Annotated in this window: 191 protein-coding genes, 5 tRNA genes, 1 other RNA gene and 5 pseudogenes (1 of these 202 cut by a window edge); 116 read left to right on the top strand and 86 right to left on the bottom strand. The window is 54.7% G+C overall.

Annotated features, from left to right (window positions below; translation table 11 throughout):
• From larE to nifS, 3 genes are all read left to right on the top strand, one after another.
• A protein-coding gene (gene larE / locus KRAC_RS17395; protein WP_007909268.1) for an ATP-dependent sacrificial sulfur transferase LarE crosses the window boundary here: on the top strand, positions 1-334 show its final stretch. Its footprint begins 548 nt before the window's first position; 334 of the gene's 882 nt are visible here — the last part of the coding sequence; the start codon falls outside the window, past its left edge; it ends in the stop codon at positions 332-334.
• Between the two features lie 420 nt (positions 335-754).
• Entirely contained in the window at positions 755-1597 is an 843-nt protein-coding gene (locus tag KRAC_RS17390) for an alpha/beta hydrolase (protein ID WP_007909258.1), read from the top strand.
• A 132-nt stretch (positions 1598-1729) separates the two neighbouring features.
• A complete protein-coding gene (nifS, locus tag KRAC_RS17385; RefSeq protein ID WP_007909257.1) occupies positions 1730-2905 on the top strand; it encodes a cysteine desulfurase NifS in 1176 nt (391 codons plus the stop codon).
• A gap of 241 nt (positions 2906-3146) precedes the next feature.
• Here the strand turns inward: nifS and KRAC_RS17380 are convergent, their stop codons facing one another.
• The 3 genes from KRAC_RS17380 to KRAC_RS17370 form a co-directional block, all read right to left on the bottom strand.
• The gene (locus tag KRAC_RS17380) at positions 3147-4568 is read right to left on the bottom strand and encodes an ABC transporter substrate-binding protein (protein WP_007909255.1); all 1422 of its coding nucleotides are present in this window, start codon (positions 4566-4568) and stop codon (positions 3147-3149) included.
• 206 nt (positions 4569-4774) lie between these two features.
• Positions 4775-5632, bottom strand: coding sequence for a carbohydrate ABC transporter permease (locus KRAC_RS17375; protein WP_007909253.1), 858 nt, complete (start codon positions 5630-5632; stop codon positions 4775-4777).
• Entirely contained in the window at positions 5629-6639 is a 1011-nt protein-coding gene (locus KRAC_RS17370; RefSeq protein WP_007909251.1) for a carbohydrate ABC transporter permease, read from the bottom strand. The genes KRAC_RS17375 and KRAC_RS17370 overlap by 4 nt, the downstream gene beginning before the upstream one ends.
• A gap of 210 nt (positions 6640-6849) precedes the next feature.
• On the opposite strand from KRAC_RS17370, the pseudogene KRAC_RS79495 reads away from it, so the two are divergent.
• Together KRAC_RS79495 and KRAC_RS17350 are read left to right on the top strand one after the other, a co-directional pair.
• Positions 6850-8063: pseudogene (locus KRAC_RS79495) on the top strand (ISAzo13 family transposase).
• A gap of 461 nt (positions 8064-8524) precedes the next feature.
• Positions 8525-9700: an aminotransferase class I/II-fold pyridoxal phosphate-dependent enzyme gene (locus KRAC_RS17350; protein WP_007909248.1), complete on the top strand. Its 1176-nt coding sequence runs from the start codon at positions 8525-8527 to the stop codon at positions 9698-9700.
• Positions 9701-9810: 110 nt separating this feature from the next.
• On the opposite strand, the gene KRAC_RS61820 is transcribed toward KRAC_RS17350, so the two are convergent.
• The 3 genes from KRAC_RS61820 to KRAC_RS74550 all read right to left on the bottom strand — a co-directional run bounded on the left by KRAC_RS61820 (position 9811) and on the right by KRAC_RS74550 (position 15123).
• Positions 9811-10449, bottom strand: coding sequence for a DsbA family oxidoreductase (locus tag KRAC_RS61820; RefSeq protein ID WP_007909247.1), 639 nt, complete (start codon positions 10447-10449; stop codon positions 9811-9813).
• Positions 10450-10560: 111 nt separating this feature from the next.
• The gene (locus KRAC_RS17340; protein ID WP_007909246.1) at positions 10561-11151 is read right to left on the bottom strand and encodes a universal stress protein; all 591 of its coding nucleotides are present in this window, start codon (positions 11149-11151) and stop codon (positions 10561-10563) included.
• A 294-nt stretch (positions 11152-11445) separates the two neighbouring features.
• The gene (locus tag KRAC_RS74550) at positions 11446-15123 is read right to left on the bottom strand and encodes an LAGLIDADG family homing endonuclease (protein ID WP_007909245.1); all 3678 of its coding nucleotides are present in this window, start codon (positions 15121-15123) and stop codon (positions 11446-11448) included.
• A gap of 439 nt (positions 15124-15562) precedes the next feature.
• On the opposite strand from KRAC_RS74550, the gene KRAC_RS17330 reads away from it, so the two are divergent.
• The 3 genes from KRAC_RS17330 (at position 15563) to KRAC_RS69120 (ending at position 19525) form a co-directional block, all read left to right on the top strand.
• Positions 15563-16798 carry a competence/damage-inducible protein A gene (locus KRAC_RS17330; protein WP_007909244.1) on the top strand — a complete coding sequence of 412 codons (1236 nt, stop codon included), beginning with the start codon at positions 15563-15565 and terminating at the stop codon, positions 16796-16798.
• A gap of 145 nt (positions 16799-16943) precedes the next feature.
• Positions 16944-18275 carry an Nramp family divalent metal transporter gene (locus KRAC_RS17325; protein WP_007909243.1) on the top strand — a complete coding sequence of 444 codons (1332 nt, stop codon included), beginning with the start codon at positions 16944-16946 and terminating at the stop codon, positions 18273-18275.
• A gap of 89 nt (positions 18276-18364) precedes the next feature.
• Positions 18365-19525 (top strand): site-2 protease family protein, encoded by a 1161-nt coding sequence (locus tag KRAC_RS69120; RefSeq protein WP_007909241.1) that lies wholly within the window; start codon positions 18365-18367, stop codon positions 19523-19525.
• Positions 19526-19587: 62 nt separating this feature from the next.
• Here the strand turns inward: KRAC_RS69120 and KRAC_RS17315 are convergent, their stop codons facing one another.
• The 6 genes from KRAC_RS17315 to KRAC_RS17290 form a co-directional block, all read right to left on the bottom strand.
• The gene (locus KRAC_RS17315; protein WP_007909239.1) at positions 19588-20493 is read right to left on the bottom strand and encodes an NAD(P)-dependent oxidoreductase; all 906 of its coding nucleotides are present in this window, start codon (positions 20491-20493) and stop codon (positions 19588-19590) included.
• Positions 20494-20515: 22 nt separating this feature from the next.
• Entirely contained in the window at positions 20516-22540 is a 2025-nt protein-coding gene (locus KRAC_RS17310; protein WP_007909234.1) for an acetyl/propionyl/methylcrotonyl-CoA carboxylase subunit alpha, read from the bottom strand.
• Positions 22541-22581: 41 nt separating this feature from the next.
• On the bottom strand, positions 22582-23382 hold the full coding sequence (locus KRAC_RS17305; RefSeq protein WP_007909232.1) for an enoyl-CoA hydratase-related protein: 801 nt from the start codon (positions 23380-23382) through the stop codon (positions 22582-22584).
• A 13-nt stretch (positions 23383-23395) separates the two neighbouring features.
• A complete protein-coding gene (corA, locus tag KRAC_RS17300; protein WP_007909230.1) occupies positions 23396-24379 on the bottom strand; it encodes a magnesium/cobalt transporter CorA in 984 nt (327 codons plus the stop codon).
• 182 nt (positions 24380-24561) lie between these two features.
• Positions 24562-26169, bottom strand: coding sequence for a carboxyl transferase domain-containing protein (locus KRAC_RS17295; RefSeq protein ID WP_007909229.1), 1608 nt, complete (start codon positions 26167-26169; stop codon positions 24562-24564).
• Between the two features lie 239 nt (positions 26170-26408).
• Positions 26409-26888, bottom strand: a complete 480-nt coding sequence (locus KRAC_RS17290; RefSeq protein WP_007909227.1) for a hypothetical protein — start codon at positions 26886-26888, stop codon at positions 26409-26411.
• Positions 26889-27130: 242 nt separating this feature from the next.
• Here KRAC_RS17290 and KRAC_RS17285 point away from each other — a divergent pair, with 242 nt between their 5' ends.
• The 5 genes from KRAC_RS17285 to KRAC_RS17265 all read left to right on the top strand — a co-directional run bounded on the left by KRAC_RS17285 (position 27131) and on the right by KRAC_RS17265 (position 31589).
• Complete coding sequence (locus tag KRAC_RS17285) at positions 27131-27322, top strand: helix-turn-helix domain-containing protein (RefSeq protein ID WP_007909225.1); 192 nt, start codon at positions 27131-27133, stop codon at positions 27320-27322.
• Between the two features lie 112 nt (positions 27323-27434).
• Positions 27435-27508, top strand: a tRNA-Gln gene (locus tag KRAC_RS17280).
• A gap of 192 nt (positions 27509-27700) precedes the next feature.
• Positions 27701-29131, top strand: coding sequence for a bifunctional UDP-N-acetylglucosamine diphosphorylase/glucosamine-1-phosphate N-acetyltransferase GlmU (gene glmU / locus KRAC_RS17275; RefSeq protein ID WP_007909223.1), 1431 nt, complete (start codon positions 27701-27703; stop codon positions 29129-29131).
• Between the two features lie 83 nt (positions 29132-29214).
• Positions 29215-30675, top strand: a complete 1461-nt coding sequence (locus KRAC_RS17270; protein ID WP_007909221.1) for a hemolysin family protein — start codon at positions 29215-29217, stop codon at positions 30673-30675.
• Positions 30672-31589: a hydroxymethylglutaryl-CoA lyase gene (locus tag KRAC_RS17265; protein ID WP_007909219.1), complete on the top strand. Its 918-nt coding sequence runs from the start codon at positions 30672-30674 to the stop codon at positions 31587-31589. Before KRAC_RS17270 ends, KRAC_RS17265 begins: the two co-directional genes overlap by 4 nt.
• 130 nt (positions 31590-31719) lie before the next feature.
• Here KRAC_RS17265 and KRAC_RS17260 read toward each other — a convergent pair whose 3' ends face one another.
• The 3 genes from KRAC_RS17260 to KRAC_RS17250 all read right to left on the bottom strand — a co-directional run bounded on the left by KRAC_RS17260 (position 31720) and on the right by KRAC_RS17250 (position 34882).
• Positions 31720-33174 carry a S41 family peptidase gene (locus tag KRAC_RS17260; RefSeq protein WP_007909218.1) on the bottom strand — a complete coding sequence of 485 codons (1455 nt, stop codon included), beginning with the start codon at positions 33172-33174 and terminating at the stop codon, positions 31720-31722.
• Between the two features lie 312 nt (positions 33175-33486).
• Positions 33487-34137 carry a translation initiation factor IF-3 gene (gene infC / locus KRAC_RS17255; RefSeq protein ID WP_007909217.1) on the bottom strand — a complete coding sequence of 217 codons (651 nt, stop codon included), beginning with the start codon at positions 34135-34137 and terminating at the stop codon, positions 33487-33489.
• A 301-nt stretch (positions 34138-34438) separates the two neighbouring features.
• Positions 34439-34882 carry an Hsp20/alpha crystallin family protein gene (locus tag KRAC_RS17250; protein WP_007909216.1) on the bottom strand — a complete coding sequence of 148 codons (444 nt, stop codon included), beginning with the start codon at positions 34880-34882 and terminating at the stop codon, positions 34439-34441.
• Between the two features lie 325 nt (positions 34883-35207).
• Between KRAC_RS17250 and tyrS the strand changes: the two genes are divergently transcribed.
• Both tyrS and mtnP read left to right on the top strand, forming a co-directional pair.
• Positions 35208-36422: a tyrosine--tRNA ligase gene (gene tyrS, locus KRAC_RS17245; RefSeq protein ID WP_007909215.1), complete on the top strand. Its 1215-nt coding sequence runs from the start codon at positions 35208-35210 to the stop codon at positions 36420-36422.
• Positions 36423-36542: 120 nt separating this feature from the next.
• Entirely contained in the window at positions 36543-37418 is an 876-nt protein-coding gene (gene mtnP, locus KRAC_RS17240) for an S-methyl-5'-thioadenosine phosphorylase (RefSeq protein WP_007909214.1), read from the top strand.
• 181 nt (positions 37419-37599) lie between these two features.
• Here mtnP and KRAC_RS78280 read toward each other — a convergent pair whose 3' ends face one another.
• Both KRAC_RS78280 and KRAC_RS78275 read right to left on the bottom strand, forming a co-directional pair.
• Positions 37600-38145 (bottom strand): ISAs1 family transposase, encoded by a 546-nt coding sequence (locus KRAC_RS78280; RefSeq protein WP_052568076.1) that lies wholly within the window; start codon positions 38143-38145, stop codon positions 37600-37602.
• Positions 38084-38800 (bottom strand): ISAs1 family transposase, encoded by a 717-nt coding sequence (locus KRAC_RS78275; RefSeq protein ID WP_040443781.1) that lies wholly within the window; start codon positions 38798-38800, stop codon positions 38084-38086. The genes KRAC_RS78280 and KRAC_RS78275 overlap by 62 nt, the downstream gene beginning before the upstream one ends.
• Before the next feature lie 218 nt (positions 38801-39018).
• Here KRAC_RS78275 and ffs point away from each other — a divergent pair.
• Positions 39019-39118: signal recognition particle sRNA small type (gene ffs, locus KRAC_RS66040), an RNA gene on the top strand.
• Here the strand turns inward: ffs and KRAC_RS71275 are convergent.
• A complete protein-coding gene (locus KRAC_RS71275) occupies positions 39106-39327 on the bottom strand; it encodes a hypothetical protein (protein WP_169460905.1) in 222 nt (73 codons plus the stop codon). The genes ffs and KRAC_RS71275 overlap by 13 nt on opposite strands.
• On the opposite strand from KRAC_RS71275, the gene dnaX reads away from it, so the two are divergent.
• From dnaX to recA, 4 genes are all read left to right on the top strand, one after another.
• The gene (gene dnaX / locus KRAC_RS61800; protein WP_007909209.1) at positions 39318-41606 is read left to right on the top strand and encodes a DNA polymerase III subunit gamma/tau; all 2289 of its coding nucleotides are present in this window, start codon (positions 39318-39320) and stop codon (positions 41604-41606) included. The genes KRAC_RS71275 and dnaX overlap by 10 nt on opposite strands.
• 15 nt (positions 41607-41621) lie before the next feature.
• On the top strand, positions 41622-41918 hold the full coding sequence (locus KRAC_RS17215) for a YbaB/EbfC family nucleoid-associated protein (RefSeq protein WP_007909208.1): 297 nt from the start codon (positions 41622-41624) through the stop codon (positions 41916-41918).
• Positions 41919-41941: 23 nt separating this feature from the next.
• Positions 41942-42553, top strand: a complete 612-nt coding sequence (gene recR, locus KRAC_RS17210; protein WP_007909207.1) for a recombination mediator RecR — start codon at positions 41942-41944, stop codon at positions 42551-42553.
• 462 nt (positions 42554-43015) lie between these two features.
• A complete protein-coding gene (gene recA, locus KRAC_RS17205; protein ID WP_007909203.1) occupies positions 43016-44134 on the top strand; it encodes a recombinase RecA in 1119 nt (372 codons plus the stop codon).
• A gap of 88 nt (positions 44135-44222) precedes the next feature.
• Here recA and KRAC_RS17200 read toward each other — a convergent pair whose 3' ends face one another.
• The 5 genes from KRAC_RS17200 to KRAC_RS17180 form a co-directional block, all read right to left on the bottom strand.
• A complete protein-coding gene (locus KRAC_RS17200; protein WP_040443786.1) occupies positions 44223-45494 on the bottom strand; it encodes a DUF4032 domain-containing protein in 1272 nt (423 codons plus the stop codon).
• A 382-nt stretch (positions 45495-45876) separates the two neighbouring features.
• Complete coding sequence (locus KRAC_RS61795; RefSeq protein WP_007909199.1) at positions 45877-47472, bottom strand: sensor histidine kinase; 1596 nt, start codon at positions 47470-47472, stop codon at positions 45877-45879.
• A 30-nt stretch (positions 47473-47502) separates the two neighbouring features.
• On the bottom strand, positions 47503-48207 hold the full coding sequence (locus KRAC_RS17190; RefSeq protein ID WP_007909198.1) for a response regulator transcription factor: 705 nt from the start codon (positions 48205-48207) through the stop codon (positions 47503-47505).
• Positions 48208-48414: 207 nt separating this feature from the next.
• On the bottom strand, positions 48415-48600 hold the full coding sequence (locus KRAC_RS17185; RefSeq protein WP_007909197.1) for a hypothetical protein: 186 nt from the start codon (positions 48598-48600) through the stop codon (positions 48415-48417).
• 154 nt (positions 48601-48754) lie between these two features.
• Positions 48755-49786, bottom strand: a complete 1032-nt coding sequence (locus tag KRAC_RS17180) for a zinc-binding dehydrogenase (RefSeq protein ID WP_007909196.1) — start codon at positions 49784-49786, stop codon at positions 48755-48757.
• A 196-nt stretch (positions 49787-49982) separates the two neighbouring features.
• On the opposite strand from KRAC_RS17180, the gene KRAC_RS17175 reads away from it, so the two are divergent.
• A complete protein-coding gene (locus tag KRAC_RS17175; protein WP_007909195.1) occupies positions 49983-50252 on the top strand; it encodes a hypothetical protein in 270 nt (89 codons plus the stop codon).
• Positions 50253-50525: 273 nt separating this feature from the next.
• Positions 50526-50756: a hypothetical protein gene (locus tag KRAC_RS17170; RefSeq protein WP_007909194.1), complete on the top strand. Its 231-nt coding sequence runs from the start codon at positions 50526-50528 to the stop codon at positions 50754-50756.
• A gap of 304 nt (positions 50757-51060) precedes the next feature.
• Here KRAC_RS17170 and KRAC_RS17165 read toward each other — a convergent pair whose 3' ends face one another.
• Positions 51061-51906, bottom strand: a complete 846-nt coding sequence (locus KRAC_RS17165) for a 2-oxoacid:ferredoxin oxidoreductase subunit beta (RefSeq protein WP_007909192.1) — start codon at positions 51904-51906, stop codon at positions 51061-51063.
• A 4-nt stretch (positions 51907-51910) separates the two neighbouring features.
• Positions 51911-53668 carry a 2-oxoacid:acceptor oxidoreductase subunit alpha gene (locus KRAC_RS17160; protein WP_007909191.1) on the bottom strand — a complete coding sequence of 586 codons (1758 nt, stop codon included), beginning with the start codon at positions 53666-53668 and terminating at the stop codon, positions 51911-51913.
• A gap of 678 nt (positions 53669-54346) precedes the next feature.
• On the opposite strand from KRAC_RS17160, the gene KRAC_RS17155 reads away from it, so the two are divergent.
• Positions 54347-54419, top strand: a tRNA-Ile gene (locus KRAC_RS17155).
• A gap of 1 nt (position 54420) precedes the next feature.
• On the opposite strand, the gene KRAC_RS17150 is transcribed toward KRAC_RS17155, so the two are convergent.
• Positions 54421-54849, bottom strand: coding sequence for a group I intron-associated PD-(D/E)XK endonuclease (locus tag KRAC_RS17150; RefSeq protein ID WP_040443785.1), 429 nt, complete (start codon positions 54847-54849; stop codon positions 54421-54423).
• Between the two features lie 385 nt (positions 54850-55234).
• Here KRAC_RS17150 and KRAC_RS66035 point away from each other — a divergent pair, with 385 nt between their 5' ends.
• The gene (locus tag KRAC_RS66035; RefSeq protein WP_157506751.1) at positions 55235-55435 is read left to right on the top strand and encodes a helix-turn-helix domain-containing protein; all 201 of its coding nucleotides are present in this window, start codon (positions 55235-55237) and stop codon (positions 55433-55435) included.
• A gap of 134 nt (positions 55436-55569) precedes the next feature.
• Here KRAC_RS66035 and KRAC_RS17145 read toward each other — a convergent pair whose 3' ends face one another.
• Entirely contained in the window at positions 55570-55866 is a 297-nt protein-coding gene (locus KRAC_RS17145) for a GlsB/YeaQ/YmgE family stress response membrane protein (protein ID WP_007909188.1), read from the bottom strand.
• A gap of 252 nt (positions 55867-56118) precedes the next feature.
• Here KRAC_RS17145 and KRAC_RS17140 point away from each other — a divergent pair, with 252 nt between their 5' ends.
• Both KRAC_RS17140 and KRAC_RS17135 read left to right on the top strand, forming a co-directional pair.
• Positions 56119-57618: a M6 family metallopeptidase gene (locus KRAC_RS17140; protein ID WP_211221294.1), complete on the top strand. Its 1500-nt coding sequence runs from the start codon at positions 56119-56121 to the stop codon at positions 57616-57618.
• Between the two features lie 383 nt (positions 57619-58001).
• Positions 58002-59084: a peptidoglycan recognition protein family protein gene (locus tag KRAC_RS17135; RefSeq protein ID WP_040444352.1), complete on the top strand. Its 1083-nt coding sequence runs from the start codon at positions 58002-58004 to the stop codon at positions 59082-59084.
• Positions 59085-59161: 77 nt separating this feature from the next.
• On the opposite strand, the gene KRAC_RS17130 is transcribed toward KRAC_RS17135, so the two are convergent.
• On the bottom strand, positions 59162-59758 hold the full coding sequence (locus KRAC_RS17130) for a TetR/AcrR family transcriptional regulator (protein ID WP_007909180.1): 597 nt from the start codon (positions 59756-59758) through the stop codon (positions 59162-59164).
• Positions 59759-60643: 885 nt separating this feature from the next.
• On the opposite strand from KRAC_RS17130, the gene KRAC_RS73740 reads away from it, so the two are divergent.
• Both KRAC_RS73740 and KRAC_RS73735 read left to right on the top strand, forming a co-directional pair.
• The gene (locus KRAC_RS73740; protein WP_040443784.1) at positions 60644-61180 is read left to right on the top strand and encodes a helix-turn-helix domain-containing protein; all 537 of its coding nucleotides are present in this window, start codon (positions 60644-60646) and stop codon (positions 61178-61180) included.
• 68 nt (positions 61181-61248) lie between these two features.
• Positions 61249-61776, top strand: coding sequence for a transposase (locus KRAC_RS73735; RefSeq protein WP_040443783.1), 528 nt, complete (start codon positions 61249-61251; stop codon positions 61774-61776).
• 353 nt (positions 61777-62129) lie between these two features.
• Here KRAC_RS73735 and KRAC_RS17110 read toward each other — a convergent pair whose 3' ends face one another.
• Positions 62130-63104, bottom strand: a complete 975-nt coding sequence (locus KRAC_RS17110) for an LLM class flavin-dependent oxidoreductase (RefSeq protein WP_007909161.1) — start codon at positions 63102-63104, stop codon at positions 62130-62132.
• A 365-nt stretch (positions 63105-63469) separates the two neighbouring features.
• Here KRAC_RS17110 and KRAC_RS17105 point away from each other — a divergent pair, with 365 nt between their 5' ends.
• The 8 genes from KRAC_RS17105 to KRAC_RS17070 all read left to right on the top strand — a co-directional run bounded on the left by KRAC_RS17105 (position 63470) and on the right by KRAC_RS17070 (position 70968).
• Positions 63470-64561, top strand: a complete 1092-nt coding sequence (locus KRAC_RS17105; protein ID WP_007909159.1) for a sigma-70 family RNA polymerase sigma factor — start codon at positions 63470-63472, stop codon at positions 64559-64561.
• A 375-nt stretch (positions 64562-64936) separates the two neighbouring features.
• Positions 64937-66187: an RNA-guided endonuclease InsQ/TnpB family protein gene (locus KRAC_RS17100; RefSeq protein WP_157506749.1), complete on the top strand. Its 1251-nt coding sequence runs from the start codon at positions 64937-64939 to the stop codon at positions 66185-66187.
• 39 nt (positions 66188-66226) lie between these two features.
• Complete coding sequence (locus tag KRAC_RS17095; protein WP_007909157.1) at positions 66227-67189, top strand: TIGR03560 family F420-dependent LLM class oxidoreductase; 963 nt, start codon at positions 66227-66229, stop codon at positions 67187-67189.
• 38 nt (positions 67190-67227) lie between these two features.
• Complete coding sequence (locus tag KRAC_RS17090; protein WP_007909155.1) at positions 67228-67632, top strand: group III truncated hemoglobin; 405 nt, start codon at positions 67228-67230, stop codon at positions 67630-67632.
• Positions 67633-67819: 187 nt separating this feature from the next.
• Complete coding sequence (locus KRAC_RS17085) at positions 67820-68176, top strand: response regulator (RefSeq protein WP_007909153.1); 357 nt, start codon at positions 67820-67822, stop codon at positions 68174-68176.
• 79 nt (positions 68177-68255) lie between these two features.
• Positions 68256-69101, top strand: coding sequence for a YwqG family protein (locus KRAC_RS17080; protein WP_007909152.1), 846 nt, complete (start codon positions 68256-68258; stop codon positions 69099-69101).
• Positions 69102-69158: 57 nt separating this feature from the next.
• The gene (locus KRAC_RS61790) at positions 69159-69761 is read left to right on the top strand and encodes a hypothetical protein (RefSeq protein ID WP_007909151.1); all 603 of its coding nucleotides are present in this window, start codon (positions 69159-69161) and stop codon (positions 69759-69761) included.
• Between the two features lie 178 nt (positions 69762-69939).
• Positions 69940-70968: an alpha/beta hydrolase gene (locus tag KRAC_RS17070; protein ID WP_007909150.1), complete on the top strand. Its 1029-nt coding sequence runs from the start codon at positions 69940-69942 to the stop codon at positions 70966-70968.
• A gap of 116 nt (positions 70969-71084) precedes the next feature.
• Here KRAC_RS17070 and KRAC_RS17065 read toward each other — a convergent pair whose 3' ends face one another.
• Positions 71085-71648: a GNAT family N-acetyltransferase gene (locus KRAC_RS17065; RefSeq protein ID WP_007909149.1), complete on the bottom strand. Its 564-nt coding sequence runs from the start codon at positions 71646-71648 to the stop codon at positions 71085-71087.
• Between the two features lie 37 nt (positions 71649-71685).
• On the bottom strand, positions 71686-72909 hold the full coding sequence (locus KRAC_RS17060) for an ROK family transcriptional regulator (RefSeq protein ID WP_007909148.1): 1224 nt from the start codon (positions 72907-72909) through the stop codon (positions 71686-71688).
• 267 nt (positions 72910-73176) lie between these two features.
• On the opposite strand from KRAC_RS17060, the gene KRAC_RS17055 reads away from it, so the two are divergent.
• Together KRAC_RS17055 and KRAC_RS17050 are read left to right on the top strand one after the other, a co-directional pair.
• Positions 73177-74649 carry an APC family permease gene (locus tag KRAC_RS17055; protein ID WP_007909142.1) on the top strand — a complete coding sequence of 491 codons (1473 nt, stop codon included), beginning with the start codon at positions 73177-73179 and terminating at the stop codon, positions 74647-74649.
• Between the two features lie 34 nt (positions 74650-74683).
• Positions 74684-75640 (top strand): ROK family protein, encoded by a 957-nt coding sequence (locus tag KRAC_RS17050; RefSeq protein ID WP_007909141.1) that lies wholly within the window; start codon positions 74684-74686, stop codon positions 75638-75640.
• Positions 75641-75731: 91 nt separating this feature from the next.
• Here the strand turns inward: KRAC_RS17050 and KRAC_RS17045 are convergent, their stop codons facing one another.
• From KRAC_RS17045 to KRAC_RS61785, 3 genes are all read right to left on the bottom strand, one after another.
• Complete coding sequence (locus KRAC_RS17045; RefSeq protein WP_007909140.1) at positions 75732-77105, bottom strand: MFS transporter; 1374 nt, start codon at positions 77103-77105, stop codon at positions 75732-75734.
• Positions 77106-77282: 177 nt separating this feature from the next.
• A complete protein-coding gene (locus KRAC_RS17040) occupies positions 77283-77729 on the bottom strand; it encodes a MaoC/PaaZ C-terminal domain-containing protein (RefSeq protein WP_007909139.1) in 447 nt (148 codons plus the stop codon).
• The gene (locus tag KRAC_RS61785) at positions 77726-78211 is read right to left on the bottom strand and encodes an FAS1-like dehydratase domain-containing protein (protein ID WP_007909138.1); all 486 of its coding nucleotides are present in this window, start codon (positions 78209-78211) and stop codon (positions 77726-77728) included. Before KRAC_RS61785 ends, KRAC_RS17040 begins: the two co-directional genes overlap by 4 nt.
• Before the next feature lie 247 nt (positions 78212-78458).
• Between KRAC_RS61785 and KRAC_RS17030 the strand changes: the two genes are divergently transcribed.
• Positions 78459-79673, top strand: coding sequence for an IS110 family RNA-guided transposase (locus KRAC_RS17030; RefSeq protein ID WP_007909137.1), 1215 nt, complete (start codon positions 78459-78461; stop codon positions 79671-79673).
• 390 nt (positions 79674-80063) lie between these two features.
• On the opposite strand, the gene KRAC_RS17025 is transcribed toward KRAC_RS17030, so the two are convergent.
• The 10 genes and pseudogenes from KRAC_RS17025 to KRAC_RS16980 all read right to left on the bottom strand — a co-directional run bounded on the left by KRAC_RS17025 (position 80064) and on the right by KRAC_RS16980 (position 90232).
• Positions 80064-80822, bottom strand: coding sequence for an SDR family oxidoreductase (locus KRAC_RS17025; RefSeq protein ID WP_007909134.1), 759 nt, complete (start codon positions 80820-80822; stop codon positions 80064-80066).
• Between the two features lie 75 nt (positions 80823-80897).
• On the bottom strand, positions 80898-83042 hold the full coding sequence (locus KRAC_RS17020) for an acetate--CoA ligase family protein (RefSeq protein ID WP_007909132.1): 2145 nt from the start codon (positions 83040-83042) through the stop codon (positions 80898-80900).
• A 119-nt stretch (positions 83043-83161) separates the two neighbouring features.
• Entirely contained in the window at positions 83162-83566 is a 405-nt protein-coding gene (locus KRAC_RS17015) for a Zn-ribbon domain-containing OB-fold protein (protein WP_007909130.1), read from the bottom strand.
• Between the two features lie 5 nt (positions 83567-83571).
• On the bottom strand, positions 83572-84720 hold the full coding sequence (locus KRAC_RS17010) for an acetyl-CoA acetyltransferase (protein WP_007909128.1): 1149 nt from the start codon (positions 84718-84720) through the stop codon (positions 83572-83574).
• Positions 84717-85883 carry an acyl-CoA dehydrogenase family protein gene (locus KRAC_RS17005; RefSeq protein WP_007909126.1) on the bottom strand — a complete coding sequence of 389 codons (1167 nt, stop codon included), beginning with the start codon at positions 85881-85883 and terminating at the stop codon, positions 84717-84719. The genes KRAC_RS17010 and KRAC_RS17005 overlap by 4 nt, the downstream gene beginning before the upstream one ends.
• Positions 85884-85973: 90 nt before the next feature.
• Complete coding sequence (locus KRAC_RS61780) at positions 85974-86585, bottom strand: TetR/AcrR family transcriptional regulator (RefSeq protein WP_007909124.1); 612 nt, start codon at positions 86583-86585, stop codon at positions 85974-85976.
• Positions 86586-86777: 192 nt separating this feature from the next.
• A complete protein-coding gene (locus tag KRAC_RS78270; protein WP_052568076.1) occupies positions 86778-87323 on the bottom strand; it encodes an ISAs1 family transposase in 546 nt (181 codons plus the stop codon).
• Positions 87262-87978 (bottom strand): ISAs1 family transposase, encoded by a 717-nt coding sequence (locus KRAC_RS78265; protein ID WP_040443781.1) that lies wholly within the window; start codon positions 87976-87978, stop codon positions 87262-87264. Before KRAC_RS78265 ends, KRAC_RS78270 begins: the two co-directional genes overlap by 62 nt.
• Before the next feature lie 339 nt (positions 87979-88317).
• Positions 88318-89626, bottom strand: a pseudogene (locus tag KRAC_RS16985) (RNA-guided endonuclease InsQ/TnpB family protein).
• Between the two features lie 186 nt (positions 89627-89812).
• Positions 89813-90232 (bottom strand): VOC family protein, encoded by a 420-nt coding sequence (locus tag KRAC_RS16980; protein ID WP_007909119.1) that lies wholly within the window; start codon positions 90230-90232, stop codon positions 89813-89815.
• Between the two features lie 331 nt (positions 90233-90563).
• Between KRAC_RS16980 and KRAC_RS16975 the strand changes: the two genes are divergently transcribed.
• The 4 genes from KRAC_RS16975 (at position 90564) to KRAC_RS16960 (ending at position 93485) form a co-directional block, all read left to right on the top strand.
• On the top strand, positions 90564-91202 hold the full coding sequence (locus tag KRAC_RS16975; protein ID WP_007909117.1) for a TetR/AcrR family transcriptional regulator: 639 nt from the start codon (positions 90564-90566) through the stop codon (positions 91200-91202).
• A gap of 177 nt (positions 91203-91379) precedes the next feature.
• On the top strand, positions 91380-91598 hold the full coding sequence (locus tag KRAC_RS16970) for a hypothetical protein (protein ID WP_007909114.1): 219 nt from the start codon (positions 91380-91382) through the stop codon (positions 91596-91598).
• Positions 91599-91812: 214 nt separating this feature from the next.
• Positions 91813-92178, top strand: coding sequence for a HypC/HybG/HupF family hydrogenase formation chaperone (locus KRAC_RS16965; protein WP_007909113.1), 366 nt, complete (start codon positions 91813-91815; stop codon positions 92176-92178).
• A gap of 761 nt (positions 92179-92939) precedes the next feature.
• The gene (locus KRAC_RS16960; RefSeq protein WP_007909111.1) at positions 92940-93485 is read left to right on the top strand and encodes an NADPH-dependent FMN reductase; all 546 of its coding nucleotides are present in this window, start codon (positions 92940-92942) and stop codon (positions 93483-93485) included.
• A 110-nt stretch (positions 93486-93595) separates the two neighbouring features.
• Here the strand turns inward: KRAC_RS16960 and KRAC_RS16955 are convergent, their stop codons facing one another.
• Positions 93596-94018 carry an alpha/beta fold hydrolase gene (locus KRAC_RS16955; protein ID WP_157506746.1) on the bottom strand — a complete coding sequence of 141 codons (423 nt, stop codon included), beginning with the start codon at positions 94016-94018 and terminating at the stop codon, positions 93596-93598.
• Positions 94019-94035: 17 nt separating this feature from the next.
• Here KRAC_RS16955 and KRAC_RS16950 point away from each other — a divergent pair, with 17 nt between their 5' ends.
• From KRAC_RS16950 to KRAC_RS16915, 8 genes and pseudogenes are all read left to right on the top strand, one after another.
• Positions 94036-95172 (top strand): aminotransferase-like domain-containing protein, encoded by a 1137-nt coding sequence (locus tag KRAC_RS16950; RefSeq protein ID WP_007909110.1) that lies wholly within the window; start codon positions 94036-94038, stop codon positions 95170-95172.
• Between the two features lie 249 nt (positions 95173-95421).
• Positions 95422-96974: pseudogene (locus KRAC_RS66020) on the top strand (zinc ribbon domain-containing protein).
• Positions 96975-97908: 934 nt separating this feature from the next.
• Positions 97909-98037 (top strand): hypothetical protein, encoded by a 129-nt coding sequence (locus tag KRAC_RS78260; RefSeq protein WP_007909106.1) that lies wholly within the window; start codon positions 97909-97911, stop codon positions 98035-98037.
• Positions 98038-98726: 689 nt separating this feature from the next.
• Complete coding sequence (locus tag KRAC_RS16935; RefSeq protein WP_007909104.1) at positions 98727-100052, top strand: NAD(P)/FAD-dependent oxidoreductase; 1326 nt, start codon at positions 98727-98729, stop codon at positions 100050-100052.
• A gap of 107 nt (positions 100053-100159) precedes the next feature.
• Entirely contained in the window at positions 100160-101713 is a 1554-nt protein-coding gene (locus KRAC_RS61760; protein WP_169460904.1) for a serine/threonine protein kinase, read from the top strand.
• Positions 101714-101805: 92 nt separating this feature from the next.
• A complete protein-coding gene (locus tag KRAC_RS16925; protein WP_007909100.1) occupies positions 101806-102417 on the top strand; it encodes a Dps family protein in 612 nt (203 codons plus the stop codon).
• A 191-nt stretch (positions 102418-102608) separates the two neighbouring features.
• Positions 102609-103916 carry a GTPase ObgE gene (gene obgE, locus KRAC_RS16920; RefSeq protein WP_007909098.1) on the top strand — a complete coding sequence of 436 codons (1308 nt, stop codon included), beginning with the start codon at positions 102609-102611 and terminating at the stop codon, positions 103914-103916.
• A gap of 234 nt (positions 103917-104150) precedes the next feature.
• Positions 104151-108047: a tetratricopeptide repeat protein gene (locus KRAC_RS16915; protein ID WP_007909096.1), complete on the top strand. Its 3897-nt coding sequence runs from the start codon at positions 104151-104153 to the stop codon at positions 108045-108047.
• A 70-nt stretch (positions 108048-108117) separates the two neighbouring features.
• Here KRAC_RS16915 and KRAC_RS16910 read toward each other — a convergent pair whose 3' ends face one another.
• The 4 genes from KRAC_RS16910 to KRAC_RS16895 form a co-directional block, all read right to left on the bottom strand.
• Positions 108118-110136 (bottom strand): MraY family glycosyltransferase, encoded by a 2019-nt coding sequence (locus KRAC_RS16910; protein ID WP_007909092.1) that lies wholly within the window; start codon positions 110134-110136, stop codon positions 108118-108120.
• A gap of 111 nt (positions 110137-110247) precedes the next feature.
• Positions 110248-111771, bottom strand: coding sequence for a UDP-N-acetylmuramoyl-L-alanyl-D-glutamate--2,6-diaminopimelate ligase (locus KRAC_RS16905; protein WP_007909090.1), 1524 nt, complete (start codon positions 111769-111771; stop codon positions 110248-110250).
• Between the two features lie 48 nt (positions 111772-111819).
• Entirely contained in the window at positions 111820-112863 is a 1044-nt protein-coding gene (locus KRAC_RS16900; protein WP_007909088.1) for a queuosine 5'-phosphate N-glycosylase/hydrolase, read from the bottom strand.
• A 300-nt stretch (positions 112864-113163) separates the two neighbouring features.
• Complete coding sequence (locus KRAC_RS16895) at positions 113164-113829, bottom strand: sigma-70 family RNA polymerase sigma factor (protein WP_007909087.1); 666 nt, start codon at positions 113827-113829, stop codon at positions 113164-113166.
• Positions 113830-114017: 188 nt separating this feature from the next.
• Here KRAC_RS16895 and KRAC_RS16890 point away from each other — a divergent pair, with 188 nt between their 5' ends.
• Positions 114018-114320 (top strand): zf-HC2 domain-containing protein, encoded by a 303-nt coding sequence (locus KRAC_RS16890; protein WP_007909086.1) that lies wholly within the window; start codon positions 114018-114020, stop codon positions 114318-114320.
• A 49-nt stretch (positions 114321-114369) separates the two neighbouring features.
• Here KRAC_RS16890 and KRAC_RS61755 read toward each other — a convergent pair whose 3' ends face one another.
• The 6 genes from KRAC_RS61755 to KRAC_RS16860 all read right to left on the bottom strand — a co-directional run bounded on the left by KRAC_RS61755 (position 114370) and on the right by KRAC_RS16860 (position 121348).
• Positions 114370-115200 (bottom strand): DUF2085 domain-containing protein, encoded by an 831-nt coding sequence (locus KRAC_RS61755; protein ID WP_007909085.1) that lies wholly within the window; start codon positions 115198-115200, stop codon positions 114370-114372.
• Between the two features lie 98 nt (positions 115201-115298).
• The gene (locus tag KRAC_RS16880; RefSeq protein WP_007909084.1) at positions 115299-116015 is read right to left on the bottom strand and encodes a cytochrome c biogenesis CcdA family protein; all 717 of its coding nucleotides are present in this window, start codon (positions 116013-116015) and stop codon (positions 115299-115301) included.
• Between the two features lie 106 nt (positions 116016-116121).
• Positions 116122-117864: a HEAT repeat domain-containing protein gene (locus tag KRAC_RS16875; protein WP_007909083.1), complete on the bottom strand. Its 1743-nt coding sequence runs from the start codon at positions 117862-117864 to the stop codon at positions 116122-116124.
• 331 nt (positions 117865-118195) lie between these two features.
• Positions 118196-118780: a hypothetical protein gene (locus KRAC_RS66005; protein WP_007909082.1), complete on the bottom strand. Its 585-nt coding sequence runs from the start codon at positions 118778-118780 to the stop codon at positions 118196-118198.
• 218 nt (positions 118781-118998) lie between these two features.
• Positions 118999-120156 (bottom strand): serine/threonine-protein kinase, encoded by a 1158-nt coding sequence (locus tag KRAC_RS16865; RefSeq protein WP_007909081.1) that lies wholly within the window; start codon positions 120154-120156, stop codon positions 118999-119001.
• Positions 120157-120424: 268 nt separating this feature from the next.
• The gene (locus KRAC_RS16860) at positions 120425-121348 is read right to left on the bottom strand and encodes a sigma-70 family RNA polymerase sigma factor (protein WP_157506736.1); all 924 of its coding nucleotides are present in this window, start codon (positions 121346-121348) and stop codon (positions 120425-120427) included.
• Positions 121349-121651: 303 nt separating this feature from the next.
• Between KRAC_RS16860 and KRAC_RS16855 the strand changes: the two genes are divergently transcribed.
• The 7 genes from KRAC_RS16855 to KRAC_RS16830 all read left to right on the top strand — a co-directional run bounded on the left by KRAC_RS16855 (position 121652) and on the right by KRAC_RS16830 (position 131062).
• Positions 121652-123301 carry a protein kinase domain-containing protein gene (locus KRAC_RS16855; protein WP_007909079.1) on the top strand — a complete coding sequence of 550 codons (1650 nt, stop codon included), beginning with the start codon at positions 121652-121654 and terminating at the stop codon, positions 123299-123301.
• Between the two features lie 272 nt (positions 123302-123573).
• The gene (locus KRAC_RS16850) at positions 123574-124629 is read left to right on the top strand and encodes an RNA-guided endonuclease InsQ/TnpB family protein (RefSeq protein ID WP_007909078.1); all 1056 of its coding nucleotides are present in this window, start codon (positions 123574-123576) and stop codon (positions 124627-124629) included.
• Positions 124630-124877: 248 nt separating this feature from the next.
• Positions 124878-126167, top strand: a complete 1290-nt coding sequence (gene iscB, locus KRAC_RS16845) for an RNA-guided endonuclease IscB (protein ID WP_007909072.1) — start codon at positions 124878-124880, stop codon at positions 126165-126167.
• A gap of 16 nt (positions 126168-126183) precedes the next feature.
• The gene (locus tag KRAC_RS75980; RefSeq protein ID WP_244422167.1) at positions 126184-126321 is read left to right on the top strand and encodes a hypothetical protein; all 138 of its coding nucleotides are present in this window, start codon (positions 126184-126186) and stop codon (positions 126319-126321) included.
• A complete protein-coding gene (locus KRAC_RS75975; protein ID WP_338010120.1) occupies positions 126270-126659 on the top strand; it encodes a zinc ribbon domain-containing protein in 390 nt (129 codons plus the stop codon). Before KRAC_RS75980 ends, KRAC_RS75975 begins: the two co-directional genes overlap by 52 nt.
• A gap of 28 nt (positions 126660-126687) precedes the next feature.
• Positions 126688-129009, top strand: coding sequence for a Tex family protein (locus KRAC_RS16835; protein ID WP_007909069.1), 2322 nt, complete (start codon positions 126688-126690; stop codon positions 129007-129009).
• A gap of 208 nt (positions 129010-129217) precedes the next feature.
• Entirely contained in the window at positions 129218-131062 is a 1845-nt protein-coding gene (locus KRAC_RS16830) for a S9 family peptidase (protein WP_007909068.1), read from the top strand.
• 173 nt (positions 131063-131235) lie between these two features.
• Here the strand turns inward: KRAC_RS16830 and KRAC_RS61750 are convergent, their stop codons facing one another.
• Positions 131236-132042, bottom strand: a complete 807-nt coding sequence (locus KRAC_RS61750; protein ID WP_007909067.1) for a DUF4397 domain-containing protein — start codon at positions 132040-132042, stop codon at positions 131236-131238.
• Between the two features lie 704 nt (positions 132043-132746).
• On the opposite strand from KRAC_RS61750, the gene KRAC_RS16820 reads away from it, so the two are divergent.
• Together KRAC_RS16820 and ftsH are read left to right on the top strand one after the other, a co-directional pair.
• Entirely contained in the window at positions 132747-133559 is an 813-nt protein-coding gene (locus tag KRAC_RS16820) for a DUF554 domain-containing protein (protein WP_007909065.1), read from the top strand.
• A 523-nt stretch (positions 133560-134082) separates the two neighbouring features.
• On the top strand, positions 134083-136395 hold the full coding sequence (gene ftsH, locus KRAC_RS78255; RefSeq protein WP_007909063.1) for an ATP-dependent zinc metalloprotease FtsH: 2313 nt from the start codon (positions 134083-134085) through the stop codon (positions 136393-136395).
• Positions 136396-136464: 69 nt separating this feature from the next.
• On the opposite strand, the gene KRAC_RS16810 is transcribed toward ftsH, so the two are convergent.
• From KRAC_RS16810 to KRAC_RS16785, 6 genes are all read right to left on the bottom strand, one after another.
• Entirely contained in the window at positions 136465-137190 is a 726-nt protein-coding gene (locus KRAC_RS16810) for a CAP domain-containing protein (protein WP_007909062.1), read from the bottom strand.
• Between the two features lie 293 nt (positions 137191-137483).
• Positions 137484-138416 (bottom strand): PP2C family protein-serine/threonine phosphatase, encoded by a 933-nt coding sequence (locus KRAC_RS16805; protein ID WP_274532123.1) that lies wholly within the window; start codon positions 138414-138416, stop codon positions 137484-137486.
• 325 nt (positions 138417-138741) lie between these two features.
• The gene (locus tag KRAC_RS16800) at positions 138742-139449 is read right to left on the bottom strand and encodes a type 1 glutamine amidotransferase (RefSeq protein WP_007909048.1); all 708 of its coding nucleotides are present in this window, start codon (positions 139447-139449) and stop codon (positions 138742-138744) included.
• A 364-nt stretch (positions 139450-139813) separates the two neighbouring features.
• Positions 139814-142069 (bottom strand): alpha-amylase/4-alpha-glucanotransferase domain-containing protein, encoded by a 2256-nt coding sequence (locus KRAC_RS16795; protein WP_007909046.1) that lies wholly within the window; start codon positions 142067-142069, stop codon positions 139814-139816.
• Between the two features lie 126 nt (positions 142070-142195).
• Entirely contained in the window at positions 142196-142792 is a 597-nt protein-coding gene (locus KRAC_RS16790) for a zinc ribbon domain-containing protein (protein WP_007909043.1), read from the bottom strand.
• A gap of 269 nt (positions 142793-143061) precedes the next feature.
• Entirely contained in the window at positions 143062-143499 is a 438-nt protein-coding gene (locus KRAC_RS16785; protein ID WP_007909042.1) for a hypothetical protein, read from the bottom strand.
• Between the two features lie 438 nt (positions 143500-143937).
• Between KRAC_RS16785 and KRAC_RS16780 the strand changes: the two genes are divergently transcribed.
• From KRAC_RS16780 to KRAC_RS16760, 5 genes are all read left to right on the top strand, one after another.
• Positions 143938-144786 carry an SGNH/GDSL hydrolase family protein gene (locus tag KRAC_RS16780; protein WP_007909041.1) on the top strand — a complete coding sequence of 283 codons (849 nt, stop codon included), beginning with the start codon at positions 143938-143940 and terminating at the stop codon, positions 144784-144786.
• 211 nt (positions 144787-144997) lie between these two features.
• Positions 144998-145759 carry a response regulator transcription factor gene (locus KRAC_RS16775; protein ID WP_007909040.1) on the top strand — a complete coding sequence of 254 codons (762 nt, stop codon included), beginning with the start codon at positions 144998-145000 and terminating at the stop codon, positions 145757-145759.
• Positions 145760-145795: 36 nt separating this feature from the next.
• Positions 145796-148195: a sensor histidine kinase gene (locus KRAC_RS16770; RefSeq protein ID WP_007909039.1), complete on the top strand. Its 2400-nt coding sequence runs from the start codon at positions 145796-145798 to the stop codon at positions 148193-148195.
• A 319-nt stretch (positions 148196-148514) separates the two neighbouring features.
• A complete protein-coding gene (locus tag KRAC_RS16765) occupies positions 148515-149414 on the top strand; it encodes a complex I NDUFA9 subunit family protein (RefSeq protein ID WP_007909038.1) in 900 nt (299 codons plus the stop codon).
• A 287-nt stretch (positions 149415-149701) separates the two neighbouring features.
• Positions 149702-151603, top strand: coding sequence for an adenylate/guanylate cyclase domain-containing protein (locus KRAC_RS16760; protein WP_169460903.1), 1902 nt, complete (start codon positions 149702-149704; stop codon positions 151601-151603).
• Positions 151604-151730: 127 nt separating this feature from the next.
• Here KRAC_RS16760 and KRAC_RS61740 read toward each other — a convergent pair whose 3' ends face one another.
• From KRAC_RS61740 to KRAC_RS16720, 8 genes are all read right to left on the bottom strand, one after another.
• Positions 151731-152615 (bottom strand): GNAT family N-acetyltransferase, encoded by an 885-nt coding sequence (locus tag KRAC_RS61740; RefSeq protein ID WP_007909036.1) that lies wholly within the window; start codon positions 152613-152615, stop codon positions 151731-151733.
• Positions 152616-152621: 6 nt separating this feature from the next.
• The gene (locus KRAC_RS16750) at positions 152622-153782 is read right to left on the bottom strand and encodes a histone deacetylase family protein (protein ID WP_007909035.1); all 1161 of its coding nucleotides are present in this window, start codon (positions 153780-153782) and stop codon (positions 152622-152624) included.
• Between the two features lie 566 nt (positions 153783-154348).
• Positions 154349-155215, bottom strand: coding sequence for a succinate--CoA ligase subunit alpha (sucD, locus tag KRAC_RS16745; protein ID WP_007909034.1), 867 nt, complete (start codon positions 155213-155215; stop codon positions 154349-154351).
• A gap of 15 nt (positions 155216-155230) precedes the next feature.
• The gene (gene sucC / locus KRAC_RS16740; protein WP_007909033.1) at positions 155231-156373 is read right to left on the bottom strand and encodes an ADP-forming succinate--CoA ligase subunit beta; all 1143 of its coding nucleotides are present in this window, start codon (positions 156371-156373) and stop codon (positions 155231-155233) included.
• A 254-nt stretch (positions 156374-156627) separates the two neighbouring features.
• Positions 156628-157986, bottom strand: a complete 1359-nt coding sequence (locus KRAC_RS16735) for a phosphohexomutase domain-containing protein (protein ID WP_007909030.1) — start codon at positions 157984-157986, stop codon at positions 156628-156630.
• Positions 157987-158071: 85 nt separating this feature from the next.
• Entirely contained in the window at positions 158072-158683 is a 612-nt protein-coding gene (locus KRAC_RS61735; protein WP_007909028.1) for a GNAT family N-acetyltransferase, read from the bottom strand.
• A gap of 89 nt (positions 158684-158772) precedes the next feature.
• Positions 158773-159954, bottom strand: a complete 1182-nt coding sequence (locus KRAC_RS16725; protein ID WP_007909026.1) for a phosphopentomutase — start codon at positions 159952-159954, stop codon at positions 158773-158775.
• On the bottom strand, positions 159951-161153 hold the full coding sequence (locus KRAC_RS16720; RefSeq protein ID WP_007909015.1) for a 6-phosphofructokinase: 1203 nt from the start codon (positions 161151-161153) through the stop codon (positions 159951-159953). Before KRAC_RS16720 ends, KRAC_RS16725 begins: the two co-directional genes overlap by 4 nt.
• Before the next feature lie 284 nt (positions 161154-161437).
• On the opposite strand from KRAC_RS16720, the gene KRAC_RS16715 reads away from it, so the two are divergent.
• Complete coding sequence (locus KRAC_RS16715; RefSeq protein WP_007909013.1) at positions 161438-162370, top strand: nucleoside hydrolase; 933 nt, start codon at positions 161438-161440, stop codon at positions 162368-162370.
• Positions 162371-162565: 195 nt separating this feature from the next.
• Positions 162566-163798 (top strand): RNA-guided endonuclease InsQ/TnpB family protein, encoded by a 1233-nt coding sequence (locus KRAC_RS16710; protein WP_007909011.1) that lies wholly within the window; start codon positions 162566-162568, stop codon positions 163796-163798.
• A 94-nt stretch (positions 163799-163892) separates the two neighbouring features.
• Here KRAC_RS16710 and epsC read toward each other — a convergent pair whose 3' ends face one another.
• On the bottom strand, positions 163893-164624 hold the full coding sequence (gene epsC, locus KRAC_RS16705) for a serine O-acetyltransferase EpsC (RefSeq protein WP_007909010.1): 732 nt from the start codon (positions 164622-164624) through the stop codon (positions 163893-163895).
• 275 nt (positions 164625-164899) lie between these two features.
• Between epsC and KRAC_RS16700 the strand changes: the two genes are divergently transcribed.
• Both KRAC_RS16700 and KRAC_RS69110 read left to right on the top strand, forming a co-directional pair.
• Positions 164900-164977 (top strand) — tRNA-His (locus KRAC_RS16700).
• A gap of 277 nt (positions 164978-165254) precedes the next feature.
• Complete coding sequence (locus tag KRAC_RS69110; RefSeq protein WP_007909009.1) at positions 165255-165923, top strand: DUF4870 domain-containing protein; 669 nt, start codon at positions 165255-165257, stop codon at positions 165921-165923.
• Positions 165924-166001: 78 nt separating this feature from the next.
• Here KRAC_RS69110 and KRAC_RS16690 read toward each other — a convergent pair whose 3' ends face one another.
• On the bottom strand, positions 166002-166799 hold the full coding sequence (locus KRAC_RS16690) for an LLM class F420-dependent oxidoreductase (RefSeq protein ID WP_007909008.1): 798 nt from the start codon (positions 166797-166799) through the stop codon (positions 166002-166004).
• A 237-nt stretch (positions 166800-167036) separates the two neighbouring features.
• On the opposite strand from KRAC_RS16690, the gene KRAC_RS16685 reads away from it, so the two are divergent.
• The 3 genes from KRAC_RS16685 (at position 167037) to KRAC_RS16675 (ending at position 169317) form a co-directional block, all read left to right on the top strand.
• Positions 167037-167810, top strand: a complete 774-nt coding sequence (locus tag KRAC_RS16685; RefSeq protein WP_007909007.1) for a metal ABC transporter ATP-binding protein — start codon at positions 167037-167039, stop codon at positions 167808-167810.
• 28 nt (positions 167811-167838) lie between these two features.
• Complete coding sequence (locus KRAC_RS16680; protein WP_007909005.1) at positions 167839-168852, top strand: Gfo/Idh/MocA family protein; 1014 nt, start codon at positions 167839-167841, stop codon at positions 168850-168852.
• A 252-nt stretch (positions 168853-169104) separates the two neighbouring features.
• Entirely contained in the window at positions 169105-169317 is a 213-nt protein-coding gene (locus tag KRAC_RS16675) for a hypothetical protein (protein ID WP_007909003.1), read from the top strand.
• 76 nt (positions 169318-169393) lie between these two features.
• Here KRAC_RS16675 and KRAC_RS16670 read toward each other — a convergent pair whose 3' ends face one another.
• The 3 genes from KRAC_RS16670 to KRAC_RS16660 form a co-directional block, all read right to left on the bottom strand.
• Complete coding sequence (locus KRAC_RS16670) at positions 169394-170248, bottom strand: hypothetical protein (RefSeq protein WP_007909001.1); 855 nt, start codon at positions 170246-170248, stop codon at positions 169394-169396.
• 27 nt (positions 170249-170275) lie between these two features.
• Positions 170276-170788 carry a nucleoside deaminase gene (locus tag KRAC_RS16665; protein WP_007908999.1) on the bottom strand — a complete coding sequence of 171 codons (513 nt, stop codon included), beginning with the start codon at positions 170786-170788 and terminating at the stop codon, positions 170276-170278.
• A 72-nt stretch (positions 170789-170860) separates the two neighbouring features.
• Positions 170861-171385 carry a CoA-binding protein gene (locus KRAC_RS16660; RefSeq protein ID WP_007908997.1) on the bottom strand — a complete coding sequence of 175 codons (525 nt, stop codon included), beginning with the start codon at positions 171383-171385 and terminating at the stop codon, positions 170861-170863.
• 495 nt (positions 171386-171880) lie between these two features.
• On the opposite strand from KRAC_RS16660, the gene KRAC_RS16655 reads away from it, so the two are divergent.
• From KRAC_RS16655 to KRAC_RS16605, 11 genes and pseudogenes are all read left to right on the top strand, one after another.
• On the top strand, positions 171881-173176 hold the full coding sequence (locus KRAC_RS16655; RefSeq protein WP_007908994.1) for an O-acetylhomoserine aminocarboxypropyltransferase/cysteine synthase family protein: 1296 nt from the start codon (positions 171881-171883) through the stop codon (positions 173174-173176).
• Positions 173177-173395: 219 nt separating this feature from the next.
• Entirely contained in the window at positions 173396-175729 is a 2334-nt protein-coding gene (locus KRAC_RS16650; RefSeq protein ID WP_007908987.1) for a xanthine dehydrogenase family protein molybdopterin-binding subunit, read from the top strand.
• A gap of 219 nt (positions 175730-175948) precedes the next feature.
• Positions 175949-177004: a HEAT repeat domain-containing protein gene (locus tag KRAC_RS16645; RefSeq protein ID WP_007908986.1), complete on the top strand. Its 1056-nt coding sequence runs from the start codon at positions 175949-175951 to the stop codon at positions 177002-177004.
• Between the two features lie 258 nt (positions 177005-177262).
• Complete coding sequence (gene moeB, locus KRAC_RS16640; RefSeq protein WP_007908984.1) at positions 177263-178444, top strand: molybdopterin-synthase adenylyltransferase MoeB; 1182 nt, start codon at positions 177263-177265, stop codon at positions 178442-178444.
• A gap of 91 nt (positions 178445-178535) precedes the next feature.
• On the top strand, positions 178536-178808 hold the full coding sequence (locus KRAC_RS16635) for a MoaD/ThiS family protein (RefSeq protein ID WP_007908982.1): 273 nt from the start codon (positions 178536-178538) through the stop codon (positions 178806-178808).
• Between the two features lie 25 nt (positions 178809-178833).
• Complete coding sequence (locus KRAC_RS16630; RefSeq protein WP_007908980.1) at positions 178834-179769, top strand: PLP-dependent cysteine synthase family protein; 936 nt, start codon at positions 178834-178836, stop codon at positions 179767-179769.
• Entirely contained in the window at positions 179763-180212 is a 450-nt protein-coding gene (locus tag KRAC_RS16625) for a M67 family metallopeptidase (RefSeq protein WP_007908979.1), read from the top strand. Before KRAC_RS16630 ends, KRAC_RS16625 begins: the two co-directional genes overlap by 7 nt.
• A 270-nt stretch (positions 180213-180482) precedes the next feature.
• The gene (locus tag KRAC_RS16620; RefSeq protein WP_007908977.1) at positions 180483-182336 is read left to right on the top strand and encodes a hypothetical protein; all 1854 of its coding nucleotides are present in this window, start codon (positions 180483-180485) and stop codon (positions 182334-182336) included.
• Positions 182337-182563: 227 nt separating this feature from the next.
• The gene (locus KRAC_RS61730; RefSeq protein WP_007908975.1) at positions 182564-183052 is read left to right on the top strand and encodes a MarR family transcriptional regulator; all 489 of its coding nucleotides are present in this window, start codon (positions 182564-182566) and stop codon (positions 183050-183052) included.
• A gap of 251 nt (positions 183053-183303) precedes the next feature.
• Positions 183304-184537, top strand: a pseudogene (locus KRAC_RS16610) (RNA-guided endonuclease InsQ/TnpB family protein).
• Between the two features lie 233 nt (positions 184538-184770).
• On the top strand, positions 184771-186258 hold the full coding sequence (locus tag KRAC_RS16605; protein ID WP_007908973.1) for an MFS transporter: 1488 nt from the start codon (positions 184771-184773) through the stop codon (positions 186256-186258).
• Positions 186259-186356: 98 nt separating this feature from the next.
• On the opposite strand, the gene KRAC_RS16600 is transcribed toward KRAC_RS16605, so the two are convergent.
• Entirely contained in the window at positions 186357-186818 is a 462-nt protein-coding gene (locus tag KRAC_RS16600; protein ID WP_007908971.1) for an NUDIX domain-containing protein, read from the bottom strand.
• A 290-nt stretch (positions 186819-187108) separates the two neighbouring features.
• Here KRAC_RS16600 and KRAC_RS16595 point away from each other — a divergent pair, with 290 nt between their 5' ends.
• The 4 genes from KRAC_RS16595 to KRAC_RS16580 all read left to right on the top strand — a co-directional run bounded on the left by KRAC_RS16595 (position 187109) and on the right by KRAC_RS16580 (position 192168).
• The gene (locus KRAC_RS16595) at positions 187109-187810 is read left to right on the top strand and encodes a metal-dependent transcriptional regulator (protein WP_040443774.1); all 702 of its coding nucleotides are present in this window, start codon (positions 187109-187111) and stop codon (positions 187808-187810) included.
• Positions 187811-188212: 402 nt separating this feature from the next.
• Entirely contained in the window at positions 188213-189448 is a 1236-nt protein-coding gene (locus KRAC_RS16590) for an NAD(P)/FAD-dependent oxidoreductase (RefSeq protein WP_007908967.1), read from the top strand.
• Between the two features lie 359 nt (positions 189449-189807).
• On the top strand, positions 189808-191526 hold the full coding sequence (locus KRAC_RS16585; RefSeq protein ID WP_007908965.1) for a zinc ribbon domain-containing protein: 1719 nt from the start codon (positions 189808-189810) through the stop codon (positions 191524-191526).
• 291 nt (positions 191527-191817) lie between these two features.
• Entirely contained in the window at positions 191818-192168 is a 351-nt protein-coding gene (locus KRAC_RS16580) for a hypothetical protein (protein WP_040443772.1), read from the top strand.
• A gap of 82 nt (positions 192169-192250) precedes the next feature.
• Here the strand turns inward: KRAC_RS16580 and KRAC_RS16575 are convergent, their stop codons facing one another.
• Together KRAC_RS16575 and KRAC_RS16570 are read right to left on the bottom strand one after the other, a co-directional pair.
• Entirely contained in the window at positions 192251-192901 is a 651-nt protein-coding gene (locus tag KRAC_RS16575) for a response regulator (protein ID WP_007908943.1), read from the bottom strand.
• A 69-nt stretch (positions 192902-192970) separates the two neighbouring features.
• On the bottom strand, positions 192971-194044 hold the full coding sequence (locus KRAC_RS16570) for a sensor histidine kinase (protein WP_007908942.1): 1074 nt from the start codon (positions 194042-194044) through the stop codon (positions 192971-192973).
• A 770-nt stretch (positions 194045-194814) separates the two neighbouring features.
• On the opposite strand from KRAC_RS16570, the gene extP reads away from it, so the two are divergent.
• The 12 genes from extP (at position 194815) to KRAC_RS61715 (ending at position 208474) form a co-directional block, all read left to right on the top strand.
• The gene (gene extP / locus KRAC_RS16565) at positions 194815-195591 is read left to right on the top strand and encodes a selenite/tellurite reduction operon b-type cytochrome ExtP (protein ID WP_052568334.1); all 777 of its coding nucleotides are present in this window, start codon (positions 194815-194817) and stop codon (positions 195589-195591) included.
• A gap of 50 nt (positions 195592-195641) precedes the next feature.
• Positions 195642-196184, top strand: a complete 543-nt coding sequence (locus KRAC_RS16560; RefSeq protein WP_007908939.1) for a cytochrome b family protein — start codon at positions 195642-195644, stop codon at positions 196182-196184.
• 136 nt (positions 196185-196320) lie between these two features.
• The gene (locus tag KRAC_RS61725; RefSeq protein ID WP_007908937.1) at positions 196321-197028 is read left to right on the top strand and encodes a Rieske (2Fe-2S) protein; all 708 of its coding nucleotides are present in this window, start codon (positions 196321-196323) and stop codon (positions 197026-197028) included.
• Between the two features lie 201 nt (positions 197029-197229).
• Positions 197230-198234 carry a cupredoxin domain-containing protein gene (locus KRAC_RS61720; RefSeq protein WP_007908935.1) on the top strand — a complete coding sequence of 335 codons (1005 nt, stop codon included), beginning with the start codon at positions 197230-197232 and terminating at the stop codon, positions 198232-198234.
• A 130-nt stretch (positions 198235-198364) separates the two neighbouring features.
• Positions 198365-199858, top strand: coding sequence for a hypothetical protein (locus tag KRAC_RS16545; RefSeq protein ID WP_007908933.1), 1494 nt, complete (start codon positions 198365-198367; stop codon positions 199856-199858).
• Between the two features lie 155 nt (positions 199859-200013).
• Positions 200014-200871, top strand: coding sequence for a Cof-type HAD-IIB family hydrolase (locus KRAC_RS16540; RefSeq protein WP_007908931.1), 858 nt, complete (start codon positions 200014-200016; stop codon positions 200869-200871).
• Between the two features lie 361 nt (positions 200872-201232).
• Positions 201233-202711, top strand: a complete 1479-nt coding sequence (glgA, locus tag KRAC_RS16535) for a glycogen synthase GlgA (RefSeq protein WP_007908929.1) — start codon at positions 201233-201235, stop codon at positions 202709-202711.
• A 288-nt stretch (positions 202712-202999) separates the two neighbouring features.
• Complete coding sequence (locus KRAC_RS16530) at positions 203000-204628, top strand: choice-of-anchor D domain-containing protein (RefSeq protein ID WP_007908928.1); 1629 nt, start codon at positions 203000-203002, stop codon at positions 204626-204628.
• A 270-nt stretch (positions 204629-204898) separates the two neighbouring features.
• Complete coding sequence (locus KRAC_RS16525) at positions 204899-205735, top strand: RNA polymerase sigma factor (RefSeq protein ID WP_007908927.1); 837 nt, start codon at positions 204899-204901, stop codon at positions 205733-205735.
• A complete protein-coding gene (locus KRAC_RS16520; protein WP_007908925.1) occupies positions 205725-206360 on the top strand; it encodes a hypothetical protein in 636 nt (211 codons plus the stop codon). Before KRAC_RS16525 ends, KRAC_RS16520 begins: the two co-directional genes overlap by 11 nt.
• Before the next feature lie 129 nt (positions 206361-206489).
• Complete coding sequence (gene larC2, locus KRAC_RS16515; protein ID WP_007908923.1) at positions 206490-207740, top strand: nickel pincer cofactor biosynthesis protein LarC2; 1251 nt, start codon at positions 206490-206492, stop codon at positions 207738-207740.
• A 176-nt stretch (positions 207741-207916) separates the two neighbouring features.
• Positions 207917-208474 carry a DnaJ family domain-containing protein gene (locus KRAC_RS61715; protein WP_007908922.1) on the top strand — a complete coding sequence of 186 codons (558 nt, stop codon included), beginning with the start codon at positions 207917-207919 and terminating at the stop codon, positions 208472-208474.
• Positions 208475-208581: 107 nt separating this feature from the next.
• On the opposite strand, the gene KRAC_RS16505 is transcribed toward KRAC_RS61715, so the two are convergent.
• Positions 208582-208854 carry a hypothetical protein gene (locus KRAC_RS16505; RefSeq protein ID WP_169460902.1) on the bottom strand — a complete coding sequence of 91 codons (273 nt, stop codon included), beginning with the start codon at positions 208852-208854 and terminating at the stop codon, positions 208582-208584.
• Positions 208855-209061: 207 nt separating this feature from the next.
• Between KRAC_RS16505 and KRAC_RS71265 the strand changes: the two genes are divergently transcribed.
• On the top strand, positions 209062-209202 hold the full coding sequence (locus KRAC_RS71265; RefSeq protein WP_157506733.1) for a hypothetical protein: 141 nt from the start codon (positions 209062-209064) through the stop codon (positions 209200-209202).
• 64 nt (positions 209203-209266) lie between these two features.
• Here KRAC_RS71265 and KRAC_RS16500 read toward each other — a convergent pair whose 3' ends face one another.
• The 4 genes from KRAC_RS16500 to KRAC_RS16485 form a co-directional block, all read right to left on the bottom strand.
• A complete protein-coding gene (locus KRAC_RS16500; protein WP_007908920.1) occupies positions 209267-209872 on the bottom strand; it encodes a dihydrofolate reductase family protein in 606 nt (201 codons plus the stop codon).
• Positions 209873-209907: 35 nt separating this feature from the next.
• Entirely contained in the window at positions 209908-210408 is a 501-nt protein-coding gene (locus KRAC_RS16495) for an SRPBCC domain-containing protein (protein ID WP_007908916.1), read from the bottom strand.
• Positions 210401-210751 (bottom strand): ArsR/SmtB family transcription factor, encoded by a 351-nt coding sequence (locus KRAC_RS16490; protein WP_007908915.1) that lies wholly within the window; start codon positions 210749-210751, stop codon positions 210401-210403. Before KRAC_RS16490 ends, KRAC_RS16495 begins: the two co-directional genes overlap by 8 nt.
• Positions 210752-210948: 197 nt before the next feature.
• Positions 210949-211230, bottom strand: coding sequence for a hypothetical protein (locus KRAC_RS16485; protein ID WP_007908914.1), 282 nt, complete (start codon positions 211228-211230; stop codon positions 210949-210951).
• A 288-nt stretch (positions 211231-211518) separates the two neighbouring features.
• Here KRAC_RS16485 and KRAC_RS16480 point away from each other — a divergent pair.
• From KRAC_RS16480 to KRAC_RS16470, 4 genes and pseudogenes are all read left to right on the top strand, one after another.
• A pseudogene (locus tag KRAC_RS16480) lies at positions 211519-212308 on the top strand (RNA-guided endonuclease InsQ/TnpB family protein); the annotation flags it as partial.
• Between the two features lie 1256 nt (positions 212309-213564).
• Positions 213565-213702 (top strand): hypothetical protein, encoded by a 138-nt coding sequence (locus KRAC_RS71260; protein ID WP_157506730.1) that lies wholly within the window; start codon positions 213565-213567, stop codon positions 213700-213702.
• A gap of 501 nt (positions 213703-214203) precedes the next feature.
• Positions 214204-214479, top strand: coding sequence for a hypothetical protein (locus tag KRAC_RS16475; RefSeq protein ID WP_007908911.1), 276 nt, complete (start codon positions 214204-214206; stop codon positions 214477-214479).
• Positions 214480-214727: 248 nt separating this feature from the next.
• The gene (locus KRAC_RS16470) at positions 214728-215291 is read left to right on the top strand and encodes a Uma2 family endonuclease (RefSeq protein WP_007908906.1); all 564 of its coding nucleotides are present in this window, start codon (positions 214728-214730) and stop codon (positions 215289-215291) included.
• A 231-nt stretch (positions 215292-215522) separates the two neighbouring features.
• On the opposite strand, the gene KRAC_RS65990 is transcribed toward KRAC_RS16470, so the two are convergent.
• Positions 215523-215942, bottom strand: a complete 420-nt coding sequence (locus KRAC_RS65990) for a peptidoglycan-binding domain-containing protein (RefSeq protein WP_007908904.1) — start codon at positions 215940-215942, stop codon at positions 215523-215525.
• A gap of 215 nt (positions 215943-216157) precedes the next feature.
• Here KRAC_RS65990 and KRAC_RS16465 point away from each other — a divergent pair, with 215 nt between their 5' ends.
• The 4 genes from KRAC_RS16465 to KRAC_RS16460 all read left to right on the top strand — a co-directional run bounded on the left by KRAC_RS16465 (position 216158) and on the right by KRAC_RS16460 (position 218660).
• The gene (locus tag KRAC_RS16465) at positions 216158-216826 is read left to right on the top strand and encodes a hypothetical protein (RefSeq protein ID WP_007908902.1); all 669 of its coding nucleotides are present in this window, start codon (positions 216158-216160) and stop codon (positions 216824-216826) included.
• A gap of 126 nt (positions 216827-216952) precedes the next feature.
• Positions 216953-217111: a hypothetical protein gene (locus tag KRAC_RS65985; RefSeq protein ID WP_007908900.1), complete on the top strand. Its 159-nt coding sequence runs from the start codon at positions 216953-216955 to the stop codon at positions 217109-217111.
• A gap of 31 nt (positions 217112-217142) precedes the next feature.
• Entirely contained in the window at positions 217143-217352 is a 210-nt protein-coding gene (locus tag KRAC_RS65980) for a hypothetical protein (RefSeq protein WP_157506724.1), read from the top strand.
• Between the two features lie 192 nt (positions 217353-217544).
• On the top strand, positions 217545-218660 hold the full coding sequence (locus KRAC_RS16460; RefSeq protein ID WP_052568330.1) for a tyrosine-type recombinase/integrase: 1116 nt from the start codon (positions 217545-217547) through the stop codon (positions 218658-218660).
• A 129-nt stretch (positions 218661-218789) separates the two neighbouring features.
• Here the strand turns inward: KRAC_RS16460 and KRAC_RS16455 are convergent.
• Positions 218790-218862, bottom strand: a tRNA-Thr gene (locus KRAC_RS16455).
• 385 nt (positions 218863-219247) lie between these two features.
• Here KRAC_RS16455 and KRAC_RS16450 point away from each other — a divergent pair.
• The 6 genes from KRAC_RS16450 (at position 219248) to KRAC_RS16425 (ending at position 229603) form a co-directional block, all read left to right on the top strand.
• Positions 219248-220576, top strand: coding sequence for an AAA family ATPase (locus tag KRAC_RS16450; protein WP_007908892.1), 1329 nt, complete (start codon positions 219248-219250; stop codon positions 220574-220576).
• Between the two features lie 152 nt (positions 220577-220728).
• On the top strand, positions 220729-221328 hold the full coding sequence (locus KRAC_RS16445; RefSeq protein WP_007908890.1) for an XTP/dITP diphosphatase: 600 nt from the start codon (positions 220729-220731) through the stop codon (positions 221326-221328).
• A gap of 132 nt (positions 221329-221460) precedes the next feature.
• The gene (locus tag KRAC_RS16440) at positions 221461-224490 is read left to right on the top strand and encodes an exonuclease domain-containing protein (protein ID WP_007908888.1); all 3030 of its coding nucleotides are present in this window, start codon (positions 221461-221463) and stop codon (positions 224488-224490) included.
• Positions 224491-224695: 205 nt separating this feature from the next.
• Entirely contained in the window at positions 224696-226822 is a 2127-nt protein-coding gene (locus tag KRAC_RS16435; protein WP_007908886.1) for a molybdopterin-containing oxidoreductase family protein, read from the top strand.
• A gap of 326 nt (positions 226823-227148) precedes the next feature.
• Entirely contained in the window at positions 227149-229113 is a 1965-nt protein-coding gene (locus KRAC_RS16430) for a GAF domain-containing sensor histidine kinase (RefSeq protein WP_169460901.1), read from the top strand.
• Between the two features lie 139 nt (positions 229114-229252).
• Entirely contained in the window at positions 229253-229603 is a 351-nt protein-coding gene (locus KRAC_RS16425; protein ID WP_007908877.1) for a hypothetical protein, read from the top strand.
• Positions 229604-229612: 9 nt separating this feature from the next.
• Here KRAC_RS16425 and KRAC_RS16420 read toward each other — a convergent pair whose 3' ends face one another.
• Positions 229613-230371: a PspA/IM30 family protein gene (locus KRAC_RS16420; RefSeq protein WP_007908875.1), complete on the bottom strand. Its 759-nt coding sequence runs from the start codon at positions 230369-230371 to the stop codon at positions 229613-229615.
• A 197-nt stretch (positions 230372-230568) separates the two neighbouring features.
• Between KRAC_RS16420 and KRAC_RS16415 the strand changes: the two genes are divergently transcribed.
• Positions 230569-230640 (top strand) — tRNA-Gly (locus KRAC_RS16415).
• Positions 230641-230686 lie beyond the last annotated feature (46 nt).

The following is a 230686-nucleotide window of genomic DNA, read 5'->3' as shown; positions in this document are numbered from 1 at the left end:
CTGGGATAAGCCTGCAATGGCCTGTTTCTCCTCGCGTATCCCCTATGGGAGCCGCGTGGATGTGGCCTCTTTGCAGATGGTCTATAAAGCGGAGAAGTTTTTGCGCGAGCAGGGGTTTCGCCAGTTGCGTGTGCGCCACCATGATAAAATCGCCCGTATCGAGGTGGAACGCTCAGAGATCCCGCGCCTGGTAGAAGAAGAGATGAGCCGCAAGGTGACCGATGCCCTGCGTAAGATTGGCTATGCCTATGTAACAGTCGATTTGTTAGGGTACCGCACGGGCAGCATGAATGAGTCTTTCTTCAAGAAGAAGAATGCCATAGCCGCTGAGTAGGTCGTATGCATGCATTGCGAATGTAGAGAACTGGCCTCGTGGTGGTAACTTGGCATGTGCCTGGATACTGTCACGAGGCTAGTCTTGCTAAACGTATAGATGTGTTTTGTGGCAGCGAAAGCAAGCACGTAGGTTTTTTGTCGAGAAAAAGGGTGAAATTCTGCGTTGTGTCAACGTAGATATGTATGTGTATATCTGTTTTGGTATCTATTTCTTGCCTGCGGGAGTGATATATTTTTAGACAAACGAACGTTAGATAGGATAGGAACGTATAGATTTTTAAGAGGAGGAGTGTGGCATAAGGGGAGAGAGGTGTGTATAGTGTAGTGCTAACATCCTGTGTAAGGAACTCTTAAGGGGCATGGAGCCTCTTTCCTCCCTTATGCCTACAGGCAGGGGTATCCAGAGGCGGAGGATCTGATGAAACTACAACGAAACGCGGTCTCCTTTTCCCTGGGGCCACAGAATACGGATAGGGCCTGTGTACTGGTGCATAATGTTGGCGGGAGTCCATTAGAGATGAGGGGTCTGGGCGAGTACCTGGCGCAACAGGGAATTCGTGTGCGTGGTATCTCGCTCACAGGTCACGATGGCGATTTGGAGAACCTGGCCCAGGTTGAACGAGGGGCGTGGTTAGAGATGATTGCTCAGGAGGTGGAGGCGTTAGAAGCCTACCCGTATGTTTTTTTGGGCGGTTTCTCTATAGGATCAGTCCTGGCGATACTGTCGGCCCTGGATTTTGGTCAGCAGATTGCGGGTGTCATTGCTATGTCAACGCCTATGCGCCTGTTTCAGGAGTCGAGCTTTCCCTTTGGCGACTACTTTGCGAAGCACCGGCAGCCCCTGGCTGAATACGCGCTGAAGGATTCCTGTGTACGCCATGATATTCTCACGAGTATACGTCTCCTCGACCCCAAAGGAGTTGAGGAACTGAGTGAAGACGAGATACTGGAGATTGCACTTAAGGAAGCGCGTTACCCCAGCGCGCTCTGGCGCCAGATGACCGCCCTGGTGCGGGAGCTGCGCGCGCGTTTGCGGGAGCTTGTAACACCATTGCTCATTATTCAAGGAAAGCAGGATGCGCTCAATCCCCATGAGAGCGCTTCCGAGTTGTATCGCAAGGCCGTGTATGCCCCTAAATCGCTGCACTGGCTGGAGCGGAGCGGCCATTTTGTGATGGATGATCTTGAGCATGAGCAACTCTGTTTTCTCTGCGCTTCGTTTATCCAGGATATTGTGCGGCATAATCGGCTGAGTGGCTAGCGTTATCTATGGTAGATGTATCCCTATTTTTTTGCTGCTATCCTGGCTATGATATAATCTGGATAGCTAAGTGTTCTTTGCACACCAAGTAAGAAGCGATAGGGTTTTGCCATAAGCAGGAAATAGTAAATTATGCCAGAGCATGTTTCACAGTCAGAGGCGCAGCGCCTTATCTATATGGATCACGCGGCCACGACCGCGCTTGACCCACGTGTTCTTGAGAGTATGATGCCGCACCTGACCGAGCAGTACGGCAACGCCAGCAGTATCTATGCGCTAGGTCGGCAGGCGATGCAGACCATCTCACATGCGCGTGAAGATGTGGCTGAACTGCTCAATTGCCAGCCCGCCGAAATCGCCTTTGTAGGTTGTGGTTCTGAAAGCGATAACCTGGCGATCAAGGGCATGGCTTTTGCCTCGCAAAAGAAGGGCAACCACCTGATTACCAGTTCGATCGAGCATCACGCGGTTCTGCACACCTGTAACTACCTGGAGCGTTTTGGTTTTGAGACCACCTATCTCCCGGTCGACGAGAATGCGTTGATCGATCCAGACGCGGTTGGGCGGGCCATTACCGATAAAACCGTGCTGGTCTCGATCATGTTCGCTAATAATGAGGTCGGAACCATCGAGCCTATAGCTGAGATTGGGAAGATCTGTCGTGCTCGCAAGGTTCCCTTCCATGTGGACGCGGTGCAGGCAGGTGGCGCACTCCCCATCAATGTGGCCGCATTAAACGTGGACCTGCTCTCGCTCTCGGCGCATAAATTTTATGGGCCAAAGGGGATGGGTATTCTCTATGTCAAGCAGGGCAAGCGAATCCTGCCGCAGTTGCAGGGGGGATCGCAGGAGCGTGGTAGGCGCGCCGGTACCGAGAATGTCGCGGGCATCGTCGGGACGGCTGAGGCCTTCCGGCTGGCCCAGGAAGAGCTAGAGACCGTGACGCCACGTATTCGTCAACTGCGCGATCGTTTGATTGAGGGCATCCTGACCATTCCCAGGAGCCGCCTGACGGGTCACCCTGTGCAGCGCCTGCCCAATAACGCGAGCTTCTGTTTTGAAGGCGTGGAGGGTGAATCGATCCTGATTCACCTGGATATGCTGGGGATCGCGGCCTCGACCGGTTCGGCCTGTACCTCGGGTTCGATTGATCCCTCACATGTATTAGAGGCCATGGGCTATCCACCGGAGTGGTCGCATGGGAGCTTGCGCCTGACGCTCGGTAAGGAGAATACCGAGGAAGAGGTTGAGCGGGTCATCACGCTCCTACCCGCAGTGGTAGAGAAAGTGCGGACCCTGGGTCTATAGCCGAAAAGTATAGGATTGAAGAGAGGAATATGTCCAAGCATGCCCTCTCTTCTTTGCTTAGAGTGGTCTCGGCATATGGTGAAGTATCGTATCAAAAGATTGAACTATGGCACTGCATGCAGAGAGGTCTGGGGAGATTGCCCGAGACCTCTCACTGTTTTTGGTATGTATCTCAACGCCAATGCATAACGATGGGGTCCTGAAAATGGACCCCATCGTTATGCGCTGTACTGGCTTTTACTTACTTGTTTGCATCGTTGTACTCGGCTAGCGAGTCATTCGACTTCTGGACGGCACTATCCAATGCAGTTTTAGCGCTGCTGGTTTGACCGGTGAGGTAGGTATCCATCGCCGTCTGAACGTTGTTACGCATAGTAAGCATATTGCCGGTAGCCGCGCCAGCATTGTAGTAGTTGGTCTGGCTGGAGCGAATCTGGTCAATGCCTACCTGAAACTGGGGATACTTTGTCAAGGTATCCTTCATCGCTTGCTGATTATAGGCGGAGAGACGGGTAGGGATATAGCCAGTATTGGAGGACCAGAACGCCTGAGTGTCTGGCTGAGACAGGAACTTGGTGAAGCCCCAGGCCCCCTCTTGCTGTTCTTTCGTCCCCTTGTTTGTGATCCAGAGCGAAGCGCCACCGATGGCGGTGCGGCCCTGGGCAGGAAGGGTCTGGCGAGGGATATAAGCAACACCGATATCCAGCTTATTACCGTTTTTCGCCGCCGTATTGACGAAGTTGCGCATCGAAGCGACAGACTCAAAGGTCATCGCGGACTGGCCTTTGAGGAAGGCTGACGAGGAAGAGCTTGAGCCGCTCGCGCCATAGTATTTTGCTGACCCGTCAGCAATCAACTGCTTCTCGAACTCCAGCCACTTGACGCCTGCGTCGTTGTTGAAGCTGTACTGCGTCGCGCGCCCTGTACGGCCATTGTTGGGGGTAGCAAGGAACTGATTGCTCGAGGCCAACGCCTGTTCAAAGAACCAGCTATAGTCATAGAAGCTAATGCCCGCACGAGTGACCTTGCCGCTAGAGTCCTTCTGAGTGAGCTTCTTCGCCGCGGCAATCACCTGGTCATATGTCCAAAGTTTCTTGCTGGGGTCCAGACCTACCTCTTTGAAGGCGTTCTTATCGTAGTACATCACCATCGTCGAGGAGTTGAAAGGCATGGAATAGAGCGTTCCATTAACCGTGTAGTAGTTGCGGATCGCGGGCTCCAGGTCATCAACGACACTCTGCAGATGATCACGATTGATCAGATCCTGCACCGGAATAATTTGCTTGGTGTCGATCATGCGCTGGGTGCCGATGTCATAGATCTGCACGACATTGGGAAGCTGGTTTCCGCTCAACGAGGCGTTGAACTTGCTGAGCGTGTCATCATAGGATGACTGGAAGATGCCATCAATATAGTATTTATTCTGGCTCTCATTATATTTGTTGATCAGTGTGCGCAGAACATCACCGTTCACGCCACTCAGACCATACCAGAAGGAAATTTTGAGCGTCCCTGGTTTCTGTGGATCGAGTTTGACCGCCGGGGTCGCCGCAGGCGCGGCGGGTGTGGACGCGGTATTAGTAGTGCTTGTATTACCCCCACCACAACCAACCAGCAGGATGGTTGCGAGGAGCACCAAGACGATTTGTTTTGCGTAACGCATGGGAAATATGATCCTCCAATAGAATAGTAAAATTATTAGTTTCTACACAGGACTTCTCGCCACGACGTGGCTTGTCGGGGTAGAGGATGTGGCGTGGCAATGCCGCAACATTGCCACGCCACATCCTCTACCCCCTGCGAAGCATCGCAGACGCCGAGAACACCTCGTGCAGAGGGAAGTAGAGTAGCGACGATTGTTGACGATTGTTATTTAATAATGCCCGCCGTTAACCCGCGTACGAGTTGACGATGACCAAATATCAAAGGGAGAAGCGTTGGAATCACAATGATGAGCGTAGCGGCCATCTGGGTATTGAGAAAATTAACTTCACTAGAGTGAAAGATCGCAATACCAATCTGCGTCGTACGCCACGTCGACTCATTGGTGACTAGAAGGGGCCAGTAAAACTGGTTCCAGGTCGTAATAAAGGTATAGAGGCCCAACGTCGCCAGGGCCGGGCGTGCCAGCGGGATCAGGAAGCTCCAAAGGAAGCGGAAGTGACCGCATCCATCTAACTTCGCCGCCTCTTGCAATTCGGGCGGAATGGTCATGAAGTACTGACGTAGCAGGAAAATGCCGAAGCCTCCCGCAAGGAACGGCAGAACCAGTCCCTGGTAGCTATCTGTCCAGTTCAGATGCAAGATCAAAAGGAAGTTTGGAACCAGCGTCGCTTCAAAGGGGATCATCATTGTTCCCATGACAATAGCAAAGAAGATCGGCTTCCCCCAGAAATTGAGGAACGCAAATGCGTAAGCCGCCAGAGACGATGTCACCAACACACCAGCGGTGACCAGGAACGAGACAACAAAAGAGTTGAGAATCCAGCGCGGTAAATCTGGTTGCTGGACCAGAACCCGCACAAAGACGCCCCAGTCAAGTTGAGCCAGATTGGGAAGTAGTTGTGGCGTCAGGGTCTGCCCCTGCAACGCGATAGAGAATGCGAACAGCAAGGGGAAGAGAATAATCAGCGAGACTAGCAACAACAAAATATAGGTGACGACTGTCCCCAGGCGTTTCCCAATACTGATCTTTCCCTGGGGCATTGTATTGACAACGGCACTCATCGGTAATGTACCCTCCTGCCCAGGAAGAGAAATTGCATCGCACTAAGAATGAGCAGAATGATGAACAGGATTATCGACATTGCCGACGCGAAGCCATAGCGATGGTCAGCCCAGAACGATTGATAGATCGCATAGACAAAGACATTGGTCGAACTATCCGGCCCTGGCCCATTCACCAATACATTGAACTGCGTAAATGCCTGGAAGCACGAAAGGGTATTAATAATCAGCAGAAAGAGCAAGATAGGTGTTAACATTGGCAACGTGATGTGGAGGAAACGCTTCCAGCGACCCGCGCCGTCCAGAGAGGCACTCTCATAGAGGTCCTCTGGTATGGCCTGCATACCAGCGAGCGTGATAACAAAATTGAAACCCAGGCCCGACCAGACCGACATCACGGCTATGGAGATGAGCGCAGTCGAGGCATTATTGAGTAATCCCGGCTGTGGCAAGTTCAGTAAGTTGACCAACCAGGTAGTGATGTTCGTAGTTGGATCGAAGATCAGCGCCCAGATAACACTTGAGCTTGCTAGCGAAATAGCGATACTTACGGTAAAGATCAAACGGAAGACGCCGATACCGCGTACCTTTGCCATCGCTAGCGAGGCGAGGCCCAGCCCACAGACGATTTGTAGCGAGACGACAAGCAATGCGTACTCGAAGCTTATCAACAGGCTGCTCAGATAATCATTTGCCGAGTTGCTGAAATCCAGAATTTGTTGATAGTAGCGTAAGCCGACAAACTTTACCGGATCACCCAGTTCATTAGTAATATTGAGGCTGAGCCAGATAGCACGGAAGAAGGGGAAATACGTAAAAACAGCGAATACCACAAGTACAGGCGCCAGGAAGAGCACCCCCAGGCCAAATTCGCGTACTCGCCTGCCCAGGTGTCCACGCTCCTGAACTTGTGCCTTGTGCACCCCTGTTTGCTCAGACTTCGTACGTGGCTTCTCTGCTTGTAACGATACGTCCACGTCCTGGTGATGTATAGAGGATTGTTTCAACTTACCACAGATGCTCCTTCTCTATGAGAATATCAACTTCCCTACTTGGCAGACTTACTTAGAATAAGCGGCCTACGTTAATTCAGTATTAAGGACATTTAAAGCTAATGATAAAATTCAATTAAGGGAAACTAAAAAAATAAATCACCCCAGAAACGCCCTTGCCAGAGATGATAGACTAGAAGCAAAAAAGCTCTGGAAGGATGGAAGATGGAACTGGCAGAGGAAGTGAAAGAGTTACTGATCAAGGCAGCAAAGGAATTAAAAGGCAGCGCTCGTCGTCTTTTTATGGCACGGACGGTACGAGCATTGGGAGAAGGAGGGCAACGTCGAGCCGAAGAGGAGTTGGGCTGGAATCGTGCAACGATCAGGAAAGGCGAGCATGAACTGAAAAGCGGACAGGTGTGTGTGGATGCCTTCCAGCTTCGAGGCAGAAAACGCAGCGAAGAGCATCTGCCGAACTTGCTGAAGGATATCACCGCCATTGTGGATGGGCAAAGCCAAGCCGATCCGCAGTTTCGTAGTACCCGGCTCTACACGCGTTTGACCGCCACAGAAGTCCGTCGCCAGTTGATCACAACGTTCCATTACACCGATGCTGAATTACCAACGGCAGTCACGATCACGACCAGGCTCAATGCGCTGGGATATTCCCTCAAAAAGGTGGCCAAGACGCAACCCCAAAAAAACTCCCGGAAACGGATGCCATCTTCGAGCATCTAAAGCAGGTCAATGCTCAGGCAGATGCGCAGGACTCGACCTTACGCCTTTCGATGGATGCCAAGGCAACGGTCAAAGTCGGTCCCTTTGCACGAGGAGGAAAGAGCCGTGTGCTGACCAAAGCGGCTGACCATGATTTTGAGGCAAAAGCCACGGTGACGCCGGTGGGCATTTTCCTGCCCGCTTCCGATGAGTTCTTTCTGTACGGGGTCGTCTCCAAAGTGACCAGCGACTGTCTGGTGGATCGCCTGGTGCAGTGGTGGGAGAGCGTGAAAGAGCGCTTTTCCCACATCAAGACACTTGTCATCAATGTGGATAATGGACCAGAGAATCACAGTCGTCGGACCCAGTTCATGCAGCGTTTGCTCGCATTTGTGCAGCAGTATCAGATCACCGTCCGTCTGGCATATTATCCACCCTATCATAGCAAATACAATCCGGTTGAGCGCTGTTGGGGCATTTTAGAACAGCACTGGAATGGGACCTTGCTCGATTCGGTGGATGCTGCCATCCAGTTTGCCAAAACGATGACATGGAAAGGGAACCATCCGATGGTTGATTTGGTGACGACCACGTATCAAACTGGTGTGAAGCTGACGAAGGAAGCCATGCAAGTGGTGGAAACCCACCTCCAGCGATGGCCTTCCCTGGAGAAATGGTTTGTGGATATCACCTATTCTCTGTCTGTTGGCAGGGATAATTAATTATTTGAGAGTCCCTAAGTTAAAAGGAGGGCTATTATGGTAGAGGGCAGCATCTCGTTTGAGGACAACATGTTGTCGCTGTTTGGAGGCTTGTACCTCTTCTTTTGTTTCCTGGCTATCGCTGGACCGATTTCCCTTGCGAAAGGAACACCGCGAACGCTCTGGCTGCTGCGGCTCATGGTGCGCGGTCAGAAGGTAATGGGAGAGGTCGTGAAGGTCCATACCAGTCGTGTAACTTCCAATGGATGGCTTTTGTGCAGCCATACTATGGGCAATTGGCTTATTGTAAGGATGAATGTTTTTATGTTACATTGAACGTACCGGGGGGGTGTTGGCGGTGCTGCCACTATATGTCCTTGCAAGTTGTACGCAGGAGCGTAGCGACTATTGTAGCGCCAGGTCGTTGTAGAGCGTTCTCAACGAAGCCTCCAGATATCGGATGAAAGGAATGGTTTTAGGGGATGGATACGTTAAAACGCGAAACGTTGTCGCAGCGGGTGCGGCAGGTGAGGCCCTCTGGCATTCGTAAGTTCTTTGATATTATTAATACCATGCCAGAGGTTATTTCATTGGGAGTGGGAGAGCCCGACTTCGTCACGCCAGAACATATTCGGCGCGCTGGTATTCGCTCAATTGAAGAAGGACATACGCAGTACACCTCTAACTATGGCATGATTGAGCTACGCCAGGAGATCGCCAAGAAATTGCAGGCGCTCTATGGCCTGGAGTATGATCCCGCTAAGCAGATCCTGGTCACGGTCGGGGTAAGCGAAGGTGTCGACCTGGCCATGCGTACCATCATTGATCCAGGAGACGAAGTGATCGCCCCCGACCCGGGATATGTGGCCTATGAGGCCGACATCATTTTCGCCGGAGGCGTAGCGGTGCCGGTGCCAACATACGCGCAGTATGACTTTGCTGTACGCGCGGAGGAGATAGCCGCCGCGATTACCCCGCGCACCAAGATGATTCTGCTGGGCAATCCCAATAATCCCACAGGTGCGGTGATTCCCCGTGTGGAGCTTGAGAAGATCGCTGCCCTGGCCGTCGAGCATGATTTGATTGTGCTCTCCGACGAGGTATATAGCCGTCTGACCTATGGTGTTGATCACTTTAGCATCGCCTCGCTACCCGGGATGAAGGAGCGCACCATTTTGATGGATGGCTTCTCCAAGTCGTATGCCATGACCGGCTGGCGCGTGGGCTACGTGGCGGCCTCCACCGAGATCCTTGAGGCCATGCTCAAGATCCACCAGTATACCATTATGTGCGCCGGGACCGCGCCCCAGGAGGCCGCTTTACAGGCGTTGCGCTACGGCGATGACGACGTCAAGCGGATGCACGATGAGTATGAGCGCCGGGGCCAGATGTTTGTCGCGGGCCTCAATAAACTGGGCCTGGCCTGTTGCGAGCCACGAGGCGCCTTTTACGCCTTCCCCTTTATTGGCAATACGGGGATGAACGACGAGGAGTTCGCGGAGAAATTGCTCTTTGAAGAGAAGGTCGCCGTCGTTCCTGGTAGCTCGTTTGGTGAGGCGGGACGCAATTATGTGCGCTGCGCCTACTGCACATCCTATGAGAAATTGGAAGAGGCCCTGGTGCGCATCGAGCGCTTCTTGCAGAAGCACGCCAGATAGAGCGTCATCTGTTTGACTCCTCGCCTCTGCGGCGCTCGCTTTGATCAATGATGGAGTGCACCGCGACAGCCGCAGGCTGTCGCGGTGCACTCCATCATTGATCAATTGTATTATTTGGCGGAAACGGGTTCCCAGGGTGGAGCCTGGACGCGGTCGCGTTTTAGCTCAAAGACATTGGGCTGGGTCAGGAAGTAGGAGGTATGATCCCAGAGGGTCGCAGCCTCTTCGCCCTCGGGTACACTATGGATGACCGGGCCATAGAAGCCTACGGTCGAGCCCTCAAAGGCGATGGTGGGTACGCCAAAGGCCGCGTAGCGATCAACGGCCTCTTTATGGTCGTTGAGTACATCCTGGACCGTCGACTCATCGGAGAGGGCCTGGGCGACAATGTCGCTGCCGAGTCCCGCTTCCTGTGCAGCTGCCTCGACGACTGAGCGCTCGCTGATATTCTCTTTGCGTCCGTGGGCGGCATTTCCCAGCGCAACGTAGAGTTTCTCCAGGGCCTCATTCCCTTTCTGGCGGCGAGCGAGGGCCAGGGTGCGAAGCGCGGTCCAGCCGCGACCGTTCACATAGTCGGGCTGTACACCCTCCTGGCGGTTAACCACTTCGAGGCTAAAGAGTTTCCAGGTAATATCCACTGGACGCTCCTGGCGTACATTGCGCATCCAGAGGGCGGTGCGCCACGCCAGGGGGCAGAGTGGATCAACGTGCATGTTTACTTTCTTGGGTTGCGTAGCTTCCAAGCTCATGAAAATCACTCCCCAACTGTGAAGTATAGTCACACTTTACTTTCTGAAGTGTGCAATTATAGAATATTCTCTCGCAAAGATGAATGTCAAATGGAGAGTGGCTGAAAGCGCCTAGAAATTGCTTCTGAGAAATGACTGGTTCCCATTTTTTATATCCAAAAGACGATGTGAGCCGAGAAGCATGGATTCGGGATTGGCATGTTGCGGACCAAGAAATCGTAGGGCAGGTGCTTTCGCTGTCCCCTGATATTTTTGCAGGAGTGGTTGGAGGAACTGTGGTAGCGCAATGCTGCCATGACGCCGAGCCAGCAGGAGCAGATAGTAGCGGCTGCGCTCATCCTCTACCACACTGCGAATAGTTGAGAGGTCAAGCAGGATGCCGCGTTCGTGGCGCGTGAAGAGCAGGATGGGCGCATTATCCATCTCCTGCGAGAGACGTAAGATACCCTCCTCAAGGTTGGGGATATAAAGTTCCATACGCTGTAGCTTTATGCCTGCCTGCCTGGCTCGGTAGTACATATATTCCAGAAAGTCTTTGGCCTGTTGAATACGTTCCAGGCGAATTCCTTTGTGTTTGTCGGGCGAGCAAGGAATGAAGGCCACACATACCAGGCAGGCAGAGAAGTTCTCTGCCATGACCAGAGCCTGATCGATTGCTTCTCTATCGATACCGTGCGTAAAAGGCAGGAGTAAATACTGCATAAGCGTTTCCATTCTTATTGATGAGTGGCTGGTGTTACTGAGCAAATAGCAGGTGTCTGTGTTATTAGTATAGAGGGAAAGGAATAAAGTTTGGCTCAAAATGTGAAGGGCGGATCTAAAGATATGCTCAGGATCTGGTGACTTTGCTATTCTGGTGAGGAATGCGAAAATAGGAGCAGGCGTTAGTATATTGTGTGCAAGTTATTTCTGGTAGGTAATAGAGTGAGCCCTGGCAACTGTAAGTTGCCAGGGCTCACTCTATTACCTACCGAGGCGAGCGCTGTAGGCACAAGGTTAACATTCGCTATAGCCGCAGTTATAGCATTTGCGGCAGCCTTCCTCGTAGACCATGGTGTTGCAGTCGCACTGGGGGCAGAGGTTGCCCGTCAGGTTGAGTGTGCTAAGATCGCCATGCTCATGATAGGTGCCATTCGTTCCATTGTGCTTCTGCTCAACAGGGGGATCGTCCTGTTCAGAGGCGGCGTCCTCCTTTTCTTTCTCGCTCGCGAGCTGTGACTCGATATGCAGTTCCAGTGCGCGGGCCACGCCATCGGGCAGCGAGCGCACTTGCTGGACACCGAAACCAACCGAGCGGCTGCCGCCGATGCCGCGTAGCTGTTCGGTGATGACCTTGGCGCGATCCATCTGCGAGAGCGGACTGAGCAGTTGCAGGTTGAGCGAGATCAAGCGCCCCAGGGCCTCGGAGAGGGCCGCGATATCGCTACCGGCCTTACCCAGAGTCACAAAGACCTCCAGGGGACCCTGCTCGTCACTATTGATGGTGATGTTGATCTTGCCCTCGGGGGCGCGCACCTGGCGTGTATAGCCATGTACGACAGGGGGGCGCTCTTTGATACCCTGGCGGATCGAGGTCACAGGCTCCATCATCAGGCCCTGGGTCTCGTTCGCATCGCCTGTGGCCTGTTTCTGCTTCTTCTCATCCTCGATACGGGTCAGGACCGCGTCACGTGAGCCATCGCGGTAGTAGGTCACGCCCTTACAGCCCATCTCATAGGCCAGGCGATAGAGGGTCTCGACCTGGTCGACGGTATGGTTGTTGGGTGCGTTCACCGTCTTACTGATGCTGGCATCGGTGTAGCGCTGGACAGTTGCCTGTACACGTATATGCTCCTCTGGCGAGAGATCCTTTGAGGAGACAAAGTAGTGAGGTGTTGATGCGTTGGGATGCGCGTCGCGCCAGGCCTGGAGCAGGGGATGATAGAGAATATGCTCGCCGGTGCGGTCCCGTCGGATCATGGCGAAGTCAAAGACCGGCTCAATCCCCGAACTGACCCCCGAGAGCAGGCTGGTCGTGCCAGTGGGCGCCTGGGTAAGCAGGACTGCGTTGCGTGTGCCGTGCTTCTTGATCTTCTCCTGCAACGATTTTGGCAGGCGTTTGATAAATTTGCCCTGGAGGTATTTGTCGCGTTCGAAGCGTGGGAAGGGCCCCTTCTCGGCGGCGATCTCCGTCGAGGCCTCATAGGCCGAATCGCGGATCGTCGAGTAGATGCGCTCAATCACCGGGATCGAGGCCTCGCTGCCATAGGCGATCTTCATCTTGATCAAGGCATCGGCCAGGCCCATTGTGCCCAGACCCGTGCGGCGCGTGCCGAGCTGCGCCTCGCGATTCTCATCAAAGAAGTAGTCGGTCGCATCAATGACGTTATCTAGGAAGCGCATGGAGACCTTGCTTATCTCTGCCAATCGCTGCCAATCCATGGCCCCATCCGAGACAAAGGCTGCGACATTAAGTGCGCCCAGATTACATACGTTCCAGGGCCCGAGGCCCTGTTCGCCACATGGATTTACGCAACGTATCGTTTCATAATACCACGTATTGGATTCTTTGTTATAGCGGTCCATGAAGACGACGCCGGGCTCGGCGGACTCCCAGGCGGAGGTGCAGATCAGGTCCCAGAGGTGGCGGGCCTTGAGCGTCTTTTTGACCTCGCCCTGCCAGACCAGATTCCAGTCGGCATCGTCCTTGACGGCCTGCATAAAGGCATCGGAGACGCAGACCGAGAGGTTGGCGTGCTCGATCATGCCCGCCTTTTTCTTGACCGTAATAAACTCTTCAATGTCTGGATGATTGTCATCCAGCATGAGCATTAACGCACCTCTACGGCTATTAGACACATATAATCCATTTCCTGACAACATGTGAATATCACGTACCTCAAAGTCGTAGACATCTGATGGACCGATTGGTATGATAGAGGTAATTACGTCTGGTAATACTCCTAACAAGGCGTCGAGCCGCTCTATCATAGCAACCCCTCCCACCGCAAGAACACGCTCACGAACTCTTAATAGTGCATAATGTGATACGCGCTCTTTTGTAGAATCGAAGATTCCTTGGTAGTAGCGACCAGGAATCTCTAGCCTCCTCCAAGCTTCCATTGGGTAGTTGATGCGATGACTACGATAGCCTACCTGCTTTTTATCTTTGTATCCGACTACAAATTTGCTAAAACGCTCTTTAAATTGAGCACCTGTCACAATAAGGCGGTAGATGTTCCGCCAGCCTTGAGCGCCTCGGTCTTGTACAACGATATGCGAAACGATGCCGTTGACAAGCAATAACTGTTGAATACCTTCCAACATTTCGCGGCTTACACTATCAAATCCATAACCACCTTTTTGTGTTCTATCACATCCATCAGCTTCAAAGTAGCCACCGATGAATGCTGCTACAACCTTTGTGGGTGATCTAAAGATAGCTTCAGGGACACGTATTGCCTCAGACTTCTGTTTGAGGATGTCATTCTTTTGTAACCACTGTGCTAATGTGCGTGAGTTAACTTCAATAACTGTACATGCGCCATCACCTGCGAGTATTAGTGGGTTTATTCCAAACAGGTCATGGATTATTGATACCAAAGCATCCTGAACCTCTTTTTGATTATTTGCTACTGCCAGTCTAAAACCTTTTTCAGTGTGTTCGATTAGTTTCTTGTCTTGTAACACATGTCCATCACCATAAAAATAGCCTAGCAAATAGGCTAAATCTGGAGTAAGGTATGCAGGGAGTTTAATAGGCTTCTCTTGATATAATCTTCCAAAACGAACACTGGAAATTGGTTTAAGGGCAACTAACTCTGTATCATCATTTGCATCCTCTCCAAGAAGAAGTAATACCTCATCCCCCTCCTCAAGTTCGCGTAACGGAACTGTTGTAATCTTACCGTCACGTAGTATGCCCATTTTATGGTCGAGTGTGACACGAACGTGATAGCCTCGACTAGTAGCCACTTCGTAGAGATCTTTGATGCCGTTACGAAAGACCGCTGTGAAGGGACGTAGACCTTTGTGGGTTTGAGCTTGAATAACCTCCCCACTGTCTAAGCGATCTGCTAGCTCTTTTGCAGGTATCAGACCTTTGTGAGTGGCTATACGTTCATTGGGACCAAAACAGCCACCTTGTTGGATGACATCGCCGGTTGCGACCGAGTAGAGTTGTGCCCAGGAGCAGGGGCCAGAGGCCGTGCCATTGACGGTCTTGATATAGGAGCCACGCGGACGGAGCGTAGAGAGGTTAATACCAACGCCGCCACCACGTGCCATGATCTCGGTCATGACCTTCAGGTTCTCCAGGATGCCCTGGCGGCTGTCTTCCGGGCTTGGCACCACAAAACAGTTATAAAATGTAACCTGGTGGCCGGTTCCGGCGCCCGCGAGGATGCGTCCACCGGGGACAAACTGGAAGTTGGAGAGGGCGTCGTAGAAGCGCTCCTCCCAGAAGGCCTGCTTCTCCTCGCCTTGCTCGACAGCGGCGATGCCACGGGCGACGCGTTTCCACATGTCTTCAGGGTAGAACTCCAGAGGCTGCCCGGTGGCATCCTTGAGCGAGTATCTATCCATGAACACCTTCTGGCGAATGCCCTCTAACTGGGTGGGCGAGGCTATGTCGGAGGTAGGTGCAGGCTGTATCGTGGAGTCAGACTGTCGTGGTGGTTTCTGTTGTTCTACCATAAAGGCTTGCTCCTTTTCCTTGTACTCTGGGCGTCAAATCAAGTATGAGCTAGATACCGTTTTGCGGCCATCCAGGTCGCCTTATGTGCAATACAAAAGAATATGGATGTGAGAAGACAGCGCTGAAAACGATAGAGGCATGGACCATGTCAATTGTGTGGGTGCTGTATGGATACATGAGATACATCGGGCTGAGAGCCCTTTGGGTGTATCCTCATGTTTCGCTATCGAAAATGTATTCTACGCTATCCAGTATACTCGCAATGGCGACCAAAAACAACCCCTCTGGCACAACATATTGTGTTGATTAATAAATTTTAACACAATATGTTGTGTTAGCTGCTTTTGTGATATGATGAGGAAACGCGTAAAAGCACCTGGTAGGTACGCGCAGAAAGGCAAGTGTAAGGCCACCTGAGGCCATATGCAGGGAGGATTTATGAGGGCAGAAATTATTTCGTGTGGAACCGAGCTATTGTTAGGACATATCTCAGATACCAACGCCACGTTCCTGGCGCAGAGCCTGGCGAGCCTGGGCGTTGATTTATATCATGTCTCGCAGGTGGGTGATAATCAGGAGCGCGTCGTGGAGACACTGCGCCGTGCTCTGGAGCGGTCGGACCTCGTCGTGATGACGGGTGGTGTTGGCCCAACCGAAGACGACCTGACGCGCGAATCAATCAGCGCGCTGGTGGGCGAGGAGATGCGTGTTGATCCGGTCCTGGAGCAGGAGCTACGTGCGCGTTTCGCGGGTCGAGACATGCCCGAGCGCAATCTCAAACAGGCGACCTTGATTCCTTCGGCGCAGACCCTGCCCAATCCGCGTGGGTCCGCGCCTGGCTGGTTTGTGCAGAAGGATCAGAAGATTATCGTGGCCATGCCAGGTGTCCCTCGTGAGATGTACCGCATGTGGGAAGAGGAGGCGGTCCCGCGCCTGGCTCCCTACCTGGGCGGAACCATTTTTACGCGTATCCTGCGGGTGTATGGCATGGGTGAATCGACCGTCGAGGAGCGCCTGGGTGAATTGATTCATAGCAGCAATCCAACTGTGGCAACCTATGCTAAACCAGATGCCGTCGATGTGCGTATCAGCGCCAAGTCTGCCACGAGCGAAGAGGCTGAGAAACTGGTCTCGGAGGCAGAAGTGCAGGCACGTGAGATCCTGGGTGCGCTGATTTTTGGCACCAATAAGGATACGCTCGCCAGCGTTACCGGAAGCCTGCTCCAGGCGCGTCATCAGACGCTTTCCGTCATGGAGTCGCTTACGGGCGGCCTGCTTGCTAGCACCATCACGGATTTCAAGACCAGTTCCAGCCACTTCATCGGCGGTATTGTTTCCTATAGCACAGACCTTAAAGCGCAGTTTGGCGTGCCACGTGAGACGATTGAGCGCTATGGCGTGGTAAGCGAGGAGACAGCTATCGCGATGGCGAAGGCGGTGCGTATGGAGATAGGGACCGATTTTGGTATTAGTGTGACGGGGGTGGCGGGTCCAGATGAACTTGACGGGAAGCCCGCGGGAACAATGCATATCGCGGTAGCAGGCCCCAATGGGGTGGTCACGGGGATGGGACCCGGATGGAGATCCAGTCGCAGTGACAACAAACGCCATGCCGTCAATACAGCATTAAATCTACTCAGGCTCTATCTAGAGGGACGTGTAGAGCCCAAATAGATTATTACCATTGGGCTGCTGACATGCAGCATCTGTCTCTTGTAAGAGCATATCCTGCATGTTATGATCAGAGCCATGAAAGAATAAGGATCGGGAAAGGTCAGGGGGAGCAAGTGTCCATCTTGCTCCCTCTGGGTATGGGCCTATGGATACAAAGCGCCAAAAGACAAAAATAGCCGCGCGGGAGCGCGGTGAGCCGAAGCGACGTTCACGGTTTCGTATCAGCCGCGCATCGCCGCTCCTAAAGCTTTTTACCGTCCTGGGGCCAGGACTCATCGCCGCGAACGCAGGAAACGATGCCGGTGGTATCGCGACCTTCTCGACTGCGGGCGCCGACTTTGGCTATGGACTACTCTGGGCACTCGTCATCGCAGGCTTTTGCCTGGCGATTGTGCAGGAAATGTGTGCGCGTATGGGGGCTGTCACGGGCAAGGGTTTGGCGGACCTGATACGTGAGCAGTTTGGAGTTAGGTGGGCTGCCCTGGCCATGCTGGCTCTGCTGGTGGCGAATACGGGCGTCACCATCTCCGAATTTATGGGTATCGCGATGAGCGTCCAGGTATTCACGGGTGATGTGCATACCCCCCTGGTGTATATCATTGTGCCGTTAACCGCCCTGGTGCTCTGGTGGTTGGTGATCAAGGGGTCCTATCGCCGCGTTGAAATTATCTTTTTGTTTATGTCCCTCGGATTCCTGGCCTACATCCCGGCTGCGTTCGCTGCCCATCCAAATTGGAGCGAGGTTGGAAGGCAGATTGTCTTTCCTACAATCAGCAGTAATCAGAAATACCTCCTGGCCGCAGTGGCCCTGGTAGGTACCACGATCAGCCCCTATATGCAGTTCTTTGTCCAGGCCTCGGTCGCGGATAAAGGGATACATGCGGGCGAGTACTTCTATGAGCAACTGGATGTCTATAGTGGTACTATTTTCGCGGTCCTCATCGCGATCTTTGTGGTTGTCGTGACCGGCGCGACCCTCTATCCGCACCATCAATCAGTTGAGACAGCGCTGGATGCGGCCCTGGCCCTGAAGGCTTTTGCCGGCCCCTACGCGACGCTCCTCTTCGGCATTGGTCTCTTTGGTGCCTCCCTGCTTGCCGCCGCGGTCCTACCGCTCTCGACCGCCTACGGTATCTGTGAAGCCTTTGGTTTTGAGCGAGGCGTCTCGCGGAGCTTTAACGAAGCACCAGTCTTCCAGAGCATTTTTACAGGTCTGATCATTCTAGGGGTACTGGTAACGCTGATCCCGGGCCTCCCCATCATCCAGGTATTGGTCTTCTTGCAGGGATTGAACGCGGCCATGCTACCGATCCTCCTGGTGTTTATTATCCTGTTAGTCAACAAGCGACGATTGATGGGGCGACGTGTCAATGGAGTGGTGTTTAATATCATCTCCTGGGCGACCGTTATTCTGATCTCGCTTCTAGTCATACTCTGGCTGATCACAAATTATATCCTTCCGGCTTTTTCCGGTTAACCAGTCCATGCCAGCATGGGCCCTACAGGTTTCACTGTCTGGAATAGCATTAAAAGATTGAATGTTATTATCTGTAGTATGAGATGTGTATGCGCGAAGCAGCGCAGAATCGAGGCCATTGCGTGAACGAAGACAGAAATAATCCCTTTGAATATACTTACAGGGAGTTTGGCGGGCAGGAGAACGAGGAGGAGCAGGAACCGAAACAGTATATGCAGCCTGGTTTTTATGCGCCACCTCCCAGGGAAGAGGCCGACAAGATCTATCCCGAGCAGGCTGCTAGCGCCTCCACATCGTCTTATAGCCCTTACCAGGTTTATAACCCCTATGCCGCGAGGGAACAGCAAACTGTTTCTGTCCAGCCTGAAGTCACAGGTGCGTACCGGGGGCCACAAAGCCTGGAGGGATACACCACCGATGTGGGCGTAGAGCAGCAAGAGGCGGCCAGGCGTGGAAGTGCCGAGGGTGGAAAAAAGAAGCGAGGTGGCCTGGCTGGCATCGGCACAGGTATTGTGGCGCTGTTTTCCTGGTTACTCAAGTTCAAGGGTCTGGCGATATTGCTCAAGTTTGGTTGGGCAGGCTTCTCGGCCCTCATCACCATTGGCCTGTACTCCATCATCTTTGGCTGGCAGTTTGCCGTTGGCATTGTGGCACTCTTGTTTATTCATGAGCTTGGGCATGTCTTGATTCTTAAGCTCAAAGGCATGCCAGTTGGCGGAATTGTCTTTATACCGTTCGTTGCTGCATTGACGCTTCTACAGCAGGCTCCAACCAATGCCAAAGATGATGCGGAGATTGGTATTGGTGGACCTATCGCAGGTGCGATCTCGGCAGGGGTCTGCCTGGCTATTGCTGAAGTACAGCCCGATCCACGCAACATCTGGATGGCTCTGGCCTACTTTGGCTTCTTTATCAACCTGTTTAATTTGATCCCGGTTATGCCCTTTGATGGAGGGCGCGTTCTGGGCGCGGTCGACCGCCGCATCTGGATTGCGGGCTTTATTCTCTTGTTAGGCTTCGAGGTCTGGGAGTGGATGCACGGAAACTTCTCGCTCTGGCTAGTCTTGATCCTGATAATAGCGGTCTCTCAGCTCTTTTCTGCGCGCTTCCGCTCAAATAGCCCACAGATGAAGGCGTTCTATACGGTCCCGATATCGACGCGTATCCTCATCTCTGTGCTCTACTTTGGCCTGGCGGCGGTGCTCTTCCTGGGTATGTCAATTGCGCAGGGGATGCTTGTCATCAATTAATGCACAGCACAAAAAAGCAGGGCAGCCCTGATCAGGGCTGCCCTGCTTTTTTGTGCTGTGCATTAATGTTTACTACGAACCTCGACGCCGGCCATCTCTTCCAGGACCTGCATGAGCGCGGTATAGTCATCGCGCCCATGTCCCGAGGCGCGGGTCATTTCGAAGAGCTGGCGCGCCATCGCCGTCATGGCCATGGGCGTTTGATTCTCAGAGGCCAGGTCGAGCGCTAGGCCCAGGTCTTTATGCAGCAGGTCGGTCATAAAGCCGGGCTGGAAGCTGCCGTTGAAGGCGCGCAGGGGGAACTGGTTTGCGAGCTGCCAGCTCGCGCCAGTGCTGACGCCAACGACCTTTGCCATCGCGTCGACATCCGCGCCAGCTTTGACACCCAGGACAAAGGCCTCGGCGATGGAGGCGGCAATGGTGCCACAGAGGATATTGTTGACGATCTTCACGATCTCGCCCGCGCCACTGGGGCCGACGTAGAAAATATTCTCCTTCTTGCCCATGGCCTCAAGGACCGGGCGCGCTTTCTCAAAGATCTCCTCTTCGCCGCCAACCATGATCGAGAGCGTGCCATTGATCGCGCCCTGGGAGCCGCCGCTAACCGGCGCGTCGAGGAAGTGAACTCCTCGCTCGCCAGCCTGGGCGTGCAGTTTGCGTGTCATGCTGGGCGAGATGGTGCTCATATCGACCACTATCAGCCCTTTGCGCGCCCCCTCGAGCACTCCCTGGGGGCCGGCGACCACCTCCTCGACATCGGGGGAGTTAGTGACCATCGTAATTACTATCTCTGAGGCCATAGCCAGGGCACGCGGTGAGGGAGCCTGTTTGGCCCCCGCCTGCAAGACCTCCTGAACGCCTGCTCTCTTGGGATGGCGCGCGAAGATGGTGACCTCGTGCCCGTTTTTGAGAAGATTGAGGACCATGCCGCGCCCCATGACACCGATACCAATAAAGCCGACTTGCATAGTGTCTATTCCTTCCTGCACTTTACTCAATTTCAATAATGACAGCTCCTCCTGGCACCACCGCACCCTCCTGGTAATTGACGCGCTGTACGCGACCGGCGTAGGGGGCGATAATCGAGTGTTCCATTTTCATCGCACTCAAGACAGCCAGTACCTGGTGCGCCTCTACTTGCTCGCCTGAATGCACCTGGATTTTGACCAAGGTTCCCGCCATGGGAGCTTTCAACGTCTTTTGCGCGTTTCCCTGTCCACCCTCACGGGCCGTGGTCGCAACATCAGGGGCGCGCCGTCCTTCAAGCCTATAGCTCTCTCCGCGATACGCGATCAGCGTCTCCTCCCCTTTGCGCAGGGATGAGAGTTTACTTTGTTGGCCCGCGCGCGTGAGTAGATAGCTATGGGCCGAGAGTGCCAGGCAACTGATGTGTTCCTGTGGGCCGTCATCGATACTTACCCGCCAGTTCTGCGACTGGGGGAAAGTATGCCTGCCCTCTATTGTATCCCAAAGCGGGGTCAGTGTGATGGTATGACGCTGCTCTGCGTAGAGATAGGTCCGTGTGTACGCGCCACCTGGCATACGCCAGGGACCCAGGCTCTGCCAGGGAGACGCACCTGTAAAGGCAGATGTTGAGGAGAGCGCGGGTGTAAGATCGGCAAGCGCGGCGACGATCAGGACCTCAGTTGGGAGTGGCTCCGGGGCCGTGGAGGTAAGCATATCTTGCTCATCGAGGAAGCTGGTATGCGTCTGCCCCTCGCGAAAGGCGGTATTGGTGCTGATCTTTTGCAACAGCGATAGATTGGTGGTAACACCCAGGAGGGCTGTCTGCTCAAGGGCGCTGCTCAGGCGCTCCAGGGCGGCGAGGCGATGTTCTCCATAGACGATGAGCTTGGCCAGCATGGGGTCGTAGTACTGGGTAACGTCATCGCCAGACTCCACTCCGCTATCAACACGGATACCTGGTCCCTGTGGGGACGCAAAGAGCTCCACGGTGCCGGTTGAAGGCAGGAATTGTTGCTGTGGGTCTTCCGCGTAGAGGCGGACCTCGATGGCATGTCCACGAGTGGTAATCTGCTCTTGCGTAAAGGCGAGTGGCTCGCCAGAGGCAATCAAGAGCTGGTGGCGCACCAGGTCCAGCCCCGTTACCAGTTCAGTAACCGGGTGCTCAACTTGCAGGCGCGTATTCATCTCCAGGAAGTAGAAGTTGCCATCGTCGTCGAGCATAAATTCCAGCGTGCCCGCGTTGACATAGCCCGCGGCCGAGGCGATGCGCACGGCGGCCTCCCCCATCTCGGCACGTAGCCTGGGGGTAAGTGCTACTGACGGGCTCTCCTCGACAATCTTCTGGTGGCGGCGCTGAATAGAGCATTCACGCTCACCCAGGTAGACCAGGGTGCCGTATTTATCGCCCATGACCTGGATCTCAACGTGGCGTGGGCGCAGTATCAGGCGTTCCAGGAAGACGGTGTCATCGCCGAAGGCTGCCCCAGCCTCACGTTGGGCACCCGCCAGTTGTTCTGGCAGCTCCTGGAGGGAGTTTACCACGCGCATGCCTTTGCCACCACCGCCCGCCGATGCCTTGATGAGCAGCGGAAAGCCGATATGCTCGGCCTCCGCCAGGAGGGTATCTGCATCCTGGCGCTCCCCGTTATAGCCTGGAACTATAGGCGCTCCAACCCGCTCAGCGATCTGTTTGGCTGCGATTTTTGAACCCATCAGGCGCATAGCGGAGGCTGGCGGACCAATAAAGACAATCCCAGCTTGCTCGCATGCTTCGGCGAAATCGGCATTCTCTGAAAGGAAGCCGTACCCGGGATGGATGGCCTCGGCGCCACATTGGCGCGCGATCTCCAGGATGATATCTCCGCGCAGATAGCTCTCGCTTGCGGGGGCGGGACCCAGACGATAGGCCTCATCAGCCTCACGGACATGGCGAGCCTGGCGGTCGACATCAGAGTAGATAGCAACGGTCCGGATACCCATCACGCGACAGGTAGCCTGGATGCGAACGGCGATCTCGCCACGGTTGGCGATGAGAATCTTCTTAAACATATGCTTTTCCCACGTCATTGTAGTGCATGTATGACAAGGTTTTAGTTGATGGAAGTAATCCAGTTGGGTCGACGTTTCTCCAGGAAGGAGCGCAAGCCCTCCTGGCCCTCGGGGCTGACGCGTAGCTTCGCGATAGTTGCCGCCGTCAAGCGGCGCGCCTCATCATGTGGCATTGTACCTACGCTCAGCGCCAGCATTTTGCAGACGCGCGCCGCCTGAGGGGCGCTGGTTAAGAGCTCAGCGAGGGTTTTCTCCAGCGCCTCGTCTAACTCCTCGGCGGGCGCTATGGCATGTACCAGGCCGATACGTTGCGCACGCTCGGCATCAAAGCGCTCACCAGTCATGAAGAGGGCGCGGGCCTGGCTCTCGCCGATTTTGCGCATGACATAGGGCGAGATGGCTGCGGGCGCGATGCCCAGCTTGACCTCGCTTAGGCCAAAGCGGGCGGTCTGCGTGGCGATAACAATATCGCAGACCGCGATGAGGCCCACTCCACCTCCCATCGCGGCGCCATTGACGCGTCCGATGACGGTGCAGGTACATGTATTGATAGTATGTAAGAGGTCTGAGAGAAAGAGTGCCTCCTCCAGATTTTGCTCCTCGGTATAATGAATGCTCTGCTGCATCATACTGACATCCGCGCCAGCGCAGAAGACGCTGCCCGAGCCTGTAAGCACGATAGCATGCAGGCGATCATCCATCCCCAGGGTCTGGAAGGCCTGCACCAGCTCTTGCATCGTCTGTGTATTGAAGGCATTACGAACCTCTGGCCGATTGAGCGTCACCCGAGCTACGCGATCCTGATGAGTATAGGTAATCGTCAGATGTTGATAGTCTAGCATAGTCTCTCCTGCGTTAGAACCACCTGAGTCGGCGGAAGACAACGACCAGTCCAATAGTGAGTCCAAGCATAAGAAAAAGGACGGCAAAGTAGCCATACTCCCATTTTAACTCAGGCATGTTCTCAAAGTTCATGCCGTAAATGCCAGGGACCAGGGCATCTACCATCAAAATGATCGAGGCTGCCGTCATAGTGCGCATGACTTTATTGAGCTCATTTGAGGCGAGGGTCAGATTGGCATCCATCGTGCTGCTTAACTGATCACGATACAGATCAACCGTATCGGCCAGGCGCGCGATATGATCGTAGATGTCGCGAAAATAGACGTTGATGCGCTCATCAAAAATCGGGCTATCGTGATCCGTCAAAACATTCAGGATATCTCTCTGTGGCGTGACCACGCGGCGTAGCGCCAGAAATCTCTTGCGCAGCGTCAAGAGCTTGAGGGCGGTATCGCGTTCGCGTAACTGGCCCCGCCGGATATAAAACTGGTTCTCAATATCCTCTGTCTGATCAACAAGGGCATCGACAACCGGGAAATAGCCATCAACCAGGGTATCGAGAAAAGAGTAGAGGAGAATACCCGTTCCCCAGTGTAATTGTTGCGCGTTGCGTGTCCAGCGCAATTGAATCTCTTTGAGATCTTCAATAGGTTTTTCGTGTACCGTAAGCAGGTAATGTTTGCTCAGAAAGATATCAATCTCGCGCAAGTCAAGCTCGCCTGTCTCTGCCTCAAGATGGGCCGCGTAAAAGACGACGAAGTAGAAGTTATCGTATTCCTCAATTTTTGGCCGCTGGTGCTCATGGGTGGCATCCTCAAGCGCGAGCGGGTGGAGTTGGAACTCCACGCCCAGTTTAGCCAATTCCTCCTTTGTGGGGTCCTGCAAGTCAACCCAGAGGAAGATGTCATCGTTGTCTTTGCATTGACTCAGCTCATTGAGGTCAGTAATGGAATGGAAGGTCTGCTGTTTTTTATCGCAATATGTGCCTCGGATCATGGATAATCCTTTCCTGTTTGGGTGTTGGCCTGCCTTGAGAGGCGCGAAAGCGCTACTAAAATGATACGCATAAGAACGCCAGGTCGTCGAGGGAGCCTTCCTTTTGTTCTATATGTCATCTCTCAGGGACAGGCACTACCCGCCAGATCAGGGGCGCTAGCTCTCTACACGTTGACACCTGGCTACATGCGGAAGACGCCGAAGGGTGTCTCGGGTAGTGGCGCATTGAGCGAGGCTGCGATTCCAAGCGCCAGCACCTTGCGCGTATCGCGGGGGTCGATGATGCCATCATCCCAGAGGCGCGCCGTACTGTAGTAGGGATTGCCCTCTTCCTCGTATTTATCGAGAATGGGCTGCATAAAGGCCGCCTCTTCCTCGGGCGTCATACTCTTGCCGCGTGCCGCGAGACCCTCTTTGCGTACCGTTGCCAGCACAGTTGCTGCCTGCAAACCACCCATAACCGAAATGCGTGCATTAGGCCACATCCAGAGCTGGCGAGGGGAATAGGCACGCCCACTCATCCCATAGTTGCCGGCACCAAACGAGCCACCAATAATCACCGTAAAGCGTGGGACGGGTGCGTTGGCGACCGCCATAACCATCTTGGCGCCATCTTTAGCGATGCCGCCATTCTCATACTGACGTCCAACCATAAAGCCAGTAATGTTTTGCAGGAAGATTAGCGGCGTCTGGCGCTGCGCGCATAGCTCAATAAAGTGCGTGGCCTTAAGCGCACTCTCGGAGAAGAGGATGCCGTTATTGGCGATGATGCCCACCGGATAGCCCATCAGGCGCGCGAAGCCACACACCAGCGTCGTACCGTAGAGCTCTTTAAACTCGTGAAAATCGCTATCATCGACCAGGCGGGCAATGACCTCGCGTACATCATAGCTCTTGCGTGGATCACGTGGTACCAGCCCCAGGAGCTCATTGGCGTCATAGCGTGGGGGGCGTGGCGGGCGAACCTCCCAGGGGAGATACTTGCGCTGATTGAGGTGCGAGACGATGCTGCGACAGATGGCCAGGGCGTGCTCATCGTTCATGGCGTAGTGATCGGTCACACCCGAGGTGCGACAATGGACATCCGCACCGCCCAGGTCTTCCGCGCTGACCTCTTCGCCGGTCGCCGCTTTGACCAGGGGAGGGCCTCCTAGAAAGATCGTCCCATTGCCACGCACAATGATGGTCTCATCGCTCATAGCCGGGACGTAGGCTCCGCCAGCGGTACAGGAACCCATGACCACCGCGATCTGTGGGATGCGCTGGCTCGACATGCGTGCCTGGTTATAGAAGATGCGCCCGAAGTGGTCGCGGTCGGGAAAGACCTCGGCCTGCAAGGGGAGATAGGCCCCACCCGAGTCGACCAGGTAGATACAGGGCAGGTGATTCTGTTCGGCGATCTCCTGGGCGCGCAGGTGTTTCTTCACCGTCATGGGAAAATAGGTGCCCCCCTTGACCGTGGCGTCATTGGCGACGATGACGCATTCCTGTCCTTCAACCACGCCAATGCCTGTGACGATACCCGCAGATGGGGCCTCGTTCTCATACATGTCCCAGGCCGCCAGGGAACTAAACTCAAGAAAAGGGGTATCGGGATCACAGAGGAGTTCAATGCGCTCGCGAGGGAGGAGTTTATTGCGCTTGCGGTGCTTGGCCACCGCGTCCTCGCCGCCGCCCTGCTGTACGGTCTGAACTGATTGTTGTAGCTGCTCAAGCAGTTGTTGGAAGGCCTGCGTATTCTCCTGATACTCGGAGCTGGTCGTATCTATACGTGAGTCAAGAATGGCCATAGTAGTGTTGTTCCTCTCAGCAGTGATGTGGGAACCTGAAGCTAGCCTCATTGCTACCTTCTTTCAAAACAGAGGCGCGAGAAGCGCGATTTCGAGAACACGCCCCCAAATGCAGAATAGCACCGCATAGAAACAGCGTCAAGGAAAATGAAGTAGAAGTCAGCGTGTGCGATAAGGGTGCATGCACTCTTATCACACACGCTGACTTCTACTTCTGGTGCTTGGGAGTTCAACAATTTCTATTTGACATCACCATTATTATCGAATTGCATGTTGTAGGCCTCTTCCTCTTCTGGGCTGATTGTTAGAAGAGCGTTAAGTTCCTCAATCTCCCCGACGATCTCCGGGCTGCCTTGCTTTTTATTGCGCATGTTAAAGTGCCGAATAGCATGACAGTTGGCGCATAGGACAATACACTTCTCAATTTCTTGCTTGACTCTATCCAGACTGATCCCGTAACGAATAGCTTCACCAATGGTAAACATCTTGTCCTCTGGATTTCGATGGTGAAAATGTAATGTCGCGGGATGCCGCTCACCACAATCTGTACAGCATAGTTGACTCTTGATATCCTGAATGTACTTTGCGATAGCTGCCTTTCTCTCGCATGCCTTGGCGAGCCGCTTCGCCTTGTTGCGTTGGTGCCAATCACGTTGATAGTTTCGCTGATATTCTTTCCACTCCTCAGACTGATATCGGTTTTTATCTTTGAAGGGCATTAGCTTCCTCCGGCTAGGATTTTAAAATTTCCAGGTGACTAAGTGCAAATCCAATTGCGTTGTCATATATCTTTTCTCTGACTTGCCACTATTAGTTAAGGCATGTAAAGTGTATTTTACACAAGTTTTTGCAAGTTTTTATACGTCTGGATTAGTATACATAGCTTTAATTCTTTCCGTCAAGGCTCATTGACGTAGATTTGCGTTTTGGCTTATAATTACCAGAAAAATGGGGTCCTATTGTGAGTGATAAAGATTTTCTTTCAGTCGAAGAGATCGCGAAGCGTCTGGGCTTAAAAGAAGAAACTATACGCACTTATATTCGTGAGGGATCATTGAGTGCATACCGCTTTGGGAATATTCTTCGTGTCCGTGTTGATGATTTTGAGAAGTTTGTAGAAGCGCGAAAAATCAGGAGAGATGAGGGAAAGTAATTTTTTGAGAAAATACAGTGTCTCTAACTCGAGAAAAATGTTGACAAATGGCTTGAGATCGTGTACTATACAGGCGTGTGAGGTGATTCCTCACCAGGCAGTCTAACTGCGTTCGGGTGTGGCCAAGTGGTAAGGCAGCGGTCTTTGGATCCGCGATCCCAAGTTCGAATCTTGGCACCCGAGCCACTTTTACAACAATGGATAACACCATTCCTCTCAGACATTAGCATGCTAATGTCTGATTTGCTAATTACGGCTTCGGCCAGCGTTAGTAACGGGAAAGCTGCACACTTGCCACTTTTCGCCATCGCGAGAACCTGAAAGGAGACGCGGCGTTGCCTACTACGCCTGACAGGGGTCTCACGCCGCAAAACATACATGCATACTTATGCGACCGTGGTGCTTGCCGCCGGCAAGGGAACACGGATGCGTTCACGTCTACACAAGGTATTACACCGGCTTGCCGGGTCACCTCTTCTTGACCATGTGCTCAAGGCCGTTGAAGCCATTCCTTCTACGTCAGTCTTCGCCCCATTTCATGACACCGTCTCCACTCACCGTCCCGTCGTCGTGCTTGGACATGATGCCGAGGAGGTTGAGGCCGCCTTTGGCGAGCGTTGCCACTATGCCTTGCAGGAAGAACAGCTTGGCACAGGGCATGCCGTGCTGGCGGCGAAAGAGGCCGTTGACGCCCTCTCTCCCCTGCCTGACCTGGTGCTGGTCTGCTATGGCGACACTCCCCTGGTGCGTGCCGAGATATTGGCGCAGATCGTTACCGAGCATATTACGAAGCAGGCAACTATTACCTTCCTGACCGCGTGCAGCGAAGGCCCCTCTGACTTTGGGCGCATTGTGCGCGACGTCTCTGGGCGCGTACAGAGCATCGTCGAGGTCAAGCGGGCCACGCCGGAGCAGTTGCGCATTGACGAGATCAACTCGGGCGTGTACTGCTTTGAGCGCTCCTGGCTCTGGCCCACGTTAGAGGCCCTGCCACGCAACCCGGGCGGCGAGTACTATTTGACAGATTTAGTTGAGATTGCCAGTCAGCAGGGACGTGAGATCGCGACGGTACAGGGGACGCTGGATGACACCGTGGGCATCAATAACCGGGTGCAGCTTGCCCAGGCTGAGCAGTTGTTACGGAGGCGTATTCTTGAGCGTCACATGTATGCCGGGGTAACGATTCTCGACCCGGCGACGACGTATGTTGATGACGAGGTTGAAATCGGGCCTGATACCGTGCTGCTGCCAAATACTATGCTCATGGGCAGAACGGTCATCGGCGCTGAATGTACCATCGGTCCTGGCTCGACGATTGAGCATTCCATGGTTGGCGAGCGCTGTATCATTCGCCAGTCTGTGTTGGAGGAAGCGACGCTTGAGGACGAGGTACGTGTAGGACCCTTCAGCCACTGCCGCCCTGGCGCCCACCTGGCGCGTGGTGTGTACCTGGGGAACTATGCCGAGGTGAAAAATTCCTATCTTGGTCCCCTGACCCAGATGCATCACTTTAGCTACATGGGCGATGCGACCATTGGTAGCGGCACCAATATTGCCGCCGGTTCCATTACATCAAATTTTGATGGTAAAGAAAAACATCGTACAATTATAGGAGAGGGTGCTTTTATTGGTTGTGATACCACGCTGGTGGCTCCTGTCACGATTGGAAATCGTGCGTATACGGGTGCCGGCGCGGTCGTAACCAGAGATGTTCCCGACGATACACTTGTGGCTGGCGTCCCTGCTCGTTTTCTGCGTTCTTTGAAGCAGGAAGAGGATGTAAGCGCGCCCGCAGGTGAAAAGCAATAAAGTGTCTTCGTGTAACCGAACTTTATAAACTTCGTATAAAGTGTATCAGGCACGAACACATTTTGAAAGGCAGTTACAAAACTATGGACGGCCCTGAACTAGGTAGTTTAGCAGCCGCAATCGATTTTCACATACCAAGTCTGGATGGGCAGGCGTGGTTGCAGATTACTATTCTGCTGCTCATGCTCATCTTCTGTGGTGTGGCCTCCGCTGCTGAGACAGCGTTAACTTCTGTCAGTCGTATCAAGCTCAAAAATCTCGTTGAAGAGGGCGATAAGCCCGCCATCGAGATTGAGCGTCTCCTCGCAGAGCCAAATACCTTTCTCTCGACTATTCTCATCGTCAACAGTGTGGCCGTCATTGTGGCCTCCAGCCTGGCGACGGTTCTGGCGCTGCGTTTCTCCTCATCATGGGGTGAGCTGCTTTCTTCGGTGATTACCTCCGCTGTGGTGCTTATCTTTTGTGAGATTACTCCCAAGACCGCGGCAGTGCAGAATCCTATGCGCTGGGCGCGCACCCTGGTTGGCCCCGTCCTGGCGGCGGCCTGGATTCTGCGTCCGCTGGTCACCCTCCTGAGCGTCGTGACTACGGCCCTGGTCCGCCTGCTGGGCGGGCATGTGAAGCGCAAAGGCCCCTTCGTCACGGAGGAGGAACTGCGTATGCTGGTAACCGTGGGCGAAGAAGAGGGAATCCTTGAAGAGGCAGAGACCGAGATGATCCACAGCATCTTCGAGTTCGGCGATACCACGGCCCGCGAGGTGATGGTCCCGCGCATCGATATGATCACCCTTGCCAGTGACGCGACTGTTACCGAGGCGGTGGATGTCGCCATGCAGGGCGGCTTCTCGCGTATCCCAGTCTATGATGCTGAGAAAGGGATTGATGATATTATTGGCGTCCTCTATACCAAAGATATGCTCAAAGAGTTGCGCGAGGGACATGATCACTTGCTGATTCGTGACCTGGCGCGCCCCGCCTACTTTGTCCCTGAAACCAAGAAGCTTGATGGCCTCCTGCGTGAGATCCGCCAGAAACGCGTCCACATGGTCATTGTTGTCGATGAATATGGCTCTGTGACGGGCCTGGCTACCATCGAAGACTTAATGGAAGAGATTGTGGGCGACATCAAAGACGAGTATGACCGCGAAGAGAACCTGTATGAGAAGGTGAGCGATGACGAATACGTCTTTAACGCCAAGGTTGGTATCTATGAGTTTAACGAGATCATGGATATGAAGCTTGAGGACGAAGACTATGGCACGCTGGGCGGCTTTGTGTATGCGCAACTGGATAAGATCCCCTCGGTTGGCGATACCGTGCGCTATCAGGGGTTAACCTTTACTGTGCTGGGTACCAAGGGCCGCCGTATTCTGACGATTCGCGTCGAGCGCAAGCCGAAGGAGAAGTCTCAGCCCGAGCAGGGAGAGGTACTGGTCCTTCCCTCACAGCAGGAGCGTGAGAAAAAGGGTGAGGCCGAACAGATCTATACTCCCACGCCAGAGGCGGCCTTTAGCTACCATGAGCAATCTGGAGGTGTCGCATGAGCGTCTCCTGGCCTGAGCGTGTGCGTGTGGTCGAGGTTGGGCCACGTGATGGCTTGCAGAACGAGAAGGCACAGGTTCCAACTGCGGAGAAGATTCGCTTCATCGACCTTCTGAGCGAGGCGGGGCTGCCAGTTGTCGAGGCCACCTCTTTTGTCAGCCCACGCGCCATTCCACAACTGAGTGATGCCAGCGAGGTAATGCAAAGCATCAAGCTCCTGGAGAGCGTGGAATACCCTGTCCTGGTCCCCAACAGCAAGGGTATGGAGCGCGCCCTGGCGGCAGGCGTGCGTGCTATCGCCGTATTTACCGCGGCCAGCGAGGAGTTTACCCGCCATAATATTAACGCGACCATTGCACAGAGCCTGGAGAACTTTCGCCCGGTTATAGAGCTAGCGCGCCAGGAAGGCGTCTCAGTGCGCGGCTATATCTCAACAGTATTTGGCTGTCCCTATGAGGGCCAGGTCGCCCCCGAAAAAGTGGCGGATGTGGCGCTGGCCTTGCTTGAACTGGGGGTAAGCGAACTCTCCCTGGGGGACACGATTGGAGTTGCGACGCCAAAGCAGGTGATTGAAGTACTGGATCTTCTGCTCTCCCACCACAGTATCCCAGCTAGCCAGTTAGCGGTTCATTTTCATGACACGCGTGGCACGGCGCTGGCCAATGTCCTGGCAGCCTTACAGGTGGGGATTACGACTGTGGATTCCTCAGCGGGCGGCCTGGGTGGGTGTCCCTATGCGCCTGGCGCGGCTGGAAACCTGGCGACCGAGGACCTGGTGTATATGCTCAATGGCATGGGGATTGAGACAGGTGTGGACCTGGAGAAGCTCGTCGCGGCAACGCGTACCATCGCCCCCTTTCTTGGTCATACCCCCACAAGCAAGTATTACCAGGCTGCCATGTCTGCCTCTAATTAACGCTATCTTCTTGATGTATACGAGATGCCCTTGCACCTGTGGTGGCTCGCCCTGGTAGACATGTAATACGCCCTGACAGCTGAAGGCTGTCAGGGCGTATTACATGTCTACCAGGACGAGAATGCTAGTCTTAGTGGTTTTGCAGGTACTTGAGGGCTGCGATCAACTGGGTGTCGCTGCTGCCCAAGATCTTTTGGAGTGAGTAGTTGCCGCTGTTCTCATCGGCGGGAGTAAGTGGCGCACCACTGCCTGGCAATTTGACGACCTGGTTAGGTTCAACACCGTTGTCGCGGATGAACTTTCCTTTCGGTGTAAGCCATTCCTGGACGCCAAGCAGGATTGCCGAGCCATCCGAGAGGGAGTACTGCTGCAGAACCGTTCCGGTTCCAAAGGTATGTGGATCACCGATGACGAAGGCGCGGTTATTGTCTTTGAGGGCCGCGGTAACGATCTCCGCTGCGCTGGCCGAGTTAGCATTGACCAGGACAACGAGCGTACTCTGGGTATCAATCGTATTGCCAGTAACGGGTACCGGCGTTTCCTGTCCGGTGCTATTTTTCTCAATCAGCACGTTGCCGCTCTTGACGAACATGCTGGCGATCTGTGTAGCCTCGTTGAGATAGCCGCCTGGATTATCGCGCAGGTCGAGGATATATTTCTTCGCGCCTTTATCTTTGGCCTGTTGGAGGGCGGTACGCAACTGGTCGGAGACGCCATTGGTAAACTGCACAATCTGAATGTGTGCGACATGCTCTTCAGGGATATAGTGCATAATTACGCTGGGGACATTGATTTCCTTGCGTTCGATCTTAAAGGTGAGCGGCTGGTTTTGTCCCGGGCGTTGGACCTTGATGGTGACGCTTGTGCCGGCGTCTCCCTTGATCAACTGGCTGACCGTTGTGGTATCCTTGCCACGCACATCCTGCCCGTTGACCGAGAGCAGGATATCGCCGCGCTTCAGTCCCGCACCCTCAGCAGGGGCGCCGGGGATGGTACTCGCAATGGAGAGGTCCTTGGTTTTGGGATCCTGGTGCAGGTAGATACCGATTCCGATGAATTTGCCGCTCAATTGCTGATTCTCGGACTGGACCTCTTGAGGCGTCATAAAACGCGTATGTCCTCGATCCTTCAGGGAATCAACCATGCTGCGGATCGCGGAGTAGGACATGTCCTTGTAATTGACGGCCTTGCGATCAACATAATGCTGGTCGATAACGTTCCAGGCTTGCTGAATGAGGTTAGAATAAGCTCGCGAATCAGTGCTGCTGGGAGTGGAAAATGAATTGCCGAAAAGCTGGTGCGCGAACCAGCCGCCAAAGAAGGCAAGCACGACGAGTGCGACCAGGGTCAGAGCCTGGGCGAAGATGCGGCCAAGATTGCGCCGTTTGGGGCGCTGATGCCCGGCTTGCGGTACTCCAGGCTGTTGCTGGTAGGGGTTATAGGGAGCGTAAGGGAAGCCGGGCATCCCCCCAGGCTGTGCGGGGGGAGGGGGCAACTGGTTCAGATCATCATATGCTGGAGGTTGAGGGGGCATGGAATTGCCATGCTGCTCTTCGTACCAGCGGGGGTCATCATATCTACTCACCAACAAACCTCCGTGTGGCATTATGTTGTGTATACGGGAAACGATAGAATTCTCCAAAGTAGTGTATATTGTTGCTTATGTATCTACTATGAAATGTGATTCTATCTTAGTTGCGTTATGCGCAAAAGTCAATTCTTGAAAAGGGAAAGTACCTGGAGGCCATAAAAAAAGAGAGCATAGCTTACAACCTATGCTCTCTTTTTTTGTGGCCTGATAGTGACTTCTTCTGCCATGCTGTTTTCCTTTAGCTCTACGGAACGATCGTAAAGAGGACAGACAGACAGAAAAGAGCGACCGGGCGCAGAGTAGCGCTTATGGTGTCGCGTCCTTTGCATCGCTGCTTTGAGGCGTTTCTTCAGCGGGAGTATCGCTAGCTGTTTGCTTGTCAGAGGGAGGGGGAGTTTGTTTCTTGGGCGGTTCCCAGCCGGGAGCACGAGAAAGGATCATTGACATCATACGCCCTTCCATTGAAGGAGTACGCTCAATGGTCACGGTCCCTTTCAAGACTTCGGCGATGTCGTCGAGCAAGCGGCGGCCAATTTCAGGGTGGCGCATCTCTGCCCCACGAAACTGGACGCTGACCTTGACTCTGTCGCCTTCAGCAAGGAACTGTTGGATTTTGCGTGTCTTGACCTCGATATCATGGTCATCGGTACGAGGGCGCAGGCGAATCTCTTTGACGGTAACAATCTTCTGCCTTTTGCGGGCCTCGTTCTCTTTTTTGTTCTGATCGTATTTGAAGCGACCGTAGTCCATCAGTTTACATACGGGTGGAACTACATTAGGAGATACCTCGACCAGGTCAAGGTCACGTTCGCGTGCGATATCAAGAGCACGCATCGGGGGCATCACTCCCAACATCTCGCCATTTTCATCGATAACGCGCACCTCACGAGCACGGACGCGTTCGTTGGTACGTGTCTCACGTGGTCTGTTGTCGTTGCCACGAAAGTCCCTGTTAATAGGCCGAACCTCCTCTTCGGTGATGAGTGAATATTGAATGACATTCCGTTATACATCACGTTTGCTCGTTAACCTGAGCGGTAATATCCCTGCTCATGGTTTCAAGCACATGACATACTGATCCGCTATCGTCCAGCAGCGAATGGTACTAGTATACTACGGGAGAAGCTGGTTTGCAAGAGCGCAATATGGGCTAAAGGATAAGGAAGAGCTGGGGGATATGAGCCTCCCAACTCTTCCTTATCCTCATCGTATCAGGCTACCTTCGTTGTCGAAAGCCCCTTTGTTGAGGTTGTCCCGCTTAGCTGTTGGCAGCGTTGACCTTGATGGTGCGAGCGCGAGCATGCTCCGCTTTGGGTAGGCGCAGGGTCAGGATACCATCCTTGTAGGTCGCCTCGGCGCGCTCGGAGTTGATGGGCGAAGGAACAGTAAAGCTCTGCTGGTACGCCCTCTTCTGGATGCCATGATAACGCACGGTTGCATTCTCAGGAATCTCCACTTCCGTCTGCCACTTCAGGCTCACGACATCCTGCTGGACGTTGATCTCGACGTTCTCAGGATTGGCACCAGGCATAGGCACCTGGAGGGTGAAGTCCTCAGCCGTCTCATACAGGTTGACGGGCTGGACGCGATTGAAGGAAGTGGTAGCGCGTGGCGTAATCACGCTATCCTCAAAGAGGCGATCCATCGCTTCGCGCAGAGAAACGAACTCATTGAAAGGTTTGTAGCGAGTAATGTTGGCCATTGTATAGTTCTCCTTATTACTACAGAAAGCGTAGTGTATTGTATATGCGCGGACGAGGTCTTTAGGCCCTCGCCCGTCTGTTTGTATATCTCTCGTTCACTGTCGATAGTATACTTCACGAAGTGTTAGAGGAACGTAAAAGGTATATAAGAGGAGTGTTAGAAAACTTGATAGTAAGACTATCAAGTTGCCCTACTCGACGAGAGTGAGCTATTTTGCTACAATGCTCTTAATAAATTTTTCGCAGAATGCGTAAAAAAGAGCTATAGCATGCGCAAATTTGTACGCTGAGAGGTTTGTTGAGGTGTCTGTACAAGAGAAACCAATGACGCAACTAATTGACTATGTGCTGACACGCGGTGTCGCGCAGGTGGAAAAAGAGGCAGACCTGCGTCGTCTGCTGCTGGAAGGCAATAACGGAGAGCCGCTACGCATCAAACTGGGTGTTGATCCCACGCACTACGACCTCACGATTGGCCATGCCGTCGTGTTCCGCAAGCTGCGCCAGTTCCAGCAACTGGGGCATAAGCCGGTCGTGGTTATCGGCGACTGGACGGCGCGCCTGGGTGATCCCAGCGGGCGTGTAGAGGCGCGTAAACCCCTGACCGAAGAGCAGGTAAACGCCAATGCCGCCACCTATCTCGACCAGTTCTTCCGCATCGTGGATCGCGAGAAGACCGAGGTACGGCGCCAGAGTGAGTGGTTCGATTCCTTCTCCCTGGGAGATGCGATCAAGCTGCTCGGGTATAAGACGGTAGCCCAGATGCTCGAGCGCGATGACTTCTCCAAGCGCTATAAGAGCGGGATTGAGATCTACCTGGCCGAGTTTATGTATCCGCTGCTCCAGGGCTATGACTCCGTGGCGCTGCGGGCCGATGTCGAGTTGGGCGGTACCGATCAGACCTTTAACCTCCTGGTGGGTCGCGAATTGCAGCCAACCTTTGGTCAGAAGTCGCAGCAGATCCTGACCGTCAACCTGATCGTAGGCCTGGATGGCGTTAAGAAGATGGGCAAGTCGCTGGATAATTATATTGCCATCACCGCGCCCGCCAATGATATGTATGGCAAGCTCATGTCGCTGCCCGACCATGCCATGCGCACCTACTTCGAGGCTCTGACCGATGTCTCGACCGAGGAGCTAAATGAGTTTGAGCGCAAGATTCAGGAGGGCACGCTCAATCCTCGCGACGTGAAGCGACGTATGGCCCGCGAGATTGTGACCGAGTTCCACACGCTGTCCGAAGCCCAGGAGGCGGAAGAGGCCTTTATTCGCCAGTTCTCCGAGCGCAAGTTGCCAACGGATATTCCTTCATATACCGTGAGCGAGCCTACCAATATCGTGGCTCTGATGGTTACCGCAGGGCTGGCAGCCAGTAATAACAAGGCGCGCGAGTTGATCAAGCAGGGTGGCGTCTCGATTTTCTTGCAGGGCGAGAGCGGCGAGGCCACGCGCATCACCGATGGCGAGTTTATCGTCCCGGTGGCACCTGGCGCGATCCTCAAAGTGGGTAAGCGTCAGTACCTGCGCCTGACGGCCTAAGTAAACATAAGAAGGAAGAGTGCTCGCGTGCCCTTCCTTCTTTTTTCGTGAATTGCATTGATGCTAGTCAACATATGGCGCACACTTGCGTGCTCTATGTGATGAGGAGAATAGTGAGATATGCCAGAGGCGGTAATTGGCGTAATTGGCGGCAGTGGGCTCTACCAAATGGAGGGAATGAGCGAGGTTGAGGAGATCCAGGTTGAGACACCTTTTGGCGCACCCAGCGATGTGATTACAGTCGGTAAGGTTGAGGGTGTGCCCATGGCCTTCTTGCCCCGCCATGGGCGCGGGCATCGCCTGAGTCCGAGCGAGGTGCCCGTGCGTGCGAATATCTGGGCCTTGAAGAGCCTGGGTGTCCAGTACGTAGTCTCTGTGAGCGCCGTAGGCAGCCTGCGCGAGGACTATGCCCCACGTGACCTGGTGATTCCTGATCAGCTCTTTGATCGCACGAAGAGTCGCGTGAATAGCTTTTTTGAAGGTGGAATTGTCGTTCACTGTCCCTTCGCCGACCCTTTCTGTCCCGACCTGAGCACCTTACTGCTCCAGAGCGCGCAAGAACTGGGCGATGTGACCGTGCATGAGGGTGGCACCTATGTCTGCATGGAAGGCCCGCTCTTCTCAACGAAGGCCGAATCTAATACCAATCGTAAGCTTGGCTTCGACCTGATCGGCATGACCGCCTTGCCCGAGGCAAAATTGGCCCGCGAAGCCGAGCTATGCTATGGCATGATCGCCTGCGTGACCGACTATGATTGCTGGCATGATACCCATGACGCGGTCACAGTCGAGATGGTTGTCGCCAATCTAAGTGCCAACGTCGCCAACGCCCAGCGTATCCTGCGTGCCGTGGCGCAAAAGGTCGCGTTCGGGCGCGAAGATGCCGCCTGCCAGTGTGGGACCGCCCTGGCCAGCGCCATCATGACTGATCCCTCACGCATCCCGACCGACGTGAAAGAAAAGTACAGCCTGCTTGTAGAGAAGTATCTCTCCTAGCACTCTTGCTGTGGTCAGTGTCCCTTCGTGCCTGCGGCGCTCAGGAGATAAGATGAGTGTGCATGGGAAATGGCCATGGCCATTTCCCATGCACACTCATCTTATCTAAAGGCTCGCGCAGCGAGCCGAGGCAGCCTACTAAATGAGAATGAAAGGCCCAGGTTTTTGCCCCCAGGGTTTCTCAAAAGTCCTGAAGCAACCAAGCAAGAGCCTCCTCTGGATGAGAGGCAAAACGACGAAGCTGGCGAGCGACGGTGGAAACCCGGTGCAGGTGCATGAGAGAAAGAACCACGTTATTGAGCACGGCCAGCATTTCCATCACCGGAATGAAGCGGACTCGGCAACGGTCCTCCCCAAGGGTGGCATCTCGATGCCAGTGGAGATGATTCTCCACCTTCCAGTGTGCTCGAAGGTAGTGCAGAAGACGTTCTGGAGGACAATGCCTCAGAGAAAGCGTTGTTAACCCGTAGCGAACCTCGCAACTGTGCTTCCCTTTGATCGTTCGTTCGCGCTGTAAGCGAAAGACCTGTCCAATCTCGCCCCAATCCTTGAAGAACAAGCCATTGAGATCGGGACTGCTCATAATCGAGCGACGTTCCAGACGACCATGGCCCTTGTCAAGCTGAGTATACGATTGCCAGGTGCTCTGATCTGCTTGCGGGTCTTCAAAAAACAGTTCGAGGTCCGCGCGAGCAACAGGTGTATTGTCCTTGATGATGAGAATCACCTCCCCTCCAGCTCGTGCGCACCAGCCGAGTCATCTCGTGATAGCTTTGCGCCGCATCAACGGTGATCACTCGCCCTTTACATGTCACCTCGGTCAGAAACGGTTTGAGCGCGCCAACCTCATTCGTCTTAGAGCCAATGGGGATCTGCTGGAGGACCACACCCGTTTCTGCTTCATAAATATGCAGAAGATGTTGTTGGGGATGCTCTCCTCCATATGCCTGCTCCCCAGTGCTTTTGAGCGCTTTGCCATCAATGGCCAGATGGACGTGCTGGTCGTCTGGCTCTCCTTCTCGCTGGTGGCTCATCTGGCGCACAAACCACGCGGCCAGATGAGCATTGACCTGTTGACTGTCTAAGCGTGCCAGGACGTAGCTGTAGGTATTGGCACAAGGCATCCGTTTCCAGGAAAGGTTCACATTCGCGCGGATGACCTTTTCCTGATCCTTTGCCCATTCACTTGCTGCTAGCAGGCTGCTCATCCCCGCCAATTTTGCCAGGACGACCACCAGCAGCACCCCCGCGAGGTCATATTGCCTTCCTCGTGCTTTTCTTCCGTCTCTCAGATGGTGACAAACCTGATACAGGGATTGCATCTGTCTCGACGAGCAGACGGGCTCCCCCTTGTTTTCTTCCAGCAATGTTGTATAGTCCATGCTGAGTCACTCCTTGAATGCTGTGTTTTTTGATGTCATGCATTCTACTGGATTGACTCTTCTTTTTCACCCCTCACCAGACTTTTGAGAAACCCTGTTTTGCCCCTGGAAGTGCTTGACAAATAGGGGGGAGAAGAGTACAATAGGCAACGTCCCGTTAAGGAAAGAACATGATCGATGGGACAGGCCGATTTTCTTCGGGTCCTGTCGGTCGGCGTAATTGGGGCCTGCGCGGCAGATGTCTATGAATCTCGTCAGGTCCGTGAGGAAGCAGCGATAAGTGGACCTCTCTGGGTGACGCAGGGTTACCCGATTGCGCTGACCGGCAGGACCGGGCGAAAGTCGGTTTTTTCTATCTGTTGCAACATTTTCTGCTCTCGAATGGCTGGCTGGCCGCCTCGATACGACGGAAGGCTATCGTATAGCGTATCTCGCGGCTTCGTGGAGATACGGTCAATCTGGAAACAGGGGGTCGGTTCGTGGCCCGTCATGAAGCAGTCCAGGCGGGAGTTTTTTGATGGCCTCACAGTCTCTCTACCGTAAATGGCGTTCGCAGACCTTCTCTGAAGTTGTTGGTCAGGAAGCCGTTATACAAACCCTTCGAAATGCGCTGAAGAGCGGGACTCTCGCTCATGCGTATCTCTTTACTGGTCCTCGTGGCACCGGCAAAACTACCACCGCACGTCTCCTCGCGAAGACTATCAACTGTCTGAATCCACACAATGGCGAACCCTGTAATGAGTGTCAGCAGTGTCGTGAAATCACGGCTGGTAACTCGTTCAATGTGATCGAGATCGATGCCGCCTCCAACCGTGGTATCGACAGTATCCGCGAGCTGCGCGAGAAGGTAATGGTCCCCCCAACGGGTGGGAAGTATAAGGTGTACATCCTCGACGAGGCCCATATGCTCACAGTGGAAGCCTTCAACGCACTCTTGAAGACGTTGGAGGAGCCGCCACCACATGCTATTTTTGTCATGGCAACCACTGATGTGCATAAGATGCTGCCAACCGTGCTCTCACGCTGCCAGCGCTATGATTTTAAACGCTTCACCATGCGCCAGCTCATTACGCATTTGAGTCGCGTGGCCCAGCAGGAGCAGGTGCAGCTTGAGGGTGGTGCCGCGGAATTGATCGCGCGCGCTGCCGCCGGTGGTATGCGCGACGCCTTGAGTCTGCTTGACCAGGCAATTGCCTATGCGGGGAATACGATCTCGCTTACCCAGGTGCAGACGATGCTAGGTGTGGCCGATCCTCGCGCCATTCAGAAGATTATCTCCGCTATTGCCAACCTCGACAGCCCGGCGGGCCTGCACCTGATCGCGGAACTGATGGAGTCGGGCGCGGATCTGCGCCAGTTGAACTCGCAGGTCGCCGAGTTCTGGCGGGCGATGATGCTGGCTCGTGCGGGTGCGAACATCGCGGAGATCACGGACAGCACCGACGAAGAGATCAATGAAATCAGGGAGGCGGCCAGGCTCTTCCGCCTCGAAGAGCTGATTGAGTGCGCGCGTATTTTTGCGCAAAATGAGCTGGTACAGAAGAGCCAGGGCACCCCCCAGCTGGGCCTGGAGCTGGCATTCTTAAGTTGTGTTGAGCTGCATCGCCGGGCGCAGGGAGGCGAGTCAGTGCTCTCCACAGAGCTGCCCGCTCCGGCGCCAGCGTCCCAGTCACGCCCTGCCACGTCTCAGCAACGCTCTGCCACACCTCCTACGGCCTCTATTCAGTCGCCTATGGGTGGATCAATCAGCCTGCCACAGCCGCGACCCGCGATCCCCCAGCCGCAGCCTGAATATAAATTCACGCCCGCACCGCCTGTTGTCGCACGGGAGCCTGAGATGCAGCGCCCCGAGTTCGCGACTGTTCAGCCAGAGCCGCCAGAGATCGCTGAGGGGCTGTCCCAGCCAGAGGTCTCTGCTCCGTTCTTGCAGCAGGATCGCGCCGACGAAACGCCCGCGGGATCGCAGGAAATCACGACTGCGACGCCCATCACGCCGCAGGAGATTACAGATGGTGCCCCCTCTGAGGAGTCTTCGCTCTCCATCAACGATGTGCGCGAGAAGTGGGAGTATATTAAGAAGCGCGTGAAGACGCGGAAGAATGGCGCGCGTATCGCGGCGTTCCTCAATGGCTATGCCCTGGTTGATGTGCAGCAGGCGCATGGCGTACCCATTGTCGTCATTCAGGCCAATTATGATGTACATTATAAAGCGTTGCAGTCACAGGAGCCGCAGAGCGCGATTGAATGGGCGCTTAAGGTAGAGCTGGGCGTGGAATGCCGCCTGCGGACACTCGCGCCTGGGGCCAGTATTCCGGGCCAGGCTGGAGGTGCGGGTCTGCCTCCCCTGGGTGGCCAGTCTGGCAATGGTCGTAATGGTGGGGGAGACATGAGTAGCACTCTCAATACGCTGATGGCGGGCTTGCAATCGGCCTCGGCTCATGTAGAGCGCTCTCCGCTGACGACGCGACCACCCTTACAAGCCATGCCCCCTGTTCAGCAAGTGCCAGTGGTTCCACCACGGCCAGAGCCTGTGCGCCAGGTGGCTCCCATGGCTGATACCTCACCAGCCGCGCCAGTGGTCTCTACGACCGTGACGAGACCATCCGTCTCTCAGGTCGCTGCGGTACCCCTTGCCAGAATGCAAACGGTGCGAGAGAATATACCAGAGAAACCTTCTGTGGATGTGCTGGCAAGCTCAAGCGTTTCGCGCCTGGACGTGGTCAAGGACAAGGCTTCGAGCGATCCAGTGGTGCGGGAGGTCATGCGGATGTTTAAAGCCGAAGTAAAAGACATACATTTGAAATAAGGAGCAAAAATAGCCATGAATATGCGCGAACTTCAGAAGATGCAGCAGCGTCTCGTGAAAATGCAGGAAGACCTGGAGAAGAACCAGTTTACTGGAACTGCTGGCGGTGGCGCAGTCACGATTGAGATGAGCGGCAAGTATGAAGTAACGGGTGTCAAGATCGATCCCGAGGCTTTTAATGCTGAGGACATCGAGGAACTTGAGGTGATGGTGAGGGCCGCCGCGAAGGATGCCTTTGATAAGGTGACCGATGCTCAGCAGAAACTCGTCAACAATGCCACGGGAGGTATGCGCATCCCCGGGCTGTTCTAGTGCTATTGTAAGCAAAGGGAACTATGAGCGATATTGCCCCGCCAGTTGCAGCACTGGTCGAAGAATTCGCGAAGCTGCCAGGGATAGGCGTCAAAACGGCGCAGCGTCTCACGTTCTTTATTCTACGTAGCCCTAACGACCATGCCCGGCGCCTGGCCGAGGCCATCATACGGGTCAAAGAGAGCATTATCTATTGCTCGCGCTGTTTCAATATTACGGAGACCGATCCGTGTCCGATTTGCGGTAATCCAAGTCGGGAGCAGGATGTGGTCTGCGTCGTCGAGGAGCCGCTGGATGTGCTGGCACTCGAAAAGACCGGCGCGTACAAGGGACTCTACCATGTTCTGCATGGAGCGCTCTCGCCGATGAATGGTATTGGTCGTAAAGAGCTAAGGATCGATGAATTGCTCAAACGCCTGGACCATGAGCATATTCGTGAAGTCATTTTCGCCACCAATCCAGGCTTTGAGGGAGATTATACCGCCGGCTCTATTAAGCTCTATATCAAAAATGAGCTGAACCTGCCCGAATTGCATATGACCTCCCTTGCTCGCGGTCTCCCAATAGGCGGCGACCTGGAGTATGCCGATCAAGATACACTTGGACGAGCCATTGAGGGACGGCGCGAATTGTAATCATCGTCAGAATACAGCATCCGCTGTATTCTGGCATTTTTCTTTTCTTCAAGCTATTAATGCGTGTAAATCGTGTTTGTTGTGCGGCGAAGCGATACTGCTTGACAGGTAATTGGGATTATGGTACTCTTGTTCTAATTTCTGGCGACCACTATTGGGAGCGCACACGTACATGGTGCGTATAGGGAGAAATCTATTTCCGGTTTTTGGCCCCCACCAGAGAATAGAATAAGTGTCACCCAAGTAAATCATCGCTGTCCTGTGTCGGGAGAGGCAGGAGCAAGCGAGGAGGCATGTGGTGATCACCAACCTCTGCGCGCTGATGTCCCAGGAGCGTTGCGGGGCGGTTCAACGACTTTGACAGGCTTTTGAGAGGATTGAAAAAAGGAGGAGCACACGGGGTGAGGGAATGATGGACTTATCTGTCTCTACTCTAGCATCCTGTGTGTGAAGAAATCGCTGATGAGTACGAAGAAAGAAAAATCCACAGTAGACCGCAATAGCACCAGCAGCTCCGGCGCTACCACCGAGAGAGAAAAGGCCATTGAGCAAGCTTTGCAGCAGATCGAGCGCCGCTTTGGCAAGGGCGCGATCATGAAGCTTGGCGATACGGCGAAGGTCCAGATTGAGGCCATATCCACCGGCTCTGTTGCCCTGGACCTGGCGCTGGGTATTGGTGGCCTGCCCCGTGGGCGTATTACAGAGATCTATGGCCCTGAATCGTCTGGTAAAACGACGCTCTGTCAGCACGTTATCGCCAATGTGCAGAAGATGGGCGGATACGCGGCCTTCATCGATGCTGAGCATGCCTTTGACCGTGTCTATGCCTCACGCTGCGGTATTGACACCAATAGCCTGCTGATCTCTCAGCCAGATACCGGTGAGCAGGCGCTGGAGATCGTCGACTCCCTTGTGCGCAGTAATGCCGTTGACGTGGTCGTGGTCGACTCGGTTGCGGCCCTGGTGCCACGCGCCGAGATCGAGGGCGAGATGGGCGATTCGCACGTAGGCTTGCAGGCGCGTCTGATGAGCCAGGCCCTGCGTAAACTGACGGGCGCGATCAGCAGCTCGAACTGCTCGGTTATCTTTACCAACCAGTTGCGTGAAAAGATCGGCGTCATGTTCGGCAATCCAGAGACCACGGCCGGTGGTAAGGCGCTGAAGTTTTACGCCTCGGTGCGCCTGGATATCCGCCGTACTGACTCAATCAAGTTGGGCCAGGACGTGGTTGGTAACCGCACTCGCGTACGCGTCGTCAAAAACAAGGTCGCGCCTCCCTTCAAGTCCGCTGAGTTCGATATCATGTACAGCGAGGGTATTTCTCGCGAGGGTGGCCTGCTGGATATTGGTCTGGAGATGGGCCTGGTGAAGAAGAGCGGTGCCTGGTTCACGGTTGGTGATATTCGCCTGGGCCAGGGTCGTGAGAACGCCAAAGAGTTCCTGCGTCAGAACACCGACGTGGCTCAGGCTATCGACGACCAGATCCGCAACAATATGAACACCTTCCGTGGTGGCGAGATCGAAGGGGTCGAAGAAGAGGAGACCGAGGAAGAGATCGCTACGACCGAGGGCGAGGAGTAGCTCCTCCCCTTGCGTAAAGCCAGATTCATTGGTAAGAGGTATGGTGCGCCCCTGGCAGCCGCAGGCTGCCAGGGGCGCACCATACCTCTTACTTTTGTTCCAGGTCAGAGGTGGTAATCTTCCTGGGCCTCTGGCTATCCTCCAGGATATTGGGCAGTTTCTGCTCAAGCTCTGGCTGTTGTAGGCGAACGAGGGGGCGCTCGGCGGTCGCCAGCAGTGGCTCAAGCTCTTCGCTTTCAATAGAAGGCGGAGCCAGGGCCTCTGGGACTGGAGCGCGCTCACGCCACCAGGTCGCCATCTTTGCCGGGTCGACCGCGCCCAACTCGCCGGTATTGGCCTCCTCCATATGCCAGTCGGTGATTGCATCCTCAAGCGGAATTTCGTGTCCCGCCTTCAGGCTGAGATTCCACTTGTGATCCATGATGGCAAAGTAGGCCTGCATCGGGTCCTGTTCTTGCGTGAGGGTTTGGCGCAGCAAGAGAATCGTGGGCAGGTGGTAGCGGCGGTACCAGTCGCGGGCCGCGACCTCTAATTTGACGGGGCGATGGACCTGTTCGCTGAGAATGGCCTGGTGTCCCAGGATCAGGTTATAGAAGCGACGTGCGTAGGGCCGGGGGATGGAGATATGAATGAGTTCATAGATGCGGCGCTGATACCAGCCAGGCCGCACCGTCGTAAACTGCTGTACTGCACGCCCAGTCATATCCAGCAGAGAGAAGCCCCAGCGATTGAGCGAGTGCAGGAATTTCTGCGCTTGAAAGAGCGTATCGAAGTGCTGCTCATCCGCCAGGCGCGCGTGTTCGCGCCTGAGCCAGCGATAGCGACGCTCAAAATAGCGAAAATCGCTATCATCAAGGACCTGTTCTTCTTCAGGCAGTCCCCGCGCCTGGCGTAAATCTTCGGCCTGCCAGGCCAGCGACTCGCCAAAGTGGGCCAGGTCCTGCTGGCGCAGCCCCTCACTGACGGCTTGCGGAAAGATCTCAACCGTCTCCGCATCGGCCATGATACCCAGCACGCGCTTCCCATCAATGCGAATCAATGCATTGGCGAGGGAGGGATCACCCCAGTAGATACCATGCTCGTGCAGCTCAACCATTAAGACCGCCACCGCCGAGAGCAGGCTGTGCTTGGAGCGTTTCTTCAATGGGAGGCGATAGAGCAGGACATGAGGAATAACGCGTGGAGCGAGGCGCGTGATGGTATAGCCACGGTCGTTATTGATATATTGCCGCATGCCGGGGATGCCGGGTACCTCTATCGGAATGGGAGGGGCCGACACGTGCGCGGTGCCGATGGGACTGAGGGCGGGAATACCGCGCCGCTCGATCTCGCGCAAGTTGCGAATCTCGCGCTCGGCCATGTGTGGCGTCGTCTCCTTGATCGCGTAGCGCGCGCCCTCGCTCTCAACGAAGACCACCGGATGGCGCGACGCACCGCGACGAATGACCAGGAGAGGGACGCCCAGTTGCTCCCATTCTTCGAGCTGAGTGTGCCAGGGAAGCTTCTCAAGCTGCTTCTTATCTGCTCGCGGAACGTGCAGTTGAATTTTTACATTGTCGTCTGAAGGTAGCGTAAATGTACCGATACTCTCACCTCCCTGTGTGTGTTATGACATTGGCATTTTGCCATTAGGAAACGTGCTGCTTTAAATGTGATGATAGCATGCTTTCGGAGATCTACGCAAATTCAGGTGCGAGCTGGAGATACATCCAGTAAGTTGTAGAGTCCAAGCTGGCTTGGACTTAAGCTTGTTCACCTGGAGCAATTGGTACTGAGGGAAAGCAGAGCGTAAAGTTGCTGCCGGCGCCTGGCGTGCTCTCGACCTGGATGTTGCCTCGATGGTTCTCAACGATACGTTTCACAATTGCGAGTCCCAGACCGCTACCACCACGATCACGCGAGCGGGCTGGATCTGCTCGGTAGAAGCGCTCAAAGATGTGCGAAAGATCCTCAGCTGGAATGCCTATGCCGGTATCGCTAATGACGATGCAGGCTTGCCTGTGTTCATGGCTGCGCAGTGAGAGCGTGATGGTGCCGTTCGGGGGTGTGTATTTGAAGGCGTTATCCACCAGGGCCACCAGGACCTGCTTGAGCTGGTCGGCATCCCCATAGATTTGAACTGGCTCCGTATGCTGAAGAAGCAGGCGTGGATATATGGACGCCTGCTCGCTTCGATGGCGGAACAGGCGGAAGGTATCCAGCAGGAGACTATCCAGGTCGATACGTGTATGATAAAGCGCGTGGGGAGCTTCACGCAGCAGTTGCTGCGTGCTATCGGCGCGTGCCAGGGTCAACAGGTCATTAACCAGGCGTCCGAGCCGTTCGGCCTCAGCCTGGGTGTCGGTGAGGGCTGCGCTTATCTCTTCGCCTGGAAGATCGGGTGCCTTGTTTAGCAGATCGAGATTGCAGCGGATCGAGGTGATGGGCGCGCGTAACTCATGTGAGGCGTCGGCCACAAAGCGCTGCTGGCGCAGGTACGCCTCTTCAAGGTTTGTGAGCATCTGGTTGAATGTCTCGCTGAGTATGCTCAGTTCGTCACGTGCGCGCCAGAAGCTGTTGGGAAGGTAGACACGCTTGCTAAAGTCGCTTGAGGTGCTAATGGTTTGCGCTGCCAGGGTCAGGCGATGAACGGCGCTTAAAACCCCGCGCGCGATTAGCCAGCCTCCTAGAAGCGCGAGCAGTAAGGCCAGAAGCGAGACCTCGAGAATGAGTTGACGTAGGTGAGCCAGTGATTGCTCTACGTCATCGGTGCTCCGCGCGGTCTGGATGATATGAGGCGTGGGGTAGGGGTTATCATTGCGCAGGGTATAGATGCGAACGGTTTGCCCATTGTAAGCAATGGTGCTAAAGAGACACGCGCTGGCGACGGCGCTCTCATGACACCCGTGTCCGCGAAGCGCGGCCTGTGCGGCCTTCTCATCCCAGGGAGCGGGTGGCGCAGACTGGTGCCCGATGGTTGTGCCGCCGTCCAGGGCGCCCGTCGTGGTGGCTAGCAGTTGAAGTTTTGTGCTGAGGATCTCAATGGAGATACCACCAATACCTATGCCATTGTCGCCGGGCAAGAGCAGGGGATATTTCGTGCCCTCGCTACTCATATATGAGGGCGAGAGGTCCTTGCCAAGCTGGATACTGGCCGCACGCGTACTGAGGGCATTGTCCAACTCTTGATAGGCTTGCTGGCGAGCTTGCTGATACACATAGATGCCAAAGAAGGCAAAGATTCCAATAAGGAGAAGTGTATAAAAGCAGGCGAGCCGTAGATGCAGAGGGATATACAGTCCAGGCCGGGTTCGGCTATGTTCTCTGGGTGCAATAGCTCGCTGAGAGAGTGTGGACATAGGCATTTTTCTCCAGATGTGCTGAAAATATTAGTCAGGTAAGCGCAGGACATAGCCAGTGCCGCGTATGGTTTGGAGCAGGCGTTGTTCGCCCTCGCGCTCCAGTTTGTTGCGCAAGTGTCCGATGTAGACCTCCAGCACATTGGGGCTGCCCTCAAAGTCGTTGCCCCAGATACGCTCCATGAGCAGGCCGCGTGTGAGGACTACGCGTGGATTGCGCAAAAAGAGCGTCAGTAATTCGTATTCTGTTGTGCTCAGGTCAATCATGCGTTGACCACGATGTGCCTGGCGTGTCGCGGTATCAAGCTCTAGATCTGCGAAGCAGAGAAGCTCTCCATGGACCTCTGTAGGCTGTTTGCGGCGTAGGAGGGCCTTAACGCGGGCAAGCAGTTCTTCCAGGGCAAAGGGTTTGACCAGGTAATCGTCGGCCCCCATCTCCAGTCCTGTGACGCGATCTGCGACTGTGTCACGGGCAGTCAGCATGAGAATCGCGGGTGTTGCCTGAGTTTGATGGAGACAACGGCAGACCTCTAGCCCATTCATGCCCGGCAGCATGATATCGAGAATAACCACGTCTGGTCGCCTGGTGCGTGCTAGCTCAAGGGCGATTTCCCCATTGCTGGCGCTCGATACCTGGTAGCCTTCATAGGCCAGGCTGCGCCGTAGGGCGCTGGTCACACGCGTCTCATCGTCGACGATCAAAATGTGCGCATTTGTGAATGTTGGCGGTTGCATCACTTTGCTGCTCGCTTCTATCAGGTTGAATATTCTCTCTCATTATATAATTACCTGATCTTGCTGAAATGGGGCTGAAAAGAAGAGAGGCTGATAAGCAAGAGAGAATGGCTGATTCAGTGTATGCCTGAACCAGCCATTCTCTTGCTTTGAAAGGCACCTGAGCGAGGCCTCTCAAAAATAGGTTAGCGCGTCTCCCCTTTGAGGTTATTCCTCGTCAGCGGAGAGGCGGCGCCACACGAAAAAGGTCGTTGTACCGATTGCAGCGAGGATACCTGTAACGATCAGGCTGATCGTCCATCCTTTGCGACTTGATGACTGCTCGGGAACATCAATAACCTCAACCTTGTGATGGTTGGAAGATGGGCGCGACTCTTTCACAACTGTTGCCATGAAACTGTCATCCTTTCGTTTACTGGTGTCTTCTTCTACGAAAACCTGAGTGCGAAGCACTAGCCACGGTAGTGGCGTTGGTTTTCGGAATAAGATCTGCGATAGTCATAAACGAAATACCGCCCGGTACCTGAACGATACCTCGACAGTTTCATTATACAGATGGGGTCACAATCAATTTGCCAAAGCTCTCGCGGCGCTCCAGGCGCTGCTGTGCCTCGCCAATGCGTTCAAGCGGATAGGTGCTATCCACCACTGGCAGGAACTTGAGCTGCGCGACCAGCTTGAGGACATCTGCCAGGTCCTGGCGCGTGCCTCCATACGAACCAAGCAGCGTTTGTTCTTTGGCGAAGAGGTTCCAGATATTGACTTTGCTCTCGTTACCAGTTGTGGCGCCACAGGTGACCAGGCGACCCCCACGCGCGAGGCACGCGACGCTCTTCTCCCAGGTTTCTGGTCCAATATGCTCAAAGGCGACATCTACGCCTCGCTTATTGGTCAGGCGACGAACCTCTTGAAAGAAGTCGTGTTCGCGGTAATTAATGACCTCGTCGGCGCCAAGCTCAAGCGCCTTCGCCCGTTTCTCCTCGTTTCCGACCGTCGTAATCACACGTGCCCCGGCCAGCTTGGCGATCTGGATGGCCGCGCTACCGACTCCACTGCCACCAGCTTGAATCAGGATATCCTGGCCCGGTTGGAGGGGCGCTTTCTTCGTCAGCATATGCCAGGCCGTAATTGCCGCCAGGCCAACAGCCGCGGCGGACACAGCGTCGACGCCTTCGGGAAGAGGTACAATGCTGGAAGCTGGCGCGAGCATATACTCGGCGTAGCCACCCTGGCTGCCCAGGCCAACAATATCCCCTTTGAGGCAGATGGCCTCCTCACCTGAACGGCAAAATTCACACTGGCCGCAGAAAAGATAGGGGGCTACCGCGACAGCCTGCCCGACAGTCAGGCCACGTACCGTATCACCCACTGCGACGATCTCGCCTGCGACCTCAGAGCCAGAGATATGAGGCATAGGCGCGATTTTTGTGCGGCCAGTGCGTGAATAAATATCCAGGCGATTGATGCCACAGGCATGAACTTTGAGGACGACCTCGGTAGGGCCTGGCGTTGGCTGGGGCAGGTCCTCAACGCGCAATACCTGTGTGTCACCATGCTCGTGAAAAACGGCTGCTTTCATATGGTGCATCTCCCTTGATGTTTTGTTCGAGATTACTCTACATTATACAGGTTCTTCTGGGGTCTTCCTCTTCATTGTATGGAATAGGCAGAAAAGATGCAATCTCTTGACGGTGAGGGCTGTAAACGCTATCATCGGTATACAAAGTAAAGAATCAAAGCAAACAATATTTTCTCTAAAGGTGTATTGCACAACTATGATGAACAAACTTCGCGGGCGTAACCTGAAGCACCCGGGCTGCTTGATTGGCGTTACCACAGGCTTAATCGTAGGCATTATTCTGGCGGGTGTTATGGCCGCTGTCTTCAACATAAATTTAAGTGTTATCCTCTGGAGCTGGCTCATTTTTATCGTGGTGCTAGGCGTGATTGGATGGGTTATCGGCGACCGCATGTCGAGCCGCTTCCCGGCACTTGAAGAAGAGACGGCACCTTCGCAGGCCGATGCTCCACCTCCCCAAGAATGAATATGACGAAACTTTGCCCAAAGGCTAGTACTTTGGAGAAAAGTATGGTATAGTTGGTTTACTAGGTAACACCATATACCCCTGCGTTATCTACCATTTGACCTGAAGCCGGAGCAGCGTGGCTCTAAAGCGATGATGCGCGAACTCGTGGATGCAGTATCGTCGTGGCTGCTCATAGAGCTACTAACCACTAGATACAGATTCCCCCAGTGTGCTGGAACCCTCTAAAACGATGTAAATTACCTGATCAGCACAGGATAGGAGGATACCCTCATGACGAGCAATGAGTTTCGCCGACCAGTTTCTGTTGACTTTGCCCCCCGTGGCAGCGCCTGTGAGTGGTGTGGAAAGCCCGCAGAGCGCCAGTTGACCGCAATTGGAGGAGCCTATCACAATGAAGGTGGCCTCTTCTGCCGCGCTTGTGGTGAAAAGTTTTCCCAGGCCGTGGTGAATTCGATTAATGTTGCCGCTATGACAAATGTTTCTGGTTACGAGCTGTTCTAACTCCTCTTCCACTCTCAATTTTTACTATGCAAACGTTCGCGCTTCGTGTTACCGACCTGTACCTATCCGAGCGGGCTTGCTACCCATCATACTCGTATAATCGTCCAGGGGACAACCGGCTTCAAGCTGGAACGCAGACAAGAGAGATCAACGCGAAAGAGGGTATGCCCAACTCCTGGGCATACCCTCTTTCGCTAACGCCATAGGCAAGGTGTTTCAGGTTATGAATGTGATGGACCCTGGCAGCCTGTGGCTGCCAGGGTCCATCACATTCATAACCCAGGCCTTAGCTAGCAATGAGTACTTAGGCGTAGCGCTGAATATACTGTTCGATATCAAAGGGCTTGGCGCGTTCGGCCAGCTTGTGCGCGGCCTGGTCCATCGTCTCACGCTCTTCGCGGAAGAAGACACCCGTAAACTGCTTCTCCGTATTGAGCGCCAGAGTCATGGCCTGGCCACGGTCAGCGATGTCATGCTCAGGCGAGATGGGCGTGACCGAGGCATCCCAGGCGTCAAATGTGTGATAGAAGGTTGGGCAGGGGCTTAGCGCGTGAATAAAGGAGAAGCCTTTATGCTGGATTCCCTGCTCGATAAGTGCCGCCAGGTCCTTCGGCTTGGCCGAATAGCCACGGGCAACGAAGCTGACGTTGAGCGAGAGCGCGGTCGCAATTGGATTGAACTGGGAGGCCATCAAGCCATAGGGCGTGGACTTGGTCACATGCCCATGAGGCGAGGTGGGCGAGGTCTGGCCCTTAGTCAGGCCGTAGATCTCGTTATCCATCACAACGACCGTGATATCGATATTGCGCAGAGCGGCATGGACCAGGTGGCCTGCCCCAATGCTGAAGAAGTCACCGTCGCCGCCCACGGCCACAACGTTGAGATCCGGGCGTGACATCTTGAGTCCCTGGGCGACAGGAAGGGCTCGACCATGCACACTATGGAAGCCAAAGGTCTTCATAAAGTGCGGGAAGCGGCTTGAACAGCCAATACCCGAGACCACGACCGTCTGATCGGGCGCGAGCTTCATCCCAGAGAGACCGCGCAAGGTTGCGTTGAGTACACCAAAGTCACCGCAACCAGGGCACCAGGTAGGCTTTACTTCGCTTTTATAGTCTTTAGGGGTTGGATTGATGATTGTCTGCGTCATCGGATTAACTGACCTCCTCAATAGCCCGGAGAATCTCGCCCGCTGTGAACGGAATGCCGCCATACTTATTCACACGGATCGCTTGCAACCCATATTTCGCGCCCAGCAGGTTAGCTAACTGACCCGAGTAGTTGCACTCAGGGACGATAACCTTTTGCACCGAATGGATAAACTCTTGAATCTTGCGATCAGGCAATGGTGAGAGAATCTTCAAGTGGAGTGCGGCTACCTTGTATCCCTTTTCGCGGGCGCGGTCAATCGCCTCTTGAATGGTTCCCTCGGTCGATCCCCAGCCGATAAGCCCGATGGTGGCCTCGGCATCGCCATAGCGCTGAGGCTGTGGAAGCTCCTCGGCAGCCGTATACAGCTTGCGGAAGCGCTTTTCCATCATCGCGATATGATCTTCTGGCTCGTAGTCGGGATGCCCGTACTCATTATGCTCAAGACCTGTCGCCACATAGGGAGTTGCACCGGCTCCCGGGCTGGTCATGGGCGAGATGCCGCTAGCGGTATACGCAAAGCGTGCATAGTCGTGTGCCGCTGTTGCACCGGCGCCAACTGCCTCTTTCTCATCGCTGGCTACTGGCTCAGGTTGCAGGCGTGCCTGGACCTCGCCCTGCTTAAAGATGTGGCGATCAACGCTCTCCACACGCGCGGTGAGTGATTGATCGGTCAGGAAGAGGACTGGCATCTGATAGCGCTCGGCCATATTGAAAGCGAGTTGTATCAGCTCATAACAATCGGCCACATTGGCTGGCGCCACGATCATACGCGGCGTATCGCCGTGTCCGGCGTAGAGCGCGAAGCTCAGATCGGACTGCTCCATTTTGGTAGGCATACCCGTGCTGGGGCCAGCACGCTGGGCATCGATAATGACCGCGGGCAATTCAGCCATAGATGAAAGGCCAATCAGCTCCGTCATCAGCGAGAAGCCAGGGCCAGAAGTCGCCGTCATCGCCCGCTTGCCACCGAATGAAGCGCCCAGGACCGCGGCCAGGGCCGCCATCTCATCTTCAGCCTGGAGGAACGTGCCACCGACGTTGGGGAGTTCCTTGGCCAGACCTTCCATGATGTCGCTCGCAGGCGTAATGGGATAGCCAGCGAAGAAGCGGCATTGCGCGGCCAGGGCACCTGCTACGACTGCCTGGTTGCCATTGAGCACAACGCGATCTGCCTTCTCCACGGGACCGAGAACATAGGGATCATGTTTGGCTAATTTTTCAACAACATAATTGCGGGCGACCTCAAGGGCCAGCATATTCTTCTCCATCAGCGTGGCGTTAGCCTTACGCGACTTGGAGAGCTTGGACTGCACAACCTGGGTAATGGCCTCTATGGGCGGGCCGAAGAGTCCAGAGATGGCGCCAAGCATGACCATGTTTTTGGTCTGGAAGAGCTGTACCTCTTTACGCGCGATCTCGTTAAAGGGAATCGCATACGTGATAAAGTCGCCGGTTTCAGGAGTAAAGTCGGACGGATCATAAATCAGGACGCCGCCATGTCGTAGATCGCTGACGTTGCGATCGAACGCCTCCTTATTTAGGCAGATGAGTACGTCCGCGTAGTCCCCCATGGATTTTACGGGTTGGTCGCTAATGCGAACCTGGAACATACACGGGCCGCCGAGAATCTCGGCGGGGAAGGTCCGAAATGTGTAGACGTGATATCCCCAGCGGGCAGCTGCCAACGCGAGAATATCACCTCCAGAAATGGTACCCTCGCCCGACTCGCCGCCTATTCGGATGGTAACTTCGTTCTTCACTGATTTCTCCTCAGCAAAACGTGGAACCGCACCCGGAATGTAGGTAGCGCGGCAATAATTGGGTGTATTGTCATAGTGCTTTAGATACAGTAAATACGGGAAAGTGGAGGCTGTCGCCTGATGGGGGAGAGTGGCCACAAGAGGCGTTTGCGCTATTTATATAGACATACATACTGAGCAAAAAGGGTACTGTTGCTTCCATCAACTCTCAAGCAGCAGTGAAGCGAAGCAGCCCGCAAACTTTCAATATGTGTTTCCTGTCTGCTCTTGTGCATCATCGACAATTCACAAGCATACGCTAGTCGTAGAGTGATTGTACAAAACACACTTACGACTGATGCTATTATAGCACACTTTAGGTCCTTTGCCATCCAGAAAGGATGAGTTTGTATGGAGACATGCAGAGGCCATCCTTGCTTATAAATCGGCTTCCCAGGCTTATCCCCTGGGGGAGCGGCAGGCCGATATAAAGCGCGGCCATATGTTACATCTCACGCCTGTACGCCTCCTGTCCAGGAGCGCCGCGGAGTCCAAATCCAACCCAATGTTGAGGTATTAACAAAATTGCAGAGTTTGTTTGCGTGCCAGTGCAACTTGAAAAGGGGGGGAAAAGCCAATTAGACGGTTTTCCCCCCCTTTTCAAGAGGCGTGAGATATGTTATACTACGTTTTGCAACCGGGCCCATAGCTCAGCGGTTAGAGCAGTCCGCTCATAACGGATTTGTCGCTGGTTCGATCCCAGCTGGGCCCATTTATAATTCGTAGTCCTTCGCCCACCGTACATTCTTCTCCTGGTTGTTTTTCGATGGCTCAATCCTCAGATGAGCGCGAGTTTTCCCCACTTGATCTACTGGAACGAGGTAGACTTGACCGAGGTCGGCACAATAGACAGCGAAATAGTCACACTCTCCTTGATAGTGACGCCAATCTCTTTTTTTACCTGTAACGTTGTGGTTAGCTGTATCGAAATACACTGCTCCATGCTCAATCCACCCTGTTTTGCATTGAATCCGCCAGAACTGGCCTTCGGCATTTTCGATAACTAGATCATATCGCTGGCTACCGCCATAAGGAGTCAGCACCACATATCCACATTGCAGGAATCTTGTCATGATTGCTGACTCACTGATCTGGCCCTTTCGAGTTGTTGAAATGTGCCATCCTTTGCCAAGTAGACCCATACATTTTCTTCTTTCTGCTTACACTGGCAGATGCCAGTGTCACAATGAGTCAAGGGAACATAAGCGACATTGTTAACGGTTGACGGTGTTATCATCTACTAGACTACTGCCTCACTTACGATGAACTAGTTTGCTAGCACCTCTCTTTTGTTTCGACCGCCACGATCTGCATAGCTACCAGAGCGGTTAAAAAATCATATATAGCGACATAAATCGTCATTCAGTATTGATTAGCGACTACCAGCGACAAAAACAGCATAACACATGCTTTTAAGTGCGTCAATATGCGACATAAAGCGTCAAAAATCTATTGTGCTTGACATTTGGCGTCACAATCCCTATAGTAGTCTCAATCCACTATTGTTCTGAGGTATAACTAATGAGTATGCAAGAAGATGAAGATTTTCTGACATCCGAAGAAGCCCGTAAGCGTTTAAATGTTTCCTCTCGTACACTTGAACGCTATGTTAGAGATGGTCTTTTGAAAAAATATCGGCGCAGAGTTGGGCGTGAAGTCTATTATAAGCAGTCGGAAGTCGAAGATTTATTGCGGATTCACCCTGTGGAAGATATAGAAGACCGGTAAATATATTTTATGGTCGCTGGTTCGATCCTAGCTGGACCCATATATTTGACATTGAAACAGCACAAGGCCGATGCCTTCGAAGGTATCGGCCTTGTGCTGTTTGTTTGTTTGCTTGCTTATTGCTGCCCGTCCTCTTAGAGGGCGCGGCGTCCGCCCGTGACCGCGCGCAGGATGGCGATCAGGATACAGGCACCGATGAAGGAAACAACGATGCTGCCCCAGAAACCGAAGTTGGCGTCAGGAACCAGCAGGTTGGTGACCAGGCCGCCCAGGAAGGCGCCGATGATACCCACGACGATGTCACCAACGATACCGTAGCCACCACCACTCATAACACGACCGGCCAGGAAACCCGCGATCAAGCCAACAACCAGCCAGGCAATAATGCCACCGGGGTTCAGTGAAGCTGCGAGAACTGTTGCGACTACCATGATTTATTTCCTCCTCATAACTTCAATATCAATGTATGTGGATTTACAATTCCTGGTTAGAACACGTACGGACTCCAGGTGACGGTTTCGCTCAAAAGGTTTTTAAAAGGCCTTTCAGCAAATTTTTATCTCCCCTTTAAGCTTTCTTAACAGAATTGGCCGATATTGCATGTTATATTCTATGAGAGGCGTCTCTCTCCTCAGCGTTGGTTAAGAATAAGAATATGAGTAAAGGAATGAGCCATGGCAAGGATGCGTTTTGTTTTTCGTTTTGCCTGTGTGTTGCTATTTGTGGTGAGTAGCCTGATCGCTGTTTTCTATCTCCACTCGCAATCAGCGCGCGCCCAGACCACGTATAATGTCCTCTTTGATAATGCCCACGCCGAGACGGCAGGGAATGCCGATTGGGTTATCAGCACCAGCCAGCCTGATCCCCTGGCGCAGAATGCAAATCCCCAGGTGGAGAGCGACTGGACGGGCGGCATTAGCGCCTGGGGCGTGACCTTGCAGAAAACAGGTCGCTATAGCTTGAAGACGAATACTAGTGCCTTGACCTATGGTAACAGTGGCAATGCCCTGGACCTTAGCCACTTTCAGGTCCTGGTGCTGCCTGAGCCTAACACGCTCTTCACCAGTAGCGAGAAGACGGCCATCTTGAACTTTGTCCATAATGGTGGTGGCTTGTTTATGATCGCCGATCACACTGGTAGCGACCGCAACAATGATGGTCATGACTCTCTACAAATCTTTAATGACCTGATGAATAACAATGGTGTTGGCAACGATGTCTTTGGCATTCAGTTCGATGCGGTAAATATCGCCAATGAGAACCCCAGCAATGACACTCCCAATGGGGACCCTGTCCTCAGCGGGCCATTCGGGACGGCTCATGGCAGCATCATTCGTAATGGTACCACTGAGACCATCTCACGTACCGATAACCCAAATGCGCATGGAATTATCTATCGGAATAGTGCCTCTAATACGGGCACAACGGGTGTCTTCGTGGCTGGTAGTGCCTATGGCTCCGGGCGTGTGCTCGCCCAGGGTGATAGCTCGGCCATTGATGATGGTACCTGCGCTTCTGGAAATACCTGTTACGATGGGTGGGATGATAGCGCCGCCCAGGACGCAATCCTGTTCCCGAACGGGACGGAATGGTTAGCTGGTGGGTCAACGGGGAATCCAACACCCACTCCAACAAATACTTCAACACCGACTCCAACGCCAACACAGACGAGCACGCCAACTCCCACACCCACAAATACACCGACCCCGACTCCTACACCAACGACGGGCAATCTGATTGTGAATGGGGGTTTTGAGCAGGGAAGCTCGCCCTGGGTGGAGAGTTCCAGTGGTGGATATGAAATCGTGGACTCGTCTAATCCCCACATGGGAAGCTCTGAAGCCTACCTCTGTGGGTACAATAACTGCCAGGATAGTATCTACCAGAGCGTGACTATTCCCTCGACAAGTACCATGGCAACCTTGAGCTATTACTGGTATGTGACGACCACTGAGACGACGCATTCCTACGATTTCCTTAAGGTGCAGATTCGTAGTAGTAGTGGAAGCGTGCTGACAACACTGCAAACCATAAGCGATGGTAGCACTGCTCAGCACTGGGTAAGCGCATCCTACAACGTCAGCGCCTACAAGGGGCAGACCATTCAGGTCGCCTTTGTCGCGACCAATGGGTCAAAGAACCCAACCAGCTTCTACGTTGATGATGTGGCTCTGAATAGCTAACAGCAGCTTTCGCGCCTCCGGCGCTCAGAAGTAACGAGGAGTGGCGTGGTGTGCGGCCCGGAACCCGCACACCACGCCACTCCTCGTTATCTCAAGGCGGACTTGCGAGTCAACTATGAATTAGAAAAATACACCATGATACACAAAGCATGACTATACCTGTTCTTATCCCTGTTGTTATACCAATATTCCTATTTCTTGTCCTTGCTTATGCTTGGAGCCTTGCTTCTCTGGTTAGAATTAGGTATGCTCTGCCATAAGTAGGACGGAAGGGACTCCACTCATGATCCCGCGCAAAAATGCGAATTTGTTCGTTGCATTGATGTATGTGAATGATGGAGTATGCCATGTGTGATCACCAGAACCCCCCTCAGAAGAAGCCTTTGCCGTCTAAGGAGTCCCATAACCGCCGGACAGTCTTGAAGTTGGGAGCGGGAGCTATGGCTCTTGCCGGGTTGGGCGGATTTGAAGTTGTCCTGACGTCTTCTACTGCTCATGCAGCTCCCTCTATTATCGGAGACGCAACCTGGGGAGCCAGGGCAGCCACTGATACGATTACGGTATTTAATCGCAAGCCAACCGCGATTCTTATTCATCACACTGCTAGTCCCAATACGACTGACTATTCTTTAAACCAGGCCTATCAATTGGCGCGTTCGATTCAGACGTCGCACTTGAATAACGGCTGGATCGATACTGGTCAACATTTCACGGTGACGCGTGGAGGATATGTTCTGGAGGGACGGCATCGCAGCCTGGCAACGCTACAGGGAGGGACCTCCTTTGTCCAGGGGACGCATTGCCCCGTGATGAATGACTCGGCAATCGGTATTGAGGATGAGGGGACGTACACCTCTGTCCTGCCACCAGATGCCCTCTGGAACTCGCTTGTAGATCTATGTACTTATATCTGTCAACAATACGGCCTGAATGCCAATAATATCTTCGGACATCGGGACTTCTATGATACAGAATGTCCAGGCACACAGTTTTATGGGCGCCTGCCCGCGCTGCGACACGCGGTCGCCTCGCGCCTTAATAAGCCTTTGCCTGCCTACACCTGGCCAACGCTCAAGAGCCGCACCAGTGGAAATAACGTCAGAACTATTCAGCGTTTGTTGCAGGTGCGCGGCTATAGCGTCGCGGTTGATGGAACCTTTGGTCCGAGCACTGTGAGTAGTATTCAAAGTTTTCAATCTACTAAGGGCTTGAGTGTTAATGGAATTGTGGCCCAGCAGACCTGGGAGGCGCTGATTACTACGGTGACTCCTGGTAGCTCAAGCGCTGCTGTAAGCGCGGTGCAGAATCTCTTGAGCGCGCGTGGCTATAGCGTGAGTGTGACTGGCTATTATGGCAGCGCGACGGCCAGCGCCGTTAAGAGCTACCAGAGCAGTCGTGGGCTGACCGCTGATGGCACAGTCGAGAAGGGAACCTGGTGTGCCCTGGTGGGAGGTGTCCTGGGTTAGCTTCTCTCCTCAAGCCAAATTAGGGTTGGTGTATCAGGCCTGATACTTTAGCGCACGTAAAATACGTGGCCTGGGTATCAGGCCTGATTGTTGCGCTTACCAAGGCCGCAGAGGATAAGGTGCCAGATGCGCTCAAAAGCAGCATCAATGTCCGGGTCGGACCATTCGGAGGCGTGGGTCGGATTATGGAGGCGCGTGGTCGCGTCAATGACGGCCTGCCCCGCGCTGATAGGATCATCGGTTTCGAACTCGCCGCGCCTGACCCCATCACTGATGATATATGTGGCCTGTTCGGCGAGGAGTTCAACATGAGCCTTGACGACGGTTCTGGCTTCCTTTACCAACTCCATATATGTGGCGAAGAGTTCTGGATCGTCAAACGCCCGGCGGTGTTTTGTGCTAATCAGGAGCTTGAGCCAGCGTCGTAGTCGTTCAGGAGCAGGCGTATCCTCCGTTACGACAGCTTGCAGAGGTGCTGAGACCTCGACGAGCCAGCGCTCGGTGACCGCGTCACGTAGCGCTGCCTTACTGGGAAAGTGGCGGTAGACGCTGCCATGGCTGACATTGAGCGCGCGGGCAACATCAATGACGGTTGTCTTCGCTGGACCATAGCGGCGCAACACCTCTTCAGCCACATTGAGAATACGCTCACGGGTTAAAATCTCATCGCTCATCGCACACCAGCCTGGAGATAGTGATGGCTTAAGCCAGGCTCTATCTCCAGGCCTGGGTGCTGCCCCTCCGAACTGTCTATTATTCTGCCTTGGGCGCTCAGGCATGGGAAGCTTCCAAGCATTTTTTAGTCCTCCTCTGACATGCAAATGAGCGAGTTATATTTTGAGTTATGAACAAGTATATGCGTCTGGTTAGCAGTGGTCAATACTTGTTATTCTGTTTCTCTAGAACACCATCCCATGCAGGAGCAGCCGCGTTGGATACTCTTCGCCAGTGCTTGAGAGGCGGTTAAAGCGAAACTCAAGAAATTCGTTATAGGCGCTTGTGAACACTTCTAGCTGTCCTATCGCCGATTGTAAACTCTGGTCAAGGATGTGCGCGTTAGCTGGAGTGAGACCGATACTGATATCTGAGGCAAGGTGCAATGTGATCTGTGTCTTGCAAGGTTGGCTTTCACCTTGATCTATTGTGGCGTTGGCTAATTGTGTACATAACGTTGAGGGCATAACTGTTGCTAGAGAACTTGGAGAGGCTTGAACGGCGAAGGTTGCTTCGTGGGACGCAAGTGGCTGAGAGAAAGAAGAAAAAGTCATAATGTAGCCTCACTTTTTAGAAACTATACCAACTATAGAGAGAGAAAGAGGCAAAACGGCGGCGCGGCCCTGCGCCGCCATTTCTTGTTGGAACAATAGGGCACGCTGATGGAAATCCTCTGTGGATATGATGTTCGCATATGTGCGCGTTGATGAAAGTATAAACCATCAGATGACAGATGTCAATATTTGTCATTTTTAATTTAAAAGCAAGGTGAGAACTAGGGGCTGTGTTCCTTAAGTGGGAGTAAGATAAAGAAAGGAGAGGAGACAGGAGGAAGGAGAAAGAAGATGCCAAAGATCTTACGGGCTCGTCCACCGCAAGAGGAGCAAGAAGAGCGCCGGGTCCACAAACTCGCAACCAGTCGACATGGTCCTGCTGATTGGATCCTGCATGCTCGCATGGTGATGAGCAGTTGGGAAGGGCACCAGGTTAACGAGATCGCTCGCGACCTGCACTGTAGTGAACAAACCGTTCGCCGACGTCTGCATCGTTTCAATGTCCAGGGTTTTGAGGGATTGGGCGACCAAAAGAGAGCAGGACGCCCCCGACGTCTCAGCGTGGAGGATGACAGCCGGATCCTTGCCCTGGTGCGTCAATCTCCCCCTGGAAAACTGGAGAGGCTCTCCGATGGGAGCTTGGATGTCCGCGATGAGCAAGGGTCGGCTCAATGGAGCCTCAATGCGCTCGAGCAAGCCGCCCAAGAAGCAGGGATCACCGTGAAACGGAGTCAGATTCGCCGTATCTGTTTACGCGAAGGCGTCCGCTGGCGCCGCACCCATAGTTGGAGCAAGAGCGATGAGAAGGAGTTTGCCCCAAAAGGGTAGCGGTCGTCAGCCATTACACCACACCCCCTGAGGGCTCGACGACCATCTGTGCCGATGAATTAGGGCCCATCCTGCCCCGGAGCTTTCCCCCAGCGCCAGGATGGTCAGCGGATGGGCACCGGATAAAAGCCCCTCTGGAGTACAGTCGAGGGCTTGAGAAGACCTGGATCTATGGAGCCTTACGCGTGCGCGATGGCAAGGAACTGACACGGTGTGCCGCTTCGCGCAATTCCAAAGGCTACATTGCTCTTCTGAACGATATCGAGGTTGACAATCCGAAAGGGGATCTGTTCGTGATCACGGATAACCTGACCAGTCACCTGAGCGCCGAAACCAATGCCTGGCTCGCAGAACATCCCCGCATCCACCAGATCTTCATTCCCAAAGGAGCATGCTGGCTCAATCTGCAAGAGGGCTGGTGGAGGCTCTTTCGCCGCGATGCGCTGGCTGGACAGAGTTTTGCCAATCCGACCGAGATCGACCAGGCCAGGAGCGTGGCTACGGCGCAACTGAATGCTCGTGCCAAGCCCTGGGTCTGGGGACGGCCACCCAAGTCGCCTCGACATCGTCGCCATCTCTTTTGTTACAGGATTTAAGGAACTGAGCACTAGTACTACTTTGGTAGTTTCTAATGGATGAGCTACGTGGGGAGCACAAAACCTCACGCTCATGCTCAGCCTTAATTCTTTGCTCCAAGCTCACATCTACAAAACTACCAAAGTAGTACTAGAGTGCCGGTCAAGAAATCTAGCAGCGTCCTGGTGATTCTCCTGATGTCAAAGGGCGGGCGAGAAAACGTCTTCTCGCCCGCTTTGCAAAAAGGGACAGGGGGAGGTATCAGAGTTTCCTCAGGGGCCGGGTGATATGCTCGGATCGGCAAATTCCTGTGGAATAGCTACCATCAGCGTTTGTTTCCTTTCTGGATGGGCACCACTACACAAGGGCAGGCTCAATTGTTCTGCACTTCGCTGATGACTTCGGCAGCCAAGCGTTCCATCTGCTCGGCCTCGTCGAAGAGCGGGTGGAGCTGGATGAGTTCGGCTCCCGCGTCCGCGACCTCGCGCAGACCTTTGATGCAGGCTGAGGGCGGCCCGTAGACGGCAACTGCGGTCATGCCAGAAGATCCGTAGATCTGCTTGAGCCCGGCGTCAACCCGCTCGTGTGCTCGGGTGACATTGTCATCGACGGCAATATAGACGCGTTTGGCGATCTGAAATGAAGGATCCTGTTTTGATTCTGCCAGCGCCTCGCGAAGCACGTGGATCTGCTGAGCGAACTGCGCTGTGGTAGAGCTGCCGGCACCAAAGAAGCCATTGCCGTAGCGGAGCGCACGACGCACCGCTGCCGGGTGATTGGCACCGATCCAGAGCGGCGGGTAAGGCTTCTGGAAAGGTTTGGGCTCCATAGACGCGCCATCGAGCTGCCAGAAGCGGCCGCTGAAGTTAATGCGCGGCTCGGTCCAGCAGGCCTTCATCAGCCGCAGCCCCTCAGTGAAGCGAGCAATCAGACTGGCAGGATCAACCTCGAATGCGGAGAACATTCTCCCTCCTCCGCCACTGCCAACGCCGACCTCGATGCGCCCACGGCTGAGCTGATCCAGCGTGCTGATACTTTTGGCGAGGTGGATAGGATTGTGCAAGGGGCTGACGAAGACGGCGCATCCCAGACGCAGTCGCGTTGTGCAAGCTGCGGCGAAGGTCATGAGTTCGAGCGGAGCCAGGGTCGGGACGGAGCCAAATTCTATTTTTTGTGTTCCACTCCTGAGTTCGAGTGGAGCCAGGGCCGGTGCGGAGCCAAGCACCACTTCTTGCGTCCAGGCACTATGAAAGCCGAGAGACTCAGCTCTGGTTAGGTAGTCGCGCAGCTTGGCTGGGTCGAATGTGCCGTCAGGAACGCGTTGAGGTATGGAAATAGCGAAGTGCATAGTAGCCTCCTGAGAGTGAATTGAATACGCTTTTGAACTGAATACTCATAGCACGTTTCTTGTGTGCCATCTTTTTACCCGGATATTCCCGAGTATGCTTCTCCTGGACATGCCTCTCTGTCGAAGCGTGCCCAGTTGGAGAGACACTCATTAAACTGTCGGGAAGAGCAAAACTGTGCGATCTGATGAGGGCGATTTTCTCGGCAATGTGAGAGGTGGTACGAACGGTTCCCAACGCTCGGATCAGTGGCAAAAAGCCTGCATCGTGCAGTAGAATGAGAGTGTTTGGAACAAAAGGATCGCGATTTGCGGCGCGGTCGCAACGTGTGATGAGCCAGGACAAGGCGGCGAGAAGAAAGGCGCGTATGATGCCATTTGAACGAAGGAAGACAGACAACCTATCGAGCAAGAAAGATCGTGTTGAGGAGGCACGGGTCACGACGCGGCTGATTCAAGGCTCATCTGATATCAGTTCCTTGATTGAACCCTATCGCAGAGAGTTGCTTCTGCACTGTTACCGCCTGTTGGGGTCATTGCACGATGCCGAGGACGCGGTGCAGGAAGCCATGCTGCGTGCCTGGCGGCATTTTGACACGTTCACCCAGAAGGGGCCAGGATCGCTGCGCACCTGGCTGTACACGATTGCGACCAATACCAGCCTTGACGCACTCAAGAAACGCTCGCCGCGCACGCTGCCGACCGCAGCCTCTCCTGCGTGGAACCCGCAAAGGCCGGTTGAGCCCAGGGGAGCTGAGGCGTTCTGGCTTGAGCCTTTCCCTGACAGCTGGTTGGTGGAGGCGACGGAGAACCCAGAAGCGCGCTATACCAGGCACGAGAGCGTTTCCTTGGCCTTCCTCACTGCCCTCCAGTTACTCCCATCTCGCCAGCGGGCCATCTTGCTCCTCTCGGATGTGCTGGACTGGCGTGCCGTCGAGATCGCACAGTTACTTGAGATCTCGGTAGGAGCGGTGAACAGCGCCTTGCACCGCGCTCGGGTGACATTGGAGAAAAACTATCCGAGCTCGCAGCGAGAAATGGCGCAGGTTCACCGTGCTGATGCAGGCACGAACACGTTGCTTGCCCGCTATCTCCAGGCATGGGAAACAGACGATGTGGATGGGCTCGTGGCGCTTCTGACAGAAGACGCGACGCTCTCCATGCCACCGGTCCCTTCGTGGTATCAGGGACGAGAAGCGATTCGCACGATTCTCCTGGCTGTCTTATTCCCATCTGGTGTGCAGAATCGGTGGCGTCTATCTCCGACGCGCGCCAATGGCCAGCCTGCATTTGTGGTGTATCGAGCTGATGAAGCAACACGATCCTATCGAGCGTTCGCGATACAAGTCGTCACCCTCGATGCTTCGCGGCGCGATCTGCGACAGGTCGCCGAGGTGACGGCATTCCTTGGTCCGGAACTCGTCACTTCCTTTGGATTCCCGCTTCAACTCCCTCAATAAAGGCACCATCTCGCGCTTGCCCCTCTTTGGTTTTTCGAGCACAGCACTGTCAATCCTTCTCTCAATTACTTGACCGGTGCTCTTAAGAGCTGAGATGATCTTTGAAATATTTGGGAATAGCAGCATGCTGGAGAGGGTTTTTATATGAGATGCAAGATTTATAGAAGGAGCGTAAGAACAGCAATCGAAAATGTGCGCGACTCTGCTTAAAGGTGTGCTTGTTATCCACATTTGGAGGCGTTGACAGAGTGACGATATCATGGTATGCTACACGCACCAGGTAAGAAAAAAAGTTCTAAGTCATTGTATCTGACGTTTCTCGCGAAAGAGGCGAAGTCCACCTCTCAGTGTGGTGTTGAAAGGGAAGGGGTCTTTATGCTCCTCTGTAAAAAGATCAAACTTGACCTCAGCGAGCAAGACACGGCTACCCTTGAGTTCATGCAAGGAAAATGCAGAGGCCTCTACAATTGGTGGGTCATGCGACTCAGAGACGGTGAGAAGTGGCGCTTCAACGCATGCAAGAAAACATTGGCCGAAAGTCGTGCCTATGATCCTGAACTCAATCAGGTCTATGGCAAGTTGCTTGCGGAAGTGTACTATCGCCTGGATGGGGCCATGCGAGCCTTCTTTCGTCGCCTCGCCAATGGAGAAACGCCAGGCTTTCCCCGCGTGCGCCCTCGCCATTGCTTCTTCACCCTCTGTTATCCTGCGATGTATCTCACGCTTGAGGAAAACACGCTCATGTTGCCCACAGGAGGCAAGGGCAAGCACAAACGCTTTCCTGTCATCCGTGCCGCACTCACGGAACTGCCTCCAGAAGGCTTTCGAGAGGTGGCGATCAGTCGCGATGGCAGAGGCAACTACTACGCCTCCTTCAGCTACCGACAGCCCGAGGAAGCCAAACGCGATGGCAACACCGTGGCTTTCGATCTGGGCATCAAGGCGCTGGCAACTGGCGTCACGGAAGAGGGCCGAGTCTATCACATCGGTGGATTTAAAGGCTCGCGTTGGTACAACAAACAGTTGGATCGGCTTCGCTCGAAACGCAGCAAGTGCAAGAAGAAGTCGCGTCGTTATCTTCATTTGAGCAAGGTCTATAAGCGCGTTTCGCAGAAGAAGCGCAACAAACAGCGCGATAGCCTGCACAAGGCATCGCATCTCATCGCACGGCGATTGGTTGAGAGAACTGTCGTCGTGGGCGATCTTTCCCAACGGCAGATGGTCATGAAAGAGCATCAGGAGCGCAATAGGGCGCTCAATCGGGCAGTCTACAACGACTGGGGCCTGTATGCCTTTGTCCAGATGCTCAAATATAAATGCCAGTTGTATGGGAAAGAGCTTGAGTTTCTAGATGAGCGCAACACGTCCAAGCAGTGTAGTGGCTGTGGCAATCTGCAAGACATGCCACTGCGCAAGAGGACGTATCAGTGCGCGGAATGTGGACTCGTCATGGATCGAGATGAGAACAGTGCTCACAATATCTTGACGAGGTTCCTTGCCCGGCGAGGGCCACACGCTCGGCTTGCCGAGTGCGGTGTGCTGCATGTGACCCAAAGCGGCGTAGAAGTCATGGGGACTTCCTGTGAGGGCCAGGTGCAGCAATTGAATCTATTCGAGTGTAGATAAGCACATTTGAGTGGATTTAGAAAGGCAGTACATGCAGTTATGGTTGCTCTCTCCATTATGCTTGAGGGCCAGAATGGCCTCAATTGGAAGCACTGGAAATACCTGGTACAAGAAGTAGAAGATCTGGGTTTCGCGGGCCTGTTTCGCTCAGATCACTTTACAAATCCCGCTCCTCCTGACATTGATTCCCTGGAGATGATAGTCTCGCAGACCTATCTTGCTGATCACACGCAGCGAATCCATTTTGGACCCCTTGTTGCTCCCCTCTCATTTCGAGACCCTCTACTCCTGGCGCGCCAGGCGGCTGCGATTGATGATTTGAGTGGTGGGCGTATGCTCCTGGGAATTGGTGCTGGCTGGCAAGAACGTGAGCATGAGCTCTTTGGGTATCCGCTGGGAGATGTCACCACGCGTATGGCACGTTTTGAAGAGGGACTTGAGGTCATCACGCGACTGCTCAAAAGTGATGAACCGGTACATTTTGCGGGGCGTTTTTATCAACTGCGTGGCGCGACGCTTCTGCCTCGTCCACAGCGCCCAGGTGGTCCGCGTATTTTGATTGGCGGAAATGGGAAAAAGCGCACATTGCCTCTTGTGGCCCGCTATGCGCACATCTGGAATGCGGTTGCTATTTCGTCTGAGGAATTTCGCGAACGCTCGGTTCTGCTGGACACACTCCTCCAACAAGAGGGCCGTCGGCCAGGAGACGTCAAGCGCACATTAATGTTGAACTTGACCTATGGACGTACTCTGGACGAGATCGCGCAACGCCTCAAGCCGCACCTGGCACGCCCAGAACTGGCGGGCCGTTCTCTCCAAGAAGCCATTGAGGTACTTAACGCCTCGGGCAAGACGCTGGTGGGAACTCCTGAGCATATTCTACGCCAGATTGATGCGTATGCCCAGGCTGGTGTGGAAGAGCTTATGTTGCAGTGGCTGGACCTGGATGATCATGCAGGGCTGCATCATCTGGCCGAGCATGTGCTGGCAAAGCTCAAATAGCCTCTGCATACCAATAGATATTGAGAAGAGACAAATAGATGAAACAAAAACGCGATATTGAAAATAGAGACGATATTGTCTACATGGTCAGTACGTTTTACCGGAAAGCTACGCAAGACCCGCTCATTGGCTTTTTCTTTACAGATGTGGCGGCCATTGACCTGGAGGAACATCTGCCGGTGATGTATAACTTCTGGGAGAACTTGCTCTTTCAGACGGGCAACTATCATGGTGGCATGATGTATAAGCATATCCTACTGCATCAGCAAGAGCCGCTACGCTCTCAGCACTTTGCGCGCTGGTTTGAGTTGTTCTCCCAAACGATTGATGCCTCATTTGCGGGACCAAGGGCCGAAGAGGCCAAGCGGCGCGCCAGGACGGTGATACAGACTATGCCTCTCAAGTTACAAGGAGCATCTCTGCCCCTGACATGGCCGCGTTAAAGTCTCCTCTTTGCACAACAAGATGAAGAGCGTGTTTCCCCTGTCTGCAAACGCTTTGGGCGCGACATACGTATTACATATAACCCTTTGATCTGCGACCGGGACAGGTCTCCTGAACCTGTTTCTTGTATCCTGTCCGGAACGTGATACAGAGTAATCGAGATACAAGGATAGGAGAGTGGAAAATATGCCAAAGCGTGTGTTGGTTGTTGAAGATGAAGCAGATATCCAGACGGCTGTGCGAACGCTGTTAGAAAACTCAGACTATGAGGTGACGAGCGCGGAAAATGGGCTGGTGGCTCTTGAATTACTTGAGCAGGGGCTTCAGCCCGATATCTTGTTGCTCGACTTGATGACGCCCAGCATGAGTGGCTATAGCCTGCTATATGAGTTGCACCGGCGAGGGATAAGCAATACATTCTCTACCATTGTGATGAGTGGTGATGTCTTAACGAAACAGCAGATCGACCTCTTTGGTATTAAAGGCTTCATCAGCAAGCCCTTTGATATTGATGAGCTTCAAGCCATGATAGCGTCTGTGTAGTATATCTATGTGGGGCAGATGTTGGCCTTGTGCATAATGAGAATATGCTTCTAACAGGACTATGGAAAAGAGGTCGTTAATGGATACAAGTGATGTACAGAAGCTGTTTGTCTCGGCCGGGTTGAGGCGTCTTACGAAGGACCTTGATGCCCTGGTCAAGCCCTCGATTCGCCTGGTGGTCACACCTGCTGACGAAGCTACGCTTCAGCCGGAAGTCTCCAAATTTGGTGGTCTGCCTGATTTACCTGCGGATGTCTCCTGGCCTACCTGGCAGGGTCTGCCGCAATCATTTATCGCGCAGATTCGCCTGCAAGATGTTCATCCTTATGATGCCGCTGGTGTGCTACCTGCCCAGGGAATACTCTGGTTTTTTTATGATGCGCAGCAGGAGACATATGGCGATGATCCCACGAACCGGGGAGGCTGGAGCGTTATCTATCGGAAGGATGCTCAGGGGCTGAAGCACGCGGCTGTGCCTGCGAAACTCCCTAAATCAAGCCTTTTTAAGGCAGGTTCCGTTCAATTCACACGTGAACTGACACTATCCCAGGTACCCAACCTGGAGATCGCCAAATACGATTGGAGTGATGACGAACAGCAGAAGTACGATGATCTCCTTGCCAATTTGCTGCCCCAGGAGAAACGAGCCTTTCGTCATCGCCTGCTTGGGAATCCTGATCTTATTCAGGACGATCTGCGTGAGCAGAGCCAGCTTATCTCGCATGGAGTCACCGATGATAATGATTCGCGCCAGAAGCAGTTGGAGGCGGGGGTGAAGGCGTGGCAGCTCCTTTTCCAGGTTGATACGGACGAGCGCTTGGGTATGCGCTGGTCGAGCGCGGGTATGCTCTATTACACGATCACGGCTGAGGATTTACGCGCGCAGCATTTTGAGAATACCTGGTTGATCTTGCAGGCGGACTAAATTATACTAAAATCCTCTTCACGAAGAAAAACTCGCAGGAAGAAGGGGAAAATAACTGTGATAACCTATCGTGGTCGTAGGGCCTGGCTCTGGCTGGCCCTGCTGTTTGTGGTAAGTGGATGTGGCACCGTCGTAACGACTCCACCAGGCACAAGCCCAACAATACCAACAGTGACGGCAGCCCCTGCCTCGGCTGATCCTCAATGGGGCGTGCGAACCAAAACCAGTGGTTGCCAGGCCAGTAATAGTTTGCAAGATAAGGCCTGTACGCCGGGGGCAATATTCTCCGATGCCACCAAAACAAAAATTTGTGTGCCTGGCTATGCCAGCTCGGTGCGCAATGTACCAGTGAGCCTGAAAAACAAGGTCTATGCCGCCTATGGCATTAAGACCCGCCGCCCGGGGCAGTATGAGGTGGATCACCTGGTTAGTTTGCAACTGGGCGGATCGAACGATATCGCCAATCTCTGGCCTGAGCTGGCTGAGCCGAAACCGGGCTTTCACGAGAAGGACCGTGTTGAGAACTGGCTGCATGACCAGATATGTGATGGCAAGATGTCGCTACGGGACGCACAGATCAAAATCGCCACTGATTGGCGCGCCGTCTACAACAGCCTTCCTAGCCAGTTTAATGGCTCAGACAGCGACGATAGTGATTAATAGCGGGCCAGCGTAAGAAGCGAGATGAGAGCCTTTTTGTTAGGAGCTCGAGGGGAAAGCGCCCCTCGGGCTCTTTACTATTTGCTCATAGTGGCAGGCGCGGAAAGGTTCTTGCTCAGGATCGCGTATAATAACGAGAAGTGTTGTTTAGGAATAGTTCTATTCGGAGGTTTACCGTATGCAACCCTGGTCTGTACAGTTAAGTGGGCGTTTTGAAGAACATGTGTTTCAGAGCGAGGTGCTCAAGAGCAATCCGTTGGGCGATCCCTCCGCTCGCCCGCTGTGGGTATATCTCCCGCCAGGTTATGACGCTGAGTCGGAGCGACGCTATCCAACGGTATACCAGATCCAGGGTATGACGGGCCAGTTGGATATGTGGCGCAATCGCATGGCTTTTCGCAAGAATTTTCCTGAGCTGGTGGATGAATTATTTGCGCAGAAGGAGGCGCCACCCTGTATCGTGGTGTGGGTAGATTGCTGGACCTCGTATGGTGGCAGCCAGTTTCTCGACTCCCCAGGGACAGGAGCGTACCACACCTATCTCTGTGATGAAGTCGTTCCCTGGATCGATGCGCATTACCGAACCCTTCCACGGCGTGAGCATCGTGGTATTGCGGGTAAGTCGAGTGGTGGCTATGGTGCTATGATTACCCCCATGCTACGCCCGGATCTCTGGGGTGGCCTGGCCACGCATGCGGGTGACGCGCTATTTGAGACGTGCTATCTGCTAGAATTTCCGGCCTCGGTGCGTGCATTGCGCGATCAATATGATGGTTCATTTGACAGGTTCTGGGAATCCTTTCGCAGCCGTCCGGCCCTGACCAGGGAGAGTGATATGGTCTTGCTCAATGACTGGTGCATGGCAGCTTGCTATTCCGCAGACGAGGATGGAACGGTTCACCTGCCGTACGATCTGCGGACGGGCGAGCTGAGACCTGATATCTGGGAGCGCTGGCTGCGCTGGGACCCCGTGCGAATGGTGGCGCGCCATGCCGAGGCACTGCGCTCGCTTAAGGCCATCTACATTGACGCAGGGAGGCGAGATCAGTTTTACCTCGACCTGGGCGCGGAAGCCTTTAGAAGAGAGCTAGAGAAGATTGGTGTTACCGAGATCTTCTTCGAACTCTTCGATGGTACTCACTCAGCCATCGAATATCGCTATCCGCTCAGCTTGAAATACCTGGCGGAGCGCCTCAGCCCAAGATAAAAACCTCTACTCGTTGTTCTTATAGCTTGGCTGATCTGATGCATGGCAGCTCACCAATCGTATGGATGAGACAACCATGCATAGCCTGAAGTCGATTGAATGGGGCTAGAAACAATCTAGCCCCGCCATTCATCCTTGAGCAGGCTGAAATAGTGCTCATCCTCGAACTGGCCATTGAAGTAGAAGCGCTGGCGTAGCACCCCTTCATAAGTGAAGCCGAGCTTGAGCAGCAGATTCTTTGATCCTTCATTGGCGATATCGATGATGGCTTCTATGCGGTGAAAGGCGAGTTCGTGAAAGCCGTAGGACAGGACGGCTGACATGGCTTCGGTCATAATGCCCCGCCCCCAGTAGGCGCGATTGAGATCATAGCCCGTTTCTGTGTAATGGTAGCTCGGGCCAAAGTGGTGAAAGCTGCACGTGCCTATGATGCTCTCCTCACCTTTGAGCGCTATGCCCCAGCGGATGGCCTCACGCCGGGTGTAGCGCTCCTGGAGTTGCTGAAACCATGTCTGCGTCTCAGCAATCGACTGATGTGGAAGTTTGCCATAATAGCGCATAACCTCTTCATCTGAGAAGGTGGAGAAGAGCGCTTCGATATCACTGGGCTGAATCTCTTGGAGTTGCAAACGCTCTGTGGTAAGCGTGGGGAAATGTGTAAAGGCTACATCAATACCCATATATATATATATAACTCCTTTGAAGCAAACTGAATGGTTAGCCATTGAAATAGCGTTGGAAGACAAGATTGTGCGCAAGCTCTAACGCAGTGGCTACCGCGCCGAGAAGGACGCTCTCATTACCCAGCCTGGTAGCGACAATACGCGGTCGCGTTGGCAGAAGCCGACGCAGTGTCTGTTCTAAGGGCTGAAGGAGTAAGTCAGTACGTTGTCCTATGCCCCCACCCAGAACGATAAGTTCAGGGTCCAGTATCGCAACGATGGCCGAGATCGCAAGAGCCAGGCGTTGCCCCTCTTGTTCAATGACGGCAAGCGCCTTAGCCTCTCCCTGGAGCGCAGCGGCAAAAATTTGTTTGGCTGATAAAGGCTCGGACAAGCCCTGCGCCTGCGCCATGTGTACGATGCCCTGGGCAGAGGTGGCCTCTTCAAACATTCCCAGATAGCCCTCATTTGGCTCTACTGCACGTTCCAGGTCCAGGGGCTGTGTTGCCCCGAAGGGCAGAAAACCAATCTCTCCCGCCGCACCATTTGCCCCTCGGTAGAGTGTACCATTGAGCACGATACCCATGCCGACGCCAGTTCCGATCAGGATATATACAAATGTCTGAGTCTCGTTCCCCCAACCAAATCTGCGCTCACCCAGTGCCGCCAGGTTGGCGTCGTTTTCGAGTGAGATACTTAGCCCCAATGTCTCCTGTAACTCTGTCAGCAAGCCGTGGCGGCCCCATTCAGGGAGGTTGGACGCGAAACGGACGCGTTTACTTTCTTCATCGAAGACGCCCGGCGTGCCAATAACGGTGTGGACCACCTGTTTCCAGGATAGCTTCGCCTCGACAACAAGCTCACGCGCCAGTTGATTAATTAATGCAACCAGGGACGCGGCACTCTGCGTCGTGTTTGGCACATCCCGCCGCGCTACAATGTGTCCCGCCAGGTCAGAAACGGCGGCCCGTACCCAGCCTCGGCCAACATCGACACCAATGACGTAGCCGGCCTCTGGATTAGGCTCGTACAGCGTCGCGATTCGCCCTCCTTTATTGGAGACAGATTGTCCAACGGCCCGCACAAGTTGGGCTTGCTCAAGGCTGGCGAGCGCCTGTGACACCGTAGGCTTAGATAGACCAACCACGCGCGCGAGCTGCGCACGTGATGTGGGACCATGGCTGCGTAAATATTCTAGCAGAGAGCGTTCATTGATTGCTCGTAGCAGAGATGGTGTGCCCGCTTGATATTCTGGTTGATGTGAATTGCCCACTGACATTGTCCACTCCTTTGCCACAACAGGATAGATGGCTTCCTCATTGTAAATGATCTTTACCAACTTAGAAAGGGGTAAAGGAAGCCCATATTTTGTGCGATAGAGAACAAATACGTAATTCTCTTTGAAGCCCTTCCACTTTCCCTTTTCCCTTGAAGATATATTGACAGGCGTTGGTTAGGAAACTATACTAACTATATGCACTACGAGAACGTGCGAAGCATAGTTTAGGCCTGTTGTAGAGGCAGGTGTAACACGAGGAGGTCCCCCGTGAGTTCTTCAGACATCAACCGGGAGTCAGAGGTGATTCCCACAAGCACAACGCGAGGCACAGTTGCTGAGCGAACGACAAATGGATTTGTACGTAGCGTTGGACTGTTGACCGCGACGGCGATCAACATGACTCAGATGTGTGGTATTGGGCCATTCATCACCATCCCGATCATGGTTGCGACCTTTGGTGGACCACAGGCGATCATTGGTTGGATTGCGGGGGCGATTCTGGCCCTGGCGGATGGATTGATTTGGGCTGAACTGGGCGCGGCTATGCCTGGGGCAGGCGGTACTTATATTTACCTGCGCGAGGCCTTCCAGTACCGTACAGGGAGATTGATGCCATTTCTCTTCATCTGGACCGCGATTCTGGCTATTCCCCTGATCATGTCGACTGGCGTCATTGGCCTGGTACAGTACCTGGGCTATCTCTGGCCAGGTATGAATTGGTGGGAGATTCATCTTGTCTCCCTGCTGGTTGTTGCCGTGGTCGTTTTTTCACTCTACCGACGAATTGAATCGGTCGGCTTCCTGACCAATATCCTCTTTGTGGTCATGCTGGTGTCCATTGGCCTTGTCATCGTCGCGTCTTTTACGCGCTTTAATCCACAACTCGCGTTTACCTTTCCTGCGAACGCTTTCACTCTCAATGGCCAGTTTTTTGCCGGCTTAGGTGCTGGCTTACTGGTCGGGGTCTATGACTACCTGGGCTATAATACAACCTCGTACCTGGGCGATGAAATGCGCTCGCCTGGCCGTGTTATCCCCTGGTCCATTATTATCTCTATCCTGGGCATCATGGTCCTCTACCTGGCTCTGAACATTGGTGTGATGGGTGTGGTTCCCTGGCAAGAGGTCGCGAAGTCTTCATCGATTGCCTCACTGGTGCTGGAGCGTATCTGGGGCAAAGGTGTCTCCAGCGTTGTAACAGTTCTCATTATCATCACCGCGTTCGCCTCGGTGTTCACCGGCTTGCTCGGCGGTTCGCGTGTGCCTTATAACGCGGCGCGTGACGGGGTCTTTCTCCGCCCATTTGCGAAATTGCATCCTCGCTACCACTTTCCTCATATTGCTCTGCTTGTGATGGGCCTGCTGACTGCTATTGGTTCCTTCTTTGATCTGGGAACTGTTATTAGCATGCTGATCGCGGTAATTGTTCTCATTCAAGGTGTTGGCCAGGTGGTTGCGCTGATCGTCCTGCGCATGCGACAGCCTGAGCTCAAGCGCCCTTATCGGATGTGGCTCTATCCTTTGCCGGGCTTGATCGCTTTGGCTGGCTGGGCGTATGTGTACTATGCCTCTGGTTGGACCTCTGTTGGCCTCTCACTGGGCTGGCTAGTTATTGGCGTCGTTGCCTATCTTATCTGGGCGCGCGTCGAGCATACCTGGCCATTTGGCCCCAAGGAGATCCGTGAGGTATATGTCGAGGAGCAGGCCGCGCAGCCTGGCATAACAGAGGCGGCGCAATAGCAAGCGACTCCTGATAGATAGAGGAAAGACCTGGATGAACTATACTTCGCAGAACGTAACCACGCAAGATTTTGTCCTTGCCATCGATTTTGGCGGCACAAAAATTGCGATTGCAACCGCTGACTCTGAGGGGCAGATCCTAGAGCAGGCGCGGCTCGAGACCAGGGCCGTGCTAGGCGCGCAGCAAATCCTTGAGCGAACACTGATGAGTGCTCAGGCGCTTATCGCGCAAACCATGATGGTAAGAGGGGGACAATGTGTTTCAGTTGGTGTCGCAACACCTGGGGTTGTTCGTGAAAAGGAAATATTGTTGTCGCCAAATATTCCGGGATGGGAGCAGGTTGCGCTCTGCGAAACCATGCGTACGGGTCTGAAGATCCCGGTGGTGGCGGTGGAGAACGATGTCAAAGCCGCCGCTCTGGCGGAGGTGTATTGGGGCGCGCTCCAGGGGGCGAATCCCGCGCTTTTCCTTAGCCTGGGGACCGGGGTCGCCGCCGCGATTGTGATTGATGGACGCGTACTTTCTGGGGCGCATGGAGCCGCTGGGGAGATTGGCTACAATTTGCGTAGTGTGTCTGACCATGACGGCGCCGCACAAGGACGAGCACCGCTGGAAGAGTTTGTGGGGGGACGTTTTATAGGTGAGGGCGCGAGCGATCTGCTAGGCGAGCCACTTAGCGCGGCCGAGGCGTTCGCTCATCCAGATGCTCGCGTACAAGACCTGGTGGAAGAAACGCTGGCTGAATTGGCGTTTCACATCGCCAATGTCTCGATTCTACTTGATCCGGCGCGTATAGCCGTTGGTGGAGGCTTGATGAATTCGGGAGCGCTTATCTTGGGAGCCCTGGCATCCCGCCTGGCGCTTGCGGTACCCTTCCCACCAGAACTCGTCCCGGCAAAGTTTCTAGACGACGCATCGCTGTACGGTGCCATTGCCCTGGCCTTGAGAGTCGTTCAGCATACAGATGTCCGCGTCCACACTGGTTCCTGATCTGGCTTTTCTCTCAATGAGCAGAAGCAAGCAGCAGGATGAATCTGCATAAGATTCATCCTGCTGCTTTTATGTGTAACGGTGGCGCGACTTATGCAGTTTCAGGACTCAGCGGGCTTTCTGGTTCGCGCTGGCGTATGGCGGTTCGAACGCTGGCTGGTCGCCAGTAGCCAGAGACGACAAAGATAGTGGGAACAAAAACGACCAGGCCCGCGATACAGACCCACCACCAGGTCGCCCATTGCTGTCCATCAAGCTGATTTCTCACCACGAAGGAGAAGGCCAGGGTCGAGAGGACCACGACCATGCGTAGAATAAAGCCCTCGACCGCCATGCCAGTGGCGACTAGGGCAGGATTGATATCCTCGATAGTCTCCGTATAGGCCGCCATCCAGGTGACATAGCCGATGGCCAGTGTAATACCGAAGAGGCTGAGGAAGACGGCCATCAGCGTTGCATCTGTGGGAACACCAATGCGGCTGATAAAGAGGAGCGTCACGATAATAGTCGCGATGGCGCCAAAGAGCATATAGGGCTTGCGTACCAGGGTACGATCAGAGATGAAACCAATAATGATCGCGGCGGCCACATTGACGAGCCAGAAGATGCTAACCAGCCCATTGGCCTGGGCGACCGAGAACTTGAAAATGCTGCTTAAGTAGAGGGGGAAGAAGCCGACGGCGGCAAAGTACATGAGCAGGTAGAGACTGATGCCCAGTGCGCTGACGACCAGACGCGGATTAAGCATTTGCCGCCAGGGATGCCTGGTTGCCTCTTCGGGATCGATGTTGCGCGCACGGGCCTCGACAAGCTCTTTCTCCTGCATAGAGTTCATGACCTGGTCGCGCAACCGGGGCGAGAGTTCGCGCAGGAAGAAGAAGCAGACCAGGAAGACGATAAAGCCAACGATACCAGCGATGACGTACTGCGATTGCCAGGAGCCATACGAGGAGAGCGTCTGACTGGCAACTCCAGTCGCCAGGACGCTGCCGCCCACGGGCCCCACTGTCCAGAAGCCCATAGCCAGGGCGCGGCCAAAGCGCGGCGAGAAGTCGCGCACCAGCGCCGGGGTAACGACCAGGATAATGCCCTCGATGAAGCCCACGACCCAGATGAGAAGTAAGAAGAGCCAGAGGGAACTGGCCAGCGCGATTATCAGGGTTCCAATGGCAGTGATCAGCAGACCATAAATGATCAGAGTACTGCGTCCAATGCGGTCGGAGAGACTACCAAAGATGGCTGAGAGTGCTCCAAGGAGATTGCTTACTAGCAAGAAACGCGAGTAGTCGGCGACCGAGAGGCCAAACGTATGCAGGACCAGCGGTGCGACCGAGGGGAGGACATACGATTCATAATACAGGATGATGGTTGCGATGACGGCAAGAGCAAGATACCAGATGCGTTGCGCGTTGGTGGGATAGTGTTCAAGGCTGCGCTGCCCGGTTGCGATGCGAAAAGTGCTCATCTTAAACCTCCTGATACCCACTTGCTTGTACAACAATGTACGAGCATGATCGTGAAACGCGTACGAATGAACGGTACTACGAGCGATCAAAGAATGATTATCCTCGCTACCTGAAGCGCGAAAGCACTCCAGGTGGCGAGAGAAGGGTCTTGCGTTGTCATCAGAGAAAGAACTGGTTTAGGGCTGACGTCTCGGCAGGGCGGCGCTAAAGGTGCCGCTGACTTTGACATCCCCGTTCTGGTCTACCGCCTGCACCGTGCCCGTTGCGCGCGTCTCGCCCTCCACATCATTGATCTCGGTGATCTTGCCAGTGCAGGTGATCACGTCACCGATGCGTGTCATCCCCTTGAAGCGGACGCCAAACTTGCGTAGCGCGAGCGGGCCAAAGGCGTCGCTGAGCATTTGCCCTACGAAGCCCATGATGAGCATGCCATGCGCGATGATGCCACCCGTTCCTATAGCCTGCCCTACGGCGGGATCAGTATGTAAGGGATTGAAATCACCCGAGGCGCCTGCGTAGCGCACCAGTTGCAGGTGTGTCACAGGCGGTGTTGTCAGGGGAGGAAGGGAATCGCCCTCATGAGCATCCTCGGCATAGAGCCGTGTGTGGTTTGATGTGGTCATGCGTTGGCCTCCTTGCTTGCTGGAGAGGATTGCTCGCGAATGACGATGGTGCTGCGTGTTTTGAGCACAGGCTGTTGTTGCTGGTTGGTGTACTCTGTCTCCGTCGTGATGATATCCATGGAGAGGCCATCGCGTCCCTGGCGTGTCTTGCCATCAACGACCGTTGTCACCCCTGTCAGGGTCTCACCGGGATAGATGGGCGCAAGGTACTCATACTCCTCCTCACCATGCAGAATGCCTTTGACGTTAATGCCCAGGCTGGCCAGGTCGTTTCCGCGCTGGCGGGCGCCCCAGAAGCTAAACATAGTTGGCGTGGTGGGCGAGATGGGCACATCGGGAAAGCCCTGCGCCTGTGCCGCTTCCCGACTATGATAGACTGGGTTGTCGTCCCCAATGGCAGTGGTCAATTCGTGGATCTTTTGCCGGTGTACCTCGGTCGTGAAGGGAGCAAAGCGATGACCGATTTTGCTCGTATCGAACATAGTTTTCTCCTTATATGTTAAGATTTTGGTAAGCTCTCTCAAACAAGAGCTGAGCAGGATGAGCCTGCTCAAGAAACACTGCTGGGGAAAGGCTCTTTTCTCCACACAGCTTGACTGATAAAGCAAGATTGTCCTTCCCCTGGCAGCCCTCCTGGGCACATCGATGATTAGAGGGTCGTTGCTTCGAGCACTCGGCATATAAGGACCCGATCCCCCCAGGAATGCTTCTCGCAAAGGAGATGGAACGATGTGGTACGTTGGTTTGGACTGGGCAGACACACATCATGACGTTGATGTCCTCGATGAAGCCGGTAAACATGTTGGAGCGCGCCGCTTTTCCCACAGCCAGGAAGGCTTGCATGACCTGAAGCAGTTTTTGTTGAGCTTTACCTCTCAACCTGAAGAACTGGCTTGCATTCTCGAAACGAATCACGGGCTGCTCATCGCTTTCCTGCTTTCGGCTGGCCTTCCCGTGTATCCAGTGAACCCGAAAACGATCAATGGGTTGCGGAAAGTAGCAGGAGGCAAGACTGATCGCATTGACGCGCGTTTGTTGGCAAAAGCGGGATACTTCAACTTGGCTGAGCTGCATCGCTTGGAACCTGATAGCCCTACCGTCCAGGAATTGAAAATGTTGACACGCGATCAGGATGCTCTGGTTCAGATGCAAACGCGCCTGGTCAACCAATTGACCGCTTGCCTCAAGGAATACTATCTGGTGGCCTTGAAGTTGTTCTCCAAGCTCCAGCAGCCTTCCACACTGCGTTTTTTGCAAGCGTACCCAACTCCCCAAGCAGCACAGCGTGCGTCGGTTGAAGAGATAACGGCTACCTTGCGTCTGGGAACGTTTCCCAACCCAGCACAGGCCGCCGCCTCGATGGTTGAGGAACTGCACCATCCTCAGTTGGTCGCCAGTGAAGTCACCGTGCGCGCTAAATCGCGGTTGATGCTGTCTCTGGTCAAACAATTGCTGGTGGTCATTGAAGACCTTGCCAGCTATGAGAAGGCGATTCAGACCCTTTTTTTGACCCATAAAGACCATGCGATCTGGAGTTCTCTTCCACGAGCAGGCAAGCGTCTGGCTCCGCGCTTGCTTGCTGAATGGGGGGATGATCGCACACGCTATGCTGATGCCAACAGTGTTCAGGAACTGGCTGGGACAGCTCCTGTCCCCTACCAAAGCGGCAATTACGCTAAGGCGCACAAACGCTTTGCCTGCGTGAAGCCCTGGCGCAATGATCTGTACCAATTCGCCTGGCAATCGACGCTCTCGGAGCCGTGGGCGGCTTCGTATTACCAACGCAAACTGGCAGAAGGCAAAACGCACAGCATGGCCCTTCGCGCTCTGGCCAATATCTGGGTGCGGATCATGTACCGGATGTGGATGAGTGAGACGTGCTATCAAGCCGAGACCTTTGAAGCCGCGAAGCTGGCTCACGCGCCTCGCCAACGTGCCGCCTGAACCCAGGCTGTCCCTTTGCGTCACACTTGGTTGGGCACGCTCAGCACTGCGAAGTTCTTTGTCAGTGCTGATATCGTGTGCTCCAACGGAGTCGCCCAAGCGGTTCCCGCCGCGTCCCTTCTGCCGACGGTGAGCCGTTCCTGCGCACCTGCCTGTTGCTCCAACGTCTGCCGCGGCCCACCACCGCGTTCCCGACTCCCGGTGTGGGTTGCTCGCTCCAGGCCACACCGAGTCAAGGCCGCGCAGGTGGTGAGAGAGTCGGGTGTGGGCGCGCTTGTCTTGGCCTTGACCGGTGTGGAAAACTTGCATCACCACACGGGAGGCAGCTTCACCTACGTTCACCTTGCTTTTTCCTTTCTTGTTTTTGGCTCTTGACATAGAGGGTCTTGCTTAGTGTGGGCCGCCGGCGACATAGATGATCTGTCCATTGACGTAGCTGGACTCTTCTGAGACCAGGAAGCAAATAACGTTAGCTACATCGCGTGGCTGCCCCACACGCCTGACGGGAATGACCTTGGAGGCGGCTTCAATGCGTTCCTGAGGATCGAAGCCCATCCTACGGGCCGTGGCGCGTGTCATCTCGGTATCAATAAAGCCGGGTGCGACGGCGTTGGTGGTAATGCCAAAGGGACCTAACTCTATGGCAAGCGTGCGTGTGAGGCCTTGCAGACCTGCCTTCGCTGTCGAATAGTTGGCCTGGCCGCGATTGCCCAGGGCCGAGGTCGAGGAGAGCGAGACGATCCGCCCATAACGTTGTTTGACCATGTAGGCCTGGGCGGCCCGGCTACAGAGGAAGGCCCCCCGCAGATGGACATTCATGACCGTCTCCCAGTCATCATCGCTCATCTTAAAGAGCAGATTATCGCGTAAAACGCCAGCGTTATTCACCAGGATGTCGAGGCGTCCGAAGTGCTCCACACCTTGCTGGAAGGCCGCCTCAACCATGGCTTTATCGGCGACGTTGCATTGCACAATCAGTCCCTTGGCATCGATGCGCTCGATATCGGCCAGCACCTGCTGGCAGCCCTCAGTATCGATATCTGCGAGAATGACGCTCGCGCCATCTTCGGCCAGGCGTAGTGCCGTCGCGGCCCCAATGCCGCGTCCAGCTCCGGTGACAAAGGCTACACGTCCATCGAGTTTACCCATGTGTCTCTTCCTCCATTCATATAGTCGGTAAACAGTAAGATCGCATCGTGTGGTGCTTGCTTTCCAACAAGCCACCTATGGCTCTTGCCAGGTCAGTAAAACATCGAGAGCCTCGATAGTGGTTGCATCAACCAGCAGTGGATTGATCTCCAGGGCGGCAAGCTCTGGTCCTAGACCCTGTGCCAGGAGCGAGATGTGGTAGATGACCTGGCTTAACGCATCCAGATTAACAGCGTGGTGTCCACGACTACCACGTAGTAGGGCGGCTCCACGCAGTTCATTGAGCATGCTATGAATCTCTCCCTGGTTCACGGGAAGCACGCGCACACTGGTATCCTGAAGCGCCTCGGTCCAGATGCCACCCAGTCCCAGCGAGAGCACCGGCCCCCATAGGGGATCGCGGATGATGCCGACCAGGAGTTCCAGGCCAGCCGAACGCATCGGACTAATCAGGAAGCCTTCTAGCTCTGCCCGGGGGAGCGCCGAGCGGACGCGCTCGTGTATCGTGTCGTAGCTCTGGCGAAGCGCCTCCTCGCTGTTGATGTTGAGTGCCACACCGCCCACATCACTCTTGTGCGCAATCTCGGCCGATTGGACCTTGAGGGCCAGGGGAAAGCCAAGCTCCTGCGCGGCTTGCAACGCCTCATCGAGCGTGGTCACTAGCCTTCCTGGAACAACGGGAATACCCGCCTGCTGCAAGAGTACGCGCGCTCGCGCCTCTGACCATGTCCCCCGGCGGGGAGTGGAGAGGGATGGTAAGGTGATTGGCTCCTGCGTAAAGGGTTCGCCTGGTGATGCTTGCTGTGCTTCAGCCCACCAGAGGAGTCGACCGATGGCGCGCATGCCATGTTCGAGGCCCGCGACAAAGTGTAGTCCCGTGCGCTCAACGAGCGTGCGAGCCGTATTGGTCAGATCCAGGCAGGTGTTAGAGACGAGAATAACCGGGTGGGACGAGCCACGCACAATCTCCGCGAGATGTTGGTAGAGTGCGACATGGTTCTCTAGAGCAACAGGATCGAGCGGACGATTCCCCTCAATGCTTACCAGGTTAAAAATGAAGTCGATGTTGGGGTCCCGAACCACTACCTCAAGCGCTCGCGATTGCAGGGTCCCATCCACGACGATATAGCCCGTGACATCTAGGGGGTTATGTGGCGTGGAGAAGGGCGGTAGAATGCTTTGGAGCTGTGCGAGCGTCTCGGGCGCGAAGTCTGGGAGCGTAATCCCTTCATCCTGGGCCAGGTCAGAGAGAATATCGCACGCGCCACCCGAAGGGGTCACGATGCCCATGTGTCGCCCTGGCAGGGGTTGGATATTGCCTGCAAGTCCTGCTGTGATGAGCAGATCCTCCAGCGAGTGTACGCGCATGATCCCAAGCTGGCGAAAGATGGCATCATTCACCTTATCGTCGCCTACTATGGCTCCAGTGTGGGAGAGCGCCGTGCGAGCACTCGTCTCGCTACGCCCAATTTTGAGGGCCACGATGGGTTTACCACGTGCGCGTGCCTTGGCGGCGATGCGGCGTAGCTCATCTGGGTGGCGAATGCTCTCAAGGAAGAGCGCGATTGAGCGCGTCGACTCATCCTCCAGCAGGTAGTCAACCACATCCGTGACCGAGATCATGCTCTCATTGCCCATGGAGACGAGCAGGCTCAAACCAATGGCGTGCGCCTGGGCGAAGGCGAGGACCGCGCTGGCAAGTGCTCCGCTCTGAAGCACAACTCCTACTGGCCCGGCGGCAAGCGGTGGTGAGATTGGCAAGCCATAGGGCGTGACCCGGCTCGTCACATTGATAAAGCCATTACCATTGGGACCAAGCAACACCAGGTCATGTTCCCTGGCGAAGGCGAGGAGTTCGCGCTCCAGGTGCGCCCCTTCCGCCCCTACCTCGCTATAGCCCGAGGTAAGCACGACGAAATGCCGCGTTCCCGCCGCGGCGGCTTCCTGCACGATAGGGAAGACGCTGTGGGTGGGGACCATAATAAAGGCCAGATCTACCGGCTCGGGCAGGTCGCGTAAGGATTTGTAGGTGCGCTCCCCGTGCGCGGTCTCGCGAAAGGGGTTGATCAGGTAGACCGGGCCGGGAAATTCGAAGCGCTTGAGATTCTCAAATGTGCAGAGTGACCAGCGCGAGTTATCGGTCGCCCCAACCAGGGCAATGCTCTGGGGGCGAAAAAAGGTGTGGAGCCGTTCCGGTGATATATGATATCTCTCAGACATGCTCGTATACCTCTCATAGGTTACCTGATAGCTGTAGGGTCCATGCTTGTATGGACTTATGCTTGCAAACTGAGTACGTCCTCCAGCGAGAGGAGTCCATGCCAGCATGGACCCTACAATTATGCTGCCAGGCGAAAATAGGGGAGCGTCACACCATCTTCGGCGGCGAGAAACGTTACCTCGACCGCGGCACCGATGGTGATCTGCTCACGCGTAGCATCAGTGATACGCGACATCATACGAACGCCTTCTTCTAGCTCTATGATACCGACGATGAAAGGAGCCTCCGCCGCATAGGGACCAAAGGCCTGGTGGACAACCGTAAAGGCGTAGAGTGTCCCCCTGCCCGAGGCGGTGATCCAGGTTAGCTGGTCCGAAAAGCAATGTGGACAGAGCGCGCGTGGATAGAACACTGCTCGCGTACACGCCTGGCAGCGCTGGATGCGCAACTCACTACGTGCGAGACCTTCCCAGTAGGGCTGCGAGTCGCTATCGATCAAGGGTTGAGGGAACTGGGCTGGCATACGCGTCAATCCTTTCCAAGCAGAACCGTGGCCGCCGACGAGAGGACGCCGCCCGTGCCGTGGGCCAGGGCAACGCGCGCGCCTTCAACCTGGCGCGGACCACACTCTCCTCGCAACTGGCGCGTGGCCTCAATGAGCAGAAAGATGCCATACATTCCTGGATGACAGTACGAGAGTCCACCGCCATTCGTGTTCATGGGGAAGGCGCCGCCTGGTGCGGTTCGCTGTCCGCTGACAAAGGACCCGCCCTCGCCCTTCCCGCAGAATCCCAGGGCTTCCAGGGTGAGCAGGACCGTGATTGTAAACGAATCATAGATCTCTGCGACATCGATCTCGGCAGGCGTCAATCCTGCTCGGGCGAAGGCGTCTCGCCCAGAGGCTGCTGCCGCCTGGTGACTCGCCAGGTCGGGCATATTGGTGATCGTGTTGTGGGTATGGGCCTCCCCATGCCCCAGAATCCAGACCGGGGCTTTACGCATCTGCCGGGCGCGCGACGCGGAGGTGACGACCACGGCTCCACCTCCATCGGTCACCAGGCAGCAATCGAGCAGGTGCAGCGGCTCGGCGATCCAGCGTGAGTTAAGCACATCCTCAATGGTGATGGGCTCGCGCTTCATCGCTTTTTCATTCAGCGTGGCCCATTTACGCGTCGCGACCGCGACCTCGGCCAGTTGCTCGCTGGTCGTGCCATACTCAAACATATGTCGGCTCGCCGCCAGGGCATAGGCTCCCACGGGTGCTGGCAGACCGAAGGGGCCTTCATATTGCTCTGTGAGGCGATAATAGGGCAGCCCGCGCCCGCGAGCTCGGTCCGAGCGTTGCGTGCTCCCATAGGTAATGAGGGCGACCTCGAAGAGGCCAGCCTCTATACCCGCGAGGGCATGGCCGATATGCGCCTCAAAGGAGGAGCCCCCGATATTGGTTGTGTCGGTGTACCTGGGCTGGATACCCAGGTACTCGGCCAGCATCAGGTTGGGGGACCAGGCCCAGTTGCCAGCGCAGAAGAGGGCTTCCACATCTTGCAAGCCCAGTCCCGCATCCTCCAGGGCGGCCCTGGCCGCCTGGGCCTGGAGTTGTAGCACGGTCTTATCAGGTGTGCTCCCGAGATCTGATTCGGCCACGCCAACGATGGCGGCTTTGGGTGACGAGCTCATACAAGCTCCTCACCGAGCCTGACATAGCCCCGCAGGAGATCGCGTGAGATGATAAAGCGCTGGATCTCGTCGGTACCCTCAAAGATACGCCAGACGCGCATCTCGCGGTACCAGCGCTCGATGGGGAGCTCCTTGGTGTAGCCCATGCCGCCGTGAATCTGCATGACACGATCGGCGACCTGGTTGGCCATATTGGAGCCATATAGCTTGGCGATCGAGGACGCATGCCGCGTATCCTGGCCCTCTTCAGCCATCCAGGCGGCATGCAGCGCCAGCCAGCGCGTCGCCTCGATCTCAACGCGTGAGTCGGCGATCATCCACTGGATAGCCTGGCGTTCCGCAATGGGCTTGCCAAAGGTGGAGCGCGTCTTGGCGTAGTCGATGCCCATCTGGAGCAAGCGTTCGGCAGCTCCCACGGCCCGGGCGGCGATGTTCCAGCGTCCTGCCCCGATCCACTGCATGCCCAAAGTGAAGCCCTGGTTGAGCTCGCCCAGAATATTCTCTTCGGGCACACGCACATTCTCGAAATAGAGCGAGGCCGGTCCCCACTCGCCCATGGTATGGATATAGTTTGAGCGCCAGCCCATCTCGCGATCGACGAGGAAGCAGGTCACACCGCGCGCGCCACGCTCCTTATCGGTAACGGCGAAGACCATCGTAAAGTCGGCCTCATTGCCATTGGTGATGAAGACCTTCTCTCCATTGAGCACCCAGTGCTTCCCATCCTTGACCGCCGACATCTTGATATTTGCGGCATCTGAGCCCGCGCCTGGTTCGGTCAGGGCGAAGCAGGAGCGCCGCTCGCCATTAATGGTGGGGATGAGGTAGCGCTGCTTCTGCTCCTCATTGCAGTGATAGAGGATATTATCGGCTGAGCCGCCAAAGGCGAAGGGGACAAAGGTATGCGAGAGCTCCATAATGATAATCGCCGTCATCACTGGTCCCAGATTGGCCCCGCCGTACTCCTCCGGCGTATTAATGCCCCAGAAGCCCAGCTCTTTGGCCTTCAGCTGAAGCTGACGTAGCTGCTCGCGTTCGATGCCTACACGCCCCTCGCGCTCATTGCGCAGAACATCGCCCTCCAGTGGAAGCAACTCTTTTTGCACGAAGGCGCGAACCGTGTCTCTGACCATTTTCTGTTCATCGGTTAAGCGGAAATCCATGGTGGTCGTTCCTCCTAATTATGTAATGACGTAGCAGCAGGAAGCATGAAGGCGTGTAAGCGCCCGGCAAACCTGCGTAAGCGAAAATGGTTATGCCTGCTCTACAGGTGGATGTAAGAGCTGTGCATGGAAGTAGGCGAGTTGAGTGGAAATATATGTTTCCAGATCGATAGTGGGCGCGAAGTGCCAGGTTTTCTGCAAGGCCCAGAGATGCCCCAGCCCCAGGACATTGGCGGCCAGAATACGCGGTTGTGGCATATCTTGTCTGAAGACGCCGGCTTGCTGCCCCTCTTGGAAGAGGGCGACGAAATAATCATCGAGGCGATGAATAGGCCCTAGAATGCGTTGCCGTGTCTCGCGTTTGAGCGTTGAGAGGTCACGATACATGATCAGGAGCCGTTTGGATGTGCTATCGAGTAGCGTGTAGAGCTCGCGTACAAGCGCATCAAAGCGCTCCAGGGGATTAGCGATTGTATTAGCTCGCTCAAGGACATCGCGGTAAATCGTGACGGCGTCCTCACAGCATGCCAGCAGGATCTCTTCTTTGCTGGGAAAAATATAGTAGATAAGGCCAGTACTGATCCCGGCGGCCCGGGCGATATCCGGCATGGTCGTCCCATGGTAGCCCTTGCGGCTGAAGAGGTCACGCGCGGCAGTGATAATATCCTTGCGGCGTGCATCGCGGATAGCAGTGGTTGGCATAGGTCACCCACATTCTTCCTTGAATGTCGGACGCTACTACGAGGGAGAATATACAACAAGATGTATCATCAGTGATACCTGTATCAGAGCGCTGGCACGTATAGTATCAGCCCCATCAAGATAAACTATGTATTAGGGATAACATATTTCAATTGAATAGTCAATAGGGATCGTGCAACTGCACAGGGTTTCTCAAAAGTCCTGAAGCAACCAAGCAAGAGCCTCCTCTGGATGAGAGGCAAAACGACGAAGCTGGCGAGCGACGGTGGAAACCCGGTGCAGGTGCATGAGAGAAAGAACCACGTTATTGAGCACGGCCAGCATTTCCATCACCGGAATGAAGCGGACTCGGCAACGGTCCTCCCCAAGGGTGGCATCTCGATGCCAGTGGAGATGATTCTCCACCTTCCAGTGTGCTCGAAGGTAGTGCAGAAGACGTTCTGGAGGACAATGCCTCAGAGAAAGCGTTGTTAACCCGTAGCGAACCTCGCAACTGTGCTTCCCTTTGATCGTTCGTTCGCGCTGTAAGCGAAAGACCTGTCCAATCTCGCCCCAATCCTTGAAGAACAAGCCATTGAGATCGGGACTGCTCATAATCGAGCGACGTTCCAGACGACCATGGCCCTTGTCAAGCTGAGTATACGATTGCCAGGTGCTCTGATCTGCTTGCGGGTCTTCAAAAAACAGTTCGAGGTCCGCGCGAGCAACAGGTGTATTGTCCTTGATGATGAGAATCACCTCCCCTCCAGCTCGTGCGCACCAGCCGAGTCATCTCGTGATAGCTTTGCGCCGCATCAACGGTGATCACTCGCCCTTTACATGTCACCTCGGTCAGAAACGGTTTGAGCGCGCCAACCTCATTCGTCTTAGAGCCAATGGGGATCTGCTGGAGGACCACACCCGTTTCTGCTTCATAAATATGCAGAAGATGTTGTTGGGGATGCTCTCCTCCATATGCCTGCTCCCCAGTGCTTTTGAGCGCTTTGCCATCAATGGCCAGATGGACGTGCTGGTCGTCTGGCTCTCCTTCTCGCTGGTGGCTCATCTGGCGCACAAACCACGCGGCCAGATGAGCATTGACCTGTTGACTGTCTAAGCGTGCCAGGACGTAGCTGTAGGTATTGGCACAAGGCATCCGTTTCCAGGAAAGGTTCACATTCGCGCGGATGACCTTTTCCTGATCCTTTGCCCATTCACTTGCTGCTAGCAGGCTGCTCATCCCCGCCAATTTTGCCAGGACGACCACCAGCAGCACCCCCGCGAGGTCATATTGCCTTCCTCGTGCTTTTCTTCCGTCTCTCAGATGGTGACAAACCTGATACAGGGATTGCATCTGTCTCGACGAGCAGACGGGCTCCCCCTTGTTTTCTTCCAGCAATGTTGTATAGTCCATGCTGAGTCACTCCTTGAATGCTGTGTTTTTTGATGTCATGCATTCTACTGGATTGACTCTTCTTTTTCACCCCTCACCAGACTTTTGAGAAACCCTGTGCAACTGCACGATCCCTATTGTAAGCTTGCCCGTCCCTGCCCGTGTTTAGGAGTACAAAACATCTGCTGGGATAGGCACAGGGGTCAGCTCTGGGGAAAACGATCTGTGACATGAAGCCTTCGCAAGAGAAGAGGCCAATATCATCGTGATACAACCTCCTCTCTAGGCTTCCGGAATACAAGAAGGGCGAATAGCCATACAAAGGATTGTTTTCGCTATGAAAAAGTCAGTACCCTACGGCTAAAGCCGAGGGCTTGGAGTTGTGTCTGAACTCCACCGCAATTCAGCATACCTTTTCAGGCGTGCGGCTTTGGCTTCATCGTCCGACACATCAGGCGCGTACTGACAAGAGGCCCGTTCCTCTCCAGTCTTGCCGGATAAGAAGCGTTCGCATCGCAATGTTTCTTGCTCCAACCAGATCGGCATGGAGCGTGTACTGACAATTCTGACAGACGAAGAGCAATCCTTTGTTGGGTCTATTCTCTTTGCAGGTGTGCCCACATTTGGGGCACGCTTGCGAGGTAGAGTTGGCATCGACCTTGATCGCCATACTTCGATGCAAGAGCGCTTTATAGGCAATCATGCCATGCAACTCAGCGAAGGACCATTTGGAGAAGGTACGATTGGCTTTTCGCTGTTTTGCATTTTTGCCTTTGCGTCGTTTGGTACGCTCTCGAATGTCTGTCAGATGCTCCAGTCCAATCAAGCTTTGAGGGTGCTGTTGGACAATCCGCTTACTCACGACATGATTGGTATTCTGCTTCAACCGTCTCTCTCGTCCACTGATGGCAACGAGCCTTCTTGTCGCTGAACGAGTGCCTTTCTTTTGCAGACGTTTTCTCAGTCGTGCGGAGTGGTTTGCCTTGGGGACAATCTGTTTGCCTGAATGGAAGGTGCAATCCCCTTGCATCGTCGCCGTGACGGCAAGGTATCGCATCCCCACATCCACGCCAACGACTTGCTTGTGCGTTTCAGGTGTAGGATCAGCCGTCTCAATTGCAAGAGAGACAAGGAGGTAAAATTGTTTCTTGGGCTTGTCATACCAGAGTTTCGATGCACCAATCTCCGCTCCACGCTGGATCAATGCCACATGCTTATTGTAGCCAGTATAGGGCACGATAACACGTCCCTCAAGGGTCAGGATGCTCACCTGCTGCTCTTTCTTGAAGGTGTAGTCTTTCTTGTACTGATAGGTCAACGTGGGGGAGATGAACTAGGGAGCCTTATCAAGCCCTTTGTAGCGTTTCTTGGTCTTCCCTTCCTTACGATGAACAGCATTGTTCTTGACCTTTGTCCAGAGGGTTTTATACGAGGCACCAACTTGGCGAGGAACAGAACAGGCCATTTGCGAAGGCAGATGAAAACGGAGGCGGATCTCTTCGTAGGTGGCATCTTGCAAACGAACAGCATTGCTCATCTTGCCATGCTCAAAGGCGTACTGGCTCACATAGTTGAGAGAATCCCGATACGCCAGTTGCGTTGTACGTAATGCCTTGAATTGCTCGGGCGTTGTATTTAATTTGAGTTTCGCTGTTAATACCGTTTGCATACGCTAAATCATACCATAGTTTTCATCTGACTGTCAACAATACATGAGCAGATGAGAGAATGTCTTCCACCCAAGCCACCGACAAAGGAACGCCGCATTCCTCCCCATGCCTGAAAGGGCAGGGGCATCCTGCGGCGTTTTGGGTGAAGTTCCTTTGTATAGCCTCACCGCCATTGTTAATGTGGGTTACGCTTTTCTGGCCGAACCGAGAACATCCAGGTAGTGCTGATTGTACATGATGCCCAGGATGTTTCCGAAAGGATCGACTACCGAAGCAGTGATGAACCCCTCACCACGCTCTTGGGGGGCCTCGAGCTGTTTCGCCCCCATGGAGAGTAATCGATCAACGGTCGCGTTGACATCGTCCACATGCCAATACATGACAGCACCGGCAGGGACATGCGTCTGGGTGTCGAAGGGCGCGTATTTGCTATCGATCAGGCCTAGCTCGTGCTGGTAGTCGCCGATGCGAAACTCACAGTATCCCGGGCGTTGGAAGTACGGTTCGACGCCCAACAGTTCAGTGTACCAGCGCTTCGCCGCCTCCAGATCGGCAGCCCAATAACTGATTGTCGTGAATCCTCGCAATGTATGTGTGTTGTCCATAAGAGATTTCCTCCTCACTCTCGTAGATGATGTTTCTTCTTCACATCTAAGCAATCATCGTGCCTCTGGAATGGGGAGCACGGTGATTCTGTCTTCTTCTTAAAGCATACCCTTGAAGGAGGACAGAATCGACCCTTGTTTGAGGGATCTCGACTGTTACCCATCATGTGAGTTGGTGTCCCTTACTTTCTGCTTGACAATTCTCGTGCTTTCTGGTAGTTTCTTCTTCCAGAACGTACACAGACGACTCCTCTGGCAATCGATGAAATATGCTGAAGTAGGCATGCATATTGATGTCGCCGATATCTGAAGAACATTTGGAGGGAGCCATATGCGCGAATCCACCCTTTCGCTCAAAGAACGTCAACGTCAGCAACGTGAGCAGCTTATTCTCCATGCCTCGGAGAAAATTCTGCTGGAGAAGGGCTATCATGAGATGTGTATGGACGAGGTGGCTGCACGTGTGGGTATTGCCAAAGGAACCCTCTACCTGCATTTCTCCCGCAAAGAAGACCTGGTCCTGGCCCTGCTCGAGTTGCAGATGCAAGCGATCCTACAGAACGTGCAGGAGGCTGTATCCGCGCCTGGTTCTGTGCGTTCGCGCCTGGAAACGCTGCTCGCGACGAGCTATATGCGTTTAAAGGGCGAGCGTGGGCGTCTCTTTTATGCACTCTTTGGTGCCGTTGAACTTCGACCTCTCTTGCGATCCCGCCACCATGCTCTGCTCGATCAGCTTTTAAGCAGCCTTGAAGTTTTGCTCAATGAGGGGAAAGCTTCCGGCGAATTCGATCCAGCCATCCCTACCACGATTATGCTGCATACCTTCTCCAGCCTCCTTGCCTCCTATCCCTTTAAACGCTTGCTCCTGGATGAGATGGTGACTCCCGAGGAATTGGTGCAGTATGTGGGAAAAATTTTCTTCCGTGGTGTGGCCAATCCCCAGCGTGCTTATGTGGAGTCGCTGGCCTAAACAGCATTCTGTGTAAAGTCACTAGCCCGCCAAATCGTGTGCGATACCTGGGCTATGTTCCTCTCGGTACAATAAAAACGAGGTCGCAACACCCACGTTGTTGTTCTCTCACAGTATCGGCATGTAAGATTCCTGTGCACAATCACTGACATGCGCGCTACCGAAAGGAGTATCTCAATGAGTCGCAAGTCTGAGCATGATAACGAGAAGCAGCAGAAGGCCAGTCGCAAAGAGAAAGATACAGATCAGTCTCAGGTGGTCAATGATGAGGATATCCCTGTAGAGTCGAAAGAGCAGGCTATTGAGGAGATCCGTGAGGCCGCTGAGAAGTCTGGTTACGCTAAACAGATTCAAGAAGAGTCGCGCAAGCGCGAGCAGGGCGAAAAAAATCGCTAGTCTCTCCTTGCCCCAGACTGTGAGCAGTACCAGTTGGCCCTTATCGGGGCGCATCATATGAGCGATGCCCCCGATTATTTATGCTATTTTTAAGAAGTTCTGGAGGCTGCATTATGCTTGCGGCGGTAATATAGTTTTGTAACTACTTCTTATTGAAATTGGTAGTATTTGCAGTCGGGTTTATCTGCTCCTGATGGAAGAGGAGGGCTTTCCCATGAACTCTGAGGAGAATATCAATACCCAGGATGTCCTTTTTGAGAATACTAAGCATCTCTCAAGCCTGCCTGTGAGAGAAGAGAGCGCGGTGGTGCGTTCGCATGGCGTCTGGAGCGAGCAGACTCCTCCGCTGTCGGCGGGGACGTCGCCAGAGAGTCATTGTCTTACATGTAGTGATGAACCCCAGACCGCCAGAGTTATCAGCCTGGATGAGGAGGAGACGGGTTTCGCCCTGGTGGAGGCACAAGAACATATTGAGCGTGTCGATGTTTCGCTGCTGCCGCATGTCGCGCCTGGCGATACGCTGCTCATCCATGGCGGCGTCGCCATTGCGCATCCAGGTGTAAGGCCATCAGAACGCTAGAGCCGGGTCAGTATATCTGCATGCGCATAGTATAGGCGCAAAAAAAGCAGGCTTTGTGCCCGTAAAGCCTGCTCTCAAGTCGGTTTGCAGTTCAGAATGTGTTTTCACATTTCCAAAGGGTTTCTCTCGTCCTGAGATGTAATCAGCTCGCCTTCCAGCGGGGTGATGTGTTTCTCATGGCCTTTATCTTACGCTTTCTTTGCCCTCTACACTGTGAAGTAGCTCACAAAATGAGACATATCTACAGGATGATGCACCATTCTTGTCGCATGATGCAGCCTTACTTTGTGCTTATTCCCTTCTATGTGGTATGCTCTTTGGCCTGCGGGAATATAATGAAGGTGCTGCATGTTTTCTTGAGAGGAGAGAGGCAATCACTCTGGCGGCAAAACCTTAGCATTTGCTGCTGGCTGTCGATAATAGGTAGCGTGTGTGTTGTGATGGTGTTATCTATGTCGTCATCAATGCAGCCTTGCTGGCTGCGCTTTCCATCCGTTTTTAAAAGCTCATACTGCTCGAGTTGGCTAGTATATTGCGCTGCGTACGAATGGTGAAGGGATGACTTTTTGCCTATAAGCTCAGCACTTTCGTTGCTACGAGTGATAAATATGCGTTTAATAATTCGTGCCCCTGAAAAATAGCGCTACATGTGCTGAGGGTGGGAGAACGTAGCAGCCTGTAAATGGGCCTGTATTGTTCACAAAATTTTCGTATAAGAAGTTAATGTTGATTTTTGCCATCTTTTTCTAAGGAGTTCTACCTTGTCTATCATTCGCATTGTTGGTTTTACCGGTAGCCTACGCGAAGAGTCCTATAATAAAGCGGCCTTGCGAGCGGCACAGGAACTTTTGCCCGCCCAGGCCGAGCTTGAAATTCTCTCACTCTCTGATCTACCCGCTTTTACAGAGACGTACAACACTCCCGAAAGTGTTCGCCTGTTCAGCGAGCGTATTGCTCAGGCTGATGCGCTCTTGATCGCGACCCCTGAATATAAAGGTCTGCTTTCCAATGCACTTAAGAATGCCCTGAAATGGATTGCTGCCAGCGGGAATGCCGCCCTGGCCGAGAAGCCAGTTGCACTCATGGGTATTGGTCGTCAGAGTGGTCCCGCACACGTCCAGTTGCGCCAGTTGCTGGCTACACAGAAGAGCGACCTGCTGGACGAGCCTTCGCTCTACGTAGGCGAGGGGCGTTCTAAGATTGATGCAGAGGGCCGTCTGGTGGACGCCGAGACTCGTGAGCAGCTCCAGCAGCTCTTGCAAACTCTGGTCGCGCGCGTCGATGACGCCAAGAGCGCCCTGGTATAGTCGCCAAAAACAGACTTTTTCCAGTTTCCTCAAAGGGATTTGACCGAGCGGAGCAATCGCATTTTGCGTATCGCCCGCTCTTTTTTTACTCACTTCCCTGCCTACATTGATTATGAAGCCAGGATGGGAAGAAGAAACTGTTTGAGCACTGCGTTAAACTCATTGGGACGCTCCATGTTCGGCATATGCCCGGTTCCCTGGATGATGGCGAGTCGGGAGCCTGCAATCCCTTGGTGTATCAGTTCGGCGTCGCTGATAGGCGTGAACGCGTCTTCGCTGCCGACGACGACCAGGGTTGGTACCGTGATTTCGTGTAGCAATGGGGTATAGTCGCGGCGTTCCGCTCTGCCCCTCAGGGCAGCCGCGGCTCCTTCGGGTGGGGTATGCAGAATCATCTGGCGAACCTTCTCCACGACGTCAGTTTGCTCAGTGAACGTCTGGGGGGTTAGCAAGTCTGGCAGCAGCTCTTCGGCAAATTCCTGCATGCCCTGCTCAACGATGCGTTGGGCGTTCCTATAATGACTCCCTGGCACGCAGTCCGTTGTTTGAAATGCTGCTTACCGAGCCGCGAGATCAGATCGACCTTTCGACAGGCGTCTCCCCGCTGGGTGGCCTGGCTCTTGAAGCCTTCACTCTCCCCGAACAGGACCTTATATCCTTGCTGAATACTCACGGCTATGCGCCTCTCGGGCTTCCAGAACTTCGTCACGCTATTGCCCAGTATTTTGAGCAGATGGGATTGCCGACGAGCCCCGAGCAGATCCTGGTGACTTCAGGCGCGCAGCAGGCCCTTTCGCTGGCTGCTACGCTCTATATTCAGCGCGGCGATACCGTCATGCTAGAAAATCCCACCTTCTTTGGGGCGCTTGATACCTTTCGCGCCCTTGGTGCGCGGCTCTTGCCCGTGCCAATGGATCATGAGGGATTGCGTGTCGATATTCTTCAGCGGGTGCTGGGAACAAGCTTGCCGCGTCTACTCTACCTGACTCCGACCTTTCATAATCCCACTGGTACAGTGCTTTCACCTGCACGTCGGCGTGTCATCGCCTCATTAGCAAAAGAGTTTGCTCTGCCAGTCATAGAGGATAACGCCTTCGCTGATTTGAGCCTCACTGCTGATGTGCCTCTACCAATTGCCAGCTTTGCCCCCGGTGAGGCTATTCTGACGCTTGGCTCGATGAATAAGCTTTTCTGGCAAGGGCTACGTGTAGGATGGATTCGCGCTCCTGAAACGCTTATTACGCGGCTTGGACGCCTCAAGGTCATCGCTGACCTTGGCACAGGGAGCCTCACACAGGCTATCACTCTGCGTTTATTGAAATACATCGAGGACGTAAAAGCGGTACGCCGTCAGCAACTCCAACAGCAGCTTGATCTCGCGACCACTTTGTTGCGCGCATACCTCCCTGGATGGACATGGACGCCGCCAGATGGTGGTTTCTTCTTATGGGTGTGCCTGCCCTATGGTGACGCGAGCGAGTTCGCTCAAATTGCCCTCCGTTTCGCCTTAGTTGTAACCCCAGGTACAATTATGTCCGTCGATGATTCGCACCAGCAGTATCTACGTCTCCCCTTCCAGACTTCCCCCGATGTGCTGGAAAAAGGCATTCAACGTCTCGCCCAGGTCTGGGATGTATATGGACACCTGGTGCGTGAGAAACGTATCTCCAGCCATGGGATGCCCTGACTATGCATGTACGCTCAGACTGTTTCTCGGCTTTCTGTCTAATCTGTGTGCTTCATTCCTGACACAACTCCTGTCACCTTTGGATAACTTTAGCCCGCCGCAAGCTGCGCCGTTTCAACGGCGGCAGTGAGGCGTGTCCCGGCTTTAGCCCTTGCATAGCACAATAGAGAACATATGTTTGGCAATTTCAACGTATTGTAGTATTCTCTAAAAGAGACACAATATATTTTTGAGAGAAAAGTACTAAAAATAGCAAAAGCCACGAAAACAATCAGGCAAGCGTTGCAGTATCCGCCACAGTCAGCCCACTCCTTCGCGGAGCATCAGGCGCTCTACAATCGTGTCGTGGCCTTCTACTTTGAGGTCATCCAGGCCCATGAGGGCATCCTCTCTCTCAAGAACAAGGAGGCCCTCACCGCTCTGGAGAAACTCACCCATGCGACGGAGAAGAGCCCCCATCCCATTCTGCCACTCTCCGACATCGCCCCGGATATCCCTGCGATGTTCCGGCGCGCCGCCATCAATGCGGCCCTTGGCTCTGCTCGCGCCTTTTTCTCCTCGCTCAAAACGTGGCGAGCACGCAAAGAGAAGCACGAGGCCCAACCATGCAAAAAGGGCAAGAAGCAGCAGCCGTTCAGGGAGCGGCCACCGGTCCCGCCGCGCACCTGGAACAAATCGGCCTCCTTCTACGCGGGCTTGTGGAAAGAACGCTCTCAGCACTCCATCATGCTCAGAGTGTGGACCGGCTCGTGCTGGTCCTGGCTCAAAATTGGTGCGCTTTCTCGCGATATTCCCGAGGGGTACGCACTAGGGAGCCCGCAACTGGTTCGCAAGGGCAAGAGCTGGTGGTTGCATACTCCCATCGAGAAAACGTTGGAGTCCCCCGCCAACGTTGTTGAACAGATAGCATCCAAAGAGACACGTCTCTGCGCGGTCGATTTGAACCTCGACCAGCATATAGCTGTGTGTACCGTCCAGGCAGTCGAAGGCACCATCCTGGCGACGTCCTTCATTGGAAATGGCACAGCGGTATCGGGCACAAGGCGCGAGACTGCTCGGACGCATTGCACACAACCGATCTCAGACTGGCATCATTGCCGAAGGGGAACAGGACAATGCTGATCTGTGGCGCAAGATCAGGCACGTCGATGAGCACATCGCGCACCAGGTGAGCGCCCGCATTGTCCAGTTCGCCATCGATCAGCAAGCAAGCATACTGGTCTTCGAGCATCTAGGCAACCTGCGCCCGCAAAAAGGCACGTATGCGCGCCGCAGCAACATGAAACGCGCCTACTGGATGCGCAGGGCGCATCTTCAAGTACACGAAGTACAAGGCGTGGAATGCAGGTGGTCTCATCACGTGCCGCGTCAATCCGCGCAATACGAGCCGGCAATGCCATCGCTGTCACGCGCCCGTCATTCGCTACAATGAGGGCGAGCCGGTTGAGGGATACACGCCCGGCGCGGCGCTTTGCCTGTGCCCACAATGCCAGATGCGCGACCATGCCGACCGCAATGCCAGTCTGAGAATCGGGCAGCGCTTGATCAAGCGCGACCAAGAACCGTTGAAGGAAAAGCCCCATGCTCGTTCGCGACGTGCGATGAGGGGGTCGAAAGACGCAGGTGTTGGGATCTCTCAGGATGCCGAACGCGAAGGGCAACCATCTATTGCTCACGCAAGGCAAGGGGATCACGCCAACGGGCCTGGCACCGGTGCGCCGTATCGGCGGCAGAATATGAGCGCAACAGAAGTTGTGAAGGTTGTTGGAAGACCTTCTGCGCACCTCACTTATCCTTGCTGAAAGGCTTGAACCTCGAAAGGGGGAGGGGAGTAGAGCATGTGAGGAAAAGACAGCGTAAAGACAAGTCATCAACGCCTTGAGCTGCCAGCGCAAAGCGTGTATGGGTAAGGATGGATTTCTTGAAACCTAGTCCAAATGGTCTCCAGGCCGACGCTAGCGAAAGATGGCTGAAACGCTAGACCAGATTGTAGCGCGATAAGGCGGTGCTATCGTTCTATCCAACCAATCTGGCATTCTCTTACTACGAGAGGTACACATTGGACGAACGGGTGCCCTGGAGCATGCTAAAACTCATTCTGCTGTAAATACGGGATCACCTAAACAGGGTCACACCTGCATGGTGACGGAGCTTCCGTAGTAGTGCGCCCATGTGGCACAAGAATCTCTCTCACCCGTCGGGGTGGGTCCACTGAAGCAGTGTGGATAAACCAGCAACTTACTTTCGCTCGAAAGAGTCGAGGGGACCGTAGCATGTTGTATCAAAGGCGAGTGAAGTCCCAGTACCAGGGGCCAGAGGCTCGTCAGGTAAGTCGTGTATGGTGAAGACTGATTGTCTGAAGCCCAGTCAAGGCGGAACCGGGGCAGCCCACAGGAAACGGTACTAGCGCCTGTGTTCGACGTTGCCGGGAACGGTACTACTTCCCGACAAAGCTTCCGTCGGAGCCTACCCGTAAGGAACGGGAAAAGACGTAAAGGACACCTGGAGCACGAACTGAGATTCTTGGAGGCAACTTGGGGTTGCCCTAACCACCGCGAGGTGTATGGGTACAGAGGGACCGAAGTAGTCGCGGAAGTCACGCCCCGCCGGGGCCTGTGAGAAAGACACAGACAGGGCGAAGGGTCCCAGGAACTCGTCTCAGCGGCAGAGGTTGGCCTGGATGGGCCACACGATCTTTGCGCAACGAGGCAAAGGGTTCTGGAGAGCTACAGTGCCATGAAAGTGGCCCGCTGGGTTCGGGAAGAGACCGTTGGAAAAGGGCTGAGTCCAGGAAACCACCTGAAACATCAGGCAGGTCAGGACAGCATCAGTACCTCGCTGGCGGTCTACTTCATCTCAATGTGAGCCTGTAATGGGTCTCGCAGATCGCAGAGCAAAGAAGCTCATGCGATACTGATAGAAGGATAAAGCGTAGTAATACGTCTGAAACCTCCACTATCGAGGGGAAGGGAAGTAGCTTACGTAGCCTACAATCAACCGAAAGCGAGGGTGTGCTGATGCTACCCGATACAGTCATTAGGAGATTGGAAGCACTGACGGCCATCTCAAAACAGGGAAAACGACTGAACGCTGGTACGCTCCCTGATAGAGAACATCTTCAGCGAAACGTAAAGGGAGAGCCGGATACCTGGAAACTCGTACGTCCGGTTCGGCGAGAGGGTGACGGGTGATCCCGCAAGGGACAACCGCTCCCTACTCGACCCCAGGGGGGATTGCGCCGGATGGGTGCGCGCCTCTCAGATATAGCTACCACACTACGCCTCCATTTTGAGTAGTCCCTACGGGATATGTCGCGCTTACGGAGCCGTGTCAGAAGCTGCTGGGCTTTAGCCCATGCGGAGTGTCACGATAATCATAGTTGTCTACGGAACGCACGCCTGACCGACGCGTGCTTTAGCAGCGTTGGGCCAAGGTAGGGGCTTGCCATTGATCGCGTAAATGAGCCACAATAAAGTGTGCTGGTACACTGTGTATAGTAGCAGCGTGTCTCTATGTTGAGACAGATTTCCTAAACAAGGAGACACATAAGCAATATGATGCAGAAACAACAGTCGGATGGCTTCTCTGTGACGACAGGGCTTCCTCGTGTCGTGATTGTTGGCGCGGGCTTTGGCGGCCTGCGCGTGGCTAGATCTCTACGTGATGCTCCGGCGCAGGTAACTGTGATTGATAAGAATAACCATCATCTTTTCCAGCCCTTGCTCTACCAGGTAGCGACGGCAGGACTTTCACCCGCTGATATCTCGGCTCCCATCCGCTCCATTTTAAAAAGTCAGCAGAATACCACGGTGTTGCTGGCAGAGGTAACGGGTGTGGATACCGAGCGCCAGCTTGTGCTTACCGCCGAGCGCGAGATCCCCTATGACTACCTGATCCTCGCGACTGGTGCGGCCCATAGTTATTTTGGCCATGATGAGTGGAGCGACTTCGCGCCGGGCTTGAAGACTATCACCGATGCCACGCATATTCGGCGCCAGGTGCTACTCGCTTTTGAGGCAGCCGAGATGGAGCCGGACCCTGATCGCCAGCAGGAGTTGATGACCTTTGTGCTGGTGGGGGCTGGTCCTACGGGTGTAGAAATGTCTGGTGCGATTGCTGAGCTGGCTCATAAGGCGCTCGCGCGTGATTTTCGCCATATTGATCCCCGATCGGCACGCGTGATCCTGGTTGAGGCCATGCCACGCATCTTGCCCGCTTTCCCGGAGAAGCTGGCACAGAAGGCGCGCAAAGCCCTGAACCACCTGGGGGTTGAGGTGCGCACGAACTCACCTGTCGAAAATATCGATCGTGAGGGCGTGGTCGTGGCGGGGCAGCGAATTCCGGCGAGAAATGTCATCTGGACAGCTGGTGTAGCGGCCTCGCCCGCGGGCAAGTGGTTGCAGGCCGAGGTTGACCGCGCGGGCCGTGTCAAAGTGCAGCCTGATCTCTCCGTTCCGGGGCTGCCAAATGTGTTTGTGATTGGTGACACATCCTCGCTCATGCAGAATGGCAAGCCTCTGCCAGGTGTGGCACCCGTTGCTATGCAGCAGGGAAACTATATAGGCTCATTGATCGTGCAAAAGGTGAAAGGGTCGCAAGCTTCTGAACCTGCTTTTCAATACACGAATAAAGGAAACCTGGCGACCGTGGGCCGTTCCTTTGGCATAGCTGATTTTGGCCGTGTGCGTATCTGGGGCTTTCTGGGTTGGCTTCTCTGGCTAGCTGTTCACATCTTCTTCTTGATAGGGTTCCGCAATCGGGTACTGGTAATCTTTCAATGGGCATGGGCATACTTGACCTTCCAGCGCGGCGCGCGCCTGATTACCTATCCCCGCCCGTCTCATTCGCAACAGAAGGAACTGGTCGAAGAATTGTTGTAGCTGATCTTGCTAGCCTTACGCTTTATACATATAATAAGGAAATTGTAATTTATGCGTGAGGTGCGTGAATGAGGGACTTGCAGACAAAATTCCCGAAAGGGAAGGTTGTGCGTGATCGCTATGAAATTCAAGAGTTACTAGGGACAGGCGGCTTTGGCGCGGTATATCGTGTGCGTGATCGCCGTGGTGGGAATGTCTATGCCCTCAAAGAGCAGATAGACCCTAATCCTCAGCAGCGCGAACGTTTCGCCTTCGAGAGCCGTATCCTCGAACGCCTGGATCATTACGCCCTGCCGCGTGTGTACCGCGTGTTCGAGGACGAGAAGGCGCAGAGCGTGTATATGCTCATGGACTTCATCAATGGGCCTAACCTGGAGCGTTTGCGACGGCGCCAGCCCGAGGGACGCTTTACCCTTGCTCGCGTTATGGCGATGATGAAGCCTATCATTGAAGCAGTAAGCTACCTGCATCACCAGCAGCCGCCCATTATTCATCGTGATATCAAGCCATCAAATATGATTATCCCTACCTCGGGCGAGGGGGCCGTCCTGGTCGATTTTGGCATTGCCAAGACCTACGACCTGGACTCTACGACCTCAGCCGTGCGGCACTGCTCTCCCGGATATGGCTCGCCCGAGCACTATATGCGCGGTACAAACCTGCGCAGCGATATCTATGGGTTGGGTGCGACCTTTTATACATTATTGACAGGTGAGGTTCCCATCGATGCGCTTACGCGCCTAACACGCGTGAGCAGTGGAAGCGCTGATTCGCTGATTCCTGCGCATAGCCTGGTTGAGGATCTGCCGCAGGAGGTGAGCGATATACTGCAAAAGGCGATGGCGCTTGATCCCGAGGACCGCTATGGCAGCGTAGAAGAGTTTTGGAATGCGTTGAAAGTCTATGCGCCTGAGGTGAAGACCGAGCCTGTGATTTATGAGATGCTCTCTGAGGCGAATGAGGCACCAGGCACCCAGGTCGAGACGCCACAACCGCCCCCGGTGACTCCTGCCCCACTCCCACCGCCAAGCATTGTGGTGCAGGAGATACCCCGGCGTCAACGCCGCTCACGCAAAGGGCTGTTCCTGTTGGTAGCCGCGCTGCTCCTGGCATTTCTCCTGGTGGGAGGGCTGATCTGGACTGCTAATAGTGGCTTGCTTGCTGGCGTATCAACGCAGGCCAAAGTCACACCCACATCATCGACTGTGCACCAGCCAACGGCCAGGACGACGCAGGTGCCGACCAGGGGGACAACGCCCACGGCTACGCCGACTGCCTCACCAGCCCCTCCAGTGGTACAACCGCCAGCCTCGCCACCGCGACTGGCTCGGGGCTACGATGGCACGATTTCGGATAAATATACTGATCCGCCAACCAATTCTACGATTGCACTCTCTAATATTGCGCAAAATGGCCAGAGCTTTACTGGCTATGCCTCCTTTGGCTCGGGATTAGTTGGTAATAACAATTTTAATGGGACCATTACGCCTGATCGCAAGTTTCATTTCCTGGTCGCAAGCTATGCGGGCTTGCTGCCACTCTACTTTCAAGGTCAGGTGAATGGTGATAAATCCCTCTCGGGAACCTATTGTAGTTATCGCAATAATGCCTGTGATAACCAGAGTGGTGGCTACGGCGATTGGCACGCCTCACCGCGCTAAAGTTGTAACCTCTCTTCTGCAAAAAGCGTGTTGAGTTTTGGATACACAAAATATGACGTCGCTATCTGTTATGTAAAAGGAGTGAACGATAGATGACTACCAAGACTCACACCATGTCGAAGCAGGGGGCACAGACAATCGAGGCCCAGCCTCGCTTTAAGCAGCGTTCATACGAGATCCAGCAGTATGGACAGTTGCACGCTATGCCTCTTAGCCTGCCTGAAAGCGCGATCAAACAGAATGTTGAGTGTCTGAATCAGCTGGTTGCCGATTCGATCACACTCTACAATCTCTATAAAAAACACCACTGGCAGATGACTGGCCCAACGTTCTACCAGTTACACTTGCTGTTAGACGAGCACGCCGAACAGATTGAGAAGACCATCGATCTGCTGGCTGAGCGCGTGCAGCAGCTGGGTGGGGTCACCATTGCCATGCCGCATGATGTGGCGGAACTGACCAAGATCGAGCGGCCACCAAAGGGGGTTGAGGATGTGCCAGCGATGCTCTCGCGTCTCGTGAGCGCACATGCGACCGTCATTCAAGGTGTGCGTGAGGGCATTGAGTTAAGCGATAAAAACAAGGACTACACGACCAACGATATCCTCTCCTCGGAAGTCCTGCCCTTGCAAGAGATGCAGACCTGGTTCATCTCCCAGCACCTGGTGGATACTCCCTTCTCCAGTATGAAAGAAGAAGGCTAGATCAGTACCCGCAGTGCTTTGTAAAAAGTGTAGAAATGGGCAACCGGCTCTGCCGGTTGCCCATTTCTACACTTTTTACAAAGCTACTAATGCATAGCGTTCTTAGCCGTTCTATGGTATATTTTATTGCGCTGCTGTACAAAGATTGTTTTTTAAGAACGCATAAAGAAGGATAGAGTGGGGAAGACGCCATGTTTTTTGACCATACCAAGATTTTCGTAAAGGCGGGTGATGGTGGCAACGGTTCAATGCATTTTCGCCGTGAGAAGTTTGCTCCCAATGGAGGACCTGATGGTGGTGATGGTGGCCGGGGTGGCAGTGTCTACTTTGAAGCAACCAATCAGCTAAATACGCTGATTGATTATCGTTATAAACAGAATTTTAGCGCGGAGTCCGGCGAGAGTGGCATGCGTCAAAAGATGCATGGCGCGAAAGGAAATGATGTTATCCTGAAGGTGCCCTGTGGCACAATTATTCGGAATGCCGAGACAGCTGAACTGATCGCGGACCTCGTAGAGCCAGGGCAGCAGGTAATGGTGGCTCGTGGTGGCCGTGGTGGCCTGGGAAATGTGCATTTCGCGACCTCGACGCACCAGGCTCCACGTGAAGCGCAAAAAGGCGAGCCTGGTGAGGAGCACTGGATTACGCTTGAGCTGCGCCTGATCGCCGATGTTGGCCTGGTGGGCTACCCCAATGCAGGCAAATCCACGCTGCTCTCCGTTGTAACCGCTGCGCGCCCGAAGATTGCTGACTATCCCTTTACGACCCTGGTTCCCAACCTGGGAGTCGTTGAGGTTGGACATGCCAGGCAGGGTGACGGCTTTGACTTTGTCCTGGCCGATATTCCTGGCTTGATCGAGGGTGCGGCCCAGGGCATTGGCCTGGGACATGAGTTTCTGCGCCATGTCAAGCGCACGCGCCTGCTCATTCATATGCTGGATGGGTCCCTGGTCGAGGAGCGCGATCCCTGGGAAGATTTCGCGAAGATCAACCAGGAACTGCGTGACTACGACGAACAGCTGGCCGCGCGGCCACAGATTGTGGTGCTGAATAAGATCGATCTGCCCGAGGCCCAGGAACGCTGGCCCGCGCTCAAGGCTCAGGCCGAGGCTGCTGGCTATCCCGTTTTCGCCATCTCCGCGGCCACTCACCAGGGGACACAGGAACTCATGCAGTTTGCAGGCGACCGCTTGCGCGAAATCAAGCGAGAGGAAGAGGAGCTTGCCGCGGCCCAGGTGCTTTCGCTTGAGAACGCCCCCGTGTTGCGCCCTCAGCCTGATGATGCCTTCTCGGTCATCAAAGACGAGGGCGTGTACGTCGTACGCGGTAAACGTGTCGAACGCGCGGTCAGTATGACCGACACTGAGAGCGAAGAGGGTATGGATCGCCTGGAGCGTACTCTGGAGAAAATGGGGGTAACGAAGGCCCTCGAGATCGCAGGTGTTCAGGTGGGCGATGTCGTTCGCTTCGGCAAAGTCGAACTCTTCTGGGGCGAGTAAGCATATGTGGGGCCTTTTATCAAAGGCCCCATTTTTTTAGTCAAAGGCGGTGGAATCTCCTCGCTGTATGCCGCTGTGGCTGTTGAGCAAGCTAACCGCCAAGTAGAATGTAATCACTTATTCCTGAATTGTGCTATACTAACTGCGAGAGAGCGTCTTTTCAGCCATCCTGGCAGAGGTGTCGCGTAAAGCTCTACTATTTTGGAAGAAAGACCAGGGCGCCGGTTACACATTATGAGTGAAACCATTAATTTCCTATTTCAGAGTCGTGACAAGGGTCATTTTGAGCTACAGGTCAAAGAAAGCTGGTCGGGACGGACCGTACGCGGAAATTTTATTCCGCCCTATACCACCAAGCAGTTAAATCTCCTGCTGAAGAAACTGAACACGCTACAGAACAATAACACGCAGAATTTGCGCGAGATTGGCTACCGTCTCTTCCTCTCGTTATGTGGTATGGACGTTACTTCACCATTGCCGTTGAACGCCAGGCCTCACGAGGCCGAGCAATCTGTTCAGGCGCTTTTGCGTGGCGTTATTCAGCGTACGCTGCGTCGCCGTGGAACAGTGGCGCTTACCTTCTCCTTTGGGGTGGGCTGTGATGAGTTTGTGCGCTATCCCTGGGAGCTACTGCATAATGGCGACCTCTTCCTGCTGGGCTCGGGTATCTTCACGCTGACGCGTGCATTGATTGATGCCGATGATGTGGGCGGTTGCGAACTGCCTGTGCATCCACCTATGCGTGTGCTCTATATCGGGTCCTCACCCCTGGATTGTGCTCCGCTGGAGACCGAAATTAGCTTTGAGGCCCTGGAACGCGGTTTCTCACCCCTCATTGCCTCGGGCCAGGTCTTCCTTGATCGCCTGGAGCCACCGACCTTTGATCAGCTTGTGCGCTATTTAAGCTCCTATGGTGGCGCGGGCGTCTTTGACGATAGCGATACCTCAATCCCTTGCTATATTGTCCACTTTGATGGGCATGGTGCCTATGGACGCCTTTGTCCCAATGAGGAATGTAAGGTCGTCAATGATGCTGAGGTACGCCGCTGTACGAGCTGTGGGCAATCGCTGAGCCGGGTGAACCCCCAGACCTACCTCTGTTTCTGTAATGAGGAAGGCTACAACCAGTTTATCGATGCTCAGTCTCTACGTGATCTCTTTGTCAGCAGCGATGTGCGCCTGGCGGTTTTCTCGGCCTGTGAGACCGCCATGGTGGCGGCGGAGGGACCGCACTGTCAGAAGCGCCTCGGCGCCAATCCCGTAGATGCATCGCTGGCGACAGCCCTGGTCTCGGCCCAGGTGCCAGCGGTGGTCGCGATGCCTTTCTCGCTCCAGGATGACCTGAGTCCGACCTTTATGTCGCATTTTTACGAGGCACTCGCCGATGGTCGAACGCTGGAGGAGGCGCTGGCGCGGGCGCGCCAGGCCATGCTCCCCTTGCAGCAAAGCTGGTTTATCCCCGTACTCTATCGCCGGGTCACCGAGGGCGATGTCGCTCCTGTGCCTCTGCTTGTCAGCCAGGAGCAGCCAGAGGAGCATGATGCCCCCCTGGCACATCTGGGATCGTTCACAACTTTTGTGGGACGCGAGCGCGAGCTGCGTGAGCTTGATGCCTTGTTACTGGCGGTTTCGGCAAATGGAGCGAATGCCAGGACCGCGCAGCGTCAACGCCATAACCCGCACCATATCGCGGTTACCGGGTCGGCTGGCATTGGCAAGAGCGCCCTGGCCCTGGAGGTGGTGCGCCGTCACCAGGATAAATTCCCTGGTGGCGTCGTTGGTGTCTCGCTTGAGGGCGGCAAGACCTTTCATGAGGCCCTGATCGAGATTATTCATTATTTGCACATCCCGACGCGCTTGCAGTCTGCCGTGGATAGCGAGCATCGTGCGCGCCTGGTGATGGGCACACTGCGCTCACTTGCCAGTCGCGAACTTCCCTGTCTGCTCTTGCTGGATGCCTTTGAAGAGGTGGGAGATCGCAATGAACTGGAGACCTGGCTTCAATTCATCTGCGCACTTCCTGCTGAAGTAACAGTCCTGGTGACCTCCCAGTCGAACCCCGAAAATATGCTGGCCCTGGAGAATGCGCATTGTCGCTGGTATGAGTATCGCGTAGGGAAGATGACCGACTCCGACCAGTTGCAGCTCTTTATGGAGTTGGCGCAGGCGAGCGGGCTGGACCAGCGTATTCACCTTGATGATCCCTATCAGCAGGAGATCTTACGTGAGATCTGCTCCCTGCTAGATGGCTATCCCCTTGGGGCCGAGCTGATCTTTGGCACCGCGCGCACGATTGAGGGTCAGGTGTACACACCAGAGGCCGCCACTCGCTCCCTGGAGGAGGTTCGCGATGAACTGCGCAGCTCTCCCCTGGCTGGCATCCTCACCGTCTTAGAGGTCTCCTCCAGGCGCCTGAGCGCTTCGGCCCGCCTGCTGCTTGCCTATCTCTCGGCCTTTAAACTTCCCTTTAGCCGCGAACAGATTGCCCTGCTCTTTCAGGATACGGTCGCCGGAACCACAGATGGGCTTGCTACGCTTACGTCTGCATCCCTGGAGGACGCTGCGGCAGATTCTCCTTTGCAGGTGCTTGTGCGCAACTGGCGCGCCTCGCGCGATGAACTTGTGCAGTCCTCATTTGTGCAGTTTGATGGACGTGTCTATACCATCCATCCCCAGATACGCCATTTCGCGGTTTCACAACTGCCAGGGGAGGAGCGCAGGCGCGTCCATCGCATCGTCGCATCCTACTATATGCACCTGCCCCAGCCTAGCCCCGAGGAGTGGTTCGCCGCCTTTGAGCACCTGGAGAGCGCGGGCGAAGCACACGATTTGCAGAACGCGGTGAGCTTAGCGGTGAGGGCCTCCTGGGCCTTGTATGGGCGCGGCTACACAGCCGAGCTTCGCGCGATGCTGCAGCGAGCGAGTGTGCATGCCGTGCGACTGCATGACACAACAGGTGAGGGCAGGATACAGTGCTGTATGGGAGCGCTTATGCGCCACCTGGGACGGTATATAGAGGCCGAAGCTTGCCTGCGTAGTAGCCTGGCGTTTCACCAGCAGAAGGGGGAGGCGCAAGACGCGGCCTGGGCACTCTATGAACTCGCGGTCCTCTCGCGGGAGGAGGCCAACTTCGTCCAGGCTGAGGCTTACCTTGAAGAGGCGCAGCTCAACTTCGTCCAGGCCCAGGATGAACGTGGAAGCCTCTGGCTCGCGCTTGTACGTGGTGAGCTACAGCGCGGGTATGGCAACTACCGGCCAGCGCTAGAACTCTTTGAGCAGGCCGTCAAGGGCCTACGCCAGCTCAAAGATCAGGAGGGGTATGCCTGGGCATTACGTGACCTGGGGGCTACAAAGGGCGCTCTGGGCTACTATACGCGTGCTCTGACCGATAATGAGGAGGCACTGCGTACATTTGACAATCTCAATATGGTCGGCGCTCAGGCCTGGGTGCTTGCTGATCGTGGAGAGATCTATCTGCACCAGGGCAAGCTCGACGCGGCCCAACAGCAGGGGCGAGAGTCGTTGCGCCTCTTTCAGGCACAATCCATGTTGCGTGGGGAGGGCTGGAGCTTACGTCTCCTGGGAAATGTAGCGCGGGCGCGCGGCGATGTAGAGCATGCGCAGTTGTACTATAACGAGGCGCTACGGATCTTTGCCTCATTAAGCGACCGTGTGGACGAGGCGCGTGTCTTGAATGCCCTGGGAGCTGTTGCCTATGCGTGTGGTGAATACCAGGAGGCGCAATCCTACTATGAGCAGGCGCTGACACGTGTACAGGAGCAGAACGTCTTGTTGATTGAGGCGCAAACGTTGTGGGGGCTGGGCGATATCGCACGTGCCTGGCGACGTTTCTCCGAGGCCGAGCACTATTATACCCGGTCTGGGCAGTTTGCGGATCGCCTGGCCTTACCCGCCATGCAGTGCGCAGTTCTGCGTCGCCAGGGGCTTTTGCGCCAGGCCGAGGGGAAGTATCAAGAGGCCTTGCGCTACCTGGTACAGGCTCTGGTCCTCGATCAGCGCCAGGAGCATCCAGTACGCCAGGAACTGGCGCAATGTATTCACACGCTGGTGCGTGAGCAGCACCTCGACGATGAATATAGTCAGCTCAAAAACCAGTATGCGCTTGCCTGATTGCTAAAGATGATAGGGAAAAGGAAGAGCCAGGCTACAGGCCTGGCTCTTCCTTTTCCCTATCTTTATTTTATTTTGAGGATGAGCGGAAGAGACGTGTGAACCACCTGGAGGAGGTAGACGTCTGCTGCGTACCATTGCCTGAGAGGGAGGCGTCGCTTGTATCGCTCAGGTTTTGGCCATTCTGCCCGTTATGGCCATTGGACTCACCCTCCCTATGAGTCGAGGAGCCGAGCGGTGCGGTCATGATCCGAGCCTCTTCGTCGTCCTCGTCCAGGTCCCCTAATTCCTCATTGTTAATGGGGTATGAATGCGTCGGCTTGAGTGATTCCCACGGGCCTGCCAGTATCCCTGCCGTCTCGTCGCTACGAATTGGCTCATGCGGGTTGGGTAGATCGGCTGGTGGGAGATTCCCCGAGAGAATTGGCTCCTGTGGAATGAGCTGATCGCGGCGCATGGGCTGCGTCTCCTGTTTCTCCAGGGCCAGGCGCTCGTCGACCTCGAAGAGCAGACGAGTTACTTCTGGACGCAGGACACGGTTACGCTCGGGGATGCGCGTCCACTGCGCGAGCGCGGCTGGATAGTAGCCAGCACGATAGCAGTAGAGGCCCAGCATGGAGCGCGCATCGTAGATGGTCATACGCTGCCAGAGGGCCAGCTCTTCAGCCGGGGTTTCGATGACATTCTCGCTGGCCTCGATAACCTCGACGAGATGATAGAGGCGAACACCCATGATGCGGTAGGGATAGCCATAGTAGAGGGCCAGGCGCCGTCTACGTGAGCGTTCGGCGGGGTGCTTCCCCACAAAGTAGCACTTGGTCCAGGAGCCGCTCGTCCAGATCGCCAGGGCCAGGATGAGCACCAGGATACGTGCCAGGTAGCGCTCCCAGGTAAAGGTCGATAGGCCCGACATGACACCCAGGGCCGCGAAACAGGCTCCCAGCGCCCAGGCGCCATAGACAAGGCGGCGTCGATCCCATCCCAGCAGATCGAAGTGATGATGTAGCGGTGTGGCCAGGAAGGGCAGTGGAAACTCGGTGTGTGGCACAAACTCATCCGTATTGGCGAAGCGGAGCGTCGTCAAGGAGCGGCGGAAGAAGCGCGTGAGCACACGCGATTGAATGAGGGCCGAGAGGCCTTCCAGGACAAATGCCCCACCCAGGAGTAAGAGCAGAAGCTCGTTGCGTGAAAAGATGGCGATAATGGCCATCATGCCACCCAGGGCCAGGGCGCCGCAGTCACCCATGTAGATCTTCGCGCTGCGTTTAGCGGTGCGGTGCCTGGCTGCCCAGGACGAGGGCCAGTTCCAGGGAAGGTAGCCCAGGGTGCTGCCCGCGCATAGGAGCGCGAGGATTTCAAAGACGATGCCCAACGGATGCCTGGGGTCAATCAGTCCAGTCACGACAATGCCCAGGGCGAGCGAGGCGCTAAAGACCAGGCCACCAGCCAGGCCATCCAGGCCATCGCTAAAGTCGACGGCTGCCGAGGTAAAGCTGCCGACAAAACCAGTCATCAATACAAGGAAAATGAGCCAGCCATAGAACGCGAGCTGTCCAGGATGCACGCGACAGATCGTATCAGCCGCGCAACCTGGATTAGAGAGAAGGGTATTGAGGATAGGTAAATCTTTGTAAAAGCTATATGATTCTTGTCCGGTTGAGACCAGAAAAAAGTAGAGCACGGCGGCGGTGGCGGAGACCAGGAAGAGGCCGCCAAATTTCACGCGTTCCGAGAGTCCCTCTTTGCTATAGACCTTATTCCAATCATCAAGAAAGCCGATCAGTGCAAAGCCAAATGTAGCGCCCAGGCCGATCAGGAGCATTGTCCATTGATCTTTATTCAGTTGAAAGACATATCCTGCCCAGACGCCAATGCCAACGATAGCCAGGGTAAACGCGGGGCCACCAACCAGGGGCAACTCAATGGTTTTGATTTCGCGCCCCCCGGCGGGCATATCTGGACGATGCGTTCCTGGTTTGTGCTCTCCACTGCGAAATTTGGGGAAGAGCACCATCGCCAAACCGCAGAGGGCCAGGCTCGCAACCGCGCACGCAGCGAATATTATTAATAACCAGAGAATAAAATTCATACGTACTCCAAAACAAAACGATGGCTGAGACGCTCCAGTGTCTCAACGCGCCGCAATGACACGCGTTGCTTCTTTGAATTTATGCAAATACCAATCGTATAACAGGTCAATTTACTGGACATGGCTGCGTAACTCTTCTCTTGCAACCTGTCTATCATCCCAGGGAAGCTTGTCCCTCCCTATGATAATACTTTGCTCGTGTCCCTTGCCTGCGAGCAGTACTGTGTCTCCAGGCTGTGCGCGCGAGAAGGCGGTTGCGATGGCTTCGCGCCTATCTGCAATGCAGAGAAAATCGCTTCCCTCTTGTTTCCCGGCCTGCTCGGCTCCCACGGCAATCTCGCGTAAAATGCTTTCGCGATCTTCGTCGCGTGGGTCTTCATCTGTAATAACGAAGAAGTCACTCATTTGTGCGGCAACACTTCCCATGACGGGGCGTTTCTGCCGATCGCGTTCGCCCGCTGAACCAAAGACCACCATGAGCTTTCCTGTGGTGACGGGGCGCAAAATGGCTAGTACTTTTTGGAGGCTATCGGCGGTATGCGCATAGTCGACAATGACGCTAAAGTTTTGTTTCTCATCAATATGTTCCATACGTCCAGGAACGCCTTTGATGGTGGCCAGCGTCTGTGTGATCACATCGAGGGGGATGCCCTGGCTGTACGCGGTCGCGATAGCCGCCAGGCAGTTGCTGACGTTGAAGCGTCCGATCAAGGGGGTCTCGATCTGGCACTCTGCGTCGGGAAGAATGAGCCGGAAGGCAGTACGAGATGCCTGTAGGTGCAGGTCGACGGCGCGTACTGCTGCGTCTGTCTCGATACCATAGTCGAGAATGGGGACGCGGCAATAGGGTTTGAGCACTTCGTAGCTGGAATCGTCTTTGTTGAGGATGGCTACCTTGCGGTATCCCTGTCCTTTGTCCTGCTCTGGATCGAGCATTTCGAAGAGGCGTGCCTTGGCTCTGCGATAGGCATCGAGCGTCTTATGGAAATCCAGGTGCTCATGTGTGATATTGGTGACCACGCCGACGTCAAAGGCACAGCCGCGCACGCGCTGGAGTTCCAGGCCATGTGAGGTGGATTCAATGACGGCATGGGTGGCCTGCATCTCAACCATTTTGCGCAGAAATTCCTGAATCTCCAGGGCCTCTAGCGTACTCTGACGCGTTGCGTTGGCCCATTCCTGCCCATTGAGCTTGAAGTTCGCCGTGGTCATCATTCCCGTGCGTCGCCCGGCTGCGTCAAAGAGTGTACTAATAATATTCGATGTGGTTGTCTTTCCGTCGGTGCCGGTGACGCCTATAGTGCAGAGCTCGCGCGCGGGAAAGCCATAGAAGGCGCAGGCCAGGTCGGCCAACGCTGTGCGGACATCCTCGACCTCAATGTATGGAATAGGCAGGTCGATTGCTGAAGGAAGTGGCGCGCCCAGCGCGACAACGGCCCCGTGTTGCGCGGCATCCGCCACATATCGGCGTCCGTCGGTGTGTACGCCGGGGACGGCGATAAAGAGATAGCCGGGCGCGGCCTTCCGTGAGTCGTAGGCCAATCCCAGAATAGTATCTTGCTCAGGGAGCGTGTTTGCGCCGTAAATATGGGTAGGAGGCTGCTCAAGGGCAGCAAGTAAATTTTTCAGTTGCATAAGCCTTGCCAAATCTATAGTAGAGTTGTTTTTATTGTAACAGTCAGGTTAATAGAATATTGTCCGTGTACGATGATAGGGTTGCATCTGCTCAGCGTCTTGCCCTATAAGCCAGAGGCGCTGATCCACCTCTGCTGGGGTCACGTTGTGCCCCAGGGTACGCATCCTGCGTTGGATCAACTCACATGCCCAGATGGTCGCGGCCCGAATCTCCACCTCTTCTTCGCTACCAGTGGGAAGGAGTTCCTGAGCATCAACGTGCTGTGCAAGCGAGGCGCTATATTCAAGGATATGGAAATGGCGCAGGACCTGGGGGACTTTGTAGTCCGCAAAGGCGGTGAGTTGCTCAAGGTCCGAGAATGCTCCCCATGACTGGCCATGAAAGGCGCTATAGAGGTCGGAGACACAGATCTGGGCACGCTTCAAGAAGCGTACCTCTCGTCCCCGATACATAGTGATATCGTTGAAAGAAGGAAAATAACTTGCCAGGAGTTGCGCCAGCCTGGGTGCGCTCCCTTGCGCTTGCTCGATAGCCTGAGAAAAGTTGCCCTGGAAGTGCTGTTGCAGGACCTGGCCAACCTCGTGCGCGTTGTGTAGACGTTGCTCAAAGAGCGGAATTTGCTGCGAACCACGAAAGATATGCGCAAGCGTTTTGGCATCAAGAGCGCATAGATAGGCGGCATCCCAGAGCGGCAGGCCCTCTTCGACCGCGCGCGTAAGGGCCGCGGCCTCCGCCCAGTAACCGTTGAGCGTCTGGCCTTTGTACTCAATGGTCCAGCGTGGCTGCTGCTTTTCGGCCCAGAAACAGAAGTTGAGTGCGTCAAGGAGCAGCATCCAGTTGACAGTGCGCAATCCTCCATCAAAGAAGTGATGCTCAACGTCCCATGGTATCTCGTCAAGAGCTTGACTCCCTCCAGGAAGCGCGGTGCCTTGTTGCCATTGCGCGCAGAAGCGCTCGATGTGTTCCGGGTTGATTCTGACATGCGTACTCTGGAGAACGACCGCGCGTGTGCTGGTCAACACTCCTAGCTGATCCTGTGCTGCAAGTGTGTAGCGATTATCTCTGTTGTGCCAGGCCTCGATATTCGCCATAAACAACCCTTTCCAGAAGATATGGTTTGATTCTACCGGGATTCGAGGTATCCGTCAATCTTTATGGCTCAAATGGCCGTATGATGCGTCCACCACTATTGCAGGGTTAAATGCGTTCATCGCTTCAGCAAAGTAAGCCTGGCATGGTTGGGTTGGGCTAGGTGGTAAGGGGGGAGAGGAAGCGGGCCTACGCACTTTTTATTGCGCGAAAAGCGACAGAAGACGACGTATAGCGTGCCTATCCCCTGGTGGCTACGATGGTCATCCAGGGGTGGAGCGGGAGAGCGATCAAGGCTACCGTTACGGCGTTCTGACGTAGCCTCGATCCTTCGCGTACTTCCAGAGCGACTTTTGCAGTTGGCGCCGGGCGCGCGAGATGCGACTCATGACCGTGCCAATGGGAATCTGTAGTGACTCGGCAATTTCTTTATAGGACAAGCCCTCGATATCCGCCAGGATGACGGGCATACGAAAGTTGTATGGCAGATCATTGAGCGCTTTATAGACATCCTCATCCAGGTATTGATTTAAGACCTCGTCTTCAACTCCCTGAGATAGCTCCTGCCCATTAATATCGCGAATTTGATTATAGAGATAAAACTCTTCTCCCTCGGGCAGTGAGGCCGGGGTTGGGTGTGTGGCCAGGCGACGATAGCGATTGATGGCCGACGTATTCAGAATACGGAAGAGCCAGGCGCGCAGATTGGTGCCTGGATGATAGGTATGCGCGAAGCGGAACGCCTTTAGCATCGTCTCCTGTACCAGGTCCTCGGCCTCCTGGGTATTATTCGTCAGGCGCAATGCTGTACGATACAGGCTATCAAGTTGCGCTACCACGCCCGCCTCAAAATCCTCTGTAACCGCATGTTCTGCCGACGCTACTGGTGTTCCCATATCGTCATCATCGTTTTCTATTTCCGGTTCCGTCTGCTGTTCATCTAACGCTTTCGGATCAAGTTCTGACATTAAGCTCTCCTCTAGTGCGCAAGGTCCCCCCTGTCTCTCTAGAATAGGGGCACCTTCTTGCAAGTACTCTCAGTATATCTCACTATGCTTTAGAATGAAAAGACCCCCAGGGAATGAAACTGGCTTCTCTTTATGTTAGAATGAACAGGTACAATGCAATGGCGAGCTAGGAGCAGGAGAATAGTTCTATGGGAGAAAATTTGGATTGCTTAAGCTGTTATGAAATTACAGCTCGTCTTCATCTCTATATTGATCGGGAACTCAATACGCAGGAAATCGAAATTGTGCAACAGCATCTGACGTCTTGCCCGCATTGCGAATGTCGCTTTCATTTTGACATGAGGGTCAAGCGCCTGGTTCATGACTGTTGTGCTATTGAGCGTGCGCCACAGCATCTACGCGAGCAGGTGATGCGCATCGCTCATGGAGAGCAGGTCGATATTAATCCCGAGTTAGCGAAGAAGATCAAAGCCGATTGGGAGGGATGTTAGATCGCGAGCAACATCGAGAGATGTTTGCCATGACTCAGTATGTGAAGCCTTAGTGAAGCCCCAGGGCCTGCAAGAGCCAGAGTTTGGCTTGTGCAAGCAGGAGGAGTTCACTCACCGTCAGGAGCAGGACTGGTCCCAGCAAGGGGAGCAACTGGCGGTATGCCGTAAAGGTTTCACAGCGTCTTCTCGCCAGGAGGATGCCCATCATGTTCAGGCTGCCTACCGCAAGTAGCAGGCCTAGCGTGCTTAAACTGGCTATGATATCTCCAGTAAGTGGTATGTGCGTGGCGATACTGCCAAAGCACAGGAGCAGGATGGGGAGAAAGATGCCAAGCAGCGCGCGCCAGGAGGCCAGGCTGCGTGAGTCATGGTAGTATTTCCAGACCATCTGATTGAGCGTTGGTAGCAAGAACACGGCGATGGCTAATCCTGTCAGTAAGCCCGTCCCCAGCCGTAACAGGTTGTTGGGTGTGTAGAGATGAGGGAGACGCAGATCAAGCGCGAGCGAGTTGCAGCCATCGATGACCAGGGCAAGCACACTTCCACCCAGGAAAAGGCGTAGCCAACGCGCAGGGTATTGTTGCGCCCTCCCTCTGCCACTCAGCACGAGTCCGGCAAAGGAGACGCAGAGCCCCAGGTAGATGCCAGTATCGCGCGCACACAGTGGCAGGGCCTCGGTTCCTGCGTAGAGCAGGTGGGTGGGCAGGTGCGCGCATATTCCACTATCTAGCCAGCGCAAGCGCTCCAGCAGTGTCTGCCCAGGGATCAGCCAGCAGAGCACCAACAAGCCAGGATAAGGCACGCTGAAGAGCAGCACGCGCCAGAGTATGCCGTGCCTGCTGTTTAGTCCTACCGCCTTGCCCCCTATTCCCGATTGCATGCTATTTCCCCGTTTAGTGTAAGTTCTGTGAGGGATGTGATGCGTGCTGGTAGCCGCAGGCTACCAGCACGCATCACATCCCTCACAGAATATTAACTTTAGCTCAGGCGAAAGTACGAATTGAACAGCGTTAAGAAGTTGAAGAATACAACCACCCCAGCGGCCATCATAAAGATGCCTGTCGCGATCTCAATTTTTCCCAGATGCGGTTTGAGGCGCTTGAGCAGAGCGCTAAGTTGATTCAAGCCCAGCCCCAGGAGCAGGAAGGGAATGCCCAGCCCCAGTGAATAGGCCAGCAAGAGTAGCACGCCTTGCTGAAGCGTCGAGGCGAACGCGGCCATATAGAGAATTGAGGCTAGGATTGGCCCTACACAGGGCGACCAGGCGATAGCGAAAACGATGCCCATGACTATAGAGACCCAGTAGCTTGGGCGCGATGGATAGTAATCAATACGCTTCTGATAGTAGAGGAAGGGGATCTTCAGGATCCCGGCCAGGTGCAGGCCAATCACAAAGAGTATAACGCCCCCAATGTGCCGCAAGAGCGTCAACTGGCTGACAAGAAACCTTCCCAGCGTGCTGGCGGTAGCCCCTAGCGCGACAAAGGCGATGGTAAAGCCAATGATAAAGGCGCTGGCATGTAGCATGGTCTTCAATCGCTGTTGCGTACCTGCCTGCTTATCCGCCACTTGATAGATGCTCTGCCCCACCAGTTGCCCTAGATAGATGGGGACAAGTGGTAGGACACATGGCGAAAGAAACGAGACTAATCCCGCCATAAACGCGATGCCAATGCTTAAATTAGAAGGACTCATGATTCTATAGCTACTCTCTTCCAGAGTATAACAAGATGGTAAAAGTTATTCAAAGTTATATATAGTATAGAGGGTTGTGTGTCCACGCGCAAATTGTGAACGCAGGTCAGGATTTTTGCCGCTGGCTCTTGTGGAGGATCTGCTGTGCCAGGTGCGCAAGTGGGTATGGCTGGGGGGTCTGCGCCAGGCGCGCCAGCTCTTGCAGGACCGCGCAGAAAATTGGATCGGCAGTCGTCGTCAATTGACAGAGAGCGTTAAAGGCGGTCTGGGCTACGTGCGGGTCCTCATCAAGCAGACTTTGAATCAGGCCAGGCACGGCCCAGCGTGCGCCGATATGCCCACAGACGAAGGCCGCGCAGGCCCGTACGCCGCTATCGCTATCAGTGAGGAGGCGCAGCATCTCATTCTGAGGAGGCATAAAGGTGGTGTGTGGACTCCAGAGCAAGCCGAGGAGTTCGATGGTGCGTTGTCTGACCCAGGCGCCTGGTACATTGAGTAGGAGCAGGATCAAGGGATCATTCGCGATGAACCCACTGATCTCCTGGAGCGCCTGGCGTTTCCCCTGTGTTCGAGCCTGGACTAGGATATAGGACAGCGAGTCTAGCGCCGTGACTTGCACCGCTTCATCGGCATCTTTGAGCGCGTGGAGCAGCCAGCGGACCGTGTTTTCGCGAATAGAGGCACGTAAGACTCCTCGCAGCATGCGCAGACCTTCGAGCGCTTCCATATGTGCCGGGTGGTCCCTATTGAGAGCAATCGTGCCAAAAACAGCGGCAACGTATTCTCCGCCGCAGGAGGCGAGGGTATAGCAAGCTTGCCGGCGTACCTCGCTCTCTGGAGAGCGTAAGAGAGGCATGATATAAGTATGCAGCGTATGGCGGCGCATCATTCTGCGCATCATGGATGAATTGGCTATCTCTTCAAGTGTCGTGAGGGCCAGAACCTGCAACGCTGGGCGCTCCGCTTGGAGCAGATCAATAAGCGTTGGAAGCAAAGAGGGGAGCGCGACCTTGCTCAGGGCATGTGAGGCCTGGGTGGCTAGCTCAGGCTCGGTAAGCGGATCTTCCAGGACATAGAGCAGGCAGGTCGTTAACTGCTCGCGTTGAGCGACCGAGAGATGGACCGGCAGTTCCGTGGCAAGCAAGAAGGCGACGGCCTTACGCACCTCAAAAGGGGCTTCGGGATTGAGCAATTGCAATAAAATATCCAGCCCAATGTACTCCCGGCAATGAAGCAACGTATAGGCCGCGGTCAGGCGGACCGGAAAATCTTCTTCCGAGTCCAGGCAGGCATAGAGTGCGCTGATAGTGGCTGGTGCAAGCGTTGTTCGGCCAGCGCGGGTCGCCAGCGTTATTGCCGAGGCATAGCGCACTGTCTTCCAGGGAGAGGCCAGTGCGGCACACAGTAGGTCTTCATAGTTGGTTCCGGGTAGGTGAGTGGTGGCCTCAATGGCACTGATCCAGAGCACTGGTCCCGCTGGCTCACTCAGTGTGGGATGCTTCAAGAGTTCATCCAATCTAAGCTCTGCCTTCTGACTGAGGTTAGCGAGCAGGCGGCTGCAATGCTCATACTGAGGGGGCCACCAGGGCCATGCGGGCACCAGGATTTCAGGTGTGTTGCTCAGGGTTGCCAGCACGAGGGGTAGGGTGGACGGACCGCAGCGAGCCAGGCGCCGTGTCGCTTGCACACGCACATGATAATCTGTATTAGGCGCTAGCAAGAGCCTGAGCGCTTCTTCAAGAATATGTGACGAACTTGCAGGCCCCGGTACGCTGTCCTGGTTATAAGGGAACGCATGACGCTGTGCATCCGAAGGCATCTGATCGTCTGGTGTGCTTTTTGTAATCATAGGTGCTATCTGACATCCTCGTGCGAAGAGAGTAATACTCTGTTTTAGTTATAGCTATTCTCACAAGCTATAGACTTGAGTATATATCCTCTCGTATCCCGCTTGTAGAGCGTTCTTAGCACCCCGAGATGTCCCACTTGACAGCGTATGGGCCAAATTCCGCGTTACCAGCTTCAAGCCGTTTGATGCTGGCAAGTCGATCACCGCTGAAAACATCGCGCAGGCCAAGCTGAACCAGTTAGAACTCCAGGTCCAGCGCGCCCGCGAAAAGCTCCAAGCGCTCCAGGGCGCGCTGGCACTCACCCTTGCAAAGGGAGGACTTTTTGCTGGACTAATGGGAATAGAGCGTGCGGCTCACCCCTCCATCACGTGAGCAGGCACTTGATCGCCCACCCGACTTACTATATTGCCCATCTTTGCACTCAACCACATAACCCTTCCCACTCGAAAACGAAGATATGCAGTTAAAGTACCCACAGAAGCCAGCGGGCGGATTGGTGATCACATTTCCTGGATTGAAATCATACCCCCAAGGGTTTCTATTGACGCCCGTGGCTGGGGCAGGCGATGGTGTCGGCGGTTGAATAGGTGTGGGCGTTGGGGATGGTTTAGGTGTGGGCATTGGTGTTGGGCTAAACGGGTTCATTGGTGTGTCCTGCGTCTTCACAGCAGGTGACGGTTGTGACGCAAGGAAATTGCCCGAGAACATGTGGGCGCTCGCGCTAGCGCACGAGAGGCAGAGCATGAGTACTACAAATATCGTAAAGCAGCCAATCCCGCCTTGCACCTTTTTCGATTGTTTTCTGTACCAGGCCCAGGGCGCGAAGGGTTGGCGTGGCGGGCGTGGTGGTGTCAATGGCAAAAACGGCGGAGATGGTAGCGGTATAAAGTGTGGTTGTGTTGGGTCATCATACATCCCTAAAATATATATTCCTTTCAGTAAATATACCTCTCATAATATACCTCTTTAGACGCGAAAGTGAGAAGGATTTAGGATATGCATGAACGTATCAAAATTTGAGCTTGGAGTAGTTGCGCTCGCTTGCCCAAAAACAAGCACGTGCAAGCTATAGACTTGCACGTAGCATCTTTAACAGGGCGTCAGAAGCAGATGCGCGCTATGTTAATGTGCCGCTAGGAGCGATGTGGTGGTCGAAAGAGCTTGTTCCACCAGGGGTGTTGTTCGGCGTGCTCCGATTGGAGTTCGGGTTGTGTCTGGTATGGGTCTTCCTTCCCCCTTTGAGATGTGTCCTGGCCCTTGCGAGCCTGAGCCACCTTGTCGGTGATTGGTTGTGGCGAGGGCGTGAAAGGAATATTCAGGCTTGGCAGTGTCGGCGTGTCCATTGGTCTTGATTGAGGCTGTGGTGTATGCATATAGCCTGAACGCTGAGTGTTTGGACGCTTAGGCGGCTGGATGGGAATATGGGCGCGCGGCGTCTGAATGCGTGGTACAGGGGGTAGGGAGGCCGAGAGCCGTAAGCCACGCAGCGCCTCCGCCAGCACTGCTGCGCTGGGATAGCGTTGTTCGCGGTCAAGGGCGAGGGCTGTAAGAATAATATGTTCCAGTTCGGAGGAGAGAGCCGGGTTATAGGTCCCTGGTGCAGGCGGCGAACCCTTCACGATGGTCTGCGTCAGTTCTGGCATATTGCGTCCAATGAAGGGACGATGTCCGGTGACCATTTCGTAGAGGACTACGCCAAGAGCATAGATGTCGCTGCGGTTGTCTAACTGGTGACCCCAGACCTGTTCTGGCGAGGCGTAGTAGATGCTGCCAACCAGGGTTTTGGTGACGGTAATTTGCTGATGACCAGGCGCGCGTGCCAGGCCAAAATCGGTGACTTTGATTTTGCCCCAGCGATCAAGCATAAGGTTCTCTGGTTTGATATCACGATGGATGACGTTGCGCTCTTTATAGGCGGCATCAAGCGCATCCGCGATCTGGGCGGCATACTCAGCCGCCAGGTGTTGCGGTAAAACCCCATCCATGTGCAGCAGATTGGCCAGCGTTGGCCCCTGGACATATTCCATGGCGAAGTAGAGGAGCTTATGGGATTCACCAGCGTCGTAGATGTGAATAATATTGGGGTGATTGAGGCCGGCAATAATTTGAGCCTCGCGAATAAAGCGTGCCATATATGAGGGGTCACGTGCGAGCGCCTTGGGTAATACTTTGATAGCTACTTCCCGCCCGAGAGCTACCTGCCGCCCCCGGTAGACGACCCCCATGGAGCCTCGCCCAATCTCTTCTTCCAGCAGAAACCCACCCAGGCTCTGACCAGCTAGTTCATTCATGCGCCACAACCCATTTCTTCTTCGAAGGATAAATAATGCATAATACGTTCCCTATTAGAATAAACGTATGCGAGTTGAAAAAGTGGTAGATAGAGAAAATGGTACCTATCTTTCTGGAAGGAGTGTACCAGCAGAAAAGTCAGTGTTTTCGCACGCAACAAGGGGTAGGGCACTTCTTGCACTTGAGAAGTACTCTACCCCTTGTTGCGGTATATTGCCCTGACGTACGACGCTACAAAAGCATATAGACACTGAGTCGAAGTAATTTCTAGTCCAGGTAATCCTTCAGGATACGGCTCGCCTGTGGATGACGGAGCTTGCGAATGGCGCGCTCTTCAATCTGACGGACACGTTCGCGTGTGACCTTGAGCTTTTTGCCGACCTCCTCCAGGGTATGGTCGTGGTCATCGATCAGACCAAAACGAAGCTCAATCACCTGGCGCTCGCGTACCGTCAATTGCCCAAGTACCTTGCGGATCTCTTCACGCAGGAGCTGTTGATCGGTGATCTCCATGGGGCCGCGTTCGCGTACATCTTCGATGATGTCTCCCAGGGTATTTTCTTCCTCTTCTGAAAGTGGGGCGTCCAGGGAGAAGACTTTTTCGGCCCAGATCAGGAGTTCGCTGACACGTTCAGCGGTCATGCCCAGGCGCTCACCAATAATCTCAGGCGTTGGCTCGCGTCCCAATTCCTGGTAGAGCTGACGCGTGGTACGTTTGACACGCATAACTTCTTCCATGATGTAGACAGGAAGACGGACAACGCGTGTGCCCTCCAGGATGGCGCGTGTGATAGCCTGTTTAATCCACCAGGTGGCGTATGTCGAGAAGCGGAACCCCTTACGATAGTCAAATTTGGTGACTGCGCGAATGAGACCAATGTTCCCTTCGCCAATAAGATCTTCAAGGGAGAGTCCCTGCCCAACGTACTTTTTGGCGATACTTACTACCAGTCGCAGATTCGCCTCGATCAGGTGGTTCCTGGCTTCTTTTTCGCCATTCTCCGCGCGTTCAGCAAGGCGGGACTCGCTTACGGCCGAGAGCAGAGGAATACGCGAAATTTCGCGCAGGTAGAGGCGGAGACTGTCACTCTGTGCCAGGCTGCTCAGCTCTGTTTCCTGGACGGTTTCGCGTTCTGTGTCTGCCGTTTTTTCACGGTCATGATCAGCATCAAACATCACGTTTCGTTCCAAATGTTTGCTCTCTTCTTCCTGCAACATGTACGTAAGATCAGATCAGTATGGCTTATTGTATCATACGTATGGCTTATTGCAAGCGACAGGGGCACATTTTTTTGTAGAGTTTCTCGTCGTTAAGATGTAACTGAGAGGTTGTTTCTATCGTAGAAGATTTTGCACGTCTCTAGGTATAGAGAGGAAATTATTGTACGATGATCTTGCCACAGGAAACGTTCTCTTTTTGAGAAAGCCTGCTTTCTGAACAGGGCGGAGCATACGCCTGGTTCAATAGTAATAGAAAAGGGAGAAAGCTCTGGTATGAGCTTGCCACTCGCACTGGCGCAAGGAACGGTTGTTGGGGGCCATTATGTCGTGGGGCCGCTGATCAATAGCGGTGGTTTTGGGGCCATTTATCGTGGAAGCGATACCAGCGAAAACAACCGGCCCTGTGCTATTAAAGAAACATATGATATCACCCCGATGGCGCGGCGACAGGGGCTAATGGAGGCCAGTGTGCTCTTTACTGTGCGTAGCAAGCACCTGCCCGAGGTATACGACGCCTTCGAGTCCAATGGCCGTTTCTACCTGGTAATGCAGCTTATCGAGGGGAAAAATCTGCTGGAATTGCTGCGAAGTCGCGTCCTCGGCGGTCGCGTGGGGGAGCAGGAGCCACACCAGGCCAGCAACGGTCCCTGTAGTGAGCAAGAGGTTGTAAACTGGCTCCTCCCCATCATGGATGTGTTGCACGAGTTGCATAGTCGTAGGCCCGCTATTATTCATCGTGATATTAAGCCTGGCAATATTATTCTTACGCCAGCTCAGACCACGGTCCTGGTCGATTTCGGCCTGACCAAGCTCTATCATCCAGACGAGGAGACGCAGACGCTGGTGAAGGCGGTGTCTGCCGGCTTTAGCCCACTTGAACAGTATACTGGCAAAACGGGACCCCAATCCGATATCTACTCCATGGCAGCCACGATGTACCTGCTCTTGACCAATCGCTTGCCGCCGCCCGCGATCAATCGCAGCTTTCAGGATCACCTGATCCCTCCCCGCCAATTGAATCCAGCGCTCTCTCAATCACTAGAGAATGTGCTCCTCAAAGCGCTCGCGGTGCGTGCTGAAGATCGTTTCGCCAATATGGCCGATTTCGCGAGTGCTATTCGTGATCCCCAGTTCGCGACCGCGCATTCCGATAAGACACTGGTCGCGCCTGCCTGGCCGGCGGGTTCACAATCATCTCAGCAGCCCTTGAAGCTCCCCGCTCCCCCACAGGCACAAGTGGCTAAACCGCAGCCTGCTCAGGCTGGTCAGCGCGGTTCCCAGCACCAGGTGCAACAACCACAACGTCAGGGGCAGCCGCCCCAATGGCCACGTACCCCTCAGCCACAGGGGCGTGCCCCACAGGCCATTCCCCAGGGGCAAAAGATGCAGCCACCCCAGGCGGCTTATATACCGCAAGTCGCCCCCAGTGCCTTTGGCCAGGGATGTCTCTGGGGTATTATTCAGGGCGTACTCTCGGCGCTCTTGATTCTCTTTTATCCACGCGAAGAGTACTTCTACCTGGCCATCCTGATGGGCTTTATGTTCTATGTCTTTTCCGGCTTTATCACCACTCATCGCGGTGGACGCTCACTACGCGGAGCCTGGTCGGGCCTCTGGGCGGGCGTGACCAGTACCATTACCTTCTGGTGCGTCTTGCTTGTAGGCCTGGTCATACAGTGGGCCCAGCATCTTAGAGGCTCAATGGAGCCTGGGGCGCCTGCGCGCATCTGGCAGGAAATCTTTCCTGAGTTTCTCAAGCGCCAGACGCAGGCCTCGACCAGTGGTCAGCAGGGGGCCAGTCCCCTTTTACTCTTCGTCGTCGGTGGCCTGATCATCTCCTTTGTCCTGGGCTGGATCGGTGGCATGCTTGGCCGCTCGCAATTCAAGGCCCGCTGGGCCAGGCTGCACCCCCAGCAACCCTGAATGGAAAGGGATATATTGTTGATGTGGCGTGGTCGGCAATTGCCGACCACGCCACATCAACAATATATCCCTTTTTATCCTAAGCGCCTCTGAAGACCCATGCATGAATGCAGGGGGATGAAAGAGGCGTTCCTTGTTGGAAGGGAGGGGAAGAGGGAAAAGGAGACTTGACAGAAAAGAACTGCTCCTGTATACTTTGACTCGAAAATGTGTTCTACTATTGGCAGCTTGTTTTCGTCTCGAAATAAGCAGGGAACGATGGAAGAGGAGAAATGGGCCTGGGAACCGTAAACGAGGAGCATGCACCGCAGACAGAGGAAGCGGTCTTGCCTGTGCGCGTCAAAGCCTACGTCTACCGTCTGTACCTCACGCGCAAACAAGAAGAAACCTTCCTCTGGACGCTTCGCCGCTGTAAAGAGCTCTACAATGCAGGCCTCGAAGAACGCACCACCGCCTACAAGATGACCGGTGTCTCGGTCTCCTATCGCAAGCAAGCCGACCAGTTGCCCCAGATCAAAGCGATACGCCCAGAATATCGAGAGATCCATTCCCAGGTCCAGCAAGACGTGCTGCGTCGCCTGGATAAAGCCATGCAAGCCTTCTTTCGTCGTGTGGCTGAAGGACAAACCCCAGGCTATCCCAGGTATAAATCGAACAGTCGGTATCATTCCTTCTCGTATCCACAGAGCGGGTTTGAGATCCTTGGAGCACTCAGCTCCCAGGACAAGAAGAGGAAGAACACCTGTCGGCTCGCCCTTTCCAAGATTGGGCATGTGAAGATGCGCATGCATCGACCCCTCAAAGGCCGCATCACCACCTGCACCATCAAGCGCGATGGCGACCAGTGGTATGCCATTTTTAGCGTGGAGCAGTCCTTCGACCCCAGCACAGTGGTTCATCCCAACAAGCAGGCGGTGGGCATTGATGTAGGTATCACTTCCTATGCCACTCTCTCTACTGGCGAGCAGATCGCCAATCCTCGCCTCTATCGCTCAACCGAAGCGCGGATCAAGGCCACTCATCGCACGCTCGCTCGACGCAAGCGAGGCAGTCATCGACGCAATCGTGCCAAGCGTGAGCTCACCCGACTCTATCGCAAGGTGCGCCATCGGCGGCAGGACTTTTTGCATAAAACCTCGCGTCGGCTCGTGAACCAGTATGGGATCCTGGTCTTTGAGCAGTTACAGATCCTCAACATGACGGCGAGACCCAAGCCCAAGAAGGCGGAGGCGTCTCCCACTGCCAACCTTTCCCAAGGGAGCATGTCCCTGGAGAGCACGGCCGTGGGGAGCGTGCAGTATCTTCCCAGTCAGGTACCCCATGCCTAAAGGCAGGGGCTTGTGAAAGCAAGCTCGGACCTGTCCAGACTTAGCCATGGACCTTCTGCGCGAGGCAGGAGGTTATCAGGCTACGATAGAGGAGAAGTGTTCAAGTTCCTACCTACAGGTGTGTGCCAGCCGGTAGCTCTAGAATCTCTGGGTTAAACAGCAAAGCGGGGTCTATGCAGTGCTCAGGGAAAAGTACCGCCCTCTATCATTGTCGAGGCAAACATTACCCTGGAAACAGGAGGCTCAACGTGAGCAATGTTTTTGTGATTGATAGTGACTGCAAACCTTTAAATCCGGTGCATCCAGGACACGCGAGGCGCTTGCTCAGGCAAGGGAAAGCAGCCGTGTTTAGACGGTATCCGTTTACCATTGTGCTCAAACGGGTGGTAGAACAGCCAGAGGTACAACCCTTGCACCTCAAGCTCGATCCAGGCAGTAAAACGACGGGAATTGCCCTGGTGAACGGCACCAACGGCAAAATTGTGTTCGCGGCTGAACTCTCACATCGAGGGCATGCAATTAAAGACAGTCTTGATAGCCGTCGTGCAAGTCGCCAGGGGCGTAGGCAGCGTAAAACACGCTACCGCAAGCCGCGATTTGACAATCGACGGAGGAAGAAGGGATGGTTGCCACCATCGTTAGAAAGTCGCCTTGCCAACATTCTGACGTGGGTAGCTCGCCTGTGTCGATATGCTCCCATTGCCACTCTCAGTCAGGAGCTTGTGAAGTTTGATATGCAATTGATGGAGAATCCCGACATTGCAGGTGTGGAATACCAGCAAGGAACCTTGCAAGGCTATGAGGTCAGGGAATACTTGCTGGAAAAATGGGAACGCACGTGTGCCTATTGTGGCAAACAAGATGTCCCGCTTCAGGTAGAGCATATCCATCCACGTGCCCGTAGTGGTACGAACAGGATGAGCAATCTTACCTTGGCGTGCGAAGCATGCAATACTGCCAAAGGCACTCAGGAGATCGAAGTCTTCTTGAAAAAGAAACCTGAAGTGCTCAAGCGTCTTCTCGCTCAGGTCAAAAAGCCACTCAAGGATGCCAGCGCTGTCAATAGCACACGATGTGCTTTGCTCGAACGGCTGAAAGCTATCGGCTTGCCTGTCGAGTGTGGGAGCGGTGGATTGACGAAGTTTAATCGTACCACGCGAGGACTCCCCAAAACCCACTGGCTCGATGCAGCTTGCGTAGGCAAGAGCACACCTGATGTGCTTTTGCAGAAGGGAGTCATCCCACTGCGCATCAAAGCGACAGGGCATGGGAGGAGGCAAATGTGTGTGCCTGACAAGTATGGATTCCCGAAGCAGCACAAAGAGCGCAAAAAGACATTTCTTGGGTATCAAACGGGTGATCTGGTCAAAGCCATCACGCCCAAAGGAACATTTGAAGGACGGATAGCCATTCGTCATCGGCCATCATTCCGACTGGAGAAGGTCGATATTCACCCCAAATATATGCGTTGTGTGCAACGATCCGATGGCTATGAGTATACACAGAAAGGAGTGCGCCATGCTCCTCCCCATGGCTAAAGCCAGGGGTCCCCGTATGGCGCAATTTTTAGATGGAGCTGTTGCCAAGAGTGGGCTGAATAAAAGTATTTTAGACGCGGCCTGGGGCCGATTCATCACGTTGTGTGCCTGCAAAGCGGAAGGGGCTGGCGGCATGGTGGTGAAGGGGAGCTAGTGCCCAAGGACCTCTCAGTGCGCTGGCACTCGTGTCCCACGTGTGGGGCTGAGCTCGACCGCGATGAGAACGCGGCCCGCAACCTGCTGCGGCGCTATGAGGAGCAAGGGACGCTTCTTCCAAGCAAGAAACCAAGCAAGAAAGGCAAGTCCACCCGTAGGGTGGCCGGGGCGGGAAGCGCCCTACAGCACCCGGTGGTCTCTTCGGAGAAACTGGGCCGCTGTCGAAGCCCACGCCTAAAGGCGTGGGGTACTTCACAAGACGAGCGTGTGAGACAAGACGAAAGGGGGACTTTTCGCTCAAGAGACACGCGTTTATGGTACTATCAGGAGAGATAGAAACCTGTTAGAGAAGGTGGAGTAATCGTTGACGACAGAAGATAAACATGAGACTGTGACGATAGATTCCGCGAAGCTGGAAGAGACGACGCTGTCTCCTCAGGAGATAGCCGCACAACTGAGCTCCGAATTGAATCTACAGCGTGGCCAGGTTGAGCGCACGCTTGGCCTGTTAGACGAGGGCAATACCATTCCCTTCATTGCCCGTTATCGTAAAGAAGTGACCGGTAGCCTCGACGAGGTGCAGATTCAGGCCATTGCCGATAGGGCCGCCTCGTTGCGGGCACTGCATGAGCGCAAGCAGGATGTGCGGCGTTTGATTGATGGTCAGGGCAAGCTTACGCCCGAACTGGCTGCAGCCATCGAAGAGGCAACCACCCTGCAAGCGGTCGAGGACCTCTATCTCCCCTACCGGCAAAAGCGCAAAACGCGTGCGAGCGTGGCACGCGAGAAGGGCCTGGCGCCGCTGGCGGAGATTATTTTGCAGCAGCCTGAGATCTCAGGTGATGTGGAGACGATCCTCGAAGAGCATGCCGCGCCTTTTCTGAATGCCGAAAAAGGTGTGGATACAAGCCTTGAAGCCTTCGCGGGCGCAGCCGATATCGTTGCCGAGATGATCGTTGAAGATGCCTCCGTCCGTGGTGATGTGCGTGCCGCGTATTTCAAGCAGTCTTCTCTCAAGACCAAAGCGCTCGACGAGGAAGAACTGAAGGCGAAGGACCCCCAGGGCGTCTACCAGCTCTACTACGATTTTAACGAGGATGTCACCAAACTGGTGCCTCACCGCGTGCTGGCCTTGAACCGCGCCGAACGTGAGGGAATCTTGCGTGTGGGCGTGAACCTGGCATATGAGCAGGCGAAAGGCGAGATTACCCGCCACTACCCTGCCAGAGCGACCTCGCCCTTTCAGCGAACCCTGGAAGAGGCGATGGAGGATGGCTACAAACGCTTGCTCGCGCCCGCTATGGAGCGCGAGGTGCGCGTAGAATTGACCAAGAAGGCGGAGGCGCACGCCATTCATATCTTCGCCGCGAATCTGCGCAATCTCCTGCTCCAGCCACCCCTGCGCGGCAAGATGGTGTTAGGCCTCGATCCTGGCTATCGCACCGGCTGTAAGGTGACGCTTGTCGATGAAACGGGCAAATATCTCCTCTCGGATACGGTCTACCTGCACCAGGAAGAGAAAGCCAAACGTGTCCTGCATGACATGCTTGTTAAGCACCAGGTGAAAGTCGTGGCCATCGGGAATGGCACCGCCTCCCGCGAGACCGAGCAACTGGTCGCGAGCGTGATTGGTACGATTGAGGAGGAGCGAGGGCAGCACGGCGAGATTGGGTATGTACTCGTTAACGAGGCTGGTGCCTCGGTCTACTCAGCCTCTGAAGCGGCTCGCGAGGAGTTCCCCACCCTCGACGCGACCCAGCGCGGTACTATCTCTATTGCTCGTCGTCTGCAAGACCCCCTGGCTGAGCTGGTCAAGATCGATCCCAAGGCTGTTGGTGTTGGACTCTACCAGCACGATGTCGATCAGAAAGAACTGGCCGAGATGCTGGATCGCGTGGTTGTCTCATGTGTAAACTTCGCGGGCGTCGAGGTCAATTCTGCCTCCTCCGCTCTACTCAAGCACGTCTCGGGCATCAATACCCGTGTCGCCAACGCAATCGTTAAGCATCGCGAGGCTCATGGACCCTTCAAGTCGCGTGACGAGTTGAAGAAGGTCTCAGGCCTGGGACCCGCGACCTTCGTCCAGGCGGCAGGCTTTCTCAAGATTGGGAATGCTGTCGATAGCCTGGATAATACCTTTATCCATCCCGAGAGTTACGAAGCGGCGCGTGCGCTACTGAATATGCTTCCAGGTGATCAGAAGCAGAAACCAAACGAGCGCATCGCCCAGTTCAAGCAATTGATCAAGTTGCAGCACTCCTTTGGGCGTAGCAGCCGTGGACGCGGCGAGGCAAGTGACGAAACCGAGGCCTGGAAGAACATCGCCAAACAGATTGGGGTGGGTATGCCTACGCTGCATGACATCCTGGAAAACCTGGAGAAGCCAGGTCTCGACCCTCGTGATGCTCTGCCCGCGCCGATCCTGCGCCATGATGTGTTAAAGATGGAGGATTTGCAACCAGGCATGATCCTTCAGGGAACGGTGCGCAACGTCGTCGACTTTGGCGCCTTCGTCGATATTGGCGTTAAGCAGGATGGCCTGGTGCATATCTCCGAGCTAGCTGAGCGCTTCGTCAAGGACCCGCTGACTGTGGTAGCAGTGGGCCAGGTTGTCTCTGTGCGCGTACTCAGTATTGACCTCAAGCGCAATCGCGTCCAGCTTAGTATGCGCAACGCCAAACAATAGCGCCTTCTCGCGCAACGAACTCTCAGAGGAAGGGGGGTGTGCATGGAAAAGCGAGCATTGCTTGTTTCTCCATGCACACACCCCTTCGCCCTTTGAGCGACGCAGGCGTGAAAGTCCCGTTGCTGTTGGCCTTGCCGGGTCTCGTTGTCCTATAATAGAGGCATCTCTACGATGAAACTTGATAGCGATGCCCTTGAGAGGTTATAACGTGACAAAAGAAATATATAGTTTTGAACGATATCTCAATGTTCGCTCGGCCACAGGGGCCAGTTTTTCGCCTGATGGTCAGCATATTAGCTTCTTGACCAATATTACCGGAGTTGCGGAAGTCTGGAGCGTCTCTATCGACCAGCCCAATTTGCAGGAGCCAGCTTGGCCGCGGCAGTTGACGTTTCGAGGAGAGCGCGTCTCTGGTGCTACCTTTGCGCCACATGCCGATACACTGCTGGTAAGCGGGGATATCGGCGGCAATGAACGGGCACAACTCTTCCTTTTGAGCGCCGATGGCAGCGAGTTTCGTGCGTTGACCGAGAAGCCCGAGGTCATGCATTCCTTCGGTGGCTGGTCGCCTGATGGAGAGCGTATCGTCTATAATAGCAATGAGCGTGACGCTCGCTTCTTTGACGTTTACGAGATGCAGGTAAGCACCGGAGAATGTCGTTTGCTGCTGGAGCAGGACGGCTCAAACATGCCAGTACGCTACTCTCCCGATGGCAAACAGGTGCTGGTGAGACGGGTGGAGTCGCTGTCACGCAATGCACTTATATTGATAGATATTGATTCTGGCGAGGCACGAGACCTGACGCCAGACCTGGGCGAGGGAGCCGCCTTGCACGCCACTCCCTTCTGGTCAGCGGATCGCAAGGGTCTCTACCTGCTCTGTAATCGGGAGCGCGATTTTCTCTCCCTGGCCTACCTGGACCTGGCCACAACCGAGCTTCGTTATCTCAGCGATATTCCCTGGGATGTGGAGGCGCTGGCCGTCACCAGGGATGGCGCCTCCCTGGCTATGGTGATCAATGAGGATGGTATCTCGCGTCTCGAACTCTTTGATGTTGCGCAAGGCTGGGAGCAGCGCCATGTCTTGCTGGCTCCAACGCTGCCTAAGAGCGTCGTGCTTGACCTGGCGTGGTCGCAGGATGGGGCGAAACTGGCGATTACTCTGAGTGGAGCGGATGAGCCGACCGACATCTGGATCTGGGACATGGCTGGCGGACATATCCAGCGTGCTACCTTGAGTTCAACTGGAGGCATCCCCCGCGCTAGCTTTGTCGCGCCGGCAGTGGTGCGCTACCCCTCCTTTGATGGGCGCGATATTCCCGCGTTTCTCTATCAGCCTGCGGGCGCGCAGAAAAACCTGCCCGTGGTGATCAGCGTGCATGGTGGACCGGAGTCCCAGGAGCGCCCCTGGTTTAACCCTATCTACCAGTATCTCGTGGCGCGTGGCTACGCGGTTCTCGCCCCCAATGTCCGTGGCAGTACGGGCTATGGCTATACTTACCAGAGCCTCGACGATGTGCGCAAGCGGATGGACTCAGTGGCCGATCTCAAGGCCGCCGTTGAATGGCTGCGCGAAAGCGGCATCGCCGATCCTGAGCGGATCGCTGTCTATGGAGGTAGCTATGGAGGCTTCATGGTGCTTGCGGCTGTGACGACCTACCCTGATCTCTGGGCGGCGGCCGTCGATATCGTGGGTATCGCGAACTTCGTGACCTTCCTGGAGAATACTGGTCCCTGGCGCCGCAAATGGCGCGAGGCCGAATATGGCAGCCTGGAGCAGGACCGGGCGTTTCTGGAGCAAATCTCGCCCATTCACGCGGTAGATAAGATTACGGCTCCGCTCTTCGTCGTGCATGGCGCCAACGATCCACGCGTCCCCCTTGGCGAAGCTGAGCAAGTGGTGAATGCCCTGCGCCAGCGCAATGTGCCTGTCGAGTACCTCGTCTTCGCAGATGAAGGACATGGCCTGATCAAGCGCGATAATCGCCTCAAGGCCTATCCAGCAATCGCCGATTTCCTCGACTCCCACGTAAAAGGCGCAGCTGGCAAATAAGCCTGGTTGCTTGATCTGCGTGTGGTCCGGCGCGTGCTTCAGCAGCGCCGGGTCTCCTGTAACATGTGTTCCTGAAGGAGAGAACATGGAGAGGCCCGCCGGTGCATACGTCAGGAGGGCGAGCCTTTCCAGTTTCAAATTTGTGGCGAACGACTGGCCGCGTTCGCGTATCGTTAACGCGTGGGTGACTTGGTCTTCGCAGGCGTTACGGTTTTGGTCGCGGTTCCCGTTGGTGTCTGGCCTGGCTGTGCTGTCGTGCTCTGCGCAACGACAGACTGTACCTTGTAGGTCAGTGGGGGCTGGCCATGCTGCTCTCCGAGCACGAAGACGCTATAGACCTTGCCATCTTTTACATCAGCTTTAATGGGTAGTTTCTTATCAGTTTTGCTTGCCGTCGCATTCAGCGTATAACTTCCAGCCGGAACGGTTATGTAATCGCTGGCCTGCTCATAGTGTAGATCGCTGACAATTTTTTTATTGTCAGAGGTCGTGACGTTGACTGTGCCCAGGTCTGGCGAGAGATGATAGACGCGTATTTTGGCATCTTTGGTACTGCCGGTATTATCATCTTTAAACCCCTTCACCGAGACGTCACCTTGCTTGCTACCAGTAGCCGCGATGGTATAGTAGCCATGCTGCTTGACATTGGCATTGGCCGTGATGACCGCTGCTTTCTCGCCTTTACCTGCCGGGGCAATCTTAATCTCATGTTTGCCGGGTGTGAGCGTTTTGTAGTCCGTCACAGTGCCAAACGAGACGTTGCTTAAGAGCTTCTTTCCATCTACGAATATATCGACGGGACCTGCCTTGGACGAGGCATGCACGATGCGCACATGAGCGTCATTGTCGCGTGAAGCGGCTGAGGCCGAGCGGACGCCCAGTACACAGGCACAGGCAAGCGCGAGCATCGCCAGGGGGATTGTGGCCCGGTAGAGCAGGCTGCCAGTTGCCTGGTGCGATTGCATAGTCTGGTGTCTCATGATAGGCAAACTCCTTGTGTTGGTGTACACATAGCCCCTCGAAGTGGTATGACAGAGGAGACCAGAGGTCATCTATGTTCCCATGTGCATACACGTAAGATGACTATGTTGCCGGCAAGAGTGCTCTTCGATTGACCAACGTACAGGGTGTCAGCCTGCCAGGCTTGCGAGTTGTAAGGCTCACAAGTGTTTGTTTCCCTCCTCACCTTCTTGCATGCGTTCCAGTATAGAGATGGAATAGCAAGCAGAAGATGGTCAAATTCTTTAACCTTTCGACACAGAGATGACATTTCCCCGGTGTTGCCGGCAGGTTGTTTGCTTGTTCGTTAGCAGTATACAGACACAGCAAAATGGTGGCTGAGTTCCTTAGAGGGGAGGGGCGCGATGGAGAAGTGGGAGGAGCCTTTGAAGAGGGCCAGGTTTGTGGCAGGCTCCTCGTGGGTCGATGAATGGGAGGAGGAAATCTCCTATTGCCAGTATCCGGGGAGGGTGTACATGTACTCATCGATATGTGCAGCGCAGGTTGCTGCCCAACGCTGCTAAAGCACGCGTCTACATATCATGGTTATATGTAGACGCGTGCTTTAGCAGCGTTGGGCTACTGATTACCGTCTATGCTTGAGCGCATGCTATGCTAAGGGGATCTAACAGAAGTCTACATCTGACATTGCGTATGCTTTTTGAGAATAAGGAACTTATGAGGAATGCTACTAGCAAATACACTTCTCTCTGATGTGGCGGCCTTGCCGCTGCGTGGAACACTCTTAAACTTTGCTACGGTCATGCTGGGAGGCATCATTGGCCTGTTGATTGGAGATCGTCTCCCCGAGCGGATTAAGCAGGGCGTCATTATTGTGATTGGTATTATGACGATTGTGATCGGGATGAGTAGTGCCTTGAAGACGGAGAACGCCTTGATTCCGCTTCTGGCACTGGTGATTGGCGTGGTGGTGGGGGAACTTCTCAATATTGATGGCGGCATTAACTGGCTGGGCGATTCGCTGAAGCGGCGGGTCGATAAGACGGGTCGCGAGCAACACTTTACCGCGGCTTTTGTGGTGGCGAGCCTGCAATTCTGTGTGGGACCGTTGACGATTCTCGGCTCGATACAGGATGGCCTGACGGGCGACTTTCGCTTGCTGGCTATCAAAGCTATCCTGGATGGCTTTTCCGCGATTATTTTTGCCAGCAGCTTTGGACGAGGCGTGCTTTTTGCCGGGGCAACGGTGCTTATCGTGCAGGGAGGTATCTCGCTGCTGGCGGGCTTGATCAAGCCTCTACTTATCTCGAGTTCTGCCCTGCCCCTGGGAATGCAGCCACGCGTCATCGAGCTTTCCGCCGCAGGTGGGACGATTCTCATCGCCCTGGCGCTCAATATCCTCGGCATTCAGTCGCAGAGTTTGTGGGCGGAACGGATCAAAGTCGCGAACATGCTTCCAGCCCTGCTGATCGCCCCCTTACTGGTAGCCCTGCTCAATATCCTGCACATTCCCCTCGACTTCGGCCTGGGAGGTTAAGATATTACTAGTAATGGGGTGTCGTAAAAAGGCCACTGGCTTTTTACGACACCCCATTACTAGTAATATTCGGCTCTCAAGATGTATCAAGAGATGTCTCTCCTAACGTGTATAGACCATACCATGCATGCGAGAGCCAAAATCTTCATAACTCAAATGTATGGTTTGTTGCGCCCTAAAGACAGGTCAGCAATTCTGCTGAGTTCTCGGCGTTGATTTATAATGATACACATAGAGGTATATTAATTAATTTTCATGCTTTTGAGAAGAAAGTACCGATCCTACCGCTTTTCTCGCTGAAAGCAGTACACTGTTTGTGATTTTCCATAAATGCACACTTTTTTACTTTCAGATGCTTTTTCAAAACGGTCTATTTCCTGCCCTTATGGCAGGATGGATGTGTGCTTCAACTGTTAATAGGTGTTTATGGCCCTCTAACTGGGCTGAAACTGTGTGCTGTATGGACACGAAGGATCAAGCATATTAAGGTCCGGCTGTGTGGTCTTTCCGACGAGGTGTATGAATGGACGACAAGGCGGGTCGCCATAACAAACTGTCTGAGAATACCAGGCAGTGGCAGAGAAGAATTGAGCACTTTGGGCGCAGGCTCCGAAGGCTGCTTCTTGAAGAACGCAGTGTGCTATGTACAGGTGTATTGATCGTGCTGCTCCTGGGGCTTTTGTATATCGTGGCGAGTCAACTCCAACCCCCGACGCCCACGAATACCACGCCTGCCAACGAGACAGCGCTTTCTTATAGTGATTTTGTGAAGCAAGTGGAGGTGGGACATGTCTGGGCGGTGAATATTCGCGGCAATGAGATGAGTGCGCTCCTGAATCAACCACTTTTGGCGAGCACATTGCCAGCCGCCCCGACTACGGCGGAGGTGGCCGCCGAACAGAAGAGCCAGGATATACAGGACTGGAATCGCTATATCGGCACTGGCAATTCGCCCGGGGGGAAGATACTTGATACAGAGCGTGCGGTACATACACAAATGCCAGTAAATGGCGATGAGCAGTTGATGGCCTTGCTTTTGAGCAAGCAAGTGCAGGTGAGGACGATTCCCGTGGCACAAACGGCTGATTGGTTAGTGTATCTATGGCGATTTCTCCCCTTTCTCATTGGCGCGCTGGTCATACTCAGTTACACAATGATGCGTAACCGGCCCAGTCTAGAGAAAACGATTGATGAGCGTATTACGCAGATGGGCAAGAACCGCGTGCGCCGCTTTGAGCGTGCGAAAGAGGTCCCTCGCTCAGGGCATGAGCCACGCGAGGCGCGCAAAGAGCAGAGCCGCGACCCGATCAATGTCACTGGTGGGGAGGCAGTTGCGAAGGCGCGTGTGGCGCGCATTGCTGAAGAGAACCGAGTTACCTTCGCAGATGTTGCAGGTATCGACGAGGTGCGCAGTGAACTGGAGGAGATCGTCGAGTTCTTACGCCGCCCCGAGCGCTATAATCGCCTGGGGGCGCGTATTCCACGCGGAGCCTTACTCGTTGGCCCTCCAGGAACCGGCAAAACCCTCTTAGCCCGGGCGGTGGCTGGGGAGGCCCAGGTTCCCTTCTTCTCCATGAGTGCCTCGGAGTTTGTGGAGATGTTTGTAGGTGTGGGCGCCAGCCGGGTACGCGATCTGTTTAATCAGGCACGACAGGCTTCTCCCAGCGTCATCTTTATCGACGAGATAGACGCGGTGGGGCGCAAGCGCTCTATGCGCATGAGCGGCAACGATGAGCGCGATCAAACCCTGAACCAGTTGCTTGTAGAGCTGGATGGCTTTGATGCGCGCCATGCCGTCGTAGTCCTGGCCGCAACGAACCGGGCCGATATTCTTGATAGTGCCTTGCTACGCCCAGGCCGCTTTGATCGGCGCATTATGGTCTCGCCGCCTGACCGTGTGGGTCGCGAGGCGATTCTGCGTGTGCATACGCGCAACACCCCTCTGGACGCAGACGTGAGCCTTGAGCGGATCGCGCGCATCACCACGGGCATGACCGGCGCGGACCTGGCAAACCTGGTCAATGAGGCGGCACTAAGTGCGGCCCGGCGCAATCTCCCCTGCGTTCCTCATCCCTGCTTTGAGGAGGCCCTGGCGCGTGTACAGCTTGGAGCACTCCGTCCCCTGGTGATGAATGAGCGCGAGCGCCGCATCATTGCCATTCACGAGGGCGGACATGCCCTGGTCGCGCACTACCTACCTGAGGGCGACGTGGTGAACCGTGTGACCATTCTGCCGCGTGGCCAGAGCCTGGGTGTGACCCACTTCATGAGCGAAGAGGACCGCTATAACTATAGTCGCGAATATCTGATCGCGAAGATCGCCGTTGGCCTGGGTGGACGAGTCGCCGAGGAGTTGACCTTTGGTGAGCAGCATGTGACCACGGGGGCCGAGAACGATTTTCAGGTAGTGACGGACCTGGCCCGAAAGATGGTGACGCGCTGGGGCATGAGCAAGCAACTGGGGTTGGTCTTTGCCGACTATCAAGCCGGGGAAGGGGCATATGGGCTGAATATGCGTCACCGTGCGGACCTGCACTCTCGCGACCTGGCCCTGAACGCTCACGGAGAGCCTGTGCTACAAGGAGGCGCCCTTCCGCCTGCACTGCCCATGGCCAACGTCGAGTCCTCGCCTGCCACAGCGAGTGTTGGACTGAGCTTGAATGCCCTTGTGGACGCAGAAGTACTGAGTATTCTCGCGGAGGGGCGCGCGGTCGCCTCCCACATCCTGACCGAGCATCATGCGCAACTGCAACACCTGGCTGCTACCCTGATGGAGGAAGAAGCCCTGGATCGTACACAGTTTGAAGCCCTGATAGGGGCAAAACCACATGCTTAAGGTCAGTGAGAAAAAGCAGCAGGACCGGGCAGCAGCGCTTCTCGGTCCTGCTGCTTTTTCTCACTGACCTTAACTTACCATGTCTTCGGTAAACCAGACCCAGCCGCTGGGATCGACGTAGACGCCAATGCCGATGCGATGAAGTGTTGTGCTGAAGAGGTGAATGCGGTGCCAGCCCGTAGGCGGCTCGTTGACCATGCTCATATGCACTGCGTAGACATTCGTCCAGGGTGGGCTTGATGGCCCCGCCTCGCCAATGTTCTCGCCACAGTCGCTATAGCCTGCGAAACCTTCGTTAGCGATGCGTTGACACTGGTCCAGGCCATCGGGGCAGGTATGGCTGAAGCCACAATGAAACATGTTCCAGCTATGTAAGCGTGCTCCCCCGGCCAGCGTCGTATTCCACTGGTAGGCGTAGAGTCCACGCGCTGCCCGGTCGCTGTTGATCTGATTAAAAAGCTGTTGTGTTAGCTGCTGTTCGAGCGCGGTTAACCCTGGAGGAGAGCCATATGGAGCGGCGCCTGAGCCGGTGGCCGGAATATTGGTGGGTCCGCCTGCGGCCCCTGCTGGCTTCTGGGTAGGTGTAGGCGTGGGTGTCGTGGCTTGTGCTTGTAGGGGGGTATCAGGTGTTGGGGTGGCGTGTTTTTCTTCAATATTGTCACGCGCTATGGTATGAGGTGTATTCTTCCCTCTGACCTCTGGCGCCTGCGATCCACAGGCCGTCAGGAGAATGCTGCTCCACAAGAGGCAGCACACCGTAGCGCATAACACGAACCAGGACGTATTCTTACTCAAGATACTTACCTACCCCTCCTAAGAAGACACGCAATATGAAGATAATTTTGCCAGAGAACCTCTGACTTTATGAAATATGTTTGTTTGCTTGTTCGCGATATAGATGACGAGGACCAGCAATAATAAGACATACAGCGAAAGCGCAAATAAGAGGCGCGCCCGGTCCATGGACGTGGCCTCTTATAGGGTAACGCATTTGTGGGTATCAATGCATACAATTGCCGCTGGTATAGTACTTTTTGTCTGCTGGAAGGCGTGAAAAGCTATACCTGGTCAGCATAGAGCATTGCGCGTTAAAAGCGGCAGGTGATGACGACTGCGCTCATATCGTCGGGCTTGGCGCGAATGGTGGTGCTGCGACTCTCATGTGAGCGATTGAGGGAGTGGCGTACAAGTTCGCGTGCCGTGGTGTCGCGGGGCGTGCTGCGTAGAATATGCTCAATTTCTTCATCGGTGAGATTATCATGAATGCCGTCAGTGCAGAGCAGAACGCGATCCCCTGGTTGAATGCTGATTTCATCGATATGAATGGTTGGTGGCAAGGGGCCGCCCAGGGCCTGGGTGATGCCTCCCCGTAGGCGGAAGTAGCTGAGTTCGGTATCTGAGAGCTGTCCAGCCGTCTGGGCCTGATCTATACGGAGCGCGTTCTCTTCATCAATGATGCGGTTTTCGACGAGCTTGGCCAGCAGACCATCATCCTTGGTGAGGCGCTGCATCGGCTCTTTCTCCCGTGCTAGATAGATACGGCTATCTCCTACATGGGCATAATAGAGAGTGTAGTGGCCTGTCCTGGCCTGGCGAGAGATTACTGCCAGCGCGACCGTCGTGGCGAGATCGTCGGTGCCAGCGCGGCGCGCCCCTTCGGTGCGTACCTGGTCATCGGCATCATAGATGAGTTCTTCTAATAGCCCACAGAAATTAGCCTGCGCTGAGGCTTCTGGAATGGTCAGGACCTTGCGCCCAGGCTGGGACTGGCGCAGTCGGCGTCGCCATTGCTGGAGTGCGGCATAGTGGGCTGTTTGGGAGGCAATCTCACCCGCGGCACTTCCTCCAACGCCATCAAACACTGCGACCAGTCCAGTACGCTCATCCACGAGTACGCTATCTTCATTCCGCGTTGGATGTCGTTCGCAGGCAATAGTACGAAGAGAAAAGGTAAAGGGTGGGAGTGCAGACCCAGAAAAATTTTTTATTGACGGATTGGTATGAATTTTATTCTGCGGCATCTTCGTCGAATGCGGCCTTTCGAGCAATATATGCATAGTCTTGTCCGATGCTAGCGATACTTTCTAGTATATCTCACAGGACTATCAATAGGACTATCAATTATTACGTTACGCAAGAAGCAATCATGCATGCTGTACTGAACAGAGGCATGCTAGCCTCTCTACAGCGTTGCTATGTAAGCAGGAATGACAGCGCATTGTACAACTTACGACTGTTGGTTTATATATAGAAAACCTCTAAGATGCTCTTAAGAATAGGTCATGAGTGCAAGTATAGCAGAAAGAGGGTAGAAAAGAAAAGAGTTTCTGTGTATATCGTTAAACCTCATGCTAAGTCACTTAAGCGCAGGAAGTTGCGAAACAATTGGCGTGAGTGTGCATGATAGGCTGGAAAGTAGGCGCCTGGGTCGCGTTGGATCGCCGCGAGATGGTCGCGGATCTCAGTTGGGGTTTCAGGTTCTAACGAGCGCATCCAGCTTGCCAGGATAGCAGGCGTGACCTCGATATGGTACTGAAGGCCATAGGCGTGCCGCCCATAGCGAAAGGCTTGATGGGGCGCGCAGGTATTACTTGCCAGGAGTTTTCCTTTGCTGGGGAGATCGAAGACATCCATATGCCAGTGGAAGACGCGTTCAAAATCAGGAAGGCCCTCAAAAAGTGGATCTTGCCTACCTGCCTCAGTCAGAGGAATATTAAAGAACCCGATCTCGGCCTGAGTATGCTGGCGAACTTCTGCCCCCAGCGCCGAGGCCAGGAGTTGCCCACCCAGGCAAAGCCCCAGGTAAGGGATCTCGCGTGCTACAAGCTCCCGTAGCCAGGCCTTTTCCTCTACAAAGTAGGGATAGCTCACCTCATCATAGGCCTGCTGTGCGCCTCCCAGGGCGACAACCGCGCTATAGTCACCCAGGGTGGGCAACTGCTTTGAGCGGGTCACGTCGCATACCTCAAACGCTATAGCGTGCTCCTGGAGCAATTCTCCCAGGAAACCAGGCGGGTCTTCACTGTCATGTTGTAAAAGCAGAACTGGTTTCATCCGCGTATAGTCCTTCAGGTGGCCTTGCGCCACATTATTTTTTATATTTGGTTTATTCGATACTATAGGCTGTTGCCGGGTCCGACTTCTCACGCCTGCGGTGCTCGCCTCGGCTGCTGGTGTGGTGGCATCCTGGTAACCACTGGTTGCCAGGATGCCACCACACCAGCAACCTGAAAGAACTTGCCCATGGCGTTCTCTGTGCTAATAAAGAGCTTCTATGATTCTATCACGTCTTTTTACAGGTATGCCCGTAGGCATTAGTACTAATGGAGTGGAACCGGGTCCCAGCCGACGCTGCTAAAGCACGCGTCTACATATCTCGTATCATTCTATGTAGACGCGTGCTTTAGCAGCGTCGCGGCTAGCGTGCCACGCTGGAGAAGAAGGACTCAGTGGCAGCCATGAGTTCGGGCTGGCCCGTCCAGGCCATCTCGACGCTCCAGGTCTCCCCAGGTGCCAGTTCGAGCGGCCAGGTGAGCAACATGCAGCTTCCCTGGTGGGTGCGCTCAAATCCAGCCTCTGAGCCGGTAATCGTGTCCAGCGAGAAACGCCAGAGGGTTGCCGATTTGCTGACTTCTAGCCGCAGGTCTTGTTGCAGCCAGGCATTGCCCATATGCAGCTCCTGGACTTCATGCAGCTCTTCTGTGCCATCAAAGGGCACCCTGGCTGGCTCCTGTTGCTTGAGGTAATAATAGGCCTGCTCGTTTGCGCCACCACCCAGGAAGTTGAGGTTCCACTCGCAGGCGAAGCGCGTCTGCAAGGTGGCCTGGCTCTGATTGGTCAGTTCATAGCGAATACTGAGGCCTTCTTCCCCCGGTGGCAGCACAATCTTTTTGCTGAGATGAAGCGGTAAGGGATTCAGGGCGCCAGCTCGCCGTACGCTTCCGGTGCGTGAGAGAGTGATCTCGGTGCCGGTGGCATCCTGCTTGACCGCGGCCTGGTATGGGCGCTCTACGAAGTCGCCATATTCTTCATAGCGGTTGTGCGCGAAGGAGTTCATGGGGAGTCCTGGTGGCAAGAAATGGTCAACCAGGCTGGCGCGTCGATAACGATCAACGGTTAGATGGCGATCCAGGTCATGCTCTTTAGTACGGATCGCGGTATGGGGCGATGCTGGCTCCTGTACATTGCTCTTCTCATCACTGCTTTTCTTCTCGGTCTGCGCGCTCAGAGCCAACTGCTTGCGGCGCTCCTGTTCATGCTCGCGCAGGGTGCGGTGATAGCTCTCCTCGCGTCGTGATATGACGCTGAGGACATTGTGTGCGCTGCGGCGCATATCCCATTCAAAGAGTGTGCCGCCGCGCTGGGGGTCGAAGTAGAGGTTCTGCTGATCGCTTTCGACGAGCAACTCATCGCGTGTGTCAAAGTCAAAATCGGTGAACGTATACTGCTGCCAGGGCGCGGTGCCGTGCAGCACACGATCAGCCGCGTTCTCCGCCTTGATCAGGTGGTGATAGATGGCTGAGCGCACATGGGTCATGTAGATGCCGCCAAAGAGGCCATGCCAGTAGGTATCGTTGGCCTGGGCCTTCCAGAGATGATGCAGTCCATGCTCGTCGGTTGCGCCCGCCTTATAGACCTTATGGTGGATGTGCTGCATCTTTTTATGCTGGTTATTGATTTCGGGGTAACGCACCAGGAAGTTGCGCCAGAAGCCGCCGCGCATGAATTGCAAGGCCTCGTCCTGGTGCGTCTCTTCGTATTTATGCAGGAGCTTGCCAAAGCTATAGGCCTTGCGCGGAGGTAGCGCCCACTCGCTCATCTCAACATATGAAGCTGTGGGGAGATAGATGCGTCCCAGGGCTGGTTGCTTCTGAGCATACTCGCCCAGGGGGATGGTGTGAAGCCAGGAGCTATGCTCTTCTAGCGCACTAAAGAAGGTCTCGACCCAGCCTGGCTCCGTTTGGGTACCCCAGCAATAGCGATCAGTCTCCGGCCAGCTACCAAACTTCTCGCCATCATCGCCCATGACCAGGATACGGGTGCCATCAGGGGTTGCAAGCGAGCGGAGCGTGTCGATGGTCTCCGCGACAGGGCGCCAGGGGATGGTGTAGCGCAACATCTTATTGGTCGCGTAGACTTTGAGCATGTGGCCTTGATCCTCGGTGGCATAGTAGCCGTAGAGATCGCTATCTTCCTGCCCCACATACTTGAAGTGGACATCATCTACAACCGTCCATTGTATCCCGGCCTCGTGCAGATAACGTGGCAGTGCCGGCTCCCAGACGCGTTCGGCCAGCCACATGCCGCTGGGCGTTATGCCAAAGACCTGCTGCAACTTCTCGCTGAGATGCCGAATTTGCCCAACCTTATCGGCGTCGGGGATAGAGGGCAGGATCGGTTCATAGTAGCCGCCACCGACAATCTCCACCTGCCCGCGCTTTACTAGCTCCGAGAGGCGTTGCAGGAACTCAGGGTGTGCCTCCGTGAGCCAATCGAGTAATGAACCAGTGTAGTGTAGCGAGATGCGTACCCCCGGATGAAGTTCCAGGGCTTTGAGCATGGGTAGATAGGCCTCATGGTACACCTTTTCAAACACCCAGGGGAAGTTTCCGACGGGTTGGTGATTATGCAGGAGAAGGCCGAAATAGATATGATTGTTACTCCCTGTTGGCATTTGCTTTCACCTTGTTGGTCGTAGAAACACAATACTCGTGATCTGGAGGTTACGAGAAAAAGTGAATCTCCTTATTTCAACTATAGTTCCAAAAAAACATAGCGTTTTCTAACAAAAGAGGGCTTTCTATTGATCGCTTGCTTTCGCTACTTTCCGCTTGCTTTCTGGTTTCGTGAGGGGAACGACAATCCTCACCGGATGGACTACCAGAGATGCAAGCACCCCTTTACCATCCTCTACCCCCTTTGCCCAAAAAGCGTCAGGGGCTACTTTGCGTATGATGTTGCCAGCACCGTTCACATCGGCATTGATCTTGCGACCATCGGATGCGTGGTAAAGTCCACGCATCACCCGCTTCCCACTAAACGTGTGCTTCTCATTTTTATTATACGGGTCACGCACTGGCAGCAGGTCCAGGTCGAGCAAACTGGCTTTTGATGTATAGGATTCCTCGACGATCTCGACACGAATGCCAACCAGTTGCGCTTTGTAGGTCAACAGGATTTGTTGGCTCACCTTTGCCGGGAGCGCTTTGTATGCCTCATGAAGCTGCATTCGCCGTTGCATCTCATTGTAGTTGAGATACTTTCCTTCGTGGATGAAGGCTTGACGGATCTCGTACAATGCGGCATTATACAGATTCTTTGATTTGAAGGCTGCTTCATCAATAATAGCATATCGTGGATCACGCCTGTCAATCACATGCTGCTCAACGAGACGCATCTTTTTCGTCTTCTTTCTGTATCTTTTCTGGTACCGCTTATTCCCTTAATAGGTAATGAACATCAAGCGAATATGTTGAGCATCTGGAAGGGTCGCATTATTGGAGAAAGAAACAGATTGTACGCCTGTGCCTTCATTGCTTATTACAATCGTACCATGGCTAAACCCATCAGGGGACGTACACTGGGCCGGAACATTGACTTATGTGATAGAGGACTCCTCCTGAAAGTATCCCTTGAGATAAATCAGAGAGAGGAGAAGACAAAACCTTATGGTCCTCCCTCCAGTCCATAGGGGACATAACAGTTTGTGTCAGAGACGAGATAGATGATGACAACTGTCAGCTTGCTGGAAACATTGGATTGAGAAGCCACTAGGGAGTAAGATGAGCCAAAGAGGGTTGAGATTGCTCCAACGTGAACGAGGGGCCAGTTACCATGCTGTTGGATGTCCTCTTCCTTCCAGCACAAAGGACCGGGGCGTGTGCCTGATGAAGGACTTTGACACCAACCTGCGTGCGCACAGGTTGCGAGATTGGTATAGGTCCGACCTGCGTAGGCGATGCGATAGGGGAGACCCCCTTGTCCTGGTAAGGCAAATCCAAGATGATTCGCCATCCAGGGAAGCTCTAACCAAGAAAGGCTTAGAACAACGATGAGGATTCCCCCTGAGGTGATGACCCAGAGAAGCTTACGCTTTTTCCACATGTTTTTGTCTTCCTTATACAACTTCATACTTCTTTGTTGGAGGAATTCGATTTACCCCAGTATTGCACTGTTTCCCAACCGGAGTATAGAGGATTTTCATTGCGCTCACAAGAGTTTTGTTACGACAGATATTCTCTAGAGGCATCGCCTATCATATGAGTCAATCTCTCGGCTTGCTTAATCATGGAGTTTTTTCTACCTCTGTGTACTAGTTTCTAATACCATGCCTCAGAACTGCACGTTCTCCATATTGAAATTTAGCACCCTTCTACGTGTGCTCCAGAAGCAGCGTGGCACGCATCGCGACGGATTTCTTGCTTGAAATCCGCGCCCTTCCCAGGTATACTCTACCTCAGGATGGATACCTCTCTCCTGTTTAACGTACGAAGGAACGGACGACAAGCTCTCTACTTGTCCATATGACAGGAGTACAAGGACGTGCTTGAAAAGACTTTTTTGCGTAAACAGTTTCCTCTTCGCCGCCTGGCGACCTCCTTGCTATTGGCCATGTTATTGTTCCTCACATTCTCCGTTGGTTCTGCCTCAGTCCATGCGCAAGTGACCCTGGTTGGACCCAAACAGCATTATCTTGCTGTGGGTGACTCACTTGCCTTTGGTTTCCAGCCCGACCTGGATTTTAGTCATGGCTATGCGGACTACCTCTACTCTAACTTGAAGGGGCATGGGACAACGTCACTGGCGAACTTTGCCTGCTCCGGGGAGACGAGTACGACGATGATCAAGGGGGGATGTCCCTATTCCTACCTGCGCAAGTATCCCTATGTTGGCGATCAACTTGATGCGGCCTTGCTCTACCTGTACCTCAATCCTGGCAAGGTCAGTCCGGTGACGCTGGATATTGGCGCCAACGATATCAAAGGCAGCCTCAATACCTCGACCTGTGCCACAGATGTCGCCAGTTTTAATGCCGCACTTGCCCAGCTGGATGCCAACCTGACACAGGTGATCCTGCCCAAGATTCGCGCCGCCCTGACGGTCAATGGGGTCGTGACCGGGGACATTGTGGTAATGAACTACTATGATCCTTACCAGAACATCTGCCCGAACTCCGTGCCCTATACCCAGCTCGTCAACCAGCACCTGGCGCAGGATGTTGCGGGCTATGGGCTACTAGCGGATGTCTTTTCGCGCTTTGGGGGCACTACCACACCCAATCCCAACATCTGTACCTATACCTGGATGTGTAGTGTATTCAAGGATATCCATTCAAAGGACGCGGGCTACCAGGTCATCGCGCAAACCTTTGAGGATACCCTGGGCTATTAGCCCCGCTTGAACACCCTGTAGGCCTTATCTTAGTCAAGAGCTCGAATGCCATCTCACCGCAAAAGAGAGGTCCCATCTCACTGGCGTTCGCGCTCTCCCTGTGTCTTGTGTGCGTATTTTGCTGCGCGCGAACCCTGGGCGAAGGACACAAAACTTGCTATACTGGTGACGCATTGATTTGTGTGATGCGCGATGAGTAAGGCAGGAAGCAATGTCAAGCATAAAGGTGTTACTGGTTGATGATCATGGACCGCTGCGCAAGGCGCTGCGTGAGGGATTAGAGGCGACTGGCAGTGTCCAGGTGGTTGAGGAGGCCGCGACTGGTCGTGAGGCGGTCGCGAAGGCACTTGAGCTCGACATGGATGTGATCTTGATGGATGTGCAGTTGCAGGACCCCCAGGTGGGGCGGAACGCTATGAGCGGTGTCGCCGCCGCCGTGGCCATACGTCGCGAACGACCCCGTATGCCGGTGGTCTTCTACTCCATTCAGGATGACGATGAATACTATCGTGAGTTTCGTGCCGCGGGTATCTTGACGCACTACGCCTATGTCCGCAAGAGTAATTATCTGCTTCCCAGCATGCTGGTGCCGCTTTTGAAGGATGCCGTCAATGGACGGAGCCTGGTGGACCCAGAGATCGAGGACCGCGTGCAGGAGGTGCGTGACCTGGATGAGCAGTCGCCACTCGCCCTGTTGGAGCCGAACGAACTCCGCGTTGCTGAACTGATGGCCCAGGGCATGACCAACGAGCAGATTGCCGCTCGCCTCAATCTGCATGATAAGCGCGCGGTCAGCCGGACTAATGGGCGTATCTATGCCGCCTGGGGCCTGAGCGAGAATGCCGTCGATGATAAGGTAGCTCGCGCTCGGGCGACCCTGATTTACCTCCAGAACCGGCTCATCATGTGGGATGAGCAGGGTACCCCCCTCGTGCAGGATCGACGTGGCGAGTGGGTTCCACTTTTCAAGTAGCTGTATAGCCATGACCACGAACGGTTTTTTGACATTATGCAACTGACACATGTATTTTCTCTGGCGCTCTCCATCTTTAACCTGATGGCTTTCTTATGGCTGGCCTGCACAGTCTGGCTCAATGGCGACCGGCGGAGTATGATTGCGCGCGTGGGTGTGGTCGGGCTGATCCTTTCGGCGCTCTTCTTCTTTATCCATGCCCTGCTGATCTCGGGTCCCTATGCCCAATCGGCCTCGCTGGTCACGGCGAATACCCTCTGGCGCCTGATCTGGCTGCCTGCGCTGGGCGTTCCCTACATCTGGTTTATGATCGGGCTGCACTATGCCTCGCTGATCAATGTCAAATGGGAGCGGCGCCGCCCCTTGTTGCTGCTCTGTAGCGCGCTGCTGGGTGGCAGTGTCCTGCTCTTGCTTGTGCTCAACCAGGCGACCTTTACCTTCGCCAGGTCGATCCGCCTCTTTGCCTATGACGATATTCCACAGGATACCAGTACGGGCTATTTCTCGCCCCTGGTCCTGCTGCCCATCATGTTTCTGGTCTATGTGACGTTCTGCGCCATTGGACCTTGGTTTACGCCAGGCAGGGTGGCACGCCTGCTCAAAGTGCTGCTCTTCTTCCTTATTGGAAAGCGCACGCGCCTACGCAAAGTTTCACTGGGAAACAATATTGTCGATGCGTTCTGGGAGGATAAGACGGAGGCGGAACAACTGGAGGAGCCTGTGCTCTCGTGGCACCAGGCCCGTCCTGGCTTGCTCCTGGCCGCGCTGCTGATGGTGGCCTTAACGACGAGCCTGGGGGTGCTGGGTGTCTGGTCCATGGTCAACTGGCTCAGACATGGAAAAATACAGCCCGTCTCTTTACCAGTCAGCGTGCACCAGGCCGAGATGTTGCCCCTCAATCTGATGATCATCGATATCCTGGCTGTTGGCTGTGTGGCCTGTATTCTACTCCTGATTGGCTATTCTGTCGTACGGCATGGGATCTTAATCGAACGCCCCCTGGCGCGCCGTGGCTTTTTTGAGCAGTGGCGTGGTATCGTGATCGTTTCCTGTGTGGTGGCTGTGGGTATCGCGTGCTTTGTGGCCATTACGCGCAGTAATGTGAGTGGTCTCTTGATTCTGACTTCGCTTGCGACTGGTACTTATGCCCTCTTCACCTGGAGCAACTATACCGCCCACGACCGCTATATCAGCATGCTCCGCCCCTTCCTGCGCAGCACAACGCTTAGTCACTGGCTTAAAACGGACCTGCGCAAAACCGAGCAGAATATGGAGGATCTCTTCTTCCATCTCTGTAAAGACGTCCTGGCTGTAGAGTGCGCGCGCCTGGATGTGCTGGCGGGACCTATCAAACGTCGCTTTAGCTATCGCTGGCACGAGGAAGAGGAGAGCGAGACGCAGGAAAAAACCTTGCTTGAACGCCAGCAGACCACGCCACAACGGGCAGTGAGTGTGCCGAACGAGAGGCGTACCACCCGCCTGCGCAAACCCTATCGAGTGCAAGCCTATCGCATTCAGCTGCGCTTGCAGGGGCGCGAGGCCCTCTGCTGGGTCGTGCCAATCTATGACGACCTGGGCCTGGTGGCGAAGCTCTACCTGGGGCCGCGCGAAGACGGTGCGGGCTTTACCGATGAAGATATGGATCTTGCCCATGCCTGTGGGCAGCGTATTCTAGATACCCTGCGCGATCACGAGGCCATGCTGGCCGTGGCGGGCCTCCTGCGGCGGCGTACGGTCGATGTCAAACTTCTGGGCGCACAACAGCGGCGTGTCCTGCATGATGAGATTCTGCCCCAGATGCACCTGGCCCTGCTCAAACTGGAGACTATGCGTCCCTTCATCATGGGACGCATGGAGGCGATCAGCTCTCAACAGGCCGAGCAGTCCTTCAATGATGCCGTGACGATCATTAGCGATGCCCATCGTCAGCTAGCGGCGATGATGCGTGCCACCGTCACCAGCGCTCCTCACCGCCTGGAGCGTGATGGCATGATGCAGGCCATTCATACGCTGATTACGCAGGATTTTCGCCAGTCCTTTGACGAGGTGGAGTGGCAGGTCCCCGAAGAGACGGCGCGTACCATTGATGACATGGTTCCTCCCGCGATTGCTGAGCTTATTTTTGCCGCCGTACAGGAAGCCTTGCGCAATGCCGCTCGCCATGCGCGTGGTGCCGACGTCCACCGCAAGCTTAAGTTGACCCTCAGCGCCTCTTGCGACCCCGATCTGGAAGTGATTGTGGCCGACGATGGGGTGGGCATCCTCTCCGCCAGCAATACAACGACAGGAACCGGGGGCGGCCTCCTGACGCACAGCGCCTTACTGGCGATTGTTGGTGGGAGCCTGACCATACAGAGTGAGCCATCTCACGGCGTCGCGGTACGTCTCGTCCTTCCTGCCAGCACATTTGCGCCTGGTAGACTCTCCATAATGTAGCTGAGTACGCTCACGTTTCTCCTGGTTGCCAGACTCAGGAATAATTCCAGTGCCTGGCTCCCTTCCCTTGTTCTCCTCTCTTTCGCTATACTGAATACGAGGAGCCATATAACAGGCAGACTGGCCTCGCGCCAGGATTCGCGCCCAGACGCACCTGAAAACGCCTATATGCGCGTCTTGTGGTAAGTTGTAGGGTCCATGCTTGCATGGACTAACTGGTGTTCCAGACAATGTTTTCGTGACCCCGGCGGGAATAGTCCATGCAAGCATGGACCCTACGATTGATTAGAGCGTTAAACATGGCACGAGGAGAGGACACATGATACTGGTTACTGGAGCCACGGGATTCATTGGCAGCCACCTTGTCACGGACCTGGCTGGGCAAGGAGAGCAGGTTCGTTGCCTGGTGCGTGATCGCAAAAAAGCGGAGAAGAGTCTGCCTGGCACGAATGTGGAGCTTGTTGAAGGCTCGACCATACACCCCGAGACCCTCAAGGAGGCGTTGCAGGGCATTGATACCGTTGTCCACGCGGCCTTTATGACCGCTGATCGCAAAGAGTCAGCGGAGAACCACTACAACGAGACAAATGTCACGGGGACGCGTAATCTGGTCAAGGCTGCGCAGGAGGCGGGTGTCAAACGTATCATCGAGATTGGTGGCCTGGGGACGAAGCCAGGTAAGCCCGGCAGCTATATGCAGGGGCGCTATCTGGCTGAGCAGGCGGTGAAAGAGAGCAAGCTGGACTGGACGATTATTCAGCCATCAGTCCTCTTCGGCAAGGGAGCGCCTTTCATCAAAGGACTCTCAGATCTGATCGCCAGCGCACCTGTGGTGCCGCTCATTGGCGGTGGCAAGACCATGTTTCAGCCCATCCTGGTCGATGACGTTGTGCGTGTCATCGAGTATGTCCTCAAAGAACCAGAGCAGACAAAGGGCAAGACCTACACCATCGGTGGACCAGAGTACTACTCGTTTAGTGAGGTGTTTGATCTCCTGCTCAAGACCATGGGAAAGTCACGCCCGAAGGTTTACGCGCCCATGCCCCTGGTCGGTATTGGCGCGGCGGTAATGGAGGCTGTCTTGCCGAAGCCACCCCTGACGCGCGCGGCCATGACGCTTTTCTCTTTCGACAATACCACGGCTATCAATAGCGTCGAGCGCGACTTTGGCTTTACCCCCGTCTCCTTCCGCACCCACCTGGAGGCGCACGGAATTTAAGCGGCTGTGTTGTGAAATAGTGCGTGTTCACGCCCGCTGATGTGTTATAATGATGGGCATATGCTACCTCTTATGGTACACATGCTCATCATTTTTGTGCACTGCTAGGAAATGAAAAAGATCCTCACTATTGACAAATCAAGCTGTAAATTGTGTCTAGGCTGCCCTTTGCATTGAGCAAGGTTGTAGCATGCGTTTTCCATTAGCTTCTCTACTAAAAGCGTACATATTTCGTCTGATCATGGTTGTGCATAGACGGAGGAACCTGAGTGACACAAGCGCTTGATATGAGCAATATACACGAAATTAGCGAATCGCTCATGCGCATTTCACGTCTGCTGCATGAGCATACACATAAGCTTGAAGTCGCGGTCGAGGGAACCTATGCTGGTCAGACTGGTGATCCACGTGTGAGCTTGTTGATGGATGCTCTGCTCGTTGCGCGTAAAGCAGACCTGGAACTGGGGCGCAACAGCCAGGCCCTCAAACGTTTGACGACCCAGCAACTCTCCACAAGCAGCGGTAAAGGGAATACCGCCGCCACGCGTGCCGTTTTTGAGCGCGAACGTGCTGAATTACAGTCCAATATTACCTTCCTCAAAAAGCAACGCGATGAACAGGGGATCCTGGCCGATATCGCGCGCACCCTGAATTCCACCCTGGAGTTCGACGAGGTCCTGCGCCTGGTCATGGACCGCGTCATCGAGTTCGTCAGCGCCGAACGCGGCTTCCTCATGCTTGTCGATCAGCAGACGCAAGACCTGGAGTTCAAGATTGCGCGCGATAAGCAGGCACGGACCATTCCCGAGAGCGAGTTTATGACCGCGGGGATCAGTCGTGGCGTGGTCAAGCGCACAATTACTACCCTGGAGCCGTTGGTCTCCGACGATGCCAAGCTCGACGCCTCGCTTAACGGGCATGAGAGTATCATGACCTTTGGCATTCGCTCCATGATGTGCGCGCCGCTGGTGGTGCGCGACCACTGCATTGGCGCGGTCTATGTCGATAGTCGCATTAACGCGAACCTCTTTAGCCAGCAACACCTGGACCTGCTTGTCGCCTTCTGTAACCAGGCCGCTATCGCCATCGATAATGCCCGCCTCTTCGCAGATCTCAACCGCGCCATTCAACAGGTACAAGATGACAAGCAGTACATGGATAATATCTTTGCCTCTATCGCCAATGGCGTTGTGACCATTGATTCCCGGGGCTATGTGACCACGTTTAATGCCTCCGCAGGCCTGATTCTGCAAATAAATAATTCACAGGCTATTGGCCGGCACTATACCGAGGCCTTCGCCTCACATGCTCATATTGGTGTTGTCGACCTCTTACGCAACGCTCTGGAACACGCGGAACTACATGCCCACGGAACCTTCGTTCCCAGCTCGGTGGATAATTGTATTATCCCCAATCGCCTCAATGGCCCCTTCAGCCTGAACCTCTACGTGTCGTCACTGCGCGACACGCAAGGAGCACATATCGGGGCGGCCCTGGTGATTGATGATCGTACCGAGATCAAGCGTTCGGAGGCCGAGACCAAGAAGATCCGCGGCATTTTTGAGCGCTACGTCCATCCCAACGTCGTCAAGCAGCTTATTCGGGATAAGAATGCCCTGAACCTGGGTGGCGAGACCAAAGAGATCTCGGTCCTCTTCGCGGATATCCGCGGCTTTACCCGCCTGAGCGAGAGCATGCCGCCCGAGGCCGTGATGGATATGATTAACCGCTATATGCGTATCATGTGCGAGGCCATCTGGGAGGAGGAGGGAACGATTACCGCCTTTCTCGGCGATGCTGTCATGGCCATCTTTAACGCACCCCTGCCACAGGAGCAACATGCCCTGCGCGCGGTACGCGCGGCCTGGAAGATGCGCATGGCCGTGCAGGGCTACCAACAGACACATCCCCAGGAGCGCTTTATCTCCTTTGGCATTGGCGTCAACACGGGCCTGGCCACGGTGGGCAATATCGGTTCCCAGGAGCGCATGCAGAACTATACTGCGATCGGCGACGTCGTCAACGTGGCTTCGCGCTTGCAGAACAACGTCTCCGACAACGATATCTTGCTGAACGATACCACGTACCAGCAGGTCTATCCCTACGTGAGGACCGGTCAGCCCTTCCAGCTTTCCGTCAAAAACAAAGCCACCCCTCTGACCGTCCGCTACCTCCTCGGCCCCCTCTAAGCGAACTCATTAGTTATTTGGGGACTACAAGTTCCTGGTAGTTAATGTAGAGCATGCTCTACATTAACTACCAGGCGAGCGCCGCAGGCACGAGAAGTGACACCGGAGGGCCGCATACCAGGCGTGGTTAGAGCTCCTGGCGCAACACAAAGCCACGCTGGGCCAGGCGAATGAAGCCAAACCACTCATAGAGGCGGTGTGCGTGGGTGTTCTGCTCCTCAGTATTGAGCATGATGCGTGTGACGCGCTCACTGGCGAAAAAGCGTACCGCCTCAGCCATCAGGCGTGCTCCGATCCCCTGGCGCTCAAAGGCGGGGTGGACCGCGATGCGTACCAGGTAGCCATAGTCGGCCTCCACGGTATTAAACTGGTAGCCGACGACCTGCCCATTCTGCTCGGCGACGATAAAGTAGGGATGCGAATTGGCGATGTCGCGGAAGGCGGTCGCGTCATAGCGCCAGAGTTCATCAAAGCAGAGCTTCTCGATGGCGAGCAGGGCGGAAGTATCATCCTCAAGTCCTGCGCTGGTTCCTAGCTGCACCGGGCGCACGGTGACGCGCGTATTTCCAGGCGTGGGCATCGTATAGTCATACTTGTCGTAGGCATAGAGCTGGCAGTAGGGCTGAAAGCCGCGCGCCAGCAGGAGGGGGCGGAGCCAGTCCTGCTCCATGTCATTGCCGGAATAATACAGCGCCTGCGCTCCCCGCGCCCGCAGATGTGTGTTGAGGTCTTCAATGAGGTTATCGAGGATGGAGATATAGTATTTGCTCTCGCTCCAACTGACGCCAAATCCGCCTATCCAGGCAATAGGCGGATTGGTGATCTGCGAGATGAGAAAGCCATGTAGTGATGCGTTGTTCAGGTCTCCCACAGCCGGGTAGCGCTCGATCAGGAGTGGCAGCTCCTCCGGGGTGAAGCGCTGATAGATGTATTCGGAGGAGCGAATCAGGCGCTCAACCTGCGGGACATCGGCTGGTGTTAGGAGCCGAATATGCCTGGAGTCGGTTGACATGCGTTCTCAAGCTTTCTCTTCGTCGGTGGACGGCCCCTTAACCTCGCGGCGCAGGCGCTCAATATCTGGCTTTGGCTTACGGCGTACACGATAGCCAGTCAGGTTATGGATGCGTCGCAGTTCTGAGATCAAGACATCGATATTGATCTGGTAGGTCATATCGGGGGCGGGTCCCAGGTCGTCAATGGCGGCCTCGCCACCCATAAGCTGATTGATGGAGGTCGAGACACAGTTCTCAAGCGCGCTAATGCTATAGCCGCCCTCCTGGACCATGATGACGCGTCCATCACAGATCCTCTCGGCATATTCCAGAATGACGCGGTTCAACTGGTAGAAGGCCGAGGTCGAGAGGTACATATCGCCAATCGGGTCATCCCAGTGTGCATCAAAGCCCGCCGAGACAAGGATCAGTTGTGGGTCAAAGCGGTCCATGGCCGGAACCATGACCTGGCGGAAGATGGAGTCATAGACATGGAAGCCCGTGCGCGCTGGTAGGGGAACATTAATTGTTGTGCCCAGTCCCTCGCCCTCGCCCAGCTCGGTTGAGGCGCCGGTCCCTGGATAGAAGGGGGCCTGGTGGACGGAGAAGTACAGCACACGGGGATCGTTATAGAACATCTCCTGAGTGCCATTGCCATGATGCACATCATAGTCAATGATCATGACGCGCTCCAGCCCATGCTTCTCCAGGGCGTAGCGCGCGGCGACCGCGACGTTGTTGAAGATGCAGAAGCCCATCGCCGATTCCGCGACCGCGTGATGGCCCGGAGGGCGTACGAGGCAGTAGGCGTTTTTAATCTCACCTTTAAGCAGGGCGTCGATGGCGGTCAGAGGGGCGCCAGCCGCTTTTAGCGCGGCCTCATAGGTTTTTGCGGAGACATAGGTATCGGTTGCGAAGAATTGCGTATTGCGACCACCAGAGGCCTCTATTTCCGCTGCTTTCTTGCTAGCCGCCTCCACCTCCTGGATATACTCCCGCTCATGCACCGTCGCCAACTCGTCCACCGTTGCGGCACGCGGTTGCAGTTGCACCAGGTCATCACGCTCAAACCACTTGAGGGCCTGCAACAACTGCATCGACTCGTCGAGGCGCTGTGGGCGCTCAGGATGCTGCTCGGGCGTAATGTGCTCTAAAAAGATTGGATCATAAATAAAGGCCGTGGTCATAGGACTATTTCCATTCCTTCTGGTAGATGGTGTCTTGCTAACTCGTAGCATACTAGCTACCAGTAATGTGTTGCACATGAGATTGTCTGGCCCGGCGTGCGATATACTCAGGTAGAGGAGTGTTGTAGATGTAAGCAATCATGCCCAGCAGTCGCACGCGAGGTAACCTATGTATAGCATACTCCTTACAAAGGAGGATACTCCTTACAAAAGGAGTATCCTCTAGGAATATTACTTGCTCAACAGTATCTTAAGGTGATGACAGATATGCCTATTTGCCATCCGTTCGGACGGCCAGCCGTCCAGGGCAAACTGCGGTGCCCACTACTCCTCGCCGCACTTGCAAACGGTCGGAGTTACTTCTTCTCAGGCTCAGCTCGCTGGAAGAGGCTTCACTTCAAAAGAAGTGGCTTGCGATAAGCCGAGAGCAGAAAGTGTATTGATGGTACTCCTCTCTTACAAGGGAAGAATACCATCTAAAATGCATACTACAGTACGAAACGTGTCTATGTCAAGAGGGTGCATGACAATGTTTGTCGCCTTTTGACAATATTTTTTAGAAACGGTTACAACACCTGTTTGACAAGGGCTGGTACATCAAAAATGGTGTCCGCGACGGGAACACCGGCGGCCTGAAGCGCCTCAACCTTGCCCTGCGCGGTCCCAGTATTGCCCGAGACAATCGCGCCCGCATGGCCCATGCGTTTTCCTGGAGGGGCCGTGCGCCCGGAGATGAAGGCCACCACGGGCTTCTTCATCTGGGTTCTGATGTACTCGGCGGCATCCTCTTCGTCACTACCACCGATCTCGCCACACATGACGACGACCTCAGTCTGGGGATCCTCGTCGAAGCGCTTAAGGTAGTCCGCGAAGGTTGAGCCGATGATGGGATCACCACCGATGCCGATGCAGGTCGACTGACCCAGGCCCTCGTTGGTAAGCAGCGAGACCACTTCATAGGTCAGGGTGCCAGAGCGCGAGATGAAGCCGACGGGTCCGGGTGTAAACATGCCGTAGGGGATGATGCCGATCTTGCCATGGCCTGGGGTGCAGAGTCCTGGGCAGTTGGGGCCGATCAGGGTCGCGCCCTTCTCACGTACCGCCAGGATCGCGCGGGTCATATCCACAACAGGAATGCCCTCGGTGATGCAGACGATCAGTTCGATGCCTGCGTAGGCCGCCTCTTCAATGGCGTCAGCCGCGCCCGCGGGTGGCACGAAGATGCAGGTGGCATTGGCGTCGGTCCGGGCCTTGGCCTGGGCGACGGTATCAAAAACGGGAACGCCCTCGACCTCCTGGCCACCTTTGCCAGGAGTGACGCCGCCGACAACCGTGGTGCCGGCCGCGATCATGTTATGGGTGTGATACTGACCCTCACGCCCGGTAATGCCTTGCACGATGACGCGCGTGCTTTTATCCAGTAGAATGCTCATTGCTGCTACCCTTCTCTACTTACCAAGCGTATTAATCGCGGCGACAATCTTCTGCGCGGAGTCACGCATATCCTGACCCCAGTCGAGTCCCGCGTCTTTCAGCAGGGCGCGACCCTCTTCGGCGCCTGTGCCGGAGAGGCGAACGACAATCGGCATACCCTTGGGCAGCTCTCCCTGTGCCATAATCACGCCACGAGCTACCTCTTCACCACGCGTAATGCCGCCGAAGATGTTGACGAGGATGCCCTTGACCTGGGGATCGCGTGCGACGAAGGTCAGGGCCTTGTACATGACCTCGGCCTTGGCGCCACCACCGATATCCAGGAAGTTCGCGGGCTTGCCGCCGGAGCGAGCGACCATGTCGAGCGTGGTCATAACCAGGCCCGCGCCGTTACCAATGATACCCACATCACCGTCGAGCTTGACATAGGTCAGGCCTGCTTGCTTGGCTTCGAACTCAATGGGATTGGCGTCCTCTGGCTCAGACCAGGAGGCAATCTCTTTCTGGCGGTAGAGTGCGTTATCGTCGATCAATATTTTCGCGTCTGCGGCCATGACTTTGCCATCGGCGGTCAGGGCCAGGGGATTAATCTCAGCAAGCTGCGCGTCGGAACCGATATAGGCCTTGGCGAGGTTGGCGAGGATAGCGGCTGCGGGACGGAGGGCCTTCGTGGGGAGTCCGGCCTCGGTGACGATATTGAGGGCCTCAAAGGGGCGCAGCCCCCAGTGCATATCTATAGGATATTTAATAATTTTTTCGGGATGAGTTGCAGCGACCTCTTCGATATCGATACCGCCCTCTTTCGAGACCATGACCACGGGAGTCTGTGACTTGCGGTCATGCACGATGCCCAGGTAGTACTCTTCTTTAATATCGATCTTGGAGGTCACAAGAACCTTATCTACGGTTAATCCCTTAATGTTCATGCCCAGTACGCGTGCCGCGGAGGCGCGAGCCTCTTCTGGAGTGTCGCCAAACTGGATGCCACCCGCCTTACCACGTCCACCGACGTAGACCTGGGCTTTGATGACAACGGGCCCGTCAAGTTCGCGGGCAATAGTTTCGGCCTCTTCTGGCGTGTGTGCGACTTTGCCGGGCTGAACCGGAATGCCGTAACGAGCCAGGACTTCTTTGGCCTGATATTCGTGGATCTTCAAAATAATTGCTCCTTAATACGTTTGCTTCCACATATTGACTGCCCCCCTGGAGAAGAGAGAGACAAGGAGTTAGTTGATGCAACTGAAGTTCATGCTAGCACTTCATCGAAAAGGTGTCAAGGATGGGTTGCGCCTGCAAGCGCTCGTATGCCCTCTCGACCCTCTTCCCCGTGGTGATACCCACCATATGTCTACACTCAGGATACAAAAAGGCGCCGGGTAAACACCCGACGCCTTTTTTATGCTGGGAGGAATTAGCCTCGGATAAATGCCAAAACTTCGTCGCGTTTCTGCTCCATGAGGGCCTGGGTTTTTGCCTCAAGGTTCAGGCGCAGGAGGGGCTCGGTGTTGGAGCCGCGCACGCTGAACCACCAGTCGCCGTAGTCGACGCTGATACCGTCGAGGGTATCCACCGACTGGGCTTGCTTGCTAAAGTGCTCTTTGACCTGCTCGATCTTGGCCTTGACGTCACTGACGGTGCTGTTGATCTCACCGCTGCGGTAATAGACGTCCAGGGGCTTGATGCTCTCGGAGAGCGGCTTGTTCTCGACGGAGACCAGCTCCAGCATGATCAGGAAGGCGATCAGGCCAGAGTCGGCATACCAGTTGTCGCGGAAGTAGAAGTGACCGGAGTGCTCACCACCGAAGATGGCGTTCGCTTCGCGCATCTGGGCCTTGATGAAGGAGTGTCCCACGCGGGTGCGACCCGATTTGCCACCCAGTTTCTCGACCAGTTCTGGCACTGCCTTGGAGACGACGAGGTTGTAGAGGATGGTCGAGCCGGGGAACTTGTGTAGCAGGCTGTTGGTAACGGCCAGGGTGACCATGGAGCCATCAACCAGGTCGCCATGCTCATCGACGGGGAACATGCGGTCGGCGTCACCATCGAAGGCCACGCCCATGTCGGCATGCGTCTCGCGTACCTTCTGCTGCACATCCACCATGTTCTCTGGCTCGATTGGGCTGGCGGGATGATGGGGGAAGGAGCCATCCAGCTCAAAGTAGAGGGGAACCAGCTCGCAGGGGAGATGCTTGAAGACGTGTGGCAGCATCAGGCCCGCCATGCCATTGCCCGCGTCGGCGACGATCTTGAGCGGACGAATCTTCTTTACGTCGATGAAGGAAAGGGCGTGCTGGACATAGTCGTCGATGATGTCGCGCTGGCTGACCTCGCCCTTGCGTGCAGGCTCGGCAAACTCACCGCTCACGGCCAGGTCGCGAATATCGCTTAGTCCAGTGTCGCGGCTAATAGGATAAGCCATCGCGCGGCAAAACTTCATGCCGTTGTACTTGCCGGGATTGTGTGAGGCGGTGATCATGACGCCTGCGGGATAATTAAACTTACCCACGGCGAAATAGAGCGCGTCCGTCGTCACCAGGCCCAGGTCGATAACATTGACACCCTGGTCGGTCAGGCCGCGGATCAGGTTCTTCGCCAGTTGTGGCGAGGAGAGACGCATGTCGCGCCCAACCGCGATCTCAGGAACATTTAGATACTGGCCCGCCGCGCGTCCGATTGCATAGACGGCCTCATCAGTGAGGGCCTCGCCGTAGATGCCTCGGATGTCATAAGCCCCGAAGATGGCGGGATTGATATTGGTCTTTGTACTCATAATTGTGCCGTGCAGGGAGGTCGTATGGATTTGCCCTGCACGTCTCCTTTCTCTATCTATCACGTCGAAGCATATGGCCTGGATGTCAGACCTCTCCGCCGTGTTGGGTCTGCTTAGGGGTTTGCTTAGTATAGCGTCGCTCCCAGTCATGGCGTAGGATTTCAACAAGAACCCAGGGATCGCCAGAACTGCGCGGATCATAGATCTGTCCGACCTCGGTAAAGTGGCTGCGGGTGAAGGCCTTTCGGGCTGGAAGATTGGCAAGAGCCGTCTCCGCATAGATGCGTGCCAGGAAGGGTAGGGTAAAGAGATGATTGACGAGTGTGTAAATTGCCTCGCGCCCATATCCCTTGCCCCAACTCTGTTTATTGCCAATTCCCAGGCCAACCTCTACCTGGCCACTTCGATAATCGAGATTGAAGTACGTAATGGTGCCAATAGGCGTCTTTTGTTCATCTTCAATAATAAACCAGAATTGCCGCCCATTTCCCCGCACATAATTGCGTTCAAAAACGGGTAGAAATTCAGCCATGGTGCGCGAGTAGGGCCGATGTGGGTCAAAGCGCCATACCTCGTCGTCGCGCTCCCAATGAAAGACGTTGCGTGCATCCTGCATCATTGGTGGGCGTAGTGTAATGCGTTCTCCATGCAGAATAGGTGTGCTGCTTACTCGATTGTCGCGTTGTAGTTCTGTCATGGTTTCTCCGGAGTTCCTTGTCCTCGTCCCTAAGTGGTATGACCGCCAGTTTGTAGGGTCCAAGCTTGCTTGGACTCCCTGCTGGCACGTTATGCTAGCCCGATTTCACGCGCAAAGCTGGTTCCTGCCGCCAGTGGGCCAACCCCAAAGTTCTCGGCCAATGTCTGCCCAAGGTCGGCCATGGAGGACCGGGTTCCCAGGTCTACTCCGGCGCGAATTGGCTTGCCGTAGGCGAGCAGGGGCACACATTCTCGGGTATGGTCGGTACCACGATAGGTGGGATCGACACCATGGTCGGCGGCGAAGAAGATGGCGTCTTCGGGACGCAGTACTTGCTGCACCTTGCCAAACCATGCGTCTACATCGCGTAGCGCTTGCGCGTATCCCTGGCTATCGCGACGGTGGCCCCATAACATATCAAATTCTACCAGATTCACGAAGAGCAGACCATAAAAGTCTCGCTCAAGCCAGCGCAGGGTCGCGGCCATCCCTTCTCGATTCGTCTCCGTGTGATCGCGCGCGGTCAGGCCCCGGCCCGCGAAGAGATCTTCAATCTTGCCAATGCCAATCACATCGCGCCCGCCCTCTTTAAGTAGGTCAAGCAGGGTGGTGCCGACTGGTTCCAGGGCGAAGTCGCGCCTGTGCTCGGTGCGCTTGAAATTGCCGGGTGTGCCAATAAAGGGGCGCGCGATGACCCTGCCCACGGCGTTCTCACCTGTCAGCATATTGCGTCCAACCTGGCAGATGCGATAAAGCTCCTCCAGGGGAATGACCTCCTGGTGGGCCGCGATCTGGAAGACGCTATCCGCCGAGGTGTAGAGGATGGGCCGCCCGGTACGCACATGCTCTTCGCCTAGTTCTTTAATGATCTCGGTACCCGAGGCGACCTTGTTGCCAATGACTTTGTGTCCACTGGCCTCCTCGAAGGCGGCGACAAGCTCAGCTGGAAAAGCCTGGGGATAGGTCGGCAGCGGTCGCTGGAGAACGGCTCCCATAAGCTCCCAGTGGCCCGCGACGCTGTCTTTGCCCGCGGCGGCCTCGTTCAGGCGTCCAAAGGCGCCCAGGGCTTGTTCCTGGGGTGGTGTGCCCTGGATAGGCGTGATGTTGCCCAGTCCAATGCGCCCCAGGTTTGGTAGCTCCAGGCCACCGATGGCCTGCGCGCAGTGCTCCAGTGAACTGGCCCCCTCGTCTCCGTAGGCTGCGCTATCTGGATTGGCGCCCGCGCCAACACCATCTAAGACGATAACGATAGCTCGTTTGAGTGTGCTCATAATGAAATCACCTTTGTCGTATCCAGGCGCGCATAACGCGGTAGCGGCTCGCCGATGAGCGGCTGCGCGTAGGTGTGAAATGCACGCGTAACCATTGCTGTACTTGCATCAAAATAGGCATCAGGGATGAGGCGCTGCACGTTCGCGATCTCTCCAAGCTCAACCAGACCTGTAGTACAGTGATAGGTCGGCGTATCATGCCGCACCAGCGTCACCATTTTATCGCTTTCTCCGCGCAATGCTGCCTCTAGCGCCTTCTGTCCCACAAGGTACGCCTCCTGCCGATCTGTTGGCGAGACGTACTGCGAAGACATGCGCTGGAAATCGCCCGGTTTATCGAAGCGCGCTCGTAGATTCAATTGTTGCTTTATTAATTCTACCAGAGTCTGTGCGGTTCCGCTAAGCAAGGGATGTTGAAAGGCGTCGACGCCCGCCTGCGCGGTCGCGCCCAGCGCCTCCCCATTCTCATTGCGCAACGCCTCCGAGGCCACAATGACGACATAGCCATAGCGTCTGTATGCCTCCTCAACCTGGGTTAGAAAGCGCTCCTTGTGAAAGGCCTGTTCGGGGATGAGCACGATATGGGGCGCATCAGCCTCGTCGTGCTTGCCTAGCGTTGAGGCCGCTGCCAGCCAGCCCGCATTGCGTCCCATGGTCTCGATAATCTTGACGGGATAATGCCCTGGCATGGAGAGGGTGTTCATGGTTGAGTCTTGCGCCGCCGCTGCGATGAAGCGCGCGGCACTCCCATAGCCGGGACAGTGATCGGTAAAAGGGAGATCATTGTCGATGGTCTTTGGAATGCTGATGGCGTAGAACTCATACCCGGTATGGTGGGCCGCCTGTGCCAGGCGATGGGCTGTATCGGCGGAATCATTTCCACCAATATAGAGGAGATAGCGAATATCGTAACGGCGAAAAATATCTAAAGCACGCTCAATATCTTGTTCTTGTAGCTTGTAGCGACACGAGCCAAGCGCGGCAGATGGTGTATGTAGGAGCTGGGGCCAGAGGCCCGCATCTTGTTGACGCAGATCAATAAAGTCTTCTTGCAATAGACCCGCGATCCCATAATGCATCCCATAGATGCCAGCGATACGCGTGTCTGCCAATGCCGCCTCGACTGCGCCTACGAGGCTCGCATTAATAACGGCGGTTGCGCCGCCCGATTGACCAATAATCAAATTGCCAGAAACCAATGCTTACCCCCCAGTAGATTACCTTACATCTAAACTCAGGAAATGCCCTGCTTGAGCACCTCTCGCAAGGCCATTATAACAAGTTCAGGGGGCGAGCGTCGAGGGTATCGTTTCGCCTTGTCTTTATTCTTGCTCGCATGCTAGTATGCAAAGAGGAGACCCGCGCTACGTTTCTTGAGAAAGATCGATTACTTCTTTTCCGAAAACCCTGAGCGCGAAGCGCTAGACACGCAAGTGGCGTTGGGTTTCGGAATAAGATCTTAGGCACTAAGGGGGAAATACGCGTGAAAGAGAAAATAATTCTTGACTGTGATCCTGGCCATGACGATGCAATCGCGCTCTTACTGGCCGCTCATCATCCCCAGCTAGAACTCCTGGCTGTGACGACTGTCGCGGGCAACCAGGCGGTCGAGAAGACCTCGCGTAACGCCTTAAAAGTCTGCTCGCTGGCGGGCCTGCATCATATTCCAGTCGCCAGAGGGATGGAGAAGCCCCTGGTGCGCGCCCCCGGATTTGCCGCCGATATTCATGGTGAAACAGGCCTGGATGGCCCTGATATACCCGAACCTGTTATGTCGCTGGTGAGTATGCACGCGGTCGACCTGCTTATCGACCTGTTGCTCAGAGCAGAGGAGCCGATTACCCTGGTAGCAACCGGCCCCTTAACTAATATTGCCACAGCCCTGGAGCGCGAGCCGCACATTGCCCGCAACATCAAAGCCATCTCTATTATGGGGGGAGCCATCGGCCTGGGCAACGTGACCCCAGCCGCCGAGTTTAATATCTGGTTTGATCCCGAAGCGGCACAGAAGGTGTTTCAGTGTGGTCGCCCCATTACCATGATTCCCCTGGAGGTCACGCACCAGGCGCTGGCAACTAAGGAGATCATGCGCCGCCTACGCTCTTCCGGGCGCCGCGTTGCCAACTTCGCCGCCGATCTCCTGGCCTTCTTTGCGGATACCTATGAGCAGGTCTTCGGCTTCTCTGCGCCCCCCGTCCATGATCCCTGTGCTGTTGCTGCCGTCATCGATCCAGCCATCATCGAAGGCCACGATATCCGCGTTGAGATTGAGACTGGAGGTGAGTGGAGCGCTGGCCGCACCATCTGCGATGTCTACGGTAAGATCCAACTCCCACCCAACGCCCGCGTCGGTTACAGCCTCAACGTCCCCCACTTCTGGGATCTTACCATCAACACTATCCTTACCTATGAGTGAATCAGGCCCCCGGAGGGCAGGGTCTAAGGGGCGCCCCTTTCACCCAAAACGCCGCAGGATGCCCCTGCCCTTTCAGGCATGGGGAGGAATGCGGCGTTCCTTTGTCGGTGGCTTGGGCGGAATACGCCGTAGACATTCTCTCATCTGCTCATGTATTGTTGACAGTCAGATGAAAACTATGGTATGATTTAGCGTATGCAAACGGTAGTAACAGCGAAACTCAAATTAAATACAACGCCCGAGCAATTCAAGGCATTACGTACAACGCAACTGGCGTATCGGGATTCTCTCAACTATGTGAGCCAGTACGCCTTTGAGCATGGCAAGATGAGCAATGCTGTTCGTTTGCAAGATGCCACCTACGAAGAGATCCGCCTCCGTTTTCATCTGCCTTCGCAAATGGCCTGTTCTGTTCCTCGCCAAGTTGGTGCCTCGTATAAAACCCTCTGGACAAAGGTCAAGAACAATGCTGTTCATCGTAAGGAAGGTAAGACCAAGAAACGCTACAAAGGGCTTGATAAGGCTCCCACGTTCATCTCCCCCACGTTGACCTATCAGTACAAGAAAGACTACACCTTCAAGAAAGAGCAGCAGGTGAGCATCCTGACCCTTGAGGGACGTGTTATCGTGCCCTATACTGGCTACAATAAGCATGTGGCATTGATCCAGCGTGGAGCGGAGATTGGTGCATCGAAACTCTGGTATGACAAGCCCAAGAAACAATTTTACCTCCTTGTCTCTCTTGCAATTGAGACGGCTGATCCTACACCTGAAACGCACAAGCAGGTCGCCGGAGTGGATGTGGGGATGCGATACCTTGCCGTCACGGCGACGATGCAAGGGGATTGCACCTTCCATTCAGGCAAACAGATTGTCCCCAAGGCAAACCACTCCGCACGACTGAGAAAACGTCTGCAAAAGAAAGGCACTCGTTCAGCGACAAGAAGGCTCGTTGCCATCAGTGGACGAGAGAGACGGTTGAAGCAGAATACCAATCATGTCGTGAGTAAGCGGATTGTCCTACAGCACCCTCAAAGCTTGATTGGACTGGAGCATCTGACAGACATTCGAGAGCGTACCAAACGACGCAAAGGCAAAAATGCAAAACAGCGAAAAGCCAATCGTACCTTCTCCAAATGGTCCTTCGCTGAGTTGCATAGCATGATTGCCTATAAAGCGCTCTTACATCGAAGTATGGCAATCAAGGTCGATGCCAACTCTACCTCGCAAGCGTGCCCCAAATGTGGGCACACCTGCAAAGAGAATAGACCCAACAAAGGATTGCTCTTCGTCTGTCAGAATTGTCAGTACACGCTCCATGCCGATCTGGTTGGAGCAAGAAACATTGCGATGCGAACGCTTCTTATCCGGCAAGACTGGAGAGGAACGGGCCTCTTGTCAGTACGCGCCTTCTGTGTCGGACGATGAAGCCAAAGCAGCACGCCTGAAAAGGTATGCTGAATTGCGGTGGAGTTCAGACACAACTCCAAGCCCTCGGCTTTCGCCGTAGGGTACTGACACATTAAATTTGGTAATCCATTTCGCCGTTCCAGCCCTGGGTAAGCTCCTCGTGCTTCTCAAGGGGAGCGCCCCCTTTCATCAGCAGCTCGGCTGGTTTGGCGGCTACTACAGAATTCGGCGAGACCGATTCGAGTACCAGCGCCATGGCGCCAATCTTGCTGCCGCGTCCAATCGTGATGGGACCCAGGACCGCCGCGCCTACACCAATCGTGACATCATCCTCAATGGAGGGGTGGCGTTTCTGCTTACGACCCGGGCTGGGTCTCCACCACCCGGTCGCGCCCAGCGTCACCTGGTGATAGAGCATCACATTATCGCCGATGACAGCCGTTTCGCCGATGACAACACCCGCGCCGTGATCGATAAAAAAGCGTTTGCCAATCTGTGCTCCAGGATGGATCTCAATGCCACCCGTAATTATGCGCGCAAACTGCGAGATGAGGCGTGGCAAGATGGGGATGTGTGCCTTGTGGAGGGCATGGGCGATACGATGATAAAAAATAGCCCAGAGACCTGGGTAGGTCAATGCCTCGATAATGTTACGGCAGGCTGGATCCTTCTCGAAGATCACATCAATATCATCAGGCCAGGCGGTGCGCCTCCGCGGTGTCTGGGAAGGGGCGGCAATAACAATGCCTGGGGGCAATTGTGGCAACTGGGACAAATCAGTTTCGTATGGCTGCTGCTGATCTACCTTAGTATCCTCCGATAAGCTTCTGGGTCCCTGGGACATAGCATTTTGATCCTTTTCTATCTGGATAGATCTTTCTTGCCCTGTTCTGTAATGCTTACTGGCTTGCCGATATCTGGCACTGCTATGTGTAATTGTGCTATCAACTTTGATAGATCTTTCCTTGAAATTGAGTGTATGGCAGGAGTCAGGTCTTGTCAAGGGGACGCAGATTTTCTCTCTCTCTCACGATATCGTAAAAAAGTGCGGCAAACCTATTGACAATTCGCAAGCGCTCCGGTATACTGACGACGTGTTGAGAAACACACACACAATATGGTGGCCGTAGCTCAATCGGCAGAGCTCTGGATTGTGGCTCCAGCGGTTGTGGGTTCAAGCCCCATCGGTCACCCCCAAGAAACCCGGTATAGTCAAGCACTATACCGGGTTTTTAATTATCTCTTTTTGTCGTTCATTGCGACAATTTTGCGACATCTTCGCGATAGACCTGAGACATCCCCAGACTATACTTTCACCAATGCACCAGACAGACATTAGTGATTTGATTGGTGGTGCGGATTGGCAGCCGCAGGCTGCCAATCCGCACCACCAATCAGAGCAAGCGCCGCAGGCGCGAGTGGTCAAGCCAAAATCTTGTACATCAGGTGAGTATAAATATCAGGAGCAAATTGTATGTCTTGGGAACAAAACTCATATCGCGAAAGCTCATCAGCCCAGCATATGTATGAAAGCGGTTATGCGAGCGAAGCGGAGCGTCTCCAGCCAGAGCCAATCTATCAAAGCCATGTGCCACCTATGGATCAGACAATGCGTGACCTTCCTCCCTCGCATGAGTCGTCACGTCCAGCGTTTGATGGCCCCCAGGTGATGCAACCACTGCCTCCGCCAGCGGGACAACAGGGCTACGTTCTCTATGGCTGGCAGCCGGTCTTTATGAAGGTGGGTGAGTCCAGTGGCTCGCGTTTCGCGGCTGTGCTCAGCTATCTAGGAGGCTGGTTCTCGGGCCTGTTGCTGCTCTTCTTCGGCTTCGAGAATAAATATGTGCGCTTCCATGCCCTGCAATCCCTGCTCTTCTTCGGCTTTCTCAACATTGCCGACTTCTTTATGTTTGTGTTTGGCGGCTTTGGCTTGCGCATCTGGAGCCATGTCCCTTATGCCCATGGCTTCTTTGCCCTGGGAATCTTTCTGGCCTTTCTGCTCATCAATGTCGTGGCCTTTGTTGGCTGGCTGCTCTGTATCGCGATGGCGGCAAGCGGAAAATACTACAAGATTCCCATCTTTGGGCATTTTGCCGCCCGCCTCTCTGGGGTTGAGCCGTCTCCAGTTCCAACAGTCAAATAGTTTTCGCTTGTGTCATCTATGACTGAAGGGGGGCAATGCCTACGGCATTGCCCCCCTTCAGTCATAGATTTCTGCTTTTTAGCGGCCCTGGCGGCTGTCGCGCCAGCGAATGAGGCGCTCGACTGCACTATAGTTCCAGGGAGTCTGCATGCCCATGATGAAATGCGTGACACCCGTCTCTACGAGAGCATCCAGGTCCTCTTCTTTGAAGTCGGCGTTGGCCCCGCTTGAGCGCTCGATCTCGTTGGGGTTGCGGTCCACTTCTTTACACCAGTTGTCCAGGACCTCCATTTTGTGCTGCAAGGTCGCGGTGTCGCCGAAGCCATGCCAGATGTTGGCGTACTTGGCGGTGATGCGCAGCGTCTTCTTTTCGCCGCCACCACCAATGAGCAGGGGAATAGGCTGCTGAATCGGCTTGGGCTCATCGACTTCCCAGCGATGCAGAATGGTGGGAACAGCCTCTTCAAGTGCCTGAAGGCGGCTGCCAGCTGTGCCAAAGTCATAGCCAAACTCTTTATAGTCGCGCTCGAACCAGCCTGCACCCAGGCCCAGGATGACGCGCCCATTGCTGATATGATCCACAGTTTTGGCCATATTCGCCAGCAGTGCGGGATTGCGATAGGTATTGCAGGTCACCAGGCAGCCGATCTTCGCGCGGCTGGTCAGGGTCGCCATGGCGGTGAGCAGCGTCCAGCCCTCAAAGTGATTGCCCTGTGGGTCGCCATAGAGCGGGAAGAAATGGTCCCAGTTAAAGATACTATCAACACCCATCTCGTCGAAACGGCGTACACCATTTGCATAGTCCTCGTAGCTGGTATGCTGCGGGTGCATTTGTACGCCGATGCGGATCTGATGGCCATATTTTGTCTGTGCCATGTTTAATAAGCTCCTCTAATTGTAGTTTAGGTACTTATCTATTGTAGACACGTATCCAGCATGACCGCAAGTTTCTTAGCTCTTTCTCGCAGCCGGGGCCTTTCAAAATTCCTTTGGGGCCTTGCTTTGGCTCGCTGCGCGAAGGCAATGCCCCGTTTGTTGACCTTCCTCTGCCCATGTGTTACTATGGCTAGAGAGACAATGTATCAGTTAGAACTATGTGCGGGAGTATGAGACGTGACGATAGCGGAGCCAGTTATTACTTTACAGCATGTTGCTTTATCCTTTGGCAAGCGTGTTATTTTACGAGATGCCAATATGGCTATCCAGCAGGGGGAGTTTGTTGTCGTGCTAGGTCCGAACGGGGCAGGCAAGAGCACCCTGTTCAAGATGCTGCTGGGGCTTATTCAACCCACCGCTGGCGAGATTCGCGTGCTGGGTCGTGTGCCTCGTAGCGGCAATAAAGAGATCGGTTATGCTCCTCAGCATCGCACGGTAGAGGGCGACCTGGCCCTGCGCGCCCGCGACCTGGTAGGCTTTGGCCTGGACGGGAATCGCTGGGGCTTTGGCCTGCCCAGCCGCAAGCGCGACGCTATCATTGACCAGGCACTTGAAGAGGTCGATGCTCTGCGCTATGCCAATGCCCCTGTTGGCCATCTCTCTGGTGGCGAGCAGCAGCGCCTCTTGATCGCCCAGGCTCTGTTAACTAATCCTCGTATCCTGCTTCTAGACGAACCCCTGGCCAGCCTCGATATCGCACGCCAGCAAGATATTGTTACCCTTGTGGACAACGTCTGTCGCTCGCGTGGCGTTACGGTCCTGCTCGTCGCTCACGATGTCAACCCACTCCTGCCAGTGCTGGACCGCATTGTCTATATCGCGAACGGGCAGAGCTTGATTGGGACGCCTGGGGAGGTGATTACCAGCGAGAACTTGAGCAAGCTCTATAAGGCTCCCGTTGAAGTCGTCCATGCCCTCGACCGCATCTTTGTTGTGGGCGCCGAGGTGTAGGATTACCTGAAAGGAATAGATCGTTACTATGCAGCAAGCTCAGTCGCCTGCTAACACCCGTCCCGTCCGCTGGGGGGTGATCAGTGCCGCCAACATCGGCGCGAAAGCCGTTTCGCCCGCCATTCAGGCCTCGCGCAATGGCATCCTGGCCGCCGTGGGGAGCCGTGATCCTCGGCGCGCGGCGGACCTCTACGCCTTCTCGCCCACGACCCGCATCTATGGTAGCTACCAGGATATTCTCGATGATGAAGAGATCGAGGCGGTCTATATCCCTCTGCCCAATAGCCTGCATGCTGAATGGACCATCAAGGCGCTGGAGGCGGGGAAGCATGTGCTGTGTGAGAAGCCCCTGGCCGTGACGGAGGAAGAGGCGCGCGAGATGGTTGAGGCCGCTCAGGCCAATGATCGCCTGCTCATGGAGGCCTTTATGTATCGCTTCCATCCACAGATCGAGTGGACGCTGGAGCGTGTGCAGGCCGGTGAGATTGGCCAGGTACGCCTGGTGCGGGCCTCCTTTGCCTTCGATATTCGTGGGCGCGTGGAGAACATTCGTATTCAACCTGAACTGGCTGGTGGCTCGCTCATGGATGTAGGTTGCTATACCGTCAATCTCTGTCGTGCTGTCTATGGTCAGCCTCCCGTCTCCGTTGCGGCGCGCGTCCATGTCGAAAAATTTGGTGGTGTAGATATGGCGATGAACGCCATTTTCGACTTTGGTGAGGGACGCTACGGCCTGATTGACTCCAGCTTTGAGCTACCCATGCGCCAGTCGGTGGAGATCATTGGTGACGAAGGTTCGATCACTATTCCCGTTCCCTTCACGCCACGCAATATGGAAGGCATCGTTTTCGCCATGAAGAATGGGCAGATGAGCGAGCGCAAATTCCCCGTGGTGGATCAATACCAGATCGAGGTCGAGCACTTCGCCGACTGCATTCGCAACGGTCAGGAGCCAGTACGCAGCCTGAGCGAGACCCTGGAGAATATGGCCACCATTGAGGCCATCTATGAGTCAGCTGGTCACGATTGGCCGATCCTATAGCCAATCTAGCCAATTGTTTTTGCTAGCAATGCCCTGAACTAAGCTTGTGAATTAAAGCACAAGCTTTTTCTTGTGCATCTAAAGCAAACTTATAAGTCAAAAAGATTAAAATGCATTTTAATCAAATCAAATATCTAAAATCCGCCACTTTATTCGTCTTATAGAGTGGGGAGTTTGTTGTAATTGGATGTTAAGAGCGGCCCTTTCTGGTACAGATGCTCCGCTCGCTCTATGTGAAGTATGGGAGGATTTATGGAAGCGATTATTGGACGGTATCGTGCTCAGGTTCAGGAACAGGGAGTTACCCTCAGACACGTCTCTGGGATCGCCTTTGATATCAGCGCGCAGGAGGCCTTAGGGTTACTGGATTTGCTTAGTGCGTATCGCGAGACGCTTCAACAGATACAGGAACAGCAGGCTCAGGGGAAGACTGACTCTTCGTCTGACCCGGATGCATCATTGTAGTATTCCTTCATCCTGCAAATGACGGGAGAAGCCAGGGCATGTACCGTTTCCAGGTACCCCTGGCTTCTCTCATGCATCATTGAAAAAAGGACATGTGGCGGATGCGCGAATAATAGAGCCGTAGCACCGCCGAGAGCGCGTCCCCAAGGCCAGGATAGGCATTGATGACATAAATGTGGCGCGCACCCCAGAAGAGGCTGTGGTGATTGTTCTGGGGTGTCAGTGGGTCACCACCTGCCCGTAGTTTGTTGAGTATCTCTACCTGGCGGTCGATATTGCTCTCAGTGTCGATCAAGAGCACCGCGATCTCTGGATTAAAGTCAGCGGCGCGCCGTAGAAACAGCCGTAGTTCGTTCTCTGTAATCTGGTTGGGGCTACCCGATTTAGACTCCACCATTACACGAATGCCATCCACAAAGGCCACAACATCCAGGTCGCCTCCGTCCGCTACCCCTTTAAGTGCGACGCCATGCCGCGCCGGTACCTGGAGCCAATCGCGAAACCATTCAGAGATATACCATTCGAGTGTTGGCCCCAGATTATCAATGTGCTTGTAGGCCAGACTTTTGTGATAGAGCATCCCATCATGCGTGACCAGGTGATCCTCCTGCAAGCATGCCAGGTTTTGTTCGAGCTTCTGTTCTCCCGCGCACATGCGTTTGAGATCGGCATAGGAACTACTTTTGTGGAAGAAGATATGGCGCAACAGTTTGCGAAAGGTGTTATCGCCAAACGACTCGTAGAAGCGCCTGGCTCGCTCGTCGGGTTCGAGTTCCTGATTGAGGTAGAGGCGAATGACGCGTGGATCGGTGTACACTGGCTTGTGTCGAATGAGGTGCCATCCCTGGCGGCGCAGCATGATCTCGAACTGGTCCTGGCGCGCCAGCCGCTCACGCGCCATGTCTGCGGCAGAGAAGCGTTCCGCGCCCATATCCTTTGCTCCGATCGTTGCTACTGGCTAGTCGGCTGGGACGCTGGCACGCAGTTTTCCCATCCGCGCCAGGATCTCTCTGCCTTCCTCGCGCTGGACGCCGCCAAGCAAGGTTAGCGGTCCTCGCGTGAGCGCCTGGTTGACCTGCTCGGAAGTCAAGCCACGCGCTACCGTCACCTCGTCGGTGCCATCGGCGTTATAGGCCGAGAAGACGACGCGCTTGAGGCCCGCGAATGAGATAGCCGCCATGCACATCAGGCACGGCTCTAGCGAGCTATATAGCGTCAATTCGCGTTTCTCCTCCTCGCTGAGCTGTGAGAGGTAGCGTGCCATGCGGCGCAGGACAACCATCTCCGCGTGGTCGATCGCATCCCTGGTCTCTTGAAACTGGTTATGTTCCAGGTCCAGGATCTCGTCTCTGCGACTGAGTAGGGCCGCGATACCTACACTCCCTTTATCCAGGGCGGCGTTCGCATATGCCAGCGTCCTTGCCATCATCTTCTCATCCACTGAGCTGATGCTGTTATATCCTGGTTGCATGTAAGTCTCCCTTCTGTGGTTTAAGGTAGTGACATGACATGCATCCCTGCTGACTCTCTCTGGCTGAGATCTCTAGCCCTGTTTTGGTTCCTCCAGCTTGCGTGAGAGAATGACTCCCGTGTTTAATCCCACTGTATGCAGCCCGCCAAAGAAGCGTGCGTGCTCGATCTTCACACAGCGGTCCTGGACAAAGGTCAATCCCGCGGCTCGCGCGATCTCGCCTGCCTCATCATTGCGCACTCCAAGTTGGAGCCATAGCACCCTGGCCCCAATCTCAATCGCCTCGCGTGCGATAGGTGGCGTATCGGCAGGCTTACGGAAGACATCTACAATCTCGATCGTCTCCCCGGCTTCCCTGGCCTCCTTCAACGAGGCATACACGCGCTTGCCAAGCAGGGTCTTCCCCGCGTAGCGTGGATTGATGGGGATAATATCGTACCCCTCCGCCTGCATATAGATCGCCACAAAATGGCTTGGGCGATAGGGGTCTGCGGAAACGCCCACGATGGCAATATGCTTATACTGCTGCAAAATGCGTAGACGCTCATACATATCGGGTATGGGAACGGAGTCTTCCCTGGATTGCGCCATGCTCATGCTACTGCCTCTCCTCTCTCTGCTTGCTAGTTTGTATGATCTCGCCTCCTTATTGTAGCCCGCATGGCGCGTGACCACAAGCCATCCTTTGGCGAGCGATTATAAGCTGGCCTTTTAGGTGATGAGGCGTGCCTTGACAGCCACGCCTCATCACCTACTTAAGCGAGCGCCGCAGGCACGAGAAGCGACTAACTGCGTAAATATTTGAGCAAGGCCAGAATCGCCAGGACGAGGAGCAAAAGCCCGAAAACGATATAGATGAGCGCAACGATTGATGCGAAAAGAGGGAAAGCTACTAACATATAATCTCCTTTAGACAAATTTGCCGTTCTAGCCGTTCTAGTAATTTAGACGAGAATATGTAGCAAGCTTAAAACCAGGATTTGTTCTTCCTGATAATATTTGCGCATACTGTTGAGATGGGCGTAGGATGTAGAGAGCGGCTATAATACAACTACCTATTGGCTTCTCTCTATCTTATTGGAGGTTTCTCTCATGCCTGAGATTGATGGCGATCACGTCTTTGGTTTCGATACCCTCTCCGTGCACGCGGGCCAGCGACCCGATCCTACGACTGGCGCGCGCGCGGTTCCCATTTACCAGACGACGTCCTATGTCTTTGACGATACCGACCATGCCGCGCACCTCTTTGCTCTGCAACGCTTCGGCAATATCTATACCCGTATCATGAATCCGACGACCGCTGTCTTCGAGGAGCGTATCGCATCCCTGGAAGGCGGCACTGGCGCCGTGGCGACCGCCTCGGGTATGGCGGCCCAGATGGCGACGATGATGACGCTGCTGCGTCCCGGCGATGAAATTGTGGCCTCCAGCTACCTTTATGGTGGCACGCATACGCAGTTTGACATCACGCTACGCGCCTGGGGCATCAATACCATCTTTGTCGATAGTAATGATCCTGAAAACTTCCGTCGGGCCATTACGCCCAGAACGCGTGCCTTGTACGGCGAGACCATTGGCAACCCTCGTGGAGATGTGCTCGATATTCAGGCTGTGGCCGCTATCGCGCACGAGGCCGGTATTCCCCTGGTCGTGGACAATACCTTTGGGACGCCTTACCTCTGCCGTCCCTTCGAACATGGCGCGGATATCGTCGTGCATTCGGCGACCAAGTTTATTGGCGGGCATGGCACCTCCATCGCGGGCGTAGTGGTCGAGTCGGGGAAGTTCCCCTGGGACAACGGGAAGTTCGCGCATATCGTTGATCCCTCGCCTGGTTACCACGGCGTGCGCTTCTACGAAACTTTTGGAGATTTTTGCTTTTGTATGAAGCTCCGCGTGGAGACGGTTCGTGATACGGGGGCCGCGCTTAGCCCCTTTAACTCCTTCCTGCTGCTCCAGGGCCTCGAAACGCTCTCGCTGCGCATGGAGCGCCATTGTGCCAATGCCCAGCGCGTGGCCGAGTTCTTGCATGAGCATCCCGCTGTGAGTTGGGTGCGCTATCCCGGCTTGAAAGATGATCCCTCGTATGAACTGGCGCAGAAGTATCTGCCGCGTGGCGCGGGTGCTGTCTTCACCTTTGGCGTCAAGGGTGGCTACGAGGCGGGAAAAAAGCTGATCAATAGCGTAAAGCTCCTCTCGCACCTGGCGAACGTTGGCGATGCGCGCAGCCTGGTCATTCATCCCGCCAGCACGACACACCAGCAGCTCTCTGAGGAGAACCAGCTCGCGGGCGGCGTGACCCCAGACCTGATCCGTCTCTCCATCGGCATCGAGAACGTCGAGGATATCCTCTGGGACCTCGACCAGGCCCTGCGCGGCACTTTTTAAGACTAGTGCTGCCTCACCCAGTAGTCGCGTACGCTAGTAGCGGCTACTGGGTGAGGCAGCACTGGAAGAATTGTGATACACTTATAGAGATAATCGGCTACCTCATATTATCCGTGCTCAAGGCACGGCTATCTTTTTTCAGTCAACCTGCCAGCACTGTGCAGGCGACTTTCCTCTTGTTGTTCCTTTTCGCTAGAGATTGTGGGAGATAAGCTCTGCATGACACAAACTGTAGATCAGACTGCACAAGAAACGAATTTTGTTGGCAAGCGTACACGCAGGCAGGACGCCCCGGAAAAGCTGATGGGCCGGACTCGCTTCGCCGGTGATATATCTGCTCCAGGCTTGCTGCATGCGCGCCTCGTGCTCAGCCCCTATGCCCATGCCACCATCAACAACATTGATGTCAGCGAGGCCCTTAACGTGCCAGGTGTGGTTGCTGTCTATACCAGCGAGACGCTTGAGATGGCCAATCCCGATGCCACTTCGCGCTCACAGGCCCCCCTGGCCCGTGGTGAAGCCTGCTGGGCAGGCCACCCTGTGGCGATTGTCGTGGCCGAGACCGAGGCCGCAGCTGAAGATGGTGTCGCCCTCGTGGATGTTGATTATGATCCCCTGCCCGTCGTGCTGGACCCGGTCGAGGCCATGCGTCCCAACTCACCTCTGACACGCTTGCATGCTTCTAAAGAAGGTGGTGAGATCGCTGGTGGCGGTGCGCACGCAGCCGTCGGCTCGGGTGATACCGAAGAAGAGGAGCAGGAAGAGCTCTCCGCCAATGTGAGCGGCAAGACGCATATGAAGCTGGGCGATATCGAGGCTGGCTGGCGCGAGGCCGAGGTCGTGATCGAGCATACGGTGAGCACGCGCCCGGTCCACCAGTCTTATATGGAGTCGCAGTCCATCCTCGTCTCGCCTAGCCCCTCTGGCCATCAACTCGTTGTCTGGCCCAGCGCTCAGGGTATGCTTGGTGTGCGCTCGGACATCTCCGAGGCGCTGAATTTGCCGGAGCGCCAGATTCGCGTTGAGTCGGTGCCTATTGGGGGTGCCTTCGGTGGCAAATTTGGTTTGATCGAGCCCCTGGCGGCGGCGGCGGCCTATAAGGTGCGCAAGCCCGTGCGTTTATCCTTTACTCGCCAGGAAGATCTGCTAGCGGGCAATCCCGCCCCCCAGGCTGTTATTACCCTCAAGCTTGGCGCGAAGAAAGATGGTACGCTGGTGGCCCTCCAGGGTAAAGCCATCTTCGATTCTGGTGCCTATCCTGGTGCCGCGGCAGGCCTGGGCGGCTATCTGCTGGCAAGCACCTATCGCTGCCCCAATGTCGATCTCCACTGTTACGAGGTCCTGACCAATAAGGTCAGCGTGGGCGCCTATCGCGCTCCCAATGCGCCCCAGGCTACTTTCGCCATGGAGACAACGGTCAACAAGCTCTGTGAGGCGCTGGAGATGGATCTGCTGGCGTTCCGCAAGCACAACGCCTTCAAGGAGGGTGATCCCACCATTGATCGTCGCAACTGGCCGCGCATTGGTCTGTTGGAGTGTATTGATGAGCTGGAGAAGCACCCTCTGTGGGTCAACCGCGCCGAGGAGAAGCAGAAGCTTCCCACCGAGCTGAAGGGCTGGAAGGTCGGTATTGGTATCTCAGTCGGTGGCTGGCCGGGCGGTACCGAGCCATCTGCTGCTGCTTGTCGCCTGGAGTCGGACGGGACGCTCTCGGTGGTGCTTGGCACCGTCGATCTGACCGGTTCCGATACCTCGATGGCCTTAATTGCCGCCGAGGGCCTGGGCGTTTCACCGGACCAGGTGAATGTAGTGCATGATAGCACCGATACCATGCCCTATAGTGGTGGCACAGGCGGGAGTAAGACGACCTATGCGATGGGGCCTGCTGTGCTCTCAGCCGTTCGCGATGCACGTCAGCAGATTCTCAACATTGCTAGCAACATGCTGGAGGCCGCCGAGGCGGACCTGGAGATTGTCGAGGGCAAGGTGGCTGTGCGTGGCGTGCCTAACAAGAGCGTCGACCTCAAAGAGGTGGCGAAGATGTCCACACGGCGCTTTGAGCCGGTCTATGGCCGTGGTCGCGCGGGCATTACGACCTCCTCTCCCATGTTTGCCGCGCACCTGGTGAAGCTGGCTGTCGATCCCGATACCGGCGATGTCAAGGTGCTGGACTACGTAGCTGTACAGGATGTCGGTCGCGCGATCAACCCGGCTGAGGTCGAGGGGCAGATCAGTGGTGGCGTCACTCAGGGTCTGGGCTGGGCCTTATTCGAAGGCTATGAGTACGACGAGAACGGCCAACTCCTGACTCCTACGCTGATGGACTACGCTCTGCCGCATAGCTTCGATGTGCCACGGATTACCCCGATTCTGGTAGAGATTCCCTCTGCCCTTGGTCCCTTCGGCGCGAAGGGCGTCGGGGAGCCGCCAGTGGTGCCGGTGGCCGCCGCAGTCGCCAATGCCTTGCACGATGCGCTTGGCGTGCGTGTGACGACGATTCCCGCGACTCCCGAACGCGTCTTTAATGCCCTGTACGAGGCAAACCAGGCATAACTGGCGCATCCCATCCAGTAATCTCTGCGTTTCGCAGGCTCTTCCACATGGAAGGGCCTGCTTTTTTTGGGTGGTGTACCTTGAAAGTAGGTAATGCGATATGCAACTTCTTTCAGGTAGGTGGTGGTGTGGAGTGTGCTGGCAGCCGTAGGCTGCCAGCACACTCCACACCACCACCTACCCAGGCGAGCGCCGCAGGCGCAAGGAGATAAGAAGACGATGCCTCAATTTGATGATCCCTTTACGACAAAGAAGCCCAATGTAACCCAGACGACCACTACAACGCACGCCGAAGTAACCCCTCCTCTGGGTGATATTCCTCCAGCGCAATTGGCGATTAATGCCGCAGAAGGAAGGCGTGGGGCTGCCTGGCGCTTGATGCTCTGGATTATTGACGACGATCCACGTGCGATGGAGGCGGTGGCCTCCCTTGAAGATGATCGCCTGGCCCATCACTTACTTGAGTTTATTGCCCTGGGAACCTGGGCCGGGAAGCCATTTGTGGTTCCACCCAAGCTACGCTCGTCCTATGCACGCATTCGTTTGAGCAACTTGCTTCAGGCCGGAGGCGCGATGACGCGAGAACGCGCCGAACGTGTCCTCTTCGCGGGCTTTCGTGATCGCCGCCAGGAAGTTCGCGGCACCGCGATTACCATCCTGGGCGAGATGGGTGACCGCGTGGCGGAGCCGCTCTTGCTCCAGGCGCTGCACGATCCTTCGCATCAGGTGCGTATGCAGGCCGCTCGCGCGTTGGGCAAGTTGCGCGATCCCTCCGTGGTGCCAACTTTACTGGAAACGCTTAAAGGCGCCGATGAACAGATGGTCAACCAGGTATTTGCCTCCCTGGTTCAGATCGGTCCTCCCGCCATCCCTGCCGTGGCGCATGAGATGCACAGCGCCTCTCCCTGGATCCGCTGGCATTGTATGCGCGCCTTTGGCGAAATGCAGGACTTTCGCGCCATCCCTTACCTGATCGCGGGCTTGCGTGATCCCGATACCGGCGTCTGCTGGATGGCCGCGAAGAGCCTGGTACTCTATGGCAAAGCCAGCCTCGAGCCAGTCTTGCGCCAGTTGGAGAGCAGTGTCCCCAACCAACTGCAAGCCGAGACCTCTTGCTATATTCTCCACCAGCTCTACCTGCGCGATAGCAAGCTCACTCCCTATCTCAAACCCGTGGTCGAGGCATTCAGCGGCGTCGCGAATACGCTTGCCGTTTCTTCCCTGGCCAGCAAGGCACTTGCGCAACTACGCGCCGACCACCTTCTCTCCATATAAACAGGGTGCGCTACTGGCGTACGCGCCTACTGCCGAACAAGTAGGCGCGTACGCCAGTAGCGCACGCACTCTCCCCGGAATAAATCCCCCTCTTTTGCTGTTCTGATGATTAAAGCGAATGTACCTCAAGAAATCGCCATTGCAACCTGCGTTTCTAACCTGTAATTTTCCTTGACAAGTCGTGCGAGCAATTGTAAGCTGTTGTAAGAAATCATAAAACTAACTTGATTAACTTAATCAACAATAAGGAGTGTGAACATGGGCGAGGCATCTCGTGAAATCATGCGCCAGGCAAGGCAGGAAGTGCCGGAGTGGTCGGCCTCTCAGGTACGCCAGAGCCTTGCGGAGCAGCGTGAGAACGGGGAGCAAGCCCCGGACGTGGCCCTGGTAGATGTGCGCGAGAAACATGAATGGAACGAAGGCCATATCCCAGGGGCCATCCACGTACCACGTGGCTTTCTAGAGCTTCAAATTGAAGAAGCAATTCCCGATAAGGACCAGACCGTCGTGCTCTACTGTGCTGGTGGTGTACGCTCATTAATGGCTGGCAAGACGCTTCAGCAGATGGGGTATCGCAATGTCATCTCGATGTCCGGTGGCTTCGGCCAATGGAAGGGCAGCGGCTTCGAATTTGAGATGCCTCGTTTGATGAGCGATGCCCAGGCTCGCCGCTATAGCCGCCACCTGTTGGTGCCTGAGGTGGGTGAGCAGGGTCAGTTCAAACTCCTTGATTCCAAGGTGCTGCTCATCGGCGCGGGTGGCCTCGGCTCCCCCTCGGCGTACTATCTCGCCGCGGCTGGCGTCGGCACGCTGGGCATTATTGATGCCGATGTCGTTGATGAGAGCAACCTGCAACGCCAGATTCTGCATAACACGGATCGTGTTGGTCAGTACAAGGCTGAGTCGGCGAAAGAGACGCTCCAGAAGCTCAATCCCGATGTCAACGTGGTGACCTATATCGAGCGCCTCGATGAAGAAAACGTACGGCGCATTATCGCTGACTATGATGTAATCATCGATGGCACCGATAACTTCCCCACGCGTTATCTCCTCAACGACGCGGCTCTGCTGGCGAATAAGCCGGTCATCCATGGCAGTGTCTTCCGTTTTGAGGGGCAGTTGACTGTCTTTAAACCCTATGATGGCCCATGCTATCGTTGTCTCTATCCCGAGCCCCCACCTCCTGCCCTGGCGCCTAGCTGCGCTGAGGCCGGTGTGCTTGGCGTGCTCCCTGGTATCGTTGGTCTCTTGCAGGCGACCGAGGCCATTAAACTCCTGTTGGGCATTGGCGATCCCCTGGTTGGACGCCTCATGACCTACGATGCCCTGGCTGGTGAGTTTAACGAGCTGAAGCTCTTCCGCGATCCACATTGCGCGGCCTGTGGCGAAAACGGGAATCCCGAGAACTTGCCCACTTATGCCGACGTCTGCGCCCTTTAAATAAAAATAGTTATGTGATGGGGCAAGGTCTGCGACCTTGCCCCATCACATAACCATACCAACTATATAACTCACAAGGAGTAATAAACATATGGCAACCGTTCGACTTGCACCAGTTCTTCGCCCTAGCGCTGGCGGCTCCAAACAGGTAAGCGCACAGGGTAGCACCCTGACCGAGGTACTCAATGACCTCTATCAGCACTATCCCGCGCTTAAAGATCAGATCCAGCCCAGTGGTGAGCTGAGCCGTTTTATCAATATCTATGTTAACGACCAGGACGTCCGCTATCTCCAGGGCCTTGAGACCGTCGTCGGCGCGAGCGATACCGTGATCCTCTTGCCCGCCATGGCCGGGGGCCGGTGACTAAATAAGGAGCCAGGTGAACGATATGCGCTATAGCAGTTTACTAGAGACAATTGGCAATACTCCCCTGGTGGAACTAAAAAGCTTTAGCCCGCATCCAGGTGTGGAGATCTATGCCAAGCTTGAGGGAGCCAATCCTTCGGGGAGTGTCAAAGATCGCATCGCCAAACGGATGATCGAGGAGGCTGAGGCCGCTGGCCGCCTCCAGCCAGGGGCTACCCTGCTGGAGCCGACAAGCGGCAATACCGGTATTGCCCTGGCGATGATTGCGCGCCTCAAAGGCTACCAGTTTGTCGCCGTGCTGCCCGATAACGTTACCAGGGAGCGTGCTCAATTGCTCGAACTCTATGGCGCAAAGATTATCTTCTCCGATGGAAAACTTGGTAGTAACGGAGCGGTCAAACTCGCCAAAGAGCTTGCCAGCCAGGATGAGCGCTATGTCATGCTCTACCAGTATGGCAATGAGGGCAATCCCCGTGCGCACTACTATGGTACAGCGGTCGAGATCATTCAGGATCTGCCCGATATCGCAGCCTTCGTGGCGGGCCTGGGGACAGGTGGTACCCTCACTGGGACCGCGCGTCGCTTGAAGGAGTATAATTCTGCCATCAAAGTCATTGCCGCCGAACCCATGCAGGGCGAAGGTGTGCAGGGCCTGCGCAGCCTGGCGGACGGCTTTGTGCCTCCTGTGCTTGATCAGAGCCTACTCGATGGTAAGATCCTCGTCTCCAGCATCGATTCGATCCGGCGGACGCGTCAGTTGAAAGATCAGGAGGGAATCTTTGCCGGCCCCTCGTGTGGCGCTTCTCTCCACGCGGCCATACGCGTCGCGGAGCAGATGGAGCAGGGCAAGGTCGTGACGCTGCTCGCGGATGGCGGCTGGAAATATCTCAGCGAAGACCTGTGGACACGCAGCCTGGATTCCATCGAAGAGGGATTGGAGTCGAAGGTTCTATGGTAGCAGAGACACATTCTTCCTCAACCGGCTTTGTCATACGTGTGCCGGAGACCATTTACCAGGAAATGGCGGCCCATGTCCTCGCTGGCTACCCCAACGAGGCCTGTGGCGCCCTTGGCAGCGTCGACGGGACGGTCGTCAAGAACTACCCAGCCCAGAATGTCGCTGAGCATCCCGACGACTTCTCGATCATCAGCGAGCGCGATATTGTCCGCATCTTTAACGATATTGACGCCTATGATGGCGAGATGATCTACTATCACTCGCATCCTATCAGCGAGGCCTATCCCTCTGCTCGCGACCGCGAGTGGGCTAAACGTAGCGGCTATCTCTACATTATCTTTTCGCTGCAATACCAGCCCGAGCCTCCCTATGCACGCGTGTTTCGCATCGATCCACGCGGCGAGGTGACCGAGGGCCACATCGAGCGCCTCCCCAGCGCCTGATAAATTGTAGTATGGGGAATGTCAGAGGCATTTCACACCACATTCCCCATACTCCATGCGAAATGTCGCAGACGCTGAGAACACCTCTTAAAGAAATTCCTACCCACGCTGAAATGGCTATTCTGTAGCTATTCCTTCCAGCTATTCGCTTGTATTACTAGATTGGATGAGTTGACCGACGCTGCACTACTGCTGCTTGCCTGATTGGTGGGAAAGTATGTATTATGCATGCAGCACCAAATTTTCTTATGATAAGGTTACAAAGTACGTATGCAGCATTGGAGCAAGCGTTTATTCGCTACGTCTATTAAATATGCGTGGCAGAGGAAACACGCCCTGCTAGCCTTGCTGATCATTGGCTGGGCCGTCTATTTGCGTGTCTACCTGGTCGCACAGGGCTGGCCACTGATGGATAGCGATGAAGGCACGATGGGCATCATGGCGCTCCACATCTGGCGTGGACAGGATTTTCCGGTCTTTTTCTATGGCCAAAGCTATATGGGGTCTCTAGAAGCCTACCTGGGCGCGGCCTTCTTCTCCCTCTTTGGCCCCACGCTTTTTGCGCTCCGCCTGGGCCTGATCTTTTTATTTGCCCTCTTTCTGCTGGGCATGTACCTGCTCGTCAGCACAATTTACACCAGAAATTTGGCTATTTTTGTGCTCCTTCTCTTGAGCCTGGGTTCTGCCTCGGTGCTGACGCGGCAACTGGTGGCTGTAGGCGGGATACCCGAGATGCTGGTCTGCGCGACTGGTCTGCTCTTCCTCTCGCTCTGGCTGGCCCGGACGTATGACCGCTCACGCATGTTGCATGGCTGGCGCCTCCTGATCTATGCTCTCTGGGGCATCCTGGCGGGCGTCGGCTTTTGGAGCCATGCCCTCATCCTGCCTCTGCTGGGGACCGCGGGCCTGCTGCTGCTTATTTTCTGCCTGCGCGAGCTTATCTGGGGAGGTGCGGTGGCGCTGGTAGTGGGCCTTGGCTTTGGCTTGCTTCCCTATATTTTCTATAACTACCATGCCAACCCCGGTCAGGATACGCTCTCCTATCTGTTTTATGTTCAGAGCGCCAATGGCGTTGATCTCCCGCCTAAAGGTGTGCTCTTCCCCCTGCAAATCAAGGGCACATTCTTGACGACCTTGCCAGGAGCCACGGGTTCTTTCCCGCTCTGCTCTCTTGCCGATACCCATCTCTTGCGCACAGAGAATCTGCATGGTCTCCGCTGCACCCTGACGCAAAGCGGGTGGTCGGCCGTGCTTTGTTTCCTCTGGCTGGTTAGCCTGGGGATGGGCATCTGGGCTATCTATCGCCTTGTGCGTGGACGCCTGGCAGGTGGCACGTGGCGGCGTGAGGAGTTGATTCGCCATGCGGGCCATTTCGCGCTCTTGCTTAATGCCCTTTTGACGGTGCTTCCTTTCTTATTGAGTCCTAATTCCGCGCTCTTCGCCGTCGCGGATATGCGCTATCTCTCCGCCCTCTGGATGACAACTCCGGCGTTGCTCTGGCCGCTCTGGTGTGGTCTGGAGCGAGCGGGCTGGCTCTTCTCCCTTCCACATCCGGCGCTTTCCGCACTCTCGGTACCCGCCGCTCGCGTGCAAACGAGGCTGTCCTTTCTCCGGTTCTCCCTGAGTGTCAGCGCATTAGCCCGTTTGAGCCTGCTTCTCCTGCTCGCGACCGTGCTTTGCCTGGGAACCAGGAGCGTTGTGCAGGGATACCCGCCTGCTCCATCTGTCGAGCAGCGCGCTGATGCCTACGCGATCCAGGATGTCTACCAGTATAAAGGCGTGCCCCAGGTGCAGACCTTCAATCGCCAGGAGGCCGAGTTGATGAAGGACCTTGAGCGTATCCATGTCACGCACATCTACTCGGATTACTGGACCTGCAATCGCTTGATATTTAAGTCTCTGGAGCATATTATCTGTGGCGTGATGCGTGATCGCCTCTTAGTGGGCCAGAATCGTTATCCCCTCTACTATGTCATTGTCTCTTCCGATACCAGGGCCGCCTATGTTTTCCCGGAGAACTCTTCCCAGGCCGAGACCTTCCACCAGCAACTGCGCTTCCGGAAGAAGCCCTTTAAGCTCTATCACTTCGCGGGCTACATCGTCTACACCCCTACCTCTGGCTAACAGTTCCACCTTCTCGCGCCTGCGGCGCTCATAAAGTGTTGCATGGCCAGCATCCGCCAGCCATGCAACACACCCTCAATGAGTAAAGTGTGGTGGTATTGGACACGGGCAGAGCCCGTGTCCAATACCACCACACTTTACTCATTGAGCGCCGCAGGCGCGAAAGGTATGCCTGGTGCGTAATTTGTGATATGGTACTATTGAGATTACTGAAAAATGGATAGATTATGACAAACGATTCACGACGTGATGACGCGGCTCTCGCCATGGAGCTATTAGAGATTATGCCGCGTATGCAACGGCGCATCTATGCCGACGTTCTGGCGGCACGCGACTCGCAGCAGGACGCGCGCTGGCAGGACTTCTCAGAGGTGCAGGCCACTCCTGGTCAGCTCTCGCTCCTGCGTATCCTCGTGGGGCGCAAGCGCTGTACTATGCAGGAGTTAGCCGAGCAGGCGGTCGTGGCCCCCTCAACCGCGACGGCGATGGTCAAGCGCCTGCTGGCACAGGGCTATGTTGAACGCTTTCGCGGCTCAGAAGATTGGCGTACCGTCTGGGTCCAACCCACGACCCGCGGGGAGCAGGTCGTGGCCGTCTACGATCAGATTTACCTGGCGTCACTGCAAACGCGCCTCCAGCAATTAAGCACTACTGAACGCGCGCAGCTTCTGGCCGCTCTTCCCGCCCTCCAGCACTTGATCGACCTGGAAATGTAGCGTGGTCCGCTCATGTTTCTTCACCCAAAACGCCGCAGGATGCCCCTGCCCTTTCAGGCATGGGGAGGAATGCGGCGTTCCTTTGGAGGTGGCTTGGGTGGAATACGCCGTAGACATGCTTTCATCTGCTCATGTATTGTTGACAGTCAGATGAAAACTATGGTATAATTTAGCGTATGTAAACGGTATTAACAGCGAAACTCAAATTAAATACAACGCCCGAGCAATTCAAGGCATTACGTACAACGCAACTGGCGTATCGGGATTCTCTCAACTATGTGAGCCAGTACGCCTTTGCGCATGGCAAGATGAGCAATGCTGTTCGTTTGCAAGATGCCACCTACGAAGAGATCCGCCTCCGTTTTCATCTGCCTTCGCAAATGGCCTGTTCTGTTCCTCGCCAAGTTGGTGCCTCGTATAAAACCCTCTGGACAAAGGTCAAGAACAATGCTGTTCATCGTAAGGAAGGGAAGACCAAGAAACGCTACAAAGGGCTTGATAAGGCTCCCAAGTTCATCTCCCCCACGTTGACCTATCAGTACAAGAAAGACTACACGTTCAAGAAAGAGCAGCACGTGAGCATCCTGACCCTTGAGGGACGTGTTATCGTGCCCTATACTGGCTACAATAAGCATGTGGCATTGATCCAGCGTGGAGCGGAGATTGGTGCATCGAAACTCTGGTATGACAAGCCCAAGAAACAATTTTACCTCCTTGTCTCTCTTGAAATTGAGACGGCTGATCCTACACCTGAAACGCACAAGCAGGTCGCCGGAGTGGATGTGGGGATGCGATACCTTGCCGTCACGGCGACGATGCAAGGGGATTGCACCTTCCATTCAGGCAAACAGATTGTCCCCAAGGCAAACCACTACGCACGACTGAGAAAACGTCTGCAAAAGAAAGGCACTCGTTCAGCGACAAGAAGGCTCGTTGCCATCAGTGGACGAGAGAGACGGTTGAAGCAGAATACCAATCATGTCGTGAGTAAGCGGATTGTCCTACAGCACCCTCAAAGCTTGATTGGACTGGAGCATCTGACAGACATTCGAGAGCGTACCAAACGACGCAAAGGCAAAAATGCAAAACAGCGAAAAGCCAATCGTACCTTCTCCAAATGGTCCTTCGCTGAGTTGCATAGCATGATTGCCTATAAAGCGCTCTTACATCGAAGTATGGCGATCAAGGTCGATGCCAACTACACCTCGCAGGCCTGCCCCAAATGTGGGCACACCTGCAAAGAGAATAGACCCAACAAAGGATTGCTCTTTGTCTGTCAGAATTGTCAGTACACGCTCCATGCCGATCTGGTTGGTGCAAGAAACATTGCGATGCGAACGCTTCTTATCCGGCAAGACTGGAGAGGAACGGGCCTCTTGTCAGTACGCGCCTTCTGTGTCGGACGATGAAGCCAAAGCAGCACGCCTGAAAAGGTATGCTGAATTGCGGTGGAGTTCAGACACAACTCCAAGCCCTCGGCTTTAGCCGTAGGGTACTGACTTCTCATTATGGCCCTTTCTTGTTTTTCACCTTCAATTCTTTTAGAGCAGTACGCAGCATCATTGAGCCGTGTCACTCCACGCTGAGGGAAGGCCGCGTGAGAGGCGCTGCGCAGTTTTTGTTTGTCTCTCGACTTGCCACAATTAATTCGCATGTCATATATTTAGATTGTCGAAGCTTTTTGCTGCGAATAGCACTACTTTTCAGAAAGGATTCGAATGCAAACTTCTCAATCTTCATCACCTGAGAATGTTCAGCCAGAGGTGGCTGTAGATGAGTCGGCCAGCCAGCATGGTGGCTATCAATGGACGGCTCTCTCTGTGACCACGGTTGGTGCATTGCTCGCTTCTATTCAAGGTTCTGCACTTCTTATTGTTCTCCCCAATATCCTTGAAGATCTAAAAGTTTCTTTCTTCATTATCATGTGGGTACTGCTCTCGTACCTGTTAATTATGACTGTGCTTACTCCTATCGTGGGGCGCCTGGCGGACATCTGGGGGCGCAAACGCCTCTACAATAGCGGTTTCTTTATGTTTACCCTTGGCTCGCTGATCGCGGGCCTGGCCCAGCCCCAGTTCCACGGTGCTGACCTGATCGCGGGTCGTGTGGTCCAGGGCGTGGGTGGTGCATTGATGATTACGAATTCGACCGCCATCGTGACAGATGCCTTCAAAAAGGGCCAGGTGGGCCTGGGACTTGGCGTGAACCAGATCGCGGGCGCCGCGGGCTTCTTGCTGGGCCCGATTATCGGTGGCCTGCTTGCGCAGTTCTCCTGGCGCTGGGTCTTCCTCTTCAACGTGCCTATCGGTATCTTCGGGATGCTATGGGGCATCTGGCGCCTGCGTGAACCCGTCAGGCTGAAGGCCCACCAGCATATCGACTGGGTGGGGGCTCTCCTGCTCGCGCTTGGCCTGACCGGTGTCTTCCTCGCGTTGACCATGCTGGCCTTCCCGATGCTTCCTATGCCTGTGATTACCGCCATGTTTGTGGGAGGCGTTATCTGCCTGGCTCTCTTTGGCGTCATTGAGCCACGGGTGAAAGAGCCCATCGTACAGCTTCGCCTCTTCGGTCATCGCCTCTTTACGATGGCCAGCCTGAGCGGCCTGTTCAATGGTATTGCGCGTGGCGCGGTGCTTTTTCTCTTGATCTTCTTCTTGCAGGGTCCCTATGGTCAGGATCCTCTGACGGCTGGCCTTATGCTTACGCCCTTTGGCCTGGCGTTCATGATTATTGGCCCCTTGAGTGGTCGCTTATCGGATCGCATTGGCTCGCGTCTCCTGGCTCCTATTGGCCTGGGCGTCTCGGCGCTGGGCTTGCTGGGCCTGGTTTTTGTCGAGCCGACGACGCCGTTCTGGCTCTTGTGTGTCTTTATGGCGCTGATGGGCGGTGGTTCCGGCTTCTTTACCTCGCCTAATACCAACGCTATTATGAGCTCGGTAATCCCTCAGATGCGTGGCGCGGCGGCTGGCATCCTTAATATGCTCAATAACACAGGGCAGATGTTGAGTATCGCGATTGTCTTCCCCATTGCTCTGAGCAAGGTGCCCCAGGATGCGATGATGGCTATCTTCATCTACGGTGGCGGCATGAGCAAGTACCCGCAGGCCCTGGCCATCTTTATGAGCGGCCTGCACTCTGCCTTCCTCGTATGCTGTATTATCAGTGTGGTGGCTATGGTGGTCGCGGCCCTGCGCCCCGCCCACTAAAAAACGCTGTAGGGTCCATGCTTGCATGGACTCTTTTCGCCAGAGGATGTGCTTGATCTGTGCGAACTAGTCCATGCAAGTATGGACCCTACAACATCTTAGAACTCGTGATAGATGGCTCCCTGCTGGGTGAGGGCCTTCAGGGCCAGGGGCAGCGCGGCCGTCAGGCGTGTGCTGAGCAACTCGCGTGCCTCATCGTAGGTGGCGAAACGATATTCAATTAACTCGGCTTCCTGAAGACGAATGCTGGCGATCTCCTCCTCGCTGAGCACGCCTCCATAGAAAATGAACTGTAAACTCTCCGTCTTGAGGCCGTCTTGCCCCTTGTAATCCACGCACAATAAACGCGTGATGGGGATACTCAAGCCCAATTCCTCCAGCACCTCGCGTTTGCACGCGCTCAGGGGTGACTCATCGGGGTCCACAATTCCACCTGGAAAGAGCCAGTCCGGCCGGTAGTTCGGCTTCACAATAAGAATCTTCTCGCCCCGATCAAAGAAGAGGGCCGCCGTTCCCATGCGTTTCTTCGGTAATGTCTCGTAGAACGTTTTCTCATCCATATCGAAAGCATAACATGCTATTGGTACAATGGGAAGCTTTCGCGCCTGCGGCGCTCAGGGGTAGTATGGATGGGCATGTGGGGCCGGCATTCGCCGGCCCCACATGCCCATCCATACTACCCCTAGGCGAGCTTGCGAGCTGATGAATAGGCCCTGATATAGATATGAGGCGCATAAGCATCAATTATATGCTTATGCGCCTCACACAAAATTCCCTTGCATTCCTCTCGCCTTTTTGATATCATGCATCCATAGAGGATGCAGAATTACGTTCGGACAAAGCGGAGGGTATGGTGCACAAATCTATCCAGGAACTGGCACCGCGTATCAGTGATTGCCTCAAATTAATTTACTCGTTGCAAGAACGCGGCCAGAAAGTCTCAACTTCTATCGTGAGCGAGAAATTAGGCGTCAGTGATGCCACCGTCACGATGATGTTCAAGGACTTCGCGACCGCGGGCTGGGTAGAGCATGTTCCTTATCATGGTGTGCGCCTGACCGAACTGGGCGAACGTAAAGCCATTGAGATTATTCGCCATCACCGCCTGCTCGAACTCTACCTGGCGCGTGAGCTTGGCTATACCTGGGATAAGGTCCACGAAGAGGCCGACCGCTTAGAGCATGTCATCTCCGAGGAGTTTGAAGAGAAGCTTGATGCTCTGCTGGGTTATCCTACTGTTGATCCTCACGGTGACCCTATTCCCAGCAAGGATGGCGTTATTATGCGCCGCCAGGGTCAGCAGCTCTCACAATTTCCCGTTGCTACCCCAGCGCGGATCATTCGCGTCAGCGACCAGGATTCTGAGAAGCTCTGCTACCTTGGCAAACTGGGCCTCTACCCAGAAGCTTTGATCCAGATCATAGAGCGTGCTCCCTTTAATGGCCCCCTGCGCGTGCTTGTAGAGAAGCCAGGCTCACAAGAGGAGCATCTTATCAGTGTTGACCTCGCCGAGCATATTGTGGTTACCTTGCTTCCTGTCGGGGACGCATAAGGCAGCTTTTCCACGTCCGCCGCTCGCGGCTCTTCAGCGCCTCGGGCCTATACTTGTGTGCTTTCTCCCCTCTTATTGGTCGCTTGCTAACCTGTATCTTACCTTACCTTACATTCCTATTTCTGTCCCGTACTGTTGCGTTTCCTCAGTTCTATGCGACATTATATAAAGAAAACTATCCACATGTGCATCTTATTCATTGTGCTGTAGCCAGCCCTGAACAGTGCCGTTCCCAGAGCGATTGTGATCACTGCTGCCCAGTAGAAAATTGCACGGGAAAAATGCATGATCAACGATGAGTGTAAAGAAGGGATAGTTTTCTCACAACGACTATGTTAAGATGCACACAAAACAGAAGCTTCATGCTTCAGGGTGGACATTTCGCTAAAAGGAGTGATTTACTTGGCAACGCACGAAAAAAGATATGTCATTATCGGGAACGGGATTGCTGGCACAACCGCTGCGGAGACGCTTCGCAAGAATGATCCCAATTGCAGCATTCATTTGCTGACCAATGAGGCGTATCCTCTCTATAATCGCGTCTCGCTTCCACGTTTTTTACAAGGTGTTATTGTCGAACAGAAAGTCATGATTCGTGACGTCGCCTGGCATGAGCAGCGAAACATTACGCTGATGCGTGAAACCCTGGCCGTGTCGATCAATACCGAAGAGCGCGTTGTGGTGACCGATAAGGGACAGCAGCTTCCATATGATGCCCTGTTGATTGCGACCGGCGGCTGGGCCAACACGCTCAACGTTCCTGGGGCCTCAGATGCGAAACATATCTATAACTTCGTAACGCTTGATGACACCAAGACGATTATTGAGCGTATGCTTGAGTCAAAGACGGCCCTGGCGTATGGTGGTAGCTTTATTTCTTACGAATTGTGTGATGGCTTCGCGGTCCGCAAACTGGATACGACCTGGCTGATGCGTGGCCCCTACTGGCTGCGCAGCGCGCTTGACGCCGAGGGTGGCGAGGTCGTGGATAATATCGCGCGTAAGTTTGGTGTCGAGGTCATCCACGGCGACGAAATCGAGAGCGTCGTGCCCAAAAATGGTGTGCCGAGCTATGTCAAGACCAAAAAGGGGCGCGAGATCCAGGCCGATATGATCGGTATCGGACTGGGCATCACCCTCAATACGCAACTTGTGGAACACACACACATTAAAGTTCGTGGTGGTATCGTCGTCGACGAGTTTCTGGAGACCAATGTCGAGGGCGTCTATGCCGCTGGCGACGTCGCCGAGTTCTATGATCCCACGATTGGCTACCATCACACTATGGGCACCTGGGACAACGCCATGGCCCATGGGCGTATCGCTGGCACCAATATGGGCGGTGGACACCAGGCCTATCTCGATGTGCCAACCTATACCAGCCCTCTCTTCGACGTCAATATTGCCGTCGTTGGTATCGCTGAATCCAATAACCCAGAATTGGAAACGGTCACACGTCGCGAACCCGGCGAGAAGGGGAACGAGAACTATCGCAAGCTCTTCTTGCGCGACAACAAACTCGTAGGTGTGCTGATGATCGGTAGCCCCAAGGGCCGCAAGAAACTGGTTGAACTGGTAAAGAACCAGCAAGTACTTGTCACACCCGAAGAGCGCGAAGCCGTACTCACCCTTAAGTAAAATACTTATTGCCCTTAGTACTACATACGTGGTATTGTAGGGTCCATGCTGGTATGGACTCTGAGGCTTGCAGTCCAAGCTAGCTTGGATCCTACAAGTACTGAATGCGCCATTACGTGTTCGCAATACGTTACAAGTGTAGAGGATGTGATGTGGGGAAAGGCCGCAGGCCTTTCCCCACATCACATCCCATATCCCACGGAGTAGCGAGAAGCTTTACTTAGATATCTATTTTATGCATTGTTGTGTTTCTATCTTGCGTCCAGCTCATTAGCTCTATGCTTGACTGTTAAAACACAAGACATTATTTTATATACTATCAAACGTTTCGTCCGAAGCTAGAGGTAGGAGACATTTCTGTGGAATTGAAATGTGCTAATTGTGGCCTGGCGTTACCAGGAGAGAACGCCCGGTTCTGTAATAATTGTGGCACTCTTGTCCCTTCGCATCCTTTTAGTCCTCATTCAAAAGGGAAGACCGGCGCTCCTGCTAGTGCGGAAAAAAGCGCTCCCGCTGGCGAGCGTGAGGAGAAGCCCTTGCCTGAGCAGGGGGATGTGCCTCCTGCCTGGATGGAACGCTTAGAGAAAGGTCCAGGCGCGCGCTCTCAAGACAAACCCTCTCCTGAGCCTGCCAAACTGGCTGCGCGTGTGGAGCAAACTCCACCTCCCACTCCTGCCCGTCCTCGCCCACAGCCTGTCGGCGAGTTCTCCTGGCCGGATCCCGTGACACATACAATAGTGAAAGACTCTTCCGCGAAAGAAGGCTCTCAGCAGCCGCGCCAGCCCTCACCGGCAGCGTTTTCGGATGATGACCTGTCGCGCTTTGCCGCTACTTCTCAATCCAGCATTGAGTCCTTCGTATCTCCCAATGAAAACAAGCAGCCTGAAACCAGCAGGGATTGGTCGCAGGAGGCCACAATTGCTCCACACGCCTGGCAGGATGAACAGTCGCACAAGAACGAGGACATAGACGCTATCCCCACACAAGCGCTTCAGGTCAGTGATGTGCGTAAAGAGCAAGAGGCGCAAGCGCGCCAGCGGCGCGAGGATTTTGATCAATTGCATACCACGCCGCTTCAGGCCCAGGCTCCCTCCACTCCAAAGGAGTCTCACCTGGCAGATGAGCGTACACAATCTATCTCGGGCAGCGGCGATGCGTTCCCGCTAGCCGAGCGTGGGAATAGCCTTCGCCCTCCTCAGGCTGATGCCCTCCCCAGGCCTGAGCGTGCGAACCCCGCCCCGGCGCCTCAGCCACCTGTTGGCGCTACACCTTTCCTGGGCCTTGATGCGCATCCGCCCTTTGAGGTGTTGCCCTCTACTCCGCATCCTCAGCAGCGCCCAGATGTTGGTGCGACACCCTTCCTCGGGTTAGACCCCAACGGGCGTTTCCCTGGTGAAATCACGCCAGAGACGCCCCGCCCCGCCCAGAGCTGGCAGGGAGCACCTGCCTCCTCTATGCCAGGGACACCAATTCCCTCGTCACAGCCCGTACAACCCGTGGCTCCTATGGCACCTGCGGCGAGAAAAAGCTCGCGTGGGAAGCTCATCGTTGCTGTGGTTGCTGTGGTGCTTGTTCTGGGCATTGCGCTCTCGGCTGTCTGGCTCACGCTTGGGCATCCCTTTAGCCAGCCACTGCATACCTGGCAAACCTTTAGCGATACCAGCGTCAATGCCTCGATAGAGGTTCCAGATGATTGGTCCTGGAAGGCTGATTCCGCACAGCATAGCGTCACGATTGCCAATGCCGATAGTGCGCACGCTGACGCTCAGACGGGCTTTATCACTATCGCGGTCTCTGACCAGGATCCCGGTGATCTCGCCAAGTATCTGAATCAGCAAGCGACAAAGCTGAGTATGGATAACATGACGCCCAGTGAGACGCTGACCTTCGGCGGGGAGCAGTGGAAGCAACTGCATGGCTCGCTTGTGATACGCAACGCAAACTATACCGGCATTTTACTCGCCACTATGCACAATAACCATCTCTACCTGCTCACCCTGGAGGCGCCGCAGAAGGATTATGCACAGTATGAGCAATCGTTCTTCTCTCATGCCCGCTCCACATGGAAATTCTTATAGTCAAACCACTGGCATACTAATAACTCGTAGCGAAGGTGAAGAGTAAGGGCATACCGTTTGGCATGCCCTTACTCTTCACCTTCGCTATACTCTTTCCCTGCCTGACCTCTTCTGCAATGAGATTGGTATGGTATAATTGCTTTCGATATACCGCGAGAGCGATTTTGGTGCGCATGTAGCTAAGCGTCCAGTATTTACCACGTATGCCCGATGGGCTGGGGAATAGCTCCAAGCAGCATTGCGCAAGCACGACGAAAGGAGAGCAGCGAGGCAACTGGCTGCGTGGGAGGAATGTTAGAAGACATTCGTTTTGAGCGACATTTTCGCACGCCTTATTCCGAGGGCTACTACATTATGCAGGGCAATAGCCTGCAAAACAATAACCGCCTGGGAACCGTTGACATCCACTTTACAACAACGGCTGTTCATGGCACGCTCATCCTGGAGCGAGAGCTAGAGGAGACCGAACTCACCAAGCTCATTGAACAAATTGACGAGGATCTTGTGCTCTCGGCTGATATGCCGCGTGATGACTTCCTGGTAAGCGTCTACGTCGGTCGTGACGTTGGCTTCTTTAGCGATGAGTATTTCGCCGAAGAGAATAACGAAGCAACTGATTTTGAAGACAACGAATTACGTTAGCAGGCTCCTCGCACCTGCGGCGCTCGCCCGGGTGGTATGATGTGCAGGCAGTCGCAGGCTGCCTGCACACCATACCACCTACTTAGTCCTCCAGCAGCCCTCTGCGCATGGCATATTTGACCAGCTCCGCGCGGCTATGCAGATTCAGTTTATCCATGATATGGGTGCGGTGCGTATCTACCGTTTTGGGACTGATGACCAGGCGCTCGGCGATCTGGTTATTGGTAAAGCCCTCTGCTACTAACTTGAGAATCTCGCGTTCGCGCTCCGTCAGACTGCTATAGCTATCTTTCTCTTCACCAGTTTTTGACCGCTGGAGATAATCTCCTACCATAACCGATTGCGCGGCGGGTGAGAGGTAGAATTGCCCACTCAAGATGACATGCAAGGCCGTGATTAACTCAGTATCCGCTGCCTCTTTGAGCATATAGCCCGAGGCTCCGGCTCGTAGCGCTTGAAAAACATACTCATCATGTTCATGCATGGTCAGCACAAGTATTTTGACGTCGGGTGCGATCTTTTTAATTTGTTTGGTGGCTTCGATGCCGTTGAGATCGGGCATGGTAATATCCATCAGGACAATATCAGGTTGTAGGCGCTGTGTCTCCTGGATTGCCTGTTTCCCATCCTGTGCCTCGCCCACGACCTCCATGTCTGGCTGGGCGTTGAGCATCATTTTCAAGCCTGCGCGCAAGATTGTGTGGTCATCTGCCAGTAAGATACGTATTTTCATATAGGCCCTATCTGGTGCAAAAATTGCTGAATAACCCGATACACAAATGAGTTTTACACTTTTTCATAATTATACTTTTTTAGCTTCTCTTTGGGGGAGGGGAATATAAACCTGGACCGTCGTGCCTTTCCCTGGCTGCGATTCAATGTTGAGCGTGCCATCAAAAAGGTCCGCCCGTTCGCGCATGCCAACCAGCCCCCAACCTCGCTCCTGACCAGCCCCGGGACTCCCTCTTAACTGGTCCGCATTAAAGCCACGCCCGTCGTCGGTAATGGTAGCGTAGATGCCATCCTGGTCCTCTTTGAGCATGACCGTCGCGTTTTGGGCCTGGGCATGTTTGGCGATATTGGTCAGGGCCTCTTGCACAATGCGATAGAGGACAGTCTCCAGGTCGTTATTGAGCCGCTCTTTAAAGCCCACCGCCTGAAAGCTGATTGAGATGGGAAACTTCTGCTGGTATTCTTTTACATACCAGCGTAGCGCGGGCACCAGGCCCAGGTCGTCGAGTGCGCTTGGGCGCAGGTCGATGCTCAGATTGCGGATGGCGCGCAGCGTCTGATGGGCCAGCATGCGCGTATCCGCGATGCGGTCTCGCGCGTCCTGCGTCTTAACCGACTCCTCAAGGACGGCCAGGCTGATCAAGAGCGAGGTGAGCACCTGTGAGGTCTCATCGTGCAGCTCACGCGCGATACGTTTGCGCTCTTCCTCCATGGCATTGGTGATCTGTGAGGCGCGCTGGCGATTGGCGTCATCAATTGCTTCCAGCATCATGTTAAATGTGCCTGCCAGTTGGTCCGCCAGGGGATCAAAGCCCGTCACATCGGCGCGCTGGGTGCGGTCACCCTCGCGGACCCGTCCCATGATCCGCCCTAGTTCAATCAAGGGCCTGAAGGCGATCTGGAGCAGCACAAAGTTCAAAATAACGCTCATAGACCAGCCAATGACGACAAAAATCAGGAGGCCACTGGGTCCATACGTATTGATATGGGTCGCCAACCATGTGCCTGCCGTTGCTCCTACGAAGATAATAAAGCTATTGGCGATGAGCACTTTATATAAGGCGGGAATGCGAAAGAGTTGCCTCAGCAAGGTATTCCTCTTCAGAATTCCCCGGTAGATCGGCCTGGTATCAGCGTGCGCCATGGGGCAACAATCCTCTCCAACTGTCTGTAATCTTCTTCTTCGGTACCGCGTGTGTTTGTACCCTTCCTCTCTGTAATTGTATCGGTTCTTTGTCGGAACTGTCAAACGGCCTGTCAAGCCAGAAATGCTCCCTCCTCATTCCTGAGAATCAGGTGAATCCCTGGGAAAAATCAGGTAAGTACCTGATGTATCTCCCGGTATGCGGAGGTAAGCTAGGTCAGAATGGAGTACATCCACTAACCGGCAATCCCAGGCAACTCAACAGCAACCCCAGGCGCCCGTATGCCCTTTCAGGCAGCTGGAATCGAGGGCTTCACAGGCTCCTTTCACCCAAATGGGCCATCTCAGATGAACAGGTACGCTGACCCGCGATACCTTTTTTTACCCAGGGGCTTCCTGGTGAATTGGGGGAGGGAAAGGCTAGCTATGAGTTTCTACTCTCCCTTTTGGCGGAAATTTTTATTATAATCTGATTTGCAGATACTTCTTATCCGAACACCCTGAGCGCGAAGCGCTAGACACGTCAGTGGCGTTGGGTTTCGGAACAAGATCTTAGTAAAAGCCTTGTTGAGTGGCTTATCCCACTTCTCCTATGGGTGGTGGGACAAGAGGGGGGGCCGAGGGAGCAAATAGTACTCCTTCAGGGTTGGTTGTGTTATAATCAGCCTCACGGTCGTTCAGAATTATTTGCAAACATAACTTTATTGAAAGTCTTGATCCTTTGAGGAGGCACAGTGAGCTCTACTTCAAATAAGAAAAGCTTGCTTGACATGGCGACGCAGACAATCGTTCAGAGTCAGGTGTGGCGTTCTATCTTCCGCCACGGCTATCCTGATACGCCCTTGAACCAGTCACTGGTCATGATGGGGAACGTATTTCTGCACCTCCATCCTGTAAAGGTCAGCCGTCAGGCGATGAAAATCACATATACCTGGTGTATGGGTGGTATCTCGTTTTTCCTCTTCCTGCTGCTGACGATTACCGGTGTCTTTCTGATGTTTTATTATGTCCCAGACACCACGCAAGCTTATCAGAATATTAACCAACTAAGTAGCGCCGTTTCCTTCGGCCACCTTGTGCGTAACATGCATCGCTGGGCCGCACACTTGATGGTCGTGTCCGTGACGCTACACATGATTCGCGTCTTCTATCATGGCGCCTATAAGCCACCCAGAGAGTTCAACTGGGTTGTGGGCGTGCTACTCTTCTTCGTTACCCTGTTCTTGAGTTTTACCGGTTACCTGCTACCCTGGGACCAGATCGCGATCTGGGCTATCACGGTAGGTACCAACCTGGCTCCTTACACCCCTCTGTTGGGTGATCCTGTCTACAAGGTCCTCGTTGGTGGTGGTGCCGTCGCTCAGGCAACGCTGATCCGTTTCTATGTCGGTCACGTCATTCTGCTCCCGCTGGCGGGCGCCCTGCTTATGGCTGTTCACTTCTGGCGCATCCGTAAGGATGGTGGTGAGGCTGGTCCTCCTCCTCCTTCGCGTCGCGAACTCGAAGCCCGAACTGCGGAGAGTGAAGCGCTTAGTGCCACTCGCTAGTCAAGTGCATTTGTTCCGTACTTCTACGGTGCTTTGGAGAGGAAACCTCTATGGCAATTGAACCTAAAGATAAGGTACAGACACAGGCATCGGCGACGCAGCGACGTTATCGTACTCTGGCTGTAGTGAAGCAGGAAGCGATCACCCGTGTGGAGAAGCCGCTCGAAGACTCGGTCTTCGTGTGGCCTCACCTGCTGGTTCGCGAGTTCTTCGCCGCGACCATGCTCACCATCATGATTACGTTGCTGTCACTGGTGATCGATGCTCCCCTTCAGGAGCCGGCCGATCCCAATACGACGCCGAATCCTGCCAAGGCCCCATGGTACTTCCTGGGCTTGCAGGAACTCTTGCACTACTTCCCGCCCTCCACGGCTGGTGTGCTGGTTCCTGGCCTGACATTGACGGCTCTCGCGGTCCTGCCTTATGTTGACCGCAATCCCAGCCGTGCTTACGCTGATCGCAAGGTCGCGATTGTGACCTTTACCATGTTCCTGATGTTCTGGGCGGTCATCACCCTGGCTGGCAGCTTCTTCCGTGGTCCAGGTTGGGTTTGGACCTGGCCGTGGACGGGCGGCATTTACTTTGACCTGTAGGATCTTATTCCGAAATCCAACGTCACTCGCGTGACTAGCGCTCCGCGCTCAGGCTTTCGGATCAGAAGAGATTTCTTACCTGGCCAAGCTCAATACCAAGCAGGAAAAGTAAACAAAGAATCCAAGAGGGTAATCAATGAGTAGTAACGGTAGTCATGATGATATGCAGCCGATTACACCACAACAATATGAGATTCTGCATGGTGGTGGCGCCGAGGCCGCGGAGATCGCTCGCCAGCGTCTCTCCCGCCGTCGCTTCCTGCGCAGGTCCATGTTAGCGGTGTGGGGCATATCTACCACTGCTGCGGTTGCCGGGGCTCTATACTTTATGTATCCTACGTCGGGCGGCGACTTCGGTTCCGCGCAGAACGTGGGCAAAAAGACCGATTTCCCGGCTGCCAAGCCTGAGGAGATGGTCCTCAACGAGAAGGGCGTGTTCTATATTCCGGCCGCTCGCTCGTACCTGGTCCATCTCGCCAATGATGCGCAATATCTGCTGTCAGGCCAGAACCTGCAAGACCAGTTCCAGCTGGAGAATGTGGTGCATGATGGCGATGGGTCTACCTGGGTTGCGCTCTATCAGCGCTGTGTACACCTGGGTTGTACCGTTCCCTTCCGTAATGACTGTGTGAGCTTTAAATGCCCCTGTCATGGTTCGCACTATAATGTCAACGGCGAGTTCCTGGATGGTCCCGCCCCTCGTAGCCTTGACCGCTTTGATATGAACTTCAAAGATGGCGAGATTATCATTAATACGGGTACCATCAATAGCAATGTGCAGCATCCTGATGCGACGACACAATTGCTTCCCAAGCCAACGAAAGAGTGTAGCGCGGGCGGCTAATCTCCTGTTCCTCTGCCTCTTGTCGCAGGGAATCTTATAGATATAAAGACGCCGCATAAGTAGTAGGCGCGTACGCAAGTAGCGCGTGCCGCCTACTGGCGTTGCTGTCTCTTCATTCTATAAGTAGGGTTGATCTCGCTTCCATTCCAGATCTGGAGTGGGGCATCCAAGAGATCGAAGTTTTATAGTAGGAAATCTGTGATGAATATAGGTCAAATTGCTATAGGCATCGTTGTCCTGCTGATCGTCGTCGTCGGCTTGCTGGTTATTCTCTTTTCACGAACTAACGCGGTCCAAAAGACCGGTTATGGATCACTCGTCATGCTCTCGCTGGTTTCGATGATGATCCCCGTGTTCTGGATTATAGAGAATCAGAACCAGGCCACGTCACAGCAGCAGTTGCAATCATATGCTATCAATGAGGGACTCAAAGTCTACGTCAAAGTCTGTACCGATCAGTGTTACGCTATCGGTCAGGAAGATAAGTTGCTCTTTGAAAAATACCTGGGCTACAATGTCGCCGATCTGAATAAATTGACGGACAATCAGCTCAAGGCAATGATCACTTCGGGCAACTATAATCCCAATGCGCCACTGCCGAGCAACCTGAACACGATTCCTCGCCGGGACCAGTTCGGTGGCCAGCTGAAGGCGATTGACGTTGACTATCTCTTCGCGCTCATCCGCTCCGCCGATCCAACCTATGCCAAAAAGCAGGGCTACACCGGCGATGCCGCGAAGAATGGCTTCAACGGTCTGGTCGAATATCTTCAGGCGAATGCCAAGAACCTCTATGACCAGGCGGTAACGCTTGGTAAGAACGGCCAGTTTGGCGAGGCCGTTGATATGAGCAAAGAAGATACGGTGAAAGTACGCATCCTTCCTGCCGGTCAGGTGAAAGTCTGCACCAGCAAGACCGCGTGCTTCGAGTATGCCAACCTGAAAGTGAAAGTCGGCACCAAGATCACCTGGACCAATGCTGACCAGGTCGCGCACACGGTTACGGCTATCGACAGTAGCAACCTGTCCAGCCCCAAAGCGCTGCCCAACATCTTTGATTCAAAGACCCTGGAAACCGGCAAGTCTTTCGAGTGGACGGTGACTCAAGAAGCCTACAATCTCAATGCAGGCTCGCACCAGCTGGTCTACTACTGCTCCGTGCATCCTGATATGCAGGCGCAGTTGACGATTGTTCCCGCGGCATAAGTCCTCAACGTCAGCTTATGCCGACCTGTCTTGCGCAATGACATACTCTGTGTGGACGCGCAGCAATGCCAGGTCACTGGATATGTGGTTGTTATAGATATGTACGGCATGTTGAAAGGGATTGCTATCCATGCAACAAGTACAAAAAAAGGAGTTGCCGGAGAGGATTTCGTGGGCTCGCTCGATCATTTTCGCAGCTGGCTTCTTCTTTCTCGCGGCTATCCTTGTTGGGCAGCTCCCAGGGTATATCTACCTGAAGATGACTGCGGCCTCTCTTGAGGGCTTGCAGCAAGGTCTCTTCTCCCTGGCTGTAACTTGCCTGGCAGGCTTTATTATTGTCTTTACCGTGGTCTCGCTCTTCGATCCCAAGCCGAGTATTCCGCCTGCGGTCTTCACTGGCCTTGGCGCGATCCTGAGCGTGGCTGGTCTGGCTCTCTCGCTCTGGTCATATTTCAATGGCCAGTACTTCCCAAACTTTGCCAAGCCAGAGATGTATATCTCCCCAATGCTGGGTGGTCAGTTTCTCTGGTTCCAGGCAAACGCGATTGATCTGCTCATGGTTGGCCTGGCGGTCTTTACCGTCGGTCTGGCGATGATTTTCTACGCCGCGCTCGCCGTTCGCGAGAGCCGCACCGAGGATCGCCGCGATCTGGGGACCACGCCCGCCATTCGCAGCCTGATCATTGCAGGTTCGACGCTGGTCGTGCTCTCCTTGCTCGCTTACTCTCAGGTGAGCGATCAGGGCCTCGCCCTCCAGATCGTTGGCGGCAATATGAAAGAGATTGCGACTGGCATCAAGTGGGTCAACCTTGGCGCTGGCATCATCCTGGGTACGGCTATCTACCTGACCATGGCTGCCTTTGCCCTGCGTTTGCACTACCTGATGCGTCCGGTGCGCCAGCGCACTATGCCCGCGCTCTACGCGGTTGGCGCGCTCGGCCTGGGTCAGACTGGCGGTATCTGCCTGGTTCTGGCGGTTGCGCTCTACCCCCTGATTGGTGGACTGCACTTCGTGCCGATCCTGGGTCCCTACTTCACGCTCTGTGCGCGTCAGTCCGCTATCCCTGCTACCTGCACCTTTGCGCAGCAGGGTGGATACCTGGTCGACGCTATCGTGACGACGAACGCATTTGTCATCCTGATGGGTGCTGTCTGGGCCTGGAAGAGCAACCGCAACCTGGTGGTTGTTGGTAGCGTGGTTACCGTGGCGACCATCGCCGGGTTGACCCTGCTCGTCCACACCGCTCCAGATCAGATTCTCGTCAGTATGATCTTCTGCGCCGGTATGCTGATCATGGCTGTTATCTGGACCTCGGTCGGTCGCCGCGAGTTCGCGGTGGTTGGCGAGAACAACCTGGGCTGTCTGGGTCAGTGGCTCGTGATGGGTACCTGCTTGTTCATCTACCTGGGTGCGTTTGCCTTCTTCTCAATCGCGCCTGCAAGCTGGGAGCCTGAGACCGCGCCAAACATTCCCTTTATTCCTGGGACTGTGATCGCGCCTCCCTCGATCAATCCTACTGCGCCAGTCATGCCGCAGACGGACGCGGTGGTAATGATTATCCTCATGGGTGTTCTTGCCGCAGTCCAGCTCTACTTCCTGACGCGCAACCGCTACAAGGTCTGATTTATATCAGTAAAAGAGCAAAAGCAAAGGGTCCGAGCCATGGCTCGGACCCTTTGCTTTTGCTCTTTTACTGATACATGAGTGCGGCAGGCGCGAAGGTATCCCAGACATACATATAGATGTGGTATTCTATATGCCAAAAGGCTAGGACTACCATGGGAACTTTTCACCTTGATACCACACTCTCGTCGCTTACCTCCTTAAAGCTGGTCGCTACTGACCTGGATGGGACGTTGCTTCGTTCCGATAAGACGATCTCAGCTCAAACAGGTATGGTACTGCGCCGTTTGCAGGCTACCGACGTGGCTCTCGTACTGATCAGTGCGCGCCCTCCGCGTACACTGCGCCAGATCGCCAGGACCTATGAGATTGGCGGCCTCGCGCTTTGTTGCAATGGCGCGATTCTGTATGACCTGGATCAAGATCGCTCTCTGGGAGAGCTCGCTCTCTCGCCTCAGCAGGTACAAGACCTGGTTTCATGCCTGAGCACGGCTTTGCCTGATCTCTCTTTCGCTGCCGAGAGCGGACTGTCTGTTACCTGTGAAGAGGCTTTCTATCCCTTCTGCGCTCACGACACCGCTCCATTCCCACGGATCGTCGATAGTGCGACCATTCTTCAGGCACCGCAAATCAAGATAATGACGCACCATGCAAGCCTGACGACTGAGGAATTGTACAAAGCGGTTCTCCCCTTGCTCGATACGCGTGAGTATAGCGTGACCTACTCTGGTGCGCCTTTTCTTGAGATTGCGCGTGCGGATGTACATAAGGGCGAGGCGCTTGCCACACTCTGCGCACAGCTTGAGATACCGGCGCATGCGGTTGTGGCCTTTGGCGATATGCCCAATGATTTGCCATTATTGCAATGGGCTGGCCTCGGCGTGGCGGTTGCTAACGCTCATCCCCTCGTACTCCAGGCTGCCGATGCCATTACGCTCTCGAATGACGAAGATGGCGTTGCCCATCTCCTGACCTCTCTCCTCTCCCACCACTACCCATTACACATATTGTAGGGTCCAGGCTGGCTTGGACTCGCCCGGCCCGCAGGCCGATACTCTGGCGCTGGAACGGTCGCTACGCTCGGAGTCCATGCCAGCTTGAACCCTACAAACTCTTGCTCTCCTGAAATTCAAGTTGTCTTGCCGCAAGGTTGATGGGTCCAGGGATGGCTAGAGGACTTGTGGTACAATAACATACGTTCAGCATTACAAATAAGGTTGACAGTGCATCATAAGCGTATCGAGGTAGGTATGGTAGGGGTAGGCTGGTATATGGATGCACTGCACTGATATATAGTGGGAATGTAGATACCCGTTCGTGAAAGGAGAGGCGGCATTTCCTCCTCGCTCGCTGGAGACAAGAATTTTCCCGCCGATGAAACTGATGCACAATGATGATCCTCTTAAGGTATTAATTCTAGCGGCCGAAATTGTGCCCTTCGTCAAGGTTGGAGGCCTGGCAGATGTCGTAGGCGCCCTACCCAAAGCCCTACAGGAGCTAGGACACGATGTACGCCTGGTCATGCCACGCTATCGTCAGATTGATCCCGAGCACTTTCACTTGCAGACTATCATCTCCTCTATGCCCGTCCCCATGGGTTCCTATCAGGTTGAGGTGAATATCCTTCAAGGGACCATCGGTAACAATGTTCCCGTCTACATGGTTGATGCTCCCCGCTACTTCGAGCGCGAAAACCTCTATGGCTATACCGATGACGGCGAACGCTTTATTCTCTTCTGCCGCGCTGCCCTAGAGGCGGCCCGCGCCCTCAACTGGTCGCCCAATATCGTTCACTGCAACGATTGGCATACCGGGATTGTGCCTAACTGGATGCATACGCTCTACTATGGCGATCCCTTCTTTGAGCATACCGCGACCGTCTACACTATCCATAACCTGGCCTATCAGGGCATCTTTGGCTATCGCCTGCTCGAAGTCGCGGGTGTGGCCTCCAAGGGCTTCCTCTATCCCCAGATCTCCGAACTCGCCAATGTTGTGGATGTCATGGGGCGTGGCATCCTCTTTGCCGACTCGATTACGACGGTGAGCGAGCGCTATGCTCAGGAGATTCTGACCCCGACCTTTGGTGAGCGCCTCGACCACCTGCTCCGCTCCCGTAAGGAGCGTGTCTTCGGTATTCTCAATGGCATCGATTACCAGGAGAATGATCCTATCCACGATGCCCATATTCACACACCATTTGATATCAGCTCACTCGATAGGCGTATCGAGAATAAGATTGCCCTGCAAGAACAGGCTCATCTCCCGGTGAACGCGGATATCCCGCTGCTGGCCATGATCTCGCGCCTCGCCGACCAGAAAGGTCTCGATTTGATCTCCCAGATTGTGCATCCACTGCTGGACCAGGGTATCCAACTTGTGGTCATGGGGATAGGTGATCAGCACTATCATGAGCTCTTCCAGACCCTTGCCGCGCGCTATCCCAACCAGGTTGCGGTCTTCCTGACCTTCAATACCGAGCTGGCGCAGCGCATTTACGCCGGTAGTGATATGTTCCTGATGCCCTCGCGCTTCGAGCCCTGCGGTCTGAACCAGATGATCGCCATGCGCTATGGCAGCGTCCCTATCGTCCGTAACGTTGGTGGCCTCGCCGATACCGTCCAGAACTACGATCCCGCCAGTGATACCGGCAACGGTTTCCTCTTCAACGACTACGACCCCTGGCATCTCTTCGCTGCCATCATGCGCGCCCTGACCGTCTATCGCTTCAAAGATGTCTGGCGCACGCTGCAAATTCGCGGTATGCAGGCGGACCACTCCTGGGGAGCCTCCGCCCGTCGCTACGTCGACATCTACCGCAACGCCCTCGCCTTCCACGACAGCGGCGAATAAGCTTCTCCAGGATACAACCAGGCTCATTGCCAGACACCTGCTCAGGATTTTCGCTCCGAGTAGGTGTCTCTCTCTTCCTCTGATAAGGACGTTCTACACAATATCTACTTCTCTCACTGGATAAGCACAGCCTTCTCACCTTGATAAATACGCTCTCACAACCACTGTCTGCTATGCTCTGGTGGAGATCCAAGCAATCGCTATTCCCTGGCGGGAGAATCACCAGGAGGTAACCTTGTGTGTTCCAGGTGAGATCGTTCACATTACTAGATTAGGAGAAATTAGAATATGCAGCATGTTTTGCCAAGGATGACAAAGTGTGGGTTACGGATCCTTGTACTTTCAGCGTTCCTGATGGTTACGTTTGCTTTCCTTCCACGTCCAGCGCACGCCTCGCAAACTTATTTCAGCGATGGTTTTGAGAGCGGGAATACGAGCAAATGGACGTTCAATAACAGCGATCAAAATGGTCAGTCCACAGTACAGTCCCAGGTGACCCATACTGGATCATATGCCCTGGCTTTGACCAATACCTTTAACCCCGGACAGATCAGCTATGTCTATACCGCCCTCTCCAGCGCTCGCACGAGTGCCTACACCCGCTTCTATGTCCGTTACTCCACGTTTGACGGACTCTCCAGCGGCACCGAACTGGCGATTGGACGCAATAACAATGACCGGAGCGTCTGGGGCGTCGACTTTGACCGCGATATTCATGGCCTGGATGTCTACTTCTGGGATGGTCAAGGCAACCTGCATAGCTTTATAAGTCCTTCCAACATCTTTAAGGTCAATACCTGGTATTGTGTCGAGGTTTATGTCAACTCAGTGACTAGCGGACACGGAGAGGTCTGGGTCAATGGCTCCTCTATTGGCTCGGTTGATGCCGATCTCTCGAACGCCAATCCCTATGCGCGCCTGATGTTCTTCGACAAAATTGCGACCACCACTTATATTGACGATGTTGTGGTTGCCGATACCTATAATGGTCCGACCAACGCGGGGCCCGATGTTAACTTCGCGCCTAGCAGTGTTGACTTCAACGAACAGGGCGTCAATAGCACCGCCTCGCGTACCGTAACCTTCTCAAATACTGGTGCCTCCGCGCTCGGTATTAATAGTATCGGTGTCACTGGTACGAATGCTAGCGACTTCTCCCAAACGAACACCTGTGGCAGTTCGCTTGCCAGCGGCGCTTCCTGTGATATCACGGTCAGCTTTACGCCACCTGTAGCCGGTGATCGTAGCGCCTCTCTTGCCATTGCCACCAGTGCCAGTGTGACCTCCTATTCCATTCCTCTCAATGGTACGGGCGTGACGCAGGTATCCTACTTCCAGGATGACTTTGAGACCGGCAATTTCACCAAGTGGACATTTACGAATGCCGATAGCACGGGACAGGCGAGTGCGCAGACGACGGTGGTGCATGGAGGGACGCACGCGGCGGCCTTTATCAATAGCGCCAATCAGTATAGTTACATTTATACAACCATGCCCTCAGGCCCGGTGACCCAGAGCTATACCCGTCTTTACTTCCGCATCAGTGATCTCTCTATTGGAACCGATATCGCGCTTGGTCGCAATAACAATGGCAACAATGCCTGGGAGATTGTCTATAATGCCAATACCAAGGCGCTTGATACCTTCATCTGGGGCAATGGAGGACAGGTCTATACCCTCTCCTCGCCCGCCAATGGTATTCAAGCGGACACCTGGTATAGCGTTGAGATTGGCCTGAATCAGGCTACGAGCGGCCACGCGGAACTCTGGTTAAATGGCACCTCCGCCGGGTCAATCAATAACGATCTCTCGACGACAAATCCTTTCTCGCGCCTGATGATCCTGAATTCATCGACCAATCGCCTCTATGTTGATGATATCAATGTCAGCGCCAGCTACAACGGCCCCATCAACTAAGCAGCCTTTCTCGCCTCAAACCATAAATAGGAGGGATGGAGGACTGAATGGGTATTTGGCCCGTGTCAGCCCCCCATTCCTCCTATTTATAGGTGAGCTTACGAGCCGAGCCGCAAGCCACTGGAGAGGCTCTATTCTTAGGTTCTCCCATGATTGACATGTGATACGTGTATGTCTATACTTGAGGGCAGAAGAAATGAGTATAGCATAGGTACAGGATGAGCTATTCCCCACCCCTATGCGCTGTGGTGTCGGTTGGAGGAATGGTCCGTGGAATGGACGGGTGTGGCACTTGAGGAGCGGGAGCAGGAGGCGCGGTGGGCACACAGGCGTACTCAACTCAAACAGCACTATGAGACCCTGCCCCTTGATGAGCAGGCAGGCAATCAGCAGGAATATCTCTTCTGGCAACGGGTGGAGGCGGCGGAAACCCCCCTTGAAGTCCTGGTGCGCTGTGTGCGCGCCTGTCCCTCACCTGCGCAAGCTAGTAGACGGCGCCGCTTGATCGAGGTCATTATCAGGCGCACCCAGTATGAGAACGAGGCCTGGGCGCGTGGTGTCCTTGCCCATCTCGCGCTCCACGAGGACGAGCGACGCATGCTGAACGCCGATCTCTGCGCCGATCTGTATGAAGCCATTGTGCGCGCGCTGCTCGATCCGGGGCGCTGCTTCTGGGAGGAGCACTTCCATCACTGCCTGCGCTACGAACGTCAACACATCTTCCGCGCCTTTATGATGCGTGAGGGACGCTGGCGCGACCGTGACGTCGAGCGTGGCTCGCGTATTCCACGCGCGGTCCTGCAATGCCTGGAGCGCCCGGTCCTCCTCGATAATGGCGAGGTGGCGCAGATCGAAGTCGAAGATGCCCGCGCCGAACATATGTTGCGCTCGGTCGAGACCAGCGCTCTGCTTAGCCTGGTACAGATGCTGCCTCGCCACCTGCGCATGATCCTGCTGCTCCTCTTCTGGCAGGAGCAGACCGAGCGAGAGGTCGCATGCACCCTTGGCATTACCGACCGTACCGTGCGTAACCGCAAGCGCCAGGCGCTGGAACAACTACGTCTTTTGTTACAACAGGAGGAGGAGGTTCTTAGTGATGAAGCATGAACGCGAAGAAATTATGCGCATTACAGCGCGCTATGTCGAGGAAGCCCAGGAGGGCAGGTCGCCCTCGCTCTCTGCCTATCTCGCGCGCTACCCTCAGTATCGTGAGGAACTGCTTGACTTTATCAGCTACTACCAGGCCTTTGAGGCTCCTTTGCCCATGAATACCTCATTGGCCTCGCTCTCAGAGGTCTCGCGCGAAGCCCTCGAGCGCGCCTACACCTCCCAGGCTCAGGAGTCTGCCCTCTCTACCCAGGATGTCGCCGTGCGCAGCCTCTTCGAGAGCCGTCAGCAGCAGCCTGTCACACCGCGCCAACTCGCCGACGTGCTTGAATTGAGCGAAGATATTGTTCAGTTACTGGAGCGACGTACCTTGCTTCCGGAGAGCATTCCTGCTACTCTATCTCAGTGCCTGGCAGGCGTGCTTGGATATTCGCCCGCGGCCATTGAAGCCTTCTTTGCCAGCCGTGAGCCGTCCAACACCTCATCTCGCTCTCGCCTGAAGGTCGCCGAGCCGCGTGGCCCCTATGGCGAGAATCAGGAATCGCTCACATTTGCCCAGGTCGTTGCCGCCAGCACGCATCTCTCACCAGAGCGCAAAGCCGCCTGGCTTGAACGCCTATCGTAGAGTGACGCTGCTGAAGCACGCGTCTACATATAATAGTACGGGCATGTCGTGCCATTATATGTAGACGCGTGCTTCAGCAGCGTCGGACCAAATGCATACTGCTGTAACTATCACTGTGAGGTCTCTTTCATGGAACACCGGGTCGTGTATCTTGATTGCTATGATGGTATTACCGCTCCCCTGCTCCTGGGGGCGCTCTTTGACATAGGGCTTGATCTTAACGCTCTCAAAAAAGCTATGGCTGCGCTTTCACTGCCTGCTCATACCATTACCTCGCAAAAGCAAGATGCTCCGGTTAGCGGGAGAAGTGCCAGACTTGCCCTCGATGCACCAGAAAAGGCCGTTCCCTGGCGCCTGGCGGATACTCCTGCTCTGCTCCCGCCAGGTACGCTCAAAGAGCTGGTGCGCCAACCGGTACTCTCCATGGTCAAGCACATCGCTCAGACGACCAGCAAGCTACAGAAGCTTCCCATTGAGGATGTCTCTCTCCCTGATATCACGACCTTGCTCTGGCTCATTGCCTTGACGCTCGGTCTTGATATGCTGAACGTAGATGAGAATTATGTCTCGCCGCTTCCCATGGCTACTGGCTCTCGCCAGGGACCGCACGGCTGGGAACCCTTGCTGCTTCCTGAAGCCCTGGAGATGCTGATTCGTGTTGAGGCCGTTTGGTATAGCACGCCTGACAACAAACAAGTCTCTCTGGAAGGGGCAGCTTTCCTGTCCGAACTGGCCAGCTTTGAGCCAGTTAATTTCAGCGTGACGCAGGTTGGCTATGGTTGCGTCCCAGGAAAAAGCGCCAGCGACGGTGGTCAGTCCCTACGTCTCTGCCTTGGCAATCTGTCTCCCTCATCTAGGAGAGCTCCTCAGCCTGCGCCTTCTCCTGTCCAAACCACCCTGGAGCAAGCCGAGTCAGAGACCGATTGGGTGACCGTGCTCGAAACCAATATCGATAATATGAGCGGTGAACTGCTGGGCGGCCTGCTCGATCATCTGCTAGAGCTGGGCGCACTCGATGTCAGCTATACCCCCATGCAGATGAAGAAGAATCGCCCCGCCACGCTCATCCGCGTCATCGCCCCACCCGAACTCGGCGAACAGCTCGCCATGAGCCTCCTGCGCGAGACCACCACCCTTGGTGTGCGCTTCCAGCATATGCAGCGCCTCAAGGCCCGTCGCGAGCCGCGCACCATCCAGACTAGCTTTGGTCCCATGCTCGTGAAGGTCAAATACCTTGGTGAGCAGCTCATCAGCGCCTCACCTGAATACGAGGAATGTGCACGCGTCGCTCGTGAGCGCAACATCCCGCTCGCCGACGTCTACGAGGTTGCACGCAGTGAGGTACAAACGCTTATAATAGGTAGTAGAAAAAAAACGTAAAAGAAAGACGCCATTGTGCAGTCAGGAACCTCAACAAAGGTTAATATAACCTCATATGCATATTTCTGGTAGGTGGTGTGGGTATAGTAGCCACACCACCTACCAGGGCGAGCGCCGCCGGCGCGAGAGTTCAGGAACAGAACGTGCACATGGTGTAAGTTAAGAAGAGGTGCTCTATGGATTTTGTTGATTGGCGCAAAGTACCAGATAGAGAGAAGAAGCAGGCCGAGCAGCTTCGAGGCAACAGCGGTCGTCTCGGGGGCCGCATGTATCGCGACTACATCGAAGAGATGATCCACGAAGCGCAGCAGCGCGGCGAATTTGACAACCTTCCAGGCGTGGGGAAGCCTCTCAATCTCGATGACAACCCCTATGCCGGAGACAAAAATCTGGCCTATCGCCTGCTCAAGAACAACAACGAGCTGCCGCCCGAAGTGGCCCTTGTCCAGGAGATTGAGAGGCAGCGTGAGCAACTGGCGAAAAAGCTTGACCCCATCACCAGCCGCTATCGCGAACTGCGAGCGCGCCGCATCCCGCCCACGCGCCACGAAAAACATATCTTCAATGAGAGCCGGGCAAGGGTCGCCGCTGACTACGAAGAGGCCCTGCGCAAACTCAACAAGCGCATCCTCACGCTCAACATCAGCGTTCCCACCGCCATGCACCAGCCCCTCATTCAGGTCGAGAAACTGCTCAACGAGTTCAACACCATCTGCCCACCCTTCGACCTCTAATGGCCCAGGTGAGTTTTCCAACAATGTGCTACGTACGAACGCGCCTACACCTTCCCCCATACCTGTAGGCGCGTTCGTACGTAGCACATCTTCCCTTGCACCGCCCCTCACTCTTGCGCGCCACGGTAGGCCCTGCCAATCCAGAGGCAGAGACGCACAATGAGGCCCAACCCGCAGAACCATTGTAGTAAGCCGCTCCAGGGGAGCCACGCGAACAGCACCAGGTTCCCCTGGAAGAGCAGGAGCGCCAGCGCGAGGAACGCAATAGCGCGTGCTCCACTATTCGTCTTTATCAATTGCCAGGATCGCTGAAAGCCCTTGCCGCGTGTCACTATGGTGAGCACAACTGCATAGATAAAAAGAGTGCTACCAAGTTCCACAATGCTGTATTCATTTTTTGCTACTCCTACCTGTATTATGCCTTGTTTGAATAAAGAGATGCAAAGAACTTCCATATACCAAATCACCTTGTAGGGTCCAGGCTAGCCTGGACTAACGGGCACTTTCTTCATACTGTGTTTTCTCGACAGAGTATAGGTGACATGTAGTTCAGCCCTACACGTATCACTATGTCGAATATGGAAGCGATGGCTCCGATATCCTTAGATCTGTTCAGTGTCCTGGTGACCCTCACTGCCCATAACCCTGATGTGAGCGATTGCCGAATCACGCTCGCCGATTGCAAAACCTGGCCTCTGCCGCCGCTGATTGCTAGCTTAATGAGCTAAAAGGCAACATAAAGCCACTTGCGCAGACTCTTCGCAAGTGGCTTTATAGATGCTCTTCTCTATATCATTTTTTTACACAGTAGGTGAGATGGGTGACTCCAGTGCCGATGCTCACTTGCGGGTTTCCCAGTGTAATGGGTGCTATCTTGAGATGTTCAAACAAGCGAACACCGTCGCCAAGCAGGAATGGCACCAGGTCGATGTGGATTTCGTCGAGTAGTCCAGCGTTAAGGCACTGTTGCGCAATCGTTGCGGAAGCGATGCTGACGTTTTTCTCGCCAGCGATCACTTTGGCCTGTTCAATAGCGCTTTCAAGGCCGTCAGTGACGAAGGTCACCGGCCATTCCTCCTCGACCCATTCCGGTGCGGGTCTATGAGTCACGACAACGACCGGGGCAGTTATGGGATGGTGCCCTCCCCATCCATGAGTGAGTTCGTACAATCTGCGTCCAGCCACCAGGGCTCCTGTCGTGTTGATGGCGTTCTCGAACATCTCGACGCTTTCCGGCGCGATCTTGAGCTTTTGTTCTCTATCGCCTATTTTGATCGCATAATCGGTATCGCCACTCATCATCCAGGCAAAGAGATATTGGAAGTCTTCGTTGGGTCCAGCGATAAAACCGTCGAGAGACATTGAGAAGCCTGTTGTAACTTTGCCTGTTTTATCCATTATGTTGTTTCCTTTCTATTTTGCCCAGGAAATTCCTACGATTGGTGTAGCTCTTGTACATATCCGACCAGGTAATCCCAGGTCATGCTCATCCCTTGTAGCATCCCCATGTCGACAGCGACTTTCAGCGCCGCTGCATTGGTAAACTGAACACGAGCGGCAACCCTCGTTGTGCCAGTTTCTTGCGTGAAGATTACGGTGGTCAGATGCTCCGGTATGCCCTCAATGGGATTGGCATGCTCGTCGGCGAAGGTCGAGCTATAGACCAGCTTCTCCGGCGGCACGATTTCGCTGTACACGCTGCGTGCCCAGTGATCCTGGCCCTCCGGGGAACGCATGCAGTAGTGCCAGATGCCCCCCGGCCGTAGATCGATGGTGCAGACGGGAATCGTGTACGGTTGTGGTGCCCACCAGCGCTTGAGATGTTCCGGCTGGGTGAAAACCTGAAACATCAGTGAGCGGGGGGCGCTGAACTGCCGTTCCACGACAAATTCCTGTTCCTCAATGTGGGTGATCAAAGATGGGTAATCAAACATTGTTATCCTCACTTTGGTTGCTCGTGTGTTGCTCGGTGCCCTGCAATTCCAGGAGATAATCATCCAGACGATCGAAGCGTTCCTCCCAGAGGCGACGAAAAGAGTGTAGCCAGGCCTCCAACTCCTGGAACGGTTCGCGCCTCAACTGATAGATTCTTCGGTTGGCTTGTGGCTGGACCTCCACAATGTCAGCCTCACTCAGAACCTTGAGATGCTTCGATACCTGGGGTTGGTGTAATTCCAGGCGCTCAGTGATCTCGCCTACTGTCAGAGGGCCATCGCGCAACAGTTCGACAATTTGTAAGCGGTTTGGCTTCGTCAGAGCAGTCCATAGTGTCTTCATGTCTGTAGTATACCTTAAAAGGAATATTCCTGTCAAGGGATATTAATGGCACTCCTTCCTCTAAGCCGAACAAAGCCACTTGTGAAGAATCTTCACGAGTGGCTTTGCTTAAGTCTAATCATGTTTCGCGCTAAGTTCTTGCTTGAGGAAGCGAAGTGTGATTGATCGATAGCAATGACGATTTGCTTGAACAGAGCCTATCTGCGAGAAAGCTTTGTGGCAATATACTGCGCCTGCTCCACCGTGGAATTGGCGCTATTCACATAATGTTGATGCACGAACTGGTTTTGCTGGTTGCGCTCTTCCAGCGACATTTTTCTCCGCCCCAATTTGATGAAGAAGAGCACCAGAAGCCCAAGGGCCGGCACAAGCAAGGCGCCGATAAACGCTGCATTCCCATTGCCAATTGGGATCATGCTTCCAACAATGGCGCCAATGATAAGTCCCAGCAAAATAATTGCGGCTTCGATATATTTCATAGAATCTCCAGAGCCTATTCGCAATCGCTCACATTCATTTCTCCTGCATACTTATGTCAACGCAGAAAGCCAGCAAATAACAAATAAAACCACCGATGGCGCTTATGCCTCCTTGCCCCTTTGTACTTCAAGACGTTTTCCTCGAACAAAGAGAACGCAACTGTTCCCAAAAAAGTGGGAAAAAGGGAGCAACCGTGGGCAAGACGCCACACTTTCGAGCTTCTTGACAGATGAGAACGTTTGTCCTGTACTTGAGAAAATAGGAGGCAAGAGAAAGAGCAGAACCGCATGATTCGCGCCCATAAGATCAGACTGCATCCCACACCTGAGCAGGCCAACTCCCTTGCTCGTGCCGCAGGCGTTGCACGCTTTGTGTGGAATTGGGCGCTGGCCGAATGGAACCGCCAATACGAAGCCGGGGAGAAACCCACTGCCTTGAAACTCAAGAAGCAATTCAACGAGATCCGGCGGGTGCAATTCCCCTGGACATGGGAGGTGACGAAGAACGCCTCAGATCAGCCCTTTCTCGATCTAGGAAAAGCCTTCACCGCGTTTTTTGAAGGCAAAGCCAAACGCCCCAAGTTCAAGAGCAAGAAACAAAACAAACCCTCCTTTTACCTTGCCAACGATCAATTCGAGTTGGGGGATCATCGTCTGTGGGTTCCTAAGCTCGGATGGGTCAACATGGCGGAAAATCTGCGCTTCAAAGGTCGCGTGAGAGGAGCACGCATCACGCGCGTCAGCAGACTGGTGGTTTGTGTCTCTCCAGGTCGAACTCCCAGATGCGATCCCGGCGAAGAAACCAGCCGCTGTTGGTATCGATGTCGGACTGAACCGATTGGCCACCTTGAGTACAGGAGAGGGAGTCGAGAACCAAGCCTTCCTCAAAACGGCGCTCAAAAAATTGCGTCAGGCCAATAAGCGACTGCATCGCCGTAAACCGGGATCAAAAAACCGCGAGAATGCGCGTAGACAGGTGGCACGACTCCATTATCGTATTACCTCTCTGAGAGACGATGTGCTCCACAAGCTCACAACCAGGCTTGCCAATTGCTATGGAAGCATTGGCTTAGAGGATCCTGTGGTGCCGACGAGGGATGATTGTTTGTACCAGATCCATTGTTTTTCTTCACGTTGATGTGATTTGAAATCTCGGTACGTTGCTATGCTCATGAGAATCAGAAGAAGCGGGCCAATGCATGTAAAAAAGATATTGAATGTAGTTCTCCATGCCAAGTGTCTGCTATTGCAAACTGGTGAGCGTGCATTGTAAACCTCGCAAATATTGTATTTGCTTATTCAAACGTTTGGTTAGCTCAAGTATACAATGCTTTTCTGTGTGATGTACTTGAGAGGAGTTAGAGACGATGAAGCGATTAGAACGTGTGTATACCCCGACGCTTGAGGAGTGGGTGAAGTGACATCTAGAAGATAGGACCAGAGTTAAGAGCCTTATCATTCTGATGCTCAATATGAAAAGTTGCTAAAATTCCTTTTGCCTAAACCTATCTGCCTCCGAACTGGATGGAAACTTTCTACTTTTACTCTTCATAAACACTTAGACTGTGAATTTCGTTAAGGGATTATAGCAGTGTCAAAAGCCAGGAGGAAGATGAGATGATCCCTAAGCGCACGAAATCTTGGCCTGTTGTACTGGCTATCTTGTTCTGAAAAAGTTTTGGATGTGGTTTATTAGGTACATTTCCAGTAATGCGAAAGAGATGAAAGCGGACCTATTACTCAGAAAGGCGTGTGTTTATGCATAATAAGCGACGCATCATCCTGTACGGAGCGCTGTTCCTTTGCGCTCTCATGTTTTCTCTCAGTATGATTCCACCTGCCTTTGCCGCAACGGTTACCAGTGATACTTCATCACATGCTGCTACTGCATCTAAAAGTTTAGGTGTGTCCATGTTTGCACTTCCCCAGCCACGCACTCCCTACATGCAAGGGTATCGTCAAGGATACAGGGATGCAGTGACCGACTGCAACACGTCTGCGTATGGCGCGCGACCCTACAGACCCACCGCTAAAGAGGAGGGCTATATGGAGGGTTACAACTATGCCCGTGCTAACGATCCAGACTGCACAAGTGGAGGGTAAACATCTATAGCTCTACTTTCACTAATGGGTCATTTGTCAATTGCATTGCCTTTTACCAATGCTGCTCCTGACCCAGCTAAACGGCGTGTACGAGTGCATCTCGTCTGCGTCGTTTTTTGCCATTCCAGCGTAAAATATGGGGAAGAGTGTCCTGCCTGGGTATTTGATGAGAAGTACGCACTAGTTGAACCCTGGTTCTTTCACCCTAAAGAGGAGGTACGGAAGTGGGATATGGAGACGACCCCCGAGGAATTTGCGCGACGAAAGATTTATTGCGGCGGTCGTGTCTTCGTTGACAAGTGGGAACTGGATGAAGAGATCGCCAAAATAAAGCAGTTCCGCCAACAATCCACTCAGAAAATCTCTTAGAGCAGCGTCATCCCTCGTACCATTATATGTAAACGCGTGCTTCAGCAGCGTTGTTCCACCTCCTGCTCTTGCATATCGCTCTAAACACAAAAAAGCCTCAAACGGCTTCTGCTAGCCATTCGGGGCTTGTGCTTTGTGTTCGTGGGCATAAAAAAGAGCCGATGGCTGGAGTCGGCTCAACTTGTTTGTGGGTGTCCTTCTGGCGCTTAAAATCCAGGTTCTTTGTTTATGGTTGTACTAAATGCTGTACTTGTTGTACTTCTGTATCAATCATTAAAGATCGTTATTTTATAGTTGAGTAGGTGGGATGGTAAGTTAGTTGTTAGTAACCAAGAAGATCAAGATACGAGGTCGTTTCATCTCGATGTGTTTGCATGATGGAGTAAAGTAGCGTTTGAAACTACACTTTTGTAGCATTTCTTAGTAGCGCTTGTAGTAGTATCCTCAAACGATAGACATGACAGGAGCAATCTAGGCTCAAGCACTAAGGAGAAAAAAGACATGCAGCTTTCCGCCATACGGAAAACCCTTTGTCTGGTCATGCTCAGCGCGATCGTCGCCGTTGCCTTAGTCATGGGAACGACAGCTAACGCCTCCGCAGCAAGCCTTACTCCCACAAAAGCACAAACTCATGTAACCACTACATGGGGTGGCCCCGGTTGGGGCGGTGGCTGGGGCGGCTATGGCTACGGTTGGGGCAGACCCTGGGGCTGGGGCGGCTACGGCTACGGTTGGGGCAGACCCTGGGGCTGGGGCGGCTACGGCTACGGCTGGTAGGACTAGTTACACATGCAGAACCAATGCTGGCGTGGCCTCCAGGTCACGCCAGATGGTAAATAAGCGCACCGCTTCCAACAGCCCGGCTCCAGCCGTTTTCCCACTGTGTTCTTTATCTTTCTTTGCTGAGATAGGTGGTTTTATCGCTATCCCTTTTGTTGAAAAGATATGCTATTCTTAGTATTAGCACAGGTTTAGATGTAAGAGAGGCAGGGATAGACATAACAACGAGAGCAAAATTGTTTGCAGTGACACCTGCTGATTGGGTTCCAGGTCCAGCTCAGGGGCAGTGGACGTATGAGGCGTATGCAGCGATACCAGAGGATGGGCATCGTTATGAAGTGGTGAATGGAGTCTTGTATATGGCACCCTCTCCTAATCCAAAGCATCAGACTATAGTGGTTGAAATTCTAGCTACCTTGCGCTCTTTTGTGAACGAGCAAGGATTGGGAAGAGTGTTTGTGTCACCTTTAGATGTGGAATTGAGGTATGGTAACATTGTTCAGCCGGATGTGTTTGTCTTACTCAATGAGCATCTAGTTGCGTCTTCACGCATAATTGGTGCGCCTGATTTGGTGGTTGAAATTGCCTATCCAAGTACAGCGCGTCATGATTTGAGTGAAAAGCTTCAGGCGTATGCCGCAGCTGGTGTGCCTGAATATTGGGTTGTGACTCCTGATGCTCATGTTGTGGAGGTGTTGGTTCTGGATCGTGGGATATATCGCTCTTTGGGGATTTTCATTGCTGATGATGTGCTACCCTCTCAGGTATTGCCTGGGTTACCTGTGACTGTGGAGCAGTTCTTTATGTAGAGGTTTTAAGTAGAGTTTTAAGGCAGTTTTTCAATAGAAGAGTTATCCTGGTAGCTTTACACTACCAGGATATTTTATTTACGCTCTTGCGCTTTTGATGTCCTAGTATGTATCTCCCTTTTTCGTGTGGTATTGGTGGGTCCTCTACTTGACCCTAATAAGGATAATTCACACACTTAAAACAACGTTCATCTTGTTGCGCAATCTGTGGGACTCTAAGAAGCAGAGTCATTAACAGTGCCCAAGAGCATGCCAGGTCTTTGCACCGACAATCCCATCAACTGTAAGATAAGGTTGAAGATGATACGTAGCGTTATACCACTGTTGAAAATCTTTTACATCTTGCTTCGTTTGAGGGCCATAGATCCCATCCACAGCGAGAAAAACGTAAGTTTCACTCCAATGATAATTTGAATTGTCTGACCACCAGTTAAGTGACTGTTGTGCTAATTTCACCGCCCATGATGGATTGTTCCCTCCCTGATATAGCACTGGCAATGGGCACGTATAAGAAGGTGACATTGTTGTAGCTGATGCTGCATGTGCTGTATGAGGATTCATCCCTGTAGGGGCAGATGTAAAGGCACTGAATGTGAACAGGGCGGCAACGAGAAGAGCGCTGCACAACACCATTTTCAAAGCTTTTCGCATTGTATGTTTCTCCTTGTCTGTGAAACAACAGAATGGTAAAACGTTTTGCAATCAAGAGTGCACAAATAAGAGTGTACAAAAGAAACAAAGCATGTACCAGGCCAATAATCGGCCACCTTCCGGTCACTTTGCATCAAAGACTTTGTTTGCTGCATTTATTCATTCCCACTATATAATGCTTCCCTGGGTGATGTGATTGAGAGGAGTTGGAAACGATGAAGCGATTGGACCGTGTGTATACCCCGACCATTGAGGAGCGGGTGGAGTGGCATCTTGAGGATGGAACCGATACGCTCTATGCTTGTCCTGACGCCTGGGCGCTGCGTCATCGGTTTATCAATCGGGAGACGGGTGAAGTCAGGTGTGCGCGGTGTGATCGCTGGACGTGCCTCTATTGTGGTCCGAGAAAGGTGGATATGTGGCGACAAGTGATTGCTGAAGCTGAACCGACTTTGCATATTGTGCTGACAAAGGCAGGGAACACGATGGAAGAGGCGGCGCGTGCGTTGACAACCTGGGTTCAGGCGTTGCGTCGAGGGTCAAAAGGCCGTGGGCGTGGTCGCGTGGGTGCTCGGCCTGCCTTCCATATTGAGTACCTGGGCGTCTCTGAGGAACACAAGAACTTTGAAGAGAACGGCTTCCACTGGCATCTGCTGGTCAAGGGGGCCGATTTTATCCCACATGAGCATCTGGTGGCCTGCTGGAAGTCAGCGACAAAAGGGCGTGCCTCGGTGGTGTGGGTGAGTGCCATATTGTACAGCAAGGGTGTGGGCTTGGGATGCTTTCTCAGCGGTGGAATATGCTATGCGTCGGTATCGTTTGGCTCTGGTAGAGTATGCGGCGGCCTACGCAGAGGATCATGCATTGATTTATCGGGCGCATAAGGTAGCTGTTCTTCTGGAAGAGGAGCTGCTGATCACTGCCGCTGAAGAGACTGTGTGTGTCGATGGCTTTGTGGTTGGCAATGTAGCAAGGTTGATGAAACGAAATGAGCGAACGGAGGAGGTCGAATGAGTGTCGGATTGATGGTAGTGATCTTCCTGGGTTTGTTTGTTGCAGTGTGGTCAATGAGGCTGCGCGGGTGGGTGTATGGATGTGCCTGGATGACGTTGGGGGCGCTGATGGTCGTGGCGGCCTACCTCTTTAGCACTGGCATCTTGCGCGTATAGGGAGGTGATTCTATGCGGAAAGGAACACGCGATGTCTACAGAAAAGAGAAGCCCTGCAAGGCGGGTCACGTCTTTACAGCGACAATGGTTCCTGGGTGGTTCCAGTGTACTCGCAGTGAGTGTGGTGTGGTCGCCGTGTGTCCTGGGTGTCTCGGTCATGCTCCACAGGGAAACGTGGTCTACTGGTGCCAGGCGCATCGGAGTCATGCTGTGGCGTCGTCGTGAGAAGAGCGTGAGGTGAGGGTGTGGTTGGTGATGTTGTTTTCGAGGTAGGTCGTGAGGGCTTGGGAACGGGCTGGTATTGTGTAGCCTGTGCTCGTCATCTGCTTGGTGATGAGATTGTGGACGCCTATCTCATTGGTCCCTGTCGAGTGGGAAGTGTGTTTGTGCCTGAGTTGGCGAGGGTTCTGTGTACAGGCGGAAGAGCGATGGCTTGTACGTTGCAAGTATCACGCTTGAGGATGGAAAGCGCAAAACATTCGCTTTCAAGAAAAAGGCTGATGCTTATGCTAAACTGCGCGAGGTTCAGCAAAATATGCAGCAAGGAACATTTGTTACGAGTTCTCAGCAGACCACAGAGCAGTTCCTTATGCATTGGCTAGAGTACACAGTGAAGCATACTCTCCGTGCTCGTTCGTATGAGCGCTACGAGGAGATTGCTCGTCTACATATTATCCCTCGTTTGGGTAAGGTGAAACTACAGGATCTCAAGCCACAACATATACAGGTTCTTCAAGCGGAAAAGCTTGAAGAGGGTTTGTCTGCGTCGACTGTTGGGATCATCCATCAGGTCTTGCATAAATCTCTAGACGATGCTGTAAAGTTGGGTTTGCTCGGGAAAAACGTCTGTAAAGCAGTGCCTCCTTCTCGTGAAAAGCGCAAGGACGTGAAGCCTCTCACTCCCGATCAGTCTCGTAAGCTCCTCAATGCTGTAAAAGGTCATCCACTAGAGGCGTTGTTCATCCTGGCTCTTACCACGGGAATGCGTCGTGGAGAGCTATTTGCCTTGAAGTGGAATGATATTGACCTTGAACATGGTGTACTCTATGTGCGACGTACTTTGAGCCGTGTTCCTACGAAAGTACGAGGTGAGAATCAGGATGTCCTGGTGGAGGCCGAGACGAAAACACAGAGGAGTAGGCGTAGTATCGTGCTGACTCTTCTAGCGGTGGAGGCCCTGATAGAGCATCGGTTGAAGCAAGATGAGCAACATCACATTGCTGGCGATGCCTGGCAGGATAATGATTATGTGTTCTGTGCTCACGATGGCACATACCTGAGTCCCAATCACGTCTCTTCGTATCAATTGAAGCAACTCTTAAAAGCGGCTGGCCTTCCTGATATTCGTTTCCATGATCTGAGGCATGGAGCTGCGACGTTACTTCTGAGTTTACAGGTTCATCCGAAGGTGGTGCAGGAGATACTCGGACATAGCGATATTTCCACGACCATGAACATCTACTCTCATGTCTTGCCTTCGATGCAAGCGGATGCGATGAAGCAATTGCACTCGGCGTTTAAACAGGATGATCCTGATAAAGGGGAGTGATTCTGTGGCAATTTTGCGGTTGCTACAGTCGTTGCTACAGTTGGTTGTTCAGCTTAAAAATGTAAAAAGCCTCGAACGGCTCTAATAGCCATTCGGGGCTTATGCTTTGTGTTCGTGGGCATAAAAAAGAGCCGATGGCCGGACTCGAACCGGCGACCGATGCTTTACGAAAGCATTGCTCTACCAACTGAGCTACATCGGCTTGGATGAGGTTTCTTGCGTTGCCTCATCTCTTTGACGGTTATGATTATAACCGCCTCAAGCCTCCCTTGTCAAGCACTTTTTTGCTGGAATTTGGCGATGGTCAAAAAAAACTGCACCTCGGCTTTCTCCGCCCACGCAGAGGCCGGGCGGAAGGTGGCTGCTGTCGCTGCTCTAATTGACTTTTTCGATGCATAGCCTCGCCTCTTGACAAGCATAGACTTTGTTGGGTAAGCTTTAGGTGCATGATGTGAATTATATGTTTTTGTGGTCTCTATGTGTGGAAAATGTGGTTGTGGTGCTCCTCGCTTTGACGCCTCGGGCGTTTCGCTGATGCGTGATTCTTCTCCTGTTGTCTTGCTTAAGATTTATTAAGGAGATGCTTTATGTCTGCTACCTCTTCTGCGACTCAGCTCTTTGCTCGCCCCGTGATGCCCTTTACCTCCTTCTCGGACCTGGCTGCTCCCTCTTCTTTGCCGCAGCCCTGGATTATTCAGAACCTGTTGCCCATTGGTTTGACGCTGCTCAGTGGCGAGCCTCGCTGTGGGAAGACTTCTCTGGCGCAGCAGTTGATGCTGGATATCGCGACCGGTACGACGCCCTTTGGGACGTATGATCCCGCGCTTGATAATGCCTCGCAGTATCTGCGACCTACACGGGGAAGCATTTTCTACCTCTCTTTGACCAGTTCGACGCCCCATTTGCATGAGATTCGCTCGCGCTTCTATGCCTCGCGCCCAGATATGTCCGCGCTGAACACGCTGTTTGTGACCAATGCCTTTAAGCCTCTGACTCCCACCGAGGGGCTGCAAGATCTTTGCGATTGGATTCGCTGCTATGCCGATTCTTGTCTGCTGGTGATTGATGATCTCGCCGCATTACGCTCGCTCTTTCCTGGTAATGATCGCGAGTTGCTGGCCCTGTTGCGGCGCCTGGCGGAAGAGCACCAGCTTAGCATTCTCTTGCTGCATTCTTGCAAGCGTTCCTCGCCTCTGGCCGCGCAGGTCGATCAGCACCTGCATCTTAAGCGCCTACCTGTCTCGACGTTCTATCAACTTGAGGTTCTTAGCAACCGGGTTTTGCCGACTTCGCACCTCTTGCATTGCCCGGCTGATCGGCTCTCGTTCCGCATGGCGAGCCTGGAGGAAGAACGTGCGCTGGAGACGCTGAGCGCCCATAAGACGCTGACACGCGAGCGCCTGGGCCTCCTGCGCCTCTTTGATGAGTATGGCTCGACCCTGACACCACGGCAGGTGGCCGCCCTCCTCCAGCTTGACTATGACTGCACACGCCAGATCTTGAGCAAGATGGTCAAGGCTAATCTCCTGACGACGCCCGCGCGTGGTCGCTATGCCATCCACCCCTTTATTAAGCCGCTCGTGCCCTCTCTGCTCGCGCATCATCCCTTCCTGCCCAAATTCGATGTCGCTGATATTCCCGCAGAGGAAGTGGAAGCGGCACCCGCTACCGCAGAGTCAGCCGCGCAAGAGGAGAAGCCGGATGTGGAGCACACTGCTGAAAGCGTGATCGCTCACGATGCACCTGATGCGACTTTTTCAATTCCTAGCGAATCCGTCAGCCCCTCCAGTTATCAGGCGCCTGAAACGCCAATCGCTCACAATCAGCCTTCGCCGCAGTGGCAGGCTTCAGGCATGAACGGAAATATCCCTGGCTATCAGGTGAACGCATCACAAATGCCGCCACCCGCCATCTAACCTGACCTCGCTGACGTTCATAGGCCTCTACGGCTGACTGCACCTTTACAACTTAATCGCCCTGACGCACGATGTTTTATGCTCGACAAGCATTGGCTCTTATGATAAGATGGGACGCGATATTCATTTTTGATCTAGCTGGGAGTTCTGCTATGCGTGCCCTACTGGTGGCTACCACCAATCGTCATAAGCTAGACGAATACCGTGCGATCTTCTCAGATCTACCCTTTCAACTCCTGTCCCTCAAGGATATCCAACTGGATCTGGATGTAGAGGAGACGGGAACGACGTTTGCCGCGAACGCGACGCTCAAAGCCCTGATCTACGCTCAAGCCTCCAATATGCTGGTCCTAGCTGATGACTCCGGCCTGGAGATTGATGCGCTCAATGGCGAACCCGGCGTGTATTCGGCGCGCTTCGCGGGCGAGCAGACCTCGTATGCGGAACGCTTCCGCATTATCCTGGAACGCCTGCGCGATGTGCCGGCTGCGCGGCGTACGGCGCGCTTCCGCTGCGTTATTGCCCTGGCTGAGCCATCTGGCCTCTTGCGCCTGGCCGAGGGGACAATGGAGGGCTTGATCGCGGATGCTCCTCGTGGCGAGCATGGCTTTGGCTACGATCCCATTTTCCTGGTTCCAGATCTGCACAAAACAAATGCCGAGCTTTCGGCTGAGCAGAAAAACGCGCTTAGCCATCGTGGAGCAGCCGCCCGCAGGGCACGCCAGCTTCTTGCAACCTGGCCCCAGATGTGATGGGATGTGATAGACGTGATAGAAATAAAGACCCTCGCATGCGTACTGCAATTCGCCACCAGCGTGGCCCGGCGGAGGTAATTGGTTCGAATAGGCGAGAGATAAGAGAGATATATGAGGAACTGCTAAATTATGGCGAAGAAGTCTGCCATCCGTATCGCGTTAGACCTGGAGACAACGGGCCTGCATGCTGAGCAAGATGCCATTCTTGAGGTGGCCGCGATCAAGTTCCAGGGAAGTGAAGTCCTGGATACTTTTGAGACCTTTATTTCACCAGGGCGTTCGATCCCCTATCGTGTGCAGCGCCTGACCGGTATCAAGCCAGAACTGCTTGTGGGTGCCCCTCCGTTTGATGCCATCTCTCGCCAACTGCATACCTTCCTTGGCGACTATCCAATTGTCGGCCATAGCATTCCCTTTGATGTGGGCTTCCTACGGCGCTGGGGCCTGGCGCACTCCAATCCCATGGTCGATACCTTTGAACTGGCAACCGTGCTGCTGCCCTCCCTCTCGAGCTATAACCTAGGCCAGGTCGCGCACTCGCTGGGTATCCAGGTTCCCAGTGACCGCCATCGTGCCATGGTCGATACCGTCCTGGCGATGCAGGTCTTCCTCTCGCTCTATGAGCGCCTGCAAACCGTGGACCTGGCGCTCTTGCAGGACCTGGCTCGCCTGGACGCCCCGCGTTCCTGGCCGCTACTCCACTTCTTCCGCCATGAGCTGCGCTTGCGCCAGGAGCATGATGGTACGTCTAATTTGAGCCGGGGCATCCTGGGCGATCGCTTTGCCGCGCAACTGGGTATGGATCCTCGTGTCCTCTCCTTCGCCATCGCGCGCAAGGATGATGCACCTCCCCCCGTGCCAACCGCTCTTCCCGTTGCCACGACCGCTCACATTCAAAAGGCCGAGGTACCGGCTGAGGCTTCCTTTGGAACGTCGGTGGCTCACGAGGCGGTGTATGAGGCCTTTGAGCAGCGGAAGCCGCTTGTGGTTGAGGTGACGATTGGTGATAACGATTATACGCCCGTCCTGCTCTCCACTCTGCGCTGGCTCAATGAGTCTGAGGGGGAGTCGGCCACGCCGCGTCGGCTGGTAATTGCCTGCTCGAACCAGCAGGGGGCGCGGCGCCTGGTGTCCAAGACTCTGCCCATGCTGCAAAGTCGCTTAGAGAGCCAGCTCTCCGTGGCCTACCTGGCTGAGCGAGGCGGCTACCTGTGTACCCATCGTTGGTTTGGTGCGGCCCTCCGGCGCACCAGCGGCGAGCTGACCGCTGAGCAGGCGCGTGGTCTGGCAAAGCTCGGTCTCTGGGCGCAACAGACGCTCACGGGCGAGCGCGGCGAGCTGACGCTGCTGCCCCAGGAGTCTGCCGCCTGGGAGCGTATTTCGTCCGGTGTGGAGCGGCTCCCCTCGGCGGACCCGCGCGCTGGCTCGATTTACCAGCGCTGTACCTATCGCCGTAAGGGCCTCTGCTTTGTGAGCCTTGCTGAGGAGCGCGTCAAAAACGCCCGTATCGTGGTGACCACGCATGCTGGTCTTTTTGATGATCTCTCCTCTTCGCACTCGCTCCTCTCCGGGATTGAGCAACGTGTCATCCTGGATAGCGATCTTCTGGATGAGGAGAATGCGCGCTGGAGTGGTGCCGAATTTCGCCAGGAGCACTTGCTGAACCTGCTCAATACGATTGGCGCCGAGCTTCCCACTGGCCGCTATCAGGGGTTGCTGGCCCTGGCCGCGCCCTCGCTGCGCGGAAATGGTCCCGGCGGTATCTCTTCCACACCCACGGTCGCCAAAGCCGAGCTTGATCAGCGGATGCTGAGCTGGTTCCAGACACTGCGCCAGGCACGTGCCGCCGTTGAGCAGCTCTTTAAGAGCTTCCAGGCTTTGATTGAAGATGCCGCGCACCAGGGCAATGGGAAAGGCGAGGGCGCAGGACGCTCCGCTGGTTCTCGGGGTCATGAACGCCTGGATCAGCCTCTGCGTTTGACCTCTCAGTCGTGCCAGGTTGGGGCCTGGAACGAGGTTGAGCAGGCCTGGAAGCAGGCCGCGCATCGTTTGCAGTCCGTGATTGATCTCGCGCGCCAGGCCGAGAAAATCATTCTCGCACCTCAGAAGAACGCGCATAAGGAGAAAGGGAGCGGCGAGGATAGCTCGCTGGCCTCTGAATTGGCCGCCGCCGCGCACCAGTTGCTGGAGCAGAAACGCCTGGCTGAGCAGGCCCTCTCCCTGGAGGAGAGCGAGTCTGTCTACTGGCTGCGTATGCCGCCGACGCCGGTCTCGCATGCCGGGCATCAGCGTCCGGGGCAGGGTCCCCAGACCTTAAGCGAGCCTGCGCCCCCGATCTTGCACACCCAGTTAGTGCAGACCTCGGCGCTTCTGCGGCGCCTGCTGTTGCGCGAGCAGCGTGGTACGATCTTCGCGGGAACCGCGCTCTCGGTCGATGGTTCCTTCGCTTTTACACAGGGGCGCCTGGGCCTGGAGAGTGAGCAGGGCCTGACCCTCTCGATTGAGCGGCCTCATCATGAACAGACGCTGCTCTACCTCATGGATGACGTGCCTGAACCCAATGTGCCACAGTACCAGCGCCACCTGGACGAGACCATCATGCAGATGGCGAGCGCCCTGGAGGGGCAAACGGTCGTGCTCTTTACCTCGCATGCTGCCTTGCGTAGCTCGTATACTGCCATTAAACCCATGCTAGAGGCGCGTGGCATCCTGGTCCTGGGGCAGGGAATCGATGGCTCGCCGCGTAACCTCTGGCAGATCTATCGCGAGCAAGAGCACGTGGTCCTGCTGGGAACCGGCAGCTTCTGGGACGCGGGCGACGATGTGACCATTTCGCCCACCTGCCTGATTGTCTCGCGCTTGCCGATGCCGGTCCTGCATGATCCACCAATCGCTGCGCGCGCCGAGCTGATCTCCGATCAGTTGCATAACCTGACCGTACCCATGGCGGCCCTGCGTGTCAGGCGCGCCCTGAATAAAATCGCCTGGCATAATGATAAACGCAATGCTGTGATCATGTTTGATAAGCGGGTCGTCTCAAAAGAGTATGGCGCGATGGTCTTGCAGAGCCTGCCACGTTGCTCCCAGCGGCGCGGTGGAGCCTCACGCGCCGCCGAAAGCGTGCTTGACTGGCTGACCGATACTGGCTCGTGGGAGTAAACATCTCAGGAACACGCCTTTTTGGTAGGGACCAGCTTTAGCGCGCCCACAGGCGATTAATCGCCTGTGGGCGCGCTAAAGCTGGTCCCTACCACAGGGGAGCGTTTCGTGAATTGGGTATGTTGGTTCCTTCAGGGTGTTTATGGGGTTGGAAGGCGGCGATAAGATTTGCTGGTGAGCATCAGGAAAGGATAGAGAGAACGTTATGGCTTTAGATACTACTGCCCCGGTTGAGGGGCCGCGCAAGCTACGTGTTGTACATGGCACCTGCCCGCATGATTGCCCCGATAGCTGCGCCCTGGAGACGCAGGTTGATGAGAACGGGCGGGCCGTAAGCGTGCGTGGGCGCGCCGATCACCCGATTACGCGCGGCTGGCTCTGCGCCAAGGTCAATCGCTACCTGGAGCGCGTCTATCATCCCGAGCGCCTGCTCTATCCCCTGCGCCGCGTCGGGTCTAAGGGCAGCGGCAAGTTTGAGCGTATCTCCTGGGACGAGGCTATTTCTGAGATTACCAGCCGTTGGAAGCAGATCATTGCTGAGCATGGCGGCCAGTCTATTTTGCCATATAGCTATGCCGGTACCCTGGGGACTGTCCAGGGGGGAGTCACCGATGAGCGCCTCTGGAACCGCCTGGGTGCCTCTGGCCTGGAGCGCGCTATCTGTGGGCATGCCGCTGAAGAGGGCGTGCAACTGGTCGTTGGTGGTCGCCTGGCCCCCTCGCCCGAGGTCCTGGTCGAGAGCAAGCTGATCCTTATCTGGGGCAGTAATCCTGCCAGTACCGCGCCTCATGTTATGCCTTTCCTGCGCCAGGCGCAGAAGAATGGCGCCCAGGTGATTGTGATCGATCCCATTCGCACTCTCACGGCGCGCTCGGCGGACCAGCACATTCAGCCCTATCCGGGGACCGATGCCGCCCTGGCCCTGGCGATGATGTATGTCATGGTTCACGAAGGCCTGCACGATCAGCAGTGGCTCGATGCGCATACCGTGGGCTGGGAGAAGTTCCTGGAGCGCATCAATGAGTGGACCCCGGCGCGGGCCGCGCGCGTGACCGGCCTGGCGGAAGAACTGATCGTCGACCTGGCGCGCCGCTATGCCACGACGAAGCCCGCCATGCTGCGCCTGACCGATGGCATTAACCGCCACACCAATGGCGGGCAGACCGTGCGTACCCTGACCTGTCTCCCTGCCGTGGCTGGACACTATGGCGAGCGCGCCGGTGGTCTGATGTATAGCACCAGCGATTGGCTCAAGTGGGATAAGCAGGCGCGGGGACACGCGCATGAGACCAGTTGTCCCCCCGAGCCGCGTGTGCTGAATATGAACCGCCTGGGCGCGATCCTCACGGGTGAGGCCGACCCTCCTGTGTACTCTCTCTTCGTCTATAATGCCAATCCCGTGGCGTCGACGCCTAACGTAGGCAAGATTGTCGAGGGCCTGATGCGCGACGACCTCTTCACGGTCGTGCATGAGCTCTTCGAGACCGATACCGCGCGCTATGCCGATATTATCCTGCCCGCGACCAGCCAGCTTGAGCAGCGCGACCTGCATAAGCCTTATGGTCACCTGACACTCCAGTATAATGAGCCGGCGATTGAGCCGCTGGGGGAGGCGCGTAGCAATTGGGACGTCATGCGCGCTCTGGCGAAGGGCATGGGATACGAAGATGCCTGGCTCCAGGCCGACGTGGACGAGATTATTGAAGAGCTGCTGGAGGCTTCGCGTCCCCAGAACACCAGCTTACAGGGTATCACCCTGGAGCGCCTGAAGGCTGATGGCGCGATCCCCCTGGCGCTCTCCGAGGAGGAGCAGGTCCCATTCGCCAACGGCGTCTTCCGCACCCCGTCCGGGAAGGTTGAGTTCTACTCGGAGCAGGCCCTTGCCAAAGGTTATGATCCCCTGCCGGGCTGGGTTCCCGAGGTTGAGTCGCATGTCCAGGAGCGCGAGATTGTGCCAGTGGATGAGCGCCTGCCCCTGCTCTGCCCGGCGGCGCACCACTTCATTAGCTCGTCGTTTGGCAATATCGATACGCTTAAGGGGAAAGAGCGCTTCCCGCGCCTCTGGATTCACCCCGTGGACGCGCAGAAGCGGAGCATTCGCAGCGGTCAGCTTGTGCGTGTCAGCAATGAGCGTGGCTGGTGTCGGCTGGTCGCGGATGTCTCTGAGGAGGTGCGCGAGGGCGTCCTGGCTACGACGACCGTCTGGTGGCCCATGTTTAGCCCCGACCAGCGCAACGTGAACTGGACGACCTCTGATCGCCTCGCCGATTTTAATGGCGGTAGTACCTTCTATACCAATCTAGTACTGGTAGAACCGTCTGTCGAGCCATAGGCCGATTTCTGTATGTTATACTCCGAGAGGGAGCTATTTTAGCTGAACATGAAAAATGTGCCAAGCCATCAAGCGTGATGGCTTCCAGGCCGGTAGGGACCAGCTTTAGCGCGTCCGAACGCCATTTATGGCAGTGCGGCGCAAGCCTGTTAACGCGACATGACGCAAGGGAACGCTTCGGGCTGCGCCCACAGGCGATCAATCGCCTTCGGACGCGGTAAACCCCCCATTCGGGGGCCTGGCGGGCCCCTACCGAGGGGGGCGCGTTCCTCAATTTTCCAGAAAAGCCATAAATTGGGCGCCTATGGAGGATGAATCCAGGCATTATGCATATGCACGTACAGGGAGATCTTGCTAACGTCTATCGCGCTGTTCTGCGTTCCATCTCTGAGATCTGGACCTCGCTTCAGCAGAATCGAGATGTAGATGGGCTGCTTCAGCAAATCGCGGATGCGACCTGCCAGGCTCTGAGCTTTCGCTATAGCGCGCTCTATTTAGAGGACGAGCATCACAATTTTTATGTCCGTGCCACCTCGTCGAGTGTTCCGGCTGAACATACTGCCTATCTGCGCCAGCATCCCATGCCCGCGTACGTCGCTTCCCTTCTCACTCAGCCCGCTCTTCGGTGCCGCAACTCCTATTTTATTCCTGGCGAGGCCGATGTCTGGCAAGATGAAAGTGTGGCCGCGTATTTTGTCATCGTGCAGGAGGGGGAGCCTGTGATGACGACGCTGAGCTATGAAGAACCGGGTGTAGGAGAGGATATGTCGCAATGGCGACCCGATGATCTTTTGCTGGTTCCCTTGCGTAAGGGGGATGGTAGCATTATCGGTTTCCTGACGCCCGATTCTCCCCTCGATGGGCAACGTCCCTCGCCCGAGACAGTGGATGTGCTGGAGGTCTTCGCCAGCCAGGCCACTGGCGTAATTGAATGGGCGCATCTCTATGAAGAGGCCCAGCGTAGTAGTCAGGAGCGGGCGGCCCTGATCGAGATCGGGCATGCCCTTTCAGCTCCCGAGGCCCTGCGCGATCTCAGTACGGTCTACCAGGTGCTCTATGCGCAATTATGCCGTGTAATGCCAGTGGATGGGTTTTTTGTCACGCGCTGTGATTTCACTAGAGATGAAATGTTCGCTGATTACATTATTGATGAAGATATATCCTATCCCTCCCCCGAGCCCCGCTCTCCCATTACGCCCTGGATACGTTACATGCTTACTGAGCGCCTGACCTACTGCTTCGCGACCGCTCAGGAGCACGAAACCTTTGTGCTACAACATACCGAGCGCGACGAGGTTATCTTGATTGGGAGCGAGCGCCCCAGCGAGTCCATGATCTTTGTCCCTGTGCATTATGGGGAGGAGGTGATAGGCATGCTCTCGGTGCAGTCGTATCAACCGCGTGTCTATACCCAGCGGCACTTGCAGATGATCAAGGAGATCGCTGTCCAGGCGGGAATCGCCATGATGAACGCTCGTCGCTATAGCGAGTTGGGGCAGGCCATGCGCCAGGCCCAGGAGTCCGAGGAGCTTAAAAACCAGTTTCTGATGACGGCCTCCCATGAATTACGCACCCCGCTGACAGCCATTCAAGGCTATCTCGAGCTGCTCAGCACGCACGGCGCCTACCTGGATGAGGAGCGCAAGCAGCGCTTTATTGGCAATGCGCGCCGGGCCTGTGATGAGCTGGTCCTCCTGTTGGGCAATGTCATGGATACCAGCCGTATTGACCAGGAGTGGGTCTCGGTCAAACGTGATGTCGTCGCTATCTCGCCCGCAGTGGCGCAGATTCTGGAGATACTCGATCCCACCATTACCCGTGAGCAGCGCCATATCGAGCTTGACCTGGCGGATGATCTCTCCGTCTGGGCGGATGACCTACGCCTGCGCCAGGTATTGATGAACCTGGTGGGTAACGCGCTGAAATATACGCCACCTGCCACGCAGATCGCTATTGGCGCGCAGCGCCTCTCCTGCAACGAGACACTTCGGCGTATTGAGGAGGCCCAACCTGGAGGCGTAGATATGCTGACGGGGGAGCGCTTTGTGCTCATTTGGGTGCGTGACTGGGGGCCTGGCATCAGCCAGAAGGAGCAGGAGAAGCTCTTCGCCAAGTTCTCGCGCCTCTCAACTGAAGCCACGCAGGCGCAGCGAGGCGCCGGGTGGGGCCTCTACCTCTGTCGCAAACTCGTCGAGGCCATGAATGGCTCTATCTGGATTGAGAGCCAGGGCATCCCCGGCGAAGGCAGCACCTTCCTCATCGCCCTCCCCGAGGCCGAAGAGAGTAATTGATGGTGAGTCTGTGATGGGCGGCTGGCGAAGCCAGCCGCCCATCACAGACTCACCATCAATTCTTATTATTTGACGCGCTTTGAGGTCTATGCTACCATATTCCTAGCTGACTTTTGTGTTTGCGGGAGGAAAATTTATCATGAACTTATATGAACAATTGCATGTTGTTCATGAGCGGCTAGAGGGAATTGGCGCGCATGACGATAGCATGGACCTGGTGGAGAAGTTGTTAAAGCGTGCTGAGCCTACAAAGCATGAGAAAACCAGTGTCGCACAGATTCAGGTAGTGCGTCACATGCTGCGTATGCCAGAGGTGATCGACAACTACAATATCTATAACGATTTGCAGGAACTGTTGAGCGAGCGTGAGGAGAGCGATATCGCAGCCCGTGAAGACGCCGCCCCAGCAGCCTATGTCGACACATCGCACCGTCCCAAACCCAAGTCGTTCTACAAGGCGCAGAAAGATAAAGCCAAGAAGAAGGGCTAGCCTCATCTATCATTCGAGAAAAGAGGTTGGCCCTTCAATTTGTTTTGGCTGCGTATATCGGCCGCCGAGTTGTAGCTGTTCCTTCATGGCCTGCAATTGAAGCTCTACGTTCTGTTGCATGTCGATACGCTGCAACTCGCGGTCAAGCGTATCTCCTGCTCCCAATGAGCGCTGTTCCCCTATGACTCCTTGCTCAAGTAGCTCTTCGAGCGCGTTGGCCCGTGCCTGCATAGTGAGAATTTTCTCCTGGGCGCGCTGCATGGCAAGGTGAATCTCTCCCATCTCACCAGATATGCCCCCAAGCGATTCTCGCAGTTTTACCTGTGTCTGCGCGGCATGATACTGAACTTTAGCCATCTCCTTCTGGGTGCGGAAGACCTCGATCCGCGTGGCGACATCCTGTTCCATCTGGAGCAGGCGCTCCTCCTGCTCGCGTAGTTGGGCGATCTGGCGCTCATAGTTGTGCAGTTGTGGCACGAACAACTCTTTGCGTTGCAGCGCCTGGCGTGCCAGGTCTTCGCGTCCCAGGCGCAGAGCCTGCCCTGCCTGACTGGTGAGCTTATCGACATTATTGAGAAGCTGCGTTTGTTGCAGTTCTAGCTGTTTGCGATTGGTCGCGATATCTGCAATGGCCCGGCGCAATTGTTGTATCTGCTCAACCTGTTTGGTATACGCATAATCCAGCACTGCCCCAGGCTCCTCCGCCTTCTCTAGCGCAGCCCTGGTGCGAATACGAAAGAGCAACGCGAGACGAGAGAATAGGCCCATAAATCTTCCTCCAGGTGCCCAGATCGGGTAGTGCTTTTAACCCCCCATTCGGGGGCACGGCGGCACACCTACATTCACTGGGCCAGGTGCATACACTATTCTTTATACGCGCGGCTGTGGCCTTCTGTTGCGTCTTTAAAAAAGGATTGACAATCTTTTGAAGATGGGTTATACTAGGCCATGTAAGCGATAAGCAAGCGAGAGTAACTCAGTGGTAGAGTGTCACTTTCCCAAAGTGATGGTCGCGGGTTCGAATCCCGTCTCTCGCTCTTTTTTTATGCCCAAAAAGCCCCGTATACGATAGAAGAGAAAAGA

The organism is Ktedonobacter racemifer DSM 44963, from assembly GCF_000178855.1.
GTDB lineage: Bacteria > Chloroflexota > Ktedonobacteria > Ktedonobacterales > Ktedonobacteraceae > Ktedonobacter > Ktedonobacter racemifer.
This window is presented reverse-complemented; position numbering and strand designations above follow the sequence as displayed.

Coding starts and splice junctions, on each gene's coding strand:
- KRAC_RS17390 (WP_007909258.1), top strand. CDS start 755: ATGAAACTACAACGAAACGCGGTCTCCTTTTCCCTGGGGCCACAGAAT.
- nifS (WP_007909257.1), top strand. CDS start 1,730: ATGCCAGAGCATGTTTCACAGTCAGAGGCGCAGCGCCTTATCTATATG.
- KRAC_RS17380 (WP_007909255.1), bottom strand. CDS start 4,568: ATGCGTTACGCAAAACAAATCGTCTTGGTGCTCCTCGCAACCATCCTG.
- KRAC_RS17375 (WP_007909253.1), bottom strand. CDS start 5,632: ATGAGTGCCGTTGTCAATACAATGCCCCAGGGAAAGATCAGTATTGGG.
- KRAC_RS17350 (WP_007909248.1), top strand. CDS start 8,525: ATGGATACGTTAAAACGCGAAACGTTGTCGCAGCGGGTGCGGCAGGTG.
- KRAC_RS61820 (WP_007909247.1), bottom strand. CDS start 10,449: ATGAGCTTGGAAGCTACGCAACCCAAGAAAGTAAACATGCACGTTGAT.
- KRAC_RS17340 (WP_007909246.1), bottom strand. CDS start 11,151: ATGCAGTATTTACTCCTGCCTTTTACGCACGGTATCGATAGAGAAGCA.
- KRAC_RS74550 (WP_007909245.1), bottom strand. CDS start 15,123: ATGGTAGAACAACAGAAACCACCACGACAGTCTGACTCCACGATACAG.
- KRAC_RS17330 (WP_007909244.1), top strand. CDS start 15,563: ATGAGGGCAGAAATTATTTCGTGTGGAACCGAGCTATTGTTAGGACAT.
- KRAC_RS17325 (WP_007909243.1), top strand. CDS start 16,944: ATGGATACAAAGCGCCAAAAGACAAAAATAGCCGCGCGGGAGCGCGGT.
- KRAC_RS69120 (WP_007909241.1), top strand. CDS start 18,365: ATGCGCGAAGCAGCGCAGAATCGAGGCCATTGCGTGAACGAAGACAGA.
- KRAC_RS17315 (WP_007909239.1), bottom strand. CDS start 20,493: ATGCAAGTCGGCTTTATTGGTATCGGTGTCATGGGGCGCGGCATGGTC.
- KRAC_RS17310 (WP_007909234.1), bottom strand. CDS start 22,540: ATGTTTAAGAAGATTCTCATCGCCAACCGTGGCGAGATCGCCGTTCGC.
- KRAC_RS17305 (WP_007909232.1), bottom strand. CDS start 23,382: ATGCTAGACTATCAACATCTGACGATTACCTATACTCATCAGGATCGC.
- corA (WP_007909230.1), bottom strand. CDS start 24,379: ATGATCCGAGGCACATATTGCGATAAAAAACAGCAGACCTTCCATTCC.
- KRAC_RS17295 (WP_007909229.1), bottom strand. CDS start 26,169: ATGGCCATTCTTGACTCACGTATAGATACGACCAGCTCCGAGTATCAG.
- KRAC_RS17290 (WP_007909227.1), bottom strand. CDS start 26,888: ATGCCCTTCAAAGATAAAAACCGATATCAGTCTGAGGAGTGGAAAGAA.
- glmU (WP_007909223.1), top strand. CDS start 27,701: ATGCATACTTATGCGACCGTGGTGCTTGCCGCCGGCAAGGGAACACGG.
- KRAC_RS17270 (WP_007909221.1), top strand. CDS start 29,215: ATGGACGGCCCTGAACTAGGTAGTTTAGCAGCCGCAATCGATTTTCAC.
- KRAC_RS17265 (WP_007909219.1), top strand. CDS start 30,672: ATGAGCGTCTCCTGGCCTGAGCGTGTGCGTGTGGTCGAGGTTGGGCCA.
- KRAC_RS17250 (WP_007909216.1), bottom strand. CDS start 34,882: ATGGCCAACATTACTCGCTACAAACCTTTCAATGAGTTCGTTTCTCTG.
- tyrS (WP_007909215.1), top strand. CDS start 35,208: ATGACGCAACTAATTGACTATGTGCTGACACGCGGTGTCGCGCAGGTG.
- mtnP (WP_007909214.1), top strand. CDS start 36,543: ATGCCAGAGGCGGTAATTGGCGTAATTGGCGGCAGTGGGCTCTACCAA.
- KRAC_RS78275 (WP_040443781.1), bottom strand. CDS start 38,800: ATGGACTATACAACATTGCTGGAAGAAAACAAGGGGGAGCCCGTCTGC.
- dnaX (WP_007909209.1), top strand. CDS start 39,318: ATGGCCTCACAGTCTCTCTACCGTAAATGGCGTTCGCAGACCTTCTCT.
- KRAC_RS17215 (WP_007909208.1), top strand. CDS start 41,622: ATGAATATGCGCGAACTTCAGAAGATGCAGCAGCGTCTCGTGAAAATG.
- recR (WP_007909207.1), top strand. CDS start 41,942: ATGAGCGATATTGCCCCGCCAGTTGCAGCACTGGTCGAAGAATTCGCG.
- recA (WP_007909203.1), top strand. CDS start 43,016: ATGAGTACGAAGAAAGAAAAATCCACAGTAGACCGCAATAGCACCAGC.
- KRAC_RS17200 (WP_040443786.1), bottom strand. CDS start 45,494: ATGGCCGAGCGCGAGATTCGCAACTTGCGCGAGATCGAGCGGCGCGGT.
- KRAC_RS61795 (WP_007909199.1), bottom strand. CDS start 47,472: ATGTCCACACTCTCTCAGCGAGCTATTGCACCCAGAGAACATAGCCGA.
- KRAC_RS17190 (WP_007909198.1), bottom strand. CDS start 48,207: ATGCAACCGCCAACATTCACAAATGCGCACATTTTGATCGTCGACGAT.
- KRAC_RS17185 (WP_007909197.1), bottom strand. CDS start 48,600: ATGGCAACAGTTGTGAAAGAGTCGCGCCCATCTTCCAACCATCACAAG.
- KRAC_RS17180 (WP_007909196.1), bottom strand. CDS start 49,786: ATGAAAGCAGCCGTTTTTCACGAGCATGGTGACACACAGGTATTGCGC.
- KRAC_RS17175 (WP_007909195.1), top strand. CDS start 49,983: ATGATGAACAAACTTCGCGGGCGTAACCTGAAGCACCCGGGCTGCTTG.
- KRAC_RS17170 (WP_007909194.1), top strand. CDS start 50,526: ATGACGAGCAATGAGTTTCGCCGACCAGTTTCTGTTGACTTTGCCCCC.
- KRAC_RS17165 (WP_007909192.1), bottom strand. CDS start 51,906: ATGACGCAGACAATCATCAATCCAACCCCTAAAGACTATAAAAGCGAA.
- KRAC_RS17150 (WP_040443785.1), bottom strand. CDS start 54,849: ATGGGTCTACTTGGCAAAGGATGGCACATTTCAACAACTCGAAAGGGC.
- KRAC_RS66035 (WP_157506751.1), top strand. CDS start 55,235: ATGCAAGAAGATGAAGATTTTCTGACATCCGAAGAAGCCCGTAAGCGT.
- KRAC_RS17145 (WP_007909188.1), bottom strand. CDS start 55,866: ATGGTAGTCGCAACAGTTCTCGCAGCTTCACTGAACCCCGGTGGCATT.
- KRAC_RS17140 (WP_211221294.1), top strand. CDS start 56,119: ATGCGTTTTGTTTTTCGTTTTGCCTGTGTGTTGCTATTTGTGGTGAGT.
- KRAC_RS17130 (WP_007909180.1), bottom strand. CDS start 59,758: ATGAGCGATGAGATTTTAACCCGTGAGCGTATTCTCAATGTGGCTGAA.
- KRAC_RS73740 (WP_040443784.1), top strand. CDS start 60,644: ATGCCAAAGATCTTACGGGCTCGTCCACCGCAAGAGGAGCAAGAAGAG.
- KRAC_RS17110 (WP_007909161.1), bottom strand. CDS start 63,104: ATGCACTTCGCTATTTCCATACCTCAACGCGTTCCTGACGGCACATTC.
- KRAC_RS17105 (WP_007909159.1), top strand. CDS start 63,470: ATGATGCCATTTGAACGAAGGAAGACAGACAACCTATCGAGCAAGAAA.
- KRAC_RS17100 (WP_157506749.1), top strand. CDS start 64,937: ATGCTCCTCTGTAAAAAGATCAAACTTGACCTCAGCGAGCAAGACACG.
- KRAC_RS17095 (WP_007909157.1), top strand. CDS start 66,227: ATGGTTGCTCTCTCCATTATGCTTGAGGGCCAGAATGGCCTCAATTGG.
- KRAC_RS17090 (WP_007909155.1), top strand. CDS start 67,228: ATGAAACAAAAACGCGATATTGAAAATAGAGACGATATTGTCTACATG.
- KRAC_RS17085 (WP_007909153.1), top strand. CDS start 67,820: ATGCCAAAGCGTGTGTTGGTTGTTGAAGATGAAGCAGATATCCAGACG.
- KRAC_RS17080 (WP_007909152.1), top strand. CDS start 68,256: ATGGATACAAGTGATGTACAGAAGCTGTTTGTCTCGGCCGGGTTGAGG.
- KRAC_RS17070 (WP_007909150.1), top strand. CDS start 69,940: ATGCAACCCTGGTCTGTACAGTTAAGTGGGCGTTTTGAAGAACATGTG.
- KRAC_RS17065 (WP_007909149.1), bottom strand. CDS start 71,648: ATGGGTATTGATGTAGCCTTTACACATTTCCCCACGCTTACCACAGAG.
- KRAC_RS17060 (WP_007909148.1), bottom strand. CDS start 72,909: ATGTCAGTGGGCAATTCACATCAACCAGAATATCAAGCGGGCACACCA.
- KRAC_RS17050 (WP_007909141.1), top strand. CDS start 74,684: ATGAACTATACTTCGCAGAACGTAACCACGCAAGATTTTGTCCTTGCC.
- KRAC_RS17045 (WP_007909140.1), bottom strand. CDS start 77,105: ATGAGCACTTTTCGCATCGCAACCGGGCAGCGCAGCCTTGAACACTAT.
- KRAC_RS17040 (WP_007909139.1), bottom strand. CDS start 77,729: ATGACCACATCAAACCACACACGGCTCTATGCCGAGGATGCTCATGAG.
- KRAC_RS61785 (WP_007909138.1), bottom strand. CDS start 78,211: ATGTTCGATACGAGCAAAATCGGTCATCGCTTTGCTCCCTTCACGACC.
- KRAC_RS17030 (WP_007909137.1), top strand. CDS start 78,459: ATGTGGTACGTTGGTTTGGACTGGGCAGACACACATCATGACGTTGAT.
- KRAC_RS17025 (WP_007909134.1), bottom strand. CDS start 80,822: ATGGGTAAACTCGATGGACGTGTAGCCTTTGTCACCGGAGCTGGACGC.
- KRAC_RS17020 (WP_007909132.1), bottom strand. CDS start 83,042: ATGTCTGAGAGATATCATATATCACCGGAACGGCTCCACACCTTTTTT.
- KRAC_RS17015 (WP_007909130.1), bottom strand. CDS start 83,566: ATGCCAGCCCAGTTCCCTCAACCCTTGATCGATAGCGACTCGCAGCCC.
- KRAC_RS17010 (WP_007909128.1), bottom strand. CDS start 84,720: ATGAGCTCGTCACCCAAAGCCGCCATCGTTGGCGTGGCCGAATCAGAT.
- KRAC_RS17005 (WP_007909126.1), bottom strand. CDS start 85,883: ATGGATTTCCGCTTAACCGATGAACAGAAAATGGTCAGAGACACGGTT.
- KRAC_RS61780 (WP_007909124.1), bottom strand. CDS start 86,585: ATGCCAACCACTGCTATCCGCGATGCACGCCGCAAGGATATTATCACT.
- KRAC_RS78265 (WP_040443781.1), bottom strand. CDS start 87,978: ATGGACTATACAACATTGCTGGAAGAAAACAAGGGGGAGCCCGTCTGC.
- KRAC_RS16980 (WP_007909119.1), bottom strand. CDS start 90,232: ATGGACAACACACATACATTGCGAGGATTCACGACAATCAGTTATTGG.
- KRAC_RS16975 (WP_007909117.1), top strand. CDS start 90,564: ATGCGCGAATCCACCCTTTCGCTCAAAGAACGTCAACGTCAGCAACGT.
- KRAC_RS16970 (WP_007909114.1), top strand. CDS start 91,380: ATGAGTCGCAAGTCTGAGCATGATAACGAGAAGCAGCAGAAGGCCAGT.
- KRAC_RS16965 (WP_007909113.1), top strand. CDS start 91,813: ATGAACTCTGAGGAGAATATCAATACCCAGGATGTCCTTTTTGAGAAT.
- KRAC_RS16950 (WP_007909110.1), top strand. CDS start 94,036: ATGCTGCTTACCGAGCCGCGAGATCAGATCGACCTTTCGACAGGCGTC.
- KRAC_RS78260 (WP_007909106.1), top strand. CDS start 97,909: ATGAAAGTGGCCCGCTGGGTTCGGGAAGAGACCGTTGGAAAAGGGCTG.
- KRAC_RS16935 (WP_007909104.1), top strand. CDS start 98,727: ATGATGCAGAAACAACAGTCGGATGGCTTCTCTGTGACGACAGGGCTT.
- KRAC_RS16925 (WP_007909100.1), top strand. CDS start 101,806: ATGACTACCAAGACTCACACCATGTCGAAGCAGGGGGCACAGACAATC.
- obgE (WP_007909098.1), top strand. CDS start 102,609: ATGTTTTTTGACCATACCAAGATTTTCGTAAAGGCGGGTGATGGTGGC.
- KRAC_RS16915 (WP_007909096.1), top strand. CDS start 104,151: ATGAGTGAAACCATTAATTTCCTATTTCAGAGTCGTGACAAGGGTCAT.
- KRAC_RS16910 (WP_007909092.1), bottom strand. CDS start 110,136: ATGAATTTTATTCTCTGGTTATTAATAATATTCGCTGCGTGCGCGGTT.
- KRAC_RS16905 (WP_007909090.1), bottom strand. CDS start 111,771: ATGCAACTGAAAAATTTACTTGCTGCCCTTGAGCAGCCTCCTACCCAT.
- KRAC_RS16900 (WP_007909088.1), bottom strand. CDS start 112,863: ATGGCGAATATCGAGGCCTGGCACAACAGAGATAATCGCTACACACTT.
- KRAC_RS16895 (WP_007909087.1), bottom strand. CDS start 113,829: ATGTCAGAACTTGATCCGAAAGCGTTAGATGAACAGCAGACGGAACCG.
- KRAC_RS16890 (WP_007909086.1), top strand. CDS start 114,018: ATGGGAGAAAATTTGGATTGCTTAAGCTGTTATGAAATTACAGCTCGT.
- KRAC_RS61755 (WP_007909085.1), bottom strand. CDS start 115,200: ATGCAATCGGGAATAGGGGGCAAGGCGGTAGGACTAAACAGCAGGCAC.
- KRAC_RS16880 (WP_007909084.1), bottom strand. CDS start 116,015: ATGAGTCCTTCTAATTTAAGCATTGGCATCGCGTTTATGGCGGGATTA.
- KRAC_RS16875 (WP_007909083.1), bottom strand. CDS start 117,864: ATGATTACAAAAAGCACACCAGACGATCAGATGCCTTCGGATGCACAG.
- KRAC_RS66005 (WP_007909082.1), bottom strand. CDS start 118,780: ATGTATGATGACCCAACACAACCACACTTTATACCGCTACCATCTCCG.
- KRAC_RS16865 (WP_007909081.1), bottom strand. CDS start 120,156: ATGAATGAACTAGCTGGTCAGAGCCTGGGTGGGTTTCTGCTGGAAGAA.
- KRAC_RS16855 (WP_007909079.1), top strand. CDS start 121,652: ATGAGCTTGCCACTCGCACTGGCGCAAGGAACGGTTGTTGGGGGCCAT.
- KRAC_RS16850 (WP_007909078.1), top strand. CDS start 123,574: ATGGGCCTGGGAACCGTAAACGAGGAGCATGCACCGCAGACAGAGGAA.
- KRAC_RS75980 (WP_244422167.1), top strand. CDS start 126,184: ATGGCGCAATTTTTAGATGGAGCTGTTGCCAAGAGTGGGCTGAATAAA.
- KRAC_RS61750 (WP_007909067.1), bottom strand. CDS start 132,042: ATGAGACACCAGACTATGCAATCGCACCAGGCAACTGGCAGCCTGCTC.
- KRAC_RS16820 (WP_007909065.1), top strand. CDS start 132,747: ATGCTACTAGCAAATACACTTCTCTCTGATGTGGCGGCCTTGCCGCTG.
- ftsH (WP_007909063.1), top strand. CDS start 134,083: ATGGACGACAAGGCGGGTCGCCATAACAAACTGTCTGAGAATACCAGG.
- KRAC_RS16805 (WP_274532123.1), bottom strand. CDS start 138,416: ATGCCGCAGAATAAAATTCATACCAATCCGTCAATAAAAAATTTTTCT.
- KRAC_RS16800 (WP_007909048.1), bottom strand. CDS start 139,449: ATGAAACCAGTTCTGCTTTTACAACATGACAGTGAAGACCCGCCTGGT.
- KRAC_RS16795 (WP_007909046.1), bottom strand. CDS start 142,069: ATGCCAACAGGGAGTAACAATCATATCTATTTCGGCCTTCTCCTGCAT.
- KRAC_RS16790 (WP_007909043.1), bottom strand. CDS start 142,792: ATGCGTCTCGTTGAGCAGCATGTGATTGACAGGCGTGATCCACGATAT.
- KRAC_RS16785 (WP_007909042.1), bottom strand. CDS start 143,499: ATGTGGAAAAAGCGTAAGCTTCTCTGGGTCATCACCTCAGGGGGAATC.
- KRAC_RS16775 (WP_007909040.1), top strand. CDS start 144,998: ATGTCAAGCATAAAGGTGTTACTGGTTGATGATCATGGACCGCTGCGC.
- KRAC_RS16770 (WP_007909039.1), top strand. CDS start 145,796: ATGCAACTGACACATGTATTTTCTCTGGCGCTCTCCATCTTTAACCTG.
- KRAC_RS16765 (WP_007909038.1), top strand. CDS start 148,515: ATGATACTGGTTACTGGAGCCACGGGATTCATTGGCAGCCACCTTGTC.
- KRAC_RS16760 (WP_169460903.1), top strand. CDS start 149,702: ATGAGCAATATACACGAAATTAGCGAATCGCTCATGCGCATTTCACGT.
- KRAC_RS61740 (WP_007909036.1), bottom strand. CDS start 152,615: ATGTCAACCGACTCCAGGCATATTCGGCTCCTAACACCAGCCGATGTC.
- KRAC_RS16750 (WP_007909035.1), bottom strand. CDS start 153,782: ATGACCACGGCCTTTATTTATGATCCAATCTTTTTAGAGCACATTACG.
- sucD (WP_007909034.1), bottom strand. CDS start 155,215: ATGAGCATTCTACTGGATAAAAGCACGCGCGTCATCGTGCAAGGCATT.
- KRAC_RS16735 (WP_007909030.1), bottom strand. CDS start 157,986: ATGAGTACAAAGACCAATATCAATCCCGCCATCTTCGGGGCTTATGAC.
- KRAC_RS61735 (WP_007909028.1), bottom strand. CDS start 158,683: ATGACAGAACTACAACGCGACAATCGAGTAAGCAGCACACCTATTCTG.
- KRAC_RS16725 (WP_007909026.1), bottom strand. CDS start 159,954: ATGAGCACACTCAAACGAGCTATCGTTATCGTCTTAGATGGTGTTGGC.
- KRAC_RS16710 (WP_007909011.1), top strand. CDS start 162,566: ATGCAAACGGTAGTAACAGCGAAACTCAAATTAAATACAACGCCCGAG.
- epsC (WP_007909010.1), bottom strand. CDS start 164,624: ATGTCCCAGGGACCCAGAAGCTTATCGGAGGATACTAAGGTAGATCAG.
- KRAC_RS69110 (WP_007909009.1), top strand. CDS start 165,255: ATGTCTTGGGAACAAAACTCATATCGCGAAAGCTCATCAGCCCAGCAT.
- KRAC_RS16690 (WP_007909008.1), bottom strand. CDS start 166,799: ATGGCACAGACAAAATATGGCCATCAGATCCGCATCGGCGTACAAATG.
- KRAC_RS16680 (WP_007909005.1), top strand. CDS start 167,839: ATGCAGCAAGCTCAGTCGCCTGCTAACACCCGTCCCGTCCGCTGGGGG.
- KRAC_RS16675 (WP_007909003.1), top strand. CDS start 169,105: ATGGAAGCGATTATTGGACGGTATCGTGCTCAGGTTCAGGAACAGGGA.
- KRAC_RS16670 (WP_007909001.1), bottom strand. CDS start 170,248: ATGGGCGCGGAACGCTTCTCTGCCGCAGACATGGCGCGTGAGCGGCTG.
- KRAC_RS16665 (WP_007908999.1), bottom strand. CDS start 170,788: ATGCAACCAGGATATAACAGCATCAGCTCAGTGGATGAGAAGATGATG.
- KRAC_RS16660 (WP_007908997.1), bottom strand. CDS start 171,385: ATGAGCATGGCGCAATCCAGGGAAGACTCCGTTCCCATACCCGATATG.
- KRAC_RS16655 (WP_007908994.1), top strand. CDS start 171,881: ATGCCTGAGATTGATGGCGATCACGTCTTTGGTTTCGATACCCTCTCC.
- KRAC_RS16650 (WP_007908987.1), top strand. CDS start 173,396: ATGACACAAACTGTAGATCAGACTGCACAAGAAACGAATTTTGTTGGC.
- KRAC_RS16645 (WP_007908986.1), top strand. CDS start 175,949: ATGCCTCAATTTGATGATCCCTTTACGACAAAGAAGCCCAATGTAACC.
- moeB (WP_007908984.1), top strand. CDS start 177,263: ATGGGCGAGGCATCTCGTGAAATCATGCGCCAGGCAAGGCAGGAAGTG.
- KRAC_RS16635 (WP_007908982.1), top strand. CDS start 178,536: ATGGCAACCGTTCGACTTGCACCAGTTCTTCGCCCTAGCGCTGGCGGC.
- KRAC_RS16630 (WP_007908980.1), top strand. CDS start 178,834: ATGCGCTATAGCAGTTTACTAGAGACAATTGGCAATACTCCCCTGGTG.
- KRAC_RS16625 (WP_007908979.1), top strand. CDS start 179,763: ATGGTAGCAGAGACACATTCTTCCTCAACCGGCTTTGTCATACGTGTG.
- KRAC_RS16620 (WP_007908977.1), top strand. CDS start 180,483: ATGCAGCATTGGAGCAAGCGTTTATTCGCTACGTCTATTAAATATGCG.
- KRAC_RS61730 (WP_007908975.1), top strand. CDS start 182,564: ATGACAAACGATTCACGACGTGATGACGCGGCTCTCGCCATGGAGCTA.
- KRAC_RS16605 (WP_007908973.1), top strand. CDS start 184,771: ATGCAAACTTCTCAATCTTCATCACCTGAGAATGTTCAGCCAGAGGTG.
- KRAC_RS16600 (WP_007908971.1), bottom strand. CDS start 186,818: ATGGATGAGAAAACGTTCTACGAGACATTACCGAAGAAACGCATGGGA.
- KRAC_RS16595 (WP_040443774.1), top strand. CDS start 187,109: ATGGTGCACAAATCTATCCAGGAACTGGCACCGCGTATCAGTGATTGC.
- KRAC_RS16580 (WP_040443772.1), top strand. CDS start 191,818: ATGTTAGAAGACATTCGTTTTGAGCGACATTTTCGCACGCCTTATTCC.
- KRAC_RS16575 (WP_007908943.1), bottom strand. CDS start 192,901: ATGAAAATACGTATCTTACTGGCAGATGACCACACAATCTTGCGCGCA.
- KRAC_RS16570 (WP_007908942.1), bottom strand. CDS start 194,044: ATGGCGCACGCTGATACCAGGCCGATCTACCGGGGAATTCTGAAGAGG.
- extP (WP_052568334.1), top strand. CDS start 194,815: ATGGCGACGCAGACAATCGTTCAGAGTCAGGTGTGGCGTTCTATCTTC.
- KRAC_RS16560 (WP_007908939.1), top strand. CDS start 195,642: ATGGCAATTGAACCTAAAGATAAGGTACAGACACAGGCATCGGCGACG.
- KRAC_RS61725 (WP_007908937.1), top strand. CDS start 196,321: ATGAGTAGTAACGGTAGTCATGATGATATGCAGCCGATTACACCACAA.
- KRAC_RS61720 (WP_007908935.1), top strand. CDS start 197,230: ATGAATATAGGTCAAATTGCTATAGGCATCGTTGTCCTGCTGATCGTC.
- KRAC_RS16545 (WP_007908933.1), top strand. CDS start 198,365: ATGCAACAAGTACAAAAAAAGGAGTTGCCGGAGAGGATTTCGTGGGCT.
- KRAC_RS16540 (WP_007908931.1), top strand. CDS start 200,014: ATGGGAACTTTTCACCTTGATACCACACTCTCGTCGCTTACCTCCTTA.
- glgA (WP_007908929.1), top strand. CDS start 201,233: ATGAAACTGATGCACAATGATGATCCTCTTAAGGTATTAATTCTAGCG.
- KRAC_RS16530 (WP_007908928.1), top strand. CDS start 203,000: ATGCAGCATGTTTTGCCAAGGATGACAAAGTGTGGGTTACGGATCCTT.
- KRAC_RS16520 (WP_007908925.1), top strand. CDS start 205,725: ATGAAGCATGAACGCGAAGAAATTATGCGCATTACAGCGCGCTATGTC.
- larC2 (WP_007908923.1), top strand. CDS start 206,490: ATGGAACACCGGGTCGTGTATCTTGATTGCTATGATGGTATTACCGCT.
- KRAC_RS61715 (WP_007908922.1), top strand. CDS start 207,917: ATGGATTTTGTTGATTGGCGCAAAGTACCAGATAGAGAGAAGAAGCAG.
- KRAC_RS71265 (WP_157506733.1), top strand. CDS start 209,062: ATGGCTCCGATATCCTTAGATCTGTTCAGTGTCCTGGTGACCCTCACT.
- KRAC_RS16500 (WP_007908920.1), bottom strand. CDS start 209,872: ATGGATAAAACAGGCAAAGTTACAACAGGCTTCTCAATGTCTCTCGAC.
- KRAC_RS16495 (WP_007908916.1), bottom strand. CDS start 210,408: ATGTTTGATTACCCATCTTTGATCACCCACATTGAGGAACAGGAATTT.
- KRAC_RS16490 (WP_007908915.1), bottom strand. CDS start 210,751: ATGAAGACACTATGGACTGCTCTGACGAAGCCAAACCGCTTACAAATT.
- KRAC_RS16485 (WP_007908914.1), bottom strand. CDS start 211,230: ATGAAATATATCGAAGCCGCAATTATTTTGCTGGGACTTATCATTGGC.
- KRAC_RS71260 (WP_157506730.1), top strand. CDS start 213,565: ATGGAGACGACCCCCGAGGAATTTGCGCGACGAAAGATTTATTGCGGC.
- KRAC_RS16475 (WP_007908911.1), top strand. CDS start 214,204: ATGCAGCTTTCCGCCATACGGAAAACCCTTTGTCTGGTCATGCTCAGC.
- KRAC_RS65990 (WP_007908904.1), bottom strand. CDS start 215,942: ATGCGAAAAGCTTTGAAAATGGTGTTGTGCAGCGCTCTTCTCGTTGCC.
- KRAC_RS16465 (WP_007908902.1), top strand. CDS start 216,158: ATGAAGCGATTGGACCGTGTGTATACCCCGACCATTGAGGAGCGGGTG.
- KRAC_RS65985 (WP_007908900.1), top strand. CDS start 216,953: ATGAGTGTCGGATTGATGGTAGTGATCTTCCTGGGTTTGTTTGTTGCA.
- KRAC_RS65980 (WP_157506724.1), top strand. CDS start 217,143: ATGTCTACAGAAAAGAGAAGCCCTGCAAGGCGGGTCACGTCTTTACAG.
- KRAC_RS16450 (WP_007908892.1), top strand. CDS start 219,248: ATGTCTGCTACCTCTTCTGCGACTCAGCTCTTTGCTCGCCCCGTGATG.
- KRAC_RS16445 (WP_007908890.1), top strand. CDS start 220,729: ATGCGTGCCCTACTGGTGGCTACCACCAATCGTCATAAGCTAGACGAA.
- KRAC_RS16440 (WP_007908888.1), top strand. CDS start 221,461: ATGGCGAAGAAGTCTGCCATCCGTATCGCGTTAGACCTGGAGACAACG.
- KRAC_RS16435 (WP_007908886.1), top strand. CDS start 224,696: ATGGCTTTAGATACTACTGCCCCGGTTGAGGGGCCGCGCAAGCTACGT.
- KRAC_RS16430 (WP_169460901.1), top strand. CDS start 227,149: ATGCATATGCACGTACAGGGAGATCTTGCTAACGTCTATCGCGCTGTT.
- KRAC_RS16425 (WP_007908877.1), top strand. CDS start 229,253: ATGAACTTATATGAACAATTGCATGTTGTTCATGAGCGGCTAGAGGGA.
- KRAC_RS16420 (WP_007908875.1), bottom strand. CDS start 230,371: ATGGGCCTATTCTCTCGTCTCGCGTTGCTCTTTCGTATTCGCACCAGG.